Annotated in this window: 206 protein-coding genes, 2 tRNA genes, 2 pseudogenes and 1 riboswitch (2 of these 211 only partly in view); of the genes and pseudogenes, 101 read left to right on the top strand and 109 right to left on the bottom strand. The window is 67.0% G+C overall.

The features are described 5' to 3' along the window. The 5 genes from MEU52_RS14050 to MEU52_RS14030 form a co-directional block, all read right to left on the bottom strand. A protein-coding gene (locus MEU52_RS14050; protein ID WP_238123079.1) for an AAA family ATPase crosses the window boundary here: on the bottom strand, positions 1–20 show its start. Its footprint begins 1,036 nt before the window's first position; 20 of the gene's 1,056 nt are visible here — the first part of the coding sequence; it begins with the start codon at positions 18–20; its stop codon lies beyond the left edge, outside the window. 174 nt (positions 21–194) lie between these two features. After that, positions 195–521, bottom strand: a complete 327-nt coding sequence (locus MEU52_RS14045) for a methanol dehydrogenase [cytochrome c] subunit (RefSeq protein ID WP_238123078.1) — start codon at positions 519–521, stop codon at positions 195–197. After that, positions 518–1,147: a cytochrome c(L), periplasmic gene (gene moxG / locus MEU52_RS14040; protein WP_238123077.1), complete on the bottom strand. Its 630-nt coding sequence runs from the start codon at positions 1,145–1,147 to the stop codon at positions 518–520. Before moxG ends, MEU52_RS14045 begins: the two co-directional genes overlap by 4 nt. 31 nt (positions 1,148–1,178) lie before the next feature. Next, entirely contained in the window at positions 1,179–2,105 is a 927-nt protein-coding gene (gene moxJ / locus MEU52_RS14035) for a methanol oxidation system protein MoxJ (protein ID WP_238123076.1), read from the bottom strand. A gap of 257 nt (positions 2,106–2,362) precedes the next feature. Continuing rightward, positions 2,363–4,249, bottom strand: coding sequence for a methanol/ethanol family PQQ-dependent dehydrogenase (locus tag MEU52_RS14030; protein WP_238123075.1), 1,887 nt, complete (start codon positions 4,247–4,249; stop codon positions 2,363–2,365). 636 nt (positions 4,250–4,885) lie between these two features. Between MEU52_RS14030 and MEU52_RS14025 the strand changes: the two genes are divergently transcribed. The 12 genes from MEU52_RS14025 (at position 4,886) to MEU52_RS13970 (ending at position 22,972) form a co-directional block, all read left to right on the top strand. Further along, a complete protein-coding gene (locus MEU52_RS14025) occupies positions 4,886–6,298 on the top strand; it encodes an ATP-binding protein (protein WP_238123074.1) in 1,413 nt (470 codons plus the stop codon). 45 nt (positions 6,299–6,343) lie between these two features. Further along, positions 6,344–6,988 (top strand): response regulator, encoded by a 645-nt coding sequence (locus MEU52_RS14020; protein WP_238123073.1) that lies wholly within the window; start codon positions 6,344–6,346, stop codon positions 6,986–6,988. Positions 6,989–7,188: 200 nt separating this feature from the next. Beyond that, positions 7,189–11,259 (top strand): bifunctional nitrate reductase/sulfite reductase flavoprotein subunit alpha, encoded by a 4,071-nt coding sequence (locus MEU52_RS14015; protein WP_238123072.1) that lies wholly within the window; start codon positions 7,189–7,191, stop codon positions 11,257–11,259. 60 nt (positions 11,260–11,319) lie between these two features. After that, positions 11,320–11,910, top strand: coding sequence for an ANTAR domain-containing response regulator (locus MEU52_RS14010; protein ID WP_238123071.1), 591 nt, complete (start codon positions 11,320–11,322; stop codon positions 11,908–11,910). A gap of 2 nt (positions 11,911–11,912) precedes the next feature. Beyond that, positions 11,913–13,154 (top strand): CmpA/NrtA family ABC transporter substrate-binding protein, encoded by a 1,242-nt coding sequence (locus tag MEU52_RS14005; protein ID WP_238123070.1) that lies wholly within the window; start codon positions 11,913–11,915, stop codon positions 13,152–13,154. A 266-nt stretch (positions 13,155–13,420) separates the two neighbouring features. Beyond that, on the top strand, positions 13,421–14,824 hold the full coding sequence (locus MEU52_RS14000) for a CmpA/NrtA family ABC transporter substrate-binding protein (RefSeq protein WP_238123069.1): 1,404 nt from the start codon (positions 13,421–13,423) through the stop codon (positions 14,822–14,824). Positions 14,825–14,873: 49 nt separating this feature from the next. Beyond that, a complete protein-coding gene (locus MEU52_RS13995; RefSeq protein WP_238123068.1) occupies positions 14,874–15,956 on the top strand; it encodes an ABC transporter permease in 1,083 nt (360 codons plus the stop codon). 8 nt (positions 15,957–15,964) lie between these two features. Further along, complete coding sequence (locus MEU52_RS13990; protein WP_238123067.1) at positions 15,965–17,728, top strand: ABC transporter ATP-binding protein; 1,764 nt, start codon at positions 15,965–15,967, stop codon at positions 17,726–17,728. Positions 17,729–17,743: 15 nt separating this feature from the next. Beyond that, a complete protein-coding gene (gene nirB / locus MEU52_RS13985) occupies positions 17,744–20,185 on the top strand; it encodes a nitrite reductase large subunit NirB (protein ID WP_238123066.1) in 2,442 nt (813 codons plus the stop codon). A gap of 48 nt (positions 20,186–20,233) precedes the next feature. Further along, positions 20,234–20,569 (top strand): nitrite reductase small subunit NirD, encoded by a 336-nt coding sequence (gene nirD / locus MEU52_RS13980; protein WP_443267102.1) that lies wholly within the window; start codon positions 20,234–20,236, stop codon positions 20,567–20,569. Between the two features lie 9 nt (positions 20,570–20,578). Beyond that, complete coding sequence (gene cysG, locus MEU52_RS13975) at positions 20,579–22,018, top strand: siroheme synthase CysG (protein ID WP_238123064.1); 1,440 nt, start codon at positions 20,579–20,581, stop codon at positions 22,016–22,018. 99 nt (positions 22,019–22,117) lie between these two features. Then, positions 22,118–22,972 carry an NADPH-dependent oxidoreductase gene (locus tag MEU52_RS13970; protein ID WP_238123063.1) on the top strand — a complete coding sequence of 285 codons (855 nt, stop codon included), beginning with the start codon at positions 22,118–22,120 and terminating at the stop codon, positions 22,970–22,972. Positions 22,973–22,987: 15 nt separating this feature from the next. On the opposite strand, the gene MEU52_RS13965 is transcribed toward MEU52_RS13970, so the two are convergent. From MEU52_RS13965 to MEU52_RS13915, 11 genes are all read right to left on the bottom strand, one after another. Continuing rightward, positions 22,988–24,016, bottom strand: a complete 1,029-nt coding sequence (locus MEU52_RS13965; RefSeq protein WP_238123062.1) for an aminotransferase class III-fold pyridoxal phosphate-dependent enzyme — start codon at positions 24,014–24,016, stop codon at positions 22,988–22,990. 228 nt (positions 24,017–24,244) lie between these two features. Then, a complete protein-coding gene (locus tag MEU52_RS13960; RefSeq protein ID WP_238123061.1) occupies positions 24,245–25,327 on the bottom strand; it encodes a CobW family GTP-binding protein in 1,083 nt (360 codons plus the stop codon). Between the two features lie 103 nt (positions 25,328–25,430). Next, positions 25,431–26,414, bottom strand: a complete 984-nt coding sequence (locus tag MEU52_RS13955; protein WP_238123060.1) for a metal ABC transporter substrate-binding protein — start codon at positions 26,412–26,414, stop codon at positions 25,431–25,433. Between the two features lie 12 nt (positions 26,415–26,426). Beyond that, entirely contained in the window at positions 26,427–27,299 is an 873-nt protein-coding gene (locus MEU52_RS13950) for a metal ABC transporter permease (RefSeq protein ID WP_238123059.1), read from the bottom strand. Between the two features lie 106 nt (positions 27,300–27,405). Next, positions 27,406–28,146 carry a zinc ABC transporter ATP-binding protein AztA gene (aztA, locus tag MEU52_RS13945; protein WP_238123058.1) on the bottom strand — a complete coding sequence of 247 codons (741 nt, stop codon included), beginning with the start codon at positions 28,144–28,146 and terminating at the stop codon, positions 27,406–27,408. 5 nt (positions 28,147–28,151) lie between these two features. Beyond that, entirely contained in the window at positions 28,152–28,436 is a 285-nt protein-coding gene (locus tag MEU52_RS13940; protein WP_238123057.1) for a hypothetical protein, read from the bottom strand. Positions 28,437–28,602: 166 nt separating this feature from the next. Further along, a complete protein-coding gene (purU, locus tag MEU52_RS13935) occupies positions 28,603–29,472 on the bottom strand; it encodes a formyltetrahydrofolate deformylase (RefSeq protein ID WP_238123056.1) in 870 nt (289 codons plus the stop codon). Between the two features lie 112 nt (positions 29,473–29,584). Further along, complete coding sequence (locus MEU52_RS13930) at positions 29,585–30,193, bottom strand: sarcosine oxidase subunit gamma (protein ID WP_238123055.1); 609 nt, start codon at positions 30,191–30,193, stop codon at positions 29,585–29,587. Then, the gene (locus tag MEU52_RS13925; RefSeq protein ID WP_238123054.1) at positions 30,186–33,146 is read right to left on the bottom strand and encodes a sarcosine oxidase subunit alpha family protein; all 2,961 of its coding nucleotides are present in this window, start codon (positions 33,144–33,146) and stop codon (positions 30,186–30,188) included. The genes MEU52_RS13930 and MEU52_RS13925 overlap by 8 nt, the downstream gene beginning before the upstream one ends. After that, positions 33,143–33,415, bottom strand: a complete 273-nt coding sequence (locus MEU52_RS13920; RefSeq protein ID WP_238123053.1) for a sarcosine oxidase subunit delta — start codon at positions 33,413–33,415, stop codon at positions 33,143–33,145. Before MEU52_RS13920 ends, MEU52_RS13925 begins: the two co-directional genes overlap by 4 nt. Positions 33,416–33,418: 3 nt before the next feature. Further along, the gene (locus MEU52_RS13915; RefSeq protein WP_238123052.1) at positions 33,419–34,675 is read right to left on the bottom strand and encodes a sarcosine oxidase subunit beta family protein; all 1,257 of its coding nucleotides are present in this window, start codon (positions 34,673–34,675) and stop codon (positions 33,419–33,421) included. Between the two features lie 133 nt (positions 34,676–34,808). Between MEU52_RS13915 and MEU52_RS13910 the strand changes: the two genes are divergently transcribed. Continuing rightward, entirely contained in the window at positions 34,809–35,795 is a 987-nt protein-coding gene (locus tag MEU52_RS13910) for a LysR family transcriptional regulator (RefSeq protein ID WP_238123051.1), read from the top strand. Positions 35,796–35,886: 91 nt separating this feature from the next. Here MEU52_RS13910 and MEU52_RS13905 read toward each other — a convergent pair whose 3' ends face one another. From MEU52_RS13905 to MEU52_RS13875, 7 genes are all read right to left on the bottom strand, one after another. Further along, on the bottom strand, positions 35,887–36,087 hold the full coding sequence (locus tag MEU52_RS13905) for a hypothetical protein (RefSeq protein WP_238123050.1): 201 nt from the start codon (positions 36,085–36,087) through the stop codon (positions 35,887–35,889). Between the two features lie 84 nt (positions 36,088–36,171). Then, positions 36,172–37,581 carry an ammonium transporter gene (locus tag MEU52_RS13900; protein ID WP_238123049.1) on the bottom strand — a complete coding sequence of 470 codons (1,410 nt, stop codon included), beginning with the start codon at positions 37,579–37,581 and terminating at the stop codon, positions 36,172–36,174. Between the two features lie 560 nt (positions 37,582–38,141). Continuing rightward, positions 38,142–39,503 carry a type III glutamate--ammonia ligase gene (glnT, locus tag MEU52_RS13895; RefSeq protein WP_238123048.1) on the bottom strand — a complete coding sequence of 454 codons (1,362 nt, stop codon included), beginning with the start codon at positions 39,501–39,503 and terminating at the stop codon, positions 38,142–38,144. A 198-nt stretch (positions 39,504–39,701) separates the two neighbouring features. Further along, positions 39,702–41,039: an FMN-binding glutamate synthase family protein gene (locus MEU52_RS13890; RefSeq protein ID WP_238123047.1), complete on the bottom strand. Its 1,338-nt coding sequence runs from the start codon at positions 41,037–41,039 to the stop codon at positions 39,702–39,704. A gap of 10 nt (positions 41,040–41,049) precedes the next feature. Beyond that, the gene (locus MEU52_RS13885; protein WP_273546356.1) at positions 41,050–41,760 is read right to left on the bottom strand and encodes a protein glxC; all 711 of its coding nucleotides are present in this window, start codon (positions 41,758–41,760) and stop codon (positions 41,050–41,052) included. Between the two features lie 26 nt (positions 41,761–41,786). Beyond that, a complete protein-coding gene (locus tag MEU52_RS13880) occupies positions 41,787–42,686 on the bottom strand; it encodes a class II glutamine amidotransferase (RefSeq protein WP_238123045.1) in 900 nt (299 codons plus the stop codon). A 127-nt stretch (positions 42,687–42,813) separates the two neighbouring features. Next, the gene (locus MEU52_RS13875) at positions 42,814–43,494 is read right to left on the bottom strand and encodes a helix-turn-helix domain-containing protein (protein WP_238123044.1); all 681 of its coding nucleotides are present in this window, start codon (positions 43,492–43,494) and stop codon (positions 42,814–42,816) included. A 226-nt stretch (positions 43,495–43,720) separates the two neighbouring features. Between MEU52_RS13875 and MEU52_RS13870 the strand changes: the two genes are divergently transcribed. Continuing rightward, positions 43,721–43,796: transfer RNA gene (locus MEU52_RS13870), tRNA-Phe, on the top strand. Between the two features lie 1,025 nt (positions 43,797–44,821). On the opposite strand, the gene MEU52_RS13865 is transcribed toward MEU52_RS13870, so the two are convergent. From MEU52_RS13865 to MEU52_RS13835, 7 genes are all read right to left on the bottom strand, one after another. Next, complete coding sequence (locus MEU52_RS13865) at positions 44,822–46,321, bottom strand: tripartite tricarboxylate transporter permease (protein WP_238123043.1); 1,500 nt, start codon at positions 46,319–46,321, stop codon at positions 44,822–44,824. Next, complete coding sequence (locus MEU52_RS13860; protein WP_238123148.1) at positions 46,321–46,743, bottom strand: tripartite tricarboxylate transporter TctB family protein; 423 nt, start codon at positions 46,741–46,743, stop codon at positions 46,321–46,323. Before MEU52_RS13860 ends, MEU52_RS13865 begins: the two co-directional genes overlap by 1 nt. Positions 46,744–46,836: 93 nt before the next feature. Next, positions 46,837–47,703: a fumarylacetoacetate hydrolase family protein gene (locus MEU52_RS13855; RefSeq protein ID WP_238123042.1), complete on the bottom strand. Its 867-nt coding sequence runs from the start codon at positions 47,701–47,703 to the stop codon at positions 46,837–46,839. A 257-nt stretch (positions 47,704–47,960) separates the two neighbouring features. After that, positions 47,961–48,833: a GntR family transcriptional regulator gene (locus MEU52_RS13850; protein ID WP_238123041.1), complete on the bottom strand. Its 873-nt coding sequence runs from the start codon at positions 48,831–48,833 to the stop codon at positions 47,961–47,963. A 188-nt stretch (positions 48,834–49,021) separates the two neighbouring features. Continuing rightward, complete coding sequence (locus MEU52_RS13845) at positions 49,022–49,993, bottom strand: Bug family tripartite tricarboxylate transporter substrate binding protein (RefSeq protein WP_238123040.1); 972 nt, start codon at positions 49,991–49,993, stop codon at positions 49,022–49,024. A gap of 47 nt (positions 49,994–50,040) precedes the next feature. Next, positions 50,041–50,820 (bottom strand): SDR family oxidoreductase, encoded by a 780-nt coding sequence (locus tag MEU52_RS13840; RefSeq protein WP_238123039.1) that lies wholly within the window; start codon positions 50,818–50,820, stop codon positions 50,041–50,043. A gap of 147 nt (positions 50,821–50,967) precedes the next feature. Continuing rightward, positions 50,968–51,843 carry a polysaccharide deacetylase family protein gene (locus MEU52_RS13835; protein ID WP_238123038.1) on the bottom strand — a complete coding sequence of 292 codons (876 nt, stop codon included), beginning with the start codon at positions 51,841–51,843 and terminating at the stop codon, positions 50,968–50,970. 660 nt (positions 51,844–52,503) lie between these two features. Between MEU52_RS13835 and MEU52_RS13830 the strand changes: the two genes are divergently transcribed. After that, positions 52,504–53,883, top strand: a complete 1,380-nt coding sequence (locus MEU52_RS13830) for a tyrosine-type recombinase/integrase (RefSeq protein WP_238123036.1) — start codon at positions 52,504–52,506, stop codon at positions 53,881–53,883. 208 nt (positions 53,884–54,091) lie between these two features. On the opposite strand, the gene MEU52_RS13825 is transcribed toward MEU52_RS13830, so the two are convergent. Genes MEU52_RS13825 through MEU52_RS13815 form a run of 3 tightly spaced genes read right to left on the bottom strand, consistent with a single transcriptional unit; the run spans position 54,092 to position 59,081 of the window. Then, complete coding sequence (locus MEU52_RS13825; protein ID WP_183856791.1) at positions 54,092–57,268, bottom strand: efflux RND transporter permease subunit; 3,177 nt, start codon at positions 57,266–57,268, stop codon at positions 54,092–54,094. Further along, the gene (locus MEU52_RS13820; RefSeq protein WP_183856789.1) at positions 57,265–58,677 is read right to left on the bottom strand and encodes an efflux RND transporter periplasmic adaptor subunit; all 1,413 of its coding nucleotides are present in this window, start codon (positions 58,675–58,677) and stop codon (positions 57,265–57,267) included. The genes MEU52_RS13825 and MEU52_RS13820 overlap by 4 nt, the downstream gene beginning before the upstream one ends. Beyond that, positions 58,674–59,081 (bottom strand): FixH family protein, encoded by a 408-nt coding sequence (locus tag MEU52_RS13815; RefSeq protein ID WP_183856989.1) that lies wholly within the window; start codon positions 59,079–59,081, stop codon positions 58,674–58,676. The genes MEU52_RS13820 and MEU52_RS13815 overlap by 4 nt, the downstream gene beginning before the upstream one ends. 180 nt (positions 59,082–59,261) lie before the next feature. Between MEU52_RS13815 and MEU52_RS13810 the strand changes: the two genes are divergently transcribed. Next, a complete protein-coding gene (locus MEU52_RS13810; RefSeq protein WP_183856787.1) occupies positions 59,262–59,585 on the top strand; it encodes a hypothetical protein in 324 nt (107 codons plus the stop codon). A 313-nt stretch (positions 59,586–59,898) separates the two neighbouring features. Here the strand turns inward: MEU52_RS13810 and MEU52_RS13805 are convergent, their stop codons facing one another. The 5 genes and pseudogenes from MEU52_RS13805 to MEU52_RS13785 form a co-directional block, all read right to left on the bottom strand. After that, entirely contained in the window at positions 59,899–60,966 is a 1,068-nt protein-coding gene (locus tag MEU52_RS13805) for a helix-turn-helix domain-containing protein (RefSeq protein WP_183856785.1), read from the bottom strand. 3 nt (positions 60,967–60,969) lie between these two features. Beyond that, positions 60,970–61,611 carry a hypothetical protein gene (locus tag MEU52_RS13800; RefSeq protein ID WP_183856777.1) on the bottom strand — a complete coding sequence of 214 codons (642 nt, stop codon included), beginning with the start codon at positions 61,609–61,611 and terminating at the stop codon, positions 60,970–60,972. 332 nt (positions 61,612–61,943) lie between these two features. After that, positions 61,944–63,440: a multicopper oxidase family protein gene (locus tag MEU52_RS13795; RefSeq protein ID WP_183856775.1), complete on the bottom strand. Its 1,497-nt coding sequence runs from the start codon at positions 63,438–63,440 to the stop codon at positions 61,944–61,946. A 101-nt stretch (positions 63,441–63,541) separates the two neighbouring features. Next, positions 63,542–63,922, bottom strand: a complete 381-nt coding sequence (locus MEU52_RS13790) for a hypothetical protein (RefSeq protein WP_183856765.1) — start codon at positions 63,920–63,922, stop codon at positions 63,542–63,544. 151 nt (positions 63,923–64,073) lie between these two features. After that, positions 64,074–64,465 (bottom strand): annotated as a pseudogene (locus MEU52_RS13785) (efflux RND transporter permease subunit); the annotation flags it as partial. Between the two features lie 963 nt (positions 64,466–65,428). On the opposite strand from MEU52_RS13785, the gene MEU52_RS13780 reads away from it, so the two are divergent. The 12 genes from MEU52_RS13780 (at position 65,429) to ppk2 (ending at position 76,942) form a co-directional block, all read left to right on the top strand. Further along, a complete protein-coding gene (locus tag MEU52_RS13780; protein ID WP_183856763.1) occupies positions 65,429–65,647 on the top strand; it encodes a hypothetical protein in 219 nt (72 codons plus the stop codon). Further along, positions 65,647–67,107: a TolC family protein gene (locus MEU52_RS13775; protein WP_183856988.1), complete on the top strand. Its 1,461-nt coding sequence runs from the start codon at positions 65,647–65,649 to the stop codon at positions 67,105–67,107. The genes MEU52_RS13780 and MEU52_RS13775 overlap by 1 nt, the downstream gene beginning before the upstream one ends. A 19-nt stretch (positions 67,108–67,126) precedes the next feature. Next, the gene (locus MEU52_RS13770) at positions 67,127–68,524 is read left to right on the top strand and encodes a multicopper oxidase family protein (protein WP_183856760.1); all 1,398 of its coding nucleotides are present in this window, start codon (positions 67,127–67,129) and stop codon (positions 68,522–68,524) included. Continuing rightward, positions 68,511–69,008, top strand: coding sequence for a cupredoxin domain-containing protein (locus MEU52_RS13765; RefSeq protein WP_210308508.1), 498 nt, complete (start codon positions 68,511–68,513; stop codon positions 69,006–69,008). The genes MEU52_RS13770 and MEU52_RS13765 overlap by 14 nt, the downstream gene beginning before the upstream one ends. 25 nt (positions 69,009–69,033) lie before the next feature. After that, entirely contained in the window at positions 69,034–69,318 is a 285-nt protein-coding gene (locus MEU52_RS13760; RefSeq protein ID WP_183856758.1) for a copper-binding protein, read from the top strand. A gap of 56 nt (positions 69,319–69,374) precedes the next feature. Beyond that, entirely contained in the window at positions 69,375–69,848 is a 474-nt protein-coding gene (locus MEU52_RS13755) for a DUF411 domain-containing protein (RefSeq protein WP_183856756.1), read from the top strand. Between the two features lie 118 nt (positions 69,849–69,966). After that, positions 69,967–70,074: a hypothetical protein gene (locus MEU52_RS13750; protein WP_210308519.1), complete on the top strand. Its 108-nt coding sequence runs from the start codon at positions 69,967–69,969 to the stop codon at positions 70,072–70,074. A gap of 343 nt (positions 70,075–70,417) precedes the next feature. After that, positions 70,418–72,520, top strand: coding sequence for a heavy metal translocating P-type ATPase (locus tag MEU52_RS13745; protein ID WP_238123034.1), 2,103 nt, complete (start codon positions 70,418–70,420; stop codon positions 72,518–72,520). A 278-nt stretch (positions 72,521–72,798) separates the two neighbouring features. Further along, a complete protein-coding gene (locus tag MEU52_RS13740) occupies positions 72,799–74,067 on the top strand; it encodes an MgtC/SapB family protein (RefSeq protein ID WP_183856754.1) in 1,269 nt (422 codons plus the stop codon). Positions 74,068–74,673: 606 nt separating this feature from the next. Further along, the gene (locus MEU52_RS13735; RefSeq protein ID WP_183856752.1) at positions 74,674–74,835 is read left to right on the top strand and encodes a hypothetical protein; all 162 of its coding nucleotides are present in this window, start codon (positions 74,674–74,676) and stop codon (positions 74,833–74,835) included. A gap of 35 nt (positions 74,836–74,870) precedes the next feature. Further along, positions 74,871–76,094, top strand: coding sequence for an MFS transporter (locus MEU52_RS13730; RefSeq protein WP_183856750.1), 1,224 nt, complete (start codon positions 74,871–74,873; stop codon positions 76,092–76,094). A gap of 77 nt (positions 76,095–76,171) precedes the next feature. Next, entirely contained in the window at positions 76,172–76,942 is a 771-nt protein-coding gene (gene ppk2, locus MEU52_RS13725; protein WP_183856748.1) for a polyphosphate kinase 2, read from the top strand. Positions 76,943–77,027: 85 nt separating this feature from the next. Here the strand turns inward: ppk2 and MEU52_RS13720 are convergent. After that, positions 77,028–78,127, bottom strand: a pseudogene (locus tag MEU52_RS13720) (zinc-binding dehydrogenase). Between the two features lie 271 nt (positions 78,128–78,398). Between MEU52_RS13720 and MEU52_RS13715 the strand changes: the two are divergent. From MEU52_RS13715 to istB, 8 genes are all read left to right on the top strand, one after another. After that, a complete protein-coding gene (locus MEU52_RS13715) occupies positions 78,399–79,676 on the top strand; it encodes an SAM-dependent methyltransferase (protein WP_183856746.1) in 1,278 nt (425 codons plus the stop codon). Between the two features lie 494 nt (positions 79,677–80,170). Then, positions 80,171–80,851 carry an RNA polymerase sigma factor gene (locus MEU52_RS13710; RefSeq protein WP_183856743.1) on the top strand — a complete coding sequence of 227 codons (681 nt, stop codon included), beginning with the start codon at positions 80,171–80,173 and terminating at the stop codon, positions 80,849–80,851. Positions 80,852–80,866: 15 nt separating this feature from the next. Further along, the gene (locus tag MEU52_RS22010; RefSeq protein WP_183856741.1) at positions 80,867–81,175 is read left to right on the top strand and encodes an SDR family oxidoreductase; all 309 of its coding nucleotides are present in this window, start codon (positions 80,867–80,869) and stop codon (positions 81,173–81,175) included. Next, positions 81,106–82,293: a thiolase family protein gene (locus MEU52_RS13705; protein WP_183856739.1), complete on the top strand. Its 1,188-nt coding sequence runs from the start codon at positions 81,106–81,108 to the stop codon at positions 82,291–82,293. Before MEU52_RS22010 ends, MEU52_RS13705 begins: the two co-directional genes overlap by 70 nt. A gap of 84 nt (positions 82,294–82,377) precedes the next feature. Then, positions 82,378–82,815 (top strand): hypothetical protein, encoded by a 438-nt coding sequence (locus tag MEU52_RS13700; RefSeq protein ID WP_183856737.1) that lies wholly within the window; start codon positions 82,378–82,380, stop codon positions 82,813–82,815. Positions 82,816–82,930: 115 nt separating this feature from the next. Then, entirely contained in the window at positions 82,931–84,763 is a 1,833-nt protein-coding gene (locus MEU52_RS13695; protein WP_394117595.1) for a DUF3141 domain-containing protein, read from the top strand. A 198-nt stretch (positions 84,764–84,961) separates the two neighbouring features. Then, positions 84,962–86,461, top strand: a complete 1,500-nt coding sequence (gene istA, locus MEU52_RS13690) for an IS21 family transposase (RefSeq protein WP_238123030.1) — start codon at positions 84,962–84,964, stop codon at positions 86,459–86,461. Further along, positions 86,461–87,189: an IS21-like element helper ATPase IstB gene (gene istB / locus MEU52_RS13685; RefSeq protein WP_238123146.1), complete on the top strand. Its 729-nt coding sequence runs from the start codon at positions 86,461–86,463 to the stop codon at positions 87,187–87,189. Before istA ends, istB begins: the two co-directional genes overlap by 1 nt. Before the next feature lie 392 nt (positions 87,190–87,581). Here istB and MEU52_RS13680 read toward each other — a convergent pair whose 3' ends face one another. Next, positions 87,582–87,773: a helix-turn-helix domain-containing protein gene (locus tag MEU52_RS13680; protein WP_337927146.1), complete on the bottom strand. Its 192-nt coding sequence runs from the start codon at positions 87,771–87,773 to the stop codon at positions 87,582–87,584. A gap of 170 nt (positions 87,774–87,943) precedes the next feature. On the opposite strand from MEU52_RS13680, the gene MEU52_RS13675 reads away from it, so the two are divergent. Further along, positions 87,944–88,381, top strand: a complete 438-nt coding sequence (locus MEU52_RS13675; RefSeq protein WP_183856679.1) for a hypothetical protein — start codon at positions 87,944–87,946, stop codon at positions 88,379–88,381. A gap of 192 nt (positions 88,382–88,573) precedes the next feature. Here the strand turns inward: MEU52_RS13675 and MEU52_RS13670 are convergent, their stop codons facing one another. The 6 genes from MEU52_RS13670 to MEU52_RS13645 form a co-directional block, all read right to left on the bottom strand. Further along, positions 88,574–90,754: a ParB/RepB/Spo0J family partition protein gene (locus tag MEU52_RS13670; protein ID WP_183856677.1), complete on the bottom strand. Its 2,181-nt coding sequence runs from the start codon at positions 90,752–90,754 to the stop codon at positions 88,574–88,576. Between the two features lie 404 nt (positions 90,755–91,158). After that, positions 91,159–93,081 (bottom strand): UvrD-helicase domain-containing protein, encoded by a 1,923-nt coding sequence (locus MEU52_RS13665; protein WP_210308504.1) that lies wholly within the window; start codon positions 93,079–93,081, stop codon positions 91,159–91,161. Next, positions 93,081–95,006: an ATP-dependent nuclease gene (locus MEU52_RS13660; protein ID WP_183856673.1), complete on the bottom strand. Its 1,926-nt coding sequence runs from the start codon at positions 95,004–95,006 to the stop codon at positions 93,081–93,083. Before MEU52_RS13660 ends, MEU52_RS13665 begins: the two co-directional genes overlap by 1 nt. A 100-nt stretch (positions 95,007–95,106) precedes the next feature. After that, entirely contained in the window at positions 95,107–96,213 is a 1,107-nt protein-coding gene (locus MEU52_RS13655; RefSeq protein WP_183856671.1) for a hypothetical protein, read from the bottom strand. Between the two features lie 5 nt (positions 96,214–96,218). Next, entirely contained in the window at positions 96,219–96,923 is a 705-nt protein-coding gene (locus MEU52_RS13650; RefSeq protein WP_238123029.1) for a hypothetical protein, read from the bottom strand. A gap of 372 nt (positions 96,924–97,295) precedes the next feature. Further along, positions 97,296–97,370, bottom strand: a tRNA-Gly gene (locus tag MEU52_RS13645). Positions 97,371–97,721: 351 nt separating this feature from the next. On the opposite strand from MEU52_RS13645, the gene ettA reads away from it, so the two are divergent. Next, on the top strand, positions 97,722–99,377 hold the full coding sequence (ettA, locus tag MEU52_RS13640) for an energy-dependent translational throttle protein EttA (RefSeq protein ID WP_238122826.1): 1,656 nt from the start codon (positions 97,722–97,724) through the stop codon (positions 99,375–99,377). A gap of 91 nt (positions 99,378–99,468) precedes the next feature. Here the strand turns inward: ettA and MEU52_RS13635 are convergent, their stop codons facing one another. Continuing rightward, a complete protein-coding gene (locus MEU52_RS13635; RefSeq protein WP_238122825.1) occupies positions 99,469–100,401 on the bottom strand; it encodes a homoserine O-succinyltransferase in 933 nt (310 codons plus the stop codon). A 38-nt stretch (positions 100,402–100,439) separates the two neighbouring features. Beyond that, a riboswitch (SAM-I-IV-variant riboswitch) is annotated at positions 100,440–100,556 on the bottom strand. A gap of 168 nt (positions 100,557–100,724) precedes the next feature. Here MEU52_RS13635 and tam point away from each other — a divergent pair. Next, the gene (gene tam, locus MEU52_RS13630; RefSeq protein WP_238122824.1) at positions 100,725–101,501 is read left to right on the top strand and encodes a trans-aconitate 2-methyltransferase; all 777 of its coding nucleotides are present in this window, start codon (positions 100,725–100,727) and stop codon (positions 101,499–101,501) included. A gap of 60 nt (positions 101,502–101,561) precedes the next feature. Here tam and MEU52_RS13625 read toward each other — a convergent pair whose 3' ends face one another. The 5 genes from MEU52_RS13625 to MEU52_RS13605 all read right to left on the bottom strand — a co-directional run bounded on the left by MEU52_RS13625 (position 101,562) and on the right by MEU52_RS13605 (position 105,833). Then, positions 101,562–102,344, bottom strand: a complete 783-nt coding sequence (locus MEU52_RS13625) for a MetQ/NlpA family ABC transporter substrate-binding protein (RefSeq protein ID WP_238122823.1) — start codon at positions 102,342–102,344, stop codon at positions 101,562–101,564. A gap of 70 nt (positions 102,345–102,414) precedes the next feature. After that, complete coding sequence (locus MEU52_RS13620; RefSeq protein ID WP_238122822.1) at positions 102,415–103,101, bottom strand: methionine ABC transporter permease; 687 nt, start codon at positions 103,099–103,101, stop codon at positions 102,415–102,417. Next, a complete protein-coding gene (locus MEU52_RS13615) occupies positions 103,094–104,182 on the bottom strand; it encodes a methionine ABC transporter ATP-binding protein (RefSeq protein ID WP_238122821.1) in 1,089 nt (362 codons plus the stop codon). Before MEU52_RS13615 ends, MEU52_RS13620 begins: the two co-directional genes overlap by 8 nt. A gap of 344 nt (positions 104,183–104,526) precedes the next feature. Further along, a complete protein-coding gene (gene dmeF, locus MEU52_RS13610) occupies positions 104,527–105,498 on the bottom strand; it encodes a CDF family Co(II)/Ni(II) efflux transporter DmeF (RefSeq protein ID WP_238122820.1) in 972 nt (323 codons plus the stop codon). A gap of 53 nt (positions 105,499–105,551) precedes the next feature. Beyond that, complete coding sequence (locus MEU52_RS13605; protein ID WP_238122819.1) at positions 105,552–105,833, bottom strand: metal/formaldehyde-sensitive transcriptional repressor; 282 nt, start codon at positions 105,831–105,833, stop codon at positions 105,552–105,554. A 251-nt stretch (positions 105,834–106,084) separates the two neighbouring features. On the opposite strand from MEU52_RS13605, the gene aliB reads away from it, so the two are divergent. The 3 genes from aliB to badI all read left to right on the top strand — a co-directional run bounded on the left by aliB (position 106,085) and on the right by badI (position 109,812). Beyond that, on the top strand, positions 106,085–107,260 hold the full coding sequence (gene aliB / locus MEU52_RS13600) for a cyclohexanecarboxyl-CoA dehydrogenase (RefSeq protein ID WP_238122818.1): 1,176 nt from the start codon (positions 106,085–106,087) through the stop codon (positions 107,258–107,260). Between the two features lie 69 nt (positions 107,261–107,329). Further along, a complete protein-coding gene (locus MEU52_RS13595) occupies positions 107,330–108,964 on the top strand; it encodes a cyclohexanecarboxylate-CoA ligase (protein WP_238122817.1) in 1,635 nt (544 codons plus the stop codon). A gap of 50 nt (positions 108,965–109,014) precedes the next feature. Further along, complete coding sequence (badI, locus tag MEU52_RS13590) at positions 109,015–109,812, top strand: 2-ketocyclohexanecarboxyl-CoA hydrolase (protein WP_238122816.1); 798 nt, start codon at positions 109,015–109,017, stop codon at positions 109,810–109,812. A gap of 58 nt (positions 109,813–109,870) precedes the next feature. On the opposite strand, the gene MEU52_RS13585 is transcribed toward badI, so the two are convergent. Continuing rightward, entirely contained in the window at positions 109,871–110,374 is a 504-nt protein-coding gene (locus MEU52_RS13585; RefSeq protein ID WP_238122815.1) for a MarR family winged helix-turn-helix transcriptional regulator, read from the bottom strand. 155 nt (positions 110,375–110,529) lie between these two features. Here MEU52_RS13585 and MEU52_RS13580 point away from each other — a divergent pair, with 155 nt between their 5' ends. Then, positions 110,530–111,297 (top strand): glucose 1-dehydrogenase, encoded by a 768-nt coding sequence (locus MEU52_RS13580; protein ID WP_238122814.1) that lies wholly within the window; start codon positions 110,530–110,532, stop codon positions 111,295–111,297. Between the two features lie 66 nt (positions 111,298–111,363). On the opposite strand, the gene MEU52_RS13575 is transcribed toward MEU52_RS13580, so the two are convergent. After that, positions 111,364–111,606 (bottom strand): hypothetical protein, encoded by a 243-nt coding sequence (locus MEU52_RS13575; protein WP_238122813.1) that lies wholly within the window; start codon positions 111,604–111,606, stop codon positions 111,364–111,366. 236 nt (positions 111,607–111,842) lie between these two features. Between MEU52_RS13575 and MEU52_RS13570 the strand changes: the two genes are divergently transcribed. The 5 genes from MEU52_RS13570 (at position 111,843) to MEU52_RS22005 (ending at position 117,818) form a co-directional block, all read left to right on the top strand. Further along, complete coding sequence (locus MEU52_RS13570; protein WP_238122812.1) at positions 111,843–112,379, top strand: MarR family winged helix-turn-helix transcriptional regulator; 537 nt, start codon at positions 111,843–111,845, stop codon at positions 112,377–112,379. Next, positions 112,372–113,526, top strand: coding sequence for an HlyD family secretion protein (locus MEU52_RS13565; RefSeq protein ID WP_238125017.1), 1,155 nt, complete (start codon positions 112,372–112,374; stop codon positions 113,524–113,526). Before MEU52_RS13570 ends, MEU52_RS13565 begins: the two co-directional genes overlap by 8 nt. 221 nt (positions 113,527–113,747) lie before the next feature. Continuing rightward, complete coding sequence (locus MEU52_RS13560; RefSeq protein ID WP_238122852.1) at positions 113,748–115,250, top strand: DHA2 family efflux MFS transporter permease subunit; 1,503 nt, start codon at positions 113,748–113,750, stop codon at positions 115,248–115,250. Positions 115,251–115,382: 132 nt separating this feature from the next. Further along, positions 115,383–116,090, top strand: coding sequence for an SIMPL domain-containing protein (locus tag MEU52_RS13555; RefSeq protein ID WP_238122810.1), 708 nt, complete (start codon positions 115,383–115,385; stop codon positions 116,088–116,090). A 114-nt stretch (positions 116,091–116,204) separates the two neighbouring features. Next, positions 116,205–117,818 carry an NUDIX hydrolase gene (locus tag MEU52_RS22005; protein WP_443266996.1) on the top strand — a complete coding sequence of 538 codons (1,614 nt, stop codon included), beginning with the start codon at positions 116,205–116,207 and terminating at the stop codon, positions 117,816–117,818. Between the two features lie 36 nt (positions 117,819–117,854). Here the strand turns inward: MEU52_RS22005 and MEU52_RS13545 are convergent, their stop codons facing one another. Continuing rightward, positions 117,855–118,652: a DUF2189 domain-containing protein gene (locus tag MEU52_RS13545; protein WP_238122809.1), complete on the bottom strand. Its 798-nt coding sequence runs from the start codon at positions 118,650–118,652 to the stop codon at positions 117,855–117,857. Between the two features lie 186 nt (positions 118,653–118,838). Between MEU52_RS13545 and MEU52_RS13540 the strand changes: the two genes are divergently transcribed. Further along, positions 118,839–119,567 carry a FecR family protein gene (locus MEU52_RS13540; protein WP_238122808.1) on the top strand — a complete coding sequence of 243 codons (729 nt, stop codon included), beginning with the start codon at positions 118,839–118,841 and terminating at the stop codon, positions 119,565–119,567. Between the two features lie 6 nt (positions 119,568–119,573). Here the strand turns inward: MEU52_RS13540 and glsA are convergent, their stop codons facing one another. From glsA to MEU52_RS13515, 5 genes are all read right to left on the bottom strand, one after another. Further along, positions 119,574–121,406, bottom strand: coding sequence for a glutaminase A (gene glsA, locus MEU52_RS13535; RefSeq protein ID WP_238122807.1), 1,833 nt, complete (start codon positions 121,404–121,406; stop codon positions 119,574–119,576). A gap of 122 nt (positions 121,407–121,528) precedes the next feature. Beyond that, entirely contained in the window at positions 121,529–123,754 is a 2,226-nt protein-coding gene (locus MEU52_RS13530) for a TonB-dependent receptor (RefSeq protein WP_238122806.1), read from the bottom strand. Positions 123,755–123,907: 153 nt separating this feature from the next. Further along, positions 123,908–124,285: a DUF2946 family protein gene (locus MEU52_RS13525; protein WP_238122805.1), complete on the bottom strand. Its 378-nt coding sequence runs from the start codon at positions 124,283–124,285 to the stop codon at positions 123,908–123,910. An 84-nt stretch (positions 124,286–124,369) separates the two neighbouring features. Then, entirely contained in the window at positions 124,370–125,695 is a 1,326-nt protein-coding gene (locus tag MEU52_RS13520) for an ATP-binding protein (protein WP_238122804.1), read from the bottom strand. Then, positions 125,692–126,354 carry a response regulator gene (locus MEU52_RS13515; protein WP_238122803.1) on the bottom strand — a complete coding sequence of 221 codons (663 nt, stop codon included), beginning with the start codon at positions 126,352–126,354 and terminating at the stop codon, positions 125,692–125,694. The genes MEU52_RS13520 and MEU52_RS13515 overlap by 4 nt, the downstream gene beginning before the upstream one ends. 210 nt (positions 126,355–126,564) lie before the next feature. On the opposite strand from MEU52_RS13515, the gene dsbD reads away from it, so the two are divergent. Genes dsbD through MEU52_RS13495 form a run of 4 tightly spaced genes read left to right on the top strand, consistent with a single transcriptional unit; the run spans position 126,565 to position 131,321 of the window. Then, positions 126,565–128,328 carry a protein-disulfide reductase DsbD gene (gene dsbD / locus MEU52_RS13510; RefSeq protein ID WP_238122802.1) on the top strand — a complete coding sequence of 588 codons (1,764 nt, stop codon included), beginning with the start codon at positions 126,565–126,567 and terminating at the stop codon, positions 128,326–128,328. 24 nt (positions 128,329–128,352) lie between these two features. Next, positions 128,353–128,997: a DsbA family protein gene (locus MEU52_RS13505; RefSeq protein ID WP_238122801.1), complete on the top strand. Its 645-nt coding sequence runs from the start codon at positions 128,353–128,355 to the stop codon at positions 128,995–128,997. A 6-nt stretch (positions 128,998–129,003) separates the two neighbouring features. Continuing rightward, complete coding sequence (locus MEU52_RS13500) at positions 129,004–129,711, top strand: L,D-transpeptidase (protein ID WP_337927144.1); 708 nt, start codon at positions 129,004–129,006, stop codon at positions 129,709–129,711. Between the two features lie 56 nt (positions 129,712–129,767). Next, positions 129,768–131,321: a class I adenylate-forming enzyme family protein gene (locus MEU52_RS13495; RefSeq protein WP_238122800.1), complete on the top strand. Its 1,554-nt coding sequence runs from the start codon at positions 129,768–129,770 to the stop codon at positions 131,319–131,321. A gap of 6 nt (positions 131,322–131,327) precedes the next feature. Here the strand turns inward: MEU52_RS13495 and MEU52_RS13490 are convergent, their stop codons facing one another. The 8 genes from MEU52_RS13490 to MEU52_RS13455 form a co-directional block, all read right to left on the bottom strand. After that, positions 131,328–132,152, bottom strand: coding sequence for a triphosphoribosyl-dephospho-CoA synthase (locus MEU52_RS13490; protein ID WP_238122799.1), 825 nt, complete (start codon positions 132,150–132,152; stop codon positions 131,328–131,330). A 34-nt stretch (positions 132,153–132,186) separates the two neighbouring features. Beyond that, a complete protein-coding gene (locus MEU52_RS13485; protein WP_238122798.1) occupies positions 132,187–133,323 on the bottom strand; it encodes an ATP-grasp domain-containing protein in 1,137 nt (378 codons plus the stop codon). A 232-nt stretch (positions 133,324–133,555) separates the two neighbouring features. Beyond that, the gene (locus MEU52_RS13480) at positions 133,556–134,563 is read right to left on the bottom strand and encodes a beta-ribofuranosylaminobenzene 5'-phosphate synthase family protein (protein ID WP_238122797.1); all 1,008 of its coding nucleotides are present in this window, start codon (positions 134,561–134,563) and stop codon (positions 133,556–133,558) included. A 1-nt stretch (position 134,564) separates the two neighbouring features. After that, entirely contained in the window at positions 134,565–134,999 is a 435-nt protein-coding gene (locus MEU52_RS13475) for an HIT family protein (protein WP_238122796.1), read from the bottom strand. Positions 135,000–135,130: 131 nt separating this feature from the next. Beyond that, positions 135,131–135,949, bottom strand: coding sequence for a phosphate ABC transporter ATP-binding protein PstB (gene pstB / locus MEU52_RS13470; RefSeq protein ID WP_443266984.1), 819 nt, complete (start codon positions 135,947–135,949; stop codon positions 135,131–135,133). Between the two features lie 134 nt (positions 135,950–136,083). Then, a complete protein-coding gene (locus MEU52_RS13465; RefSeq protein WP_238122795.1) occupies positions 136,084–136,908 on the bottom strand; it encodes a transglutaminase-like domain-containing protein in 825 nt (274 codons plus the stop codon). A gap of 48 nt (positions 136,909–136,956) precedes the next feature. Then, the gene (locus MEU52_RS13460) at positions 136,957–137,907 is read right to left on the bottom strand and encodes an alpha-E domain-containing protein (RefSeq protein ID WP_238122794.1); all 951 of its coding nucleotides are present in this window, start codon (positions 137,905–137,907) and stop codon (positions 136,957–136,959) included. Positions 137,908–138,039: 132 nt separating this feature from the next. Next, positions 138,040–139,455: a circularly permuted type 2 ATP-grasp protein gene (locus tag MEU52_RS13455; protein ID WP_238122793.1), complete on the bottom strand. Its 1,416-nt coding sequence runs from the start codon at positions 139,453–139,455 to the stop codon at positions 138,040–138,042. Positions 139,456–139,624: 169 nt separating this feature from the next. On the opposite strand from MEU52_RS13455, the gene MEU52_RS13450 reads away from it, so the two are divergent. Continuing rightward, complete coding sequence (locus tag MEU52_RS13450) at positions 139,625–140,377, top strand: competence/damage-inducible protein A (RefSeq protein WP_238122792.1); 753 nt, start codon at positions 139,625–139,627, stop codon at positions 140,375–140,377. Positions 140,378–140,510: 133 nt separating this feature from the next. Next, positions 140,511–140,942, top strand: a complete 432-nt coding sequence (locus MEU52_RS13445; protein WP_238122791.1) for a c-type cytochrome — start codon at positions 140,511–140,513, stop codon at positions 140,940–140,942. Positions 140,943–141,017: 75 nt separating this feature from the next. Here the strand turns inward: MEU52_RS13445 and MEU52_RS13440 are convergent, their stop codons facing one another. Beyond that, entirely contained in the window at positions 141,018–141,656 is a 639-nt protein-coding gene (locus tag MEU52_RS13440) for a cytochrome b/b6 domain-containing protein (protein WP_238122790.1), read from the bottom strand. Positions 141,657–141,972: 316 nt separating this feature from the next. Between MEU52_RS13440 and MEU52_RS13435 the strand changes: the two genes are divergently transcribed. The 3 genes from MEU52_RS13435 to MEU52_RS13425 all read left to right on the top strand — a co-directional run bounded on the left by MEU52_RS13435 (position 141,973) and on the right by MEU52_RS13425 (position 143,686). Further along, on the top strand, positions 141,973–142,344 hold the full coding sequence (locus tag MEU52_RS13435) for a hypothetical protein (RefSeq protein ID WP_238122789.1): 372 nt from the start codon (positions 141,973–141,975) through the stop codon (positions 142,342–142,344). A 162-nt stretch (positions 142,345–142,506) separates the two neighbouring features. Then, on the top strand, positions 142,507–142,686 hold the full coding sequence (locus MEU52_RS13430) for a hypothetical protein (RefSeq protein ID WP_238122788.1): 180 nt from the start codon (positions 142,507–142,509) through the stop codon (positions 142,684–142,686). Positions 142,687–142,861: 175 nt separating this feature from the next. Continuing rightward, the gene (locus MEU52_RS13425) at positions 142,862–143,686 is read left to right on the top strand and encodes a group III truncated hemoglobin (RefSeq protein WP_238122787.1); all 825 of its coding nucleotides are present in this window, start codon (positions 142,862–142,864) and stop codon (positions 143,684–143,686) included. A gap of 74 nt (positions 143,687–143,760) precedes the next feature. On the opposite strand, the gene MEU52_RS13420 is transcribed toward MEU52_RS13425, so the two are convergent. From MEU52_RS13420 to MEU52_RS13395, 6 genes are all read right to left on the bottom strand, one after another. Next, positions 143,761–144,519: a tetratricopeptide repeat protein gene (locus MEU52_RS13420; RefSeq protein WP_238122849.1), complete on the bottom strand. Its 759-nt coding sequence runs from the start codon at positions 144,517–144,519 to the stop codon at positions 143,761–143,763. Between the two features lie 543 nt (positions 144,520–145,062). Further along, on the bottom strand, positions 145,063–146,649 hold the full coding sequence (locus tag MEU52_RS13415; protein WP_238122786.1) for a bifunctional aminoglycoside phosphotransferase/ATP-binding protein: 1,587 nt from the start codon (positions 146,647–146,649) through the stop codon (positions 145,063–145,065). A 70-nt stretch (positions 146,650–146,719) separates the two neighbouring features. Continuing rightward, positions 146,720–147,241: a hypothetical protein gene (locus MEU52_RS13410; protein ID WP_238122785.1), complete on the bottom strand. Its 522-nt coding sequence runs from the start codon at positions 147,239–147,241 to the stop codon at positions 146,720–146,722. A 7-nt stretch (positions 147,242–147,248) separates the two neighbouring features. Next, complete coding sequence (locus MEU52_RS13405; protein WP_238122784.1) at positions 147,249–147,914, bottom strand: hypothetical protein; 666 nt, start codon at positions 147,912–147,914, stop codon at positions 147,249–147,251. Between the two features lie 154 nt (positions 147,915–148,068). Next, positions 148,069–149,196, bottom strand: coding sequence for an NAD(P)-dependent alcohol dehydrogenase (locus MEU52_RS13400; protein WP_238122783.1), 1,128 nt, complete (start codon positions 149,194–149,196; stop codon positions 148,069–148,071). Between the two features lie 87 nt (positions 149,197–149,283). Beyond that, entirely contained in the window at positions 149,284–150,378 is a 1,095-nt protein-coding gene (locus MEU52_RS13395) for a lysine-2,3-aminomutase-like protein (protein ID WP_238122782.1), read from the bottom strand. A 165-nt stretch (positions 150,379–150,543) separates the two neighbouring features. Here MEU52_RS13395 and MEU52_RS13390 point away from each other — a divergent pair, with 165 nt between their 5' ends. The 3 genes from MEU52_RS13390 to MEU52_RS13380 all read left to right on the top strand — a co-directional run bounded on the left by MEU52_RS13390 (position 150,544) and on the right by MEU52_RS13380 (position 153,316). Further along, positions 150,544–150,867: an XdhC family protein gene (locus MEU52_RS13390; RefSeq protein ID WP_238122781.1), complete on the top strand. Its 324-nt coding sequence runs from the start codon at positions 150,544–150,546 to the stop codon at positions 150,865–150,867. A gap of 134 nt (positions 150,868–151,001) precedes the next feature. Then, complete coding sequence (locus tag MEU52_RS13385) at positions 151,002–151,709, top strand: XdhC family protein (protein ID WP_238122780.1); 708 nt, start codon at positions 151,002–151,004, stop codon at positions 151,707–151,709. Beyond that, positions 151,706–153,316, top strand: coding sequence for an NTP transferase domain-containing protein (locus MEU52_RS13380; RefSeq protein ID WP_238122779.1), 1,611 nt, complete (start codon positions 151,706–151,708; stop codon positions 153,314–153,316). The genes MEU52_RS13385 and MEU52_RS13380 overlap by 4 nt, the downstream gene beginning before the upstream one ends. A 15-nt stretch (positions 153,317–153,331) precedes the next feature. Here MEU52_RS13380 and MEU52_RS13375 read toward each other — a convergent pair whose 3' ends face one another. Beyond that, positions 153,332–153,787 carry a DUF488 domain-containing protein gene (locus tag MEU52_RS13375; protein ID WP_238122778.1) on the bottom strand — a complete coding sequence of 152 codons (456 nt, stop codon included), beginning with the start codon at positions 153,785–153,787 and terminating at the stop codon, positions 153,332–153,334. A 288-nt stretch (positions 153,788–154,075) separates the two neighbouring features. Here MEU52_RS13375 and MEU52_RS13370 point away from each other — a divergent pair, with 288 nt between their 5' ends. Both MEU52_RS13370 and MEU52_RS13365 read left to right on the top strand, forming a co-directional pair. Next, positions 154,076–155,212 (top strand): zinc-binding metallopeptidase family protein, encoded by a 1,137-nt coding sequence (locus MEU52_RS13370; RefSeq protein ID WP_238122777.1) that lies wholly within the window; start codon positions 154,076–154,078, stop codon positions 155,210–155,212. Between the two features lie 349 nt (positions 155,213–155,561). After that, entirely contained in the window at positions 155,562–157,001 is a 1,440-nt protein-coding gene (locus tag MEU52_RS13365) for an MDR family MFS transporter (RefSeq protein WP_238122776.1), read from the top strand. A gap of 51 nt (positions 157,002–157,052) precedes the next feature. Here MEU52_RS13365 and topA read toward each other — a convergent pair whose 3' ends face one another. Further along, a complete protein-coding gene (topA, locus tag MEU52_RS13360) occupies positions 157,053–159,794 on the bottom strand; it encodes a type I DNA topoisomerase (protein ID WP_238122775.1) in 2,742 nt (913 codons plus the stop codon). A gap of 468 nt (positions 159,795–160,262) precedes the next feature. Between topA and MEU52_RS13355 the strand changes: the two genes are divergently transcribed. Then, a complete protein-coding gene (locus tag MEU52_RS13355) occupies positions 160,263–160,487 on the top strand; it encodes a hypothetical protein (protein WP_238122774.1) in 225 nt (74 codons plus the stop codon). A gap of 6 nt (positions 160,488–160,493) precedes the next feature. Here MEU52_RS13355 and dprA read toward each other — a convergent pair whose 3' ends face one another. The 4 genes from dprA to MEU52_RS13335 all read right to left on the bottom strand — a co-directional run bounded on the left by dprA (position 160,494) and on the right by MEU52_RS13335 (position 164,648). Continuing rightward, entirely contained in the window at positions 160,494–161,630 is a 1,137-nt protein-coding gene (gene dprA / locus MEU52_RS13350; RefSeq protein ID WP_238122773.1) for a DNA-processing protein DprA, read from the bottom strand. Between the two features lie 10 nt (positions 161,631–161,640). After that, positions 161,641–162,249: a glycerol-3-phosphate 1-O-acyltransferase PlsY gene (plsY, locus tag MEU52_RS13345; protein WP_238122772.1), complete on the bottom strand. Its 609-nt coding sequence runs from the start codon at positions 162,247–162,249 to the stop codon at positions 161,641–161,643. Between the two features lie 130 nt (positions 162,250–162,379). Further along, positions 162,380–163,696: a dihydroorotase gene (locus MEU52_RS13340; protein WP_238122771.1), complete on the bottom strand. Its 1,317-nt coding sequence runs from the start codon at positions 163,694–163,696 to the stop codon at positions 162,380–162,382. Beyond that, on the bottom strand, positions 163,689–164,648 hold the full coding sequence (locus MEU52_RS13335) for an aspartate carbamoyltransferase catalytic subunit (protein ID WP_238122770.1): 960 nt from the start codon (positions 164,646–164,648) through the stop codon (positions 163,689–163,691). The genes MEU52_RS13340 and MEU52_RS13335 overlap by 8 nt, the downstream gene beginning before the upstream one ends. 248 nt (positions 164,649–164,896) lie before the next feature. Here MEU52_RS13335 and MEU52_RS13330 point away from each other — a divergent pair, with 248 nt between their 5' ends. Next, the gene (locus tag MEU52_RS13330) at positions 164,897–165,355 is read left to right on the top strand and encodes a hypothetical protein (RefSeq protein ID WP_238122769.1); all 459 of its coding nucleotides are present in this window, start codon (positions 164,897–164,899) and stop codon (positions 165,353–165,355) included. Between the two features lie 59 nt (positions 165,356–165,414). Here the strand turns inward: MEU52_RS13330 and MEU52_RS13325 are convergent, their stop codons facing one another. Further along, entirely contained in the window at positions 165,415–166,353 is a 939-nt protein-coding gene (locus tag MEU52_RS13325; RefSeq protein ID WP_238122768.1) for an AEC family transporter, read from the bottom strand. Positions 166,354–166,487: 134 nt separating this feature from the next. Beyond that, positions 166,488–167,015, bottom strand: a complete 528-nt coding sequence (ruvX, locus tag MEU52_RS13320) for a Holliday junction resolvase RuvX (protein ID WP_238122767.1) — start codon at positions 167,013–167,015, stop codon at positions 166,488–166,490. 219 nt (positions 167,016–167,234) lie between these two features. Here ruvX and MEU52_RS13315 point away from each other — a divergent pair, with 219 nt between their 5' ends. Then, positions 167,235–167,951: a metal-dependent hydrolase gene (locus tag MEU52_RS13315; RefSeq protein WP_238122766.1), complete on the top strand. Its 717-nt coding sequence runs from the start codon at positions 167,235–167,237 to the stop codon at positions 167,949–167,951. Between the two features lie 331 nt (positions 167,952–168,282). Next, positions 168,283–170,097: a DNA helicase RecQ gene (gene recQ, locus MEU52_RS13310; protein ID WP_238122765.1), complete on the top strand. Its 1,815-nt coding sequence runs from the start codon at positions 168,283–168,285 to the stop codon at positions 170,095–170,097. Here recQ and MEU52_RS13305 read toward each other — a convergent pair whose 3' ends face one another. Next, positions 170,098–170,463, bottom strand: coding sequence for a type II toxin-antitoxin system VapC family toxin (locus MEU52_RS13305; protein WP_238122764.1), 366 nt, complete (start codon positions 170,461–170,463; stop codon positions 170,098–170,100). Beyond that, positions 170,460–170,657, bottom strand: coding sequence for a type II toxin-antitoxin system VapB family antitoxin (locus MEU52_RS13300; protein WP_238122848.1), 198 nt, complete (start codon positions 170,655–170,657; stop codon positions 170,460–170,462). Before MEU52_RS13300 ends, MEU52_RS13305 begins: the two co-directional genes overlap by 4 nt. Positions 170,658–170,796: 139 nt before the next feature. Between MEU52_RS13300 and gatC the strand changes: the two genes are divergently transcribed. From gatC to MEU52_RS13280, 4 genes are all read left to right on the top strand, one after another. Beyond that, on the top strand, positions 170,797–171,084 hold the full coding sequence (gene gatC, locus MEU52_RS13295) for an Asp-tRNA(Asn)/Glu-tRNA(Gln) amidotransferase subunit GatC (RefSeq protein WP_238122763.1): 288 nt from the start codon (positions 170,797–170,799) through the stop codon (positions 171,082–171,084). Continuing rightward, positions 171,081–172,565: an Asp-tRNA(Asn)/Glu-tRNA(Gln) amidotransferase subunit GatA gene (gatA, locus tag MEU52_RS13290; protein WP_238122762.1), complete on the top strand. Its 1,485-nt coding sequence runs from the start codon at positions 171,081–171,083 to the stop codon at positions 172,563–172,565. The genes gatC and gatA overlap by 4 nt, the downstream gene beginning before the upstream one ends. Then, the gene (locus MEU52_RS13285) at positions 172,553–172,843 is read left to right on the top strand and encodes a chorismate mutase (RefSeq protein ID WP_238122761.1); all 291 of its coding nucleotides are present in this window, start codon (positions 172,553–172,555) and stop codon (positions 172,841–172,843) included. Before gatA ends, MEU52_RS13285 begins: the two co-directional genes overlap by 13 nt. Before the next feature lie 274 nt (positions 172,844–173,117). Continuing rightward, entirely contained in the window at positions 173,118–173,351 is a 234-nt protein-coding gene (locus MEU52_RS13280) for a hypothetical protein (RefSeq protein WP_238122760.1), read from the top strand. On the opposite strand, the gene pdxR is transcribed toward MEU52_RS13280, so the two are convergent. Next, a complete protein-coding gene (gene pdxR / locus MEU52_RS13275; RefSeq protein ID WP_238122759.1) occupies positions 173,348–174,799 on the bottom strand; it encodes a MocR-like pyridoxine biosynthesis transcription factor PdxR in 1,452 nt (483 codons plus the stop codon). The two genes, MEU52_RS13280 and pdxR, sit on opposite strands and share 4 nt — an antisense overlap. A 232-nt stretch (positions 174,800–175,031) precedes the next feature. On the opposite strand from pdxR, the gene MEU52_RS13270 reads away from it, so the two are divergent. The 7 genes from MEU52_RS13270 to MEU52_RS13240 all read left to right on the top strand — a co-directional run bounded on the left by MEU52_RS13270 (position 175,032) and on the right by MEU52_RS13240 (position 182,000). Next, positions 175,032–175,556 carry a CinA family protein gene (locus MEU52_RS13270; protein WP_238122758.1) on the top strand — a complete coding sequence of 175 codons (525 nt, stop codon included), beginning with the start codon at positions 175,032–175,034 and terminating at the stop codon, positions 175,554–175,556. Next, a complete protein-coding gene (locus MEU52_RS13265; protein ID WP_238122757.1) occupies positions 175,556–176,515 on the top strand; it encodes a CobW family GTP-binding protein in 960 nt (319 codons plus the stop codon). The genes MEU52_RS13270 and MEU52_RS13265 overlap by 1 nt, the downstream gene beginning before the upstream one ends. Before the next feature lie 160 nt (positions 176,516–176,675). After that, positions 176,676–177,410 (top strand): orotidine 5'-phosphate decarboxylase / HUMPS family protein, encoded by a 735-nt coding sequence (locus MEU52_RS13260; protein WP_238122756.1) that lies wholly within the window; start codon positions 176,676–176,678, stop codon positions 177,408–177,410. Positions 177,411–177,412: 2 nt separating this feature from the next. Then, on the top strand, positions 177,413–178,885 hold the full coding sequence (locus tag MEU52_RS13255) for an aldehyde dehydrogenase family protein (protein ID WP_238122755.1): 1,473 nt from the start codon (positions 177,413–177,415) through the stop codon (positions 178,883–178,885). A 124-nt stretch (positions 178,886–179,009) separates the two neighbouring features. Further along, a complete protein-coding gene (locus MEU52_RS13250) occupies positions 179,010–180,266 on the top strand; it encodes an amidohydrolase family protein (protein ID WP_238122754.1) in 1,257 nt (418 codons plus the stop codon). A 24-nt stretch (positions 180,267–180,290) separates the two neighbouring features. Next, entirely contained in the window at positions 180,291–181,181 is an 891-nt protein-coding gene (gene nadC, locus MEU52_RS13245) for a carboxylating nicotinate-nucleotide diphosphorylase (protein WP_238122753.1), read from the top strand. A 117-nt stretch (positions 181,182–181,298) separates the two neighbouring features. Continuing rightward, positions 181,299–182,000: a pyrimidine 5'-nucleotidase gene (locus tag MEU52_RS13240; RefSeq protein WP_238122752.1), complete on the top strand. Its 702-nt coding sequence runs from the start codon at positions 181,299–181,301 to the stop codon at positions 181,998–182,000. Positions 182,001–182,015: 15 nt separating this feature from the next. Here the strand turns inward: MEU52_RS13240 and MEU52_RS13235 are convergent, their stop codons facing one another. After that, positions 182,016–184,394: a DUF3141 domain-containing protein gene (locus MEU52_RS13235; RefSeq protein ID WP_238122751.1), complete on the bottom strand. Its 2,379-nt coding sequence runs from the start codon at positions 184,392–184,394 to the stop codon at positions 182,016–182,018. A 399-nt stretch (positions 184,395–184,793) separates the two neighbouring features. Between MEU52_RS13235 and MEU52_RS13230 the strand changes: the two genes are divergently transcribed. The 9 genes from MEU52_RS13230 (at position 184,794) to MEU52_RS13190 (ending at position 193,805) form a co-directional block, all read left to right on the top strand. Further along, entirely contained in the window at positions 184,794–185,555 is a 762-nt protein-coding gene (locus MEU52_RS13230; protein WP_238122750.1) for a GntR family transcriptional regulator, read from the top strand. Continuing rightward, positions 185,552–186,298: an ABC transporter ATP-binding protein gene (locus MEU52_RS13225; protein WP_238122749.1), complete on the top strand. Its 747-nt coding sequence runs from the start codon at positions 185,552–185,554 to the stop codon at positions 186,296–186,298. The genes MEU52_RS13230 and MEU52_RS13225 overlap by 4 nt, the downstream gene beginning before the upstream one ends. 32 nt (positions 186,299–186,330) lie before the next feature. Then, on the top strand, positions 186,331–187,122 hold the full coding sequence (locus MEU52_RS13220; protein ID WP_238122748.1) for an ABC transporter permease: 792 nt from the start codon (positions 186,331–186,333) through the stop codon (positions 187,120–187,122). A 51-nt stretch (positions 187,123–187,173) separates the two neighbouring features. Then, positions 187,174–188,151, top strand: coding sequence for an ABC transporter substrate-binding protein (locus MEU52_RS13215; protein WP_238122747.1), 978 nt, complete (start codon positions 187,174–187,176; stop codon positions 188,149–188,151). 102 nt (positions 188,152–188,253) lie between these two features. Beyond that, entirely contained in the window at positions 188,254–189,258 is a 1,005-nt protein-coding gene (locus tag MEU52_RS13210) for a zinc-binding dehydrogenase (protein ID WP_238122847.1), read from the top strand. A gap of 9 nt (positions 189,259–189,267) precedes the next feature. Further along, positions 189,268–189,687, top strand: a complete 420-nt coding sequence (locus MEU52_RS13205) for a PaaI family thioesterase (RefSeq protein ID WP_238122746.1) — start codon at positions 189,268–189,270, stop codon at positions 189,685–189,687. 12 nt (positions 189,688–189,699) lie between these two features. Next, positions 189,700–190,482: a VOC family protein gene (locus MEU52_RS13200; protein ID WP_238122745.1), complete on the top strand. Its 783-nt coding sequence runs from the start codon at positions 189,700–189,702 to the stop codon at positions 190,480–190,482. Next, positions 190,479–192,014: a class I adenylate-forming enzyme family protein gene (locus MEU52_RS13195; RefSeq protein WP_238122744.1), complete on the top strand. Its 1,536-nt coding sequence runs from the start codon at positions 190,479–190,481 to the stop codon at positions 192,012–192,014. The genes MEU52_RS13200 and MEU52_RS13195 overlap by 4 nt, the downstream gene beginning before the upstream one ends. Before the next feature lie 165 nt (positions 192,015–192,179). Further along, on the top strand, positions 192,180–193,805 hold the full coding sequence (locus MEU52_RS13190; RefSeq protein ID WP_238122743.1) for a gamma-glutamyltransferase family protein: 1,626 nt from the start codon (positions 192,180–192,182) through the stop codon (positions 193,803–193,805). A gap of 285 nt (positions 193,806–194,090) precedes the next feature. Here MEU52_RS13190 and MEU52_RS13185 read toward each other — a convergent pair whose 3' ends face one another. The 6 genes from MEU52_RS13185 to MEU52_RS13160 all read right to left on the bottom strand — a co-directional run bounded on the left by MEU52_RS13185 (position 194,091) and on the right by MEU52_RS13160 (position 201,826). Further along, the gene (locus tag MEU52_RS13185) at positions 194,091–195,644 is read right to left on the bottom strand and encodes a TerC family protein (RefSeq protein ID WP_238122742.1); all 1,554 of its coding nucleotides are present in this window, start codon (positions 195,642–195,644) and stop codon (positions 194,091–194,093) included. 400 nt (positions 195,645–196,044) lie between these two features. Continuing rightward, the gene (locus MEU52_RS13180) at positions 196,045–197,871 is read right to left on the bottom strand and encodes a hypothetical protein (protein ID WP_238122741.1); all 1,827 of its coding nucleotides are present in this window, start codon (positions 197,869–197,871) and stop codon (positions 196,045–196,047) included. A gap of 126 nt (positions 197,872–197,997) precedes the next feature. Beyond that, complete coding sequence (locus MEU52_RS13175) at positions 197,998–198,819, bottom strand: sugar phosphate isomerase/epimerase family protein (protein WP_238122740.1); 822 nt, start codon at positions 198,817–198,819, stop codon at positions 197,998–198,000. After that, a complete protein-coding gene (locus MEU52_RS13170; RefSeq protein WP_238122739.1) occupies positions 198,816–199,583 on the bottom strand; it encodes an NAD(P)-dependent oxidoreductase in 768 nt (255 codons plus the stop codon). The genes MEU52_RS13175 and MEU52_RS13170 overlap by 4 nt, the downstream gene beginning before the upstream one ends. Before the next feature lie 7 nt (positions 199,584–199,590). Continuing rightward, the gene (locus tag MEU52_RS13165) at positions 199,591–200,685 is read right to left on the bottom strand and encodes an FAD-dependent oxidoreductase (RefSeq protein WP_238122738.1); all 1,095 of its coding nucleotides are present in this window, start codon (positions 200,683–200,685) and stop codon (positions 199,591–199,593) included. A gap of 532 nt (positions 200,686–201,217) precedes the next feature. Continuing rightward, complete coding sequence (locus tag MEU52_RS13160) at positions 201,218–201,826, bottom strand: TetR/AcrR family transcriptional regulator (RefSeq protein WP_238122737.1); 609 nt, start codon at positions 201,824–201,826, stop codon at positions 201,218–201,220. A 97-nt stretch (positions 201,827–201,923) separates the two neighbouring features. Between MEU52_RS13160 and MEU52_RS13155 the strand changes: the two genes are divergently transcribed. Both MEU52_RS13155 and MEU52_RS13150 read left to right on the top strand, forming a co-directional pair. Further along, a complete protein-coding gene (locus MEU52_RS13155; protein WP_238122736.1) occupies positions 201,924–202,664 on the top strand; it encodes an SDR family oxidoreductase in 741 nt (246 codons plus the stop codon). Positions 202,665–202,752: 88 nt separating this feature from the next. Then, positions 202,753–203,064: a hypothetical protein gene (locus tag MEU52_RS13150; protein WP_238122735.1), complete on the top strand. Its 312-nt coding sequence runs from the start codon at positions 202,753–202,755 to the stop codon at positions 203,062–203,064. Positions 203,065–203,472: 408 nt separating this feature from the next. On the opposite strand, the gene MEU52_RS13145 is transcribed toward MEU52_RS13150, so the two are convergent. The 6 genes from MEU52_RS13145 to MEU52_RS13120 all read right to left on the bottom strand — a co-directional run bounded on the left by MEU52_RS13145 (position 203,473) and on the right by MEU52_RS13120 (position 209,184). Then, positions 203,473–203,826 carry a hypothetical protein gene (locus tag MEU52_RS13145; protein WP_238122734.1) on the bottom strand — a complete coding sequence of 118 codons (354 nt, stop codon included), beginning with the start codon at positions 203,824–203,826 and terminating at the stop codon, positions 203,473–203,475. Positions 203,827–204,430: 604 nt separating this feature from the next. Next, positions 204,431–205,990 (bottom strand): glutamine-hydrolyzing GMP synthase, encoded by a 1,560-nt coding sequence (gene guaA / locus MEU52_RS13140; RefSeq protein WP_238122733.1) that lies wholly within the window; start codon positions 205,988–205,990, stop codon positions 204,431–204,433. 99 nt (positions 205,991–206,089) lie between these two features. Then, entirely contained in the window at positions 206,090–206,731 is a 642-nt protein-coding gene (locus MEU52_RS13135; RefSeq protein WP_238122732.1) for a hypothetical protein, read from the bottom strand. Between the two features lie 74 nt (positions 206,732–206,805). Continuing rightward, positions 206,806–208,104, bottom strand: a complete 1,299-nt coding sequence (locus MEU52_RS13130; protein ID WP_238122731.1) for an RsmB/NOP family class I SAM-dependent RNA methyltransferase — start codon at positions 208,102–208,104, stop codon at positions 206,806–206,808. Continuing rightward, positions 208,101–208,766, bottom strand: coding sequence for a 5'-methylthioadenosine/S-adenosylhomocysteine nucleosidase (locus tag MEU52_RS13125; RefSeq protein ID WP_238122730.1), 666 nt, complete (start codon positions 208,764–208,766; stop codon positions 208,101–208,103). The genes MEU52_RS13130 and MEU52_RS13125 overlap by 4 nt, the downstream gene beginning before the upstream one ends. 67 nt (positions 208,767–208,833) lie before the next feature. Next, positions 208,834–209,184 (bottom strand): hypothetical protein, encoded by a 351-nt coding sequence (locus MEU52_RS13120; protein ID WP_238122729.1) that lies wholly within the window; start codon positions 209,182–209,184, stop codon positions 208,834–208,836. Positions 209,185–209,335: 151 nt separating this feature from the next. On the opposite strand from MEU52_RS13120, the gene MEU52_RS13115 reads away from it, so the two are divergent. Beyond that, complete coding sequence (locus MEU52_RS13115) at positions 209,336–209,866, top strand: gamma carbonic anhydrase family protein (RefSeq protein ID WP_238122728.1); 531 nt, start codon at positions 209,336–209,338, stop codon at positions 209,864–209,866. Between the two features lie 29 nt (positions 209,867–209,895). On the opposite strand, the gene MEU52_RS13110 is transcribed toward MEU52_RS13115, so the two are convergent. Continuing rightward, entirely contained in the window at positions 209,896–210,549 is a 654-nt protein-coding gene (locus MEU52_RS13110; RefSeq protein WP_238122727.1) for a transglutaminase-like cysteine peptidase, read from the bottom strand. Between the two features lie 241 nt (positions 210,550–210,790). On the opposite strand from MEU52_RS13110, the gene MEU52_RS13105 reads away from it, so the two are divergent. Both MEU52_RS13105 and MEU52_RS13100 read left to right on the top strand, forming a co-directional pair. Next, positions 210,791–211,483 (top strand): rhomboid family intramembrane serine protease, encoded by a 693-nt coding sequence (locus MEU52_RS13105; RefSeq protein ID WP_238122726.1) that lies wholly within the window; start codon positions 210,791–210,793, stop codon positions 211,481–211,483. A gap of 230 nt (positions 211,484–211,713) precedes the next feature. After that, positions 211,714–212,145, top strand: coding sequence for a CBS domain-containing protein (locus MEU52_RS13100; protein WP_238122725.1), 432 nt, complete (start codon positions 211,714–211,716; stop codon positions 212,143–212,145). Positions 212,146–212,235: 90 nt separating this feature from the next. Here MEU52_RS13100 and MEU52_RS13095 read toward each other — a convergent pair whose 3' ends face one another. Then, on the bottom strand, positions 212,236–212,871 hold the full coding sequence (locus tag MEU52_RS13095; protein WP_238122724.1) for a peroxiredoxin: 636 nt from the start codon (positions 212,869–212,871) through the stop codon (positions 212,236–212,238). A gap of 225 nt (positions 212,872–213,096) precedes the next feature. Between MEU52_RS13095 and MEU52_RS13090 the strand changes: the two genes are divergently transcribed. Next, on the top strand, positions 213,097–214,527 hold the full coding sequence (locus MEU52_RS13090) for a diguanylate cyclase (RefSeq protein WP_238122723.1): 1,431 nt from the start codon (positions 213,097–213,099) through the stop codon (positions 214,525–214,527). A 101-nt stretch (positions 214,528–214,628) separates the two neighbouring features. On the opposite strand, the gene MEU52_RS13085 is transcribed toward MEU52_RS13090, so the two are convergent. Beyond that, positions 214,629–216,302 carry a lysine--tRNA ligase gene (locus MEU52_RS13085; RefSeq protein WP_238122722.1) on the bottom strand — a complete coding sequence of 558 codons (1,674 nt, stop codon included), beginning with the start codon at positions 216,300–216,302 and terminating at the stop codon, positions 214,629–214,631. A 50-nt stretch (positions 216,303–216,352) separates the two neighbouring features. Then, positions 216,353–216,571 (bottom strand): hypothetical protein, encoded by a 219-nt coding sequence (locus tag MEU52_RS13080; protein WP_238122721.1) that lies wholly within the window; start codon positions 216,569–216,571, stop codon positions 216,353–216,355. 104 nt (positions 216,572–216,675) lie between these two features. On the opposite strand from MEU52_RS13080, the gene MEU52_RS13075 reads away from it, so the two are divergent. After that, complete coding sequence (locus MEU52_RS13075; RefSeq protein ID WP_238122720.1) at positions 216,676–217,275, top strand: TetR/AcrR family transcriptional regulator; 600 nt, start codon at positions 216,676–216,678, stop codon at positions 217,273–217,275. On the opposite strand, the gene MEU52_RS13070 is transcribed toward MEU52_RS13075, so the two are convergent. Continuing rightward, positions 217,269–218,177 carry a transporter substrate-binding domain-containing protein gene (locus MEU52_RS13070; protein ID WP_238122719.1) on the bottom strand — a complete coding sequence of 303 codons (909 nt, stop codon included), beginning with the start codon at positions 218,175–218,177 and terminating at the stop codon, positions 217,269–217,271. The two genes, MEU52_RS13075 and MEU52_RS13070, sit on opposite strands and share 7 nt — an antisense overlap. 106 nt (positions 218,178–218,283) lie before the next feature. On the opposite strand from MEU52_RS13070, the gene MEU52_RS13065 reads away from it, so the two are divergent. Continuing rightward, positions 218,284–220,311, top strand: a complete 2,028-nt coding sequence (locus MEU52_RS13065) for a glycosyltransferase (RefSeq protein WP_238122718.1) — start codon at positions 218,284–218,286, stop codon at positions 220,309–220,311. Here the strand turns inward: MEU52_RS13065 and MEU52_RS13060 are convergent. Together MEU52_RS13060 and MEU52_RS21835 are read right to left on the bottom strand one after the other, a co-directional pair. Further along, positions 220,256–220,852 (bottom strand): SCO family protein, encoded by a 597-nt coding sequence (locus tag MEU52_RS13060; protein ID WP_238122717.1) that lies wholly within the window; start codon positions 220,850–220,852, stop codon positions 220,256–220,258. The two genes, MEU52_RS13065 and MEU52_RS13060, sit on opposite strands and share 56 nt — an antisense overlap. 46 nt (positions 220,853–220,898) lie before the next feature. After that, positions 220,899–221,024 (bottom strand): hypothetical protein, encoded by a 126-nt coding sequence (locus MEU52_RS21835; protein WP_273546339.1) that lies wholly within the window; start codon positions 221,022–221,024, stop codon positions 220,899–220,901. Positions 221,025–221,488: 464 nt separating this feature from the next. Between MEU52_RS21835 and MEU52_RS13055 the strand changes: the two genes are divergently transcribed. Then, positions 221,489–221,776: a hypothetical protein gene (locus MEU52_RS13055; protein WP_238122716.1), complete on the top strand. Its 288-nt coding sequence runs from the start codon at positions 221,489–221,491 to the stop codon at positions 221,774–221,776. A gap of 14 nt (positions 221,777–221,790) precedes the next feature. Beyond that, on the top strand, positions 221,791–222,729 hold the full coding sequence (locus MEU52_RS13050; RefSeq protein ID WP_238122715.1) for an AEC family transporter: 939 nt from the start codon (positions 221,791–221,793) through the stop codon (positions 222,727–222,729). Positions 222,730–222,735: 6 nt separating this feature from the next. Here MEU52_RS13050 and gluQRS read toward each other — a convergent pair whose 3' ends face one another. Then, entirely contained in the window at positions 222,736–223,632 is an 897-nt protein-coding gene (gene gluQRS / locus MEU52_RS13045; protein WP_238122714.1) for a tRNA glutamyl-Q(34) synthetase GluQRS, read from the bottom strand. A 78-nt stretch (positions 223,633–223,710) separates the two neighbouring features. Between gluQRS and MEU52_RS13040 the strand changes: the two genes are divergently transcribed. From MEU52_RS13040 to MEU52_RS13030, 3 genes are all read left to right on the top strand, one after another. Continuing rightward, positions 223,711–224,367, top strand: a complete 657-nt coding sequence (locus MEU52_RS13040) for a DNA-3-methyladenine glycosylase family protein (RefSeq protein ID WP_238122713.1) — start codon at positions 223,711–223,713, stop codon at positions 224,365–224,367. A gap of 40 nt (positions 224,368–224,407) precedes the next feature. Further along, the gene (locus MEU52_RS13035) at positions 224,408–225,106 is read left to right on the top strand and encodes an alpha/beta hydrolase (protein ID WP_238122712.1); all 699 of its coding nucleotides are present in this window, start codon (positions 224,408–224,410) and stop codon (positions 225,104–225,106) included. A gap of 106 nt (positions 225,107–225,212) precedes the next feature. Next, entirely contained in the window at positions 225,213–225,770 is a 558-nt protein-coding gene (locus MEU52_RS13030) for an HNH endonuclease (protein WP_238122711.1), read from the top strand. Between the two features lie 20 nt (positions 225,771–225,790). On the opposite strand, the gene MEU52_RS13025 is transcribed toward MEU52_RS13030, so the two are convergent. Then, complete coding sequence (locus tag MEU52_RS13025; protein WP_238122710.1) at positions 225,791–226,423, bottom strand: disulfide bond formation protein B; 633 nt, start codon at positions 226,421–226,423, stop codon at positions 225,791–225,793. 228 nt (positions 226,424–226,651) lie between these two features. On the opposite strand from MEU52_RS13025, the gene irrA reads away from it, so the two are divergent. Next, entirely contained in the window at positions 226,652–227,122 is a 471-nt protein-coding gene (gene irrA / locus MEU52_RS13020; protein WP_273546327.1) for an iron response transcriptional regulator IrrA, read from the top strand. Between the two features lie 238 nt (positions 227,123–227,360). Here irrA and MEU52_RS13015 read toward each other — a convergent pair whose 3' ends face one another. Beyond that, positions 227,361–227,680: the 3' portion of a DUF2794 domain-containing protein gene (locus MEU52_RS13015; RefSeq protein WP_238122709.1), read on the bottom strand. 19 nt of this gene lie beyond the right edge of the window; the window shows 320 of its 339 coding nt (coding positions 20–339); its start codon lies off the right edge, out of view — the gene reads right to left on this strand; the stop codon is at positions 227,361–227,363.

The following is a 227,680-nucleotide window of genomic DNA, read 5'->3' as shown; positions in this document are numbered from 1 at the left end:
GCGTGCGAGAGCTCGGCCATGGTGTCCGTGTCCTCAGTGCAGCTGTCGGTGAAGAAAGGCGCAGCCAACCGGGTCCGGGGAGGTCGAACCCATGGCCCGGCGGGCCGCGCCAGTTGGCCCACCATCCATCGGAGGATTTGCCCGGCAGAACGGAGTAGTTCGTTGCCATGCTGGTGGGATCTCGAAAAGCTGTGTCAGTTGGCCGGGATCTTCTTCACGTCATAGACGAACTGCCCGGTCTTCTTGAAATGCTCGACCCGCTGCTGGTTGCGCGCTTCCATGGCGGTGATGGATTCCGACTGCTTGTTGAGCTCTTTCGGATTGTGCTTGGGGTCGTATTTGGAGCCGGCCACCTTGTCCGGATAGCCGGGCTTGGGCTCCCAGCAATTGCCGGGCGCGCGACAGTTGGTGCCGTCATAGGCAAGGGCGGCACCGCTGGTGGCCAGCGCCGCGCCGGCGATGAGCCCGGCGCAGGCGAGGGCGTGGACGAACGGGCGGCGGACGCGATCCTTCAAGGTCATTGCTTGCTTCCTCCCTTTTCCGAATTCAGGCTCGCCGCATTGTCGGCGGCCGTCTTGCACACCGGCGCCTCATCCAGGGGCGGGGTGGGGTCGTTGTGCTCGTCATAGGGCTTGAAGGCGGCCTTCTGGGCCGGGGTCAGCCAGCTGGCTTCCGCCGGATCGTCCTTGTAGAAGTGCCGCACCCAGGCCATCACCAGCAGCATGTCGTCCATGGTGAGGGCGCCATACATGGGGCCCATCTGGCCGTTGGCGCCACCGAAGATGGTCTCGAACAGACCCTGGTCGGTCATGTTCTTGGGATAGGTCCAATAGGCATCGTTCAGGCCGGGCCCGATCTTGCCTTCGCCATAGTGTCCATGGCAGCCGGAGCACATGGACAGGAACAGATCCTTGCCCTTGGGCAGGCAGGTGGCGTTTTCCAGATAGATGTTCTTGCCGGTGGCGAGGAACACCTTCACCGCTTCCGTGTCGCGGCCCTCTTCCGGCGCCTCGGAAAGGTCGAGGGGCTGGCCGGTGATGGTATGGGTGAGATTGAGCGTGGCCTGGGCGGTGAGCGCGCAGGCCAGCACGGCCACGAGCGCGATGAGCCCCCGCGTCGCGTGCTTGATCCAGCAAGAAGTCCACATGTGGCAATACCGTCGATGAGAGAAATGGGGCTCAGCTGTTGGGCTTGAGCAGGGGAATGCCTTCCTCGGTGAGGATCGCTTCGATCTCGGGGCGCGCCTTCACCAAGGCGGCATCCACCTCTCGCAGCAGGGCGGCGTCGTCCTTGCGCACCGCCACCGACTGGTCGTAGTGCAGCGGAATGGGGGTGCCGTCGAAGCGGGCGAGATCGGTGGTGGCGACGGTCATGCGCAGCGGCACGTCGGAGGCCTTCACATAGCGGGCCACTTCCGGGGCAAAGGCGAAGGCAACATCGGCCTCACCCTTCGCCACCTCGCTCACCATGCGCTCGGCCGGCACCTCCACATACTGGTTGCGGGGCGACTTGAAATTGACGAGGCCGTAGAGATAGGCGGCATTGTCCTCATACTTGCCGAGCCGCTTCAGCATGGTCTCGCCCGGCGAATAGAAGCGCACCACGAAGCGGCCGAGATCCTTGATCTGCGGATCCTGCCAGTCACCGGTGGTGATGTTGCGGTCGGCCTTGGTCACGAACACATAGCTGGTGCGGTAATAGGGCTTGGAGGTGAGCACCCGAGCATCACCGGTATCGACGCCGATCACCACGTCGCACAGCTTCTTGTCGAGGCCGTCGCGCACCTGATAGATGGCCGGCTTGCCCGACCAGACGAACACCGCCTCGCGGCCCATGGCGCGCGCCAGAACCTGGGCGATGCGGTTTTCGAAGCCCTTGCCCTCCTTCTGGGAGAAGGGCGCCTCCACCTCCGAGGCGCAGACCCGCAGCGTGCCCGGGGCGGCGGCCACGGCTGGAGCGTCCTTGGTGGGCGTGTCCTTGTTCTGCGCGGCCGCGCCATTCTGGGCGGGCGCGAACTGGGCGGCGAGGGCCCCGCTGGAAACAAGGGTGGCGCCGAACACGAAGGCTGCGAGCGTCGCGCCGGCGGAAGATGCGATACGGGGCATGGACGCCTCCTCGTGGGGTTCGGTGCGCGCCGGCGCCGGGCCCGGGATGGGGCCTGCCGGGTGCGGGCGCGTCATGACATGTCTGATGCCGGTTGGTTCCGGATGGCACGCTTTCAGGTGGCATGCTTTCAGGTGGCATGCTTTCAGGTGGCATGCTTTCAGGTCGCATGCTTTCAGGTGGTTCGCCGCCGTCGAGGGAAGACGGCGGCCAACCTCACGCCAGCGCCGGGGGCAAAGCCCCGGCGCGCGTTGGCGCATCAGCCGCCGGAGGCGTATTCGCCCACGTTCGGATCGTCATAGGGGCCCTTGCCGTCGAGCGAGAACACCATCACGCCGCCACCCATCTGGGTGTAGTGCTGGAGGTTCTTGAAGGCGCCCACCGAGCCGAGGCCGGCGGTCGGGTCGTTGAGGTCGAACACCAGGCCCACGCCCGGCCAGCCGCCCACGCCATAGTAGATGGCCACATACTGCACGCCATTGTGCGTATAGGTCATGGGATGGCCGATGACGCCGGAGGGCAGCTTGAACTTCCACAGCAGCTTGCCGGTGTCGCTGTCGCGCGCCTTGATGAAGCCATCGAGGGTGCCATAGAACATCACGCCACCGGCGGTGGCGAGCGTGCCACCCCACGCGGCGAAGCGCTCCATCACTTCCCACTTATACTTGTTGTTGATGGCGTCATACGCCTTCACCTGGCCGAGGCCGACATAGTTCTGCCGGTCACCCTTCGGGCCCGGATACATGTTCAGCGTCGCGCCGACGAAGAACTGGCCGGCCCGATAGGGCAGCATGAAGGGCTCCCAATCCATGCAGATATGGTTGATGCCCATGAAGAACGACTGCCGCTCGGGGTCGTAGCTGTCGTGGCCCTGGTTGTGATAGCCCATGGCGGAGGGACAGATGTCGCGCGCCATGTGGTCCATGCGGGTGGCGTATTCCGGATCGCGCTGGGGCAGGCCGGTCTTGATGTCCACCTGCTTCACCCAGTTCACCGTGTCGTCGATCTTGTCGGCCGAAACGAGGGTGCCGTCGGTGCGGTCCAGCGTGTAGACGATGCCGTTGCGGTCCGGATGGGTCAGCAGCTTGCGGACCTTGCCGGTCTTGTCCTTCTGCTCGGACAGCATCATCACGTTGACGCCGGCGTAATCCCATTCGTCATGGGGCGTCTTCTGGTAGCCGAACTTGGCCTCGCCGGTGTCGATGTCCCGGCCCCAGATGGTCATGGTCCACTTGTTGTCGCCGGGGCGCATGGTCTCGTTCCACGGCGCCGGATTGCCGGAGCCGTAATAGACCATGTTGGTGGACGGATCGAACGCGTACCAGCCCCAGTTGGTGCCGCCGCCGATCTTCCAGGCGTCGCCCTCCCAGGTCTGGGTGCCGAGGCCCTTCTGGCCATAGTGCGGGTTGGCCTTGTTGAAGTCGTCGGCGAGCATCACCTGCTCGTCAGGGCCGGTGGCATAGGCGCGCCATTTCTGGGCGCCGGTCTTCACGTCATAGGCGGTGACGTAGCCGCGCACGCCCAGTTCCGCGCCGGACGAGCCCACCAGCACCGTGTCCTTGATCACATAGGGCGCGATGGTGAGGGTGGAGCCCACCTTGATGTCGGAATTCTCGAGCTTCCAATATTCCTCGCCGGTGTCGGCCTTCAGTGCCACCACGTGCCCGTCGAGCAGGGTCTTGATGATGAGCGGGCCGGTGGTGCCGTCGCCGGGCCAATAGGCAAGGCCGCGGTTCACCACGTCGCAGCAGGCCACCGCGCGGGCGGTGGGGTTCTGCTTGGGCTTGTGCTGCCACAGGATGTGGCCGGGGTCGTCGAGGCCCAGGGCGAAGGTGGTGTTGGGGAAGGGGGCGTGCACATACATCACCCCGTCCACCACCAGTGGCGTGCCCTCATGGCCGCTCAGCACGCCGGTGGAGAACGACCACGCCGGACGCAGGTCCTTGACGTTCTCCTTGTTGATCTGCTTCTGCGGCGAATAGTTGTTGGCGTCGTAATTCTTGCCGGTCATCGGCCAGTTCTCGTCGCTCTTGGCGAGCTCGACGAGCTTGTCGTTGGCCGTGGCCGGACCGGAGAGAGCGGCGCCGCCCGTCGCAAGGGCGAGCGTGACGGCGAACAGGGATGCGGAAGACAACAATCTGTTCATGTGGCGTTTCCTCGGAGTTTCCTCAGCAGGCAGTGTTCTTCTTGGGCGACGTTCTTTTCGCCGCGCGGCCGGGGCCACAGGGGCCCCGGCGGACGGGTCCTGGTCGGGCGGTTCTTGGCCGGGCCGTCCGGTGTGCGCGTGGTCGTGAGACTTCGGCGCGCGGGGGCGGCTGGCCCGGCGGTGGGGACGTGGACACGCGATGGGACACGCAAAGGGGTGCTGGATGTTGCTCTGTGTCCGTCGCCCTCCGATTGCGACTTGAGCTTTTGTGTTCTTATGTTATTCTTATGGAAGATTTTTTCTATGACGCGAGTTGAAAGCCTTCTGATGCTCTTGTCTCGCGGTCTTTTGGCAATTTGAGGCGGGAACTTTTGGCAATCCGTTTCGGGAAAACGGGATAACCTTCGATAAAACAATCGCCTAAGCGGGCGGGGGCGGTTTTCGCCGGTGCCGGCGGCGGCGCAGGTGGCGCCCTCTGGTACTTCCTGCCGGCTCCCGTATAGTCATGATGTTTTACAGCACTGCGCCGCTCTAAGCGGAAAATCATAAGAGAAAACTGAGAATTATTGGGATGGGAGCCGTGGGTTTGGGCAGGATGTCGGGCGGTTCGGGCGCCGGGCCGCAGGGCAGGGCGCGATGAGCGCGGCGTCGGCACGGGGGCGTCGGGCGGTGTCGCTGCGCCAGCAGGTGCTCGGCACGGTGCTGGCCATCAATGCGGTGGCGGCGCTGGTGGCGGGCGCGGTGGTGGTGCTGAACGCCCGCGCCGCCGCGCGCAACGAGATGGGCGCCTCGGTTGAGATGGCGGAACTGATGGTGCGCGAGGCGGCGGAGCGCATCGCCGCCGAGGGGAGCGGCGACAGCCCCCTGCCGACTCACCTGCGCCATTTGCGCCATGTGCGGCTCACCGTCCGCGATGCCGCCGGCGTCCCCCTGTCCCTGGGGGATGCCCCCGCCGGCGCCCACCACGAGGCGGACGACGACGCGCGGGCCCCCGCCTGGTTCGCCCGCCTCGCAGACGTGCCGGCGCTGGTGCGCACCATCGACGTCACCCGCGCGGGCCGGCCGCTGTTTCAGGTGGAGGTGGCGGGGGTGCCCGACGACGAGATCGCCGAGGTGTGGGGCGACGTGACCGATTTCGCGATGGTGGCGGTGGCGGTCAACGGGGCGATTCTCCTGGCGCTGTTCCTGGCCCTGGGGCGGGTGCGGGCCGATCTCGGCCGGTTCCGCGTCACCCTCGATGCGCTGGAGCACCAGCGGGCGGTGGAGCCCCTGGCGCCGCCGCGCATCCGCGAGCTGGCGGAGCTGGCCCACGGCGTCAACGCTTTGGCGGCGGCGCTCTCCGCCGCCCGCGCCGAGAACGTGCGCCTCAATGCGCGGCTGGTGCGCCTGCAGGAGGATGAGCGCCGGCAGATCGCCGGCGAGCTGCATGACGAGCTGGGCCCGCTGATGTTCGGCCTCAAGGCCGGGGCCGAATCCATCGCCCGGCTCGCCGGGCAGATGACGCAGCCCGCGCCGCTGCCGGAGCCGCTGGCTGGCCGGCTGCGGGAGCGGGCCGAGGGGCTGGTGGCCATCGTCGCGCGCATGCAGGTCGCGAACCGGCGGCTATTGCGGCGCATCCGGCCCGCCGCCCTCGATCACGTGCCTTTGGCCGATGCCTTGGCGAGCCTGGTGCAGGATCTCAACCAGCATGACGCCGGCCGGGCCGTGGCCCTGGAGCTGGGCCGGCTGGCCGGCCATTACGGCCCGGCGCTGGACGCCACCCTCTATCGCTGCGTGCAGGAGGGGGTCACCAACGCTTTGCGCCATGGGGATGCCCACCGGGTGGAGGTGGCGCTGGCCGAGGGCGAGGGGCGGCTGCGCCTCGTCATCACCGACGATGGGCGCGGCCCGCCGGCGGTGGTGCGCGAGGGGCTGGGCCTTGCCGGCATGCGCGAGCGGGTGCGGGCGCTGGGCGGCACCTGCCGGCTGGAGCCCGGCGCCGCCGGCGGCGCCCGTCTCTGGCTGGACCTTCCCGTTCCGGCGGACGATCTCCGCGATGAGGCGAGCTGAACCATGACGGTGGAACCATGAAGGTGGAACCATGAAGGTGAAACCATGACTTGCGTGCTGGTCATCGACGATCATCCCATCGTGCTGCAGGGCTGCCGGCAGATCCTGGAGGATGCGGGGGTGTGCGAGCTGATGGCGGCGAGCACCGCCCTGTCCGGCTATCGCCTGTTCCGCCGCAGGCGGCCCGACGTGGCCATCGTCGATCTGGCGCTGGGAGGCAGCGGCCTTGCCGGCCTGTCCTTGGTGCGCCGCCTGCGGGCCCAGGCGGCGCGTATGCCGATCCTGGTATTTTCCATGCATGCCGATCCGGTCATCGCCAGCCGGGCGCTGGAGGCGGGGGCCACCGGCTACCTGTTGAAGGACACGTCCACCGCCGATCTCCTGGAAGCCTTCGACAAGGTGAAGCGCGGCCAGCCCTATATCAGTCCCGACCTGGCGCTGGAGGTGGCGCTGCTCTCCAGCCGCAGCCGGCCGGGCACCATGGGCGATCTCACCCCGCGCGAACTGCAGGCGCTCTCGCTGCTGGCGGAAGGCAAGGCCTATGGCCAGATCGCCGACGAATTGGGGGTGAGCTACAAGACGGTGGCCAACACCTGCTCGCAGCTGAAAACCAAGCTCGGCGCCGGCAACCTCGCCGAACTGATCCACCGCGCCATCCGCTACGTCTCCGGCTCGCCGGTGGGGCGGTGAGGGGCGCGCGCACGCCCCTTGCCTTCCGTCTCGGCTTGCGTTTTACTGCAGTGCATTCATCAGTTTCATAGCCGCGAGGCCCCATGGATGGGGCGTTGCGGCAGGGATGAGCCCTCGGGCCTGATCCCTCGTGGCAGAGCCGCCACCTGCGCTTCCCCTTGGGAGGCGTCGGTGGCGGCTTTTTTCGTTTTGGGGCGAACATGAGCGGCACGCACGCGGCCACAGGCAAGGTCAGGAGCGTCTGCCCCTATTGCGGGGTGGGCTGCGGCATCGTGCTCGATGTCCGCGACGGACAGGTGGTGAAGGTGGCGGGCGACAAGGCCCACCCGGTGAACGCTGGCCGCCTGTGCACCAAGGGCGCCACCTGCGCCGAGCCGCTGGCGCACGGCCGGCTCACCGGCGCCTTCGTGCGCGCCACCCGCAAGGAGGATCAGCTGCCGGTGCCGCTGGAGGCGGCGGTGGCGCAGACGGCGGAGCGGCTCAACGCCATCATCGCGGATCACGGGCCGGAGGCGGTGGCCTTCTACGTGTCCGGCCAGATGACGCTGGAGGCGCAATATCTCGCCAACAAGCTGGCCAAGGGCTTCATCCGCACGCCCTACATGGAATCCAACTCGCGCCTGTGCATGGCCAGCGCCGGCGCCGGCTACAAGCTGGCCTTCGGGGCCGATGCGCCGCCCGGCTCCTATGATGATTTCGACGCCGCCGACCTGTTCCTGGTGATCGGCGCCAACATGGCCGATTGCCACCCCATCCTGTTCCTGCGGCTGATGGATCGGGTGAAGGCGGGCGCCAAGCTCATCGTGGTGGATCCGCGCCGCACCGCCACCGCCGAAAAGGCGGATCTGTTCCTGCAGATCCGCCCCGGCAGCGACCTTGCCCTGCTCAACGGCCTGCTGCACCTGCTGCACCAGGACGGCGCCACCGATGCAGACTTCATCGCCCGCCACACCACCGGCTGGGAGAGCGTGGCCGAAGGGCTCGCCGACTATGCGCCCGAGGCGGTCGCGGCCTTGACCGGCCTCGCGGCAGCCGATCTGCGGCGAGCGGCCGACATGATCGCGGAGGCGGGGGAATGGACCAGCTGCTGGACCATGGGCCTCAACCAGAGCAGCCACGGCACCGCCAACACCACCGCGCTGTGCAACCTGCACCTCGCCACCGGCAAGATCTGCCGGCCCGGCTCCGGCCCCTTCTCCCTCACCGGCCAGCCCAATGCCATGGGCGGGCGAGAGATGGGCTATATGGGCCCGGGCCTGCCCGGCCAGCGCAGCCTCGCCTCTGCGGAAGACCGCGCCTTCACCGAACAGCGCTGGGGCCTGCCGGCGGGCACGCTGAAGGCCGAGGCGGCCTCCGGCACCCTGTCCATGTTCGAGGCCATGAGGGCCGGGCGCATCAAGGCCTGCTGGATCATCTGCACCAATCCGGTGGCCTCCGTCGCCAACCGGCAGATCGTCATTGATGCGCTCAAGGCGGCCGAACTGGTGATCGTGCAGGATGCCTTCCTCGACACCGAAACCACCGTTTATGCCGATGTGCTGCTGCCCGGCGCCCTGTGGGCGGAGGCGGACGGGGTGCTGATCAATTCCGAGCGCACCTTGACGCTGGCCGCCGGCGCCGTGCCGCCTCCGGGCGAGGCGCGGGCCGATTGGCGGCTGATCGCCGATGTGGCGACCGCCATGGGGTTCGGCGCCGCTTTCACTTACACCGATGCGGCGGCGGTGTTCGCGGAGATCTCCGGCTTTTCCAATCCGCAGACCGGCTATGACCTTTCCGGCGCCAGCCATGCGCGGCTCAAGGCGGGCCCGCTGCAATGGCCCATCGCCGCCGATGGCGCCGCCCGCAACCCCATTCGCTATCGCAATGACGGGCAGCACATGCCCCGGCGCGTGCAGCCGGATGGCACGGCGCCGGAGCTGGTGTTCGCGACTGCTGATGGCAAGGCGCGTTTCGTGCCCTCGCTCCATGTGGAGCCGGCCGAGGCGGCGGACGAGGCCTTCCCCATGGTGCTCAACACCGGGCGCCTTCAGCACCAGTGGCACACCCTGACCAAGACCGGAAAGGTGCCGACCCTGAACAAGCTGAACCCCGGCCCGTTCCTGGAAATTCACCCGCGCCGGGCGGCGGAGATGGGCATCGGTGCCGGGGACTTTGTGGAGGTGCGCTCCCGGCGGGGGCGGGCGGTGCTGCCGGCGGTGCTGAGCGAGCGGGTGCAGGAGAATGCCTGCTTCGCGCCCTTCCACTGGAACGACGTGTTCGGCGACGGCATCGCTATCAACCAGGTCACCAGCGATGCGGTGGATCCCGTGTCCCATCAGCCGGAGCTGAAGATTGCCGCCGTGGCGCTGAGCCGGGTCGAGGCGCCGAGGGAGAGGCACGCCATGGCGCAGTCATCGGGCCGCGTGCCGCAACTGGCCCCCGTTGGCGCATTGGTGCCGGCGCTCCCCGCCGCCGGGGCACTCGCCACCGTGGCGCAGCAACTCGGCCTGCCCACCCGCATCGAGGTGCAGCTGAAGGAAGAGGAAAAGCTCTATCTGCAGGGCTTTTTGAGCGGTCTCGGCGCGCAGCCGGTGGCCGGGGTGCCGGTGCTGCCGCCGCAGGCGCCGCTGGGGAAGGCCACCCGCCTTCTGGTGGATGGGCTGCTGGCGGGCCTGTTCTCCCGCTCGCCGCAGCCGGAAGCGGCACCTGAAGGGCCGGCGGTCACCGTGGCCTTCGCCTCCCAGACCGGGCGGGCGGAGGAGGCGGCCGGCGCCCTGGCCGAGGCCTTGCGCGGCGCGGGCCGCACGGTGCGGCTGACGGAACTGGACGGGCTCGACCCCACCACCTTGGGCGAAGGCCCAGCCCTGTTCGTCGCCTCCACCTTCGGCGATGGTGATCCGCCGGACAATGCGGGCGCCTTCTGGGCGCGACTTTGCGGTGAGGAGGCGCCGCGCCTGGAGGGCCTGCAATTCGGCGTTCTGGCCTTCGGCGACAGTACTTATGCCCAGTTCTGCGGCTTCGGCCGCAAGCTCGATGCGCGCCTCGCCGCGCTCGGAGCGACGCGGCTTTTGGAGCGGGCCGATTGCGAGCCCGATGGGGACGAGGCGGTCGCCGCCTGGCAGGGCCGGGCGCTCGCCGCCCTCACGGCGGGGCCGGCGCCGGTGTTGGCGGCTGAGCCGGCCAAAAGGCCGGGGACGGATCGCCGCCACCCGCTGCTGGCGCGCCGGGTGCGCAATGAGGTGCTGAACGGGCCGGGCAGCGGCAAGGAGGTGCGCCGCATCGGTCTTGCCATCGGCGATCTGCCCTATTGCGCCGGCGATGCCTTGGGGGTGATGCCCCGCAACGCGCCGGAACTGGTGGCGGAGGTGCTCGGCCTGCTCAGCCTCGACGGGGAGGCGGAAGCGCCGGGCGACTTCGGCGTGTCGCTGCGCGAGGCCCTCTCCAGCCACTATGAGATCGCCCGGCCGAACCCGGATGTTCTGCGCTGGTGGAGCATCGTTTCCGGTGACGAGACATTGGCCGGGTTGCTGGCCGGCCCGCGGCCGGAGCTGGAGCGCTGGCTGTGGGGCAAGCAACTGGCGGACCTGCTGGCGCGGGCGCCCCGAGCGGTGCCGGCGGCGGAGTTCGTGGCGCAGCTCAAGCGCCTGCAGCCGCGCCTTTATTCCATCGCCTCCAGCCCGCTGATGGTGCCCGGCGAGGTGGAGCTGACCATTTCCACCGTGCGCTACGGCGGCGCGGGGCGCCTGCGCGGCGGTGTCGCCTCCACCTTCCTGGCGGATCAGGCCGATGGCGACGTTCCGGTGTTCGTGCAGGCCTCGCCGCACTTCCGGGTGCCGGCGGATGCCGAGACGCCCATGATCATGATCGGCCCCGGCACCGGCATCGCGCCGTTCCGCGCCTTCCTGCAAGAGCGCGCGCTCACCGGCGCCAAGGGGCGCAACTGGCTGTTCTTCGGCGAGCAGCAGGCGGCCTGCGATTTCTACTATCGCGACGAGCTGGAGGTCTGGCGCGCGCAGGGCCATCTGACCCGGCTCGACACCGCCTTCTCCCGCGACCAGGCAGCCAAGGTCTATGTGCAGGACCGCATGCGCGAGGCCGGCGCCGCGCTGTGGGCGTGGCTGGAGGAGGGGGCCCATCTCTATGTCTGCGGCGACGCCGCTCGCATGGCCAAGGATGTGGATACCGCCCTCGGCGCGCTCATCGCCACCCATGGGGGGCTGAGCGCGGAAAAGGCGCGGGAAAAGGTGGCGGAGCTGGCGGCGCAGAGGCGTTATGTGCGCGATGTCTATTGAACCGGTGCGGCGAAGCGTGCTTCCTCCCCTTCCAATGATCGTTCTGGGTAACGTGGCGTGATGCGGGACGCGGACCTTTCCATTCTGGTCATCGACGAGGACGCCATCCGCGCGCAGATCATCGAGGAGGGCCTGCGCGCCGCCGGCCATACGCGGGTGACGGTGGTGCGCGAGATCCAGGGGGTGGCGCGCATCGTCGAGCGGGTCTCGCCGGACGTGATCGTCATCGATCTCGAAAACCCCAATCGCGACATGCTGGAGAGCATGTTCCTGCTGTCGCGCTCGGTGCAGCGGCCCATCGCCATGTTCGTGGACCGCTCCGACAAGGCAGCCATCGAGGCGGCCATTGAGGCCGGCGTTTCCGCTTATGTGGTGGACGGGCTGAAGCAGGAGCGGGTGAAGCCCATTCTCGACATGGCGGTGAGCCGCTTCAACGCTTATTCGCGCATGGCGCGGGAGCTGGAGGAGGCGCGCAGCGAGCTGGAAAACCGCAAGACGGTCGACCGCGCCAAGGCCATCCTCATGAAGTCGCGCGGGCTCTCGGAGGAGGCGGCCTACAAGCTCCTGCGCACCACCGCCATGAACCAGAACCGCAAGATTGCCGATATCGCCCAGAGCCTCGTCATGGCCGCTGGATTGCTGGAGGGCTAGCCGTGACCGAAGAGGCCGATATCCGCGTGGGCTTCGTGCCGCTGCTCGATGCCGCCGTCCTCATCAGTGCCGTGGCCAAGGGGTTCACGCTGGAAGAGGGGCTCCTGGTGCAGCTCAATCGCGAGCCGTCATGGGCCGGGGTGCGCGACCGGCTGGCGGTGGGGCAGCTCGATGCCGCCCATATGCTGGCGCCCATGCCCATTGCCGCCAACCTGGGCCTGTTTCCGCTCTCGCCCTCGCTCATCGCGCCGTTCGCCATGGGGCTCGGTGGCAATGCCGTCACCGTCTCCACCGCGCTGGCGCGGCAGCTGGAGGATCTCGGCGCCGAGGGCACGCTGGATGCCGGCATCGTCGGCAGCGCGCTGAAGAGCGCGGTGGCGCTGCGCCGGGGGCAGGGGCTGCCGCCGCTGCGCTTCGGCGTGGTCTATTCCTTCTCGGGCCACAATTTCGAGCTGCGCTTCTGGCTCGCCGCCTGCGGCATCGATCCTGATCGCGATGTGGAAATCGTGGTGCTGCCGCCGCCGCAGATGCCGGCGGCCCTGGCGGAAGGGCGCATCGACGGTTTCTGCGCGGGCGAGCCCTGGAACACCGCCGCCGTGCGGCTTGGGGCCGGGCAGATCGCCACCGTGAAGGCCAAGATCTGGCGCTCCAGCCCGGAGAAGGTGCTGGGGGTGGCGCGGCCCTGGGCCGAGGCGAACCCGGCCGCCCTCGACGCCTTCCTGCGGGCGCTCTACCGCGCCGCTCTGTGGTGCGCCGAGCCCGCCAACCATCAGGAACTGGCCCGCATCCTCGGCGCGCCGCGCTTCCTCGACCTTGATCCCAGCCTGCTGCTGCCCGGCCTCACCGGAGCCATGGAGGTGGCGCCGGGTCGGGTGATCGGGGTGGACGACTTCTTCCTCACCGCCGCCAAGGCCGCCACCTTCCCCTGGCAGAGCCACGCCTTGTGGTTCTACAGCCAGATGGTGCGCTGGGGCTTCTGCGCCCACGCGCCCCGCAATGCCCTGATCGCCCGCGATTCCTACCGGCCGGACCTCTACCGGCGGGCGCTGAAGGGCCTCGGCGCGCCGCTGCCGGGGGCGAACCTGAAAGTGGAGGGGGCGCTGCTGACCCCCACCGTGGTGGGCGCCGCCAACAAGAGCCTGGTTCTGGGCCCGGACGGCTTCTTCGACGGCCATATCTTCGATCCCGACCAGATCGACGCCTATATCCGCGCGCAGATGGATCTTCCTGTGATCAAGAGTTGAGATGGGCGTGTTCAAGTTTTGTGCAGATGCATCAAATAAACAGCAGATGGCGCATCGCAGCATAAAAGCACTTGCACGCTGAGGGCGGGCATGGTTTCGTAACTCATCCCAATATTCGGTGCCCAACGAAGGGCACCCTGGCAAAGCCGCCAAACCGCGCGCACCCCATTCGGGGCGTTTGCGCTGGTTTCGCGGCTTTTTGCGTTTTTCACCCCCGCCGAGGCGGGACGGACCCCACCGGGCATCGCCCAACCGAGATCGGCACCATGACCCAGGTTCTGTCGAAGCGCCTCTTCCTCCTGTCCTCGCTGGCCGCGCTGGCGAGCGCCGCGCTCCCGTTCGCTCTCAGCGCCCCGGTTCTCGCCGGGCCGCTGCCGGTGGAGAAGGACGAACTGAAGCTGGGCTTCATCAAGCTCACCGACATGGCGCCCCTCGCCATCGCCAAGGAGAAGGGCTTCTTCGAGGATGAAGGGCTCTATGTGACGCTGGAGCCGCAGGCCAATTGGAAGGTGCTGCTCGATCGCGTCATCACCGGTGAGCTCGATGGCGCCCATATGCTGGCGGGCCAGCCCATCGCCGCCACCATCGGCTTCGGCACCAAGGCGGACATCGTCACGCCCTTCTCCATGGATCTCAACGGCAATGCCATCACCGTCTCCAATGCGGTGTGGGAGATGATGAAGCCGAAGATTCCCATGGGCGCCGATGGCAAGCCGGTGCACCCCATCAAGGCCGATGCGCTGAAGCCGGTGGTGGAGAAGTTCAAGGCCGAGGGCAAGCCGTTCAACCTCGGCATGGTGTTCCCGGTTTCCACCCACAATTACGAGCTGCGCTACTGGCTGGCGGCGGGCGGCATCAACCCCGGCTATTACTCGCCCACCGATGTCTCCGGCCAGATCAAGGCCGATGCGCTGCTCTCGGTGACGCCGCCGCCGCAGATGCCGGCCACCATGGAGGCGGGCACCATCGTCGGCTATTGCGTCGGCGAGCCGTGGAACCAGGCGGCGGTGTTCAAGGGCATCGGCGTGCCGGTGGTGACCGATTACGAGATCTGGAAGAACAATCCTGAAAAAGTCTTCGGCCTCACCAAGGAATTCACCGAGAAATACCCCAACACCACCTTGGCGCTGACCAAGGCGCTGATCCGCGCCGCCATGTGGCTTGATGAGAACAACAACGCCAATCGCCCCGAGGCGGTGAAGATCCTGGCCAAATCGGAATATGTGGGCGCTGACGCCAAGGTCATCGCCAATTCCATGACGGGCACCTTCGAATACGAGAAGGGCGACAAGCGCGAGGTGCCGGACTTCAACGTCTTCTTCCGGCACAACGCCACCTTCCCCTATTACTCTGATGCCATCTGGTATCTCACCCAGATGCGCCGCTGGGGCCAGATCCCCGAGCAGAAGCCCGACGCCTGGTATGCGCAGACCGCGAAGTCCGTCTACAAGCCCGACCTCTATCTGAAGGCGGCGCAGGCGCTGGTGGACGAGGGCAAGGCCAAGGCGAGCGACTTCCCGTTCGGCTCCGACGGCTACAAGCCCGCCACCGCCGATTTCATCGATGGCGTCAGCTACGACGGCCGCACCCCCAACGCCTATATCGACTCCCTGCCCATCGGCCTCAAGGGCGGACAGAAGGTTCAGGGCAGCGAGATCACCGGCGGCTGAGCCCCGCTCCCGGCACCACGGCAGACATCAGCCAGACAGGATTCAAGCCATGTCCAACGTGTCCGACACCTTCGATGGCGCCGCCGCCAAGGCGGCGCGCCGGGAGAAGGTCTTCCAGGCCATCAACCGCGCCTCCGGCTGGCTCAATGTGCTGGGCCTCGGCTTCGTGGTGCCCCTCGCCAAGATCGCCGCCGGCGACAATGTGGGCGAGCAACTGGGCGAATTGAAGCGGGTGCTGCTGGTGCCGCTGGCCGGCATCCTGGTGTTCCTCGCCGCCTGGGCGTTCCTGGCGCCGAAGGTGCAGACCTCGCTCGGCGCCATTCCCGGCCCGCTGGAGGTGGTGCAGCAGGCCGGCGCCTTGTTCGCCGACCACGCCGCCGAGCGGCAGAAGGCGGCGGATTTCTATGCCCGCCAGGAGACCCGCAACCAGGCCCTCATCGCCGAGGGCCATGCGGACCGGGTGAAGGTGCGCGCCTATACCGGCAAGCCCACCTATGTGGACCAGATCTTCACCTCGCTGCTCACGGTGGGCCTGGGCTTTTTCATCGGCACGCTCATCGCCATTCCGGTGGGCATCGCCTCGGGCCTGTCGAAGACCTTCAACGGTGCCATCAATCCCTTGATCCAGATCTTCAAGCCGGTGTCGCCGCTGGCCTGGCTGCCCATCGTCACCATGGTGGTGTCGGCGGTCTATCTCGATCCGGCGGACTGGCTGCCCAAGTCCATGGTGATCTCGGCGGTGACGGTGACCCTGTGCTCGCTGTGGCCCACCATGATCAACACCGCGCTGGGCGTCGCTTCCATCGACAAGGATCTGGTGAATGTCGGCAAGGTGCTGCAGCTTTCCACCTTCACCACCATCCGCAAGCTGGTGCTGCCCTCCGCTTTGCCGCTGATCTTCACCGGGCTCCGGCTGTCGCTGGGCGTGGGCTGGATGGTGCTGATCGCCGCCGAGATGCTGGCGCAGAACCCGGGCCTTGGAAAGTTCGTGTGGGACGAGTTTCAGAACGGCTCCTCCACCTCCCTGGCGCGCATCATGGTGGCGGTGTTCACCATCGGCATCATCGGCTTCATCCTCGATCGGCTGATGTTCGCGCTCCAGTCCGCCTTCACCTTCTCCTCGAACCGCTGAGGGGCGCCATGAGCGAGAGCGTCACCATTCTGGAAGCGCGCGGGGTCGCGAAGGGGTTCGGCGTCGGGCCGGCCCGCAACCCGGTGCTGGCCGACATCAATCTCAAGGTGGAAGACGGCGAGTTCATCGCGGTGGTGGGCTTTTCCGGCTCCGGCAAGTCCACCCTCATCTCCCTGCTCTCGGGGCTCGCCCAGCCCGATTCCGGAACGGTGCTGTTCAAGGGCGCGCCGGTCACCGGCCCGGCCCCGGAGCGCGGCGTGGTGTTCCAGAATTACGCGCTGATGCCGTGGCTCTCGGTGGAGGCCAATGTGGCGCTGGCGGTGGAGGCGGTGCACAAGGCCCTGCCGAAGGCCGAGCGGCGCGACCTCGTCGCCACCTATATCGACATGGTGGGTCTCTCCCACGCCAAGGATCGCAAGCCGGCAGAGCTGTCCGGCGGCATGCGCCAAAGGGTGTCGGTGGCCCGGGCGCTGGCCATGCGGCCCGACGTGCTGCTGCTGGACGAGCCCCTCTCCGCCCTCGACGCTTTGACCCGCGCCAAGCTGCAGGACGAGTTCGCCACCATCTGCGAGCGGGAAAAGAAGACCATTGTCCTCATCACCAATGATGTGGACGAGGCCATTCTTCTGGCCGACCGCATCCTGCCCCTCACCCCGAGGCCGGAGGCGACGCTGGGCCGCTCCTTCGCCGTGAACCTGCCGCGCCCCCGCGAGCGGGCGGCGATGAATTCCGATCCGGACTTCATCCGCATTCGCGGCGAGGTCACCGAATATCTGCTCGATCTCGGCGCCAAGCGCGGGGTGGATGCCGCCAGCGCGATCGTGCTGCCCAATGTGGTGCCCATCACCCAGAAGCCGGCCAAGCTGCCCGCCGCCTATGAGAAGCGGGCCCAGTCGCCCATCGCCCGGCGCTATGTGGAGTTTTCCGACGTCCGCAAGGTCTATCCCACCCCCAAGGGACCGCTGACGGTGGTGGATGGCTTCGACCTGAAGATCAACAAGGGCGAGTTCATCTCCATCATCGGCCATTCGGGCTGCGGCAAGTCCACGGTGCTCTCCATGGCAGCGGGGCTGAACGCCATCTCCTCCGGCGGCATCATCCTCGATGGCCGCGAGGTCTCCGGCGCCGGGCCCGACCGGGCGGTGGTGTTCCAGGCGCCTTCACTGATGCCCTGGCTGACGGCCCGGGAGAACGTGGCGCTCGGCGTGGACAAGGTCTATCCGGATGCGTCCAGCGCCGAGCGGCGCGACATCGTCGAATATTATCTCCAGCGCGTCGGCCTGGGCGATGCCATGCACCGGCTCGCCGCCGATCTCTCCAATGGCATGAAGCAGCGGGTGGGCATCGCCCGCGCCTTCGCCCTCTCTCCCAAGCTGCTGCTGCTGGACGAGCCGTTCGGCATGCTCGACAGCCTCACCCGCTGGGAGCTGCAGGACGTGCTGATGGAGGTGTGGGCCCGCACCAAGGTCACCGCCATCTGCGTCACCCACGATGTGGACGAGGCCATTCTGCTGGCCGACCGGGTGGTGATGATGTCCAACGGGCCCAACGCCCGCATCGGCAACATCATGGAGGTGGATCTGCCGCGCCCGCGCACCCGCAAGGCGCTGCTCGCCCACCCGGATTACTACGCCTATCGCGAGGAGCTGCTCGACTTCCTCGAAGCCTATGAGGGCGGCGCCAATCCCGCCCCCGCGCAGCTCGAAGCCATCCAGAACAAGCGTGCCGCCCGCATGGCCCGCCAGCGCGACACCGTGCGCGCGGCGCAGTGATCCGGAGTGTGATCCATGACCCAGAAGCTCGTCATCATCGGCAATGGCATGGCCCCGGGGCGCATGCTGGAAGACTTGTTCGAGAAGGCCCCGGGCCTTTACGACATCACCATTTTCAACGCCGAGCCGCGCGTCAATTACGACCGCATCATGCTCTCGCCGGTGCTCTCCGGAGAGAAGGCCTACGAGGACATCATCATTCATGATGAGGCCTGGTACGCCTATCACGGCGTGACCCTGCACAAGGGCGCCAGGGTCGCCACCATCGACCGCGCCGCCCGCACGGTGACCGCCGAGAACGGCATCACCGCCAGCTACGACAAGCTGGTGATCGCCACCGGCTCCAGCCCCATCATCATTCCGGTGCCGGGCTCGGACCTGCCCGGCGTCGTCGCCTATCGCGATCTCGACGACGTGGCGCGGATGCTGGATGCGGCCAAGGGCGGCGGCCGCGCGGTGGTGATCGGCGGCGGCCTTCTGGGCCTGGAGGCGGCCTATGGGCTGAAGCGCCAGGGCATGGATGTCACCGTGCTGCACCTCATGCCCACCCTCATGGAGCGGCAGCTGGACCCGGCCGCCGCCTATCTCCTGGAAAAGGCGCTCGCCGCCCGCGACATCACCATTCTCACCAAGGCCGACACCCAGGCCATCGTCGGCGACGGCAAGGTGGAGGGCGTGGCGCTGAAGGATGGCCGGGTGCTGCCGGCGGATCTGGTGGTGATGGCGGTGGGCATCCGCCCGGCCGCCCAGCTCGCCAAGGCGGTGGGGCTCGAGGTCCATCGCGGCATCGTGGTGGATGACGGCATGCGCACGTCCGATCCCGCCATCTATGCCCTGGGCGAATGTGCCGAGCATCGCGGCCAGTGCTATGGCCTCGTCGCGCCGCTCTATGAAAGCGCCAAGGTGCTGGCCGACCGGCTCTCCGGCGGGCAGGGGGAATATCAGGGCTCGGTGACCGCCACCAAGCTTAAGGTCACCGGCGTCAACCTGTTCTCCGCCGGCGATTTCGCCGATGCGCCGGACCGCCAGGAGATCGTGCTGCGCGATGCCGCCGCCGGCGTCTACAAGCGCCTGGTGCTGAAGGACGACAGGATCGTCGGCGCCGTGCTCTATGGCGATGTGGCGGACGGCCCCTGGTATTTCGACATGCTGCGGCGGGGCGCCGACATCGGTGCGCTGCGCGAGACCCTCATCTATGGCCAGTCCTACCAGGGCGGGGGCACGCACGACCCGCGGGCGGCGGTGGCGGCGCTGGGGGATGATGCGGAGATCTGCGGCTGCAACGGCATTTCCAAGGGCAAGATCGTTGCCGCCATCACCGCGAAGGGCCTCACCACCCTGGCCGATGTGCGCGCCCACACCAAGGCGTCCGCCTCCTGCGGCTCCTGCACCGGCCTCGTCGAGCAGGTGATGGCGCTGACCCTGGGCGACGCTTACCAACCCAACGCGGTGGAGCCGGTGTGCGGCTGCACCGACCTCGGCCATGACGAGGTGCGCCGGCTGATCCGCGCCAAGGGGCTGAAGACCATTCCGGCAGTGATGCAGGAACTGGAGTGGAAGACCTCCTGCGGCTGTGCCAAGTGCCGCCCGGCGCTCAATTACTACCTCGTCTGCGACTATCCCGACGCCTATGCCGACGACTACCAGTCCCGTTTCATCAACGAGCGGGTGCACGCCAATATCCAGAAGGACGGCACCTATTCGGTGGTGCCGCGCATGTGGGGCGGGGTGACCTCCTCCACCGAGCTGCGCGCCATCGCCGACGTGGTGGACAAGTTCGCCATCCCCATGGTGAAGGTCACCGGCGGCCAGCGCATCGACCTCCTCGGCGTCCACAAGGAGGACCTGCCGGCGGTGTGGGCGGATCTCGGCCAGGCCGGCTTCGTCTCCGGCCAAGCCTATGCCAAGGGGCTGCGCACGGTGAAGACCTGCGTGGGGTCGCAATGGTGCCGCTTCGGCACCCAGGATTCCACCGGTCTCGGCATCCGCATCGAGAAATTCATGTGGGGCTCGTGGACCCCGGCCAAGGTGAAGCTCGCCGTCTCCGGCTGCCCGCGCAACTGCGCCGAGGCCACCTGCAAGGACATTGGCATCATCTGCGTGGACAGCGGCTATGAGATCCACTTCGCCGGCGCGGCGGGTCTCGACATCAAGGGCACCGAGATCCTCGGCACGGTGAAGACCGAGGACGAGGCACTGGAGCATGTGGTGGCCCTCGCCCAGATGTATCGCGAAGGGGCCCGCTATCTGGAGCGCATCTACAAATGGGCCAAGCGCATCGGCTATGACGCGGTGCGCGCCCAGATCATGGACGATGCCGACAGGCGCCGGGGCTATTTCGAGCGCTTCGTCTTCTCCCAGAAATTCGCCCAGGTGGACCCGTGGTCGGAGCGCGTCTCCGGTAAGGACAAGCACGAGTTCAAGCCCATGGCGATCATCGCCGAAGCTGCCGAGTGAGGAGCGCGCGCCATGCAGATCGTTGATCTTGAGCCCATCGCCGTCACCATCGATATTACCTGGACCCCCATCGGCCATCTGGACGACATCCCCCGCCGCGGCGCCCGCTGCGTGGAGACGCCCAAGGGCCGCGTTGCCGTGTTCCGCACCGCCGATGACGCGGTGTTCGCCCTGGAGGACCGCTGCCCCCACAAGGGCGGCCCCCTGGCCCAGGGCATCGTGCACGGCCATGCGGTGACGTGCCCGCTGCACAATTGGGTGATCTCCCTGGAGACCGGCGGCGCGCTGGGCGCCGACGAGGGGCAGGTGAAGACCCTGCTGGTGCGCAATGAGGGCGGGGCGCTGTTCCTCTCCCTCGACACCCTGACCGCCCGCGCGGAATAGGAGGGGGCCATGGCGCTCGCCGAGATCGATCCCCGAACCACGGGCGCCCGTGTCGCGCCGCTGGCGGTGTTGCCGGTGTTCCTGCCGCTGAAGGGCCGCACCGCGCTGGTGGCGGGCGGCTCCGATGCCGCCGCCTGGAAAGCCGAACTGCTCGCCGCCGCCGGCGCAAACGTGACGGTTTATGCCGAGGCGCCGGGTGAGGCCATGCTGGCCCTGGTGAGCGCCGGCCGCGTCGCTTATGCGGCGGAAGGCTGGCCCGCCGCGGATCTGGCCGGCCTTGCCGTGGCGGTGGCCGACCTCGATGGGGCGGAAGCCGAGGCGTTCGCGGCGGCGGTGCGGCGGGCCGGGGTGCCGGTGAATGTCATCGACCAGCCGGCGTTGTGCAGCTTCCAGTTCGGCGCCATCGTCAATCGCTCGCCGGTGGTGGTGGGCATCTCCACCGATGGTGCCGCCCCGGTGCTGGGGCAGGCGGTGCGCCGGCGCATCGAGACCCTGCTGCCGCGCCATCTCGCCGCCTGGGGCGCGCTGGCCGCCCGCATCCGCGGCGCGGTGGCGGCCCGCTGGCCGGCGGCCGCCGAGCGTCGCCGCTTCTGGTCCGACTTCGCCGAACGCGCCTTCACCGCCACCGATGCGCCGGCGGGCGAGGATCTGGCGCCCCTGGCGCCGTCGCCGCGCGCGGCGGTGGGGTCCGTGACCCTGGTGGGGGCGGGACCGGGGGATGCGGACTATCTCACCTTGAAGGGCATGCGCGCCCTGCAGGCGGCGGATGTGATCCTGTTCGACGATCTGGTGTCGCCGGAGGTGCTGGAGCTGGCCCGGCGCGAGGCCAAGCGCATGCTGGTGGGCAAGCGCGGCGGGCGCGAGAGCTGCCGGCAGGAGGAGATCAACGCGCTGATGCTGCGCTTTGCCCGCCAGGGCAAGAGGGTGGTGCGGCTGAAGGCGGGCGATCCTTCGGTGTTTGGCCGCTCGGGCGAGGAGATCGCGGCGCTGGAGGCGGCGGGTATCCGCGTCAGCGTGGTGCCGGGCATCACCGCCGCCAGCGCCTTGGCGGCGGGCCTCAACACCTCGCTCACCCATCGCGATGTGGCGCAATCGGTGCGCTTCGTCACCGGCCACTCGCGCAAGGGCACCCTGCCGGAAAACCTCGATTGGCGGGCGGTGGCCGATCCGACCACGACGACCATGTTCTACATGGGCGGGCGCACCGCCCCGGAGATCGCCGAGCGGCTGCTGGCGGAAGGCCTGGCGCCGACCACACCGGTGGTGATCGCCGCCAATGTCAGCCGGCGGAACGAGCGCCGCTGGAGCGGCCCGCTCTGCGCCCTCGCCGAGGGCATGGCGGGCATCGGCCACGATGATCCGGTGCTGATCGGCATCGGCAAGGTGTTCGCCGCCGCCCGCACCGCCGCCGACGTGCAGCCGGCGCCTTTGGCCGCCTGTGGGTCGTAACCTGCCCTAACGGCAGTGGCTGGGGTCGGGAAGGTCAGTCTTGCATCCTCAGGGGGAGGTGCCCAAATGCGGGGCCTGATCCCTCGCGAGGTTCGCCTGATGTCGTCGTTGCCCAACCCGAACGCCACGCCTGTCCCCGCCGATGTTGCCGCCGCTTTGCTCCAGGAGCGCTATGGTGACGAGGTGCCCGCCGCCGGGCTGGTGAATGCCGCCATCGCCCAGCTCCTCACCCACAAATCCATCCGCGCCTTCGCCGATCGGCCGGTGCCGGAGGGGCTGGTGGAGACCCTGGTGGCGGCCGCCCAGTCGGCGGCCTCCTCCTCCAACCTCCAGGTGTGGAGCGTGGTGGCGGTGGAGAAGCCGGAGACCAAGGCGCGCCTTGCCGCCATCGCCGGCGGCCAGAAGCATGTGGCCGAGGCGCCGCTGATGCTGGTGTGGCTGGCGGACCTGTCGCGCCTGCGGGCGCTGGGGCGTGCCGCCGGCGTGCCCACCGACGGGCTCGATTATTTCGAGACCTTCCTGGTGGGCGTCATCGACGCGGCGCTGGCGGCGCAGAACGCCCTGGCGGCGGCGGAATCCCTCGGCCTTGGCGGCGTCTATATCGGCGCGCTGCGCAACAAGCCGGAAGAGGTGGCCGAGCTCCTGGGCCTGCCGCCGGAGGCCATGGCGGTGTTCGGCATGTGCATCGGCTATCCCGATCCCGCCCGCCCGGCGGATGTGAAGCCGCGCCTGCCGCAGAGCGTGGTGCTCCACCGCGAGCGCTACGACCCGAGCCTGCCTGAAGCGCCGCTGGCCGCCTATGAGGAGGCCATGAAGGCGTTCCAGGCCAAGCAGAGCATGGGCGTGGTCGGCTGGCAGGGCACTGCTTTGCAGCGGGTGAAGGGCCCCGAATCCCTCAGCGGCCGCGATCGCATGATGGCGGCGGTGCGGGCCCTGGGCTTCGCGTTGCGCTGATTGGAGCGGGTGGCTTCAGGCCAACAGTCGGCCGAGGATCTCGGCCGCCGCCTCCAGCTCCGCCTCGGAGACATCCAGGGGCGGAAACAGGCCCAGCACCGGGCCGAGGGGGCGCAAGGCGAGCCCCTCGGCGGCGGCGCGCGTGGCCAGCTCCGCCGCGTCCCCGGCGCACACGAGGCCCTGCACCAGCCCCAGGCCGCAGGTGGCGGGGAACAGGTCGCGATGGCGCCAGGAGAGGGTCGCCAGCCGATCCTCCAGCGCCCAGCCCCGCGCCTGGATCTCGCCTTCGGCGCCCGGCGCCAGCAGCCGGTCGAGGGTGTCGGCCGCCTCTGCCACGGCCTCCGGCGCAATGGTGGGAGCCGGCGGCGCGCCGCGGGCGAATTTGGCGGTGGCGAGCACGGCGGCGAGGGGCGATGCGGCAAGGCCCCCGCTCACCAGCAGCACGTCGGGGGTCACGCCGGTCCATTCATGGGCCCACATCATGCCGGTCCGGCCGAGCCCGCTCTCGCTTTCATCGAACATCAGGGCGACGCCATAGTCGTCGCAGGCCTGCCGCAGCTCCGCCAGGAGGCTGCCGGGCAACACCTCCAGCGTGCCGTTGAGCCGCACCGGGTTGATGAGCACGGCGGCCGTCTTGGGCGTGAGCGCCGCCACCAGCGCGCCGGGCTCGTCGGTGCGCTGAATGTCGAGCCCCACCATGTCGTTAAGCCCTGGCGGCAGCGCCGCAGGGCCAGGGCCGGCGCAGAACACCAGCTCCGTGCGCTTCGGCCGGCCCGCCAGCCGATGGGCGTTGCGCACCATGTCGAGGGCGAAGCGGCCGGCGGCCGCCGCATCGGGCAGCAGCGCGCCGCGATCGGCGAAGGATGCGGTGGTCAGCCGCGCCAGAACGTCTGCGGCCGAGGCCGGCGCCGGATCCTCACCCTCGCCGGCGGCCGGCCGGGCAAAGCGCAGGCGGCCCGAGAAGTCGAGGCAGAGCGGCGCGGCGTCTTGCGGTTCAGCGGCTGGGGCCAGCGCGGCGCTGTCGGACGCGACGGTTTCGGACATGAGCGCGGCTCCCGGGCCGTGGCAGAGCGGTCACGAACCGGCAAGCAAGAGCGGTGCCTCGGCCTGCCGCCGACGCCTAACCCGCGGCAAGAACGGGCGAAGGGCTGTTTACGGGCATCCTGGGCTGCGGGCCGCCTGTCGGCAATGCGACCAGCTTGGTGCCGCTGCCAAAAGAAAGGCCGCGCGGAGCAGGGCTCGGCGCGGCCGGGTGGGGCGGAGGCGTGCCGGTCAGGCGACGCAGGAGAGGAAGCCGGCCTTCAGCGCCGGCTCATCCAGCTTGCGGCCGATGAAGACGATGCGGCTCACCCGCGCCTCGTCGGGCTTCCAGGGCCGCTGGTGGTCGCCGTCCAGGATCATGTGCACGCCCTGGAACACGAACCGGTCCGGGTCGTCCTTGAACGAGAGGATGCCCTTGGAGCGCAGGATGTTGGGGCCTTCGGTGGCCACCAGATTCTGCACCCAGGGGAAGAATTTTTCCGGGTCCAGCGGGGCCTCGGTGGAAAACGCCACCGACTGCATCTCGCTGTCATGCACCGCGTGCAGGCCGTGATGGTGGTCATGCTCATGATCATGCGCGTGATCATGGCCACAGCCGCAATCGGGCCCGTGCTCGTGATCATGCCCATGGTCGTGATGATGGTGGTCGTGCTCGTCCTCCTCCAGGAAGGCGGGCTCGATCTCCAGGATGCGGTCGAGATCGAACGCGCCCTGGTTCAGCACCTTGGCGATGTCGATCTCGGATTTCTGGGTGCGGTAGAGCTTGGCATAGGGGTTGATGCCGCGGATGCGGGCTTCCACCTCGCCGAGCTCGTCGGCGCTGACGAGATCGGTCTTGTTGAGCAGGATGACATCGGCGAAGGCCACCTGGTTCTTGGCCTCGGGGGCATCCTTCAGCCGGTCGGAGAGCCATTTGGCGTCGGCCACCGTCACCACCGCGTCGAGCTTGGTCTTGGCCTGCACTTCCTCGTCCACGAAGAAGGTCTGGGCCACGGGCGCGGGGTCGGCGAGGCCGGTGGTCTCGATGATGATGCCGTCGAAGGCGCCCTTGCGGCGCAGCAGGCCGTCGATGACGCGGATGAGGTCGCCGCGCACGGTGCAGCAGATGCACCCGTTGTTCATCTCGAACACTTCCTCGTCGGCGCCCACCACCAGGTCGTTGTCGATGCCGATTTCGCCGAACTCGTTGACGATCACAGCGAATTTCTTGCCGTGGGGCTGCGACAGGATGCGGTTGAGCAAGGTGGTCTTGCCGGCGCCGAGATAGCCGGTGAGCACGGTGACGGGGATTTTCTGGGACTGCGCTTCAGCCATGGGTCACACCTGAATGAGCGGAACGCCCGGGCCGGGTGGCCGGGCGTCCCCGAGGGGTGCGCGGAGCGGGCTCCGCGAGGAATTCCGTTGTCCCGTGCCGTCCTCAGCTGCCCAGGGCCGAGTTGAGGGCGCGCACGTTCGACTGCATCATGAGGATGTAGGTGGTCGCGGGGCCTTTGTCATCGGACAGGGCATCGGAATAAAGCTCGCCGCCGATACGAGCCCGGCTTTCCTTGGCGATCTGCTCCATCAGCCGCGGGTCGGAGATGTTCTCCAGGAACACCGCCGGGATCTTCTCCGCCTTGATCTGGCGGATGATGCGGGCCACGTCCTTGGCCGAGGCCTCGCTTTCGGTGGAGACGCCTTCCGGCGCCACCAGCTTCACCCCATAGGCCTCGCCGAAATAGCCGAAGGCGTCGTGGGAGGTGATGATGCGGCGCTGCTTGGCGGGAATGGCCGCCATGGCGCTCTTCACCTCCTGCTCCAGGGCATTGAGCTTGGCGATATAGGCCGCCGCATTGGCGGTGTAGGCGTCCTTGCCGGCCGGGTCGGCGGCGATCAGGCCGTCGCGGATGTTGGCCACATAGACCTTGGCATTGGCGATGGACTGCCAGGCGTGGGGATCGGTGGCGCCGTGATGGTGGCCGTGGGCCTCACCCTTGTGGTCATCATGGTCCTTATGGTCATCATGGCCCGCGTGCGCGTCCTCGTCTTCCTGAGGCTCGGCGGCGGTGCGCGTGCGCGGGGTGATGCCCTTGGTGGCCACCACCACCTCGGCCTTGGTGCCGGAGGCCTTCACCAGCCGATCCATCCAGCCCTCGAAGCCGAGGCCGTTCACCACCACCACCTTGGCATCGGCCAGGGCTTTGGCATCGGCCGGGGTGGGCTGGTAGACGTGGCTGTCCCCATTGGGGCCGACGATGGTGGTGAGCGCGATGCGGTCGCCGCCCACATTCTGCACGAAATCACCGAGGATGGAGAAGGAGGCCACCACCGGCAGCTTGGCTTCGCTCTGGGCCAAAGCGGGCAGCGGGCCGGCGAGGGTTGCCGCCAGTCCGGCGGCGAGCACGAGGCGTCGGGAAAGCATCAAGGCGTCCTTTCAGGCTTCGAGATGGCGGCCGGGCGCAAGGCGCGAGAGCACCCCGCCCGCCGGGCCGAAGATGACGGCAAAGCCGTAGGCGATGCCCGCCACCAGGATGATGGAGGGGCCGGATGGCGTGCCGAGGTGGTAGGAGACCAGCAGACCCACCACGCCGCTGAGGAAGGCGACCAGGGTGGACAGGCCCACCAGCGCGCTGAGATCGCGCACGAAGAAGCGGCTGGTGGCGGCGGGCAGCATCATCAGCCCCACTGCCAGAAGGGTGCCCAGGGCATGGAAGCCACCCACCAGGTTCAGCACCACCAGCGCCAGGAAGGCGATGTGGCTGATGCCGCCGGACCGGCTGACCGAGGCGAGGAAGGTGGGGTCCACGCAATCCATCACCAGGGGCCGCCAGATCACCGCCAGGGTGATGAGGGTGACGGTGGTGATGCCGGAGATGAGCAGCAGGGTGGGATCATCGATGCCCAGCACGGTGCCGAACAGCACGTGCAGCAGGTCCACATTGGAGCCGCGCAGGGAGACGATGAGCACGCCCAGCGCCAGAGAGATCAGATAGAAAGCGGCCAGCGAGGCGTCTTCCTTCAGCTCGGTGGCGCGGGCCACCACGCCGGCCCCCACCGCCACCAGCAGCCCCGCCGCCAGCCCGCCGATGCTCATGGCATAGAGGTTGAGGCCGGCCAGCAGGAAGCCGATGGCGGCGCCGGGCAGGATGGCGTGGGCCATGGCGTCGCCGGTGAGCGACATGCGGCGCAGCATGAGGAAGGTGCCGAGCGGCCCGGCGCCCAGCGCCAGGGCGAACACGCCCACCACCGCGCGGCGCATGAACTCGAACTCGGTGAATGGCGCGACGATCAGCTCGTAAGGGCTCATGCCGCACCTCGGGGCTGGAACAGGGGGAACATCACAGGCAGCATCCTTCGGCCGGCGCGCGCGGCGCCGGGATCAAGCGACAATCGGGATCAGGTGCGGGGAGCGCCTAGGCGGCGGCCTCGCAGGAGGGGGCGTCCTCGCGCCAGGCTTCGCCCATGCGCCGCGCCTCCAGGAGCCGCTCCGGCGCCAGGGCGTCGCAGGTGGGGCCCCAGGCGATGGCGCGCCGGGCAAGCAGAAGGGTTTGCGGAAAGGCCTCCCGCACCATGTCGAAATCGTGCAGCACCGCCAGCACCGTGCGTTCCTCCCCATGCCAGCGGCGCACCAGATCGAGCAGATCGGCGGTGGTGGCGGCATCGAGGGCGGTGAAGGGCTCGTCGAGCAGGATCAGTCGGGCATCCTGCAGCAGCAGGCGTGCGAACAGGGTGCGCTGCATCTGGCCGCCGGAGAGGGTGCCGATGGGCCGGTCCTCGAACCCCTGCAGGCCGACGGTGGCGATCGCTTCCTCGATGCGGTCGCGATCGCGCCGGCCGATGCCGCCGAACAGGCCCGCCTTGCGCCACAGGCCCATGGCCACGAGGTCGAACACGTGGATGGGGAAGGAGCGGTCGAGCTCGGCGCCCTGGGGCAGATAGGCGATGTCCCGCGGGGCGATGCCGTTGAGGTCGATGCTGCCGCCCAGCGGCCGCAGCGCGCCGCAGATGCCCTTCAGCAGGGTCGACTTGCCGGCGCCATTGGGACCGCACACGGCGAGCAGGGCGCCGGTCTCCACCTCTCCCGAGAGATGGTGGATGGCCGGATGTCGCTCATAGCCGAGGGTGAGATTGCGGAAGGAGATTTGCGCGCTCATGCCCTTCACTCCGTCACCAGCATCACGGCCACCCAGAGGGGCAGCAGCAGCAGCGCGGCCACCGCGAGCCGCGCCGCCAGCGACAGGCGCAGCATGGAGGGACCCACCTGCGCCGCGTGCGCGGCGTGCCCGTGCAGCTGCGGGCGGTGGTGGCCTGCCGCGCCACGGGCATGCCCGGACGTCGGGCCGTGCTCCGCCACGTCATCATGGCCATGCGCACCCGTCGCGCCCGGCCGCGCCTCGGCTGTGGGCGGCGTGGCCACCAGGGGGGAGAACGTCTCGACAGACATGGGCACCTCGATCTGACGAGAGTGATATAGTGTATCAGAAGCGCTGTCCAGCCTCTTCTGGTGCCCTAAAGTCAACGGGGCCAGCGCTTTGCGGCGCCGGCCCCGGGGTGGTGACTGGAGTGTGTGCGGCGCCGATGGCTCTCCGCTCAGGCCGGGGCCGAAGCCCTCAGTCGCGGAACACCACGGTGCGGCTGCCGTTCAGCAGCACCCGGTCCTGCACGTGCCAGGCGAGGGCGCGGGCCAGCACCCGGCGTTCGATGTCGCGGCCCTTGCGCACCATGTCTTCCGCCGAATCCTGGTGGGAGATGCGCTCCACGTCCTGCTCGATGATCGGCCCTTCATCGAGGTCCGAGGTCACGTAATGGGCGGTGGCGCCCATCAGCTTCACGCCGCGCGCATGGGCCTGGTGGTAGGGCTTGGCGCCCTTGAAGCCGGGCAGGAAGGAGTGGTGGATGTTGATGCACTTGCCCGAGAGCTTCGCCGAAAGGCCATCTGACAGCACCTGCATGTAGCGGGCGAGCACCGCCAGTTCTGAGCGGCTCTGCTGGAAAATCTCCCAGATCTGCGTTTCCTGCTCCAGCTTGGTGGCCTTGGTCACCGGCAAATGGTGGAACGGCACGCCGTCGAAATCGAGATGGGCATAGGTCTCGCGCGGATGGTTGGAGATGATGCCGGTGATCTCCATGGGGATCTCGCCGATGCGCCAGCGATAGAGCAGGTCCGCGAGGCAGTGGTCGAACTTGGAGACCAGCAGCAGCACCCGGCGCTTCTCGGCCTTGGAGCGCAGGGTCCAGTTCAGCCCGAAGCCCTCGGCCACGGCGCCGAAGGCGGTGCGGATCTCGCTGGCGCTGGCCTCGCCCGCCACCACGTTGAACACCACGCGCATGAAGAAGCGGCCGCTCTCCTGATCGTCGAACTGCTGCGCCTCCAGGATGTTGCAGCCCTTCTCATAGAGGAAGGTGGAGACGCCGGCGACGATGCCGGGCCGGTTGGGGCAGGAGAGGGTGAGAATGAGATGCTCGGTGGGGTCAGCCATGACGAACCTTGTGCGAGGGAAGGCGCATCGGCCGCGCCGCAGGGCGGGTCACGGTGAGGCGCGATGGAACGGATGGGGTGGAAACGGGGCCGGTGCGCGCGCCGCGCCGCGGTCAACCTCGGCCGGTGCCGGACAGGGCGAAGCCGAAGGGGGCCGCCCCCGGCGTCAGCCAGCGCAGCAGCGCCGGTGCGAATGAGCGGGCGACGGCGAGGCGATAGGTGGGCGCGCCCTCGCACGCCCACAGGGTGACGCCCACATGGGCCACTACGGTGGTGGCGACATCCCCCGGCGCGAAGGCGCGCGGATCGAGATCCAGCGCCACGCCCTTGGCCAGGGCGTCCCGTACCGCCGGGCCGGTCAGCTCGAACACCAGATTGGCATCGCTCTGGTCGGTCAGGGCCACGTCGTCACCGGCCAGCGCCCGCAGCTGGGCCAGCAGAGCGGGGCCGGTGGTGTTCTCGGCGAACACCAGCCAGCGGCCGGGGCCGGTGCCCAGCACCGTCAGCCCCTCATGAAACAGCACCTTGGGCCCATCCACCAGCGGCAGGCCGGCGGCGGTGAGGCGGGCGATCAGGGCGCCCGTGCCCCCCTTGCGGGCGGCGAGGGTGGCGGCGGCGAGGCCCTCGAGGGCGCGGGCGCGCACCCCTTCCGTGCCCGCCGGGCCATAATGGCCCTCGGGCGGCAGGCGGGTCACGGGCACCTGTGCGAGAAGGTCAGACACGCTGCTTCTCCCCTTCTGGATCGACGAATGCGGGAGAGCACACCTCGACGAGGATGTCACCGCCCCGCACCGGGTCAAAGGCGCGCACCTGCTCGCCGATGCGCGCGGCGCCCCGCTTCAGGAAGCCGAGGCCGATGGAATGGCCCAGGGTCGGCGAATAGGCGACGGACGTCATATAGCCCTCGTCATGTGCGGTGGTGGCCTCGGCCCCCGGCGGCAGCAGGTGGGCGCCGGCCTTGAGCCGCGCGCTGCGGTCCACCGGCTTGAAGCCCACGAACATGGGCCGGTCGGGATCGAGGAAGGCGGGCCGCTGCGACAGCACGCGGCCGATATAGTCCTTCTTGGTGGAGGCCATGCGCCCGAGGCCGAGATCGCGGGCGGAGGTCTGCCCGTTGAGCTCGCTGCCGGAGACGTGCCCCTTCTCGATGCGCAGCACGCCCAGCGCCTCGGTGCCATAGGGGGTGATGCCGAATGGCGCGCCCGCCGCCATCAGCGCCTCCATCAGCGCCGCGCCATGGCGGGCGGGAACGGCGATCTCGTACCCCAGTTCGCCGGAGAAGGAGAGGCGGAAGACGCGCGCCTCCACCCCGCCCATCACCGTGGTTTGAAGCACGCCCATGAACGGCAGGGCGGCGTTGGAGACATCGGCGCCGTCCACCACCTGGGCCAGCACGGCGCGGGAGCGGGGGCCCGACACGGCGATCTGCGCCCATTGCTCGGAGACGGAGGCGATCTGCACGTCGAGATCCGGCCACAGCACCTGCAGGCAGAACTCCAGGTGCTGGAACATCTTGCCGGCATTGGCGGTGGTCGTGGTCATCACATAATGCTGTTCGCCGAGGCGGGCGGTGGTGCCGTCATCCATGACGAGCCCGTCCTCGCGCAGCATCACCCCATAGCGTGCCTTGCCCACCGCCAGGGTGGAGAACATGTTGATGTAGACCCGGTCGAGGAAGATGCCCACATCCGGCCCCTGCAGGTCGATCTTGCCGAAGGTCGACACGTCGATGACGCCGCAGGCGGAACGGGTGGCGTTGACCTCGCGGTTGACGCTCTCCAGCCAGTCTTTTTCCCCGGGCTTGGGGAAATAGGCGGCGCGCAGCCAGAAGCCGGTTTCCACGAACACCGCTCCCTGCCGCTGCGCCCAGTCATGGGTCGGCGTCGGTCGGGTCGGCCGGAAATCCTTGTCGCGGTGGTGACCGGCGAGCACGCCCAGCGCCACCGGCGTATAGGGCGGCCGGAACAAAGTGGTGCCGGTGGCGGCGATGCCCTGGCCGGTCAATTCGGCCATCAGCGCCAGCCCGGCCATGTTGGAGGTCTTGCCCTGGTCGGTGGCCATGCCCAAAGTGGTGTAGCGCTTCAACAGCTCCACCGCCCGGAACCCTTCCTTGTGGGCAATGCCCACATCCTTGGCGCTGACGTCGTTCTGCAGGTCCACGAAGGCGAGGTCGCCCTTTGCCTTGACCTGCCAGAAGGGCTGGATGCCGGTGGCGGTCTCCTCCGCCTGCGGCGCCGGCAGGGTCGGCGCCGTAAAGCCCGCATCGGCAGCGGCGCGCACGCCCTCTGCCGTGCCATAAGCGAGGCAATCGGCCAAAGAGAACTGGCCGGCCACCGCGCCGGCCACCGCCAGGCCCGGCGGCAGGGTGGCGGGCACGAAGGCGGCCAGATCCTCCCGATACACCGGCTTGCCGCCCAGATGGCAGGTGAGGTTGAGGTTCGGCGTGGCGCCGCCGGAAATGCCGAGCGCTTCCACCGCCAGGGTCTCGGTACCCGCCGGGCTGCGCACGGTGAGGCCGGTGAGCAGCTTGCCGCTGGTGGCGATGACCTCGCCGCTGGTGATGACGCGCACCCCCAAGGCCTTGGCCTTGGCCGCCAGCGGCGCCGGCAGGGCCGGTCGCACGTCGATGAGGGCTTCGAGCTTCACGCCGGCGCCGGCAGTGGCGAGGGCGGCGGCGACGCCGGCATCATTGTTGGTGAAGACGGCGGCGGTGGCGCCGGCGCCCACCCCATAGCGGCAGGCATAGGTGGCGAGCGCCTGGGCGGTCATCACCCCGGGGCGATCATTGCCGGGGAAGACGATGGGCCGGTCGAACGCCCCGGCGGCCAGCACCGCCCGCTTGGCGATGATGCGCCACAGCCGCTGGCGCGGCTGGAACGGGGCCGGCACGGCGAGATGGTCGCTCACCCGCTCCACGGCGGCATATTCGCCGCCGTCATAGACCCCGAACACGGTGGTGCGGGGCATGATGCGCACATGGGCGAGGCTCGCCAGCTCGGCCTCGGCGCGGGAAACGAAATCCCGGGCCGGAGCGCCGTCGATGGCCGCCTGCTCGGTGAGGAGGCGGCCGCCGAGGCGGAAATCCTCCTCCGCCAGGATCACCCGGGCGCCGGCCCGGCCCGCCGCCAGCGCCGCGGCAAGGCCCGCGGGACCGGAGCCGATGACCAGCACGTCGCAGAAGGCGAAGGCCTTCTCATAGGTGTCGGGATCGGGCAGGGCGGCGGCGGCGCCGAGACCGGCGGCGCGGCGGATGGCCGGCTCGTAGAGCTTCTCCCAGAACGCGGCCGGCCACATGAAGGTCTTGTAGTAGAAGCCGGCGCCAAGAAAGGGCGAGAGGTAGCGGTTGACGCTCAACAGGTCGTGGTCGAGGGAGGGCCAGCGGTTCTGGCTCTGCGCCTCCAGCCCCTCGAACAGCTCGATGGTGGTGGCCCGGGTGTTGGGCTCCCGGCGGGCGCCGGCGCGCAGTTCCACCAGCGCATTGGGCTCTTCCGAGCCGGCGGTGAAGACGCCGCGCGGGCGGTGATATTTGAACGAGCGCCCCATGAGCCGCACGCCATTGGCGAGCAGGGCCGAGGCCAGGGTGTCGCCGGGATGGCCGGTGTAGCTCTTGCCGTCGAAGCGGAACGACAGGGTGCGGGCGCGGTTGATAAGACCGCCATGGGCGAGCCGGGTCATGCCGTCACCTCGCTGGCGCGGGCGAGGCTCGCCCCGAGAATCTCATGGGTGCGGGTGTTGCGGGTCACCACCAGCCACTGCCGGCAGCCGTTGGCGTGGTACCAGTATTCCCGGTGCTCGCCGTCGGGATTGTCGCGCAGATAGGCGTAGGTGAAGAAGGCGTCTTCGGCATCCGGCGCGGCGGGGTCGGGCCGGCTGACGGTGGCATCGCCCAGATAGGCGAATTCGTGGGCGTCACGGGCGCCGCAATAGGGGCAGGGAATGCGCATGGCTCAGTGCAGGTTCGGCTGCGCGCCGACCCCCTTCTCATCAATGACATGGCCGGAACGGAAACGGTCGAGGCGGAACGCCGCATTGAGGGCGTGGGCGCTGTCCTGGGCGATGGTGTGGGCGAAGCACCAGCCCGAGGCCGGCGTCGCCTTGAAGCCCCCATAGTTCCAGGCGGCGTTGAGATAGAGGCCGGGCAGCGGGCCCACATCGATGATGGGCGAGCCATCCATGGACATGTCCACGAGCCCGCCCCACGCGCGCAGCAGGCGCAGGCGGCCGATCATGGGCATCAGCGCCATGCCGCCTTCCAGCACGTCTTCCACCACCGGCATGTTGCCGCGCTGGGCATAGGAATTGTAACCATCGATATCGCCGCCGAAGACGAGGCCGCCCTTGTCCGACTGGCTGACGTAGAAATGCCCCATGCCGAAGGTGATGACCCCGGGAATGAGCGGCTTCAGCCCCTCTGAGACGAATGCCTGCAGGGCATGGCTCTCGATAGGCAGCCTGAGGCCCAGGGAGCGGGTGACGCGGGAGGAGGAGCCGGCCACCGCCAGCCCCACCTTGCCGGCGCGGATGACGCCGCGGGTGGTCTCCACCCCCACCACCGCATCGCCCTGGCGCAGGAAGCCGGTGACCTCGCAGTTCTGGATGATGTCCACCCCCAACCGGTCGGCGCCGCGGGCATAGCCCCACACCACCGCATCGTGGCGGGCGGTGCCGGCGCGCTTCTGCATCAGCCCGCCCTTGATGGGAAAGCGGGCGTTGTCGAAATTGAGGAACGGGCAGAGTTGGCGTACCTGCGGCGCATCCAGCAGCTCGGCATCGGCGCCGGCCAGCCGCATGGCGTTGCCGCGCCGGGCATAGGCATCACGCTGGGCGTCCGAATGGATCAGGTTGATGATGCCGCGCTGGGACACCATGGCATTGTAGTTCAGGTCCTGTTCCAGGCCCTCCCACAGCTTCATGGACCATTCATAGAAAGGTTCGTTGCCCGGCAGCAGGTAATTGGAGCGGATGATGGTGGTGTTGCGCCCGGAATTGCCGGAGCCGATATGCCCCTTTTCCAGCACCGCCACATTGTGGATGCCGTGCTCCTTGGCGAGATAATACGCGGTGGCGAGGCCATGGCCGCCACCGCCGACGATGATCACGTCATAGGCGGGCTTGGGCGCCGCATCGCGCCAGGCGGGCGTCCAGCCGGACTGGCCGTTCAGCGCGTTGGTGATGAGGGAGAGAAACGAATAGCGCGCGGACATGAATGCGAACCTTCGCGGGACATGGCTGCCTCGGCCAGGGCGGCCGGACGGGCCGGAGCACCCGTTCGTGAATTGTATAGCTCGTCAGAAATGAAGGGATCATATAAAAGATACTTATAGTAGGGAGGGGCCGATGGCGACGCGCGAAGCGCTGCCGTTCGATCTGCGGGCGCTGGAGATTTTCCTGGCGGTTTGCGAGCAGGGGGCCATGGCCGGGGCGGCCCGGCGCCTGGGGCTGACGCAGCCGGCGGTGTCGCAGGCGGTGGCTGATCTGGAGGGGCGCACCGGCGTCGCGCTGTTTGATCGCTCGGTGCGGCCGCTGGGCCTCACCGCGGCGGGGGGCGTGCTGCGGCAGAAGGCCAGCGCGTTGCTTTCCGAGGCGCGCCAGATCGCCCCGGCGCTGCGCGAGACCGAGCATGGCCGCTTCCCGCTGCTGCGGGCGGGGCTGGTGGATTCCCTCTCGCGGGCGCTGGCGGCGCCGTTGGGCGGCCATCTGGTGGCACTGGCGGAAGAAGTCTCGGTGCTTTCCGGCCTCACCGCCGCCCATGTGAGCGCGCTGGTGTCACGGCAGATGGATCTGCTGGTGGGGCTCGACGCCATGGAGGATGTGGAAGGGCTGGTGCGCTTTCCGCTGATCAGCGAGCCCTACATCCTGCTGCTGCCTGTGGGCGTGCCGGTGCCGGCGCGGCCGGAGGATCTGCGGCGGCTGGCGGCGGAACTGCCTTTGGTGCGCTTTTCCGCCCGCTCAAAAACCGGCATCGAGGTGGACCGGCATCTGCGCCGCCTGAAGCTGGAACTGCCGCGCCGCCTGGAGTTCGATACGCCCCACGGGGTGACGGCCACGGTGGCGGCCGGGGAGGGCTTCGCGGTGACGACCCCCCTGTGCGTGTTCGAGGCGGGGGTGGAGATGGGCGCGCTCACCTGCGGGGCACTGCCGGGGCCCGCCTTCGGCCGCAGCCTCACCCTCATCGCCCGGCGGGCGGAGCTGGGCCGCCTGCCGCGGGAGGTGGCCGCTTTCTGCCGCGCCCGGCTGGAGCATCACGTGTGCGCGGTGCTGCATGCCGCCATGCCCTGGCTCGGCACGGCGCTGCGGGTGGAGGGCGACGAGAGCGCCGCGTGACGGGCGCAATGCGAAAACGGGGCCCGCCTGCCGGCGCGCCCCGTCACGACATGGTGCACTGTCACGACATGGTGCACTTCGCGCGCGCGGCTCACTCAGCCGGGGTCGCCACCGCCTCGGCGCTGTGGTCGAGCATCACTTCATGGGACGCCTTGTCCATGGAGATCTGCTTGGCGATGAAGGCGACGAAGAACACCAGCCCGATCACCGCGAACAGCGGCTCGAAACCGGCGAAGGGGTAGAGCTCCGCCATGTTGGGGAGCTGGGTGAGCGACGTGATACCGGTGTGCATGGACACGCTCCTCTGCGGGAAAGAGGGCCCGCGGGGCCCGATGATGGGTGAAGGGGCCGGCGCCGCGCGGGCGCCGGCAGGGGCTCACAGCTTGGCTTCCTTGCGCTGGATGCTCTCGAACGCCTGTTCCATGCCCGAGTGGTGCGGGTAGGTGGCGGGCACGTGCTTGCCGTCGAGGCCGAGCACCTCCACCGCCGCCGGCACCCGCAGCATGCCGAACAGCGCCAGCAGCTTGGAGATGACGTAGCCGGGGATGAAGCCGAAGCCGATGGCGAACACCAGCGAGCCGATGATGTTGCCCATGGGGGTGATCACCGGCAGGCCCTCGGCATTGACGCCGAACCAGCCCACGCCCTCGCCGAGGGCGATGGCCGCGCCGGAGGAGGGCAGCACCGCGGGATACCCCCACAGGGCGAAGCCGGCGATGATGCCACCGAACAGGCCACAATAGCCGTGCACGGCCACCGCGCCCACCGCATCGTCGATCTTGAACCGGCGCTCCACCCAATAGTGCAGCTTGTAGGCCATGATGGTGCCGGCCACCGCGATCACCAGGGCGATGATGGGGTGGTACAGATCGTTGCCGGCGCTGGCCGAGATGAGGCCGGTGAGGCCGCCCGAATAGGTCCAGTAGGCATTGCCGTTGGAGATCATGTAGGCCGCCACCATGCCGCCGAACAGGGCGAGCATGAAGTTCATGGTGACACCCGACAGGGTGATCGGAACGCCATAGATGTTGGTGGCGGTGAAGTAGGGCGCGGCCTCGGTACCGACATTGACGATCGGGATGTGGCAGGCGGCGTAGAAGCCCCAGAAGCCCACATAGATCATGAACAGGCCGATGGTGACGAGCCAGGGATTGTGCGCCGGGATCTCACGCGGAGTGCCATCGGCCGCGAACTTGCCGATGCGCGGGCCCACGTTCATCAGCACGCCCAGGGTGGCAAAGCCCGCCACCGAATGCAGGATGGCCGAGCAATACTGGTCGTGGAAGCCCAGATACTGTGCCATCCAGCCGTTGCCGGCCCAGGCCCAGGCCGCCGGGATGACCCAGGCGATGGCGCCCACATAGATGGCGATGAGGAAGAAGCCCGAGGTCTTGGTCCGCTCGATGAGTGCGCCGGAGACGATGGAGGCGGCGGTCATGCCGAACAGGGCGAAGGCGGCCCAGAACACGCCGGAGATGCGATCCGACAGGTTGGGGGCGATCTTTGTGGACCACGGCTCGAAACCGGTGGTGAAGCTGAGTGAGGTGGCCGAAACCGGCCAGCCCTGGAAGGCGATGTAAAGCCACATGCCGAACAGGAAGAAGGCGAGACCCACCAGCGGAATCGCCATGGTGTTCTTAAGCAGGGTGTGCTGCACGTTCTTCACCCGTGCGGCCCCCACCTCGTACATGCAAAACCCTACATGGATGAAGAACATCAGGACGACCGTCAGGAAGTAATAGAATTCCGTGAAGATGGTCGTCAGGGCGGCCAATTGCTCAGTCATGCTGGTCCCCGAACGCAGTTGTCGGATCGCCATGACGCCGATTGAAAGCGCTCCCCCGGAGCCCCCTTCCGCTGTGTCATGGACTTTTACTCTGGAGCAACAATTATGCCACAGAGTCATAAATCGACGGCCGCCGGGGCCGGGCGCGGGCCGGGATTGCCGGCTGCTGCTGCGACTGCGAAATAAATCATTTGTTTTCAATGGCAAAAGAACCAAGACGCCAAGCATGGGTGCGCGCGGAGAGGCTGATGTTGCGGTCTTGCGCCCTGGAGACATGCTCTGGAGCCACTCCAAAGCAGCTTTCGCCGGCGGGATGTGGGCTTGATCTGCATCAAGAACAGGCGAATAGGGGGTGAGATCCCCATTCCAGAGGTATGATTTGCGCCGATCTGCCTAAGCCTGCGCCAAAACCAATCTTCCTCGGAGTAAACCGACGGCAGCGGCCCCTCATGCTCCCTCCGGCACCGTGGCCGGAGCAAAGAAAAAGGGGGCTGGCACATGGCCAAGCCCCCTGGAGATCGCCTAGAGACGGCGGAAGAACAATCTATGCGCGTATCCGCTCAAATGTCGAGAGTGCGGTCCTTCTCCCATTGGGTAAGATGGCGGGAGAAATCGTTCCACTCATGGGTCTTCAGCTTGAGATAGGCGGAGATGAACTGCGGGCCGAGGCGCTCGCCCAGGACCTTGGATTTCTCCAGCGCCCGCAGGGCATCGAGCAGGTTCAGGGGCAGCTTCTTGGCGCCCTTCACCTTATGGCCGTCGGTATACATGTTGATGTCGAGGCGCTTGCCCGGATCGCGCTCGTTGATGATGCCGTCGAGCCCGGCCGCCAGCATGCCCGCCTGCATCAGATAGGGGTTGGCCGCCCCGTCGGCGAGGCGGAATTCCAGCCGCCCGGCATCGGGAATGCGGATCATGTGGGTGCGGTTGTTGCCGGTGTAGGTCACCGTATTGGGGGCCCAGGTGGCCCCCGACAGGGTGCGCGGGGCGTTGATGCGCTTGTAGGAATTCACCGTGGGATTGGTGATGGCGCACAGCGCGTCGGCATTGTGGATGAGGCCGCCGATGAACTGGTAGGCGAGCTTCGACATGCCCAGCTCGCCCTTGGCATCGGCAAAGGCGTTCTTGCCCTTGTTCCACAGCGACACGTGCGCATGGCAGCCCGAGCCGGTGAGGTCGATGAACGGCTTGGGCATGAAGGTGGCGCGCAGGCCGTGCTTCTCGGCAATGGACTTCACCATGTATTTGAAGAACACATGGCGGTCGGCGGTGAGCAGGGCGTGGTCGTAGTTCCAGTTCATCTCGAACTGGCCGTTGGCGTCCTCGTGGTCGTTCTGATAGGCGCCCCAGCCGAGCTTCAGCATACAATCGCAGATTTCCTTGATCACGTCATAGCGGCGCATCAAGGCAGACTGGTCATAGCAGGGCTTATGGGCGGTATCGGCGGCGTCGGAGATGGTGGTGCCATCGGGGGAGATGAGGAAATACTCGCATTCCACGCCGGTCTTCATGGCGTAGCCGAGGTCGGCGGCGTCGGCGAGCTGCTTCTTCAGCAGGGTGCGCGGCGCCTGCGCCACCTCCTGGCCCCCCATCACGAGGTCGGAGGCGAGCCAGCCGATTTCCTCTTTCCACGGCAGCTGGATCAGGCTCGCCGGATCGGGCACCGCGAACAGGTCGGGGTCGGCGGGCGACATGTCGAGCCAGGTGGCGAAACCGGCGAAGCCGGCGCCATTGCGCTGCATCTCGGCGATGGCGGCGGCCGGCACCAGCTTCGCCCGCAGGCCGCCGAACAGATCCACATAGGAGATCAGGAAGTATTTGATGCCGCGATCCTTGGCGGCCCGGGTGAGATCGGCGGCCGCTTCAACGGCAACCGAGCTGTGGCCTTCCGCCTCGCGGGCGATGTCGGCGATGCGTCTCATGTTCAGTCCTCGGAAGGTCGTCGTATTCACGAACGTGTTGTTCAGAAGGCTTCTTGAAGAAGGGCCCGGCGGTGGCCGCGGGGCAGAGGGTCTTGCGCCCTGTTGTCTTCGGCGGCGGCGCCAGTGGCGCGGCGCCGCGGCTCCCGGTGGAGAGCCAAACGACGCGCCCCGGACACGAGGGCCCGGGGCGAGAGGCGATCAGTAGCCGCCGTTGCGGCCGGGGATCCAGCTGGTGCCGGCCAGCGGAACACCCGCCATGGCCGCCGCCTCCACCGTGAGGGCGACGAGGTCCTCCGGCTCCAGATTGTGCACGTGGCTCTTGCCGCAGGCGCGGGCGATGGTCTGCGCCTCCAGGGTGAGCACCGAGAGATAATTGGCGAGCCGCCGGCCGGCCTTCACCGGATCGAGCCGGGCGGCAAGATCGGGATCCTGGGTGGTGATGCCGGCGGGATCCTTGCCCTCGTGCCAGTCGTCATAGGCGCCGGCGGTGGTGCCGAGGGCCTCGTATTCGGCTTCATAATGGGGGTCGTTGTCGCCCAGCGCCACCAGGGCGGCGGTGCCGATGGAGACCGCATCGGCGCCCAGCGCCAGGGCTTTGGCCACATCGGCGCCGGTGCGGATGCCGCCGGAAACGATGAGCTGCACCTTGCGATGCATGCCCAAATCCTGCAGCGCCTGCACCGCCGGGCGGATGGCGGCGAGGATCGGAATGCCCACGTGCTCGATGAACACATCCTGGGTGGCGGCGGTGCCGCCCTGCATGCCGTCCAGCACCACCACGTCGGCACCCGACTTCACCGCCAGCGCGGTGTCGTAATAGGGGCGGGAGGCGCCGACCTTCACATAGATGGGCTTTTCCCAATCGGTGATCTCGCGCAGCTCCTCGATCTTGATCTCAAGATCGTCGGGGCCGGTCCAGTCGGGATGGCGGCAGGCCGAGCGCTGGTCGATGCCCTTGGGCAGGGTGCGCATGGCGGCGACGCGATCGGAGATCTTCTGGCCCAGCAGCATGCCGCCGCCGCCGGGCTTGGCGCCCTGGCCGATCACCACCTCGATGGCGTCCGCCTTGCGCAGATCCACCGGGTTCATGCCATAGCGCGAGGGCAGATACTGATAGACCAGGATCTCCGACTGTCCGCGCTCCTCCGGCGTCATGCCGCCGTCACCGGTGGTGGTGGAGGTGCCGACGATGGAGGCGCCGCGCCCCAGCGCTTCCTTGGCCTGGGCGGAGAGCGCCCCGAAGCTCATGCCGGCGATGGTGACCGGGATCTTGAGGTGAATGGGCTTCTTGGCGAAGCGGGTGCCGAGCACCACCTCGGTGCCGCACTTCTCCCGGTAGCCTTCCAGCGGATAGCGCGACATGGAGGCGCCGAGGAACAGGAGATCGTCGAAATGGGGCACCTTGCGCTTGGTGCCGCCGCCGCGGATGTCATAGATGCCGGTGGCGGCCGCCCGCCGGATCTCCGACAGGGTGTGCGGATCGAAGGTGGCGGAAAAGCGGGGCAGGGTGCGTGGCGTGGTGTTGTGGGCGGTCATCGTGGCACCCTCAGTACGCATCAGCGTTGTCGACGTGGAAATTGTAGAGCTTGCGGGCGGAGCCGTAGCGCTTGAACTCGGAGAGATCGACGCTGCCGGGGGCAATGCCGGCCGCCTCCAGCTTGGCGGCGATGAGCGCCTTGTGCTCGTCCCGCAGTTCCTTCTCGATGCAGTCGGCACCCAGCGATTTCACGCCGCCGCGCACGAACAGCTTGGCCTCATAGAGGCTGTCGCCGAGCGCCTCGCCGGCCTCGCCGAACACGATGAGCGCGCCGGATTGGCCCATGAAGGCGCTCATGTGGCCCACCGAGCCCTTCACCACGATATCCACCCCCTTCATGGAGATGCCGCAGCGGGCGGAGGCGTTGCCGTCGATCACCAGCAGGCCGCCATGGGCGGTGGCGCCGGCGGACTGGCTGGCATCGCCGCACACATGGACGAAGCCGCTCATCATGTTCTCGGCGACGCCCTGGCCGGCATTGCCGCGGATGATCACCGAGGCGGCCTGGTTCATGCCGGCGCAGTAATAGCCCACGTTGCCCTCGATCTCGATGCTGATCGGCGCATCGACACCGGCGGCGATGGCATGCCGCCCTTCCGGGTTCAGCACCCGCCACAGGCGGGCATTGCTGCCGTCGGAGGCCTGATGCAGGGCCGCATTCAGCTCCCGCACCGAAGACGTGGCGAGATCGAAGGTGACCTCGGGGGCGATGGCGTTCAAGGCGGTGGCGTTCAAGGCTGCGGGGCTCACTGGGCGCGCTCCCAGAAATAGACGGTGGCGGGTTCGGGCTCGAACACCCGGGCGGTCTCGATGCCGGGCAGGTCCACGAGGGCGCGGTATTCGGAGCCGAACGCCACATAGCGATCGGTCTCGGCCATCACCGCCGGCTTGCAGGCGACCGGGTCGCGCAGCACGCCGAAGCCGTTCTCGGTGCCCACCACGAAGGTGTAGAAGCCATCGAGATCCTTCAGACCGGCTTCCAGCGCCTCGCCCAGGCTCGCGCCCTGCTTGAGCCGCCAGGTGAGATAGCCGGCCGCCACCTCGCTGTCGTTCTCGGTCTCGAAGCTAATGCCCTCGCGGGTCAGCGCGCGGCGCAAAGCGTTGTGGTTGGAGAGCGAGCCGTTGTGCACCAGGCACTGGTCGGCGCCGGTGGAGAAGGGATGGGCGCCGGCGGTGGTCACCGCGCTCTCGGTGGCCATGCGGGTGTGGCCGATGCCGTGGGTGCCGGACATCCTGGCGAGGCCGAAGGTGTCCGCCACCGTGGCCGGCAGGCCCACCTCCTTGAAGATTTCCATGCGCGCGCCGGTGCCCACCACGGTCACTTCCGGATGCTGGGCGGCGAGGAAGGCGCGCACTGCGGCCTCGCGCGCCGCCGGCACCTCGACAATGGCGTGGGTGGCGCGCTGGGTGAGCGCCGGCATGCCATCGGCGGGGATCGACAGGCCGGCGGCCAGGGCATTGAAATCATAGCCCTTGGCGGCGCGCAGTGAGAGCTTCACCTTGTCCTGCGCGCCGCTGCCGTAGACGGCGAACCCGGCGCTGTCCGGCCCGCGACCGGTCATCACGCAGAGCATGGACGCGAGCATGGTTCCGAGCTCTCCCTCGAGAGCGGGATCCTTCAAGAATATACCGACGATGCCGCACATGGCGCTGTCACTGGCTCCATTCCCGGGCCGCCGATGCGGCCTTGAGCTCAGTGGTACGCCGGATGCGCCATGGCGTCAATGTCGACGAATAAAAGTTTCCTAAAAAGAAAATACGGCGACCACAGGCTCAGTGGCGGTCGCGGCCATAGACGATGATGGACAGGTAGCTCATGGGGGTGACGATGAGGTCCTCGGGGCCGTGGGAGGCGCCGGAATCGAACATCAGCGCATCGCCGGGGCGCAGGTGATAGGTGCGGTCGGCGTGGCGGTAGAGCACCTCGCCTGAGAGCATGTAGATGAACTCCACCCCGGCGTGGCGAAAGCCGGTGTAGGGCGCGGCTTCCTCCGACAGGCTAATGAGATAGGGCTCGACCACGATGTCGCCGCCCAGGCCATGGCCGAGTAGCTGATACTGATGGCCCACCTTGGTGCCGCGTCGCTCGATGACCACCCCTTGATTCGCGCGCACGAACGAGCAGTCGCGCCGTTCCTCGAAGGCCGAGAACAGCGTGGTGATGGGCACGTTCAGCGCCTTGGAGATGGCCTGCAGGGTGGCGAGGGAGGGGGAAATCTGCCCGTTTTCGATCTTCGAGAGCATGCCGACGGAGATGCCGGCCGCCCCCGCGAGGTCGGAAACGGTGAGGTCCAGCTCACGGCGGATCGCCCGCACCTGGACCCCGAGCGCCTGTTCCAGGGTGGCGGCGGCAGCGGCGGGAGCGCCCGAACCGGTGGTGTAATCCGCGCTTTCGGCTGCGTCTTGGCCCCCACGGGGCTTGCGTTCCACCACGTCTGTCCCTTTCACGCTCATCTCGGCCGCATCTTCATGCGGCGGACACCTTGCCAGTTTCCGCAGAAGAAAACACCTCGAATCCCCGCCTTTCGCGCCCGGCTGGCCGCCGCCGCGCTGGCATGCGGCGAAGCTTGTCCACAGGCGCAGCGCCCATGAGCCCGTCACGGCGCCCATGGCACTGGACAGGGCCGCGAGGGGCCAGTATAGACACCCACCTCGCACCGGCGCTGCGGCGCCTCGCGAAGCCCAGGTAGCTCAGTTGGTAGAGCATGCGACTGAAAATCGCAGTGTCGGTGGTTCGATTCCGCCCCTGGGCACCATTTTCTCATTAAAACTCAATGATTTGAGAGCATCCCTGCGCCTTGTGGTGCAGGCGTTCGTCTGTGCAGGGCTTCGTCTGTGCTGGGCGCACCCTGGGGTGGCCGAGCGGTCGCGCTCGGCATCCACGGAGGTGCGGCCTGCGCCGCTCGGCCAGTGCCGCCGGAAAGCGTCGCGGCACGAAGGCCTGGCTGTGTCCGGTTGCGGCATCTCGAAAGAGCATCGTGGGAACGGAGCGCCGTGATCGATACGGACGATGGTGGCATGCCCCGGGCGAGCGGCCAGTGCGCGTCCGGTCCTCTGTTGCGCGACGATGGGGCGGAGGCACCTCGACGGGTTTCGCGCCGGTGTCGCTTGCAAAAGCTCCGTGAGGCCGGCGTTGGGCGTTTCGGTGCCGGAAGAATCGATCCCGATGTCGCGCCGAACGCGCGTGACGTGGGCGCGTGACGTGGGCCCACTGCTTCGCCGATGATTCCGGAGGTCATCAGCGTCCGGCTCGGACGTGTGACCGATACGGCACGATCCGTTATGCCAGCGGGCCGGAACGCCATGCAGATGATGTCGCTCACCACGTGGCGATCATCGCCCCGAGGCTCGCCGTGGGACAACGGAAGGAACGGCGCTGCGAACCGTCCGCTTCGCCTACGCGTCGCCAAGGCTCATGAGCCTGTGCGTGTCCTGGCCCTCCACCGGGAACCGGCCGTTGAACGTCTCGATGAAGCCGTTGTCCGTCAGCTTGGCGTTCTCATCCTTGAGCTGACGCCGCCGGCATCTTTGCGGGCAGCGGCCCCGGGTATTTCCTGTGTCAGTTGCAGAGGGGCGCGTCCAAAATCTCCGCCTTCGGGCTCCCCTCTGCCACCGGTGTTTCGTCTTCCGCCTGCTTCAACACAAACGCGAGCTGTGCCTCCGTGGGCTTCGACCTGGTCAGGGAATTCTCCGCGTCCATGAGCCGGGATCGTCGGCGGAGAATTCCAGCTCACAGCGGCCTCAACGGAGGCCACAGTGGTGATCTGCAGACGCGCACCATTCAGCCGAGGCGCCGTCGCAGGTGCAGCCAGATGCCGTAGGCCAGGATGCAGCCGGTGATCACGAAGATCCCGAGGCTGATGGGCCGGTCCACGAAGGTCATGAAGTCACCCTGGGAAATGGCCATGGCGCGGCGGAAATGCTGCTCCATCAGCGGGCCCAGCACGAAGCCCAGCAGCAGGGAGGCGGCCGGCAGGCGCGCCCAGCGCATCAGGAAGCCCATGGCGCCGAAGAAGATCACCACCCACACGCCGAACGTGGTGTTCGACACACCAAAGATGCCGACGCAGATGAACGCCAGGATCGCCGGATAGAGCAGGTGATACGGCAGCGTGAGCAGGCGCACCCAGATGCCGATCAGCGGCACGTTGAGCACCAGCAGCAGCACGTTGCCGATCCAGAAGCTCATCACCAGGCCCCAGAACACGTCTGGGTGGCTGGTCATCATCTCCGGGCCGGGGGTGATGCCCTGGATCATCAGCGCTCCGATCATCAGTGCCATGGTGGCGCTGCCGGGAATGCCGAGGGTCATGGTAGGAATGAATGCGGTCTGGTCCGCGGCATTGTTGGCCGCTTCCGGAGAAACGATGCCTTCAATGGCTCCGTGGCCGAACCGGGAGGGGTCCTTCGCCACGCGTTTTTCCACCGCGTAAGAAAGGAAGGAGGCGATGGTGGGGCCGGTTCCCGGCAGCGTGCCGAAGAAGGCGCCGATGCCGGTGCCGCGCAGGGTGGGCGCGATGGAGCGGCGGATGTCGTCCCGCGTCGGCATCATGGAGCGCAGGGTCACTTTTTCGCGCAGGGCTTCGAGCGGGGGCAGCCGCACGCTGGAGATAACCTCCGCTACGCCGAACAGGCCCATGGCGACGGGAATGAGCCCGATGCCCTCATCCAGTTCGAGCATGCCGAACGTGAAGCGCTCGGAGCCTGTATAGATGTCCATGCCCACGGTGCCGAAGATGATGCCGGCCAAGGTCATGGCGAGGCTCTTCAGCACCGAGCCTTCGGAGATGGAGGAGGCCGCCACCAGCCCTAGCACCATGAGGGCGAAATACTCCGCCGAGCCGAACTTCATCGCATAGGCGACGATGACCGGCGAGAACAGCATCATCAGTACGATGCCGATGCTGCCGCCGACGAAGGACGCGGCAGCGGTGAGGAACAGGGCGACGCCTGCCCGGCCCTGCCGCGCCAGCGGATAGCCGTCGAGCGAGGTCACCGCCGAGGAGGCCGAGCCCGGCACGTTGATCAGGATGGCCGCCGTCGAGCTGCCGTAGGCGGTGCCGTACCAGATGCCCGCCAGCATGATGAGCGCCGAGGTGGGATCCAGGTAGAAGGTGATGGGAAAGAGCATGGACATGGCGGCCAGCGGGCCGATGCCCGGCAGGACCCCGATAAAGGTGCCGAGAAACACACCGACAAAGCAGTACCAAAGATTGGCCGGAGATAGCGCCGTCTCGAGGCCGATGCCGATGTTGGCGAAGAGGCTGGGCAGATTTTCCATCACACGGGCCACGTGAACAGGGGCATGGGAATGCCGAGCCCCAGGCTCAGCAGGATCGCGAGCCCGGTCAGGCACGCGGCGAGGATCAGCGTTGAGCGCACCCGGGAGCGTTCGCTGGCCAGCGTGGCGATCACCGTCATGCCGACCATGGCGGCCACCAGCCCCACCCAGTCGAGCAGCAGCGCGAAGGCCGCGATCGCGGCGAGGATGATGGCGGCGGTGCGCACATCGAGGGACGGCAGGGGCGCTCGGGTCAACAGCCCGCGGACGGTAATCACCACCCCAAATGCAGCCAGCAGCCCGCCGGCCCCGGCCGGGAACATGCCCGGCCCCATCTGCCGCGTGGTGCCGATTTCGAGCGTGGAGGTGGCGTGGAAGAATACGAACAGGCCGAAGGCGGCGAGCACGCCTCCCGTCAGCACGTCTTTCAAGTCGCAGCGTGTCATGGCGGCCTTCGCTCCCTGTCTCCGGCATCCGTGATTGGTCGTCTTCGCGCGTGCGGTGTTCGTCCCGCTTCAGGCGGCGCGGGTGGCTTCGTCGGCGATGGGGTTCGAGAGGGTGCCGATGCCGGTCACCTCCACCTCAACGCGATCGCCTGCCTGCATCCACAGCGGCGGCTGGCGGAACGCGCCGACCCCGTCAGGCGTGCCGGAAACGATCACATCGCCCGGCTCCAGAGGGGTGAAGGTGGAGATGTAGCTGATGAGCGTCGGCAGATCGAAGATGAGCTGGGCGAGGCTGGCCTGCTGCACCACCTGGCCGTTGAGGCGCGTGGTAAGGGTCAGCGCGCGATAATCAGGCACGGTGTCAGCCAGAACGATCCAGGGCCCGAAGGCACCGGAGGCGCGGAAGTTCTTGCCGGGCAGAAACTGGGTGGTATGGCGCTGGAAATCGCGGATACTGCCGTCATTGTAGCAGCTGTAACCGAGCACATGGTCCATGGCCTGTGCCGCAGGCACACGCCATCCGGCCTTGCCGATCACCACTGCCAGCTCGCCCTCGAAATCGAACATCTGCGACACGGCGGGGCGGATCATCGGCGCGCCATGGCCGACATGACTGTCCGGCCAGCGGGAGAACAGGGTCGGATAGTCCACCGGCGCCCGGCCGGTCTCGGTCATGTGCCCTTGATAATTGAGCCCGACACAGATGATCTTGTTGGGGTGTGCCAGAGGTGGCAGGAACTCGACCGCGTCCACCGCCACGTCCGGAACGCTCCCGGCGAGCGCCTCGACGGCAGGGCGCACGTTGCCGCCCGTCCGCGCCACCAGCGCATCGAGGGAAGGGCAGGCATCAAGCCGGGCCTTGAGATCGATGATGCCATCGGTGGTGACGAGGCCGAAGGAGGCGGAACCGTTGTGAATGTAGCTTAGAAGGCGCATGGGGGCTTTCCTTGGTGCGCCGCCCCCAATACTGCCGCGAGGCACAATAGGCCTTTGCGGAATCTCAGGCTGGGGTGGGGCGGGCGCGGTTTCCTTCGCATGCTTGCCGGAACCGGAGGCGCGCCGAAATCATCGGCTGCCCCGTTCGGTTCGTGATCCGACGCTGCATGTCATTCTTCATTCGGACCAAACCACGCACCCCATGAGTCCGCAACTAAAAAATCGATCAAATTTCAAAATGTGCAAAAAAATCTATTTTATTGAGCGGATGCCCCGACGCCACGGGCCTTGCGTCCGCGCCGTTTTGCCTCCGGTTCTGCGCTCTCCCCCAGACGCTCCAGGCTGGCGAGCACCAGAGTTACGGTGTTGTCGAAGTGCGTGTTGAGCAGGCGCACCGCGAGGTCGCCATCGCGGCTCACCGCGGCTTCCATGATCTGGCGATGCTCATCCAGCCGCTTGGTTGGCTCACTCTTCATCCGCGCCACCGCGCGGTAGCGCTCCGATGCCGTGAACAGGGTCCGGCAGAAGCTCTTGAGCCATTCCGAGCGGCAGGCGTCGATGAGGCTGGTGTGAAAGGCCAGGTGCGCGGTGTTCCAGTCCGCATTGCGGCCGCTGCCGTCATCGCTTTCGCCGTCGAGGAAGCGGGGGGTCTTGGCGAGGCGGTGGAATGCGAGCAGCACCCCTTCCTCCCACGCCGCATCCCCATGGATAATGGATTCACGCACACCGATCTCGTTGAGCCATTTCTTGGTGCGCACCAGCTCGATCAGTTCCTGCACGGAGAAGCTCGCCACCGTGAAGCCGCGCTGGGCGGTCTGCACGACAAGCCCTTCGCTTGCCAGCCGCGAGAGCGCCTCGCGCATGGGGCTGAGGCCCACCTCGTAGCGCTCGCACAATTCGCGAATGCGCAGCTTCGCGTTGGGCTGCAGCGTGACGTTGAGAATATCTTCGCGCAACCGCGAATAGGCGGAGAGCGCCAGAGTGGTCTTCCCGGAGCCGGTGGTGGCGCCGCCGCCTTTTTCCACGCGCGGGGCAGGCGCGCTCGGCGCGGCTGGTATGTCAGCGCGGCTCGTCTGCCGCCGGCCTGAAGGGGCGGTCGTGCTGGCGACCTTGGTCTTGGTGCTCTTCATGAATGCGATGCGCTCTGAAGGCCACTGATGCAGCGGCCGGAATGAAACCCGGGTTAGCGTGTCACTTTGCGCTTCCCAAAGGCGGGCTGCAATCGGACCCGCGCCTTTGCGATGACGGAGGGCCGGGCACGTCGTCGCGCACCCGGCCCATCTTTCCTCTATGCTGCTTTTTTCTGGCTTTACCGCGCCTATTTCTTCGCCTTCTCCGCGTTGCTCTTGGCGATCACGTCCTCCCACTTGACTGTTTCGGCCACGAGGAAGGTGCGGAACTCGTCCGGGGTCGTGCCGTGGGCTTCCGAGCCGAGGGCACTCAGGTGGGCCACCGCGTCCGGTGTTTGCAGCGCGGCCTGGATCTTTGTGCTGAGGATGTTGATGATCTCACTGGGCGTGCCCTTCGGCGCGAACACGCCATTGAAGGTGACGCCCTGGATGCTGGCGAACCCGGCCTCGGCCATGGTGGGCACGTCGGGGAAGAGCGGGGAGCGCTTGTCTCCCACCACCGCCAGCGCACGCAGGCGGCCGCCCTCGATGTGCTGCTTGGCATCCACCATCTGCTGGAAGCCGGCATCGATCTGGCCGGCCACCAGATCGGCCACCGCGGGCGCGTTGCCGTTGTAGTAGACCTCGGTCCACTTGCTGTCAGTGCTCTGGCGCAGCAGCAGGCCGAGGAAGTGGTTGATGCTCACGAGGCTGCTGATGCCGACGCGAATGTCCCCGGGATGCGCCTTGGCGTAGTCGATGAACGCCTTGACTGTCTTGGCCGGGAAGTCGGCGCGCACCAGCATCAGGTTGGTGGCCTGCGCCAGCATGGAGACAGGCTCAAGGTCCTTTTCCCATTTGTAGGGTGGCTTGGCGCTGGTCATGGGGCCGAACATGATGGGCCCGTTGGAGCCCACGAGCAGCGTGTATCCATCTGGCTTGGAGCGGGCCACGTAGGCCCCCGCGATCATGCCGCCGCCGCCGGGCCTGTTCTCCACCACCACTGGCTGGCCGAGGGTGTCGCCGAGGGCCTTCTGCAGAATGCGGGTGCTGACGTCCACATTGCCGCCGGCGGCATAGGGCACCACCAGGGTGATGGGGCGGCTGGGGAAATCCTCGGCCATCGCGGTCGAGGCGAACAGGCCGGCGGCGAGCGCCATGGCCGTTGAAAAAATACGCATGTCTTCCTCCCTTTCTTTTTTGTTGGGGGCCGGGCTGGTCGCAGCTCTCAGAACAGGCCCGGATAGGACCCGCCATCGAGCTGGAGGCTCTGCCCGGAGATGAAGCCGGCCTGCACGCTGCACAGGAAGGCGCAGGTGTCACCGAACTCCTCGGGGCGGCCGAAGCGGCGGGCGGCGATGGTGTCGGTGATCTTCTTGCGCGCCGCCTCGTAGTCGATGCCGTCCTCGGCCATGATTTTCTTGGCCATGAAGACCTGTCGGCCGGTATCGAAGCGTTCCGGCAGCATATTGTTGATGGTCACGTTGTCCGCTGCGCAGTCGACGGATAGCGCCTTGCACAGGGCCGTGAGGGCGGTGCGCGAGGCGGTGGACAGCCCCATGCGCAGCCGCGGTGACTTCACCATGGCAGAGGTGATGTTGACGATACGCCCGAACCGGCGGGCCCGCATGCCCGGCAACACACCCTTGATCATGAATGTGGCCGCCAGCATGTTGGCATTAATGGCGGCCAGGAAGTCGGCCTCTTCCCAGTCCATGAACTTGCCGGGCGGGGGGCCGTCATTGTTGTTCACCAGGATGTCCGCATCCGGGCAGGCGGCCAGGAGCTTGGCGCGTCCCTCCGCCGTGTTGATGTCGGCCTGCACGATTTGAACCATGCGGCCCGAGGCCGCGAGGATGTCCGCCTGCGCCTCGTCCAGGCTCTCCCGCGTGCGGCCGTTGATGGTGACCGCGCAGCCCGCCTGGGCCAGCGCGGTGGCGCAAGCTTTTCCCAGGCCCCGCGAGGAGGCGCAAACGATGGCCTTGCGCCCCGAAATTCCAAGATCCATGCCCTGCCTTCCCATTGATGCGAATGCACGCGACCCCTCGCCCGGCCCGCGTGAGCGGGCGGCGGGTGGATCTGCACGCGGGAGACGCCGGTGGCGCTCCCGATCCGGAAGAGGTGCCCGGCGCACCGTGCGCCGGGCACGCCGTTCTCATGCGTAGCTGTCGAGGATGTGCTTCACCGCCGCGGAGCGGGTGCCGACCCAGATGTCGTTGGCCTCCGTCGCGATCTTCAGCATCTTCACGTAGATCGACATGCCGAGCGGCCGCCCGAAGACGTGCGAATGGATGGTGGGGTCGAGCCGCACCGCCCCGGTCTCGTATTCGCGCACGTAGTCCAGCCAATCGGTGAACATGTCCAGCATGCCGCGCGGCGGGTTGCCGTGCTTCATGTAGAAGGGCAGGTCGTTGCATTCCATGTTGCTGGCGAACGCGACGATGGTGCCGGCCTCAAACTTCACGAGATAGGGCAGGTCCTCGTTCAGCGTATCACCGTGCCAGAGCAGTCCCTCTTCCGCGAGCAGGCGGCCAGTGTTGGGGCTCGGCGTGCCGCGTGGGCTGATCCAGCCGGTGGGCTTATGCCCGGTGACCTGCGCAATGACGTCGACGCTGCGCCGAATGTTGGCCCGCTCCTCCTCTTCGGAGAGGTAGATGGGAATGATGTCCATGGCGTAGGAGTGGGCGACGATGTCGTGTCCCGCCTCGGCGATGCGGCGAACGATCTCCGGGTGGCGCTCGGCCATCACCCCGTTGACCATCATGGTCGCTTTCACGTTGAAGCGCTCCAGGATGTCGAGGGCCCGGAAGATCCCGCGGCGCGGGCCATATTCGGCAAAGCCGAGGGCATTGAGATCGGGAAAGCCGGGCTTCAGCGGGTTGCCCATCGGGCCAATACCCGGCCAGTGCCCGTCGGACCAGCCCTCGAAGGCGCAGCGGAAGATGACGGCGATCCTCTTCCCGCCCGGCCAGCGGAAGCTGTCGGGCAGCACGACCTCCTCACCGCCCGTGTGAACACTGACATATGCCATGGCGCCTCGCTGTCCTGAGCTTGAATTTCTTATTTGGGCCGCCGGCTTCCTCGGGGAGAGGATCGCCGACGCGCGAATCCAACCACGCTCGCTCCCGTGCGTCAATAATAATCGATTTTTTGAAAAATAAGATGAAAAAATCGACCGATGTCAGTCGGCCCGCGTGTGCGCCCGGCTCGGGCGCGGAGCGGGGGCCAAGGATGGATGCTTTTATGTGTCGGCATGGCGCAGCATCCGCAGCGACGGCGGCAGCTCAACGAGCGATTTGGCGTGCGGCGGTTGGGGGGATTGCAATCCGCCAAGCAGCCTCGTCACCCTGGCCGAACTCTCGTTGACCGTGGTGAGTGAAACCTGCCGTTCCTCTGGACTGCGACAGGGCAGTCCTTGGAGCGCGTCCCGCCTGCTGACCGGAGCAACCAAGCCACGGCTGGTCAGCACGAAACGCCCCGGAAGGCGCCTGCTATTGATCTGATTTTTTGAGAGAAACTGGAGCGGGCGAAGGGATTCGAACCCTCGACCCCAACCTTGGCAAAATTGGGGACAGGGTTTTCTGGGGTTTTCCTCAGTTGGACTGACTTGTAAAAGTCAATATTATTCAGTGAGTTATTGATACTCGCCTTTCTGACATGGTATGAGATTTTCCGTCAAGGTGGTCACCAGGTGGTCACCAATTTCGATGGTGTCGGCCGATCGAAAGGCACGGAAATGACGAAGGAAAATGCCGTAAGGCTTACAAAAAAGGTAGTCGATGGCATCGTCTCGAACGATGAGCGTCGTTTCGTTTGGGATAGTGAGCTATCCGGGTTTGGTGTCCGAGCAGACCCCAGCGGATCAAAGACGTTCATCATCAGATACCGCGCCAATGGCGGCGGGCGGAACGCTCCCAAGCGGTTTCAGACGGTCGGCCGCTATGGAAATTTGACCGTCGACGAGGCACGCAAGAAGGCGAAGATTCTGCTCGGCGCAGCCGCGAAAGGTGAGGATCCTGCCGGCGAGCTTCAGACAAAGCGTCGCGAAATGCTGATGGCCGAGCTGGTCGACCTTTATGACGAAGAAGGCTGCTTCGTTCAGCGCGGCATTCGGCAGGGCGAGCCCATGAAGCCCCGCACCAAGGCTTACACGATCGCGCGTCTACGACACCATGTTGTGCCGCTGCTCGGACGAAAGCGTGTGTCGGAGGTTGGCGCGGGCGAGATCGAACGCTTCGTGCGGGATGTGACCAACGGCAAGACCGCCAAGGATGAGAAAATCGGGTTCCGCAAACGCATCATCGTTCGCGGCGGCGAGGGAGCCGCACGGAAGGTCGTAAAGGATCTCTCCGCCGTTTTTAGCTTTGCTGTGCGGCGCAAGATCGTGTCTTCCAATCCTTGCGACATCGCTGCTGTGAAAAAAACCGACAACAGGCGCGATAGGTATTTGACGCTCGAGGAGATCGGCCGTCTCGGCAGGGCATTCGACGCGCTGGAACAGGAGGGCGTCAACGCCAAAGCATTGAACATTGCACGCCTGTGGGCATTGACCGGCTGTCGTCGCGACGAGATTGCCGCGCTGCGATGGAATGAGGTGAGTTTCGAGCACGGCCTTCTCGTTTTGGACGACAGCAAGACTGGAAAGTCCATTCGGCCGCTTGGCGCGGCTGCAATCGTGCTGCTGCGTGGCATGACAAGGAAGCCGGGTTCCGACTTCGTATTCCCGGCGGAACGGGGAGATGGCCATTTTCAGGGAACAAAGGGCGTTTGGACTAAGGTTGTCGCGAAAGCGGAACTACCTGGCGTTACCCCCCATACGCTGAGGCATACGATGGGGTCCACCGCCGTCTCCTATGGCGAGGGTTTGCCCCTGACAGGAGCCATCCTTGGCCATGCTAATGCACGCTCGACGGCTATCTACGCGCATGTGCAACATGATCCTTCGCGTCGTGCGGCTACTCGGATTTCGGGAAAGATTGCTGAGGCACTGGCGGGAAAGAACGAGACACCGGCTCAGAGCGGGCAATCGGGTGCATATGAACACCAGACCATAGAAAGTGAAGTTGCCTAGCCTGGTTGTCATGGCGCTTCTCCTTTCGCTGGCTGTTTCCTCGCGTCCAGCTTCCGATCGAAGCTGCGCATGACGCTCCTCACCGAAAGAAGACGTATTTCGTGAGGGCAGCGATCACCAGCACCAAGACGAGGATGCCGATCAGGCCGGCAAGGCCCATGCCCCATCCCATGGATCCCATCATGTCGTGCATCATTGGAACCTCCTCTCATTTGGCGGCAGCCTTGAGGCCGGCTGGCCCCTGTTCGATTGCCCTCTCGTCGGCGGTGACGGTCCGCGGCAACCGCCAGCCTTTGATCAGTCCATAGACAGCGGGGATCACGACCAGCGTCAGCACCGTCGACGACACCATGCCGCCTATCATCGGCACCGCAATGCGTTGCATCACTTCCGAGCCCGTGCCGGTGCTCCACAGGATCGGGACGAGCCCGGCCGTAATGGCGATGACCGTCATCATCTTCGGCCGGACGCGCTCTACAGCTCCGAGCATGATCGCCTGGTAGAGGTCGGTCCGGGTGAAAGGCCGCCCTTCCGCCACCCGCTCGGCCTTCAGCTCCGCCATCGCCTGTTCGAGATAGATCAGCATGATGACGCCGGTCTCGGCGGCGACGCCGGCAAGCGCGATGAAGCCGACCGCCACGGCAACAGACATGTTGAAGCCGAGCCACCACATCAGCCAGATGCCGCCGACCAGCGCGAAGGGCAGCGATAGCATGACGATGAGCGTTTCCGTCAGGGCCCGGAAGTTGAGGTAAAGCAGCAGGAAAATGACCAGCAGCGTCACCGGCACGACGATCTTCAGCCGCGCTTCGGCGCGCTGCAGATATTCGAACTGGCCGCTCCACGAGACGTAGGTTCCGGGCGGCAGCTTGACCTCGTTCGCCACCGCCGCTTGAGCCTCCGCGACATAGCCGCCAAGGTCGCGGCCGGCGATATCGACGAAGACATAGACCGCGAGCTGGCCGTTCTCGGTGCGGATCGAGGTCGCGCCGCGCGTCAGCTCGACCTTGGCGACTTCGCCGAGCGGCACCGTGCCGCCGCCCGGCAGCGGCACCTGCACGTCGCGGGCGATCGATTGCGGATCGCTCCGGAAGTCGCGCGGATAGCGGATGGTCACGCCATAGCGCTCGCGCCCCTCCACCGTGGTCGTCACCGTCTCGGCCCCGAGCGCGGTCGCGATCACGCTCTGGACGTCGCCGACGGCCAGGCCGTAGCGGCCGAGCGTTTCCCGGTCCGGCACGATGTCGAGATAGTAGCCGCCGATCACCCGCTCGGCATAGGCGCTGGACGTGCCCCGCACGGACCGCAGCACCCGCTCGATCTCGCGGGCACTCTGTTCCATCTGGCTGAGATCGGTGCCGAACACCTTGACGCCGACCGGCGTACGAATGCCGGTGGCAAGCATGTCGATGCGAGCGCGGATCGGCATCGTCCAGGCATTGGAGACACCTGGGAACTGCAACGCCTGGTCCATCTCGGCCTTCAGGCTGTCGATGGTGACGCCGGGCCGCCATTCGCTCTTCGGCTTCAGATTGATGATGGTCTCGAACATCTCGGTCGGGGCCGGATCGGTCGCGGTCAATGCTCGCCCCGCTTTGCCATAGACCGAGGCCACCTCCGGGAAGCTCTTGATGATCCGGTCCTGCACCTGCAGTAGCTCGGCGGCCTTGGTGATGGAGATACCCGGCAAGGTGGTCGGCATATACATCAACGTGCCTTCGTCGAGATTCGGCATGAACTCCGAACCGAGCTGGCGCGCCGGCCAGAGCGTCACCCCGAGCACGATGAGGGCGATGAGGATGGTGAGCGTCTTCGCCTTGAGCACGCCGCTTATGACCGGCCGGTAGACCCAGATCAGGAAGCGGTTGATCGGGTTCCTGTGCTCCGGGATGATCCGGCCGCGCACGAAGACGACCATCAAAGCCGGCACCAGCGTCACCGACAGAAGGGCCGAGGCTGCCATGGCGAAGGTCTTGGTGAAGGCGAGCGGGCCGAACATCCGGCCTTCCTGCGATTCCAGCGTGAAGATCGGCAGGAAGGAGACGGTGATGACGAGCAGGCTGAAGAACAGCGCCGGACCGACCTGGCTCGCCGCCTCGATCAGGATCTCGACCCGCGGCTTGTCCGGTGACGCGCGCTCCAGATGCTTGTGGGCGTTCTCGATCATCACGATGGCGGCGTCGATCATGGCGCCCACCGCGATGGCGATGCCGCCCAGGCTCATGATGTTGGAGCCGAGCCCGATCGCCTTCATCGCCGCGAACGCCATCAATATGCCGACCGGCAGCATCAGGATCGCGACCAACGCGCTGCGCAGATGCAGCAGGAACACCACGCAGACCAGCGCGACGATGATGCTCTCCTCGATCAGCGTCCCCTTCAGCGTCTCGATCGCCCGGTCGATCAATCCGGAGCGATCATAGACCGGGACGATCTCGGCGCCTTTCGGCAGGCTGGAGGCGATCTCGGCGAGCCGTGCCTTGACGTTCTCGATCACCGTCAACGCATTGGCGCCGAAGCGCTGCAGCACGATGCCGCTGGCGACTTCGCCCTCGCCATTGAGCTCGGTGATGCCGCGCCGCTCGTCCGGTCCGATCTCGACGCGGGCGACATCCTTCACCCGCAGCGACACGCCGCGGTCGGTCTTCAGCACCACGTTCTCGATATCGGCGACGCTGCGGAGATAGCCCCTGCCGCGCACCATGAACTCGAACTCGGAGAGCTCGACGGTGCGCCCGCCGACATCGGTGTTGCTCGCCTTTACGGCGTCGCGCACCTTGTCGAGCGGGATGCCCAGCGCCCGCAGCCGGTTCGGATCGACCACGATCGAATATTGCTTCACGAAGCCGCCGACGCTGGCGACCTCGGCAACGCCCTCCGCCTTGGAGGCGCCGAAGCGGATCACCCAATCCTGCAGCGAGCGCAGCTCGGCAAGCGTCATCTCCTTGGCGACGACGGCGTATTGGTAGATCCAGCCGACACCGGTCGCATCCGGCCCGAGGGTCGGGGTGACGCCCGCCGGCAGGCGCTGCGCGGCGGCGTTGAGATATTCCAGCACGCGGCTCCGTGCCCAATAAGGATCGGTGCCATCCTCGAAGATCACATAGACGAAGGAGACGCCGAAGAAGGAGAAGCCGCGCACCACCTTCGATTTCGGCACTGTCAGCATGGACGTGGTGAGCGGATAGGTGACCTGGTCCTCGACCACCTGCGGGGCCTGGCCGGGATAGTCGGTGTAGACGATCACCTGCACGTCGGAGAGGTCGGGGATGGCGTCGAGCGGCAGCGTCTTCAGTGCATAAAGCCCGGCAGCGACGGCGAAGGCCGTACCGACAAAAACCAGCACGAGGTTGCGGGCGGACCAGCCGATGAGGCGGGCGATCATGGCTGTGCCTTCGCAGGTGTCAGGCCGCGCAGCGCCGCCTTCAGATTACTCTCGGCGTCGATCAGGAAATTAGCCGCGACCACGACTCGGTCGCCCTCGGCGAGGCCGTCGCGGATCTCGGTGAAGCCTTCGCCGCGCAAGCCGATCTTCACCGCGCGCGGCTCGAACCGGCCTTCGCCGCGGTCGAGGATCACCACTTGCCTTGTGCCGGTGTCGATGACGGCGTCGTCCGGCACGGCGACGACTGGAGCGGCAGCGCCGGTGCCGATCTCTACCTCGGCGTACATGTTGGGCAGCAGCGCGCCGTCGGGATTGGCGATCTCGATCCGCACTTTTGTGGCCCGCGTGGCTTCGCCGACCTGCGGGTAGATCAGCGACACGCGGCCACTGAGGCTGCGTCCCGGTAGGCTCCGCACCCCTATCGTGACCGGCGCGCCAAGCCGAACGGCCCCAAGATCGAACTCCGGCACATCCGCCAGCACCCAAATGGTCGAGATGTCGGCAAGGCGGAACAGCACATCGCCCGGCGCCGCTTTCATACCGTCGACGACATTGCGTTCGAGCACGATGCCATCGCTCGGCGCCCGCCAGATCATCGACAGCGGCACCTTGCGGGTGCGCTCAATGTCGGCGATCGCCTCGGGCGGGAGGCCGAGATTCTCCAGGCGTTGGCGGGCGCCTCCGAGAGCGCTATCGCGGCCGCCGCTATTGAGATCGGTGAGGAGTTGGGCGCCGGCGGTGGCGATATCCGGCGCATAGATCCGGAGCAGCATCTGGCCCTTCGTCACCCGGTCGCCCGTGGTGACGTCCGCCACCTCGTTGATGAAAGCGTCGCTCCGCGTTGCAACCACGGAGACGCGCCGCTCGTCGAGCTGGACCATTCCCGGCACCCGCACCAGCCTGCCGACGACACGCCGCCCGACCAGCTCCGAACGCACGCCCGTCCGCTGCAGCTTGCCGAGCGAGACCTTCACGACCGTACCGTCGTCGTCCTCGCCCTCGTGGACGGGGATGTAGTCCATCCCCATCGAGTCCTTCTTCGGCACCGGCGAGGTATCCGGCAGACCCATTGGATTGCGGTAGTAGAGGACGCGCCGCGGGCTCGCCACCTCGGCCATCACTGGCGGCTTGTCCTCGAAGCTCACGTCCTCGCCGGCGCGAACGGCGCGGAATGCCCGGCCGTCCTCGGTCTGGCGCGGGGTCGCCGAATAGGCGGGCTTGCCGTCGGGATCCTGATAATAGATCACGGTTCCCGTGCCGGTCGGTTCGGCCACCGCCGGAATGCCTGCGGCATCGAACAACTCGCGAAGGCCGGGCGCGGGTAGACCCCGAACGCCGGCCCAATAGCCTCCGACCCCCGCCGCCGATATGGCGGCGAGGGCGAGGCCCGTAAGGGCGATCCGTTTCATGGCGTGGCCTTGAGGACCAGCTTGTTCTCGATCGTGCCGGTCTCACCCTGGATCTTGGCGCCGAGCGAAAGGCGCCAGCCGCCAGCCATCATCAGATTGGCCTTGAAGCGATAGACACCCGGCTCGGTCGACGGGAGAGCCTCGATCGGCGCTACCATCGTCTCCATGCCGTCAGGCGCCATGTCGATTCGGGTCGCGAAGATCACCGCGTCGGGAACCGCCTTGCCGGATCGTTTGTCGACGAGCCGGACAGCGACGATGGCGCCGTTGCCCTGCTTGATGTCCGTCTGAACGAGCCGGAACTCGTAGTCCGTGATGTCGGCACGCGCCGTCGAGAGGGCCGCCACGGAAAGCGCGGCCGCGAGCGCCGCCACAGCGGCGCGCTTCATAGAAGAAGTTGTCATGGTCTGAAAATCCCAGATTGATCGGAGCACCGTGCGCATGGCCCGGCGTTGCGCGGCCTACGGCCACGCGCTCTCGGCCGCCCGAGTCTCGCTGGGGCGGCACGAACCGGCGCGCAAACGCCGGCGATGTTCTAGGTTCGCGGAGGTCGAGCCGGAGGCTCTATCGAGAGTGCATCGCCCATGGCGTCACTGCCGGGGCGGATGGCATCGCCCTCGGCCCGCAGAACGAAAGCCAGGCTTGAGAGCATCGGCCCGACCGAGAAGCACTTGGCCATGCACAATGCCATCAATGGGCAGGTCTTCTGGCAGTCCGGAACGGCCGGCTTGTCTGGGCAGCATGGCATGTCGTCCGGCATCGCGGACATGGACATATCGGAGGCCGCCGCCATCGCGGGGCCGCTCACCGGCGCGGTGAACGGTCCGGCAATGAGCCCCACGATCGCAAGGATCGGGAGCAACCTGCGTAGCCAAGGGGCGACCTTCATGCAGCGCAACATGTCATAGGCGACGCATTTTGGGAACGCGAGCAGCGGTACGGAGTTGTCACAGGTTCGTGGCAGATGGACGTCACTGCCATTCTCAGGATGAGGACGTGCATCGCGAACGCACGCGGCCGGCGAAGAAAAGGCATCGGAACCGCCGTCGCCGGATCACATGTCGGGGATGGTCACACGGAGCGAAGCAGGATCCCCACCAGCGGTAGCCGCAAGCGCAAAGAGACCATGCCATACGAAGAGAGCTGGGAGCGTGGCCGCTCGACGGAATCCGCAACAGGTTCTTCGGCGAAGCGCCGCAACGGCGAAGCTACCGGGCTCAATCACGGAACTAGCCGGAGAGACGAACCACCGACGGATGGCGGATTCACATCGCCGGTAAGCCCAAACAGTAGATTGTCGAGTTCTGCCTCAGGGATATCCAAGCGGGCCGCAACGTGCCGGCGCGTCACGCCTTCCCGCCAAAGTTCGGTAAGGACACGCTGCCATATTGCAGATCGCTCCGGTGGAAGGCCGTCAGGCTCGTTGACGCCGAACCGCTTGTTTATCTGGATGCAGAATGTCCGGTAGTTCCAATCGGAGATCCGGCCGATCCGGTGGAGGCGATGCGCAAGCGCAGCGACGGATACGCCCCACCGCCTCTTTGCGAGCACCAATTGATCGAGGCTTCGGACGAATGGGATCGTCGCCACGACGTCGTCGTGAGGCATCAGGAACGACGATGCAAACGCATGTGCCTCGAGTTCGGCAGCGCGCCCTTGATTGGGACCACCATGCTTGTGCAAGACAAGGTGCGCCAGCTCATGAGCAGCGTCGAACCGACTGCGCTCCGTGGTCTTGAAGGTGTTGAGGAAGACATACGGCTCGCCATCGTGCCAACAGGAAAAGGCATCCACATTCTTCGTGTTCTCGGCCAGCGAGAAGACGCGGACGCCCTTCGTCTCAAGCAGCTTGATCATATGCGAGATCGGCCGTTCGCCGATCGCCCAATGCTGGCGCAGCGCACGTGCGGCTCCAGCGGGATCGCGTTCATGGCTGAGGTCGAGCAGGTCTGGCTGCGGCAGAACGAACCGTTCCCGCACCCAGGCTGACATCTCGAAGGCCAGTGAGCCAGCCGCGAGCGCCGCATCGCGCTCTCGCGCCGACATCGCCGTGAGGCTCCGGAAGCTGGCGGCATCAGCGCTGATCGGTGCCGCGTCGTCCCGGAAGAAGAACTCCCGCGGGAATCCCAGCGCGCGCACCAAGCCGTCGACCGTGTCTTCATCCGGAACCTGCTGCCCGTTGACGACACGCGACAGGGTGACCGGCGATATGCCGGCTTGCTCGGCGAGGGCCTTGGCGGTCAACCGCTGCCGCTTCCGCGCGAGCTCCATTCTGCCAATGTTGAACATGGCCTAGCGACGCAGAACAGCAGGCTCGAACTCGATGCCATCCGGACGATCGCTATCAAGGATGGCATCCGCCGGCCATTCACCACCACCGAGGATGAAGATGCGCTCGATAAAGCCCTCGAAATTGCCGCCGGAAATACCTGAAGGCAGCGACAGCTCGGCGCGGACATCATCACCTTGAACCGACACGCAGAAGAACCATACGCCGGTCCGGAGTTCCGCCAGCCCCTGATCCCGCACCGCTGACATCTCTTCCTCGGGGAACAGCCCGGCCTGTCCCACCGCAATGATACGGTCGGCGCCGGAGCCTTTCCCGGAAACCGCTTGCGGCTTGTGCAACTTGTCGGCGGCAAGGTCGACACTTTGATAGACCACCTTGAGGGGGCTATCCGGATGCTTGACGGATTCGACGTTGTTCTCGCGATAATTGACCCAGCCGATTGCCCGGAAAAGTTGCCGCACATATCGGGTGCCGTAGATGTAGGCGAGCAGCCCCTCCGCAGAAGCGGGATCATCGGCGATCGCGTCGGCACGCGCAGCGACCACGCCGCGCACGACCTCAAGCAGCGCCTGGCGCGTGACACCGAACTCGGCGAGGCGAGCATCGACTTCAGGATGATCGGCAAGCACACGAACCGCAGCCATCGAATCACTCCCACGATAATTTTCATCGCCTCATTTGTGGAGGAAAAAATTATCGCGCGCAACTGTCTTAGTTGGGTGGTTGGACCCGGGGGATGGCCGAAAGAGGGAGGCCGTCGAGAATATCATAATACCAGGCAGTCCTGGCTACAGCCGACGCCGATGCACGCGTTGAGCTGGTCGTTCACGAAAGATAGCGGCTTCAGGTACCGGCCCTCGCTGCACCACCTCCCGATGGGGGTGCAGCGGAGCGCGTTCGATCGCGGAGATCATCCCCGCGAAGGAGAGGGCGGCTAATGATCGTGATGATCGCGCCGGTGAACGGCTTCCCGGTTTCAGCCGACGCCCTCATAAGCGACGAACGTCATCATGCCGGTCGCCATGTGGTACAGGTGGTGGCAGTGGAGTGGCCAGCGTCCGGGATTGTCCGCGTCGAAGGCAACGGTCACGCGAGCCATCGGCGGGAGGAGAATAGTGTCGCGCAGCGCACCGCCGAGCGTCTTGCCGTTAACGCCGACCACCTGGAATGCGTGGCCGTGCAGATGCATCGGGTGAGCCATCATCGACATGTTCGTCAATGCGAGCTCAACGCGCTCTCCCCGCTTGATCCGTAGCGCGTCGCCTCCTCCGATACCCCAGCTATAGTCCGCCATATTGCCGGTGAGGGTGAGCGCGAAGCGGCGGTCGGCGGGACGCTGCGCGAGCGGTTCTATGGCGCGCAGCCTCTGCTCGAGGCCGAGCCCGAGCACGGGTCCCTTGGCCTCTCCGAGCTCCGGAATCTTGCCGACGACCGCGCCGGCGGATGCCAGGATGATTCCCGCTCGTTCGGCGCCACCCTCCCGAAGGGCGAGGATCGGATGCGACCCGCCCGCCTTCGGCAGCGCCAACCGGATATCCAAGCGCTGGCCCATGGAAATCGGGAAGGACCGGCCGGCGACCGGCTGAACGGCTTGGCCGTCGACCGCGATGAGTTCACCATCCAGACTTCCGGTATTGATGGTGAAGGCGGTCGCCGTCGCGCCATTTATGATCCGCAGGCGCACCCGGCCGCCCTTGTCGACGGCGACGACCTCGGGGTCGTCCAGCGTGCGGTCATTGGCGAGGTAGGCATCATAGTCGATATCGTTGAGGTCCATCGCCATGCCCGGCATGCTTTGCATCTGGCCCATCGCGCCGGAGGCCATCATGCCCGCCATTCCCTTCATCGCGTCGCTTTGGCCCATCGCGCCGTGATCCATCGGCATGGCGCCGGCGGAGCTTGCCTTGAGCTTGGCGAGCAGCTCCTCCGCGGGCGTGAACGAGAAATCATGCAGCAGGATCACCACCTCCTGCTCGTCCCGCTGCCGGTCGGCGGCGGTCCGCACGATCAGCGGCGCCGCCAGCAGATTCTGCTCCTGCAGCGTATGAGCGTGCATCCAGTGGGTGCCTCCGGTGCCGACCGGGAAGGTGTAGCGGCGCGTTTCGGAGGGTCCCAGAAGCGCAGCGGGATTGTCCGGCACGCCGTCCATCGTCCAGGGCGGTGTCAGGCCATGCCAATGGATCAGGGTCGGCTCACCAATCCGGTTGGAGAGCGCGACGTCGAAGCTGCTCCCGGCATCCAGCGCCAGGCCCAATGTGCCGTCGGTCTGGGCAAGCCCGAACACGCGCGCTGCCTTGCCATTGACCTCGATGGTCCGACTGACCACGCCGAGCGGGCGCGGTATGGCGTTTGACGCGGGCGGAGTGGCGTCGGGTGCCGTCTGCGCCCAGGCGTTGATTGGATGAAAGGCAGCTGAGGTGCCGAATACGGCCGCTCCGGCCATCATCCGGTTGAGAAAATGACGACGATTCATGGTGTGGGTCCTTGTTCCCTTGCCGGTAGCAGGCCGGCTGACTGATCATGCGAATGCGCATTGAGCGACCTGATGCCCACGGAGCATCAGGTCAGGTCCGATCAGGCACGGGTTCGGGGAGGACCGAGGGTGGGTGGAAACGCCACGCCGGTGACGATCTCGTCACGCTGTGCGTAACGCGCAGTGAGCACGATGCGCTGCGGGACAGTCGCATCTGGCGCGGCAAGGGCCACAACACAGGATGCGCATACGCTGCTGCAACAGAGCGCATGGTCGACGGCGTGAAAATGACCTTGGAGACCATCGCCGCTGATGACGGCCCGAAGCTGCCCGCTTTCCACGACGGTTGTTTGCTCGTGGCGAACAAGGTCATGACACGGCATGGCCTGTGCGCTGGCGACAGGGGCAACGAGCAGCGCGATCGCGACCAGAAAGGCCAGCAACGCTCTCATCCATCCGATCGTCTGCAACCCGACGCTCATGCCTGACCCCTGCCTCCTCAAGAAGGCACCCTCCGCACAATTCCACCTTGATCCACATCAATGGCCTCTGTGAGGTGTTCTCGCGTCACGAGAACGTGTCCCTTCGCGAGGCCTTTGGGCTGGGGCCGCCGATTCTGTCCCGGCGCATGTCTCATTCGGCCGCGAGTTGGCCGGCAACAGACTCCGACCTCACCGCCGCAGCGTTCGACGCCAGCCCCCATCCCTTGACTAGGCCGTAGATCGCCGGAATGACGATCAGCGTCAGCAGGGTCGAGAAACCATGCCGCGGATCATCGGCACGGCGATCCGCTGCATGATCTCGGAGCCGGCTCCTGTGCTCCACAGGATCGGGATCAGGCCCGCCATGATGGCAACCACGGTCATCATCTTGGGCCGCACGCGCTCGACGGCGCCCTCCATGATGGCGTGATGGAGGTCGGCGCGCGTCAGGCTCCGGCCTGTTGCCGTGATCTTCGTGCCAACTTCGTTCCAAACGCGGTCGAGGTAGATCAGCATGACCCCGCTGGTTTCCGCCGTCATACCCCCGTTGTTATGTCGCTACCGGCAGGTGCGGCGACGGGGCGGCGATCGCCAGGATTGAGAGCAGTCGAAAAAGCCAAGACTGGATCGTCATATCCTAAATCTCACAATATCTTGATCGGTGGAAGAGCATCGCGTTCACGTTCTTGGCAGAGTCGGCAGCAATGACGGCCGTCGTCACGTCAAAGTCACGTGGAAAGTTGTTTCTTCATCCTGAGCCGTCTAACACGTCGTATTCACGGGCTGACGTTCCACAGCGGAAGCCTTGCGGGGAAAATTGGTGCGACTGCCGAACACCAGCCTCGGGGTTTTTTCATATGAGGCCAAATTGGTCCTTGCCATTTCGCGGCGTCACCCGTAGTTTGCAATGCGATATGATGCCTTCGCTTCGCTCATTCGTGATTCTTCTGACCGTGCTCGCCTTTTCGGTGGCAAGCACGGGTTGGGGCATTGCGAGCGGCTTGATGGCGTCGAGCGGTGGGAAAGGGCACCACGCGCCGATCGAAGCCAGCCATTCTAGCGGATCGCATGAGCACGGCGACAGCGACTTGGCCCAGAATTCCGCTTGTCTGGAAGCGGACGGCCCAGCCTGCGCTGCTAAGCATCAACACAGCGACACATCGAGTTCCTGCTGCGCTATGGCCTGCCACACTGCAATTCCGGCTAGCGCATGCGCCATGGTCGTTATCGCCTTCGAGCGGACCATCGATCATCCGTCGCTTGAGGCGGGTGTAAAGGGATCGTCCGCGACGCGCCTTGAACGCCCGCCGAGATCCGCCGACGTCTGATCGTCGGCCGACTCCCTTCACGACCTCTGATCGCTGACGGACAAGATCCGTCTCCGTTTCTGTCTTCGGGTTTCTGCCGACGGCTTTTGCTGCTGCGTCTCCGCAGCCGCTGAAGATCGCTGTTCGATGCCGCGCGGCCATGCCGCTCGGGCCGACTGGGCCGATTCCGAGGATCTCCATGAAACCTGTCTTCCTGACGGCCTTCGCCGTCGTCCTGTCCGCATGTTCCGGACCACCTTTGATTGAGGTGGGTCCCAGCCCGTCCGACGCGAGTTCGAGCGTGAAGCCATTGCGCTACGCGCCCGTCACCGCGGGAACGGTCGACTACCGTCCGGTCGATCCGAAACCCTGGATTGAACGCAATGAGCGCGTCGCTCCCAAGACGGGGGGCGAATGATGGTGCTCACAATCGACAGCCAGGCGAAGCCTCTTCCTGCACCGCCTTGGAGGCGGCTCGTCGCGATCGGCGCCGTCGCCGCGACGCTGGGTGGCTGCGTAACATTCACGCCGGATGGTGGCATGAGCCCGGTGTCGGCGGAGGTCTCGGCCGCGATCGGCAAGGACACCGTGAAGATCGCATCATCGGCCGAGGCGTCAGCGGTCCAAAGCCGCGTCAATGCGCTCTTGACCAAACCCCTGACCGCGGACGGCGCCGTTCAGCTCGCGCTCATCAACAACCGGGGTCTTCAGGCCGAGTACAATGCGCTCGGCATTTCCGAGGCCGCCTTCGTCGAGGCCAGCCTGCCGCCCAATCCGGTCATCGGGGTCGAGCGACTCTCCACCGGCGGCTCGCTGGATATCGAACGTCGCGTGATCGCCAATATCCTGGCGCTCCTGACACTTCCGGCCCGCAGCGATATCGCCAGGACGCAGTTCGAAGCCGCTCGACAGAAGGCGATCGAGGCAACCTTCCGCACCGCCGCGGAGACACGCCGTGCCTACTACCGCGCCGTGGCTTCGCGGCAGACGGCGTCGTTCCTCGAACAGGCGCGGGTCTCGGCCGACGCAGCCGCCGACCTCACGCGCAAGCTCGGAGAGACCGGCGCCGCGAAGAAACTCGACCAGGCCCGAGCAAGTGCCTTCTACGCCGAGGTGTCCAACGAGCTTGCCCAGGCTCGATTGAGGGTCGGCACGGATCGCGAGGCGCTGACCCGCATGCTCGGCCTGTGGGGGCCCGACGTCGACTACAGATTGCCGGGGCAACTCCCGGGCATGCCCCGCATCCAGACGGCACAACAGGTCGAAGTCGATGCCATTCGAAAGCGGGTCGATCTCATCGCGGCACGCCTCGAGCTCGACGCCATGGCCAAGACCCTTGGGCTGACCGAGGCGACGCGGTTCATCTCCATGCTCGATGGTGGCTGGCGCGGCAACTACGAGCGATCAACCGTGGACGGCGTGCGGGAGAGCTCGTCCCCGCGCGGCTTCGAACTTGAAATCCAGATCCCGATCTTCGACGGCGGCGAAGTCAATGTGCGCCGATCGCAGGAGACTTACATGCAGGCGGTCAACCGCCTGATGGAGAAAGCAGTGAACGTGCGCTCGGAAGCGCGCGCGGCCTATCTCACCTATCGCGGCAGCTACGACATTGCCCGCCAGTATCAGAACAGCATTCTGCCGCTGCGCCGGACGATCAACGAGCAGGCCCTGCTCGAATACAACGGCATGCTGATCGACGTCTTCGAGCTTCTGACGACGGCGCGGGAAAGCATCGCCACCAACGTCGCGGCAATCGCCGCCAAGCGCGACTTCTTCATCGCCACCGTGGACTTCGAGACCGCGATCATCGGCGGAGGCAGCTCAGCCGGTTCGGCCGAGGGCTCCGTCGTAACCGCGGCCGCCGAAGGCGGGAACTGACCGGAAAAGGGAGACCATCATGACGATCTCACGTCGAAATTTCCTCGGCGCCTCCGGTGGCATGGCGCTGATCAGCGCAAGCGCGGTCTCAGGCCGCGCCCAGGCGGCTGCGATCCCCGAAGCCGCAACCATGAAGGAATCGGTCATGCAGCCACCGCTCGTTCCGACGAGCGGGCCGGACTATCAGCCCGTCGTCACGCTCAACGGCTGGACCCTGCCGTGGCGCATGAACGGCGACTGGAAGGAATTCCATCTCGTCGCCGAGCCGGTGGTGCGCGAGTTCTCGCCCGGCATGGTCGGCCACCTGTGGGGCTATAACGGCCAGTCGCCAGGACCGACCATCGAGGCGGTCGAGGGCGACAAGGTCCGCATCTTCGTCACCAACAAGCTGCCGGAGCACACCACCATCCATTGGCACGGGCAGTTGCTGCCCTGCGGCATGGACGGGGTCGGCGGGCTGACCCAACCGCACATCAGGCCAGGCAAGACCTTCGTCTACGAATTCCAGCTCCAGAAGAGCGGCACGTTCATGTACCACCCCCATGCCGACGAGATGGTCCAGATGGCCATGGGCATGATGGGCTTCTTTGTGGTGCATCCGAAGGACCCCGCCTTCCGGCGCGTCGACCGCGACTTCGTGTTCCTGATGGCGGCCTACGACATCGATCCCGGCACCTATGTGCCGAAGGTCGCCGAGATGACCGACTTCAACATGTGGACCTGGAACAGCCGGGTTTTCCCCGGCATCGACCACATCGTCGCCGGCAAAGGTGAGAAAGTCCGCATCCGGTTCGGTAATCTCACCATGACGAACCACCCCATCCACATGCACGGCTACGACTTCAAGGTGTCGTGCACGGACGGCGGCTGGGTGCCGGAGGCGGCGGCCTGGCCGGAGGTCACCATCGATTGCGCCGTCGGACAGATGCGCGCTTTCGATTTCGTCGCCGACAAGCCCGGCGATTGGGCGATCCACTGCCACAAGTCGCACCACACCATGAACGCCATGGGTCACGACGTGCGCAACTTCATCGGCGTCGACAAGAAGGAGTTTGCCAAGAAGGTCCGCAAGCTGGTGCCGGACTACATGCCGATGGGCACCGCCGGCATGGCCGACATGGGCGAGATGGAAATGCCGCTGCCCGACAACACCCTGCCGATGATGACGGGCTTCGCCCAGTTCGGGGCGGTCGAGATGGGCGGCATGTTCTCGGTCGTCAAGGTGCGCGAGGGGCTCGCATCCGGCGACTACAAGGATCCGGGCTGGTTCAAGCACCCGGAAGGGACGGTCGCCTTCGAGTGGAAGGGCGAACCGAAAAAAGCCGAACGCAAGCCTCCCGCCGCGTTCGACAAGACGAAAACTGCCGAGTTCACCGTCGTGAAACCCGGCAAAAAATCCCCCCATGGCAATCATTGAGAAGGATTTCTACGTGCAACCACGATTCCTGATCGCCGCGCTTGCGGCCCTTACTCTGTCGACCGCAGCGCTGGCCGACGCTGGTCATTCCCACGGGGATGACCGGGCCTATGGCGAACCCGGAGATCCCAAGAAACCAGCACGCACCATCCAAATCACCATGCGCGAAGCGGACGGGAAGATGGTGTTCATCCCGAACAAGATCGACATCCGCAAGGGCGAGCAGGTCAAGTTCGCCATCCGCAACAATGGTGAGCTCGATCACGAGATCGTCGTCGGCACGCTCGACGAAAACCTCAAGCACATGGCCGAGATGATGAAGAACCCGGACATGGAGCATGACGATCCCAACGCCAAGCGCCTGGCCCCGAAGAAGACCGGCGACATCGTCTGGAAATTCACCAAGGCCGGGGAGTTCGACTTCTCCTGCCTCATCCCCGGTCATCGGGAAGCCGGGATGTCCGGCACCATCATCGTCAAGTAGTTGCACCGAACAAAGGAGCATAGACATGCGCAAACTGATGATAGCAGCAGCGATCTCCGCGTTCTCGACCGTCGCCTTGGCGCAAACCGCGCCGGTCGACGGGCAGATCACCAAGATCGACCAGGCCCAAGGCAAGGTCACGCTCAAGCATGGGCCGATCAAGAACCTCGACATGGACGGCATGACGATGGTGTTCGCCGTCGCCGACCCGGCCATGCTGAAAGCGGTCAAGGTGGGCGACAAGGTGAAGTTCGAGGCCGATCGGGTGAGCGGCCGACTGACGGTCACCAAGATCGACAAGTCGAAGTAACATCTCGTTGTCTCGGGGAGCGCCGCAGCGCTCCCCGTCCGCCGGAGGATTGCCCGATGAACATGGACCGCAGACGCATGCTCCTGCTCGCGGGCGCGACACTGTTCGCGCCGGCGGCTGCCAGGGCCGCTGGCCAACCTCTGGTCACGGTCTACAAGGACCCGTCCTGCAGCTGCTGCAGCGCTTGGGCCGACCACATCGCGAAGGCCGGCTTTCCCACGAAGATCGTCGAGGAGCCGAGGATCAACGCGATCAAAGTTCGCTTTGGGATTCCGTCGGCGCTCTGGTCCTGCCACACGGCCGAGGTCGAGAACTTCCTTCTCGAGGGCCACGTTCCGGCCGCGGCTTTGGCCCGGCTCTTGGCTGCCCGGCCGTCCGTGCGCGGAGTTGCTGTTGCCGGCATGCCGGTGGGATCACCCGGCATGGACGTCGCCGGAATGGAACCCGAGACCTACGACGTGATGGCTTTTGGTTCCGAACCGCCGAGCGTGTTCATGCGCTTCCGCGGCGCCAGCCCGATTCCAAGTTGAGCGCACAGCCATGGACGAACGATCGGAGAGCATTCGGAAGGCGCTGCCGATTAGTGGCATTGTCGCGATGTATGTGGACAGCACGGCCTTCGCCCCAATCCATTGAGTTCTCACATGGCTGCTGCTCGCCGTCACGGTCGTTCATGTGAGCGCTGCCCTCTGGCATCATTTCGTCCAGCGCGACGAGGTTCTTCGTCGAATGGTCGTCGGCATGAAAAGAACGTGACCAGACGAATTTGCCTAGCGCACGCATGGAAGCGTGGGGCGAACTCTCTGTCCGAGAGCCGGCTTGTCTTCCCGAAATCGCTGGCCGCACGAGCTTTCACGATTCGGCCCGGCAAGCCGTGCCTGCTCGGCCGTTGGTGCACGACGCCAAATTGAGCTTCATCCATGACCTCTTGGCCCATCGGCGAACTTAACCTCGATCAAAGACATGCCTTGAGCAACCGGCGACCAAACAGGCGCGGCATGAAAGTGCGCCCACGTTGGGGGTGCGCAGGCCGAACTTCATCGATTCCGTAAGCACCACAATCTCCCGAAGGCCGCAACAAACAGCAGGATTGCGTAGAATGACCTCCGACCGGCCACATGCCCACGATCACAACGGTCATGCCGATCATGCTGGCAGCCTGCGGCAGGATGATCGTCACACCGATCCCACGATCGTGGCGGCAGCCGGTTCCAGTCATTCCGAGCATGCCGGGCATGATCATGGCGCGATGGTCGCCGACTTTCGGCGCCGTTTCTGGGTCACGCTCGTTCTCACGCCTCCGGTCTTGCTTCTGTCGCCGATGATCCAGCATTGGTTTGGCATCGCCGAGAAAATGGCATTTCCGGGCGACAGCATCGTCCTATTCGCGCTCTCGACCATCGCCTACGTCTATGGCGGGTGGCCATTCCTCACCGGTTTCACGTCCGAGCTGCGCAAGGGGCAGCCCGGGATGATGACCCTGATCGCCCTGGCGATCTCGGCGGCCTACTTCTTCTCGGCCGCCACCACTTTCGGCTTTCCGGGAGAGCCGTTCTATTGGGAACTCGTGACCTTGGTCGCGATCATGCTTCTCGGCCACTGGGTCGAGATGCGCTCCGTGATGGGTGCCTCGCGGGCGCTCGAGGAACTGGTCCGGCTGCTGCCCGATAGCGCTACGAAGATCGGCGCCGACGGCTCGATGCAAGAGGTTCCCATCTTCGCATTGCAGCCGGGGGATCGGGTTCTCGTACGCCCGGGCGCCAAGGTGCCCGTGGACGGGAAGATCATTGAGGGGTCATCCGGCTTCAACGAGGCGATGTTGACCGGCGAATCCCGCCCGGTTTCCAAGACGGTCGGCGCCACCGCCATTGGCGGCGCGATCAACGGCGCCAATGCCGTGACCATCGAGGTGACCGCTACGGGCGACGCTACCTATCTCGCCCAAGTCATCGATCTCGTGAAGAAGGCGCAGGCGACGCGCTCCAGAACGCAGGACATCGCCAACCGCGCCGCCTCATGGCTCACCTATATCGCTCTCGCCGTCGGCTTCGGCACGCTCTTCGTCTGGTGGCTGGTTCTCGGAGAGTCGCTCGAGTTCGCGCTTGAGCGCATGGTGACGGTTATGGTGGTCGCGTGCCCACATGCGCTCGGGCTTGCCGTTCCGCTCGTCGTCGCCGTCAGCACCTCGCTCAGCGCTGGGAACGGACTTCTGATCCGTGACCGCGCGGCCTTCGAACGCGCGCGCAATCTGAACGCTGTGGTCTTCGACAAGACCGGCACGTTGACGGAAGGCCGGTTTGGCGTCAGCGACATCGTGCTGCTCGCCGGCGGTGACGAGAACGAGGAACTCGCCCTCGCCGCAGCGGCCGAGAGCCAGTCCGAGCATCCGATCGCCCACGGCATCGTAGCCGAGGCGAGAGTTCGCAACTTGACCATCCCGAAGGCCAGCGAGGTCAGCAACATCACCGGCGAGGGCATCGTCGCAAAGGTCGATGGCGCCGACATCCGTATCGTGAGCCCCGGCCATCTCGCAAGGCAGGGCAAGGCGATCGGCCGCGATCGGCTCGACCAACTGGAAGCTCAGGGCAAGACGGTGGTCATCCTCGTCCGCGATGGCGAGCCGCGCGCCCTGTTCGCGCTGGCCGACATCGTCCGGCCGGAATCGAAGGCGGCCATCGCCGAACTGAAGTCGCTCGGCATCGACTCCGTGATGCTCACCGGCGACGCCACGGGGGTCGCGCAAGCGGTGTCGGAGGAACTTGGCATAGCCGAGTATTTCGCCGAGGTGCTGCCGAATCAGAAATCCGAGAAGATCGTGGAGTTGCAGGCGCGCGGACTGCAGGTTGCCATGGTTGGCGACGGCGTGAATGACGCGCCAGCGCTGGTTGTGGCCGATCTCGGGATCGCCATTGGCGCCGGCACCGACGTCGCGGTGGAATCCGCCGATGTCGTCTTGGTCAGGAGCGACCCGCGCGATGTAGCCGCGATCCTCGGCCTGTCACGCGCTACCTATCGCAAGATGGTGCAGAACCTGATCTGGGCGACCGGCTACAATGCAATCGCCATCCCGATGGCGGCTGGCATCACCTTCGGAACGGGCTTCCTGATGACCCCGGCCGTCGCCGCTGTCTTCATGTCCGCCAGCACCGTTATCGTCGCCATCAACGCGCAGTTCCTGCGTTTCTACAGGCGGCACAAATGAGGATGCGGCGCGGGATGTTTCGCTCGCTGCGGCGTGTATCTCCAAGGTTCCTATCGCCTCTACGCAGTCATTGGCACCGCCGCGACCAAGCTGAAATTCAGCTTTGCTACGCTCCCTAGCGTGTTGAACGCAATGTGCAGGGCCACGGATTCTCACGTGGATCGCGGCAGCGCTTTGGCATTCATTCCATCGGTGCGACAAGCTACTGCTCCGGATGAACGGGCAGAAATCCTGATCAGCTATGCAGATCGGGTGACTTATCCATCATGGACCAAGCCATGGACGTCTTGATCTTGCAACTCGGCCTGTCGCTTGCCATCGGCTTGCTCGTCGGCCTGGAGCGTGGATGGCGTGAGCGCGACACACCGGAGGGCGGGCGCGCGGCGGGCATCCGGACATACGGCATTTCCGGACTGCTCGGCGGCGCGACGGCAGCTCTCGGCGTCCGCCTCGACGCCCCCTCCATCCTGATCGCCGGCTTCCTCGCCTTCACCGCGGTCTTCGCCTGGTACAAGGCGCGCGAATCCCTCCACGACGAGGATTACAGCGTGACCGGCACCATCGCCGCGCTGGGTGTGTTCGCCCTGGGTGCGCTTGCCGTCGTCGGGGATCAACGCGCCGCCGCCGCCGGCGGGGCCGCGCTCGCCGCCGTTCTCGCCAGTCGCGAGCTTCTGCACGGGCTTCTCAGGCGAATTTCCTGGATCGAGCTTCGTTCGGCTCTGGTGCTCGCGGTGATGACGGCGATCATCCTGCCGCTGCTGCCCGATCGAGCGGTCGATCCCTGGGGCGGCTTCAATCCCCGGCAGGTATGGTTCTTCACCGTGCTGACGGCGGCGATCTCCTTCCTCGGCTACATCGCGGTGCGGGTTCTCGGCACCACCCGGGGTGTTCTGGTCAGCGGTCTTGCCGGGGCCGTCATCTCGTCCACCGCGGTAACCCTGTCGCTGGCGCGGACCGCCAGGACGGGAGGGGATCCCTGGCCGTTGGCGGGTGCCGCGATCCTTGCGGCGGGCGTATCCGCGATCCGGGTTACCGCAATCGTCGCCATCATCGCGCCGGCGGTGCTGGGCGTCGCGGGTCTGGCCATCCTGGCCGCATTCGCCGGCTTTGCGGCCTGCGGCAGTCTCATCCTGCTGTCGCGCCACACCGTCTCGGGTGAAGATGCGCAATCGCCGCGCAACCCCTTCGAGGTGGGGCCGCTGATCCTGTTCGCGGTGCTCTTCGCAGTCGTCTCCACCGTGAGCGCCGCCCTTTCGGTCGGAAGCAGCGGCGGGATGGTGGCGACCTCTGCCATCTCGGGACTATTCGACGTCGACATCGCGGTGCTCAGCGCGCTGCGGTTGCTCGGGCAGTCGGCAACCGTTGAGGCGGTCGGACATGCCGTCCTTCTGGCGCTCGCCACGAATGCCATTGGCCGCCTGTCCATCGCTGCCGCCGCGGGACCGGTTCGTTTCTGGCTCCCGCTGGCGGGCGCCACGGTGGCGGCAATAGCGCTCGGCTATGCCGCCTTTGCGACGCTGCCGCATTTTGAGTGGCCGGTTCCGTGAGCCCAGGTCGAGTCTTGATCCGAGCGACATAGCCCGGCGCCAGAGGGTTTCCCTGTTCCAACCGCCGCGTATCGCAGCGATGCAAGTCGAAATGCGGCCAAGTGAGACAACCGGAATGTTGAGTCCAAGGGGGAGCATCTAGTACGACAACAATGGGCGCCCCAATGACGACGGACCTTAATCGAGGTTAAAGATGCCTGCCCGGACCAGCGCCTACTCTGGAAAATGACGAAATGGGAGGGCATGGGCGGCATAGGGTGAAAGCGCCCGCAAAGCCGCCCTCGATCGTCATGCCCCGAAAGCTGGAGCCATCGGAATGAGCAACACCTCCGTCCACCACACCAAGGCGACCCCTGAGCCTTCGGTTTCGAATGCGTCGTCCTGCTGTGGCGGGGACCATACCGGCACGGAAGCCTCGGAGAAGGCGAATGCCCCTGGCTCCCGCGGGAATCACGGAAGCGCGGCGGCGCCCGACACCGCCGTGCCTGCCAGCGATCAGGACCAACCGGTCTCCAGTGCTGGTCATCACCCGAAGAAATCCGGTTGCTGTGGTGGTGGCTGACGCCGCGATCCGGGCCCAGGTAGACGGTGCCGCGTGAGCGCCCGATGCTGCTCAATCCGGAAATCGCCGCTCTCGCTATCTCCAGCCGTTCGGTACTGGTGGCGATCAACGTCCTGATGCTCAACCGCCCGTGGCGGGCCGGCATTACGCGCGGCAGCAGAATCCAAAGCGGACCAACGGAAGCCGCGGCCGAGGCGGCGACGTGATTGGGGCAACCGCCTTCCAGCCACTGCGATGGTGGATGGCATTGTCATTGCTGCTCGCAATGTTCACGATTTCCGTGGGCTATGGGTTCCTTCTGCCGATACTTCCGCTTGCGATCGAACGGCTCGCAGGAACGACGGATCCCATTGTTGTGTCGCGGCACACCGGCATGTTGACTGGCACCTACACCCTCGCGCTGTTTCTGTTCGCACCTCTATGGGGCCGCCTTGCGGATCGGCATGGCCGCCGCCCCGTGCTGCTCGCGGGACTGGTTGGATTCTCCTTGACCCTGGCACTGTTTGCGGTTGCCGATGGCCTCCCGCTGCTCTATCTCGGCCGCTTCCTGAATGGGCTGTTCGCCGCTTCCATTGTGCCGGCGGCCTATGCTCTTGTCGGCGACTATGCTCGGTCCAGGGAATGGCGCGCGCGCCGCTTTGCTCTGCTCAACATTGCCGGCGCCATCGGCTTTCTGGTCGGACCGATGCTGGGAAGCTTCACCGTAGTTGTTACCGCTGCCCTCGTTCCAGGCTCGGGCGAGGTTGCGGCCTCTCGTTCGCCCTACTTTGCCATATCGGGCTTTTCGCTCGTTGTGGCGCTGGCAATATGGATCTTCGTGCCCGGCTCTGTTCAGCGCAGCCCTGGCGAGGGGGGGACTGCAAGCGGGCCTGAGGCCGGTGCTGCGTTGCCACGCTTGCTTATTATCTCATTCGCAACCGCCGCGGCTCTGGGAGCCTTCGAAGTCAGCCTGGCGCTTCGCGGAACGCAAATTCTCAACATGAGCACTTACCAGATCGGGCTCATGTTCAGCGTGTGCAGCCTCGTCATGTTGGTCGCCCAAACGGTAGTCTTCTCGCCGCTCGTGAAGCCAGAGGTCACACGCTGGTTTCTCACGCCCGCCCTCGCTGTCTTGGCGGTGAGCGTCGCGGCCGTGCCATTCGCGGAAGCGACCATGTCCACCGCCGTCGTCGTGGCGGCGATCGCGGCCAGCGCGGGTATCCTTTCCCCCATCGCGACCTATTGGATTTCGCTCAATGCCGATGAGCGGCAAGGGATCGAGTTGGGCAGACAGACCGCGGCAGCAAGTCTGGGCCAGGCTAGCGGATCGGCCGCCGGAGGTCTGTTGTTCGGCCTCGCCTTCTTGCCGAACGCACCCTTCATGCTCGCGGCCGTCGTCGTCGTGGGAGGTCTCGTCGCAAGCATCGGCATTTCGAGGCTTCTGGTACATGGCCGCTGCCGCGGGCTGCTCGAAACGACGCCATGATCGAATTCGCTCGCTAAGTCTGGATCGCCTCAGCGAGGAACCAGCATCAAAAGCGCGCATACCAGCAGGAGTTCCAAATGGGCGAAAAACAGAAGCGTGCGGCGGCCAAGGAGGCACTTCATGACCTTCAAGTAGACTTGGCGCGTCTCCAGAAGTACCTCATCAGTTCTGACAAAAAGGTGCTTGTGATCTTCGAGGGGCGCGACACTTCCGGCAAGGATGGAACAATCAAGCGAATCATCGAGCATCTCAGCCCACGGGAGACCCGCGTGGTCGCCCTGGGTAAACCATCCGATCGCGATCAGAAGTCGTGGTATTTTCAGCGGTGGGTGCCGCACCTACCGGCAGGCGGGGAAATCGTGTTGTTCAACCGCAGTTGGTACAATCGCGCCGGTGTCGAGCGGGTGATGGGATTCTGCACCAACGAGGAATATGACGAGTTCCTCATGACGGCTCCGTTGTTCGAGCAATTGCTCGCTCACTGTGGTGTCACCATCCTCAAATACTATCTGGATATTTCACGAACCGAACAGAAGCGCCGGCTGAAGGATCGCCGCGACGATCCGCTCAAGCAATGGAAGCTCAGCCCCATCGACGATGCGGCGGCGAAGCACTGGAACGATTACAGTGCTGCGCGGAACGAGATGTTGGCGCGCACGCACACGCCATTTGCGCCGTGGACGGTTGTGCGTGCTGATGACAAGCCGAACGCGCGGCTCAATGTCATCCGAGATCTCCTGACCCGCTTTGACTTCGAGGGCAAAGACCGAGCTCGCGACCTTCCCGATCCCAACATCGTATTCCTGTACGACAAAGCGGCGATCACAAATGGCTTGGTCGCGGAGTAGCTGCTGTGTCGCGCCGCCTCATAGAGAAATGTAGCAAAACGCGTGGACGGGTTCGACGTACTAGCCGCAAGCTGCCCTGCAGGGACTAGGGCGTAATGGCAATCTTCAACACCCTGTCACGCTGATTGGAGAAAAGCTCATGGGCACTCTCGATGTCGTTGAGCTTGTAGCGGTGAGTGACGAGCGGCGTCAGATCGATCCTGCCGGAAGCGATCACGTCCATGAGCCGCCGCATCCGCTCCCTGCCGCCCGGACACAGCGCCGTGACGATCTTGTGGTCCCCCAGCCCTGCGGCGAACGCCGCGAGCGGAATCCGAAGATTGGTCGAGTAGACGCCGAGGCTCGACAGCGTGCCGCCCGGCCGAAGCACGCCCAACGCAGCCTCGAAGGTTGTATGCGTCCCCAGCGCTTCGATCGCGACGTCGACCCCGCGGCCATCCGTGATCCTCATGATCTCCTCGACGGGGTCGGCATTCTTGAAATCGACGACGAAGTCCGCGCCGAGCATGTGCGACACGGCCATTCGTTCGGCGATTGCATCGACGGCGATGATAATCGTGGCGCCTCTCAATTTGGCGCCGGCGGTGGTACAAAGCCCGATCGGCCCTTGAGCGAAAACCACGACGCTATCGCCGATGCGGATGTCTCCATTCTCTGCACCGACGAAGCCTGCCGACATGATGTCCGGCACATCAGCACCTGTTCGTCGGTCAAACCGTCCGGTACGGGACTCAAATTGACCATGGCGTCGGGGACGCACACGAACTCGGCCTGACAGCCATCGATCGTATTGCCGAATTTCCAGCCGCCCGCCGGTTTCCAGCCGTGCCTGGTGCCCGCGCCGTCCTGCGAGTGATAGCCGCAAAGACATGCATTGCTGTGACCGCTTAGTGTGATCGCGCCGGCGATGACACGCTGGCCCTCGTGAAAGCCGGAAACGGCAGAACCGAGCTTCTCGATCACTCCGACCGGCTCGTGACCAATGGTCAGGCCTTTTTCCATCGGATACTCGCCCCTGAAAATATGCACGTCAGTTCCACAGATCGTCGTGGCCGCAATCCTGATGAGCGCGTCGAGCGGACCAATCTCTGGAATCGCCTTTTCATCAAGGACAATGCGACCAGGCTCGACAAAACGGCTGCTCTCATCAATGCCATTGAAGATCTCCTTGGGTCGATCGTGCATTCACGGGGCACCCGAGCCGTCGTCGCGGCCGCTCTCATCGGCGATCGATTGAAGCCATCATCGAATACCGATGTTTAACTCCAATCAAAGAACGCGCCCGCCCTGCAGGGTTGATTGGCAGCCAACCGTCGTCAGCGTGGGTCCGAGAATGAGCATCCCATCCGATCCTTCGTCTGCTTCCGCCGTTTCTGAGAGGCACCAATCGATTGATATCGAAGTGAGCCGATCAAGCCCAATTCGGTCGCTCAAAAACGTGAGCACGAATGCGACAATGCTCCTGTTGCGGAAGATGCTCGGGCAGATCATCCACGACGGTAGATTGACTGTGATCGCTCCGAACGGAGGCATCCATCACATCGGCAATGGCACACCGTCGATTACGATTCGTATTGTGGATCCAGCTGTGATTCCGCGCCTGCTCCTCAATCCAGATCTTGCCCTCGGCGAGGCCTACATGGATGGCGCGCTATTGGTGGATGACGGGGATATTTACGGTTTTCTGGATATCTGCTTTTCAAACATCGGCTCGAGTTCTGGCCAAGGGGTAAGGCGCGCGCGTGCATCCCTGAGTCGCCTCGTCCGACGCTTTGTTCAGCACAATCCCATCCCAGTCGCACGTGCGAACGTCGCGCACCACTACGACCTCTCGGACACACTCTATGAGCAATTTCTAGACGCAGACCGTCAGTATTCCTGTGCGTACTACAATTCTAGCGACGACACCCTTGAGCGCGCGCAAGAACAAAAGAAGCGGCACCTGGCGGCTAAGTTGCTACTGAGCTCAGGACAGCGGATTCTCGACATCGGATCGGGGTGGGGTGGGCTCAGCCTTTATCTTGCCCAGATCGCCGCTGTTGACGTGACAGGCCTGACACTTTCGACCGAGCAACACGCATACTCCGAACGCCGCGCTGCCGAGACCGGCTTGGGGGACCGGGTGAGATTCCTACTGAAAGACTATCGCCAAGAAGAAGGCCGGTACGACCGCATCGTCTCGGTCGGCATGTTCGAGCATGTCGGGGTGGGACATTACCGCGAATACTTCAAGAAGGTCAGGAGCCTCCTGACGAACGACGGGGTCGCAATGATCCATACGATTGGGCGCGCCGATGGTCCGGGCGCGGCCAACGCCTGGATCAACAAGTACATCTTTCCGGGTGGGTACGTCCCGGCGCTGTCAGAGATTCTGCCCGCCATCGAGCAGGCGGGGCTGTACGTCACCGACATCGAGATACTGCGGCTGCACTATGCAGAAACGCTGAAGGCGTGGCGGCAACGCTTCATCGCAAACCGTGGGCGCGTCGCGGAAATCTATGACCAGCGGTTCTGTCTCATGTGGGAATTCTACCTGGCCAGTTGCGAAGCAGCCTTTCGTCACGGTGGCCTGATCAATTTCCAGATTCAGGTGAGTAAGCGTGTCAATGCCGCGCCGTTGACCCGCGATTACATCCAGAACTGGGAGCGATTACACAAGATTGATGCGGCGGATGTCGATGTGCCCGCTCACTCTGTTTCCCATCCAGCGAAAAGCGGAGGCTTTGCACAGTGACCCAACGATATGGAATTCCCCGCGGGTGGCGGGCTGCCCGCTATGCATGGAATTCTCCGTGTGGCCTTGCGGATGACCGCGGATCAATTCCGACAGCAGGATTCCCATATAGATCTGGACATCGCTGACGACCCTGCTGTCGCCGCTAGGGGCCGCTGCCGTGGTGTGGGCCAATCCAGAAAGCAGAAGCAAGCTCAGCGCCACTCCGACACTCCTTGCTCGCATGGTCGTAAGCCCTCCCACCTCTGGCCAAAGCTCTACGGCGGCGTGCGAAGCACCGGCGGGGGGCGCTCCGTTCCGAACCCGCCGCGATAGCAGCCCGCCGCAGCCAGAAAGGCAGATATCCAAGAGGAATTCATAACGAGGGTTGGCAGAGGAAAGCTTGATCTGCGTTAAAGAACGTGGGTGGGTGCGGTCGTAACGTCAAATTCTGTCTGGTTCTGATAGGGACAGTTTAAGAATACGTCTCAACCATTGAAAGATTTGGCTGGACGATGACCAATAGGCATGAAGAGGATGTCCGGCATTCGGAAGGTGATGCGGAAGGACAGGAAGCCGCGAAGCCGGCGGACGCGGCTGTACGACGAGCGCTTGTCGAGGCACGCGAAGAATTTCTGGTCTTTCTGCATCATCGGGTAGGCAGCCGGGACGAGGCCGAAGAGTTGTTGCAGCAGTTCTCGCTTCGGGCGCTCGAGCGCGCCTGGCAGTTGCGGGACGTCCGCACGGTTCGCGGTTGGCTCGGGCGCATTCTGGCGACCACCCTCGTCGATCACCAGCGACGCGCCATCAGACGCCGTCGCCAGGAGGTCGACATGGACCAGTCGGATGTGGAGAGCCTGCCGATCGAGCCGGATCGAGAAACCGACGAGGCCGTCTGTAACTGCCTGCATAAGCTGCTACCGACGCTCAAGCCCGAATATGCCGACGTCGTCTGGCGCTCTGACATTCTTGGCGAGCCGCGTGATCGGATCGCCGCCAGCCTCGGCACCACGCTCAACAACATCGCGGTCAGGCTCCACAGGGGGCGCCAGGCGCTCCGCAAGAGGCTCGAGGAAATGTGCCTGACCTGTCCGGTCCACGGCTTTCTCGATTGCCGGTGCGATGAGGCCGAGCGCATTCGCCAACGAGCTCGCGGTCTCGCCGACGAAACCAAGTCGCCGCCCCAGGACGGATGAATGCAATGAACACAGATGAATGTTGTCGCGCCCGGCTACATCGCAACGGACACGCTTGATGCCATGTCTGAAGATACTCTTGCAAAAATCGAGGGGCAAATCCCTGTCGGGTGGCTGGGCAATGCCGACGAGGTCGCACGCATCGTCCGGTTCTTGGTGAGCGGGGAGGCAACGTTCGTCACGGGCTCGAAGGTCACCGCCAATGGCGGCCTGTTCATGGCATGGCGCCCCCCGGAAATAGAAAGGACATCCACATGGCACAGTCGAACGTCGTGCTCTGCGCCCCGGTGCGGACAGCCATCGGCACGTATGGCGGAACGCTGAAGGACATAGCGGCACCCGATCTCGGGGCGGTGGTGATCAGGGAAATATTGTCGCGCGCGAAGATCGCAGACGGCGCGATCGGCACCGTGGTGATGGGGCAGGTCGTCCAGGCCGGCGCCAAGATGAACCCAGCGCGGCAGGCGGCGATCACGGCCGGCATTCCGGTCGGCGTTCCAGCGATGACCATAAACCGGGTATGTGGCTCGGGTGCACAAGCGATCGCGACCGCCGCGCAGGAGATCATGCTCGGCCTCGCCGAGAGCGCCATCGCCGGCGGCATGGAGAACATGGACCAATCGCCCTACCTGATGTCTGGCGGACGGTGGGGCTACCGCATGGGCGATGCCCAAATCTACGACAGCATGCTGCGCGACGGCCTCAACGACGCCTTCTCCGATCACCACTCGGGCTTGGTGACCGAGGACCTCGTCAGCAAGTTTCAGGTGACGCGCGAGGCGCAGGACCGCTGGGCGGAGCGGACGCAGCAGCGCTTTGGCGCGGCGCAGGCGGCCGGCATGTTCAATGCCGAGATCGCGCCGATCGAAATCCCCGGTCGCAAGGGGCCGACGATCTTCGACAAGGATGAGCACAACCGCCCGGACGCAACGCTGGAGTCGCTGGCCAAGCTGAAGCCGGCTTTCCGCAAGGATGGAACCATTACCGCCGGCAATGCACCGGGCCTCAACAGCGGCGCCGCGGGCATGATCGTTGCGGATGCCCGCTGGGCCGAGAAGCATGGCCTGACGCCGATGGCCCGTCTTGTGGCCTTCGGGGTCGGCGCGGTCGAACCCGGCCTGTTCGGTCTCGGGCCTGTTCCCGCGGTGCGGCAGGCCTTGGATCGCGCTGGTTGGACGCTCGGCGACGTCGAGCGCGTGGAGATCAACGAGGCCTTCGCGGCGATCGTCTTGGCGCTCATCGGGGAACTCGGGCTCCCCGAGGACATCGTCAATGTCGAGGGCGGCGCCATCGCACATGGCCATCCGATCGGTGCGACAGGAGCCGTGCTGACGACCCGCCTCCTTCACGCGATGCACCGAGACGGTATCCGGCGCGGATTGGTGACGCTGTGCATCGGCGGCGGTCAGGGGGTCGCGTTGGCGCTTGAGGCTCTCCACTGACCGCGAGAGCGAAAAAAGCGACCCGTGACAATAAACCGAACGTCGAATTCCTGAAGCCGCAACCAAATAATGAAGGAGAGAACAATGGCTACGAAGAGTGAAGCGCCCGTTGGTTTCGATCGCGTGAACGCTGTATTCACATGGTGGGGACTGTCGGGCGTCGACAATACCGGCAAGCTCGACGGCCAGTTCAAACGGTTCCAGGCATTCACGACCGATCTGCAGAAGGCCTATGGCGAGACATACAGCGCTCAGATGAGCACTCTCCTCGGCGCCAACGAGCGTATCGGACGCTCGCTTCTGGAATTCGTCCAGTGCCGGCGACCGCAGGACGTGGTCGCCGCAGAATCGGGCGTCATGGCGGCCATCCTGGAAGAGACGTCGCTGCAGACGAAGACCTGGCTCGAGCTCTCGCAGAAGGTCCAGCAATACTGCGCGAACATGGCACGGGAGACCGCAGGTGAGATTCGTCAGCAAGCAACTGAAACCCCTGACGCCAGAAGCAGCGTCAAGGCATCTTAGCCGCACGCTGGGTTGAAGAGCGTTCGGCGGGGTCTTGTCGAGACCTTGGTATATGGCTGACACAGCATCCTGACTTCTGGCCGCTGTTCAACGTCCTCGCCCTAAAGATCGGATGATGGAGATGGTGATGCCCGAAGCAAGATCGGATTCCGCGCTGATTGACCAGCCGAAGGCGTCGCCGGGTCGGCAATTGGCTGTTCGGCGGGATATCGCAGCGGCCGCCGCGCTGAAGAGCCCGGAACCGGCCGTCGCGGCGAATCCAGCCGGACCGCCGATCAACATCGATGATCCGTTCGCCTATCAGCGGGATTTCTTCGAACGGTCGATTCTGTTCTGGGATACGCTGCGCCAGCGCGCCAACAACATGATCGCGCATGAGCGGGCCGGCAAGCCGCCGCTTCTCGACTTCGATTATGAGACGCTGGTCGATGCCCGCCGCTTCGAGCGACCCGTCAACTACGCCCTCCTGCGGATTACCCGGATCGGCGACGATTGCATTGAGGATTGTGTCGATCCGGCGAAGCCGCCCGTCGTTGTCCTCGACCCTCGAGCCGGCCATGGGCCCGGCATCGGCGGCTTCAAGCGCGACTCCGAGGTTGGGATCGCCATGCACGAGGGCTATCCGGTCTATTTCGTTTCCTTCTTTCCTGAACCCTGCGCGGGCCAAACCCTAGCCGATGTGCTGCACACGCTCCGGCGCTTCGTCGAGGACGTGGTCAAACGCCACCCCGGCAAGCCTCCGGTGCTCTATGGCAACTGTCAGGCCGGCTGGGCGATCACCTTGCTCTCGGCGGATTGCGAAGGCTTGGTCGGCCCGGCCGTGCTCAACGGCTCTCCGCTCTCCTATTGGGCGGGAGAATCAGGCGTCAATCCGATGCGGATCGCCGGCGGGCTGCTTGGCGGCGTCTGGGCTACCCATCTTCTCGCCGATCTCAACGACGGCCGCCTGGACGGTGCGTGGCTCGCCTTCAATTTCGAGAATCTTCAGCCCGAAGCCGTCTGGGAAAAATACGCCAACCTGTTCACGCATGTCGACACGGAACGGGAGCGCTTCCTGGAGTTCGAGCGGTGGTGGAATGGCTTCTATTTGCTCAGCCGGGAAGAGATCGTCGCCATCGTCGAGAACCTCTTCATCGGCAATCGCCTCGAGGAGGGAAAGATGCGGATCTGCGAAGGGTGCGTCGCCGACCTTCGGCGCATTCGCAATCCGCTGGTGATCTTCGCCTCCTATGGCGACAACATCACCCCGCCGCACCAGGCGCTCGGTTGGATCCCGGTGGTGTACAAAGATACCGACGATCTCAAGGCCGCTGGTCAGCGCATCATCTACCTGACGAACCCCCATGCCGGCCATCTCGGCATTTTCGTGTCAGCCAAGGTGGCGAGGTTCGAACATCGCGCAATCCTCGAAAGCCTCGGCGAGATCGAGACCCTCGCTCCCGGTCTCTACGAGATGAAGATCGACAATCCGACCGGCGATCCGGACTGCCGCAAGCCGGAATACTCGGTCCGGTTCGACGAGCGGGCCGTCGAGGATCTGCGGTTCGAGACGCCCCGGGCAGCATTCGAGCAGGTTCGCCATCGCTCAGAGGTGAACGAGCAGTTCTACAAGACCATGGTCAGCCCATTCGTGCGTATGGCCTCCAATCCCTGGACCGCGGCAACGCTCGAATGGCTCCATCCCATGCGCACGAGCCGCTACCTGATGTCGGAATCCTTCAGCCCATGGATGCATGGCGTCGCTGCACTCGCGCGCCTGATCGAGAAACGCCGGCAGCCACTGCCGGAGGACGATGGCAATCTGCGTCGTGAGCGGGAGGCGATTGACCGTGTCTCCGAGGCTATCGAAAACGGCCGCAAGCAGCGCGACACGGCGGAGGAGCGGGTCTTCCAGGCGCTTTACGATCTTCCCGCCTCAGCACGGCCAGCAACGCCACCGGCGGTATAGGCTCGACACCATCGTCGTTCGCCATGGCAAGTTGGTACGATTGAGCTTTCGGCGGAAGGAGTTGGTGTCCGGCTCCGAAAGGGTCATTTTTGTGTTTCGGCATGGAAGATTGACCCCGTTGTGAGGGGGATCGGCGTGTAATTTTGACCCCCCTCTCAGCTCATTGTCCGTCGTTTTGTTGCGACGGGCGGGCTGGGGATGAAGGGCGTGGATACGATTGCGCGGATCCGGCGCGAGCATTTCGTGCGCGGCAAGTCCATCAAGGAGATCGTGCGGGAGCTGCACGTCTCACGGAACACGGTGCGCAAGGTGCTGCGGACCGGAGCGACGGCCTTCAGCTACGAGCGGGAGGTGCAGCCGCTGCCGCGGATCGGGCCCTGGCGGGAAGCCCTGGATGGGCTGCTCGCCGGCAACGAAGGGAAGCCGGCGCGGGAGCGGCTGACGCTGATCCGCATCTTCGAGGAGCTGCGCAACCAGGGGTATGAGGGCAGCTACGATGCGCTACGCCGCTATGCCAAGGGCTGGCGGCGGGCGCAGGCGACGATGACGGCTGCGGCCTACGTGCCCCTGAGCTTCGCGCCCGGCGAGGCCTACCAGTTCGACTGGAGCCACGAGATCGTCCTGATCAACGGCACCACGGTGTCGGTGCGCGTCGCCCATGTGCGGCTGTGCCATTCGCGGATGCTGTTCGTGCGGGCCTATCCGCGCGAGACGCAGGAGATGGTATTCGACGCCCACGATCGGGCCTTCGCCTTCTTCAAGGGCTGTTGCACCCGCGGCATCTACGACAACATGAAGACCGCGGTCGATGCGATCTTCGTGGGCAAGGAGCGGGCCTATAATCGCCGCTTCCTCCAGATGTGCAGCCACTTTCTCGTCGATCCCGTGGCCTGCACGCCGGCCTCAGGCTGGGAGAAGGGGCAGGTGGAGAACCAGGTCGGCCTGGTGCGGGAGCGCTTCTTCACCCCCCGGCTTCGGGTGAAGAGCTATGACGAGCTGAACGCCTGGCTGCTGGACCAGTGCATCGCCTACGCCAAGGGGCACCCGCATCCCGAGCGGCGGGAGGAGACCATCTGGCAGACCTTCGAAGCGGAGCGTCCAGCCCTGGTGCCTTATGCCGGCCGGTTCGACGGCTTCCATTCCGTGCCCGCCTCCGTGTCCAAGACCTGTCTGGTCCGCTTCGATAACAACCGGTATTCAGTCTCCGCCAGCGCCGTGGGACGCCCGGTCGAGGTCCGGGCCTATGCGGAGCGGATCGAGCTGCGCCAGGATGGGCGGCAGGTCGGGTCCCACCCGCGCTGCTTCGGCCGGGACCAGACCATCTTCGACCCCTGGCACTATGTGCCGGTGCTGGCGCGCAAGCCCGGCGCCCTCAGGAACGGGGCTCCGTTCAAGGACTGGGTTCTGCCCACCAGCCTCGATCGCGTCCGGCGCAAGCTCACCGGTGCCACCGATGGGGACCGGCAGATGGTGGACATCCTCACCAGCGTGCTGAGCGACGGTTTGCCCGCGGTCGATGCGGCCTGCGCCGAAGCTCTCGGCCAGGGCGTCCACTCAGCCGACGTGATCCTCAACATTCTCGCCCGACGCCGTGAGCCTGCAGCCCCCATCACCATCATCACGCCCGATGCCTTGCGCCTACGCCATGCCCCGAGCGCCGACTGCTCACGATACGACCTGCTGAGGAGATCCCCATGATGGAGCGTTCCCAGATCCTCGAGGCCATGGGCGAGCTCAAGCTCTATGGCATGAAGGCCGCCTACGACGAGATCATCGCCACCGCCGTCAAACGCCAGCATGAGCCGCAGCGCATCGTCGGCGACCTTTTGTCGGCGGAGATATCCGAGAAGCAGGCCCGCTCCATCAAGTACCAGATCACCATCGCCAAGCTGCCCCTCGCCAAGGACATCGACGACTTCGTGTTCGACGACACCCCCATCAACGAGACCCTGGTGCGCGACCTTGCCGGCGGCAACTTCCTCGCCCACCAGCGCAACGTCGTGCTAATCGGCGGGACCGGAACCGGCAAGACCCACCTGGCCATCGCCATCGCGCGTGCCGCCATCCGAGGCGGCGCAAGGGGGCGTTTCTTCAACGTGGTCGACCTCGTCAACAAGCTGGAGGCAGAGGCTCGATCCGGCCGCCAGGGCCGCATGGCCGACTATCTCTCCCGCAAGGACTTCATCGTCCTCGACGAGCTCGGCTACCTGCCCTTCGCCCAGTCCGGCGGCCAGCTCCTGTTCCACCTCGTCAGCCGGCTCTACGAACAGACCTCGGTCATCGTCACCACCAACCTTGCCTTCGGCGAGTGGCCGAGCGTCTTCAACGACCCCAAGATGACCACGGCGCTCCTCGATCGCCTCACCCACCACTGCGACATCGTCGAGACCGGAAACGAGAGCTGGCGCTTCAAGAACCGCGCCTGACCTCCGCCACCATTGACCCCACTGCCGCTGCGCCAAATCAACGCTCCGCGGCAGTGGGGTCAATGCCCCAGACAGGGGTCAACATTCGGCGCCGATAGGGGGTCAGGTTTCCACGCCGATTGACATGGTTATGCCCGCAATAGCCAGTTCAACCAAGCGAAGGTTCGGGCCAGGTGCCTCTCTTCATTGACTGATTTGAACAAGGCGGTCGTGCCTTGATGTCCGAGGTCCGATTATAGAAGGGATTGTTACCGGAGGCGAAAACCCGGAAGGGGCTTCGGGAGCCACCGCAGGAGGCGTAGAGCCCGACCCGAAGGGCGATGCCTAGCATCTCAAAAATATAGGGGGTGAGAATTTGTCAGCGTTGGGATAATTGCACTGATGTTCGATCATCACGTCTTTCGCTTCGCTTTACGCTTCGTCGCAATTGCAGATACCTCGCGGATGACGTCATGGGGATCGAAGCCGATCGTTTCGGCCAACTCAAGGAACTCGACGACATCGATGCGACGGCCGCCGGATTCGATGGCGGCAACGACGGACTGGTATCGGCCGAGCGCTTCGGCCAGATCGGACTGGCTCATGCCGGCCTCCCGGCGCTTGTCGACGATGAGCTGAACCAGACGCATATGCCTTGGCGAGCGAAGCGTTTTTTGCATATGCCCTGCCGGTCATTGACGAAACCGGCAGATCAATTAAACCGAAATACAGATAACCAGAAAATCTGGTTAGCCTTGGCACGACGGATTCCGGCATGGATTCTCGATTGTTGGCGGACCGACATCCAGCGCTAGGTCAGCTTTATCGCGTCTGGCTTGCGCGCGGTGAAGGCGCAGCCATGCCGCTGGCTGGAAATATCACCGAGCGTCTGGCCGATCTGGATGATGTGATCGTCGTGATCCGGCGCCCGTCCGAATCGGATGAGCCGCTGAGGATCGAGCGCAGCGGCAAGGATGTCGACCGGCTCTATGGAGTTGCTTTGGCCGGCGAGCCGGTCGGCCGGCTCACGCCGTCGAGCGCGGATGCGGACAATGAGGCGGCCATCGTTCTCGCATCCGGGCGCACGCTGATGATGGAAGACCAGGCGCAGCTTCCGGGTGGGTCTGCCCGCATCGTCCGGCTCTATTTGCCGTTTGCCGACGAGGCCGGCGCTGTGGCGGGCGTTGTGGTCGGCATCGTCAAGGCCGCCTGAAATCCGCAAAAGCGGATTTCAGGAAACGGAGCGATCATCATTGCGATCGCTGCTCGATATAGCTTCTCATGGTTATGGTTCCTGCTCTCGCGCAGTCGAGGTCTCCGGCCGCGCCGTACCGGCGCGGCCGGAAAATTCTCGATGCTGTCGAGAGACTGGCCGGAACCGCCGAAGCGGCTCCGGCCGTTGGGCTCACTCGGCGGCGTGGTTGAAGGCTGCGCCGTCCTCGACCGTGCCGGTATCGTCGCGACTGGCTGCGGTCGGCGCATTTAGGACCGCGCCGGCTTCAGCCTCCGGGGCATCCAGCCATGCGGGCCGTTCGGTGCGCAGGAGTGCGGGGAGCCATCCGGTGGCGGCGACAAGCTGCTCGGCGGCTTCCGCCATGGGCTGCTTTTTCATGCCGGCGATCCGGTCGGCGGCCTCATCGCTGACGGCTTCCCGCACGGCGGCGGCGATGTGTGCCTTAGTCACTCGACTGAGGTAGGTCCGTGCCGTGGGCGTCCAGTGCGCCGTCATGTCGAGGGCAAGCGCGGTCGCTAGCCGATCCGCTGTCTCATGGACGCGGGGCTTGCGGTCCCAGGGCAGCCTCACCGCATTGACGGTGAGTGAAGCGCAATGGGCAAACAGCGCCAGCACGCTCGCCTGATCCAGCGCGGCGATGAAGCCCCACAGGTCAGCCACATCGCACGGCATATCCGCTGCCCATCCGGCATGACGATCCGCTAGTGCCTTCGCCGGCGCCGTGTCCTCGATGCCGTCCGCGTGCCCGGTGAGGGTGCTGCTCGTCGGCCGGATTTCGAGGCACGTCGCTTCCGCGCCGCGATAGAAGGTCTGCGCGGCGAGGGCATGGGTGACGACGACCAGCGCCATGTCCGGCTGCTCACCAAGGGCGAGGCGCAGGCCGAGCGTGCGGTGAGCGGTGAGGTCCCGCACGAGAAGGTCAGAGAGCGGCTTGCCCGCATCCTCGGTATCCTCGTCCTCGGCGTCGAGCGCGGAAACGGGGTTTCCATCCTTGTCATCCGTGCCGTCCTCGATGATCTCGCCATCCTCGGTGACGCGCATGTTCTCTGCGGTTTCTTCCGGCTCGGGCTTCTCGTCCCCGGCCCGGATGAAGCCGCGCTCGATGCGGGCAGTGCCGTCATGCGACAGCACGACCAACACGCCTCCGCGCGCGACGTCGTCCGGGTCATAGATGTGCCGGAGCGCGTCTATGCGCTCCATGTCCGCTTCAAGCACCCCGAACCGCTCGTCCGCCTCCGGGGGAAGCTCCTCTGCGCCGTCCCATTCCTCCGACAGCCGGTTGTATTCCTCCTGCGCGGCGGCATAGGCGGCGGCATCTTCCTCGGAAAGCTCCACCGGCTGCGGATAGGCGCGGCGCTGGCCGTGGGCATGGGGATAGTCGATGTGGACCGAGACCCACTTCCAGCCTTCCGCCTGAACCTCGGCGCCGATCCGCTCCAGCTTCCCGGTGACGAGCCGGTCCAGCAGCGCGGCATCCTCGTAGAAGCCGCCGCGATCCTCGGTGAATAGGTCGCGCAGGATGGTGCCGCCCGCCTCGGTGTATTCCTCCGGGCCGACGAAGATCGCCCGGCGATCCGTTGCCGGAATGTGTGCCTTGGTGAGGTCGCGGCGGATGATCCACGGCTCGCGGTTGTAGGAGAGGTTCGCAAAAACCTGCTCCTGCCGCCCGTGATCCTCGGTGAGGGCGAAGGCCATCAACTGGTCGAGGTTCAAGCCGCCGTCGCGGTACACCTGCAACAGCTTGGGGCTGACAGCGCCGAGCCGCAGGCGCTGGCGCACCACATGCGCCGTCACGCCGAAGCGGGCGGCGATCTCCTCCGCTCCCCACCCGCGATTTTCCGCAAGCTCGCGGAACGCCTCGAACTGGTCGGCCGGATGCATCGCCTCGCGGGTGACGTTCTCGTCAAGGCTGATCTCGTGCGGGTCATTCGCCGTGTCGATGACGCAGCGCACCGGCTCGGTCTTCCTGATCTCCTTGCGCTTCACGCGGAGAAGCTGGGCAAGCCTGCGGCCTTCGCCCACCGTCACGAAATAGCTGTCGGTGGGCTCTCCCGCTGCATCAAGCTCGGGCTCCACCACAAGGTTTTGCAGCATACCCTTGACGGCGATGCTGGCGGCCAGCGCCTCGATGGTCGCTTCGCTGTGCGGGGTCTTGCGGGCATTGCGCGGCGACTTCTTCAACTTGTTGAGCGGAATGAAATCCGCCGCGCCGCTCGCGGCCTCCGCCTCCGGTGCGGGCAGCGCGCCGACGATTTCTTTCGCCGTTTCCCCAATGCTACGGACTTCCGCATCCGCAACCTGATCCGCCATCGTCTCGGTGACGGCCCGTGCCTTCTTCGATGTTCTGGCCATTGTTCCGATCCTTTCTCCGTAAATGCCGAAGGCATGTCCTCCGACATGCCTTCCGGGGGCGCGTGAGCGCGCGGCAGAGAGGGGGGCGGCTGCCGGCGAGCAGGGCTGGGCTGCGCCGCGAGCGGGGTGGATCGGAACGGTTGGGACAATGGTAGCCATGCGCCGCCTTGCGAGCGCGCGGCCCCGCCCTCGCGCAGGCGGCGGTCGCGGGGGAGAGAGGGCTAAGACCATCTCTCCCCTTTCGGGATCGGCAAGGCTTCAGCCGCAGCCGATCAGGACAAAGCGAGCGCAGCTCGCGGTATGGTCTTGGGACGGTGCAGGCGGTGAGGAGCTCAGCCGTTCTCCGTCGGATCGACGCCTACGACCGGCTCTGATCGTTGCTGAGCGAATTTAAACCGATGATGTCAGCCAGCCCGGAGCGTATGAACTCGCCAGCCGTTACCTTCGAGCGCCGCGATCTCATTGGCCTCTAGGTGGTCGAGAGGCATCGCAAGACAGAGCAGTTGGGAAGGCCTAGTCATCCCCACGAAAACGAGGGTCAGTTGCCTGGCGACAGTCTGTCTCTCGCGCCGCCGTGCATCGCCCGTGCCTGTGAGCGGGCCGATGGCTTCCTTCAAATCGAACATCCTTCGGCTCGGCGTCGATAGAACGAGCGTAGCGCTGTGCGTCTCGCCCTTCACACCGTGAATAGTCGAAAGGGCTATCTCAACTGAGCGATCGTCACTGACGTGGCGCACGATGTTCTGCCGTGAGCGGCCGACGACCGCGGCGGCAGCGCCGTCGGGCACCCAAGCGAGGAAGTCGGCGAACGCTTGAGGAGGCGGGGCAAGCATCAAGAGCCTGAGCGCGTTTTCAATCTCCTGGGCGGTCTGCGGCCAAGCGTCTGCATCGCCCGAATCCACGCTGAAACACAGGCGGTGAGCCACCAAGCGTAATGCCAATCCGGCAGCCGGATCGGCGGCGTCAAGCGCGGCCAAAAGGCCCCGCTTCGTCAGTCTTGGTGTCCCGTGGGCAATGTTGCCGCGATGAGCGAGTGCCAACAGGCCGTCCCAGATCGCATCGGCCGCCGGCGCACAATCACAGGCCTCGGTGAGCAACATCTGCGCGCGGCGCGCATAGTCCGCGAGGTTCGAGAAGCTGGCCTGCGAGCCGGCGTGCCCGGCGGCGAAGGGCGGCCAGTAGTCGCCAAGGTGGCGCGGCATGTTCTGGCCCGCCCCAGTCTTGCGACCGGCAACAGCCTTGGCGACAAAGCCTCGGGGAAACCCATCGGGGTATTCTTCGAACAGAAGGTCGCCAAATGCAGGGAGGACCTGGCCGATCGCGCCCTGCTCGAAGGCGAAGATGGTGTGACGCTTCTCGGGCTCGCGGACGGTTCCCTGGATTTCCTGTGGTGCGCGCACGGTGATGGTCGAAGCCGCTCGTGCAATGTGCGTCCCAAAGCGCCGGCTCTGCACCAAGTCGATATAGCCCGCTCGAGGGAACCCAGTGACGGCATCGGCATCGACAACATCGTGGAAGATGGCTTGGTTCTGGTCACCGAAGCGCTGGACGACCGTCTCATCTCCAAAGATCGATGTGACAAATGCATGCTGCAGGGTATCCGTGTCCTGCATCTCGTCGATGAAGACACAGGGGAACCGATTTCGCACGACGTCGATCAGTCCGGGCACATCGCGGATGGCCCGGCTGGCATAGGCGAACATATCTTGGAACCGGAAATATCCATCGTCGGCCATAGCGGACTTGAGCGCCCGGAACGCCCGCCCGGTCGGCGTGCCGGCCTGCGGAAGAGTGGCCTCACAGCCGACAGTCAGGTCAGGTCCTTCGAAACGGAGGGTCGTCAGCAGTGTGTCGGCTGTGGCCGGATGGTTCTGGAGGTAATTGTTGATGTGCCAAGCCTTCGGCCGAGCCCGGATCGCTGCTGCGAAGTGCCCGTCGTCGATAAAGCGGGGCTCACGACCGGAACCGCGTAGAAAAGGGAGGGCAAGGTACTGATGCGCGAACGCTTGGAATGTGCCGATGAAATGAGGGTGACCTAGCAGACGACGACCATGGGCGTCCTTGGCGAGCCGGGCTTCGACTTCCTGCCGCGCGACGTTGGTGTGAGATAGAACACACACACCTTGTGACCGCGAGGTCCACTTTCGCGCGAGGATCGCGAGCTTGGCCACGAGCAAGGTCGTCTTGCCGCTACCTGGAGCCGCCTGGATGTCCACGCTATCCTCGTGGCACAGGGCTCTGAGTTGGGCGTCGGACCCAAAATCGCAACCGAGAAGGCTTTCGACCTCAGCCACGTCGCTGCGCTCGATGGGAAACGGTAAGGGCATCAGATGACGTCCTCAATCCGCTCGATGGGCTCGGTGACGTACTCTATCGCCTCCACCAAGTATCTCGGCAGCCTCCGTGCTAGATTCTCCGGCTCCCAATCCTGCTTGGGAATCTCGGCGGCCAAGTAGTGTGCCGCCTCAACTTTCGACGCCCGTTTATCAAAGAGCGACCGATAGATGCGCGCGGCGATCTCGTCACTGGCTAGCTCCTGCGCCTGCCAGCCCGCAAACTCCGCATCCGCCGTCTGAATCTGGTGGGCGATTTCCTGATCAGTCAGGACATCGTTCTTGTCCTTGGCCCGCCTCGCCATGCGGATCGCACGGTGACTGAGCTGGCCAAGTCCGGCCGCCGCAATGTCATGCTCCAGTGTCCAGCGCGGCGACACAAACGTCCGCACGGAACCGCCGTCACGCGCCTTAAGGCCAGCGACCGCGGCTTCCAGTTCCTCCACAGTGAAATCGTTCTCGAACTTTCTTCGGGCGGCCTCCCCCGGCCCTGGGGGGGCGGGAGGCGGCACATAAGCCGCGCTAGCCGCAGTCGGGAAATCCCGGTCGGTCAAGCAGGCGACCCGGATCGGGGAGGTCGTTCCGTCGGTGCGCTGGAAGATGCGCGCGTACCGGAAAAGCCCTCGATGTCCGACGTTGACGATCGATACGCCGTACTTTGCGAGCGGCCGCCCCAAACCTTCGGCGAGCGCCGGAAGCAGGATGTTCTCAGCATCACCTTCGACGATGATGACAGACCTGGCGAAGAACAGGTTGGCCTTGGTGACGTCGAGAAAACGTCGCAGGAACGCATAGTCTGCCTTCTCAAGCGCCGTGCTTTTGTGGTCGAGGGGGAAGGCCTTGTGATCGGCGAGCAAAGTGATCGCCTCAATATCGGCCTTGGCCGCCAGGGCAGGGCTGTGGGTTGTCGCAATGACCTGAACCCGACCGGGGCCGGGCTTGGACCGCAGCTCCAGCAGCTCCATCAACCGCAACTGCATTTGTGGGTGGAGATGAGCCTCCGGCTCTTCGATCAAGAGCAGAGGCATGCCCTCGGCGGCTCCAAGCAATAGGAGCTCCGTCGCCATGAACAACACGTTGTTCAGGCCCAAGCCCCGCCGCGTCGGCAATTGCACCCCGGCCCTCGATCCCAACGCGAGCTCGAGCTTTTCGAGAACCTGTTGCAGATCCGTACGCCTCGCGACGGAAATGGCCGCCGCCAAGGGGTCCGCAGCCAGGGAGAGGCTAGCGAGGAACTCGCGATTGATCGTGTCGCGGACACTGGTGACGACCGGGTTAGCCTGAATCAACGCCTCGGCCTGAGCCATGATACCGACGAGCGTCGCTGGCGGGGGCCCCCCGTCTTGGTAGTCGCTGACGTGCTGGCCCGCGAACTCGGGATGTGACGCCAGGATTTGAGAAAGGCGTGATCCTCGGCCTGCCGTGAGCTCTGCCTCTGCGTCTCGTAGTGGCCGAAGATATGTCGTACGTAGAAACTCGCGTATGGTGCCTTCGATCGGCGGACCAGAGCCCAGGGCGCCGGCGCGGAAGCTGACGGCGATTCTCCCCTTCGCGGCCGTTCCGCCGTCTAACCTGCTCGCGGTCAGGGAGACCGACAGGTGCGGCGTCTCGCCGGGGCTGGTGGTCAGGTACTCAAGGAACGTTGCCTGCTCGGGCGTCGTCAGGCCACGTAGGATCGCCGAGATTGAGAGAGTTTCGGCGCGCTCGGCGCCCGACACGTGGAAGTCGTCGACCGTCAAACGATGGTAGTCCTGGCTCGTGGTCCAAAGTAGATGACGCAGGGCGTCCACGACCGTTGTTTTGCCGGCGTCATTCTCGCCAACCAGCAGATTGAAGCCGGGCGAGAAGACAAACTCGACCGCGTGCTCGTTTTCCCCGAACTGCCGGAAATTCTCGATCTTGAGGCTGGCCACGTACATCTGGCTGGCGACTCCTGAAACGGCCAATAGCTCAGCTTTAGCGTGTGTCGTGCGGGCACGCCATTGATGCGGTCACGCCCTGCCTGGGGTCGCGTGTTGACTACCCGCGCGCCGCGTTGATTTTGGCGATGGCGCCGGCCAACTCCGCCTCAAAGTCGTAAGCACGCTCCGACGGTGGCGCTAGGCCAGCGATAAAACGGGCCACCTCAAGAGCGGCGAAGTCGTGGAAGGGATTGAGCCCGATGACGTTGCCCAAGGTCAGGTCATCTGGCGTCGCCGCGGCAATGATCTTGGCGAAGCGGCCGAGCGCCGCGTTTTCGTCCCAGTGGGAAACAAAGAGCAGCGTCGCGGTAAAGGCCAATAGAGCCTCCGGCGTATCGCCGTAGATGCTTCCAAGTGACCGTCGCCTGGTCAGCGACAGGTTTCCATAGGCCGCCATAAGCCCGGCCAGCCTGGCGGTCATCTCGTACCTCGACCGCAGGGGCTCCATGGCGATAAGCCGCTGCCCTTGATTGGCCATCAGAATGCGTTTCGTCCGATCGCGCACCGCCGCGTCGAAACCGATGCGAGGGATCCGCTTTACGAAGTCACGGTAGTAAAAGGCGAGGTCGCGAAGCGCCGCCCGACGCGTGTCGAAGCCCGGGAAGATGAGATGGAAGGGCTGGAACTCCAGGGCTTCGTATATCTGCAGTCGGTTGATGGACCACAGCCAGTCGGCCACGGCCGGGGTACCCTTGACCTCGAATGCGTCAGCGTCGCGCTGGGCTAGAAACCACGACCGCATCTCGAAAATCGCCGGCTTGCTCAGCTCACCGATTGCAATGGCCTTGCAGACCAACTCCCGGATAACCTTGGTGTCCTTGTCGTTCGCGGAGAACTGAACGTCGACGCCTCTCTGAACACCGGGCACGTCATCCATTGCGAAGAAATCACAGCCCAGCTTGTGGGCCGTGTGGCCCGAGGCGTCGATAAACCGGAAGTGCGCCTGTCGCGTGTTACGCCCAGTACCGTTTGCATCGGACCGGACCAAGCTCGCCCCGCCGCATCGACACGACGGGCACAGCAAGTCGCTACGCATCCAGTCTCGCTCGGCTTGGCTCAGGCCGTAGTCTACCTGCTCCAAGGATGCGGTGACGCCCCGGCGCTTCAGCAATTGCTTGAAGTCCAGCTCCTGGGCAAAATGCTGCGAATAGGCTGTGTGCGACACTGGTCTTAGCCGCCGTGCGTGGCGCAGTACCCGCCACGATCCTTCGCGGCTTTCCACGGTCCGATCGCCATCTGGCCGCTGAGGCCTTTGACCCCCGCCTTGCAAGGCGCGCCCTTCATGGTCACGCCGCTGCAGCGAACAAAGCCCTCCGTTGAAAGCCACTCGACGAACTCTTCCCGCGTCAAGCCGACCCGAGCGGCCATCGCGCCGGTCGCGTCTTCCAAATAGGTTCGCGCCTGGTCTGGTTGCAGATCCACCCTCAGCCTGCCCCAACCGAGGCCTCGGTCGACCCAGTACGGTTCGCCATGGGCGATGTGCGAGCTGATCACATCGCGCTCCAGTTGGTCCGGAGCCGGCCATTCTGACATCGGCTCCGGTATATGCATGCCAGCGTCGGACCCGTGGCCTTTGGGCTGGTATGATTTCCGGCCTGCGCGAACCAGGAACCTCGACTGCGCCTTCTTGCCCAGAAGACCCGTCGCAGCCTCCGCCAGAGCAAGACTAAGGCCGTGGCCGAACTCGCGATACGCAAAGATCGCTGCCTGCCAGCGCTGATCCTCATCCTCGATCTCAATGAGCGCCAGAGCCGCCTGCCGCCGCTGATCCTGTGCAAGTTCAAGTGCGCGCTGTGCGTTTTCAAGAGCTGTGTTGGCGTTCACGAGACGCTGTAAGGCAGGGTGCATGGCTGGAACCGAATCTCTGGTGAGCATCCAGAATAATCCAATCCGGCGCCGAGACGGCGCTCGAATCAGGAAATATGACACCCACCTCGAACGCGTAGCGTCCCGCGCCGAGCTCGATCGATCTAGGCTGCTGCATTGGATCTCAGCGCAGGCGGCGCTCTCTTCCGCACGAGCGATGGAAGGCGGGCAAGGTCCGAAAGGCTCGTTCGCCGTGCTGGACGTAATTCAACTGCGTACGGTGGCGAGCCGCCTCGTTCGAGAGAAGGCATGCGGTTTTCCACAAGGGGAGAGATGGCGGACGCTCTCGGCATCGGTGGTCACCAAGTGGTCACCATACCGAAAACGGCAAAACCGCCTCTCGGCGGTGTCGCTATAAGTTATTGATTATTTTGAGAATATTGGAGCGGGCGATGGGATTCGAACCCACGACCCCAACCTTGGCAAGGTTGTGCTCTACCCCTGAGCTACACCCGCATCCAATGCACAGCGTCGTGGTTCGTCGCCGGCGGTGCGTTCATATGGCAGGTGCGCACGCTGAATGCAAGAGTGTTGGCCGGCAAACCGCTCATGGCTGTGGATGGGCGGCGGTGGAGGTAAGGTAAGTATTTGAAATATAGTAAAATAGATCGCTCGCCGAGCTCCGGTCCGGCCGTGTGGGCCGGCGGGTGGCGGTGGGAGGGCGCGACCGTGGCATCGGCGACGCGCTCAGGTCGTGTCGCGGTCCCGCGAACCGCCGCGCGCCGCTTGCCGGGCCGCTTGCCGCGCCGGTGGCGCACCGCTAGAACGGCGGCAACTTCCGCGAACACCGTATGGAGCCGGCGCCTTATGGCCTCCTATCAATATGCCTATCACATGCACGGTCTCACCAAGACCTATCCGGGCGGCAAGAAGGTCCTGGATAATGTGCACCTCTCCTTCTACCCCGATGCCAAGATCGGCGTGCTCGGCGTCAACGGCGCCGGTAAGTCGACGCTGCTGCGCATCATGGCCGGCATCGATACCGACTATTCCGGCGAGGCCAAGCCCGCCGAGGGCGTGCGCGTGGGCTATCTGCCCCAGGAGCCGCAGCTCGATCCGACCAAGACCGTGCGCGAGAACGTGATGGACGGCGTGGCCAAACAGAAGGCCATTCTCGACCGCTACAACGAGCTCGCCATGAATTATTCGGACGAGACCGCCGATGAGATGACCCAGCTGCAGGACGAGATCGAGGCCCAGGGCCTGTGGGATCTCGAGTCCAAGGTGGAGCAGGCCATGACCGCGCTCGGCTGCCCGCCGGACGACTGGGAGGTGACCAAGCTCTCGGGCGGCGAGCGGCGCCGCATCGCCCTGTGCCGCCTGCTGCTGGAGCAGCCCGAGGTGCTGCTGCTCGACGAGCCCACCAACCATCTGGACGCCGAGACGGTGAACTGGCTGGAAGGGCATCTGCGCACCTACCCCGGCGCCATCCTCATCGTCACCCACGATCGCTACTTCCTCGATAATGTGACGGGCTGGATCCTGGAGCTCGATCGCGGCCGGGGCATTCCCTACGAGGGCAATTATTCCTCCTGGCTCGGTCAGAAGCAGAAGCGCCTGCAGCAGGAGGGCCGCGAGGACGAGGCCCGCCAGCGGGCCCTCGCCCGCGAGCAGGAATGGATCGGCGCCTCGCCCAAGGCGCGCCAGGCCAAGAACAAGGCGCGTATCCAGCGCTATGAGGAGCTGGTGGAGAAGGCCTCCGCGCGGCAGCCGTCGGCGACCCAGATCGTCATTCCGGTGGCCGAGCGGCTCGGCCAGAACGTCATCGCCTTCGATCATCTCAACAAGGCGTTCGGCGACAAGCTGCTGATCGACGATCTGTCGTTCAAGCTGCCGCCCGGCGGCATCGTCGGCGTCATCGGGCCCAACGGCGCGGGCAAGACCACCTTGTTCCGCATGATCACCGGACAGGAGAAGCCGGACGGCGGCTCCATCGAGATCGGTGAATCGGTGAAGCTCGGCTATGTGGACCAGAGCCGCGATGCCCTCGACGACAAGAAGACCGTCTGGGAGGAGATTTCCGACGGCAACGAGGTGATCTACGTCGGCAAGAAGGAGATCCCCTCACGCGCCTATTGCGCGGCCTTCAACTTCAAGGGCGGCGACCAGCAGAAGAAGGTGGGCATGCTCTCCGGCGGCGAGCGCAACCGGGTGCATCTGGCCAAGGTGCTGCAGCGGGGCGGCAACGTGCTGCTGCTCGACGAGCCCACCAACGACCTCGACATGGACACCCTGCGGGCCCTGGAAGAGGCGCTGGAAGATTATGCCGGCTGCGCCGTGATCATCTCCCATGATCGCTTCTTCCTGGACCGCATCGCCACCCACATGCTGGCCTTCGAGGGCGACAGCCACGTGGAATGGTTCGAGGGCAACTTCGCCGATTACGAGGAAGACAAGAAGCGCCGCCTCGGCCTCGACAGCACGATCCCCAAGCGGATCCAGTACAAGAAGTTCTCGCGATAGACGGAGCAGAGAGGGGCGAAAGCCCCTCTTTTCTTTTGTACAGCGCGTGTGCACCCGCGTGCCGTTCTTCCGCCGGGCCTGTGTTATGTCCTCAGGCTGCGGCCGTCTCCTTGCCGATCCGTTCCAGATCGAACGGCGTCGTCTGGTACATCTCGTTGATCCAGTTGGCGAACAAGAGGTGGGCGTGGCCGCGCCAGCGGTTTTCCGGCGGGGTCGCCGGGTCGTTGCCGGGGAAATAATAAGCGGGCAGGGGCGTCTGCGGGGCCTTGGCGGCATCGCGGGCGTATTCGTCGGCCAGGGTGCGGGTGTCGTATTCCAGGTGGTTGAACATGTGCAAGGCCCGATGGCGCGGATCATCGAGCAGGCACAGGCCCACCTCCGGGCTTTCCGCCAGCACGGTCAGGTCGCTATGGGCCGGAATGTCCGCCGTGCGGGCCTCCGCCCAGCGGGAGACCGGCACCCGGAAGGTGTCGGGAAAGCCGCGCAGGAAGGGGGAGGTGGGCGCCAGCACCCGGTGACGATAGAGGCCGAACGCCTTCTGCGCCAGGGCGTGCTTGGGCATGGCGTGGAAATAAGAAACCGCCGCCAGCGCTGCCCAGCACAGGTTCAAGGTGCGGTGCACATGGGTCTGGGTCCAGTCGAACACCCGGCTCAGCTCATCCCAATAGGTCACCTCGGCAAACGGCAGGTGCTCCACCGGCGCGCCGGTGATGACGAGGCCGTCGAACCGCTGCGCGCGCACCTCCTCCCACGGCCGGTAGAAGGCAGCCATGTGGTCTTCGGAGGTGTTGCGGGAGACGTGATCGGTGATGCGCACCAGGGTCAGCTCCACCTGCAGGGGCGTGGCGCCCAGAAGCCGGGCGATCTGCACCTCGGTGGCGATCTTGTTGGGCATCAGGTTGAGCAGGCCGATGCGCAGGGGGCGGATGTCCTGGCGGACGGCGTCGCCTTCGCCCATCACCATCACGCCTTCCGCTTCCAGCGTGGTGCGGGCGGGCAGGCGATCGGGGATCTTGATGGGCATGGCGTCGGTCCTCATGGATCGGGACTGACGCTTGGTGGCTGGGTCCGCTTGGTTGCCGGCTCGGCCACATCCTCCGCCGGAAGCTCCGAGGGAGTACCACCTTGCCCGGATCGGCAGGTTGGCGTTGGGCGTCGCCCCAACTCTTGATGTCGAAAGCGTCTCTACCTCCGACCGCGGCGATTGGCAATGGCACCACCGGGATGACACGCCGCGCGCCGGCGAACCCGAGCCTGCACGCCGAACCTGGAGCGGAGCTTGCGCGCCCCCCCATCCCCTTGGGTTACGGCTGGTATATGCTGGCGTGGCTACCGCAGGAGACACCCATGGCCGATTGGAATGCCCGCCAGTATCTGAAGTTCGAGGACCAGCGCACCCGTCCGGCCCGCGATCTCCTGGCCCAGGTGCCGCTGGCGGACGCCGCTTTCGTGGTGGATCTCGGCTGCGGTCCCGGCAATTCCACCGAGCTTCTGGCGGAGCGCTTCCCCAAGGCCGAGCTTCTCGGGCTCGATACCTCCCCCGCCATGCTGGTGGCAGCCCGCAAGCGGCTGCCCAAGGCGCAGTTTGAGCCCGCCGATGCCTCCACCTTCACGCTGGAGCGGCCGGCGGACCTCATCTTCGCCAATGCCGTGCTGCAATGGGTGCCGGACCACGAGACCGTGCTGCCGCGCCTGCTTTCCCTTTTGGCTCCCGGCGGGGTGCTGGCGGTGCAGATGCCGGATAATCTGGAAGAGCCCTCCCACGCGGCCATGCGCGAAACCGCCATGAGCGGCCCCTGGGCGGAGAAGCTGGTGCCGGCGCTGAGCGCCCGCGCCGTTCTGCCGACGCCCCGCGCCTATTATGACCTGCTGCTTCAGGGCGCCGGCCGCATCGACATCTGGCACACCATCTACAACCACCCGCTGGAGAATGCGGCGGCCATCGTCGAATGGGTGAAGGCGACCGGCCTGCGCCCCTTCATCGACCCGCTGGAGGCCGACGAGCGGGCGGCGTTTCTGGAGGCCTATCAGGCCCGCCTCGAAGAACCGTATCCGCCGCAGCAGGATGGCAAGGTGCTGCTGGCCTTCCCGCGGCTGTTCCTGGTCGCCCAGCGCCCGGGCTGAACGAAAAGGGCGCGGCGCCGTGCGGCGGCCGCGCCCTCACTCTCATCGCAAAACGCGGGCTCACCAGGCGGGCAGCACCGAGCCCTTGAAGGTCTCCTCGATAAAGGCCTTCACCTCGGGAGAATTGTAGCTCTCCACCAGGGTCTTCACCCAGGGCTTGTCCTTGTCCTCGGTGCGCACCACGATGATGTTCACATAGGGGCCCTTGGGATCTTCCCGCAGAATGGGGTCCTTCACCGGGTCGAGGCCCGCTTCCTTGGCATAATTGGTGTTGATGCCGGCGGCATCCACATCCGGCAGGGAGCGCGGCAGCTGGGCGGCATCGATCTCCACGAATTTGAACTTCTTCGGATTGTCGATGACATCCACCACCGAGGCCTTCACACCCACATTGGGGGTGAGCTTGATGAGCCCCTTGTCGGCCAGCAGCAGCAGCACCCGGCCGCCATTGGTAGGATCGTTGGGAATGGCGATGGTGGCGCCGGCCGGCAATTCCTCGATGCTTTTGTACTTCTTGGAATAGACGCCGATGGGGAAGTTCACGGTATAGGCGACAGGGGTCAGCTTATAGCCACGATCAGCCACCTGGTTGTCGAGATAGGGCTTGTGCTGGAAGGAGTTGGCCTGGATCTCCCCGGCCGCGAGGGCGGCGTTGGGCACCACATAGTCGGAGAATTCGACGATGGAGATGTCGAGCCCCTTCTTGGCGGCTTCCTTCTTCACCGCCTCCAGGATCTGGGCGTGGGGGCCGGGGGTGACGGCCACCTTGATGGTTTCGGCGCGGGCGGCGCCGGTGGCGGCAAGGCCCAGCGCGGCGGCGAGGGCGAGGGTGGCGAACTTCATGGATCGGTCTCCAATCAGATGAAAGAGGGGCCGGGCAGGGGTGCCGCCCCGGCAGGGAAGGGAGGGGGCCTCAGCCCCGGTGGCGCTTGTCCAGGCGGCGGGCGATGCCATCGCCCAGGCTCTGCACCCCCTGCACCAGCAGGATGAGCACGATGACCACCGCCGCCATCACGTCCGGCATGAAGCGCTGGTAGCCGAAGCGGATGCCGAGATCACCGAGGCCGCCGCCGCCCACAGCGCCCACCATGGCCGAGTAACCGAGCAGCGACACCACGGCGAGGGTGAGGGCCAAGGTGATGGAGGGCATAGCCTCCGGCAGCAGCACCTTGCGGACGATCTGCAGCGGGCTCGCCCCCATGGCGCGGGCGGCCTCCACCAGCCCCTGGTCCACCTCGCGGATGGACCCCTCGATGAGGCGGGCGATGAACGGCGCCGCCGCCACCGTCAGCGGCACGATGGCCGCATTGGTGCCGATGGAAGTGCCGGCGATGAGCCGGGTGAAGGGAATGATGGCCACCACCAGGATGATGAACGGGGTGGAGCGGGCGGCGTTCACCACCAGCCCCAGCACGCTGTTGAGCCAGGGGGCGGCGAACAGCTCGCCGGAGCGGCTGGTGGCCAGGAACACCCCCAGCGGCAGGCCGATGAGGGTGCCGATGAGGCCGGAGGCGGCGACCATGTAGAGGGTCTGCTTGGTGGCCTCGATGAGCAGGTCGACGATGGCGGGCGGCAGCAGGCTGAAGGAGAGATCAAACATAGCCGAGCACCTCGGAAGAGAGGTTCAGGCGCGCCACGGCGCTGGTGACGGCGGAAAGGGTGGCGGCATCGCCCGGCACCGACACGACAATGACGCCGAACGGTGCGCCGGCGATCTCGTCCACCTGCGCCTGGATGATGTTGATGTCCACGGAGAGCAGCCGGGACACCCGCGAGAGCACGGGATCGGTGGCGTGGTCGCCGGTGAAGACGATGCGGACGACGGCTTCGCTGCCCGGCTCCGGCTCGCTCTTCAGCCGGTCGGCCACATAGGGTGGCAGGCTGGCGCTGGTGAGGTCGGCGAGGAAGGTGCGGGTGGTCGAATGCCGGGGGTGGGCGAACACCTCATAGGTGGTGCCGCGCTCGACGATGCGTCCGCCGTCAATCACCGCCACCTGGTCGGCCACGTTCTTGATCACCGCCATCTCGTGGGTGATGAGAAGCACGGTGAGCTTCAGCTCGGCATTCACCTTGCGCAGCAGGGCGAGGATCTGCTGGGTGGTCTCCGGGTCGAGGGCGGAGGTGGCCTCGTCGGAGAGCAGCACCCGGGGGCGGGTGGCGAGGGCGCGGGCGATGCCCACCCGCTGCTTCTGCCCACCGGATAGCTCGGCCGGGTAGCGATCCCGCTTATCGGCAAGGCCCACCAGATCGAGAAGCGGTTCCACCCGCGCCTTGATCTCCCGCGCCGGCACCCCGGCAATCTCCAGTGGCAGCGCCACATTGTCATAGGCCGTGCGGCGGGCCAGCAAATTGAAGTGCTGGAAGATCATGCCGATGGAGCGGCGCGCCCCGCGCAGGGCTTTTTCGTCGAGGGCGGTGATGTCGACCCCATCCACCACCACCCGGCCCGAGGTGGGCTTCTCCAGCCCGTTGACGAGGCGGATCAAGGTGGATTTGCCCGCGCCCGAGCGGCCGATGACGCCGAGAATGGCGCCTTCCGGCACGGCCAGGGAAATATCGGAAAGGGCGGTAACGGGGGTCGCGCCACGGCGGGCGCCATAAGTCTTCTCGACCTTGTCGAACAGGATGACCGGCGCGGCGGATGCGGCATCCGGCGCGGCGGGCGATAAAGGGGTGTTCACGGAAGACTCCGGGTCGGGGCCCGCGGCGCGTTCGTCAGAGCGAATGGGGAAAGGGGAAGGTCTCGTCATGGACGTCGCGCTCGGCCGCAAGGGGCAAGGGAATAGGCTGCCGGAGCGCAATTGAGCCAAAGCGAGAGCTTGGCTGTGCGCCGGGCAGGCGTTTCACTGAAACGAGCGACACATCGACATGGTGGGCCCCAGGGTTCTGGCGCGGGACGCGGGCTGAGTTGCCGGCACTATCGTTCTTTTTATCGAACGCGTCAAGCCGAATGCTGACAAAATAGGTCGGCTTTCCGCGCGGGGGAATGCCCCGGCGGTCGCCGTCCACTGTCCTGCGTGGCGGATCAGGCCGGCCGGGCCTCGATGGTGAGGTGCATCACCTCGTCCACCGGCGCCAGCCGCTGGCGGATGGTTGGGGCATCTGCGCCGGCGACGCTGATGATGGCGGCGCGGGCCTGCGGCCCCACCCGCCACACGTGGAGATCGAGCAGGGTGGCGTCGCCCGGCCCCTCGACGGCGGCGCGGATCTCCTGCGCCACGTGGTCGTCGGTGCTGTCCAGCAGCACGGCGGCGGTGTCGCGCATCAGCGTCCAGGACCAGCGGCCGATGACCACGCCGCCGACGATGCCCATCAGGGGATCACACCACACCCAGCCCAGATAGCGCCCGGCCACCAAGGCGATGATGGCGAGGACCGAGGTCAGGGCATCGGCCAGCACATGGAAATAGGCCGAGCGCAGATTGTTGTCCTCATCATGGGCGGCATCGTGTTCGTGATGGTGCGCCGTGTGGTGCCCTTCGTGATGGTGGTCATGGTGATGATGGGCGTGGTGATGGTGGCCATGGTGCCCGCCGGAGAGGAGCAGGGCGCTGACGAGGTTCACGCCAAGGCCGATGACGGCGACGATGATGGCATCGCCGAACGCCACATCCACCGGTGCCAGCAGGCGGCCGACGGATTCCACCGCGATGCCGACCGCCACCAGCCCCAGCACCAGAGCGGAAGCGAAGCCGGCGAGATCACCGATTTTGCCGGTGCCGAACGAGAAGCGCGGATCCTCCGCATGGCGCCGGGCATAGACATAAGCGAGGGCGGCGACGCCCAGCGCGCCGGCATGGGTGGCCATGTGGAAGCCGTCGGCCAGCAGCGCCATGGAGCCGGTGAGCACGCCGGCGATGATCTCGCCCACCATCATCACCGCGGTGAGCGCCACCACCCACACGGTGCGCCGCGTGTTCTCCGCATGGTTCGCACCGAGAAAAACGTGGCTGTGAGCCGAGGCCGCGGCGGGCGCCGGGGACGGAGACTGTGACATGATCTGTTGTCCTCCTGAACTCCGCCGGCTGGGTGTGCCCCGGCTTGGGCTCCTCACTTGGCGTAGCGCCGCATCACCGCCGCCAGCTCGTCCGCGCCCTGGGCCCGCTCGGTGTCGGAAAGGCCGGGGCGGGCCACGTGCTCGCGCAGGTGAGCCTCGAAAATCTCGTCCATGAGGCCGTTCACCGCGCCGCGCACCCCGGCCACCTGGTGCAGCACATCGGCGCATTCGGCGCCCGATGAGAGCGCCCGCGCGATGGCCTCCATCTGCCCGGAGATCCGCTTCACGCGCATCAGCAGGGCGGCATTGTCCTTGGGGTCGCGGGTATGTGCCATGGGATAGGGGGGTATCCTATTTCCACGACCGGAGCAAGCGCCGCCGGCTGCGGTGTCGGTGCACGCTTGGGTCCGCCGCAGCCTTTGTCGCGCGGTATTTTGGTGTGGCCTCCAGTGCATTTATATAGCAATGTATTGACATTTATGGGCGCTGGCGATAGCGTCCAATTTATAGCAATAGATTGCTATAAATTGGCGTGACGCGGGGGTGTCTCCGGTGGCGCGCCGCAGGTGGAGGAGGCAGGGAGGTCATGGCGTTTCAGGCAATGCCGCAGGCGGAAGGGTGGGGGCTTTCGGCCGATCAGGTCGGCTTTCGCGACACCACCCGGCGGTTCGCCGCCGAGGTGCTCGCGCCAGGCTACCGGGCCCGGGAGAAGGCCGGTGAAGTGCCGCTGGAGCTGCGCCGGCAGATGGGGGCGCTGGGCCTGATCGGGGTGGAGTTCCCCGCCGAATTCGGCGGCCTCGGCGCCGATCACGTCACCGCCGGCGTGGTGCTGGAAGCCATCGCCGAGGGGGATTTCAACGTCGGCTATATCCAGCTCCTGTCCTCGCTCTGCGGCGCCATCGTCGCCCGCCACGCGGCGCCGGAGATCGCCGCCGAAGTGCTGCCACAGGTGGTGGCCGGCGAGGCGCTGATCGCCCTGGCGCTCACCGAGCCGCAAGGTGGGTCCGACGCTGCCGCTCTGGCGCTCAAGGCGACCCGCGATGACGACGCCTACGTGCTGGATGGCGAGAAGACCTCCATTTCCATGGCGGACCAGGCGCAGTGGGCGGTGGTGTTCGCCCGCACCGGAACGCCGGCGGAGCGGGCCCATGGGGTCTCGGCCTTCCTGGTGAACATGGGCGCGCCCGGCATCAGTCGCACCCGGTTCAACGATCTGGGCGAACAGGCCATCGGCCGCGGCTCCATCTTCTTCGACCGCGTGCGGGTGCCGGCCAGCCATCGCCTGGGAGCGGAAGGCTCGGGCTTCGTGCAGGTGATGCAGGGCTTTGATTTCTCGCGCGCCCTCATTGGCCTGCAGTGCCTTGCGGTGGCGCGGGTCTCGTTGGCTGAGACCTGGGCCTATGTGAAGGAGCGCAAGACCTTCGGCAGGCCGCTGGCGGACAACCAGGGCGTCACCTTTCCGCTGGCCGAGGCGGAGACCATGGTCGAGGCGGCGCGGGGCCTGTGCTACCGCACGCTGGCCGCCAAGGATGCCGGCGTGCCCCACACCAAGGAGGCCGCCATGTGCAAATGGTGGGCCCCCAAGCTCGCCTTCGAGGTGGTGCAGACCTGCCTGCTGCTGCACGGCCACGCTGGCTATTCCACCGAGCTGCCGTTCGAGCAGCGCCTGCGCGACGTGCTGGGCCTGCAGATCGGCGATGGCACCGCGCAGATCATGAAGATGATCATCGCCCGCGAGGCCCTGAAGGCGGTCGCGGCCTGAGCGGAAGACGGCACCAAGCCGCACCGGAGGAAACCACCCCATGCTGAACAGCTCGAAGAGGGCGACCCCATGAGTTTCGATCTGCTGCCGGCGACCCGCCGAGCCGCCATGACCGTGGCAGGCTGGTGGCGGGACGAGACCCTGCTCGACCATTTCCGCCGCCATCGTGCCGCCACCCCCGACAAGCTGGCGCTGGTGGCCACCCGCACCGAGGCCGGCGGCAGCACGCGCCTCACTTATGCGGAGCTCGATGCGCTGTCCGATCGGCTGGCGGTGGGCCTCATGCGCCACGGGGTGGGGGAGGGCGACGTGGTGTCGTTCCAGCTGCCCAACTGGTGGCAGTTCACCGCGCTCCACCTCGCCTGCCTGAAGCTCGGCGCCATCTCCAACCCGCTGATGGTGATCTTCCGCGAGCGGGAGCTCAGCTTCATGCTGGGGCTCGCCGAGACCAAGGTGTTCGTGGTGCCGGCGAAGTTCCGCAATGTGGACCACGCGGCGCTGGCGGCGGCGGTGCGGCCCAGCCTGCCACGACTCGCCCATGTGGCGGTGGTGGATGGCGCCGGGGCCGAGGCCTTCGATGCCCTGCTGGTGGCGGACATCACCCCGGCCGAACGGGTCGCGCTGGCGGCGAACCGGCTCGTGCCCGATGCGGTCATCGAGCTGCTCTACACTTCCGGCACCACCGGCGAGCCCAAGGGGGTCACCCACACCTCCAATACCATGCTCTCCAATCTCGTGCCGTTCGCCGAGCGGCTGCACCTGGGCGCCGCCGACGTGGTGCACATGCCCTCGCCCATGGCCCACCAATTGGGCTTCATGTATGGCCTGGTGCTGCCGCTGATGCTGGGCGCGACGGCGGTGCTGCAGGATATTTTCGTCGCCGAGACCATGGCCCGGCAGATCACCGGCGAGGGCGCCACCTTCACCATGGGGGCGACGCCGTTCCTGAATGATCTGGCCGATTATTGCCTCGCCACCGGCACCCGCACGCCCTCCCTCAAGGTGTTCGTCTCGGCCGGCGCGCCGATCCCGCGGCCGCTGGTCGCCAAGGCGCGCGAAGCCCTCGGCGCCGCCATCATCTCGGCTTGGGGCATGTCGGAGAATGGCGCGGTCACCACCGCCCGCATCGAGGATCCCGAGGAGAAGGTGACGGGAACCGATGGCTGCCCTCTGCCCGGCATGGACGTGCGGGTGGTGGACCTGTCGGGGCAGCCGGTGCCCGCCGGCGAAGAGGGCATGCTGCAGGTGCGCGGCTGCTCCAATTTTATTGGCTATCTGAAGCGCCCGGGCCTTGCCCAGGTGGATCGGGACGGCTGGTTCGACACCGGCGACATCGCCCGCATGGATGCCGATGGCTACATCCGCATCGCCGGCCGCTCCAAGGACATCATCATTCGCGGCGGCGAGAATATCCCGGTGGTGGAGGTGGAGAACCTCCTGTTCAAGCATCCGGCGGTCTCGGCGGTGGCCATCGTCGGCTATCCCGATGCGCGGCTGGGGGAACGGGCCTGCGCCTTCGTGATCCCGCGGGCGGGGCAGAACCTCAGCTTCGAGGAGATGGTGGACTATCTGAAGGCGCAGAAGATGGCCATGCAATATATCCCCGAGCGGCTGGAGGTGGTGGATGTTCTGCCTCAGACGCCATCGGGAAAAATCCAGAAATTCCGGCTGCGCGAGATGGCACGAAACGCCATGTCGGCGTGAAGCCGAAAAACGCAGAGTCAAAGCGATCCATGATTTATGGGAGAGACGTCGTGAGCTACGAGGATATTCTGTACGAGGTGCGCCCGGAAGGCGTCGCCCGCATCACCATCAACCGCCCGGACAAGTACAATGCCTTTCGCGGCCAGACCGTGGAAGAGCTCATCCACGCCTTCCAGACCGCCGGCTGGGATCGGTCCATCAGCGTGATCGTCCTCACCGGCGCCGGGGACAAGGCCTTCTGCACCGGGGGCGACCAGAGCGCCCATGATGGCCAGTATGACGGGCGCGGCACCATCGGCCTGCCCATCGACGAACTGCAGAGCCTGATCCGCGATGTGCCCAAGCCCGTCATCGCCCGGGTGAACGGCTTCGCCATCGGCGGCGGCAATGTGCTCGCCACCATCTGCGATCTCACCATCGCGTCCGAAAAGGCCCAGCTGGGGCAGGTGGGGCCGAAGGTGGGTTCGGTGGATCCGGGCTTCGGCACCGCTTATCTCGCCCGCGTGGTGGGAGAGAAAAAGGCGCGGGAGATCTGGTATCTGAACAAGCGCTACACCGCCCAGGAGGCCCTCGCCATGGGGCTGGTCAACGCGGTGGTGCCCCATGAGGAACTTGATGCGGAGGTGGACCGCTGGTGCGCCGAACTGCTGGAGCGCAGCCCCACCGCCATCGCCCTCGCCAAGCGCTCGTTCAATGCGGATACGGAGAGCATCCGCGGCATCTCCTCCCTGGGGATGGCGGCGCTCAGCCTCTATTACGACACCGATGAATCCAAGGAAGGCGGCGTTGCCTTCCGCGAGAAGCGCAAGCCCGATTTCCGCCGTCACGTGGTGAAGCCGAAAGGCTGATCCGGCGGCCCCGGCCAGCCGGGCGGCACACGAGAGTGCTGCCCGGCCCCTTCAAGTCTCACACCGCGTTGAGGCCGCCTTTCAGGCGATCGAGCAGATGAACCAGCTGCACCTGCTCGTTCTCGGTCAGCGGCGCCAGGGCCCGGCCATAGAAGGTCTCGATGGGACCGCGCATGGCCAGCCAGGCATCGTTGCCATCGTCGGTCAGGCGGATCAGGCGGCTGCGGCCGTCCTCCGGATCCTTGATGCGCTCGACCCAGGAGCGCGCCTCCAGGCGATCCAGCACTGCGGTGAGGTTCTGCCGGCTGAGCAGCAGGAACTCGATGAGCTCCTTCACGCTCATGCCCTTGATGCGGACGAGGGGGCGGGCCAGCGCGCCCAGCACCGCCCACTGCTGGGTGGTCGCCCCGAAATCACCCATGTACCGGGTGCCGTTCTTATGCAGCAGGTTGGAGCACTGATAGAGCCGGAAGAAGAGCCGGTTGGCCACCTCGAACCGCTCGGCCTCGTAGGACTGCTGGTGGTGCGGAATCTCGCCGGGCGGAATGGCGGGCGGGGACATGGTGTTCAGGGCTCCTGGATGAATGGTGCAGTCATGCTGTCTAATTATATCAATATATTGATATAATCAAGGGTGCCGCTCCAGGGGGCACCGCCGGGTCCCGCCGTCCGCTGCGTCTGCCGTCCCAGTAACATTCAAGACATGTGAGGATCGACGTGAACGACTTTACCGACAAGACCATCGTCATCACCGGCGGGGGCGGCGGCATCGGCGGCGCCACCGCGCGTCGCTTCGCGGCCCAGGGCGGGCGCGTCGCGGTGTGCGATCGCGACCCGGAGGCCGCCGCCCGCGTGGCGCAGGAGATCACCGCGGCCGGTGGCATTGCGCGTGTCTATGGGTGCGACATCACCGACCGCGCCAGCGTCCAGCGGGCCATGGCCGCCGTCGAAACGGACCTCGGTCCCATCGCGGTGCTCGTCAATAACGCCGGCTGGGATGTATTCAAGCCCTTCCTGCAGACCTCCCTCGAAGATTGGCAGCGGCTGATCGCCATCAACCTGGTGGGGGCGCTTCACATGCACCATGTGGTGTTGCCGCTGATGGTGGCCCGCAAGGCCGGCCGCGTGGTGAACATCGCGTCGGATGCGGCGCGCGTCGGCTCCAGCGGCGAGGCGGTCTATGCCGCCTGCAAGGCCGGCCTGGTGGCGCTCTCCAAGACCCTGGCCCGCGAGCACGCCCGTGATGGCATCACCTTCAACGTGGTGTGCCCGGGGCCGACGCAGACCGCTTTGTTCGAGGACTATAAGAAGGGCGCAGGCAATGCAGACAAGCTGGCGGAGGCGTTCCGCCGCTCCATCCCGCTCGGCCGCATCGGTGAGCCCGAGGATCTGCCGGGCGCGATCACCTTCTTCGCCTCGGATGCGGCCGGCTATATCACCGGCCAGGTGCTGTCGGTGTCCGGCGGACTGAGCATGGTGGGATGAGCAATAGCGCGCGCCGCCCCGCGCGGCGCGCGTCTGGAACACGCATCTGGAATCCCGCGCCGGGTCTCAGCACCCGGCGTCGTCGGCTCCACCGCGTGACGGCGGCAGCCAGGGCGCCGGCGCGCCACCGGGCGGCATGTCGAGCAGGGGATCGGGCGCGGGCGCGTGATAGGACACGCGCAGGCCATGCTCTGGAATGTCGCGGATGACCCAGATGCCCCCATCGGCATGCTGGATGCGCAGGGTATCTTGCGTTTCGGTGGCCACCTGGCCCCATTCCAGGTCGAGGGCGAGGCCTCGCCAGATCATCCGAAATCCCGACACGTGCCACGCTCCCTTTGCGCCGGCTCCCCACGGGCGCAGTCAAGCACCATCACCGGCGGGGCGAAACCCCGGAACACTGCGGACGGGAGACACCGCGGCGCCCGGCGGGCTCACGCACTTGTAACTGATCGGCTCACTTATGGTATTGCGCATAATGATAACGCACGTTATCAAAGCGCCACGACAGCGGAGCCGCAAGGCCCGCGCAAAGAGTTGCCAGCATGAGCAGGCCGGAACCCGCCGCATCCCAATCCCCGACATCGGACCCCGCCGAGGCGCCGCACAGCGACATCCTCACCCTGGTCCACGAAGTGGCGCACCTGATGCGGGTGCGCTTCGATCAATATGCGCGTCAGCACGACATGACGCGGGCTCAGTGGGTCATCCTGATCCGCCTGCAGCGGTCTCCGGGACTGACCCAGAAGGAGCTCGCGGTTCTGCTGGAAGTGGAACCCATGACCGTGGCGCGCCTGGTGGACCGTCTGGAGGCCAGTGGCCACGTGCAGCGCCGCCCCGACCCCGATGACCGGCGGGTGTGGCGGCTGCACCTGACGGACGCCGCCCTGCCGCTGCTCGACGAGATCGACGCGGCGCGGCGGGAGATGTGGGGCGTGCTGGTGGGCGATCGGGTGGCGCCGGAGGCGTTGGCACAGGTGGAAGATACCCTGCGGTTGATGAAGGCCAATCTGTGCAGCGAGGCTCGCACCTGTGTGGCGAAGGCCGCCGCGGAAACCCAGAAAGACCCTTCCGATGCTTGACCGTGCGAAAGCCGAACCGGGCGCGGCCCCTTCCGCGCCCATGGATGACACGAACGTGGTTCATGCGGCGGTGGCCGATGCCCCGCAGCTGCCATCGCCCCGGCGGCGTAGCCTGCGGGTGCCGCTGATGGCCGGCGGCGTTCTCGTGGTGGTGCTGGGCGCTGGCGTCGCCTGGTTCACCGGCGGCCGCTACGTCTCTACGGATGACGCTTACGTGCGGGCCGCCAAGCTCATGGTCTCCACCGACGTTTCCGGTCTCGTGACTGAGGTGGACGTGCACGAGGGGCAGGCGGTGACAAAGGGCGAGGTGCTGTTCCGCGTCGATCCGCGGGCGTTCCAGATTGCCCTCGACAATGCCAAGGCCAACCTGGAAGAGATCGCCCTCGGCATCCGCGCCATGAAGGCGGACTACCAGCGGATGCTGAGCGACATCGCCGCCCAGGAGAATATCGTCGCCAATGACCAGGCGACGTTCGACCGTTATGACGTGCTGGTGAAGGCCAACACGGCCATCTCCAAGGCCACCTTCGATCAGGGGCGCTTCGCCCTGGCCGCCGACGAGCGCAAGCTCGATGGCCTGCGCCATCAGGCCGAGGTGCAGCTCGCCAAGCTCGGCGGCAATGCCGAGGTGGTGGTGGAGCAGCATCCGCAATATCTGCAGGCCAAGGCTGTGGTGGACGAGGCGCAGCGCCAGCTGGACCACACCACCGTGCGCGCGCCCTTCTCCGGCATCGCCACCGCGGTGGATACGCTGCAGCCCGGTCTCTATCTGGTGGCCCAGACCGCCGCCCTCACCAACCAGGGCGCCGTGGGGCTCGTCTCCACCGATGACGTGTGGATCGACGCCAACATCAAGGAAACGGACCTCACCCATGTGAAGGCCGGTGATCCGGTGAACGTGACGGTGGACGCCTATCCCGGCGCGGTGTGGCACGGAGTGGTGGACAGCATTTCGCCCGCCTCCGGCTCGGAATTCTCCATTCTCCCGGCCCAGAACGCCTCGGGAAACTGGGTCAAGGTGGTGCAGCGGATTCCCGTGCGCATCAAGGTCGAGCGCAAGCCCGGTGACCCGCGCCTGCGCGCCGGCATGAGCGTTGTGGTCGACATCGATACGGGCCACGCCCGCAAGCTCGCCGAGCTGTTCTGACGTCCCCTCCATTCCGGCCCCGCGCGGGCGGGAATGGACCCTGCCAGGTGGGCGCGGGCGCCCCGACCTCCAAGTCCGCGCCCACCTGCTTTTTCTCGGGTTTCCACACGGCTGAATCGGACGCCGTGCGCCTTGCTAAGGCTTGAGCCATGTCACAACCGCACATCGGTGCGCTTTCCGGCTCCGCACCGGCCAGCGAGAGCAACCTCACCTTGAACCGGATGCTGGTGACGGTGTGCGCCATGCTGGCGACGCTGATGCAGGCGCTCGATTCCACCATCGCCAACGTGGCGCTGCCCTATATGCAGGGCTCGCTGTCCGCCACGTCGGACCAGATCACCTGGGTGCTTACCTCCTATATCGTCGCGGCCGCCATCATGACGGCGCCAGTGGGCTGGCTGACCGCCCGGTTCGGCCGCAAGTCGGTGTTCGTGGTGAGCCTGGTGGGCTTCACCGTGGCGTCCATGCTGTGCGGCGTTGCGCAATCCCTGACGCAGATGGTCGCGTTCCGGCTGCTGCAGGGGGTGTTCGGGGCCGCCCTGGTGCCGCTGTCGCAAGCCACCATGCTGGATCTCTATCCCGCCGAGCAGCGCGGCCAGGCCATGGCGGTGTGGGGCATGGGCGTGATGCTGGGGCCCATCCTCGGCCCCACCCTCGGCGGTTGGCTGACGGATGCCTATGACTGGCGCTGGGTGTTCTTCGTGAACCTGCCGTTCGGTGTGGTCGCCACTTTGGGTCTCCTGTTCCTGCTGTCCGACAGCAAGAAGGACTCCACCCTGAAGTTCGACTGGATCGGCTTTGCCGCGCTCAGTCTCGGCATCGGCGCGCTGCAGATGATGCTGGATCGCGGCGAGCAGAAGGATTGGTTTTCCTCCACCGAGATCCTGACCGAGACGGTGCTGGCGGGGCTCGGTTTCTACCTGTTCGTGGTGCACATGCTCACGGCGCGCAAGCCGTTCATCACGCCGGCCATCTTCCGCGATCGCAATCTGGTGTCGGGCCTCGTGGTGATGTTCGCGGTGGGCTCGGTGCTGCTGGCCACCTCGGCGCTGCTGGCACCCTATCTGCAGCGGCTTGGCGGCTATCCGGTGGCGACCGCGGGCCTGCTGATGGCGCCGCGCGGGTTCGGCACCATGCTGGCCATGCTGGTGGCGGGCCGTCTCATCTCCCGGATGGATCCACGCATCATCATGTTCGTGGGGCTGATGGCCATCGCCTGGTCGCTCAATGCCATGACCGGCTGGACCCCGGCGGTGACGCGGTTCGAGCTCATCACCAACAGCCTGGTGCAGGGGGCGGGGCTCGGCCTGGTGTTCACGCCGCTGTCGGTGCTCACCTTCGCCACCCTGGCGCCGGAGATGCGGGCGGAGGGCACGGCCCTGTTCAGCCTGTCGCGCAACATCGGCTCGGCCATCGGCATTTCCGTGACCTCGTTCCTGCTATCGCAGAACACCCAGATCATGCATGCGGAACTGGCGAGCTTCATCACGCCGTTCAACCACATGATCCAGTCGGGCGGCGCCTACCAATATTGGAACACGGTGACGCCTTCGACCCTTGCGGTGCTGAACGGAGAGATCACCCGGCAGGCCTCGGTCATCGCCTATGTGGACGATTTCAAGTTCATGATGCTGGTGACCCTGCCCACCGCATTCCTGCTGCTGCTCATGCGCCGGCCCAAGGCGGCGGGTGCCGCGCAGGAGGAGGCTGCGGTCATCGACTGACGTGTCGCCGCCCACGAAACCGCGGCGAGGCGCGCTTCGCATTCATTGTCCGCGCCGCCCTAATGGCGCCGCGTTCGCCGGCTGGTGTCGGGGCGCCTGCCGCTGCGGCGGGTGCAGTTGATCGAGAGGCTCATGATGCCATTTCCCGTCCGCGCCGCTCTGGCGTTCGCCGTGCTCAGCCTGTCCGCGCCGGCGGCAGTCGCCGCCACCATCACGGTGGTGGGGGAAGCCAGGGTGGCGGCGGAACCCGATTCCGCCCTCGTCAGTTCCGGCGTGGTCACCCAGGGCAAGACCGCGGCGGATGCGCTGGCGGCCAATTCCAAGGCGGTGTCAGCGCTGATCGAGGCGCTCAAGGGGGCGGGCGTTGCCCCGCGCGACCTCGCCACCTCCAATTTCTCGCTGCAGCCGCAATACGCCATGCCGCAGCCCAATTCCCGCGAGGCGCCCCGGCTGGTGGGCTTCGAGGTCACCAACAGCGTGCGGGTGAAGGTGGCGCAGCTGGACCAGCTGGGCAAGCTCCTCGACCAGATGGTGCAGGCGGGTGCCAACCAGACTTCCGGCCTGGTCTTCACCTTGTCCGATCGGGCGCAGCTGGAACAGCAGGCGCGCACCGCCGCTGTCAAGGACGCCATGGCCCAGGCGGAGGCGGTCGCCGCCGCGGCGGGGCTCAAGCTGGTGCGAATCGTCTCGGTGACGCCGGAAAGCAACAGCTCCGTGCCCATGCTGCGCGCGCCCATGATGATGAAGGCCGAGGCCGCACGGATGGCGGTGCCGGTGGAAGCCGGCGAGGTGGAAGTGCAGGCCCGCGCCACGCTGGTCTATGACGCGGAACCGCGGTGAGCGCCGCATCGGGCTTTTCTAAAGGGACGGCTGTGTTATTGCAGCAGTATTGAAGGTCTCCTCCGGCGTCCGCGTCCGCGCACGCCGGAGGAGGGATCTGAGGCCGGTGGTTTTATGGCTGTTGCAGGCAACGGGCACCCGGGGCGGCGGGTGCAATATGCGGCGTTGCCCTATCGCGTGCGGCGCGACGGGGAGGTGCAGCTGCGCCTCATCACCTCGCGGGAGACCCGGCGTTGGGTCATTCCCAAGGGCTGGCCCATGAAGGGTCTGTCCCCCTCGAAGGCGGCCGCCCGCGAGGCCTATGAGGAAGCCGGCCTGGTGGGCATCGTCGGGCGCGAAGCACTCGGCATGTATACCTATGAGAAGAACCTCGGCCTGCGCTCGGTGCTGTGCGATGTGATGGTGTTTCCGCTCAAGGTGAAGCGCCATCTTCACAAGTGGCCGGAGCGCTCGCAGCGGGTGGGCTTCTGGTTCTCCATCGACAGTGCGGCCGCCGCGGTCCAGGAGGAGGAGTTGAAGCTGCTCATCCTGGCATTTGGCGCGCACATGGCCGCGCGGTGGGCCGCCAAGCACGCCAGCAAGCCGGAAGCTCTGGGCGAGCCGGACAAGACGTCGCGGGTGGCCCAGGTGAGCGCGGTTCCCGCCGCCGACGTGCTGAAGGGGCCGGCGGTGGCGCCGGCCAAGGACAAGGCGAAGAAATCCGCCAAGAAGAAGCTGGCCAAGGACAAGGGACCGCTTGCGCCGGTGTCCGAGGCGGCACCCGCGCAGGAGGCGCCCAAGGAGGCGCCCAAGGCGGCGAAGAAGGCCGCCAAGAAGGCCGCCGCGCCCGCGCAAGACGAGGGTGCGCCGCCGCCGGGCGAGAAGGCGAAAGGTGCGGCGAAGGGCAAGGCCCGTGTGAAGGCCAAAGCCGCCGCCGTGGCAGAGCTGTCCCCCGGTGCCGCGAACGCTCAGGCCGCGGCCAACGTGCCTGGCGCAAAGGTGGGAACGGCCCGGAGCGCGGCCAGTGGTGCCGAGCCGGGGGCAGGGCGCAAGCTCTCGTCCATTCCGGTGCGTGCGCCTGCCAAGGCGAAACCCCGCGCCGGTGCCAAGGTCAAGGTGACAGGCAAGGGGTCTGGCAAGGGGCCTGGCAAGGGAACCAGCAAGGCAACAGGCAGCGGCGTGGGCGGAAAGACGCCGGGCGCCAAGGTGGCGCGAAACAAGGTGGCCGCAAACAAGGTGACTGGTTCCAAGCCTGCAAGGGGCGTGGCTGCAGGGGGCGCGGCTGCAGCGGGCACGGCTATAGGGGGCAGGGGGGCGCTCGCATCCGCCAGCGGGATCAAGACGAGCACGGTCAAGCCGGGGGTCACCAAGTCTGCCGTCAAGGTCGTGGCCAAGGTCGCGTCGAAGGCCTCGGCCAAGTCGGGTGCCAAAGCCGGGGTGAAACTTGCCCCGCCGGCGACGCCCGCAGTGACGGTGAAGGCCGGGGGCACGAAGGCCGCCCCGGCCCGTGGCGACGTTTCTGCCGCCCGCGCCGAGACCGGCGCTGCGACGGACAAGAAGGCCGCAAAGGCCAAGGTGTGTGTCAAGGCGGGCATGACGGCTGCCAGCGTGCCGGCGCCACCTGCGGTCGGCGACGAGCCGGCACGGGCATCCACCGGCGCCAAGTCGAAGACGCCGGTGAAGCGGGGGGGCAAGCGCGGGCGAAAGGCCCCGCACGCTCCGGCCACCACGCCGAAGCGCGGGGCGTGATCAGGGCCCCGCGTGCGGGGCCCATGTGCGCGGCTCTCAGTCGGCCGGCAGCACGGCGCGGCGGTAGAGATGCCATGTGGCATGGCCCAGCACCGGCAGGGCCACCACCAGCCCCAGGAAGGCGGGCAATGCGGCGATCACCAGGGTCACCACCACGATCAGCCCCCAGGCGATCATCGGTCCCGGGCTGGCGAGGACGCTCTGGACGCTGGTGATGATGGCCGTCACCACATCCACATCCCGATCCATCAGCAGGGGGAAGGAGATCACCGAGATCGAGAACACCGCCAGGGCCAGCGCGGCCCCCACCACATGGCCCACCATGAGGAAGGTGAGGCCATCGGTGGTGGTGAACAGCACCCGGATGAAGTCACCAAGGGTGGCGAACGAGGCGAAGCCCAGAAACAGCGCCAGCAGCAGCCGCACCTGGTACATCCAGATGATGAAGGCGAAGATGGAGACGAAGGCCATGGAGCCCAGCTGCCGCTTGCGCTGCTCGAACACGGTGCCGAGCACGCGGGACCAGGTGGGGGTCTCGCCGGCTTCCAGCTCGCGGCTCACCTCATAGACGCCCGCCGCGACGAACGGGCCGATGAGGATCGACCCGGCGAACAACGGATAGGCGAGATAGCTCAGGTCCAGGGCGAAAACGATGGCCAGCAGCACAAGGCCGCCGAGGGCATAGATGCCGCCGAAGAACAGACCGAAGACCGGGGCCCGGTTGAAATCGGTCAGGCCGTCCTCCAGGGCCGCCTTCACGTCGGCGAAGGAGATGGCACGTATACGTGGTGCGGCCGGTGTTGAGGTCGCGGTCTTGTCGACGACGTCCGTCATGTTTGCCTCCCGTTGGACTTTCCTTATTTTCTTCTGAGTTTGAGAGGGGGCGGGCACCTTGTAAAGAGGTGCAGCATGTGTGCGCTGCAACGAAAGGTGGCGGGTTACTACGGAGGCTTGCGGGGGGATGTCTTGCGTGGCGCGCGCGCGCCGAGTTGAGTGAGGGTCTTGTCTTGCCGAGGGGTCATGTCGGACACACAGCGACAGGGTGAGCGCGCGAGCGCACCGCATCGGCTCGACTCGGATCAGCTCGGATCGGATCGGCTGAACGCGCATCCGCTGATCGCGCGCCGGTGGCTTCTGCTGGCGGGCATCACTGCGGCCGGTCTCGCGGCGGGCCCGGCACGGGCGGCCACCGATCTCATCGCCACCCTGGTGGCCACCGGGCAGGCCGGTGTTGGCACGCTGGAGGCCGCAACCGGCGAGGTGCTGCTGGAGAGGGCGGCGGCCGGCGCACCGGCGGCGGCCGGTACGGCACTTCTTCCCGGCGACAGCATTCGCACGGGAAAGGGCGCGCGGGCGGTGCTGCTGCTGGGCGCGGCCACCCGCCTGCGCCTGGGCGCGGATGCGCGGCTGCGGATCGACCGGTTTGAAGCCGGCGAGGGCGGTGCGTTCACCCTTGTGGAGGGCGCGTTGCTCTACGAGCGGATTGTCCGCGGCGCACAGCCGGAGGTGACGGTGACCGCGCCTTTTGGCAGCGTCATTGTGCGCGGCACCCGGTTCTTCATCGGGCGTATCGATGGCGCTTATGGGGTTCTGGTGCTGCGGGGCTCGGCCCGCGTGAGCGCAGGGGGCGGCACGGTGACCCTCGAACCGGGCGAGGGGACAGAGGTGTTTCCCGCCGAGATCGGCCCGGAGCCGCCGCGGCCGTGGAGCGAGGCGCGCATGCGCCACGCTCTGGCTCTGGTGGAATAGAGGCCCTTAGCCGGACAGCATCTCGATGCGGGCCGTGGCCATGCGGATGCGCCCGGCGAGCAGCCCGGCCAGGTTGCGGATGATGCGTTCGGAGGCGCGCGGGTGCGCCTCCTGGAACAGCCGGAACTGATCCATGCTCAGCTCCATGCAGCTGGCTGCCGTATCGCTCCAGATGTTGACCGCCCGCGACTGGTCGATGAGCGCCAGCTCGCCGAAGGCCATGCCGGGAATGAGGGTATCGATGCGCATGTTCGAGGCGCTGCGCGCGCTGACGATGCCGCGCAGCAGGAAGAAGATCTTCGAGGGCGGATCACCAAGATCCATGATCTGGACGTCGGCTTCATAGGTAGCGCGGGTGCCGAGGCGCGACAGCTCGGCGATGTCCTCCGCCGTGAGCCCGGCTAGCAGCGCCTGCTTGCCGAGGTCGGCATCCACCGACAGGGGCGCAAAGCCGCCGTTGCGGTAGATGATCTGGTCCTCGGCCCATTCCACGGCGCCTTCATAGGTGGGGAAGATGCGCACGTGCGCGCCCTCCTCCTTCAGCGCCCACACCCTCGGCGCCACCGGCGCGCCATTGGCCACTCCCGCCAGAACCGTCGTGGTGGTGGGTGGCAGCTGGTGCTTCAGCATGCCCAGCAGCAGGTCCATGCCGGCATCGGTGATGGTGGTGACGCGGTGGAGGTTGAGGATGAGGAATTCGGGGATGCTGCGCGGCTCGGACAGGCAGCGGGTCACGTAATCCATGGTGGCGAAGGAAAGCTTGCCAGCCAGCTCCAGCACCCGGATCGCTCCCGATCGGTCCGACAGCAGGCGCTGCTCGTCCGGCTGCCGGCCGGGCTTGGGCGGCACCATGCGAAAATCGTAATCGGCCAGCACCGCCGCGCGCACGTTGCCGCGGCGGGAGAGCATGTGCAGGTCGAAGGTCTCGGCCAGATGCTCGCAGGTGCGGATGCCGCGCACGCTGTTGCCGTGGGCATCGAGGCGGGGCGAGAAGGTGCCGAGGCCGAGCTGGGAGGGCAGGGCGGCGAGGATGCCGCCGCCCACCCCGCTCTTGGCCGGCACGCCGACCCGATAGATCCATTCCCCGGCGAAGTCGTACATGCCGGACGAGATCATCACCGCCAGGGTGCGCGCCACCGCATAGGGGGAAGCGACCGTCTCTCCCGTGACCGGGTTCACCCCGTGGTTGGCGAAAGTGGCGCCCATGATGGCGAGATCGCGGGCGGTGACCAGAAGCGAGCATTGCCGGAAATAGACGTCCAGCACCTCATCGACGCTGCGTTTCAGGCCGCCGTAATTGTGCAGCAGGTAGGCGATGGCGCGGTTGCGGTCGCCGGTGGCGCGCTCCGACTGGAAAACGGCCTCGTCCACGCTGAGAGTGCGACCGGCGAAGCGGCCCAGGGTGGCGGCGATGAGATCGAAGGCCTCCGCCCCGCGCGCATCGGCCAGCAGGCCGGAACAGGCGATGGCGCCCGCATTCACCATGGCATTGAAGGGGCGGTTGTCCGGCCGCAGACGAATGGAATTGAAGGCGTCGCCGCTCGGCTCGACGCCGATGGCGGCCTCCACCGCCTCGGCCCCCAGGGTGTCGAGGGCGAGGGCGAAGACGATGGCCTTGGAGATGGATTGGATGGTGAACGGCACCCCGGTGTCGCCGGCCTCATAGACATGGCCGTCGGTGGTGGCGAGGGCGATGCCGAACTGGTCCGGATCCGCCTTGCCGAGCTCGGGGATATAGCTCGGCACTTCGCCGTCCTGCAGCGGCGCCAGCGCGGCATGGGTCTCGCGCAGGAAATGGAGAAGCGGCGTGGCGAGGGGGGAAGTTGCTGCAGTCGGCACCGATGATCCGCTTCCGGCAAGATGGCGAAGCTTCAGACTAAACCGGAGCGGGCGGCGGCGATAGCGCAAGGGACCGGGCACGACGACGGCGCGCCCCGGCGGAACCGGGGCGCGTTGGGGGCTCAGAACTTCACGCTCACCCGGGTGTTGATGGAGCGGCCGGGGCCGGCCACCGCATAGCCCCAGATGGGCGAGGTGCCCATCATGGTGGTCTGGCGGTAATTCACCAGGTTGGCGCCGCCCAGCGGCAGGTCGTACTGCGTGTCGAGAATGTTCTCGATGCCGAATTCCACCTTCACCATCTCCCACTGGTAAGCCGTGCGGAAGTTGAGGAGGGCATAGGCGTCTGTTTCCAGCTCGTTGTGCACCTGGCTCACCAGCGTCTTGGAGCTCACCATCTGCAGTTCCAGGCTGGAGCTCCAGCCGCCGAGGGTGTGGTCGAGGGCGATGGTGCCGTTGAGCGGCATCATGTGGTAGAGATTGATGCCGTCGGTGCGTTGGCCCTGAACAAAGTTCAGGCTGCCGCGGAAGCTGCCTTGCCCATAGGTGTCGTTGTCCCAGATGGCCAGCCGGCCGTCGATATTGACGCCATAGAGCCACGCATCGTGGTTGGCGAACTGTAGATAGACGAAGGTGTTCTGCGCGGTGGCGTTGTTCGACAGGTTCGCAAGACAGCCGGCCAGCGTGCAGCGGTCCACGTCGATATAGTCCACCACATAGCTGTAATAGGGTGAAACCTTCAGCTGCCAAACCTTGTTGGCCGGGTCATTCCACGTTGCGGTGAAGCTCACCGTGTGGGCGGCCTCGGGGTCGAGGTCGAGATTGCCCACATAGCCGTTGCCGTCGCCGAACCAGCCGATCATCTTCATGGCCATGGCGCTGGTGGACCAGCTGTAGCGCTCATAAAGATTTGGCGATCGCGTCTTGCGGGCGAGGCCCAGCTCATAGAGGCTGGTGGTGTCGGGCTGGTAGCGCAGCAGCGCCGTGGCATCGATGTTGAAGTCGGTGCGGGCGTGGTCCTGGGCGTTGAAGGCGGCGGCGTCCGCCCCATACATCATGGAATTGTAGCCCTGCACGTCGCCCGTGTTCATCCACACGATGTCGTTGCGCACGCCGAACACAGCGGTCCATTTGTCGTCGATGTGGCGCTCCCACTCGGCGAAGGTGCCCACCCGCAGGCGCTGGCCGTTGTTGATGTTCCAGAAGGTGTCGGGGCCCATCATCATGGAGCCGTCCACCGGCGGCCACCAGTCATCCAGCATGTTGTAATAGGTCTCGTTGCCGACCCGGATGATGTCGTGCGCCGAGACGCCGAACGTCCCCTTCACCGTATAGCCGAGGTCGGTGGAGCGGGTGTCCATGGGCATGTCGGAGCTCTTGTCCGGCTCGATGAAGCCCATGGTGTGGCGAATACGGTTCGCGAACACGCTGGCTTCCAGCTTGCCCCAGTCGAACAGGCCCTCGTAACGGCCGTTGGCATAGAGGCTCTTGTTCTCCACCAGGTCCATATACTGGTTCACGAAGCCTTCGGACGGGATGAACTGCCCACCGATCTCCGACGTGAAGATCTGGTCCTGAACCTTCTTCGAGATGCTCAAAGCGTGGTTCTGGGTCTCGTACATGGTGGATTTGATGGTGGTGCCGTTGCCGGATGTGTAATCGCCGGAGCGGGCCCAGCCGCCGGTATAGGTGATGCTGGTATCTGCATTGGAGACGGTGGCGCGGGCATCGGTGCCCACCGCATTGCCGTTGCTGCGATAGAAGCCCGAGACCTCCACCGATGTGGTCAGCCCTTCGCCCTGCGTGAAGCGGGGCGGGGCCACCGTGATGTCTGCCTTGGCCCCCGTGAAGTCACCGCCGACGCTCACCGGCGCGGTGCCCTGATAGACCCGCATGCTGGAGATCATGGTGGGGTTCAGGAACGACATGGGCGGGTTCATCTCGTTCGGGCAGGCGGGGCTGAAGATCATGCCGTTGATGGCCACCTGCACCCGGTCCGCCCCCATGCCGTTCACCGCCGGCAGGCTGGAGACGCCACCGGCGCCCCAGGCGGCACCGCCGGGAATGCGGGTGATGAGGCTGGCCGAGTCGCTGCTGAACAAGGTGGCCGCGGCCGCTTCTCCGGTGGTGATCGTCGCCGTGTCAGCGGGGGTGAAAGTGGTGGCGGGTCCGCTGTCGGTGTCGGCGGGCCGGGACACCACGACGGTGGGCAGCGGCTGGGCGTCTTGGGCTTCCTGGGCGCGGGCGGGCACGGCCGGGGCGAGCGCCAGCAGGGAGAGGCCGAGGGCGGGCAGGGAGGCGCCGGCGCGCAGCCGCGCCCGGATGCGGGTTTCAGGGTGAGGGGACATGAGTGAGGGATCCGGAGGACAGCCGGGCATGCCGCTGCGGCGCCGCGCCCGGCATTCAAGCCGTGATGCAGCTGCGCGCGAGCGGTCGGTGGACCGGCGCAGGGTTCAGATGATCAGGATGAAACAAGTCCGGCGCGAAGGCGCGGGCGCAGATCAGGCGCGGATTGGCGGCGCGCGGGGCTGCTGGGGCCGGTAGGGCTGCCCCTGGTCCACCAGATCGCGCACGATGACGCGATAGCGCAGCTCCACCGCATAGCGGGTGGGCACTGGGCTCTGCGGTGGGGTGGGCAGCAGGGCGAGATCCACCCGCGCGAGGCACAGCGGGCAGTGGATGGTGGCCTTCTGCGGCGCGCTGCCGTCCTGATCCACCGACTGGGCGGCGGTGCACAGGGGAACGCCCTGGGCGATGGCCTCACCGGCGAGGCTGGCGATGATGACGCTGGAGAGCAGCAGCTGGAGCACGAGCAGATAGGCCGTCGCCCATGCGGCAACGCCCGCCTTCCGCCGAATTCGCCCCAACATCCCCGTCATTTTCGCTCCCTGGTAGGAGTCGTTAACACACGGGTGACGAAGAGGGAACCAGCGCGCGATGCCGCCGCGGCGCGGCGCCGGATGTCAGCTCCACACCAGCGCGGCGCGCAGGCCGGGCCGGTCGGCGCGATTGGCGAAGGTGAGGCGAGCGCCGAGCCGGCCCGCCGCCATCTCGGCGATGGTGAGGCCGAGACCGGTCCCCGACGCGCTCTTGTGCCGGCCGCGATAGAAGCGGCGTGTGATGAGCGGCAGCTCAGCCTCGGCGACGCCGGGGCCTTCGTCCTCCACCATGAGCCCGGTGGCCATGCCCTGTGCGTTGGTGACCGGCGCCCAGGTGATGCGGCCCCCAGCGGCCATGTGCTCCACCGCGTTCTCATGGAGATTGCGCAGCACCAGATGCAGCGTCTCCTGGTCCCCCTTCAGCTTGAGGCCGTCGGGCAGCAGGTGCAGGTCCACATTCACCTGCGGCGGCCTGTGGCTGCTCTCGATCACCTCCCGCAGCACCCGCCCCGCATCCACTTCGCTGTCGAGCCTCGGCGCGGGGCTCGCTTCCAGCCGGGAGAGGGCGAGCAGCTGGCGCACCAGCCGGGTGGCCCGGTCCACCGAAACCAGGATCTGCCGCAGCGCGCCCTCGCGGGTGGGGGCATCGTCGGCGGCCAGCGCCACCTGCGCCTGCGTCTTCAGGCCGGCGAGGGGCGTGCGCAGCTCGTGGGCGGCAAAGGCGGTCACTTCCCGCTCGCGGGTGCGGGCCGCCTCCACCTTCGAGAACAGGCCGTTGAGGGCGGTGAGCAGCGGGCGCACCTCCGCCGGCGCGCCATCGGTGGGCACCGGCCGCATGTCCTCGGCATCGCGCCCGGCGATGTCGCCGGCCACGGCCGCCAGCGGCCGCAGGCCGCGGCCGACACCCACCCAGATCAGCAGGCCCAGCAGCGGCAGGATGAGCACCGCCGGTGCCAAGAGCCCCGCCACCAGATCGCGCACCAGGCGATCGCGCAGGCCGATGCGATCGCCCACCGTGACGCGCACCCCCTTGGTGGCATCGACGATGGTGTAGACGCGCCAGGTCTCGCCATTCACCGTGCGATCGGCGAAGCCTTCGGTATCGGCGGCAAGGTCGCTCGATGGCGCGCCGGAGGAGCGCCCCACCAGGCGCCCGTCCATGGACCAGATCTGGCAGGAGAGCTGGCGGGCATAGCCGCCGCTGGCCTCCAGATTGAGGCTCGGCGCATCGGCGAGATTGCCGTTGGAGACCAGGGAATGGACCATGGTGGCCGCCTCGCGCAGGCGGTTGTCCAGTACGTGCTCCAGCTCGGCGCGGCTGCCGAGGCTGATCCAGGCGACCGCGCACAGCCACAGCGCCCCGGTGGCGCCGAGCAGGAGCAGGAAGAGGCGGCGGCGCAGGGAGGTCATTCCGCCACCCGCATGCGATAGCCGAGGCCGCGCACGGTCTCGATGGCTTCGCGGCCCACCTTGTTGCGCAGATTGTGGATGTGCACTTCCACCGCGTTGCTCTCCACTTCTTCCTGCCAGCCGTAGAGCCGTTCCTCGATCTCGGCCTTGGAGCGGATCACGCCCGGCCGCTCCATCAGCGCCGCCAGCACCGCGAATTCGCGGCGCGAGAGCGGCACGGGGGCGTCGCCCACGGTGGCGGTGAAGCTGGCGGGATCCAGGGTGAGGGCGCCGGCCTTTAGCACCGCCTCGGCCCGCCCGGCGCCGCGGCGGGTGATGGCGCGCAGCCGCGCGGCGAGTTCGTCCAGATCGAACGGCTTGCCGAGATAATCGTCGGCGCCGGAATCGAGGCCGCGCACCCGGTCGGTGGTATCGTCGAGGGCGGTCAGCAGCAGCACCGGCGTCGCATCGCCCTGGCTGCGCAGATGGGCGAGCACGTCGAGGCCGGAGCCGTCGGGCAGCATGAGGTCGAGCACCACCGCGTCGAAGCGCCCGGCCTTGAGGGCGGTGCGCGCGTCGGTGCAGCAGTCCACACAGTCCACCGTCGCCCCGGAGAGCCGGAGACCGGATTTCAGGCCATCGGCGAGGACCGGATCGTCCTCCACAACAAGGATGCGCATGCCTCTCCTTATCCCGCGCGACGGCGGCTGCCGATCACGAACGCGCTAGGCGGCCATCCTCCACCCGCAACTTAAGGCTGGCTTAAGGTGGGGCCCCCACTGCGACTTCCGCAAGGAGGTGCCGGCAATATGCGCAGACTCATCCCTTCAGCTCAGGTTCTTGCGTGGCTTGTCGCACTGGTCGCGGGCAGCGCGTGGGCCAGTCTCGCGATGGCGCAGACGCGCGCCGAGCCGCCTGCCGCCGGGTCGGTCTTCTCCGTGGCCGCGACCCGCGGCGCCGGCGGCGACCTGACGGTGATCTGGACCGCCGCGCCCGGCACCTATCTCTATCGCGACAGCCTCGGCGCGCGCGTCGATGGCCATGTGGCGCCGCTAACCCTGCCGCCCGGCACCGAGAAGGACGATCCCAATTTCGGCCGCGTGGACGTCTACCACGGCTATGTGGATGGCACCGTCAGGGATGCGCCCGCCAAGGGCCGGCTGGTGGTGACGTTCCAGGGCTGCGCGGACGAGGGCATCTGCTATCCCCCGCTCGCCCGCGCTATCGATCTGGAAACCCTGGCGGTGAGCGATGTGCCGGCGGATCCGCTGAGCACCCGGGCTGCCGCGCCGGGGGTGGGGGGCGCGGCCAGCTCCGCCGCATCCGCCGCCGGGCCGGCCGTTGCGCCGGTGGCCGCGCCGGCTTCCGAGGGCTCCACCTGGAGCGATCCGGCGGCACTGTTGCGCGGCGGGCTGGGGCCCATGCTGCTCGCCTTCCTCGGCTTTGGCGTGCTCCTGTCGCTGACGCCCTGCGTGTTTCCCATGATTCCCATCCTCTCGGGCCTGCTCGCCCGCTCCGGTGAAGGGCTGTCGGCACGCCGGGGCGTCGCGCTCTCCGCCTCCTACGTGATCGCCATGGCGCTGGCCTATGGCCTGCTGGGGCTGGTGGCGGGCTGGTCGGGCGCGAACCTCCAGGCCGCCCTGCAGACGCCATGGGCCCTTGGCCTTGCTGCCGCGGTGTTCGTGGCGCTGGCCCTCTCCATGTTTGGCCTGTTCGAGCTGCAGGTGCCGCCGGCGCTGGCGGCGCGCCTTGCCGGCGGCCATGCCGGCCCGGGTGGCTCGCTGGCGGGCGCGGCGGTGCTCGGCTTCGGCTCCGCTCTGGTGGTGGGGCCGTGCGTGACCCCGCCGCTGGCGGCGGCGCTGCTCTATGCGGCTGGCAGCGGCGCGGCTCTCACCGGGGCGGCGGCCCTGTTCATGCTGGGCCTCGGCATGGGCCTGCCGCTGATCGCGGTGGGTCTGTTCGGCGCGCGGGTGCTGCCGAAGTCGGGGCCGTGGCTGGCGCGGGTCAAGCAGGTGTTCGGCGTGGTGTTCCTGGTGGTGGCCGCCTCGCTGGTGACGCGCCTGTTGCCGGGGCCGCAGGCGTTGGCGCTGTGGGGCGCCCTGGCGTTGGGCCTCGCGGTTTTCCTCGGCGGCTTCGATCACCTGACGGCGGCCAGCGGCTGGTGGCCGCGCCTGGGCAAGGCGGCGGGGTTGGTGAGTGCGGTCTATGGCGTTGCTTTGGTTCTGGGCGCCAGCGGCGGCGCGCAGGACCCGCTGCGGCCACTGGCCTTCCTGTCGAGCGGCGCCGCTCCCGAAGCCCCCACGACCGAGCTGCGGGTGACCAGCCTCGAGGGGCTGAAAGAGGCGCTCAAGGCCAATGCCGGCGATCGCCCGGCCCTGGTCACCTTCACCGCCGCCTGGTGCACGGTGTGCAAGTCCAATGAGGCGGTGATGGCCGAGCCGGCGGTGCGCCAACAGCTGGCCGGGGTGCCGATCATCGCCGCCGACATCACCACCTATGACGCCGCCGCCAAGGCCTTGATGGAGCGCTATGCCGTTGTGGGCCCGCCCACCGTGGTGCTGCTCGACGCGGCGGGACGGGAAGTCCCCGGCTCGCGCATCACCGGTCCGCTGACGGCGGAGGACCTCACCCGCCGGCTCGGCGCCGGCGCCTGATCCCCATTTCCATCGGAGACGACGATGAAACGCAGAGACTTGCTCGCCTTTGGCCTCGCCGCTCTGGCCATGGGCGCCGCACCGTGGCCAGCCCTGGCCCAGTCCCAGCCCGAGCCGCAATCCCAGCCCATCGATGTGGAGGGCATCCTCAACGATCCGCGGGTGCCCACCGGGGGTAACCCCAAGGGCGATGTCACCATCGTCGCCTTCCTCGACTACAACTGCCCCTACTGCAAGAAATCGGCGCCCGATCTGGCGCGCATCGTCAAGGAGGATGGCAAGATCCGGGTCGTCTACAAGGATTGGCCGATCTTGACCGAGGCGTCCGTCTATGGCGCCCAGATGGCCCTCGCCGCCAAGTATCAGGGCAAGTATGACGCGGTGCATCACGCGCTGATGGCCATTCCCGGGCGCCGCATCCCGCAAGAGCAGATGCTGGAGGCGATCAAGGGGGCGGGGGTCGACATGGCGCGGCTCGATGCCGATCTGCAGGCCCATGGCCCTGAGATTGTCGCAGTGCTGAAGGCTAATCTCGCCCAGGCGGACTCGCTCGGCTTGAGGGGCACGCCGACCTATCTGGTGGGGCCGCTGAAGGCCTCCACCCTCGACTATGCGAGCTTCAAGCGCATCGTCGCGGAAGCCCGCCGTCGCCAGGCCGAGGAGCAGTGAGACCGCATGCGGGTATCTTCGATCATGTCGGCCGAACCCCTGGCCCTGTCTCGTCGCCTGTTCCTGGTGAGCCTGCCCCTGGGCCTTGCCGCCTGCACCACCACGGGCACACCGCAGCCGGATACCCGGGCCGGGCTGCCGCCGGGTGTCTCCCCCTCCGATGTGGCCCGTTACGGCGCCGTCGGCGGCGAGCCCTTCACCGTGCCGGCGGTGGATATGGACGAACTGAAGCCGGCCTATATGCGCCGGCTGGTGAAGGACCCCACCGGCGAACAGCCGGGCACGCTGGTGGTGGACCCGCACAGCCGCTACCTCTATCTCGTGCAGGAAGGCGGCATGGCCCTGCGCTATGGGGTCGGTGTCGGTCGCGAGGGGCTGGAATTCAGCGGTCGGGCCAATGTGGCCTACAAGAAGGAATGGCCGCGCTGGACGCCCACCTCCGACATGATCGCCCGTGAGCCGCAGAAATACGCCAAGTGGTCGGGCGGCATGGCCGGCGGCGCCGAAAATCCACTCGGTGCCCGGGCGCTCTACCTGTTCAAGAACGGCAAAGACACACTCTACCGAATCCATGGCACCAACGAGCCCTGGTCCATCGGCGAGGCGGTCTCATCCGGCTGCATCCGCATGATGAATCAGGATGTGATCGACCTCTATCGTCGCGTGCCCAACGGCGCCAAGGTGGTGGTGCTGCCGGTGGCGGCCACATCCTGAGCGCGCGGACATGAAAGGGGTGGCGGCGCAGTGGTCCGGCGGGCCATGATCGCCCCATGAGCCAGCCATCCCTCTCGCCCACCACCCCGCGTCTTTCCGCCGATGCGCCGTTCAACCTCGCGCGCTACTGCCTCGACAGTGGCGCCGACGCGGGCAAGCCCGCCCTCCTGGTGGCGGAAGGCCCCACGGGGCGGATCATCGAGAGCTGGAGCTATGGCGAGCTGCGCCGGGCGGTGGCGCAGGTGGCCGGAGGCTTCGCGAGCCTGGGGCTCGGCAAGGGGGAGCGCGTGCTGCTGCGGGTCGGCAACACCTCCACCTTCCCGCTGCTGTTCTTCGGCGCCATCGCCGCCGGTCTGGCGCCGATTCCCACCTCCACCATGCTCACCAGCCATGAGGTGGACCTCATCCTGGCCGATTCCGGGGCGCTCCTGGTGATCGGCGACGGATCCTGCTCCATGCCGACGGCGCTGCCCGGCGGCGCGGTGCGGGTGCTCCGGGCGGCCGACATCGCCCGGCTATGTGCCGGGCCGGCGGTGGACTTCGCCGATACCGCGGCGGATGACCTGGCCTTTCTCGTCTACACCTCCGGCACCAGCGGCCGGCCCAAGGGCGTGGCCCATGCCCAGCGGGTGGTGCTGGGGCGCATCCCCATGCGCGAAGGCTGGTATGGCATGACAGCCAGTGACCGGCTGTTTCACGCCGGCGCCTTCAACTGGACCTATACGCTGGGAGTGGGCCTCATGGACCCGTGGGCCCTGGGGGCCACCAGCATCGTCCATCTGGGCGAGCGCCCGCCAGAGGCTTGGCCCGACCTTCTGGAGGCCACCGGCGCGACCCTCATGGCGGCGGTGCCCGGCCTTTATCGGCGGATCCTGAAATATGCCGACGTGACGCCCCATCGCTTTCCCACCCTGCGCCACGGGCTGACCGCCGGCGAGGCGCTCAAGCCCACCCTCCACCAGGAGTGGCTGCGCGCCAGCGGGCGACCGCTTTATGAGGCGCTGGGCATGAGCGAGATTTCCACTTACGTCTCGTCGAGCCCCACCGTGCCCACCAAGCCCGGCAGCCCGGGCAAGCCCCAGGCGGGCCGGCGCATCGCCATCCTGCCCCTCGATGCCGATGGCGCCGATGCCGAGCAGCCGCTGCTGTTCGACGCCACCGGCGTGATCGCCGTGCATCGCTCCGACCCGGGGCTGATGCTGGGCTATTGGGGCCTGCCGCAGGAGACGGCGGCGGCCATGCGGGGCGATTGGTTCGTCACCGGCGACGTGGGGCATTTCGATGCCGGCGGCTATCTCTGGTACGACGGGCGGGCCGATGATCAGATGAACGCCTTCGGCTACCGTGTGGCGCCGGAGGAGGTGGAGCGGGCCATCGTCGAGCATCCGGCCGTGTCCGAGGCCGCGGTTCGCGAGACGCGGGCAGGGGAGGTCTCGGTCATCACCGCCTTCCTCGTGCTGCAGGAGGGGGCGGAGGTCAGCGAGGCGGAGCTGGACGCCCACGTGGCGAGCCGGCTCGCCGACTACAAGCGGCCCCGGGCCTGGGTGTTCCTCAAGGAACTGCCCCATACGGGTTCGGGCAAGGTGATGCGTCGCGCCCTCCTGCGCTGAGACCCCTCAGGCCGGCGCGCTTAGCGCCGCCGCCAGAATGGCCGCCACGGTCAGGTCGGCGGTGGTGCCCGGGTTGAGGCCACGCGCCTTCAGGCTGGCGTCACCGGCGGCCAGCGCCGCGCGACGCTCAGTGGTCGTCGCGCCGGCCAGCTGGCACCGAAGCGCCTGCGCCTCCTGGCATACCTGCTCGGCGGTTGCGGCGCCGAACTTGCGGGCGATATGGCTGTCGGGCCATCGGGCGAGCAGCGCCAGATAGGCATCCTCGATGGCCGCCGGCGCGAACGGCGTGGCCAGGAGGTGCGGCATCGCCAGCTCGAAAACGTCGGCATAGTCGTTGGTGTATTGCGCGGCGATGCGATCGCGGTGGGCGGCAATGGCCATGGCCGCGCGCAGATCGAGCCGCGCGGGGGCGTGCACATCGGCTTCCGGTGCCGCGCCCAGCCCGCCGGGATTGGCGGAGGCGATGGCGTGGAAGGCCTCCTGCGCATCGGCCTGCGTGAGGTGAGAGAGGACCGCGCGCAGACGGTCGCGCAACGGTGTGGCGCCGGCCTCCAGCGCTGCGGCGACGAGGGGCGCGGTCAACAGGATGATGCCGAGGTTGGTGTTGCAGCCGGCCACCGCCAGGGAGGCATCCACCGCCCGCCGGATCCGTTCGCCCACCGCCAGCCCGGGACGGGCGATGACCGCGGCGGCGGCCTCCGCCGCCCGCTCGAAATGGGACACGTCCATGCCGTGTCCGGCGGCGAACACATGCACGTTGCCGGGCTTCAGGGCCGAAAGCTCGGCCCGGCAGGCGGCCGCGAACAGGCGGGCGACGGCATCCGGCGACACGGACGGGTTTCCTTGATGGCGCGGTGAAAGGGGATCAGGCGGCCGGTTCGGCCACCGGCTGCAGGCCGAGCTGCTCGCGCACGTCGGCCATGGCCTCCTCCAAGCGCGCACGGGCGATTTCCGGCGTTGGCCCGGTGGTGCGCACCGTGCACACCGGCGCGCCGCAGGGGATGGCGGCGCCGGCCGGCGGACGATCGGAGACGGTCTCGGGCAGGGCGCAGGCCGGCACCAGCAGGTCGCGCTCCGCATAGAGCACGCAGGCCGCATGTGCTTCGGCCGGGGCCGGCACGGACTCCGGCAGCCGCCCGCCGCACGCGGCGAGGTGCAGGCCCAGCAGTGGCGGCAGCGGATCCACGTCGAAAATGTCCAGGGTGGCACCGAGCCGGGGATTGACCTCCACCAGGTGCCAGCTGTCCTCGGCCACCACGAAATCCATGGAAATGAGGCCCACCAGGCCGCAGGCGAGGGCGATTTTCTCGGCGCCGGCGCACATGGCCTCGGCAAAGCGCTCCGGAAGCGCCACCGGGCCCACCGCGCCGCCGTAGCGGAACGGGTGCGCGGGATGGTTGTCGCGCCACTGCCGCGAGGCGCCGATGACCCGGGTCTCCCGTCCGTTGGCCAGCATCAGCAGGGAATAGGGTTCGCCGCGCACTTCGCGTTGCAGGTAATAGCCAGCCTCCGGCGGGCTGAGATCCCCCGGGGACCGCCGGCGGATGTGGGCGCCCCCGGCCCCGCCCACCTTCTTTTCTAGAATGGTGACGCCGGCGAACTGGCCGGGCTGCGGCGCCGTGGTGCTGATCTCCGGGAACGGCACACCCAGGTGGCCGCAGAGCGCCGACAGCGCCTCCGGATCCTTCAGCACCCGCACCGTTTCCGGCGAATTGCCGAGCAGCGGATTGCGGGCGGCGATGCGCGTCATCAGGTCGATGTCGTCTTCAAGGCCGCCGCCGAGCACCACCGGCAGGCCCTGCGGGGCCAGGTGCTTGAGCGCCTGGATGAGATCGTCGCCGTCAAACACATAGCCATTGCGCTTGTGGACCCGGACACAGCGCGCCGCATGAGCGCAGGTATCCAGATCGGCGAACAAGTCGAGAGCGAGGGCGGCGAACCCGGCCCGTGCGGCGCTGGCGGCCAGCGGCCGCGCGGAGAGGGCGATGAGTGCGAGATCCATGCTGATCGGCCTGCCTTGTTCCCTGGACCCACCCGCCTGACCCGGCGCAGACGCTCACCGATCGGGCGGCCCAAACTGGTTCATTACATTCATGGGCGTCGGCGGGGGCAACGACGACGCAGTGGACTGAAGACCCCCCGCGGGCCATGGCCCAGGGGTTTCACATGTCCGCATCCGCCCTGACGGTGCGGCGATGGGGCGGATGAATGACGCCCCAGGCCTGCCGTGCGGCCTACACGCCGCCCCTGGAGGCCTCCGCGTCCATGACACGGATTTCGGCACCGTGATTATTTCCCGGCACGCAATCGAATGTCAGGTTTGTGAACGATGCAAAGCGATGGCGCAAGACCTCAACGAGTTGCTGCGCCTGCGATGGATCGCCCACCAGCGCGAAACCCGTTGGCCCCCAAGAGCTTTGCCCCACACCCGCAAAGCCTTGGCCTTCCATGAAGGCGACCGCGTCCGCGACCATCGGGCTGGAGAATCGCCCACCCCCCTGGGCCGCCGCATAATGATCGCCAAGGGCGCGCTGCCACTCGCCGATGGCCGCGCCGAAGGTGGCGATGTCTCCCTCCGCCAGGGCCGGCAGGGCGCGCAGCAGCATCAGGTGAGAGAGATGCGCCGCCAGCGCCTCGGGAAAGGGCGGCAGCTCCGCCATGGCGCGGGTCTCGGCATCGCCGGAGAGGCCTTCGCGGCTGGTGTCGAACACCAGCACCACCCGCCAGTTGGCGGGAATGGGCAAACGGGAGAGCAACGGCGGCGGCAGGGCCGCGGCCGGGGACGCGGCATCGGTCGGCTTGCCACCGTCGAGAATGATACCGCCCTGGGTGAAGGCCTCGACGCCGATGGCCGAGCGCAGGCCGCGGCCGATGACGGTGGCCACGGCGCGCGCATCGAGGGACTGTCCGCACAGGCGGGTCAGGGCCACGCCCACCGCCAACGCGAGCTGCGTGCCGGAGCCCAGCCCGCCGTGCGCCAGCAGCGCCGACTCGACCCGTACGGCGAACGCCCCCTCCAGGCCGAGCGCGGTGCGCATGCGATCGCGCACCCGTGCGGCGCGGGCGGCGTCCGGCCCCTCTGCGCTGTCGACGGGAGCGCGGGCGACGGTGACATCCGTCAGCGGCCGCTCCAGGGTCAGGCCGAGGCTTCCGAACCGCCGCCCCAGGGCGCCGCCGAGGTCGAGGAAGCCGAGATGAAGGCGGGCCGGGGCCCGCACACGCACCGCTGCCGGCAGCGCCATGCTATTGCCCGAGCGCGGCGCGCAGCCGGGCCGCGTGCTCGGCCAGAACGTCCGGCTTCTCCATCTCGCTGGCCGGCGGCTTCATGGGCACGCCGAGGTGCCGGGGGATCACGTGCACATGCAGATGGAACACCACCTGGCCACCGGCTTCCTCGTTGAACTGCTGCACGGTGACGCCATCGGCAGCGAACGCGGCCTTGCCGGCGATGGCGATGGTCTTCGCCACCTTGGCCACATGGGCGAGGTCATCGGGGGCGATATCGAGGATATTGCGGGCCGGCGCCTTGGGGATCACCAGCGTGTGGCCGGGACAGCGCGGCATGATGTCCAGGAACGCGAACGCCTTGTCGTCCTCATAGACCTTGTGCGCCGGCAGCTCGCCGCGAAGGATCTTGGCGAAGATGTTGTTGGGATCGTAAGCCGGCGTATCGCTCATTCTGGCGTCCTCCTGATTGCGGAAAGGACATCGCAGGGGCGGGCGGAGGGGTCAAGGCCCCGCGGGCGCGGTGCGCCCTCCCGCTGCCGCGCCGCCACGTCGCAGGCGCGGCGTCCGGTGGGGACGGGGCGTCAGCCGAAGCGGCCGGTGATGTAATTCTGCGTCTGCTTCTGCCGGGGGCGGGTGAAGATGCGGTCGGTGGCATCGAACTCCACCATCTCGCCCAGATACATGAAGCCGGTGAAATCGGAGACCCGAGCCGCCTGCTGCAGGTTGTGGGTGACGATGGCCACCGTATAGCGCGCCTTGAGCTCCAGCATGGTCTCCTCGATCTTGGCGGTGCTGATGGGGTCGAGGGCCGAGCACGGCTCGTCGAGCAGGATCACCTCCGGCCGCACGGCGATGGTGCGGGCGATGCAGAGCCGTTGCTGCTGGCCGCCGGAGAGGCTAAGGCCGCTCTCCTTGAGGTGGTCCCTTACCTCGTCCCAGAGCGCCGCCTGACGCAGGGCGTGCTCCACCTCCACCGCCACCTCGGCTTCCGGTGGCGCGCGATTGAGGCGGATGCCCAGGGCCACATTGTCATAGATCGACATGGGAAACGGCGTCGGCTTCTGGAACACCATGCCGATGCGCGCCCTGAGGGCGGCCGGGTCGAGGGCGGGAGACAGGATATTCTGCCCGTCCATCAGGACCTCGCCTTCCACCCTTTGGTCGGCATAGAGCTCATACATGCGGTTGAAGACGCGCAGCAGGGTGGACTTGCCGCAGCCGGAAGGCCCGATCAGTGCGGTGATCTGATTGGCAAAGAGCGGCATGGAGACATCGCGCAGGGCGAGCTGACTGCCATAATAGAAATTCACATGCCGGGCCTCGAGCTTCACCGGACGCGCGCCGAAGGGGGCGTGGCTCGAGGTTCCGACCTGGGGTAAAGGCGGCGTGTGCATGGACATCACGGCGCTCCTCCGCGTGGTCGTCATCGACCATATCATGGAGGTTGTCCCGGATGTCCTTATGACACTTTTTCGGCGATCGACATTTTCCGGCGCGTCATCCCCGTGCTTTGCGGCGCGGGGACGCGCGGGGGTCAGTTCTGGCTCTGGCTCTGCGCCTGGGCGAGCCGCGGCGGCGCGCGCCCGTCGCAGGCCGTCACCTTTTCCAGGCAATCGGCGCCGGTGCTGCGCAGCGGTGCGACGGCCAGGGCATCGAGACCCACCGCCAGGCGCACGTAATTCTCGGTGGCGCACAGATTGCGCCCGCAATCGAAGGCGACCCAGCCGATCTTTGGCACATGCAGTTCCGCCCAGTGGCGCGCCGCGCCCACGTCGTCGACGGCCAGATAGCCGGAGATGTGGCGGGCGGGGAAGCCGAGATGGCGGGCCGCGGAGGTGAAGACGTGGGCGATGCCGCCGGAACACGCCTTCTTTGCCGCTAGGGCATCTGCGGCGGCGAGCGGGCCGCCCAGGGCCGAGCCCTCCCCCTCGCTGACCGCTTCATGCAGCGCCACCATCAGGGTGTGGGCCTGAATGAGCGGATCCTTCGAGCGGGCAATCGCGTCGGCGAAGGCGATGATGTCGTCGGTGGGATGGGTGAGATCGGTTTGCCGCAGGTAGAGGGCGGCCGGAAAGGGCTCCACCGTGCCGCGCACGATGCCGGTGGTGTCGGTGGTCTCCACCTCGCCCTCGGCCATCACCGCCACCTTCTCGGCGGGGCCTTCCACGGTGAAGGCATGGCAGAGGTTTCCGAAAGCGTCCTCCTGCGGATACAGGCGGCAATCGGAATCGAGGTCGAGGGTCCAGCGCTGGACGAACTGGCCCTCGTGGGAGCGCGGCGTGAGGCGCACCGTGACCGAAAGGTTGCGGCTGCCGGGCTCGAAATGCTGCGTGATCTCGTGACGAATGCGAACGCGCATGAGGAAACCTCAAGAAGGCGTGGGGGCGTGGCGGACAGAAGCGCCCTCTCAGGTGAGATATTGCTCCGTGATCGCCGCGCCCAGCTTGTTGTTGTCCGAGATGAACTCCGAGATGAACTCGTGCAGCCCCGCCTGGAAGATGTCCTCGATGGAGCGGTTGCTGAGCCGCGCCAGCATGGATCGGGCGAGCCTTTGCGAGGGACCCTGGCGGCCATAGGCCGAGGCGATGTCGTCGAGATTGCGCGCCAGGCTGTCGTAGCAGGCGGCCAGGGAGCGCGGCATCTGCCGGTTCAGGATCAGCAGATCCGCCACCAGCCACGGCTTCACGCTGTCGCGATAGACCCAGTGGAAGGCGGTGAGGGCAGAGACGGAACGCAGAATGGACGCCCACTGGAAATAGTCGAGGGGGCCGCCCACGTGCTCCTTCTCCGGCAGCAGCACGTGATACTTCACGTCCAGGATACGGGCGGTGTTGTCCGAGCGCTCCAGCTGCGCGCCGGAGCGGGCGAACCAATAGCCGTCGTTGCGCAGCATGGTGCGGAAGGTGGCGCCATCGAAGCGCAGCGACGTTTCCTTCACGAACGCCAGGAAGCGCGAGAGCTCGTCGCGGGTCAGCGACCGGTTGGGGAAATTGCGCAGCTCGATCCAGGCCGAGTTGATCACGTCCCACATTTCGGAGGTCAGCGCGGTGCGCACCGAACGGGCATTGGTGCGGGCTACCTCGAAGCAGTTGCGGATGGAGGCGGGGTTCTCCGGCGCGAACGCCAGGAACGACACCACGTCCTCCTCCTTGGCGTCGTCGAGGGGTCCGTAGCGCTCGGTGAACATGTCCGCGCAGCCGGCGGTCAGGACGGCCGAGCCCCATTCATTGGTCGAGCCGCCGTAGGTGACCGGAGTGTAGGCAAGGCGCTGGGACACATCGAGAATGCGCGCGAGACAATCGGCGCGTTCCACATAGCGGCTGAGCCAGTAGAGATTGTCGGCGGTACGGGAAAGCATGGGGAACCCATCCGGAAGGAGAAGTGGCGAGGCCCTTCAAAGAAGTCTCGATGGCGGAGCGGCGCGAGACCGCTTCCCGGCGCAGGTCCGCGGACGGCGAGCGCGTCCGGGGGGCCCGCGCCATGGGGAAGCTCAGGCGTCGAGAACCCAGGTGTCCTTGGTGCCGCCTCCCTGGCTGGAATTGACGACGAGCGAGCCCTCCTTCATGGCCACGCGGGTCAGCCCGCCGGGCACGATCCGCACCTTGTCGGACCCGGAGAGGATGAAGGGGCGCAGATCCACGTGGCGCGGCGCGATGCCCTTTTCCACCAGGGTGGGGCAGGTGGAGAGGGCCAGGGTGGGCTGGGCGATGAAGTTGTCGGGATCGGCGATCAGCTTCTCGCGGAACTTCTCGATCTGCATCTTGTCGGCCGCGGGGCCCACCAGCATGCCGTAGCCGCCGGAGCCGTGGACTTCCTTCACCACCAGATCGGGCAGGTGTTCCAGCACATATTTCAGGTGGTCGGCCTCGCGGCAGCGCCAGGTGGGCACGTTGGGCAGCAGAGGCTCTTCGCCGAGATAGAAGCGGATGATCTCGGGCATGTAGGAATAAACGGCCTTGTCGTCCGCCACCCCGGTGCCCACCGCATTGGTGAGGGTCACGTTGCCGGCGCGGTAGGCGCTCATGAGGCCGGGCACGCCGAGCACGCTGTCGGGGCGGAAGGCCAGAGGATCGAGGAAGTCGTCGTCGAGGCGGCGATAGATCACGTCCACCCGCTTCGGCCCCTCGGTGGTGCGCATGTAGACGGTGCAATCCTTCACGAACAGGTCGCGCCCCTCAACCAGGTCCACGCCCAGCTTGTCGGCCAGGAACGAGTGCTCGTAATAGGCCGAGTTGTAGATGCCGGGGGTGAGGATGGCCACGTTGGGCTCATGCCCGCCATTGGGCGAGAGCGAGCGCAGGGTGGCGAGCAGGTCGTCGGCATAGTTCTCCACCGGCGCCACCTTGTGCATGGAGAACAATTCGGGGAACAGCCGCAGCATGATCTCCCGGTTCTCCAGCATGTAGGAGACCCCGGAGGGGGTGCGAGCGTTGTCTTCCAGAACGTAGAAGGTGTCCGGATCGGTGCGGACGATGTCGATGCCGGCGATGTGCACATAAAGATCGTGCGGCACCCGCTGGCCGTTCATCTCCGGCCGGAAAGCGGGGTTCTTGTAGACGAGATCCTCGGGCACCACGCCGGCGCGCAGCACCTCGCGCTTGGTGTACACGTCCCGGATGTAGTGGTTGAGCGCCTTGACCCGCTGCTCAAGCCCCTTCGAGAGCCGGCTCCACTCGTCCTTGGTGATGATGCGGGGCACGATATCGAACGGAATGAGCCGTTCCTGGGCGTTTTGCTCGCCATAGACGGCAAAGGTGATGCCGATCCGACGAAAGATGTATTCCGCCTCCTGGCGGCGGTGGGCCAGCACGTCTTGTGGGACGGAGCTGAGCCAATGCTGCAGAGTCTCGTAGGCCGGCCGCACTTGCCCATCAATGCTGGACATTTCGTCGAAGGCTTGCCGCATTGGAACTGTCACTCCACGTCCGCAGGTGTGTTTTCAGAACGCTACAAACATCGTGCCAAAGAAGTGATAAAGGGGGAAGGCTTCCTGACTGCGGCGCTCGCGTTTTGCTTGTGGGCGGGAAGTGGGCAGATCGGGGTCAATTGCTGCATAAAGCGGCACGAGGTGCGTTATGGGTGAGGCAGACGGCGCGCATTTGGTCACCGCTGCACTGGTCGTCATTGGCGACGAGGTGCTGTCGGGCCGGACCAAGGATAAGAACATCGGCCATATCGCCGAGCGGCTGACCGAAGTCGGCATCGATCTGCGTGAGGTGCGCATCGTTCCGGATGTGGAGGCGGACATTGTGGCGGCGGTGAACGCGCTGCGTCATCGCTTCACCTATGTCTTCACCACTGGCGGCATCGGCCCCACCCACGACGATATTACCGCTGACGCCATCGCCAAGGCCTTCGGCGTCTCCATCGACGTGGACCCCCGCGCCCGCGCCATGCTGTTGGAATATATCGCGGAGAAGGATCTCAACGAGGCCCGCCTGCGGATGGCCCGCATTCCCGATGGGGCCTCGCTGGTGGTGAATGCGGTGTCCAAGGCGCCCGGCTTTCGCATGGGCAATGTGATCGTCATGGCCGGGGTGCCGCGCATCATGCAATCCATGCTCGAGGCGGTGCTGCCGGAGTTGGAAAAGGGCCGCCCCATGTTGTCGGACACGGTGCTGGCCAACACCGGCGAAGGCGACATCGCCGCGCCTCTGGCGGCCATTGCGGCGGATTATCCGGAGGCCACCATCGGCTCCTATCCGTTTCGGGACGAGGACGGGCGTTTCAACACCCATCTGGTGGTGCGGGCGCGCGATCCCGGACTGCTGGCGGAAGTTGGTGCAGCCGTGCGCAAAATGGTGGCATCTTACGCAAGGTTCGCCTGAGGCCGGCTCCGCCGAAAGTCTTGGGCGGCAAATGGCCGCTCAGGCGCTCGCGGAACCGTGACCGCACTGCAATATGGTCAGGCTGGAATATCTGTAAGGTGGCACCGCTTCCGAATCCTCACTGGAGCTGAAGATGCGTGTCCCCTTGATTGCCGCTGCGCTGGTCGGTGTCCTCGCCGCCACCGCCGCTACCGCTCAGACCAATGTGATCCAGCAGCGCCGCGCGGCGATGAAGGCCATTGGCGAGCAGACTGATATCGGTGCGTCCATGCTGAAGGGGCAGGTGCCCTTCGATGCCGCGAAGGCCGAGCTCATCTTCGCTACCTACAAGGACAAGATGGTCGGCTTCGACAAGCTGTTCCCGCCCGGCTCCGACAAGGGGGAAACCAAGGCCACCGCCGCCGTGTGGAGCGATCGGGCCGGTTTCGACGCGGCCATCGCCAAGTTCGAGAAGGCCGTGGCCGACAACGCCGGCAAGGCGACCACCGCCGATGGCTTCAAGGCCGCCTTCACCGCCGTGGCGGAGAATTGCCGGGCGTGCCACCAGAGCTTCAAGTCCCGCTGATGCGCAAAGGGCGGAGCCATCCGGCTCCGCCCTTTTTCGTTGCGCTGTGGGAGGGCGTTTCGACGTCCGGCAGCCTCACAGCCACACGAGCGCGCCGACCACACCGCCGGCGATGACCAACATGCCCAGCGCCAGCCAGGCCGGAGCCATGTGGGGCGCGGCGATGCCCGCGGGCAACCGCTTCCAGCCCGTCACCATGGGGCGGACCAGGTCGTGTCGCAGCAGCAGGCCATAGGCCAGCACGGCGACCACATGCAGCGCCACCGCAATGGCGATGAGATCGAACGAGAGACCGTGCCAGCCGGTGATGCGGTCGCTCCAGTCGGCGCCGACCAGATGGGCCAGGGGCCTCTCGGTGAACAGGCCATCGGACGCGAACAAGCCGGACCCCGCCTGAAACAGCAGCAGCGCCAGCAGGGCCACCACCATGGCCGCGCCGGCAGCATTGTGGCCCACCTCATCGTCAGGGGCGCGCCGCATCAGGTGCCGTAGATGCTCCAGCGCCGCCTTGGGGCCGCGCACGAAGCGCGCGAAACGGGCGGTATCGCTGCCCACCAGGCCCCACAGAATGCGGAACAGAACAAGCGTCAGGATCGCGTAGCCCGCATAGAAATGCCAGTCGATCCAGCCATTGCGGGCGGTGACATAGGAGGTGGCCACCAGGGCCACGAGGCTCCAATGGAAGGCCCGGGTGGGCAGATCCCAAACCCTCACCCACCGCCTGGCGCCGGCCTCGGAAAGGGCATCTGGGTCCACGTGCTTTGTCATGGTGTGGCCTTTGGCTCTGCGCGACGCGCTCTATTGCAGTGCGGTAGCTCTATAAGACATCCCCGTGCGGAAGAAGATGCGCTGGCGCAAACGTGATCGGGGCGCCAACTCTTGCTGCGCGGGCCACGTGAACGCGCTAAGCTCGATTTGTATTTGCGCGTGAAGGGCCGATGCCTCGGCCCGCGCGCCCCATGGGTCGCCGAAGGGGGCATGTGTCGCCGTCGGCGGGCAGTGTTTCATTATTGAATTGCGTGAGATGGCCATGACTGACGAGACCGAGGGCGCCGCCGCCGCGGAGCCGACATTTGTGCAGATTCAGATTTCTCCCGAGGCGCTGGAACGCTGGAAGGATCTGGCGGGCGACGTTCCGCTGAAGGTGGCCCTGGCCAAATCCGAGTTCGATCATCTGCTGCTGGGGCTGCGCAGCCTCGTCATCGGCCAGAACCAGCTGGTGGCGGCGCTGACCGCGCATATCAATCAGGACACCAAGACCGCCGCGGAATCCCTGGTGGCCGCCGACCAATTGTGCGTGGGGGCCTTCAACCGCATCAATGCGTTCATCTCGGCCGTCATGGAGACCGCATCGCCGGATCCCGACGCCTTGCCGCCGTCGGGGGCCTCCCCCGCCGCGTGACCCGCCACGGTTGCCGTGATGAAATTTTGCGCTTGAGCATAATTTGTGCGGCGGGAGCCCCGCGGGCGGCTTGCCGCGCGCCCCCGGCTCTCCTAGCTTTCGTCATATAGTTTCTTTGCCGAACGCTTGCGGCCCTTGCGGGCGCGGCCGGGAAGGATGGTCGTGGCCCGTGACACTGGCGATACGCCGATCATGCCCCGTTTCGTGCCCGGCACGGCGGTGCGCATCCAGGCGCCCTGGCTGAAGACGGGCCGCGCCGTGGAGCGCTCCCGCCGTGGCCTGCGGCTGGTGGCGCAGAACCCGGGGCCCGGCAAGGACGAGACGGGGCCGGACAAGGCCTAGCCTCCGGGCGCGGCGGCGGCCTACCCACGGTTTGGAGCCGTGGCCAATGGTGGAGGCGAAAGGCATGAGGCGATCCAGCGAAGGCTCAGGGGTGCGCCGCGGCGCGTCGGCGCAAGGTGAGGCCGCGGGGCGGAATGCGCACGGCCGGGGCGCGCTGCCTTCCGCGGACGGAGCGGTGGCGGTGTTCGCCGGCGTGCAGTTCATCGCGCCCCATAAGGCGCTCGACGAAGCGCCGGACGTGCCCGGCCTCTTCATCCTCGCCAAGGACATCGGCGGTCGTGCCTTTCCGCTCTACGTGGGGGAGGGTGAGAGCGTGGCGGTGGCGGCCGAGGCGGTGCGTGAGATCCTGCCTGCAGAGACCGCGGTGGCCGATCGCTTCTTTTTTATGGAGCGCCCGAATGGGCGCCTGCGCACTTCGGCGCTGAAGGAACTGGTGGGAGAGCTGAACCCGCCGCTCAACACGGTGGACCGCACAGGCCCGGCCGCCACGGCGCTGGCCGGCCTCGTCACCGATCGCGCCGGCCCCTGGCCGGATCGCGCCTCGACGGCCGATGAGATGCAGGTCAGCGAGGCGGACCTGGAGCGGCTGGTGAAGGAGTTTTATGGTGCCGCCGGCGCCGATCCGGTGCTCGGGCCGGTCTTCGCTGCCGCCATTCCCGATTGGGATGAGCATTATCGCGTGGTGCAGAATTTCTGGTCGCGCACGCTGCTGGGCACGCAGCGCTATTCCGGCATGCCGTTCGCTGCCCATGTGAGCCTGAATCTGAAGCCGGAGCACTTCACCCGTTGGGTGGCGTTGTTCAGCGCCACCGCGCACCGGGTGCTGCCGGCCGTGGCCGCTGCCCGCGCCATCGCCAAGGTGGAGCACATGAGCACCTGCTTCCAGGCCGGGCTTTTTCCGCCCGGCGGCATGGATGTGGGGCATCCGCACGCCCACTCGCACGCGCCGGGGCATCCTCACAGGCCTCATCCGGTGCCGGTACCCCGTCAGGACGTGTGAGCGGCCGATCGCGGCGCCGTCGTGGGGGTGGCCACCACCGGTCGCGACGCCGCGTGTGCTGTCGTCGCCGCGGATCAGGCGGGCTGGGCTTCGCCGGTGGCCGCCTCGTTGCTGCTGGTGGCGCGGCGCTCGGCGGCCGCTTCCTCTTCGGGACTCAGGGTGGCGTGCACCGCATCGAAGAAGCGGTCGGCGAGGGGGCTGCCACCGGTCCGCGCCCGCAGCAGCCACGCCATGGCGGCCACCCGATCCCGTGGCACCCCGACGCCCAGGTGGTGAGCGGCGCCCAGCAGCGCCTGCCCATCGGCGTCACCGGCCTCGGCGGCGCGGCGCCACCACTGGGCGGCGACACTCTCGTCGTGCTCGGTTTCCTGGCCGTCGACAATGGCCAGATGAATCATCAGGCCCAGCCGGGTCATGGCGCTTGCCACGCCCTGGTCGGCAGCCGCCTGGGCCCACCGCCGGGCTTCCTGCGGATCGGCCGGCGGCACCTCGCCTTCAAACAGCAGGCGGCTCAGCCGATCCTGGGCCGGGGCATCGCCATCGGTGGCGGCAAGGCGATAGAGCTCCAGCGCGCGCTCCAGGTCACGTGGACCGCCCTCACCCTTGAGGCACAGGGTGGCAAGGTTGCGCCGGCCAACCGGATCACCGGCCTCGGCGGCCAGCTCCAGCCACTCGCGGGCGAGCTCCAGATTGGGGTCGACCCCCAGACCATCGATGAAGCAGGCGCCGATATTGTTCTGGGCGCGGCCGTTGCCTTCGCGGGCGAGTGGTTCCCAGATGGCCAGGGCCGCTTCGTAATCGCCACGCTGAGCCGCTTCGAGCGCCGTCTGCATCTGCGCCTCCGGGCTCTCCGGGGCCGAGGTCTCGGCCTCCGGCGCGGGGCTCGCGGGGGCGGCCTGTTCCGGCGTGGGCACGGTGTCGTCGTGGGTCAGGGTTTCGGCTGCGGCAGTCGACATAGAACGGTCCTCGGCGATCTCGGCATCCTCGGTGGCTTTGCCCGTCAGGCGATCGAGCCAGGTCATTGGATGTCTCCTGGGGCGGCCGGGGGAGCGAGCGAACCGCATCCGGTTCCGCGCAGGCCCGCCTGCGCCCGGCTGGGCGCGTTGCGGACGGGAACGGGCCGAGGTCCGTGAGGACGGTGTGATGCGCGCGTCATGGCTCCCTTGCGGCTTCTCCCGCGAATGGAATGGTCTGCGGCTCCGGTGGTTCCCCGCTTTTGGGTCGATTTGGTGGCAAACTCGGCAATCTGCGTAGAAACCGGTAGCGGCGGCGCTCCCCGCGACTCGCGCGCGAAGCGACGTGAACCGCATTGTCCGTGGGGGATGTGAACTAATCGTTCCCCTGAGGCGCAAAAATCACGTTTCCGGCCCGCTGAATCAGGCGTTCTGCCAATGCAGCCAGTCCACGGACCCCAGATCATAGGCCTGCTGGCGGCGGGCCACGTCGGCATCCGCATCGGAGGCGTCGCCCTGGCGTTGCGTCACCCGCTCCACCCGCACCGCCAGCGGTGCCTCCAGCCAGATGCCCACGAACGGCAGGTGGAGCGCCTGCGCCACCGCGGCGATGGCGCCCCGTTCCTGGGCATGAGCATGGACGGCGTCGACGATGACGCTCTGCCCGGTCGCCAGGATGCGGCGCGCCTGTTCGCACAGCTCCGCGTAAACCTGCGTGGTGACGGCCGCCGCATAGGCCTCAGCGGGCAGGGGGGCGGTCAGCGGCCCGCCAAACATCCGCTTGCGCTCCACATCGCTGCGGATCACCACCGCCCCGGGCGCGCGACCGGTGTAGGGGGCCCACTCTAGTGCCCGCGTGGTCTTGCCGCTGCCCGAGAGCCCGCCGATGGCGATGAGTCGCGGCCCCGCACCCGTCAAGCCGGGCGGAAGCGCCCGCGGGGGAAGCGTGTCCGCCCCCTCACCGGCGATCAGGGCACGCGCAACGGTAAACAGATGGGTGATCCGGCGCCGCGCGGCCTCCTGGCCGGCACCGGAGAGGTGGGCGAGCCCCGCCGCCTCCACTTTGGCCCGGATGCACGCCCGCAGCGCCATGAAGAAGGGCAGGGCGGCGAGGCCGTCGAGCTGGAGATCGTCCCGGCGCGCCCACAGATAATGGTTCAGCACCCCATTCGCGGCGCTGACGAGGCCGCGCTGCCACAGGTCCATCAGCAGAAAGGCGAGGTCGTACAGCACGTCGCAGGTGGCGATGTCGGTGCTGAACTCGATGGCATCGAACAGGACCGGCCGGTCCTCCAGCAGGACGATATTGGCGAGATGCAGATCGCCATGGCAGCGCCGGATGAGGCCCGCGGCGCCGCGGGCCTGCAGAAGGGGCGCGAGGCGCGCCAGCTCGGCTTCCATGGCCTCCGCGAGCGACGCCGCATCGGCCGGCGCGAACAGCTCCGGGTGATGGGTGAACTCGGCCCGGTTGTCGGCCAGATAGCCCGCGAGCGGGGACACCGCATCGCGGGTTCGATCCTCGGCGGCGCCGGCATGGGCACGGGCGACAGCCGCCGCCAGATCCGTCACGAGCTGGGGCGAGAGTTCGCCTTCGCTGGCCACTCGATCGAGGGTTTGGCGCGTGTCGAACCTGCGCATATGGACCGCGTACTCCACCACCTCGCCGCTGCCGTCCAGGCGCAGCGCGGGGCCGGCCCGGGTAATGGCCGTGACACCGAGATAAAGGCCGGGCGCATTGGCGCCGCTGATGGCCACCTCCGCCAGGCAGGCCGCCTGGCGCTTGGCGAGGGTTGAGAAGTCCATGAACGGAAAGAAGACCGCCCGCTTCACCTTGTAGGCATGGTCGCCGGCGAGGAACACCACCGCCCCGTGGGTGTCGATGCGGGTGACGGGCGTGCCCGGCGGCAGATGGTGGGTGGCGGGATCGGCCAAAAGCGCGAACACCGCGCTTTGGTCCGCCACCACATGGTCGCCGCCCAAAGCGGCGGGGCGGGACGGATTGGGTTCCATGGCGCTCTCCCGCGCGATCAGGCGACATTCAGCGTGGCGCGGCCTCTATTCGGCGTGGCGCGGCCTTTCTTTAGCGTGGCGCGGCCTTGCCGTGCAGCACCGCCAAGGTCAACGCCTGGCTGAACAGCGAGAGGGCCGGGCCGGCGATCTGCCCCCGCATCAGCTGCACCATGCCGCTGGCGACGAGCAGCAGAAAGGCGGCATTGGTGATATCCAGCCGTCCGCCACTGGCCTCGGCCACCGCCGCATTGCTGCGAGCGAAAGCGTCATAGGCGGCGCCGATGGGGTGCCCGGCCGGGCGGCGGGGGGTGCGGGCGGGGGGGGCTGCCCCCACCGGCGCAGGCGCCAATTCGGCGCCAGCCGGCAGCCGCAAGCCGGCGGCATGCAGGCTGTCGGCCACCGCCTGCCAGGGGCCGGCGTGGGTGAGGATGAGCCCGTTGCTGCGCGGGCGCGCCTCGGCGCGGGCGAGGCCTGAGGCATTCACGCGGGTGGCACAGGCCGCCAGCGTGCTGCCATCGAGGGGCGAGAGTGCCACCAGCCGCGTGCGGCCCACCGTCTGGTGGGCGACACGCACCAAGATGAACTCGGACATCGGCGGTTCAGGCCTTCTCGTCCGGTGTCACCGCCGCGCTGGGTGCTTCGGTCACCGCCGGCGTGGCGGGCTTGGCCGCGCGCTTGCGGGGGGCCGCCTTGCGCGGCGCGGCCTTGCTGGCAGAGGCGGCGGTCGGCTTGGCAGCGCTCACGTCGGTGGCGACTTCCGTGGTGGCCTTCGCCGATGCGGTCTTGGCGGCGCTGCGCCGGCGCGGGGTGGCCACCGGGCGGGCGACGACGGCCTCCGCCTCGCCGGCCGGCACCGGCACCGCCGGCAGATCGACCTTGCGGGCGCTGGAGCGGGAACGGCTGGGGCGCGCAGTGCGGGCGCGGCGGGGCGCGGCGGGCGCCACATCCACCACCTCGGTCACCACGTCATGCGCCGCCTCCGCGGCTTGACCCGGCGCCCGGCGGGTGGCGGCGGCGACGGCGGTCGCCATCTTGCCGGCGGCAGCCTTGATCTCGCCAGCGGTCTCGCTCACCAGCTCCTTGACTTCGGTGCCAGTCTTCGCAGCGGCATCGCGGGCCGCCTCATAGCCGGCCTTGCCGGCATCGGCGGCATCCTTGGCGAGAGGGCGCGCGACGCGCAGCACCCGGGGGCCGAAGGCGATGGCCCCGGCGCCGACCGCCAAGCCGAGAAGAAAGCCGCTGCGGCCAAGGAAAAATGGGTGCATTCCGCGTCATCCTCTTCACTCCGGCAGGCTGCCGGCGGGCCTGACGATCCTAGGCGGACCATCTCCCTGGGGAAAGATACCTCCGTGACCATCCGGAGGCATCGCGTTGATGAGGGGCGCGGCTCCGGCTCGGGTGGCCGGCGCCGCCTGCCACCTAAGGAGTGATGGCCACCTTGAGCACGCCATCGCGCTGATGGCCAAACAGGTCATAGGCCGCTTCGATGTCGTCCAGCTTGAAGCGGTGCGTCACCAGGGCGCGGGCGTCCACCCGCCCCGATGCCACCACGTCCATGAGGCGGCGCATCCGCTCCTTGCCGCCGGGGCACAGGGAATTGACGATGGTCGTGTCGCCCAGGCCCGCATGATAGGCGTCCAGAGGGATCCGCAGATCCGAGGAATAGACGCCGAGCGACGACAGGGTGCCGCCGGGCCGCAGGATGCGCAGCGCCGCTTCAAACGTTTCCTGGCGACCGAGCGCCTCGATGGCCACGTCGACGCCGCGCCCGTCGGTGAGGCGCAGGATCTCCTCCACCGGGTCCACCTGGGAGAAGTCCACCACCTCGTCGGCGCCCATGGCGCGGGCCACCTCCAGGCGCGCCGGCACGCGGTCGACGGCGATGATGCGGCTCGCCCCCATGAGGCGCGCGCCAGCGGTGGCGCACAGGCCGATGGGGCCCTGGGCGAACACCGCCACGGTGTCGCCGATCTGGATCTTGCCGTGCTCGGCGCCGGAAAAGCCGGTGCTCATAATGTCCGGGCACATGAGCACCTGCTCGTCGGAGAGCAGCTCGGGCACCGGCGCGAGGTTGGTCATGGCATCGGGCACCAGCAGATATTCTGCCTGAGCGCCGTCGATGGTGTTGCCGAAGCGCCAGCCGCCCATGGGCTTGAAGCCGTGCTTCATGCGCGGACCATCCTGGGAGCCGCAGCCACACAGGCAGGCGTTGGAATAGCCCGAGGGGGTGATGGCGCCGGCAATCACCCGCTGGCCTTCCGTGAAGCCTTCCACCGCCGAGCCCAGCTTCTCGATGATGCCCACCGGCTCATGACCGATGGTGAGGCCCTTGGCCACCGGATACTCACCCTTGAGGATGTGGATGTCGGTGCCGCAGATGGTGGTGGTGGTGATGCGGATCAGCGCATCCAGCGGCCCCACATCGGGAATTGGCTTTTCGTCGAGGACGATGCGGTTGTTCTCGACGAAAATGGCCGCCTTCATCTTGGGGACTTGTGGCGACGGCCGCTTGGGTGTGGCGGTGGTCTGCTCGAGGATCTCGGACATGGCCTTGACGCTCCCTTATGGTCTTATGAGCCGCTTCTAGCCGCTAGCGTGGCCCGAGGCATTGACCGCCGTCAACGCAGCGCCGGCTCACGCCTCGGGTGGATAGAGGTGGACGCCGCCGCAATTGTCGGTGACTCGCAGCCGCTCGCCCTCCGGCTCCAGATGGTTCGGCAGCAGCGGCACCTTGCCGGCGCCACCGGGGATGTCGAGCACATAGGTGGGCAGGGCGAGGCCGGAGAGGCGCCCGCGCAACGCTCGCATCAGCGCCTGCCCCTCGGCGATCGGCAGCCGGAAATGACGGGTGCCGGGGGCAAGATCGGGATGATGCAGGTAATAGGGCTTCACCCGGCATTCCACCAAGGCGCGGAACAGCGCCGCCAGGGTGGCCACGTCGTCGTTCACGCCGCGCAGCAGCACTGTCTGCGACACCAGCGGAATGCCCGCATCGGCCATGCGGGCGATGGCGTCCCGCGCGGCCGGGGTCAGCTCGCGCGCATGGTTGGCGTGGATCGCCACATAAGGCGTGAGGCCCGGCGCGCGCAGGGCCGCCACCAGCTCCGCGGTGACGCGCTCCGGTGCCGCGATGGGAACCCGGGTATGGAAGCGCGCGACCTTCACGTGGGGAATGGCGGCCAGCCGCTCCACCACGTCCGCCATGCGGCGCGGCGCCAGCATGAAGGGGTCGCCGCCGGTCAGGATCACCTCCCAGATCTCCGGATGCGCCGCCAGATAGGCGAACGCCCCTTCGAGCGCCGCCGGGGAGAGCAGGTTCTGCGCGCCCGGGCCCACCATCTCCCGGCGAAAGCAGAAGCGGCAGTAGACGGCGCACACGCCGATCACCTTCAGCAGGGCGCGATCGGGGTAGCGGTGGACGATGCCGGGAACCGGGGAATGGGCGTCATCGCCGATGGGGTCGGCGCGTTCCTCGGGCTGGATCTCCAGTTCGCGGATGTCGGGCACGAACTGACGGGCGATGGGGTCGGCTGGATCGCTCCGGTCGATGGTGTCCGCCAGGGTCGCGGTGAGCGCCAGCGCATAGCGCGCGCCGACCGCATCCAGTTCCGTGCGCGCCGCCGTGGGGGCAAGGCCCGCCTGCACCAGCTCGTCGGCGCTGCGCAGGGTCGGGGCCGCGAGCGCGGGAAGGGCGTGGACGTTAGGCGGGGGCAAAGCGGTGCGGGACATGACGGGCTCTCGGCGGCCGCGCGGCGGTGCGCGACACCGCCGGCGCCACGCATAGGGGCTGGCGCCAGCAGGATGATCGGCGCATCTATAGAGGGATAGGGTGATTTGCACCAGATTGAGGCCGGCGGCGTCCGGAATGACGCCACCGGTGGCGAGGAGAAGCGCATGTTCGCGCGGGAAGACGATGTGCTGGCCGCAGCCGAGCGCTGGCGGCGGGACGGGCGCGGGGTGGCACTGGCCACCGTGCTCGAAACCTGGGGTTCGGCGCCGCGGCCGGTGGGCAGCCATCTGGTGATCGACGAGACGGGGAATTTTCTCGGCTCGGTGTCCGGTGGGTGCGTGGAAGGCGCAGTGGTGAATGAGGCTATCGACGTCATCGCGTCCGGCCAGCCCCGCACGCTGGAGTTCGGCGTGGCGGACGAGGCGGCCTGGACGGTGGGCCTGTCCTGCGGCGGGCGGATCTGCGTGTATGTCGAGCCGGTGATGTGAACGGCCCGCCCTTCCGGTTGCCGCGTGTCTGTCGTTATGTTCGTTCGGGAAGAAGAATGTTGCTGGTGGAGCATCCCCGTGCGATCCCGCTTCCTTCAGAGCTGGTCGCCTGAGCGACCGCAAAGGGCCATGTGATGCGTCTCGATCTGCTTGCTTCCTTCAATGCCGAGCGTGCCGTGCGTCGCGCCTGTGTCGTGGTGACCGCCCTCGGCAGTGGCGATCAGCGGCTGGTGCGGGCGGCAGAGGTGGCGGACGATCCGCTGGCACCGGCCCTGCGCGCGGCGCTGGCGAGCGGGCGCAGCGGCGTGGTGGGGGAGGGGGCGGAGCGCGCCTTCCTCACGGTGGAGATTCCCGCCCCGCGGCTCCTGGTGATCGGCGCCGTGCATATTTCGCAGGCGCTGGCGCCGATGGCCGCCATCGCCGGCTTCGACACCACCATTCTCGATCCGCGCACCGCCTTCGCCACCGCCGAGCGGTTTCCCGAGGTGCCGGTGATCGCCGAGTGGCCGGATGTGGCGCTGCCGGCTTATGGGCTTGATCCCTTCACCGCCATGGTGGCCCTGACCCATGATCCCAAGATCGACGATCCGGCCCTGGTGGAGGCGCTGAAGGCCGGCTGCTTCTATATCGGCGCGCTGGGCTCGCGGCGGACCCACGCCAAGCGGCTGGACCGCCTGGCCGCGCATGGGTTCGATGCGCAGACGCTGGCGCGGCTGCATGCGCCGATCGGCCTCGATATCGGCGCGGCGAGCCCGCCCGAGATTGCCGTGGCGGTGCTGGCGGAGGTCATCCAGGCCCTGCGCAAGCCGCGTCCGTCGCAGGCGGCGGAGGCGGCGGCGTGAAATTCGGACCGCTTCCGCTCGCCGAGGCCGAAGGGGCCATCGCCGCGCATTCGGTGCGGCTCGACGGGCTGCTGATCAAAAAAGGCAGCCGTCTCAGCGCCCGCGAGCTTGTGGAGCTGGAGCGGGCGGGGTTTCGCACGGTGGTGGCGGCCCGCCTGGAGGCGGACGACCTGCCGGAGGATACGGCGGCGCGCATCCTGGCTGACGCCGTTGTGGGCGACCAGGTGCGGGTGGACGCGCCCTTCACCGGCCGCGCCAATCTCTACGCCACCTGCGCCGGGGTGCTGCGGGCCGACCGCGTGGCGGTGGATGCCTTCAACAGCGTGGATGAAGCCATCACCCTGGCGACGTTGCCGGATCTGCGGGCGGTGGCGGCAGGCGAGCTGGTGGGCACGGTAAAGGTCATTCCCTATGCGGTGGCCCGGCCTTTGGTGAACGCGGCGGCGCAGGTGGCGCCGGGACTGATGTCCGTCGCGCCGTTTCAGCTCCGCCGGGTGGCGCTCATTTCCACCGTGCTGCCCGGCTTTGCGGAAAAGGTGATGGCGAAGACCGTGGCGGTGACGCGGGCGCGGCTGGCGCGGGCCGGGGCGGACGTCTGCACCACCCGACACTGCGCCCACGCGCCGGAGCCGCTGCGCGACGCCCTGCGCGACGTGGTGGCGGAGGGGGCGGAACTGGTCATTGTGTTCGGCGCCTCGGCCATTGCAGATCGACGCGATGTGGTGCCGGCGGCGCTGGAGGCGGCCGGCGGGCAGGTGATCCGCCTGGGCATGCCGGTGGATCCGGGCAATCTGCTGCTGCTGGGGCAGATGGGGGAGGTGCCGGTTCTGGGCGCGCCCGGCTGCGCGCGCAGCCCCAAGGAGAATGGTTTCGACTGGATCCTGATGCGGCTGCTGGCTGGCATTGCTGTGAGCGCCGCCGACATCGGCCGCTTGGGCTGCGGCGGCCTTCTGAGCGAGATCGCCAGCCGGCCCGCGCCCCGCCTGGAGCCGGAGGACGAGAGCATGGGCTTTGCGGCGGTGATCCTGGCGGCGGGCCGCAGCTCGCGCATGGGCGGCGATACCAACAAGCTTTTGGCGGAGGTGGCCGGCGAACCGGTCATCCGGCGCGTGGCCAAGGCGGCGCTGGTGTCGCGGGCGCGGCCGGTCATCGTCGTCACCGGCCATCAGGGGGCGGACGTGGCGGCGGCGCTCAAGGGCCTGCCGGTGCAGCTGGTGCACAATGCGGCCTTCACCAGCGGCATGGCTTCCTCGCTGCGGGCCGGGGTGGCCGCGGTGCCCGAGGAGGCGGCCGGTGCGCTGGTGGTTCTGGGCGACATGCCCCTGATGGAGCCGCAGTTGCTGGACCGGCTGATGGCCGCCCATGCCCCCGCCGCCGGGCGGCTGATCGTGGTGCCGGTTGCCGCGGGCGTGCGGGGCCATCCGGTGCTGTGGTCGCGACGCTATTTCCCAGCGCTCATGGCCTTGGAAGGCGATGTGGGGGCGCGCCATCTGCTGGCGGAAAACCAGGAGGCGGTGGCGGAGGTGGAGGCCACCGGCGCCGGAGCCTTTCTCGATGTGGATACCCCACGCCTGCTGGCGGAGGCCCGGGCCGCCCTCGCCGAATGAGGGGCCGGGCCCCGGCTAGAATGGCGCCGCCACCAGATGGGTGGCGGCTGCATCGAAGCGCGTGCAGAGCCATTGCGCGAGACGCAGCCGGTGGCAGCCCTCCACATGGCGCTCATAGCACATGAGGCACACGCGCCGGCCCTGGGCGAGGCTGGCCAGCTCCGCCAATGCGGCTTGCGCCGGCGCGGTCGCCAGGTGCGCGTCATAGATGCGCATCAGGGTGGCGTGATCGCCCGTGCGGGCGGCCAGGCGGCCCTCCTTCGGCGTGCCGAGGGCGCGCAGATGCACATAGCCGATGCCTTGCGCGCTGACTGTCGTGGCGAGGGCGGTCTTGGAGAAGCCGGGCCGCCGCGAGGCCGCCACCGCCCGCACATCCACCAGCAGGTCGACCTGCGCCTCGGCCAACGCGCTTTGGAAAGCGCCGGGTGTGGTCTGCTCGTAACCGATGGTGAAGAGAGACGTTGCGGTCATGGGCATAGGTCGCTGGGCGTGGGGCGTGGGTCGCTGGGCATGGGTCGCAGGGTGTGGAGCGGGAGGCCTGGGTCGCCAGGCACGAGCCTGAGAGGGTGGGCGCCGCAGGATGACAGACGGGCACTCTGCTGGCGCGTGAGCGCCAAGACAAGGGCGCAGGGCACTGCCGCAATGCACTCGTGGTGCATGTTGCGTTGCGAATATTTCCCGGGAAGCAGGAACCGGTGCTCCCTCACCGGCGATATATGCTAGGGCTCTAGCCTGAAATACTGCGAGTGAGGGAGCATCATGCGCCTGTTCCGCTGCGATGTCTGTGGCCAGTTGCTCTATTTTGAGAATCGGCGGTGCGAGAAGTGTGGCCATGGCCTGGGCTTCGTTCCGGACCTCAACACTCTCGTTGAGCTGGAAGCCGATGGCGACGTGTGGCGTGCGGTGGGGGTGGATCAGCGGCGCTTCCGCTTCTGCGCCAATACCGCCTATGATGCTTGCAACTGGCTGGTGCCGGCCGAGCAGGAAGGTGCCTATTGCCAGGCCTGTCGCCACAATCGCACGGTGCCGGACCTGGGCGATCCGCAGCAGCTGCGGCGCTGGCAGAAGATCGAGGTGGCCAAGCACCGGCTCATCTATTCCCTGCTGCGCCTGGGGCTGCCGCTGCAGAGCAATGAGGATCGCGAGGGTGGCCTCTGCTTCGATTTCCTGGCCGACGCGCCCGATCCGCAGGCGCCACGGGTGATGACGGGGCATGATGAAGGCCTTGTCACCATCGCCCTGGCGGAGGCCGATGACGCGGAGCGCGAACAGCGCCGCAACGACCTGGGCGAACTTTATCGCACCCTGCTCGGCCACTTCCGTCACGAAGTGGGCCATTATTATTGGAACGTCCTGGTTCGCGATGGCGGACGGATCCCCGCCTTCCGCGAGATGTTCGGCGATGAGAGCCGGGATTATGGTGCGGCGCTCGAGGCCTATTATCAGGCGGGGCCGCCGGCGGACTGGCGGGCCAACCATGTTTCCGCCTACGCCACCGCCCATCCGTGGGAGGATTTCGCGGAGACCTTCAAGCACTATGTGCACATCGTCGATACGCTGGAGATGGCTGGCGCCTTCGGCATGAGCGTGCAGCCGCGGCTGGATCGCAAGGGCGATCTGAGCGCGCAGGTGAACTTCAATCCCTATCGTGCCTATGAGATCTCGCAGCTGGTGGATGCGTGGCTGCCCATTGCCTTCGCGCTCAACAGCCTGAACCGCTGCCTGGGCATGGCCGATGCCTATCCGTTCGTGCTTGGACCCGGGGTGGTCGCCAAGCTGGGCTTCATTCACGATCTCGTGCATCGCGCCACGCCGGCGGATCCGGTGCGGGCGGCGGTGGCGGAGGTGCCCGTTGCCGCGACGCCCGTGGACGGTGCGCCTTCGCCGGTGGGCTGACCCCGGCACCCGGGCCCAGTCATGCGCCTTGCGCACGCGCCCGCGCGAGGGTCTGCGCACCGGGCGGTGCTGCACACTTGTATACACGTCTCGCGCGAGGCATGGTCCGCACCTGCACCACGTGAACCGAATGGATCCGGCTGCGCTCTCACGCCGTCCGGCTCTTCCCCTCCCAGTTTCCAGTGTGGCCAGGCCCGTCTCCGCCCGTTGCGGAGGCGTGACGCTACCGCCACCGCTCCTCGCGCCCCCCGCCGCCATGACCTGCCATCGCCCCTCCGTGTCTTCGCCAGTCCCCTGCGAACCCGTCCCGAGCCCTGGTGCGGGGGAGGCGGGGCTCGGGCATCTGGCGGTGCGCCGCATCATCTTCGGCGTCATGCTGGCGATGCTGCTCGGCGCCCTCGACCAGACCATTGTCGCCACCGCCTTGCCGAGCATCGGCGCCGCCTTCGGGGATTTTGCCAACCTGCCGTGGGTGGCCACCGCCTATCTGCTGACCGGCACTGTCGCGACGCCACTCTATGGCAAGCTGAGCGATATCTATGGCCGGCGGGTGATGCTGTTGGTGTCCGTGGCGGTGTTCACCGTCGCCTCGGTGGCCTGCGCGCTGGCGCCGAATTTGCTGGTTCTGGTGCTGGCGCGGGGCCTGCAGGGGTTGGGCGGCGGGGGCCTCATCTCCCTCTCGCAGACCATCATCGCGGATGTGGTGTCGCCCCGGGAGCGGGGACGCTACCAGGGCCAGATCGCCACCGTCTTCGCGGCCTCCAGCGTGGCGGGTCCGGTGCTGGGGGGCTTCTTCGCCGAGCATCTGCACTGGTCGCTGATCTTCTGGATCAACGTGCCGCTCGGCATCGCCGCCCTCGTCTCCACCGATCGCATCCTGCGCCAGCTGCCCCGCCACGAGCGTCGGCATCGCATGGATTACACTGGCGCGGGATTGATGATGCTCGGCAGCCTCTGCCTGCTCCTGGTCCTGTCGTGGGGCGGGGTCGTCTATCCATGGGCGTCGACGCCGATCCTGCTGCTGGGCGGCGCCGCCGCTGTGCTCGCGGTGCTGTTCGTCTGGCATGTGCGGCGCACGCCGGAGCCGTTTCTGCCCCTCGACCTTCTCACCAATCCGGTGATGAGCCGGGCGATCCCCGCCGCGACCGCGGCGGTGGGCACCATGGTGGGCCTGTCCATCTTCCTGCCGCTCTATTTCGAGCTGGGACGCGGCCTCTCCGCCAGCCAGTCCGGCCTGGGGCTCATTCCGCTGGTGGCGGGGGTGGTGTGCGGCGCGAACCTGGTGGGCCGGGTGATGCGGCACCTGGAGCATTACAAGACACCGGCGCTGATGGGCGCGCTGCTGGCGACTCTCGCCCTCGCTGCCCTGGCCTGGCTCCATACCGGCCTTCGGCTCGACGTGGTGATGGCGCTGCTGGCGGTGGTGGGCATCGGCATCGGCATGGTGTTGCCAGTGTGCACGGTTTCGATCCAGAACGCCGTCGAGCCGCATCGCATGGGCACCGCCACCGGGGCCATGACCTTCTTCCGTCAGCTGGGCGGCGCGGCCGCGGTGGCGGTGCTGGGCGCGCTGCTGCTCGCGGTGGCGAGCGTGCAGGGCGGGGGCAGTGTGGAAATGCTGGGCGGGCGCCTGCCCGCGGCGGCCATGGAAGCCGGCTTTCACCTGCTGTTCGCCACCCTCGCGGTGCTGATGCTGGTGAGCCTGGGCTTCTTTTGGGCCATGGCCGAACGCCCCTTGCGCACCTCGGTGCGCGTGGCCGCCGAGGAGGGCGGCATCGGGCCGGAGTGAGCCCCGGCCCGGCTGAGCCACGTCCGTCCCGCGGGGCGGGACGGGGTCCGCTCAGGCCTCGGGATCGACCGCGGCCTTTGCGGCGCCGGCCTTCTTCACGCTCGGCTTCCTGGCGGTAGCCTTGGTGGTAGCCTTCTTGGCCGCCGGCTTCTTGGTCGCCGTCGCACTGTCCTCCCCCGCCTTCGCGGAAGACTTGCCGGCCGTTTTGGAGGTCGACTTGCTGGCTGTCTTGGACGTCGTCTTGGCCGCGCTTTTGCGCGGGGCCTTGGCCGGGGCGCTGGCGGCCTTGGCGTCGATCAGCGCCACGGCGTCGGCCAGGGTGAGGCCTTCGGGATCGGTGGTCTTGGGCAGGGTGGCGTTGACCTTGCCGTGGTTCACATAAGGACCATAGCGCCCCGCGCGCACCGTTATCGCGCCGCCCAGGGTGGGGTGTTCCCCCAGCTCGCGACCCGCCGGGGCAGCGCCACGGCCACCGCGGCCCTTGCTCTGCTTCTCGGCAATCAGCGTTACGGCGCGGTTCAGGCCCACGTTCAGAACGTCGTCACCGCCTTCCAGATTGGCGTAGGTGCGGCCGTGCTGGACGTAGGGGCCGTAGCGGCCGATGCCGGCGAGGATCGGCTCGCCATCCTCCGGATGCTTGCCGATCTCGCGGGGCAAAGATAGTAATTTCAATGCGGTATCGAGATCCACGTCGGCGGCGGCAAGGCCCTTGGGGAGGGAGGAGCGCTTGGGCTTTTCCCCGTCCTTACCCTCGCCCAATTGCAGATAGGTGCCGAAGCGGCCGGTGCGCAGGCTCACTTCGTCGCCGCTTTCGGGGTCGATGCCGAGGATGCGCTTGCCGTCCCCCTCAGGGGCGCCGTCGCCGCTCAAAGGCTGGGTATGCCGGCATTCGGGATAGTTCGAGCAGCCGATGAAGGCGCCGAACTTGCCCATCTTCAGCGACAGCCGGCCGGCCCCGCAGGTGGGGCACAGGCGGGGGTCGGAACCGTCGGCCTTGGGGGGGAAGATGTGCGCGGTGAGCATCTCGTCCAGGGCGTCGAGTACCTGGGAGACGCGCAGGTCCTTGGTGGCTTCGATGGCGGCATAAAAATCCCGCCAGAAATCACGTAGCACCTGTTTCCAGTCGATCTCGGCGGCCGAGATCTCGTCAAGCTTCTCTTCCAGGCCGGCGGTGAAGTCATACTCCACATAACGCTTGAAGAAGCTCTCCAGAAAGGCGGTGACAAGGCGGCCCTTGTCTTCCGGGAAGAGCTTCTTCTTTTCAAGTTTGACGTATTCGCGGTCGCGCAGAACGGCGAGCACTGCCGCATAGGTGGAGGGTCGGCCGATGCCGAGCTCTTCCATCCGCTTCACCAGTGAGGCTTCCGAATAGCGCGGAGGAGGCTCGGTGAAGTGCTGCGAGGTGACGATCTCTCGCTTGTCGAGGCCTTCGTCGGCGCGCATGGCGGGCAGACGGCGTCCCTCCTCGTCGTCATCCTCGTCGTCCTTGCCCTCCCGATAAAGGGTGAGGAAGCCGTCGAACTTGACGACGGTGCCGGTCGCGGTGAGGTCGAGGATGCGCGAGGCGCCGGAGGAGGTCACCTTGGCCTCGATATCGGCGGTGGTGCGCTCCAGCTCCGCGGATTCCATCTGGCTCGCCACGGTGCGGGTCCAGATCAGCTCATAGAGCCGGGCCTGTTCCGGGTCGAGATGGCGGGCCACCTCCCGGGGGTGCCGGTGGGGATCGGTGGGGCGGATGGCCTCGTGGGCCTCCTGGGCGTTCTTGGCCTTCACCGTATATTTGCGGGGCACGCCCGGCAGGTAGCGGGGGCCGAACGTCTGGGAGATGGTGCCCCGGGTGGCGGCGATGGCCTCGGGGGCCATGTCGACGCCGTCGGTTCGCATATAGGTGATGAGACCCACCGTCTCGCCGCCCACGTCCACGCCTTCATAGAGGCGCTGGGCGATCTGCATGGTGCGGGCCGGGGCGAGGCCCAGCTTGCGGCTCGCTTCCTGCTGCAGGGTGGAGGTGGTGAAGGGCGGCTGGGGGTGCCGCTTGACCGGCTTGGCCTCCACCGAGCGCACGCGGAAGGCGGCATTCTCCAGGGCGGCGCGGAAGGCCTTGGCCTCCTCCCCATTGCCCACGGTGAGGCGGGTGATCTTCTTGCCGTCGGCGCCGGAGAGGCGGGCCTCGAATTCCTCGGCGCGGGGCGTGGCGAGGCGGGCGACGATGGACCAGTATTCGCGCGGAACGAAGGTCTCGATCTCCCGCTCGCGGTCGCAGACGAGGCGCAGCGCAACCGACTGCACGCGGCCGGCGGAACGGGCGCCGGGCAGCTTGCGCCACAGCACGGGGGAGAGGGTGAAGCCCACCAGATAGTCGAGGGCGCGGCGGGCGAGATAGGCGTCCACCAAAGCGACGTCGATTGCGCGGGGCGCCTTCATGGCGTCGAGCACCGCCTGCTTGGTGATGGCGTTGAAGACCACCCGCTCGACCTTCTGGCCCTTGAGCGCCTTCTTCTGCTTCAGCACCTCGAGCACGTGCCAGGAGATGGCCTCGCCTTCGCGATCCGGGTCGGTGGCGAGGATCAGGCCGTCGGCCCCCTTCACGGCGGTGGCGATCTCGTTCAGCCGCTTCTGCGCCTTGGGGTCCACCTCCCAGAGCATGCGGAAGTCGGCGTCGGGATCCACCGAGCCATCCTTGGAGGGCAGGTCGCGCACATGGCCGTAGGAGGCGATGACCTCGTAGCCCGGACCCAGATATTTGTTGATCGTCTTCGCTTTAGCCGGCGATTCGACGATGACGACCTGCATGACGATCCATGTCTCTCATTAGACCGCGGCCCCATTGCGCGGTCCTCACGGGAAGGGATGCGGCACCCATGACGCCATCGCGCGGGGCGGCCGGTGCCGTGGATCCGCGCACGATCTTGCCCTGTCGTGCCACAGGCCTCCCCCGAAGCCGGGCCTTGTGACGGGCTGCACCGGTTTCGCGGTCGAAACGGCGCTAGCGGGTCACAAGGGTCCCATAAGGCGGGCTGCAACATGGGGAGCGGAACGCCGCCTGTCAAATGCCAAGGCGCGGCCGACGGGCCGATGAATGCTGCGGCGCGGGCAGCGCCTGGGGCCAGCGACCCCGGGCGGTGCCCGCGCAGGCGGAGACTGGGGCGAGATGGTCGCACCGCCCCTTGCGGAATACAACCTAGAGTATGTTCAAATAACTGCATCAACCGCTATGACGGGTCTTCTGACCGAACGGATTGTCGCTGAAGGGGCGGGTCCATGGATGACACATCTGTTCCTCCGGTTACCGGAGATCCTTCCGCCGTCGCGGCCTACGTGGCCTCGCTGACCGGCGAGCTGTCGCGCCTGTCGCGGGCGAGCGGCCTTCTGACCCTGGCTTATCTCCTGGAGATCGCGCGGCTGGAGGCGCGGAGCCTTTCGTTGGAGGGGGGCAAGGCGGGCCAGGCGGCGTCGGCCTCCCGGCAAGGCACGCGCGAGCCCTGAGGCGCCTCACCGCAGGGCCACCAGGCCGGCGCCGGGGCGGTCCAGACGACCCGCCAGGTCGAGCTCCAGCAGCACCACCTGCACCTCCGCCACGCTGCAGGCGGCAAGGCGCACCAGGTCGTCGATGAGCACCGGCGTGGGCCCCAGCAGCTCGATGATGCGGGCCCGCACATCGTCCGCCGGGGCGGCCGGTTCGGCGGGCGGGCGCGGCGCCTCCACATCCTCTTGCGGCGGGCGGCCGGCAATGGGGCCGAGCACCTCGAGAATATCCTCGGTGGTGGTGACGAGGGTGGCGCCCTGCTTCAGGAGCCGGTTGGTGCCGCCGGCCCGCAGGTCCAGCGGCGAGCCGGGCACCGCGAACACCTCGCGGCCCTGCTCGGCGGCGAGCCGGGCGGTGATGAGCGAGCCGGAGCGTTCCGCCGCTTCCACCACCACCACCCCCAGGGCCATGCCGGATACCAGCCGGTTGCGGCGGGGAAAGTCGCGGGCGCGGGGCTCCCAGGTCAGCGGCATTTCCGAGGCCACCACGCCGGTTTCCGCCACCGCCTCGATCAGCTTGAGATTCTCCGGCGGATAGGGGCGGGCGAGGCCTCCGGCGAACACGCCCACGGTTCCGGTGGCCAGGCTCGCCTCATGGGCGGCGGTGTCGATGCCTCGCGCCAGGCCGGAGGCCACCACCCAGCCTGCCGCCCCCAGCTCCCGCGCCAGCTTCTGGGCGAAAGTGCGGCCGGCGGCGGAGGCATTGCGGGCGCCGACGATGGCCACCATGGGCCGCTGCAGCAGCGCCGTGACCCCGCGCACCGCCAGCAGCGGCGGGGCATCGTCGAGGTGCCGCAGGGCCAGCGGGTAGTCGGCTTCGCCGAGGGCGACGAGCCGCGCCTTGCCGCGGGCCAGCGCCGCCACCTCCGCTTCCGCCTCGGCGCGGGTCGGGGTTCTCGGTGGCATGAGCCGGCCACCGCGGCGGGCCAGCCCCGGCAGCGCCTCCAGGGCGGCGGCCGCACCGCCGAACTGGTTGATGAGGGCGCGGAAGGTGCGTGGCCCCACATTCTCGGTGCGGATCAGGCGCAGCCAGTCCAGCCGCTGCTCGGGGCTTAGCAGTTCGCCTTTGCCGGGGCCGGGAATGGAGCGCGCCTTGCCGGCCATGGCTGCCGCCTCAGCCCTTCGCGCCGATCTTGCCTTCCGTTCCCGCCAGCAGGCGGCGGATGTTGGCATGGTGCTTCGCCCACAGCAGCACGGTGAGCACGGCCAGCAGCAGCGCCGTGGGCGCGCCGGCGGTGAGCGCTGCGACGATCACGGTGACCACCGAGGCCACCAGAGCGGCCAGCGACGAGTAGCGGGTGAGGACGGCCACGGCGAGCCAGGCGAGGGCGAAGCCCAGCGCCGCCGGCCAGCTCAGGGCCAGGGTCACCCCCAGGAAGGTGGCGACCCCCTTGCCGCCCCGGAACTTCAGCCACACCGGAAAGATATGGCCGAGGAAGGCGCCGAGGCCGGCCGCCAGCGCACCGGCCGGGCCTGCCAGATGGGCGGCGATAAGCACTGCCAGGGTGCCCTTCAGCGCATCGCCCAAAAGGGTCAAGGCGGCGAGGTCCTTGCGCCCGGTGCGCAGCACGTTGGTGGCGCCGATGTTGCCGGAGCCGATGGAGCGGATGTCGGTGGTGCCGGCCGAGCGGGTGAGCAGCAGGCCGAATGGAATGGAGCCGAGCAGATAGCCGAACACCAGGGCCAGGGGATGCAGCAGCGACGGCGGAAGGGCAGCGAGCATGGCGGGCCTGGATCTGGCACCCGCTCGCCCACCACATCTGGCGGGCGCTCAGGCGGCGTCTTGAAGGTCCGCGGCGCTCCGGTCCGGGGAGCGCGGCGCCGCGGGGCAGAAGGTCAGGGATCGACCAGGGTCAAACGTATTCGTAGACCACGGCGCCGGCAACGATGGTGCGCAGCACCCGGCCGCTCAGCCGCGCTTCGTCGAACGGCGTGTTGCGGGAGCGGGACTTCAGCTGGCCCGGCTCCAGCACGAACGGCATGTCGGGATCGAACACCACCACATCGGCCGGGGCGCCCGGCTTCAGGGTTCCGGCGTTGAGGCCGAGAATTTCCGCCGGCCGGGTGGACAGGGCCGCCAGCAGGTTCACCAAGTCCACCGCATCGGAATGCACCAGCCGCAGGCTGGCGGGCAGCAGGGTTTCCAGGCCGATGGCGCCGGGCTCCGCCTCGGAGAAGGGCAGGCGCTTGCCTTCCACGTCCTGCGGCACATGATCCGACACCACCACATCCAGCAGACCGGAGGACAGAGCGGCGATCAGCGCCTGCCGGTCCTCCTCGGCCCGCAGCGGCGGCTGCAGGCGGAAATAGGTGCGGTAGCCGGACACATCCATCTCGTTGAACGACAGATGGTTCACCGAGACCGAGGCGGTCACCGGCAGGCCGGCTTCCTTGGCCCGCTGCAGCACCTCCAGCGATTCGGCGCAGGTGAGGGCGGCGGCGTGATAGGCGCCGCGCACCCCCGCCACCAGGCGCAGGTCACGCTCCAGGACAATGGTTTCGGCGGCCTTGGGAATGCCCGGCAGGCCGAGCCGGGAGGCGAATTCGCCCTCGTTCATGGCACCCTTGGAGAGGGTCGCATCCTCCGTGTGGTGGACGATGAGGGCGTCGAAATCGCGGGCGTAGGAGAGCGCCCGGCGCAGCACCAGGGCGCTCATGATGGACGTGTGGGCATCGGTGAAGGCGACCGCGCCGGCCGCCTTCAACAGGCCCATCTCGGTCATCTCCTCGCCACGCAGGCCCTTGGTGATGGCGGCCATGGGGTGCACCCGCACCACCGCCGTGTCGCGGGCGCGGCGCAGGATGAAGTCCACCAGGGCCGGGTCGTCCACCACCGGGTCGGTGTCGGGCTGGCACACCAGGGTGGTGACGCCGCCGGCGGCCGCCGCATGGCTGGCGGAGGCGAGGGTTTCCAGGTGCTCGAAGCCGGGCTCCCCGGCGAAGGCGCGCATGTCCACCAGTCCCGGCGCCACCACCGCGCCGGCGCAGTCCACCACCTCGGCACCGTCGGGAATGCCGGCGGCGCCGAGGCCGAAGGCGGTGTCCTTGATCACGCCATCGGCGAGGAACACGTCGCCGTGGAAATCGGCGCCGCGGGAGGGATCCACCACGCGGGCATTGGCGAGCAGGAGAGGCCGCGGCTCACGCGCGGAAAAGCGGGCATCACGCATTGGGCAGCTTCCGGGCCAGGGTATCGAGCACCGCCATGCGCACGGCGACGCCCATTTCCACCTGCTCGCGGATCAGCGAGCGCGGGCTGTCGGCCACGGCCGAGTCGATCTCCACGCCCCGGTTCATGGGGCCGGGATGCATCACCAGCACATCCTTGTCGGCGTAGCGCAGCTTGGCCTCGTCGAGGCCGAAATAGTGGAAGTATTCCCGCACTGAGGGCACGAAGGAGCCGCTCATGCGCTCGCGCTGGAGGCGCAGCATCATCACGATGTCGGCGCCCTCCAGCCCGGCTTCCATGGAGCGGTAGACCTCGACGCCGAACTGGTCGATGCCGGCGGGCAGCAAAGTGGACGGGGCGACGAGGCGCACCCGCGCGCCCAGCGCCGACAGCAGCAGGATGTTGGAGCGCGCCACCCGCGAATGGAGCACGTCGCCGCAGATGGCCACGGTCAGCCCCTCGATCCGGCCCTTGTTGCGGCGGATCGTGAGGGCATCGAGCAGGGCCTGGGTGGGGTGCTCATGGGCGCCGTCACCGGCGTTCACCACGCAGCAGTCCACCTTGCGGGCCAGCAGCGCGGCGGCGCCGGAGGCGTGGTGGCGCACCACCAGGATATCCGGGTGCATGGCGTTCAGCGTCATGGCCGTGTCCACCAGCGTTTCCCCCTTCTTCACCGAAGAGGAGCCGACGGACATGTTCATGACGTCCGCCCCGAGCCGCTTGCCGGCGATCTCGAAGGAGGACTGGGTGCGGGTGGAGGCCTCGAAGAACAGGTTGATCTGCGTGCGCCCACGCAAGGTGGTGCGCTTCTTCTCAATCTGCCGGTTGAGTTCAACGAACTCCTCCGCAAGGTCGAGCAGAGACGAGATCTCGCCGGCCGTGAGGCCTTCGATGCCGAGCAGGTCTCGGCCGGAGAGGGTGAAGGCGGGGGCGGGTGCAGATGCAGGGGACATGGCAGGCCGCAGGCATAGCCGCAGCGCAGGCCTGGGGCAAGCCGCATCGGCTTTGTTCTCCCCCGCGGGTCCGATTCAGGAGGCGTTCACGATGTCCAAGAAAGGAACGCGCAAACGCCGGGGCTGCGCCACACTTTGGCTGCGAGGCGCGCTGAGGCTGCGATCGTGCCTGGGATGGCGACGGGGCGACGGGCATCGCTCCGCCTCGGTCCGGTCCGGGCAGCGCGTGTGAATGGAGTATGTTCGCCATGACTTCACCGATTGAAGCGCGGGGACCGGCCGGCTCCGGCCTGAAGGGCAGGGCGCTGGCCCTGACGCTGGCCGCGGCCACCGTCTTCGGCACGGCCGCACCGGCCGCCGCCGCCATGGGCAGCGGCCGCGCCGCGCTGAGCGCCGCCCATGGCGCGCCGGTCACCGAGGTGGGCTATTGGTATCGCGGCCGCTGGTATGGCGGCTGCTGGGGCTGCGCGCCGCCGCCCTCCAACAATGGGGCCGCCGTGGGCGCCGGCATCGCTTTGGGCATCCTGGGCGCGGCCGCCATCGCCGGTGCCGCCTCGGCCCCGCCGCCGCCGGTCTATTATGCGCAGCCACCCCGCATCTATGTGGAGCCGGAGCCGGAAGTCTATCTGGAAGCCCCGCCGCCGCGTCCGCGCAGCTGCTGGGTGAACACCGGGCCCGGCGGCGCCGGCTACTGGTCGCCCTGCTGATCTCTCGCGCGAGACGAAGTGGGTGGCGCAACGCCGCCCCTTTCGCCGCTCGCCGGGCCTCAGGCCGCCAGATGGCTGGCGATGGCCACCACCACCGGCAGCGTCACCGCCGCGGCGATGATCTGCATGGTGAGGATTTCCGCCATCAACGGCGCGTCGCCCCCCATCTGCCGCGCCAGCACATAGCCGCCGGGGGCGGCGGGCACGGCGGCGGCCACCGCCACCACCACCAGCTCGGCCCCGGTGACGCCGAACAGCACCGCCAGCGCGATGGCGATGACCGGCTTCACCAGTAGCTTCAGCCCCAGGGTGGCCATGACGATGGGCTTCAGCCGCGTCATCTGCCGCAGCGCCAGCCCGCCGCCCACCACCAGCAGCCCCACCGCCAGTGAGGCGCGGCCGAGGATGTCGATGAACTCCAGCACCACCGCCGGCACCGGCACGTGGGCCACGTTCAGCACCGCGCCGATGACACAGGCGGCGATATAGGGATTGCGGATGATCTGCCCCGCCACATAGCGAAAGCCCGGAGCCCGCTGGCCCGAGTAGGTGGCGAGCACCAGTACGCAGATGATGTTGACGAGGGGGATCATCACCACCAGGGCCAAAGCGGCGATGGTGATGCCTTCGGCCCCGTAGAGCCCGCCGGCGACCGCCAGCACGATATAGGTGTTCCACCGCACGGCCCCCTGAAACAGGGAGGTGAAGGCGGGCCCCGAGGCTTCCAGCCGGCTGCGGATGCCGCCCTGGAACAGGATGATCAGCCCGGACAGGATCAGGATGGCGCCCACCAGCGCGCCGGCCACCGCCACAATGTTCACCCGCGCGAGGTCGGCCTTGACCGCCGACACCACCAAGAGAGCGGGGAACAGGATGAAATAGGTGAGCCGTTCCAGCGCCACCCAGTGCACCGGATCCGGCAGCAGGGTGCGCCGCAGCGCCACGCCGAGGGCGATGACCAGGAAGACCGGGACGAGGGCGGAGAAGATCAGAAGCATGAAACGGCGCAGCCTGGGGCGGGAAGACGTCCCTGCTTAAGGCCCTCGCGGGCGGCGCGAAACCGCCTTGTTGCTTGACAGCGTCCCAAAACGGGACGACTCGGCGAACGCGCCGCGAACAGGTGCGGACCGAATCACTCCGGGTCACGCATTCCGTTTTCGTTCGCCACCCGCGCCCGATGGTGCAGGAAATCCACCGCCCCCTGCAGGATGTAGGCGGCGGCATGCTGGTCCACCACCTGGGCGCGGCGGGCGCGGCTGACGTCGGCGGAGATCAGCACCCGTTCCACGGCGGCGGTGGAGAGCCGCTCGTCCCACAAGGCGATGGGCAGAGGCGTGAGCTTGGCGAGGTTGCGGGCGAAGGCGCGGCTCGCCTGGGCGCGCGGGCCCTCGGAGCCGTCCATGTTGAGCGGCAGCCCCAGCACGAAGGCGACCGCCTGCCGCTCGGCGGCAAGCGCCAGCAGGCGCTGGGCATCGGCGGTGAACTTGGTGCGCCACACGGTTTCCACCGTGGTGGCGAGCCGGCGCTGGGGATCGGAGGTGGCGACACCGATGGTCTTGGTGCCGAGATCGAGGCCGATGAGGCTGCCCCGTTCGGGCAACAGATCGGCGAGATCGGCCAGGGGCCCGATGGGTGCGGTGGGGGCGGGGGTATCGCTCATGCCCCTGGCTAGCACGCCGGCCCGATCGGGGCCATGGGGCGCGCAACGGGGGAGGCGCAACGGGGGCACATCGCAGGCACATCGCCGCCGCGCCCGCCCGTTGCGCACCGGCCGGGCTTCCCGGATACTCCGGCCGGACTTGTCGTCCGCCGGTCGCAGGCCGGTGCCTTATTTCAACGGAGCGCGCATGTCGCGGCGCTGCCAAAGGGCCTGAATTCCATGAAGATCACCTGGTTTGGCCACGCCGCCTTCCGGCTCGATTTCGCCGGCAAGGGCGTGCTCATCGACCCGTTCTACACCGGCAATCCGAGCTTCAACGCCGGGGTGGAGAACGCCACCCGCAGCGCCACCCACATCCTGCTCACCCATGGTCATTCGGACCATATCGGCGACACCGTCTCCATCGTCGAGGATGCGGCGGACGCCGGCACCGAGATCCCGGTGGTGACCAATCCGGAAGTGTGCGCCTATCTCGCCTCCAAGGGCTGCGGCGGCACCAATGTGATGATGAACACCGGCGGCACCGTGGATCTCGGCGGCTTCACCGTGACCATGGTGCGGGCCGATCATTCCTCGGGCGGGCCGGGTGCGCCGTCGGAATATCTGGGCAACCCCACCGGCCTCATCATCAAGGCGCCGGGCGAGCCCACGGTGTGGCACATGGGCGATACGGACATCTATTCCGACATGGCGCTGATGTGCGAGATCCACGCCCCGAAGGTGGTGATCCTGCCCATCGGCGACCGCTTCACCATGGGCCCCGAAGTGGCCGCTCTGGCGGTGAAGCGCTTCCTGCCGGGCGTCGAGGTGGTGGTGCCCTGCCATTACGGCACCTTCCCCCTCCTGGTCCCCGACGCCTCCGCCTTCGTGGCAGCCCTGGAGGGCTTCCCGGTGAAGGTGGTGGTGCCGGCCAGCGGCGGCTCGTTCGAGCTCTGAGGCTGGCCTGCACGCGGTGGTCCGTTTCCGGGACGCCTCGCTTCGGAGATCTTCCCCGAAATCGCCGGCTTCACTCCCTCTCCCGCTTGCGGGGGAGGGCTGGGGAGGGGCCAGGGCTCCGGTCTGGCGGGTCTCGGTGCGAGGTGACGTTCTGCGCCCCGCCTGCCCGGCGGTGACCGCGGGAGGCGTTGCGCCGTTCCCCCTCCCAACCCTCCCCCGCAGGCGGGAGAGGGCTTTGCTGCAGGATGGGGAGAGGCCGGGGCTCTGCCCGGCCGCGGGGCCGACGAAGGACGGGCGTTGCGCGACTCGCTCTCGCGCCTATAACTCGGCCATGCTCGCTTCCAGCTCCTCCGATCCGCTTCACGTGCTGCGCCAGGTCTTCGGCTACGAGGCCTTTCGCGGCAAGCAAAGGGAGATTGTGGAGCATGTGGTGGCCGGGGGCGATGCCCTGGTGCTGATGCCCACCGGCGGGGGCAAATCCCTGTGCTATCAGGTGCCGGCGCTGGTGCGGCCGGGCACCGGCATCGTCATCTCTCCGCTCATCGCGCTCATGCACGATCAGGTGCAGGCGCTGCGCCAGCTCGGCGTGCGGGCCGCGGCGCTCAACTCCTCTCTGCCGCCGGCGGAGGCGCGCCAGGTGGAGCGGGATCTCGCCAATGGCGATCTCGACCTGCTCTATGTGGCGCCGGAGCGACTGCTGACCGATTCGTTCCTTCACCTGCTGTCGGGTACCCATATTGCCTTGTTCGCTATCGACGAGGCCCATTGTGTGTCCCAGTGGGGGCACGACTTCCGCCCCGAATATCGCCAGCTCACGGTGCTGCACGAGCGCTTTCCCGGCGTGCCGCGGCTGGCGCTGACCGCCACCGCCGACGGGCCGACCCGGCGCGAGATCGTGGAGCGGCTGGCGCTGGACGAGGGGCAGGTGTTCCTCTCCTCCTTCGACCGGCCGAACATCCGCTACCGCATCACCCCGAAGAACAATCCGCGCGCCCAGATGCGCACCTTCCTCAAGGAGCATGAGGGCGAGGCGGGCATCGTCTATTGCATGAGCCGGGCGAAGGTGGAGGCCACCGCCGAGATGCTGGCCACTCAGGGCCTCACCGCGCTGCCCTATCATGCGGGCCTCGATGCCGACACCCGCGCGCGCCACCAGGACCGATTCCTCAAGGAGGAAGCGGTGATCATGGTCGCCACCGTTGCCTTCGGCATGGGTATCGACAAGCCGGACGTGCGGTTCGTGCTGCATCTCGATCTGCCCAAGAGCATCGAGGCCTATTACCAGGAGACCGGCCGCGCCGGCCGCGATGGACTGCCCTCGGAAACCCTGCTGCTCTACGGGGTGGAGGATGTGGCGAAGCTGATCCAGTTCGTCTCCTCCTCCGATGCGCCGGAGGCCCGCAAGTTCGTGGAGCGGCAGAAGCTGGATGCGCTGCTGGGCCTGTGCGAGACCGCCCGCTGCCGGCGCCAGGTGCTGCTTTCCTATTTCGACGAGGAACTGGCCGAGCCCTGCGGCAATTGCGACACCTGCCTCGATCCCCCGCAGACCTTCGATGGCACCGAGGCGGCGCAGAAGCTGTTGTCCTGCGTCTATCGCACCGGCGAGCGGTTCGGCGCCGGCCATGTCATCGATGTGCTGCTGGGGGAGGCCAACGAGAAGGTGGTGAAGTTCGGCCACGACAAGCTCACCACCTTCGGCATCGGCAAGGATTTCTCCCGCGACCAGTGGCGCGCCATCGTCCGCCAATTGGTGGCGCTGGGCCTGTTGCAGGTGGATGTGGAAGGCCACGGTGGCCTCAGCCTCACCGCCGAATGCCGGCCGGTGCTGCGCGGTGCCGAGCGGGTGGAATTGAAGGTGGAGGTGCGTGCCAAGGCCCAGCGCCCGGCCGCCGGGGCCCGCCCGGCGCGGGCCGCCCTCGCCGATCCGGACGACGAGGCCCTGTTCCAGAAGTTGAAGGGCCTGCGGCTGGAACTGGCCCGCGCCCAGGGCGTGCCGCCCTATGTGATCTTCCACGACACTACGCTGATGGAACTCGCCCGCAGCCGCCCCCAGAGCCTGCGGGCCCTGGGCGCTATTTCCGGCGTCGGCGAAGCCAAGCTCACCCGCTACGGCGCCCAGTTCCTGGAGGTGGTGCGGGAGGGCTGATCAGCCGACGGCGGCCACGCCGAGGCGGGTGCCGATGGCATTGAGTCTTCGGTCGCGGGTCCACAGCCGGCCTCCGGCGGTCAGGCGGGTCGCCGCCAGCAGGTGTGCGTCGACATAGCCAATTCCCTCACCAAACAGCTTTTCGGCCTCGATGAGAGCGAGGACTTCCCCGTCCTCCGCCTGAACCGCTTGTGGCAGGCTGGCTATCGCATTGAGGATCATATGCCGCTGCCGCAGGCTGCCGAGCGCCAGCTCGCCCAGTACGAAGGGGTGGCAGAGCACCTCAGCGGCTTCAAGTCGCTGGACCAGCAAGGCATCGCCCACCCGCAGATGATCGATCCAGATCGAGGTATCCACCAGGATCATGCGCCGCCCGCGCGCCGGCGGGAGACGGGACGAAGGTCCGGCTCCGAACCACCGAGTCGAGCCAGTCGCAGGGCGCTTTCACGCGCGATGAGCGCTTTCAGCGCCTCCCGTATCACAGCGGACTTCTCCTTCACCCCGGTCAAGGCCTGCGCCTTGGCGAGGAGGTCGTCATCAATCGACAGGGTGGTGCGCATGATCATCGGGCCTAAGGCATCTCTTGATGCATCGAATGATGTCATAAGTCGTGCATCCGCTGTACGATAAAATCGGACTGATCGTTGCGCCAGCGTCGGCCCCCTTGCTATAGCGGCCCTCAGCTTTTGGGAGCGCAATATGTCCGTCGATCAGGCGACCGTCCGCCGGGTGGCCCATCTCGCGCGCATCGCGGTGCGTGAGGAGGAGCTCGGCCACCTCCAGAATGAATTGAACGCCATCCTCGATTTCGTGGAGCAACTGGCCGATCTCGACGTCTCCGGCGTCGAGCCGCTGACCGGCGTGGTGCCCATGGAGCTGCCCATGCGCGAGGACGTGGTCAGCGATGGCCACTGCCCGGACAAGGTGCTCGCCAACGCCCCCGATGCCGAGGGCGGATTCTTCACCGTGCCGAAGGTGGTGGAATGACCAAGCTCACCCAGCTTACCCTCACCCAGGCGCGCGAAGGCCTCGCCCAGGGCGAATTCACCGCCGTGGAGCTCACCGAGGCCTATCTGAAGGCCATGGAGCAGGCGCGCGGCCTCAATGCCTATGTGCTGGAGACGCCCGAGCTCGCGCTGAAGATGGCGAAGGAGAGCGATGAACGCCTCGCCACCGGCGATACCGGGCCGCTGGAAGGCATTCCGGTGGGCGTGAAGGACATGTTCTGCACCCAGGGGGTGCGCACCACCGCCTGCTCCAAGATCCTCGACGATTTCGTGCCTCAGTACGAATCCACCGTCACCAGCCATCTGTGGCGCGATGGTGCGGTGATGCTGGGCAAGCTCAACAATGACGAGTTCGCCATGGGCTCCTCCAACGAGACCTCCGCCTTCGGGCCGGTGGTGTCGCCCTGGCGGCGCGATGGCGACGAGGCGCCGCTGGTGCCCGGCGGTTCCTCGGGCGGCTCGGCGGCGGCGGTGGCGGCGTTTTTGTGTGCCGGCGCCACCGGCACCGACACCGGCGGCTCCATCCGCCAGCCGGCGGCCTTCACCGGCACCGTGGGCATCAAGCCCACCTATGGCCGCTGCTCGCGCTGGGGCATCGTCGCCTTCGCCTCCTCGCTGGATCAGGCCGGCCCGTTCGCCCGCACGGTGAATGATGCGGCCCTGCTGCTGCGCTCCATGGCGGGCTATGACCCCAAGGATTCCACCTGCGTGGATCGGCCGGTGCCGGACTATCAGCAGGCGGTGGGCGCCTCCATCAAGGGCAAGAAGATCGGCATTCCGCGCGAATATCGCATGGACGGCATGTCCGACGAGATCGACGCTCTGTGGCAGGAAGGCGCCAAGTGGCTGGAGGACGCCGGCGCCGAGATCGTCGACATCTCTTTGCCGCACACCAAATACGCGCTGCCGGCCTATTACATCGTCGCTCCGGCGGAAGCCTCGTCCAACCTCGCCCGCTATGATGGTGTGCGCTACGGCATGCGCGTGCCGGGCAAGGACGTGGTGGAGATGTATGAGAACACCCGCGCCGCCGGCTTCGGCCCGGAAGTGCGCCGGCGCATCATGATCGGCACCTATGTGCTCTCCGCCGGCTATTACGACGCCTATTATCTGCGCGCGCAGAAGGTGCGTACCCTCATCAAGCGCGACTTCGACCTCGCGTTTGCCGCCGGCGTGGATGCGGTGCTGACCCCGGCGACGCCGTCGCCGGCCTTCGGCATCGGCGAGAAGCTGAAGGCCGATCCGGTGGAGATGTATCTCAACGACGTCTTCACCGTGACCGTGAACATGGCCGGCCTGCCGGGCATCTCGGTGCCGGCCGGCCTCTCCGCCGACGGGCTGCCGCTGGGCCTCCAGCTGATCGGCCGGCCGTTCGGGGAAGAGACCCTGTTCGCCCTCGGCGAGGTGATCGAGGAGGCGGCCGGCCGCTTCCCGGTGGAGGACCTGTGGTGGCGGGGCTGAACGACGTTCCCGACGCCCTGAAGGCGGCGCGCGATCGCATCGACGATATCGATTCCCGCCTCATCGCTCTCATCCAGGAGCGCTTCGGCGTCGCCGCCGGGGTGGTGGAGATCAAGCGCAAGGCGGGCCTGCCCGCCTTGCTGCAGGATCGGGTGGACGAGGTGCTCGACCATGTGGAAGCTCTCGGCCGCGCTCGAGGCCTGCCGGAAGGGGTCGCCCGTGATCTGTGGCGGGTGTTGATTTCCGCCACCATCGATTTCGAGAACAGCCGGCTCTGACGGGCCGGCGCGGTGGCAGGCCACCGCGGGCCGGTATCGGGTGCTGCTTCGTCTGCGCCCGATGCACAGGCGGCCCGCACATTGTGCGCTGCAACATTTCTGCGGTGCCGCCTATTCTTCTCGCGTGGGGATCTGCGCGAGGAGAGACGACCGATGCAGACGGTGGTGACCATCCTGCTGATCGGCGCCGTCATGATGATGGCGATCGCGGCCCTGGACCGGCCGCAGAGCTGAGGGCGAAAGCCCGGGCAAAGAGTGGGGAGAAGGACCGCGGATGCTGTGCCTGGAATGTAGCCGCTGCGGGCGCCGCTCCCTCGTGGACGAGCGCCTCACCGCCAAGATCGAGGAGGTGGCGAAGGACGCCCTCGCCTTGCCGGCGCCCGGCCGCATGCCGGCCCCGCCCGAAGCCGGGCTGCGTTGCGATCTGTGCGGCAGCCACCGGATCTACATCCACAATTTCGCCTCCCGCTACGAGGCCCTGCATTTCGCCGTCGGCAAAGGGAGCTAAAGGGCCTGACGCAGCCGGGCGATGCCGGCCTCGATCTGCTCCTCGGTGAGCGAGGCGTAGCCCATCAGCAGCCAGCCGTCGTCATAGGTAGAGCCGCCATATTCGTGGCCGCCGCCGGCCTGCACCGTGTAGAGCCCCACGTTGCGGGCGCGGGCGATGCCGGCCAATTGATGTGCTTTGGGCAGGCCGGGGGGGATCTGCCAGGCCACATGGGTGCCCCCCTCGGCGCCGCGCAGTTCCACCCGGCCGAAGGCCTGCCGGAGCGCGGACACCAGCGCGTCGCGGCGCTGCTGGTAGCGCAGCCGCACCCGCCGCAGATGGCGCACGAAACCGCCGGTGTGCAGGAATTCCGCCAGCGCCGCCTGCTCCAGCCACACCTGCCCGTTGTCCAACAGCGCCTTGGCGGCGGCGGCGGCGGGGGCGAGGTGATCGGGGAAGATGGCATAGCCGGTGCGCAGGCCCGCTCCTAGCGTCTTGGAGAAGGTGCCGAGATAGATCACGTTCTCCGGGCTCGAGGCCTTCAGGGCCGGCAGCAACATGCCGCCATAATGGAACTCGCAGTCGTAATCGTCTTCGATGATGTAGGCGCCGGTGCGCTCGGCCCAGCGCAGCAACTCCGTGCGCCGTTCCAGCGAGAGGGTGCCGCCCATGGGATATTGATGGGAGGGCATGACATAGGCGATCTGTGCGTCGATGCCGGCGAGTTCCGCGGTCTTCAGCCCGTGGCCGTCGCCGTCGATGGGATGGAGCCGCAGATTGAGGCTCTCGAACAGATAGGCGGCGCCCTGGCTGCACGGGTTCTCGATGACGATGCCGTCGCTCTCCCGCGCCAGCACCCGCATGGCGAGGTTGAGGGCCAGCTGGGCGCCGGCGACGACGATCACCTGCTCCGGCCGCACATGGATGTCGCGCATGGCGGAGACATGGTCGGCGATGGCGGCGCGCAGGCTCATGAGCCCGCAGGGGTCGCCATATTCGGTCAGGTTGTGGCCGGCGGTGGCCAGCGCATGCAGGATCAGCCGGCGCCAGGCCTTCAGGGGAAAGGCGCGGGGATCGGTGCGCTGGGGCCAGAAATCGATGGGGATGCGCCCGGTGTTCAAGATGGCATGCTGGCGGCCGGTGAAGGCGGCGGGGGCCAGCTTCTGCGGAGCGCGGGGGCGGGCCGGGCCGGCGGCGCCGGCATCGCCCGTGCTCATGGCCTGCTCGGGCAGCACGGCGGCCACATAGGTGCCCACCATGGGCCGGGTGATGAGATAGCCTTCGTTGATCAGCCGCTCATAGGCGAAGGTCACCGAATTGCGGGAGATCTTGAGCTGCTGGGCGAGATGGCGGGAGGAGGGCACTGCCGCATCGGGCTTCAGCCGGCCGTCGAGGATCTGCTGCCGAATCTGATGAAAGAGCTGCTCCTGCAGGCTCTGGGCGGAGGTGCGGTCGAGCGAGATCAGCACGTGGGTCCAGCTCCGGTTGGGGGCCGCCGCGCTGCGGCGCACCCTGTGGCGTGACTATGCGGTGTTGCGGCGCAAAGAGCCATGGTTGAAGAGGCCAGTTGCTGTTGGCCTCATGAGACCACCCCCGCGTTTCCTTGACTTGGGTCCAGCTGAACGGATGCTCGCGAGGGCCGGCAGCGGTTCCGTGCCCGGCCTTTCCATCCCCGATTTTCCGTCGAAGAGGGCGACCCCCATGCCGAAGACCGTGCTTCTCGAAACCGGCGCCACGCTGTTTCCTGCCCCCCTGTTGGAGGCATCGGCGCGGGTGCTGGCGGCGGCGAAGCAGAAGGGCATCCGGCTGGCAGCGGCGGAGACGGTGACCTCCGGCCTCGTCAGCGCCACGCTCACCTCGGTGTCCGGCGCCTCGGAAGTGTTCGAGCGCGGCTTCGTGCTCTATCACGCTTCCGCCAAGGCCACCGGCCTCGGCGTGCCGGAGGCGGTCTCGGCGGCCCATGGGGCGGTCAGCGCCGAGGTCACCCGGGGGCTGGTGCTCGGGGTGCTGGAGCATTCCCAGGCCGGTGCGGCGGTGGCCATCACCGGCTATGCCGGCCCCGGCGGGGGCAATGCGATCAATCCGGTGGGCACCATCTTCGTGGCGGCGGCCACCCGCGGCGGCGCGGTGCATGAGCAGCGCCACGTGTTTGCCGGCAATCGCGACCAGGTGCGCCTGGAGGCGGTGCGCGCGGCCCTGGCGGTGCTGGAGGCGGCGTTGGCCTGATGACCCCCATTCCCCTCGTTCTGCTCACCGGTTTCCTGGGCGCGGGCAAGACCACCGCGCTCAACGATCTGCTGCGCCGCGCGGAGTTCGCCGATACGGCGGTGATCATCAACGAGGCGGGCGATGTGGGCATCGACCACGCGCTGATCGAGACCGGGCGGGACGACGTGCTGCTGCTGGAAGGCGGCTGCATCTGCTGCCGCCTGCGCGGCAGCCTCAACGCCACCCTCAATGCCCTGGTGCGGCGCCGGGCCCTCGATGGGCTTCGGTTCCGCCGGGTGGTGGTGGAAACCTCGGGGCTGGCCGATCCCACGCCCATCCTTCACGCGCTCATCGCCGATCCGGTGTTCACGCGCCATTTCGTGCTCAATGGGGTGGCGGCGGTGGTGGATGCCACCACCTTCACCGCCACCTTGCCTCGGTTCGGCCAGGGCACCACCCAGGTGGCCCTCGCCGACCGGGTGCTGATCAGCAAGACGGATCTGGCCGCCGCGGCGGTGCTGGCGCAGGTGGAGGCGGAGGTGGCCGCCCTCAACCCCACCGCCGAGCGGGTGCATCTTTCGGCGGCGCGGCCGCGGGGCGATCAGATCTGGGTGGATCCGCTCGATGGGCCGCGCGGGCTGCGCACCCGGGCCTTCGTGGCGAGCGCCGCCGGCCATGAGGTGACCACCGCCGCTTTGGCCTTTCCCGGCCGCATGGCCCGCGAAGAGGTGGACCACTGGCTGGATCGGCTGGAGACCCTGTTCGGCCCGGCCCTGCTGCGCCTCAAGGGCATCTTGTGGCTGGAGGAGATGGAGCAGCCGGTGGCGCTCCATGGGGTGCAGGGGCTGGTCTATTCTCCCGGCCTGCTGCCCGCCACGGCGGAGCCGCCGGAAAACCGCATGGTGCTGATTGCCGACGGCATTGCACCGGCGGACCTGAACGACGCTTTGACCCTGCTGGCGGGCCAAGCCCGCTGAGGGCGCGACCCGTCATCTGGCCCTGGGGCCACTGCACGAAAATCCGCCATTTGTGTCCTTCCACGCATCTGGCTCCATATCCCGGACAGCGCCCGGCGCTACCGGCATGGGCAGCCCGCTCCTAGCTTCCCCTGGAACCGACCCCCTGAGCGAGGCAGCCATGGCCAAGACGTTTCAGGGCACGATGGGGATCGTGCCCGCCCTTGATATTGAATCTCCCGAGCGCTTCGATCTGGTGGTGAAGGCGACGTCCGGGGTGGAGGGCGTGGCCGGCTACAAGCTGGGGCTCACCAGCGTGCTGCGCTACGGCCTCAAGGAGTCCATGCGGCGGCTGCGCGACCTCACCGATCTGCCGGTGCTCTATGATCACCAGAAGGCCGGCCCCGACATGCCGGACATGGCCAAGAAGTTCACCGCTTTGTGCGCCGAGGCGGAGGTGGATGGCCTCATTCTGTTCCCGGTGGCCGGGCCCACGGCGGTGGATGGCTTCGTCATCGAGGCCTTGAACGCCGGCATCGCCCCGGTGGTGGGCGGCGAGATTCCGGTGGCCGATTATGGCGTGTCCGGCGGCGGCTATCTCATCGACGACGCCCTCGACCGCATTCTGGAGCGGGCGGTGGCCGACAAGGCCGACCACTTCGTGCTGCCCGCCCGCGATGTCGCCAAGGTGGCCCGCTGGTCCAACTGGATCGCCGCCCATGTGGAGGCGCCGGTGGTGTTCCTCACCGGCTTCGGGTCCCTCGGCGGCACCATGGAAGGGGCTTTCGCCGCCGCCAAGGCCTGCCCGCGCCGGTTCGCCATCGTCGGCCGGCTCATCACCGAGGCCGCCGATCCGGCTGCCGCCGCCGCCAAGCTCTATGGCGAGATGCAGGCCCTCGACGGAGCGGGAGCCTGACCATGGCGGAAGGGATGGAGCCGGGCCTGGCGCTGGCGGAGCTCAAGGGCAGCCCGTTCGTGGACGGGGCCTTCACCGAAGGCTCGGGCGCCCGCGACACCCTGCTCGATCCCTGGACCGGGCGGGCCCTCTGCGAGGTGGGCCTTGCCGGCGCCGCCGAGGTGGAAGCGGCGATCATCGCCGCCCGCCGCGCCTTCGATGCCTCCGACTGGTCCCACCGGCCGCCGGCGGAGCGGGGCGCGGTGCTCGCGGCCATCGCCGCGGGGCTGAAGGCGCGGGCGGAGACCTTCGCCACCATCGAGGCGCTCAATGCCGGCAAGCCCTTTGCCGGCGCGCTGAAGGAGGTGGAGGGCGCCATCCGCGTCTTCACCTATTACGCCGGCGCCATGGATAAGCTGTTCGGCGACACCATTCCGCTGGGCCGCGACCTGCTGGATTTCACGCTGCGCGAGCCGCTCGGGGTGGTGGCGCAGATCGTGCCCTGGAACTTCCCCCTGCTGGGCGCCTCCTGGAAGCTGGCGCCGGCCCTGGCGGCCGGCTGCACCGTGCTGCTGAAGCCGGCCCCGCTGACGCCTTTGACCGCGCTGTTGCTGGCGGAGGTGTGCGCCGCCGCCGGCGTGCCCCCGGGAGTGGTCAACATTCTGCCCGGTGGCGCCGAGGTGGGGCAGAAGCTGGCGGAAGATCCGCGCATCGACGGCATCTCCTTCACCGGTTCCACGCAGGTGGGCGGCGCGGTGATGCGGGCGGCCGCCGGCAGCATCAAGAAGGTGGCCCTGGAGCTGGGTGGCAAGAACGCCAATGTGGTGTTTGCCGATGCCGACCTGGAAAAGGCGGCGGCGAGCGCGGTGGCCTCCGGCTTCGGCAATGCCGGCCAGTCTTGCTCGGCCCGCTCCCGCCTGCTGGTGGAGCGCCGCGCGCTGCCAGCCTTTGAAGAGGCCTTCCGCGCCGCCGCCGCGCGCCTGCAATCCGGCTCCGCCTTTGCCGCCGACACCACCCTTGGTCCGCTGATTTCCGCCGCCCACCGGGAGGCGGTGGCGCACAAGGTGGAGACCGCGGTGGAAGCGGGCGCCGCCTTGCTGTGCGGCGGCGCGGTGCCGACGGGGGATGGTTTCTTCTATCCGGCCACCATCCTCTCCGGCGTGGGGGCGGACAATCCGGCCTTCCGCAACGAGATCTTCGGCCCGGTCTGCTCCATCACCCCCTTCGAGGGGGAAGCGGAGGCGCTCGCGCTGGCCAATGACAGCGACTATGGCCTGAACGGCTCGGTCTGGTCCCGCGACATCGGCCGGGCGCTGCGCACGGCGCGGGGCATGCGCACCGGCATGGTGGCGGTGAATGGCCTGCCCAGCGCCAGCCGCACCAGCGTGTTTGCCCCCTTCGGCGGCTACAAGCGCTCCGGCATCGGCCGCGAGCTGGGTCTCAACGGGCTCGATTTCTATTGTGAGATCAAGAACGTGGTGGTGGACCTCGGCTGAGCGTTCAGCCGGGCGGGGCGGGCTTGGAGCCAGTTTACTGGACCCATGCTCCGGGCGGGCGGTGGCACTCCATGCCTGCCGATTGACGTTGCTAGATTTTTGATCACGAAAGCGGGGAGCTTCCATGACCATCGCAATCACAGGCGGCACCATGATTGACGGCACCGGCGCCGATCCGGTGGCGCGGGCCGTCGTGGTCATCGAGAACGGCAGGATCACCGCCGCCGGCCCGGAAAGCCAGGTGCAGGTGCCGGCCGGGGCCGAGATTCTGGACGCCGCCGGCCGCACCGTGCTGCCGGGCTTCATCGATACCCATGTGCACGGCACCTATCGCGCCCGTGACATGCGCCAGCATCTGCTCAACACCCCCACCTACAATGTGCTGAAGTCCATCGAGGTGTTCCGCGAAACCATCGCCTGCGGCATCACCACCGCCCGCGACATGGGTGGCGCCGATGCCGGCTTCCGGGAGGCCATCGCCGAGGGCATCATCGACGGGCCGCGCCTGTTGATCTCGCTGGGCATGGTCTCGCAGACCGGCGGCCATGGGGATTATTGGGTGCCGGCGGGCCTGCGCATCCAGAAGCGCGCCTGGCTGCCCCACATGGTGGCGGACGGGGTGGACGAGATCCGCCGCCTGGTGCGCGAGCTGCTCATGCGCGGCGCCGATTTCATCAAGATCTGCGCCACCGGTGGGATCACCTCGGTGACCGACAGCTGGGATGAGCCCCAGTTCACCGTTGCCGAGCTGGAGACCGCCGTGTCCGAGGCGGCCGCCAAGGGCAAGCGGGTGGCGGTGCATGCCGAGGGCCTCGCCGGCATCCGCAACGCGGTGGCGGCGAACGTTCATTCCCTGGAACATGGCTGGTTCATGGACGAAGCCTGTGTGGATCGCATGGTGGCCCAGGGCACCTGGTGGGTGCCGACCCTGGCGCTGGTGCCGCTCTCGGTGGAGCACCGGCGCAAGAACAAGGCGTGGGCCGGCCAGCAGATGGGCCAGGAAGACGTCAAGGATGCGCAGATCTACGCCTTGATGCAGGATCAGATCCCGCTGTGGAAAGAGGCGGTGAAGCGCGGCGTGAAGGTGGCCATGGGCACCGACCAGTCGCACCGCCTGCTGGTGGGCGAGAACATGGTGGAACTGGGCTTCATGGTGGACTGGCTCGGCATGTCGCCCATGGAGGTCATCGTCGCCTCCACCACCAAGGCGGCGGAATGCATCGAGCGGCCGAACCTCGGCGCCCTGAAGCCCGGCTGCCTCGCCGACGTGCTGGTGGTGGACGGTGACCCCCTGGAGAACATCCGCATTCTGGAGGAGCGCGAGCGCCTCCATCTCATCATGAAGGACGGCAAGGCCTTCACCAACAAGCTGGCGGCGTGACGCGCTGATCCGAGGAGCCTCTCGATGAAGTTGAACCGCTTTATGATCCGCCCGCTGATCGAGATGGGCCTGCGCGAGGAGATCTCCTCCGGCGACACCACCGGCGGCTTCCTGGTGGGGGATGATCCGGTGCAGACCGCCAACATCTACGCCAAGGCCAAGGGCGTGGTGTGCGGCATGCTGTTCGCCGACGAGACCATCCGCCTGATCGAACCCGGCGCGGAAATCGAATATCTGGTGCAGGACGGCGACGAGGTCACCCCCGGCACGGTGCTGATGCGGGTGAAGGCGCGGGCCTCCACCTTCTTCATCATCGAGCGCTCGGCCCTCGACTGGCTGCAGCAGATGTCCGGCATCGCCACCAAGACCCGGCGCTACCGCGACCTCGTCAAGCACACCAACGTGCGCATCACCGATACCCGCAAGGGCTGGCCGGGCCTGCGCATGGTGCAGAAATATGCGGTGCGGGTGGGCGGCGCCCACAACCACATTTTCAACCTCGCCAATTGCGTGCTGGTGAAGGACAATCACATCAAGATCGCCGGCTCCATCACCGAGGCGGTGCGCCAACTGCGGGCGACCGCCCAGCACACCTTCAAGTTCGAGGTGGAATGCGAAAGCCTCGCCATGGTGGAAGAGGCGCTTGCCTGCGGGGTCGAGATCATCATGTTCGACAACATGGATCTCGATGAGATGCGCGAGGGCCTCAAGCTCACCGCCGGCCGGGCGATGACCGAGGCCTCCGGCGGCATCAATGAGCAGACCATCGTGCCCATCGCCGAGACCGGCGTGGATGTGATCTCCATCGGCGATCTCACCCACACGGTGAAGGCACTGGACATCAGCCTCGACGTGAAGGACATCAAGCCCAGCGCCCACCGCACCATCGGCCGCCTCAACGCCCTCGACGCCTGAGACCGTCGGCCCCCGCCGTCGACCGGCGCCAAACGGGTTCGCTCAGGCGCCGCGCGGGCTTGACCAAAGGTCGGGGCAGGGCGGCCGGAGCGAGGCCGACGGCCGGGAAGGAGCAGGATGCAGGACGCGGGTGAAGGAGGCGGGGCGCGGACCCCGCTGCGGCTGCGGGACGAGATCGACACCTGGGTGTTCGATCTCGACGACACGCTCTATCCGCGCACCGCAGGCCTCTATGAGCAGATGCACGGCCGCGTGGTGCTGTTCATCCAGGGCCTGGTGGGGTGCGATGCGGCCGAGGCGGCGGCGCTCCACGCCCAATATTACGAGCGCTACGGCACCTCGCTGATCGGCCTCAACAAGCACCATGGCGTGGCGCCGCAGGATTTCCTGGCCTTCGTCCACGACATCGACATCACCCCGGTGGGCAGCGGCGCGGCCCTGGCGGCGGCGCTGGCGCGGCTGCCGGGCCGGCGGCTGGTGTTCACCAACGGCTCGGTACGGCACGCGCGTCGCATCCTCACCCATCTCGGCGTCGCCGATCTGTTCGAGGCGGTGTGCGACATCGAGGCCTGCAACTATGTGGGCAAGCCCGCCCGCGCCGCCTACGAGACCCTGCTCGCCGACCATGGAGTGGACCCGGCCCGGGCCATCATGTTCGACGACCGGCCGGTCAATCTGCAGGTGCCCCATGCGCTGGGCATGCAGACGGTGCTGGTCACCGGCGGGCGGCAACTGCCTGGCGCCGATGGCGCCCATGTGCACGACATCGCCGAGGATGTGCCCAGCTTCCTCGATCGCGCTTTTCCTGCGCGCTCCTGACGGACCGGAGGTCGTTCAGGCCTGCGGTGATGGCGCCGGCGGCGGGGCCACCTGAAGGATGGCGGCGAGTTTCTCCACCCGTTCGCGCTCGGCGAGGGTGAGACGGCCATCGGCGGCGGCCGCAGCGGCCACCGTGTTCACCAGCTCCTGCCGCTGGGCCGGGTCCTGAACCAGGGTGGCGATGGCCTCCACCGCCTGCTCCCGTTCCAGCAGCAGGATGTAATACTGCTCCCGCACCAGCGCCTTGAAATCCGCGAGGGACAGCTGCAGCAGGTTCTGGCGCGCCTCGTTCAGGGAGCGCGCGGCGCTCTCGTCGAGGACGCGCGCGGCGGAGATGACGAACAGGGCCGCCCGGACCAAAGCGGCGTTGAACCCGCCGTCACACAGCCGGCCGCGCAGCTCCGCCATGCGGTGCTGCCGGAAGGCCTCCTTCTCCGGGCTGCAGGCGGGCAGCTCGCGCACCTTTTCATCGAGATTGAGCCCCACCAGGCCCTGCAGCAGGGGCGAGCCGTAAAGGGCGAAGAACAGCCGCTCCACCCCCTGGTCGCGCAGATCGCGGAAGCCGTCGAGGGCCGCGATGATCTGATCGGACACCAACTTCTGCGCGGTGAGGAAGGGATTGTCGGCCGGCACCGGGCGGCGCGCGGCGGCCACGGCGGCGGCGGTCCTGGCCACCGGCTTCATCAGCGGGTTGGTGTCGGCGAACCCGCTGTAGCTGAGGCGCAGGGGATTGGCCTTGAACAGCAGCTCCGCCAGCTGCGGCGTCGCCAGGGCGCGCACCGCCGGCTGGAAGAAGGTGCGATAGATGGAATGGTTGATCTCCGAGACGCGGCGCGCGGTGGCGAAGGCACGGTCGTCTTCGGTGCTGTTGCGACCATAGGCGCGGATGTCATCCAGCGAGCGCAGCTCGAAGCGGCTGTGCCAGGCCGGCCCCTCCGGCTTCGCCGCGTCGTCGCTCGTCGGCTCGATGATCAGTTCGTAGAGGCCGGGCGGCAGGCAGTCCATGAGGTCCATCAGCCGCACCATCTCTTCATCCTCCTTCGCCCCCACCTTGGCGGAGACAAAGATGGCGAGATGGCCCACCTTCTGGTTCATGCAATAGACGATGGTGCGCCCTTCCGCGCGGATGTCGTCCACATCGCGGTAAAGGTCGAGGATCCAGCCCAGCGTCTGCGGCGGCGGGGAAATGTTGTCGCCCTGGGAGGTGAACACGATGACCGGAGAAGCGACGTTTCGCACGTCGAAGACCTTGCCGGTCGTGGAGCGGATCTCGTTGCGGGTGAGCTTGTCGCCGATGAACATCTCGTCCACCAGAAACTGGATTTCCGCGCCATTGAGGGTGATGAAATCGCCCCACCATTTCTCGAAGCCGAGATAGCGCGGCCCTTCGGTGTCGATGGCGGAATACAGGTCGTACTGCTTGCCCCACAGCCAGTTGGCCGGGTTGAGATTGTCGAAGTTCAGGATCAGCCAGGTGCCGTCGAACTTGCCCCGGCCCAGGTCGCAGGTCAGCGCCGTCAGCCAGGATCCGCCCAGCAGGCCGCCGGCGTAGCGCATGGGGTTCTTGCCGTGCACCCCCTGCCAATAGGACATGGGCGAGCCGGCCACCATGCACGGGCCGAACAGGTCGGGGCGCAGCATGGCCACCATCAGGGTCTGATAGCCGGCCTGGCAATTGCCGATGGCGAAGGGGGGCGGCGCTTCCGGATGCAGGGCGCGCACCTGCTCGAAGAAGGAGACCTGGCCCTCCACCACGTCGAGGAAGGTCTGGCCCGGCTCGGGCTCGGCGGAAAAGCCGATGAAATAGACCGGATGGCCATTGGCCAGCGCCTCGCCGATCTCGCTGTGGGTCTTGAACCCGCCGATGCCCGGCCCCTGGCCGGCGCGCGGGTCCACCACCACCACCGGCCGCTTGCGCGGGTCCACCTCCAGGCCCGCGGGCGGCACGATGCGGGAGAGCGAATAATTGATGGGGCGGGGCAGGGCACGGCCGCTGGCAATTACATCGTGGTCGAAGGAGAGCACGGTGGCCATGGGCCGGGCCGCCATCTCCGCCTGCTCGTTGCCGCGCTGGCGCAGCAGATCGAGGAACAGCACCGCGCGCTGCCAGCTGTCCAACAGATAGTCCGCCAGGGGGCCGCCGCCATCGAGGCGGGCGGGCAAAGGGAGCGCAGGCACCGGGAGCGCAGGGAACGGTGTGACGGGCGCAGGCGCCGGCGATGGCGCGTGGGCTGGCGCGGCGCCGGCCGGACTGCCCCAGCCCGCGAAGGTCAATGGCGGAACACCGAGCGCGGGAAAATGCAGGCCGGCGGGCAAGGGCAGGCCCCAGGCCCGCGGATCGAACAGGCGGTGGAGCGGCATGGATGACGACGTGTCGTTGGCGTTCTGGGCCATGGAACCCTCCTTCTCGACACGGGCGCGGTGGGTGCCCCCGGCCGTCCCTTGCGGCCCGGGCTCCACTCGTGTGTCGACCGGCGACCAGGCGCCCGGCCGCTGCCGCGCCGGTGGCGCTGCTTTAGGCATAACGCACGCTTCGGCAGTGCGGCAAGGCTGCCACACGCCGGCGACAGTCGTGCGGGCGGTGGTGCTCTCTGTCAGATCTGAAGTGGTGCGATGAGATGTTAAGCGATTCTGGTGAGCAGCTCACTGGAGTTTGCCCAATGTCGCGCCAGTGTCCGAATAAATATAAGAAATAAAACGATTTTTTTGATATTGGAATTGCCGGTTCTTTGGCGTTGAGTGGCCTATTGCCCATCGGTAGGCTGCTCACAGTGGTCATGAGGAGTGATCAACGTGGCGGATGAACGGGAGCGTGGTCGGGCATTGGACCCGGCGGTTCTGGAGGTGCCCGGCACCACTTTGAGGGGCAACCAGGCCTATGATCTGCTGCGCCGCGAGATCGTCTCGTGCCGCATCCTGCCCGGAACCCGCCTCACCGAGGCGGAGCTCATGGACCGTTTCGAGCTGGGCAAGGCGAGCTGCCGCATTGCCCTGCAGCGCCTCATTCAGGAAGGTTTCGTCACCTCCATGCCGCGCCACGGCTACCGTGTGGCACCCATCACCGTGAAGGATGTGGAGGAGGTGTTCGCGCTGCGCCTGGTGCTGGAGCCGCTGGCGGCGCGCGGCGCGGCGGGGCGGGTGAACCGGGCCCATCTGCAGCGCCTGGAACAGGCCTGCCGCGTGAAGCTCACGGTGGAGATGGGCAACCAGATCGACTTCTTCCTGGAGGCCAACCGCTCCTTCCACATGGCCATCGCCGAGGCGAGCGGCAACCAGCGGCTCTGCCGCACCCTCTCGGGTCTGCTTGACGAGATGACCCGCCTGGTGGCGCTCGGCTTCGGCGTGCAGCGGGTACGGCCGAACATCGACAACGACCATGTGCAGCTCATCGAATTCCTCGCCGCGGGCGACGCCGAGGCGGCGGCGGAGGTGGCCCGTCGCCACGTGGAGACCTTCCGGCAGATGACCATGGACAAGGTGATTGCCTCCCTACGGGAGTCCGCGGCGGTGGTGCCGGTGGGGCCGTCCTCCAGCGTGGTGGGGGGCGAGCGGTGAGCGTCGTCAGGCTCGAAGGGGTCGGCAAAAGCTTCCTGCGCCGCGATGGCGAGCAGCTGGAGGTTCTGCGCAACATCAATCTGGAGGTGTCGGAGCGGTCCATCGTGGCGCTCGTCGGGGCCTCGGGTTGCGGCAAGAGCACCCTGCTCAACATCATCGCCGGTCTGGCGGAGCCCGATCAGGGCGCGGTCTATCTCAACGACATGCGCTCCAGCGCCTTCAAGGACTGGCGCTCCATGACCTACATGTTCCAGGAGGATCGCCTGTTCCCCTGGCGCACCACCGCGCAGAACGTGGCGTTCGGCCTGGAGGCGGCCGGTGTGGCGCGGGGCGAGCGGCGCGAGCGGGTCATGAAGGTGCTGGAGCTGGTGGGGCTCGACACGTTCGCCGACTCCTTCCCCCACGAATTGTCCGGCGGCATGCGCTCGCGCGCGGCGCTCGCCCGCAGCCTCGTCACCGAGCCCACCATCCTGCTGATGGATGAGCCGTTCTCCAAGCTCGATCCCTCGATCCGCGCCAGCATGCACGATGAGGTGCTGCGCATCGCCGCGCTCAAGCAGATGGCCGTGATCTTCGTCACCCACGATGTCGAGGAAGCGGTGGTGCTCGCCAACAAGATCGTGGTTCTGCATCCGCGCCCCGGCCGGGTGCGCGAGACGCGCGAGGTGGCCTTGCCCTATCCGCGCAATCCCCTGTCTCCCGAGGTCGCGGAAGAAGTGCGCCTGTTGCGCCTCAGCTTGTGACCGTCCCTCTCTTCGCACCCTCAGGCCGGACCATGAAGCGCTCACCTTTCCAGATGGCCCAGGACCGCCGATTGCGGCTGATCAGCCTGCGCCTGCTGCTGCTCGTGATTGTTCTCGTCATCTGGCAGATCGGCTCGCTCGGCGCGCCGCCGTTCATTCTGCCGAGCCCCGCCCGCACCGGCAGCGCCTGGGCGGATCTCGTGGTCACCTCCGGCTTCTGGGCCGATTTCGGCATCACCTTCTACCGCATCGTGGTCGGCTTCGCCCTGGCGGCGCTGGTGGGCGCGGCCATGGGGCTGGTGCTGGGCGCAAGCCGCACCCTGGGCGAGTTCTTCGAGCCGGTGCTGGTGGTGGTGAACACCGTGTCCTCCTCCATCTGGGCCATCTTCGCCCTGATCTGGTTCGGCCTGTCCAACTGGAGCACCATCTTCGTGGTGTTCATGACCGCCATGCCGCTGATCCTCACCAATGTGTGGCAGGGCACGCGCACGGTGAACCGGGAGTTCGTCGAGCTGGCGCAGACCTTCCGCATGTCGAAGCCGAAGGTGCTGTGGAAGATCTACCTGCCCACGATCCTGCCGCTGTTCTTCGCCGGCGCGCGCCTCGCGTTCGGGTTCGGCGCCCGGGTGAGCATCGTGGCGGAAACCCTGGGGGCCTCCAGCGGCATCGGCTACCGGCTCCGTCAGGCGGCAGACCTCGTCCAGACCGACCAGGTGTTCGCCTGGACCCTGACCCTCGTCGCTCTGATGATCGCTCTTGAAGCCATCGTTCTCAAGCCTCTTGAAAGGCATCTGTTCTCCTGGAGGGAGCGTCCGTCCGCTTAAAGCCAAGAAGAGTATGACGCGTATACAGCCTTTCTAGATAGGGGATAAGGTATGAAACGTCTTGCTATTCTCGCCGCGGCGTTCGCCGTTGGTCTGTCTGTTGCGCCGGCGCACGCCGAAAAAGTGAAGATCGGCTATTGGAGCTCGGGCGTCAGCCTCGGTTTCGGTGCGTTCCTTGAAACCGGAAAGTTCATGGAGAAGCAGGGGCTGGACGTGGAATACGTCAAGTTCCCCGATGTGAACGCCCCCACCAAGGCCATGGCCGCCGGTGCCATTGATTTCGCCATCGGCGCCAGCGCCGGCAGCGCCTTCTCGGTGACGGCGGACGGCCTGCCCATGAGCATCGTCCTCGCCACCCAGGTGGCCGAGCTCGACTTCGTGGTGCTGGAGGACTCGCCCATTAAGGCGATGGGCGACCTGAAGGGCAAGAAGATCGGCATGTCGCCGGCCGGCAGCGCCACCGCTGCCATCACCACCGCGATCCTGGTGAAGAATTACGGCATGTCGCCGAGCGATTTCACCGCGGTGCCGGGCAACGATTCCCGTCTCGCCCAGTTCCTGGTGCAGAAGGACATCGACGCCGCCGCCCTGCGCAGCGTGACCCTGGCGCTGCTGCCGGACCTGAAGGTCCGCAAGCTGGCCAGCTTCCGCAGCGAGTGGGCCAAGATCACCGGCAAGGACGCGCCGCCGGTGCTGGGCGTGGGCCTCATCCGCAACGCCTGGCTGAAGGACAACCCGGAAGCGGCCGCGAAGATCATCGCCGGCATGCGCAACGCCTATGAGGCCGGCAAGACCGACAAGGAGGCCGTCGCCAAGGCCCTGATGAGCGCCGGCAACATCCCCGAGACCGACGCCAAGGCCTACGCCGCGCTGTGGGACGGCATCTACACCGTCTCCATGGACCCCGCGACCATCGCCTCCCTGAAGGCGGAGTTCGAGGTGTTCAAGAGCGTCGGCGTGGTGAAGGGCAACCTGCCCGACGCGGCGCTCAACCCCGCGCCCTACGAGGCCTCCAAGGCCATCAAGTAAGACGCCGGGACCCGATCGCCCGGCGGGCTGAATTCACCAGACACCCACCTAACAGAGAGAAGTGGAATGCCCGAGACTCTGCCCAACACCCTGCCCAAGACCATGAAGGCGTTGCTGCTGCGGCAGCACGGTGACGTGAGCGGCCTGGAAGTGGTGAACGACTATCCGGTGCCGAGCCCGAAGCCGGGCGAGGTGGTGATCCGCGTCGGTGCGTCGTCCTTCAACTACCACGACGTGTTCACGGTGAAGGGCATGCCCGGCATCAAGGTGCCGCTACCGGTCATCATCGGCCTCGACATGGCTGGCGAGATCGTGGAGCTGGGCGAGGGCGTCACCGATTGGAAGGTGGGCGATCGGGTGCTGGTGAACCCCCTCAACCCCAAGGTGGGGCTGATGGGCGAGATGCTGGACGGCGGCATGGCGCAATATTGCGCCGTCACCGCCGCCCAGCTCATCAAGATGCCGCCGGACGTGAGCTTTGTGGATGCCGCTTCGCTGCCGGTGGCCTATGGCACCGCGCACCGTATGCTGGTGACCCACAATACGGTGAAGGCCGGCGACAAGGTGCTGATCCTCGGCGCCTCCGGCGGCGTCGGCACGGGCTGCGTGATGCTGGCCAAGCAGATGGGCTGCGAGGTGATCGCCTGCGCCGGCTCCGATGACAAGATGGCCCGCCTCAAGGAGCTGGGCGCCGACCACGTGGTGAACTATCGCACCACCGATTTCTCCAAGTGGGCCATCGGCCAGTATGGCAAGCCCCAGCGCCGCACCTATGAAGGTGGCGTCGACGTGGTGGTGAACTTCACCGGCGGCGACACCTGGTTGCCCTCGCTCAAGTGCGTGAAGCGCGGCGGCAAGATCCTCACCTGCGGCGCCACCGCCGGCCACGATCCCAAGGAAGACCTGCGCTACATCTGGAGCTTCGAGCTGCAGGTGATCGGCTCCAACTCCTTCTATCACGACAACCTCGCCGCCCTGATGGACATGATCCAGGAGGGGTCGCTGAAGCCGGTGGTGGACAAGGTGCTGCCGCTCGAGGAGGCCGCCGAGGGCCTGCGCATGATCCGTGACCGCGAGGTCATGGGCAAGATCGTCGTCACCCCCTGAGAGGCCGTCATGTCTGAAGCTCCTTTGACCAAGGAACAGGTCGAGGCCCTGCTGCTCAAGGGCCCGTTCCACCAGTGGCTCGGCCTCACCGTGGAAGAGGTGGGGGAGGGCACCATCCGCCTGCGCGCCAAGTGGCGGCCGGAATGGGTGGTGAATGCCGACAAGGGCTATGCCCACGGCGGCATCCTCGCCACCCTGGTGGATCTCACCGCCGATTGGGCGTTGGTGTCCAAGACCGGCCGCGGTGTTCCCACCGTCGACCTTCGGGTGGATTACCACCGCGCAGCCATGCAGCATGACCTCATCTGCGTGGGCAAGGTGGTGAAATTCGGCGGCCAGCTCTGCGTCTCCGAGGCGCAGATCCTGGACGAGGCCGGCAAGCTCCTGGCCAGCGGACGCGGGGTCTACATGATCCCGCCCAAGGGTTAAGGGAGACGCCCCGTGGCCGCGCTCGACCATGTGGTGATCAACACCCTCAAGTCCATGGACGCGGCCGCGGACCTGTTCGCGGCGCTGGGCTTCACGCTCACGCCGCGCGGGCACCACTCGCTGGGCTCCATCAATCATCTGATGATGACGCCGGGCGCCTACCTGGAGCTGGTGGGCGTGCCGGAGAGCGGCCTGCAGCGCCAGGAGGTGCTCGACAGCCCGTTCGGCCTCAACGGCCTGGTGTTCCGCACCCCCGATGCGGACGCCACCTTCGATGCCCTCACCGCCCGCGGGCTCACCGTGCTGCCACCGGTCGCTTTCTCGCGACCGGTGGAGATCGCCGGGCGGGCCGAGGAGGCGCGGTTCCGCACCGTGCGCTTCCCACCCGATGCCTTTCCCGGCGGGCGCGTCTATTTCTGCCAGCACCTCACGCCGGAACTGGTGTGGCGCGAGGAGTGGCTGAGCCATCCCAACGGCTTTATCGGCATCGACCGGTTCGTGGTGCAAAGCCCCGAGGCCGAGGCTCTCGCCATCCGTTTCGCGGCGGCGGTGGGCACCATCGCCCGCTCGGAACCTTGCGGTTGGCGGGTGCCGCTGGACGATGCGGAGATCCAGGTGGTGGCGGGGCCGGATGCCCGCTTCCTCACCACCCATCTGCGCTTTGCCGATCTCGACGAGCTGGAGGCCCGCGCCCACGGATCGCGCGACGCCATCTGGCAGCGGCACGGCACGCGCGCGGGCACGCTGCTGCTGCCCGGCCTCCAATTGACCCTGACCTGCAGGAGCAGCCGATGACCGAGCCCCTCAACCTGGGCGATTTCGTCTCCCGGACGCAGGAGGCCGACCGCCCGCTCTTCATCGGGCTCGATTTCGACGGCACCGCCCGCATCATGACCCGCGCCGCTTTCGATGAGATGGCCGATGCGGTGGCCCGGGGCCTCATCAAGGGCGGCATCGGCCGCGGCGATCGCATCGCCATCCTGGCCGCCAACCGTCCCGAATATGTGGCGGTGCTCATGGGGGCCATGCGGGCCGGCGTGGTTCCTGTGCCGGTGAACTTCAAGTTTCCCGCCGCCACCATCGCCCATGTGATCGCCGACAGCGGTGCCAAGCTGGTGATCTACGATGCCGAGCGCCGCGCCGCGCTCGACGGTGTCGCCTTGCCTGATGTCGCCTTGCCTGATGTCGCCTTGGCGGCGTTCGACGGCGAGGGGCCCGGCACCTTGGCGGCCTGGCTCGACGCCGGCCCCTTCACGCCGGTGACGCCGGCGGCCGACGAGCCGGCGCTGAGCCTCTACACCTCCGGCTCCACTGGCCGGCCCAAGGGCGTGCTGCTGTCCCACGCCTCCCATCTTTGGGTCGCCAGGACCCGCATGGGGGAGACCGACCTGAGCCGCGAGCGCATGCTGATCGCCGCGCCGCTCTATCATATGAACGCCTTGGCGCTGGCGGTGCTGGCCTGCGCCTCCGGCACCACCGCGGTGCTGCTGCCGCAGTTCCGCGCGGTGCCCTATATCGAGGCCATCAGCCGGCTGGGCTGCACCTTCCTCACCGCCGTGCCGCCCATGATCGCCATGATGCTGCGGGAGAAGGCGGCGCTGGCCGAGGCGGACCTCTCAGGCGTGCGCATGGTGCGCATGGGCTCGGCGCCGGTCACCGATGCCCTGGCGGAGCAGATCGGTAAGCTGCTGCCCAACGCGCGCATCATCAACGCCTATGGCACCACGGAGGGCGGGCCCATTGTGTTCGCCGGCCATCCCGATGGGGTGCCCACCCCCATGGGTTCGGTGGGCTATCCCCATCCGCAGGTTCAGGTGCGCCTGGTGGGGCCGGACGCGCCCCATGCGGGGGTGCTGGAGATGAAGAGCCCGGCGGTGATGCTCGGCTATCACAACCGGCCCGACGTGCGCTCCCCCATCACCGCCGATGGTTATTACAACACCGGTGATGTCTTCCGGCGCGATGCCGATGGCTTCTTCTATTTCATCGGCCGGGCCGACGACATGTTCGTCTGCGGCGGCGAGAACATCTTCCCCGGCGAGGTGGAAGCGGTGCTGGACAGCCACCCGGCGGTGATGCAGTCCTGCGTGGTGCCGGTGCCCGACGACATCAAGGGCGAAAAGCCGGTGGCGTTCGTGGTGCGCCGCGCCGGGGTGGAGGTGGACGAGGCGGCGCTCAAGCAGTTCGTTCTGGCGAACGCTCCGGCCTACCAGCATCCGCGTCGCGTGTGGTTCGTGGAGCAGATGCCGCTGGCCTCCACCAACAAGATCGACCGGGCCGGCCTGAAGGCGCGGGCGGTGGCGGAGCTGGCTGCGCTCGGCAGCTGAGCACGGCGCTCCCCGCCGTCCTGTCTTGACGATACACGGCTGCCTCACCGATGGATCGGCGGCGCCCATCGGCGGCGCCCATCGGCGGCGCCCCTTGGGGGGCGCGTTCGGTGCCCGGTTCAGCCGTCATCCGCGAGCCTTCCGGCTCGCTTGCGAGGATTTCTTATGGCCAATTCCTTCGACTGGACCGCCGGCTATCCCTCCCGCCGCCTGCCGGTATTCGGCAACAATGTGGTCTCCACCTCCCATCCGCGGGCGGCGCAGGCCGGCATGCAGATGCTGTGGAAGGGTGGCAATGCGGTGGATGCGGCCATTGCCGCGGCGGCGGTGATGACCCTGGTGGAGCCCTGCAGCAACGGCCTCGGCTCGGATGCCTTCTGCATCCTGTGGGATGGCCAGAAGCTGCACGGCCTCAATGCCTCGGGCTTCGCGCCGGCGGCCTGGACGCCGGACTATTTCCGCGCCAAGTACGGCGCCGACGCCAAGAACCCGCCCATGCGCGGCTGGGATGCGGTGACCGTGCCGGGAGCGGTGGCGAGCTGGGTGGCGCTGTCCGAGCGCTTCGGCAAGCTGCCGTTCGCCGATCTTCTGGCCCCCGCCATCGCCATCGCGGAAGCCGGCTTTCTGGTCTCCACCAATGTGCAGCACAAATGGGCGGCGGCCGCGACCCTGCCGCAGCTCGTCTCCCAGCCCGGCTTCGCCGAGGTGTTCCTGCCCAAGGGGCGCGCGCCGCTGGTGGGCGAGCATGTGCGCATGCCCGGTGCCGCGCGGGCGTTGCGGCGCATCGCCGAAACCCGGGGCGCGGCCCTCTATGGCGGCGAGATCGCCGAGGCGCTGGAGATGAACGCCCGCGCTCACGGCGGCGCACTGACCGCCGCCGACATGGCCGCTTTCAAGCCCGAATGGGTGGAGCCGGTGGCGCAGGCCTATCGCGGCTACAGCGTGCATGAGATCCCGCCCAACGGGCAGGGCATCACGGCGCTGGTGGCGCTGGGCATCCTCTCCCATTTCGATCTTTCGGGCCTGTCCGCCGACAGCGTCGCGGCCCAGCACCTGCAGATCGAGGCCATCAAGCTCGCCTTCGCCGATGTCTATCGGTACGTGGCCGACCCCCGCGCCATGGAGATCACGGCGGCGCAGATGCTGGATGCGGACTATCTGGCGGCGCGGGCGCGGCTCATCGACCCGCGCCGGGCCCAGCCCTTTGCCCCGGGCAATCCGGTGAAGGGCGGCACCATCTACCTCACCGCCGCTGATGCCTCGGGCATGATGGTGAGCTTCATCCAGAGCAATTACATGGGCTTCGGTTCCGGCGTGGCGCTGCCGGAATGGGGCGTCTCGCTGCAGAATCGGGGCTTCGGCTTCAGCCTCGATCCCGCGAAGCCCAACGTGGTGGCGCCGCACAAGCGGCCGTTCCACACCATCATTCCCGGCTTCCTGATGAAGGATGGCGCGCCGGTGATGAGCTTCGGCGTGATGGGCGGCAACATGCAGCCCCAGGGCCATGTGCAGACCTTGGTGCGCATGCTGGATTTCGCACAGAACCCGCAGGCCGCCTGCGATGCGCCGCGCTGGCGCTTCGACCAGGGCCTCACCATCAATCTGGAGCCCGGGAACAGTCCCGAACTGCTGGAAGGTCTTGCGGCGCTCGGCCACGAGGTGCAGGTGCTGCACGACACCTACCAGGACTTCGGCGCCGGCCAGTTCATCTGGCGCATGGGGGATCCGGCGGTGGAAGGCTACGCCGCCGCTTCCGATCCCCGCCGCGATGGCCAGGCGGTGGTGGGCTGAGGCCGCGCGGGCGCGACGATGGGATGAGACGCAGCACCGGCCCTTGCCGCCCCGGCCGAGCCGGTGCCGCGCCCAGCAGGCCCGAAGGCCTCGCTGTTCCGTGTGCATCATGACCACGCGCCCGGCCCGTGCCCGCTGACCACGGCCGCGTGGCGCTGCCCCGCGAGCTCAGGCGGCGCCCACAGGCTCGCGCGGACGCATCGCCGGCGATTGCTTTTTGAGGACAAGCCGCCGGCGCCTTCAGGCGGCGCGCAGGGATACCCCCCTCCAGCCGCGGGCGCCGTGTCAGCCGGCGCTCTCCACCTTGGAGATCCGCACCTTGCCGATGCTGCGCTTGTCCAGGGAGATGACCTCGAACCGCAGTCCGTCCTTCTCCACGCTGTCGCCCGCCCGCGGCAGATGCCCGATCTGGGTCAGGATATAGCCGGCGAGCGTCGAATAGCGGTTGGCGTCGTCGACGAGGTCATATCCGGTGGTGCCGCTGAACTGGCGGATGTCGATGAAGCCGTCGGCGATCCAGGCGCCATCGTCCTGCCGCTCCAGGGCTGCCGCCTCCTCGCCGAGATCGGGAAACTCGCCGGCAATGGCCTCCAGCACGTCGGTGGGGGTCGCGATGCCCTCCAGCGCCCCGTGTTCATCGACCACCATGGCCATCTGCACCGGTGAGCGGCGCAACTGCTCCATCACCTTCAGCACATCGGTGGATTCATGAACGATGGCCGGCTGCCGCGCCATGCGGGCCCAGTCGATCGGCTGGCCGTCGATGATCGCATTGAGCAATTCCTTGGTGATGGCGACGCCCACGAAATCGTCGACGCTGTCCCGAGCCAGGATGACCCGGCTGTGGGTGAGGTTGCGGATGGCGGCGCGCAGCTCCTCGGGGTTTTCGTCGAGGTCCAGCCATTCCAGCTCATTGCCCGGCGTCATGATCGAGCTCACGGAGCGCTCGCCGAGATCGAGCACGCCGCGGATCATCTCCTTTTCCTCGGGCTTGAAGAGATCGCCCTGGGAGGCCTGCTCGGCGATGACGTCCACCGTCTCGCCGAGGGGCTGGTCGCCGACACGGCCCCCCAGAAGGCGCAGCACCGCTTCCGACGTGCGCTCGCGCAGGTCGCCGGTGGTGATGCGCTTTTCGCGATTGTGGCGGCCGATCTGGTTCGCGGCCTCGATCAGCACCGAGAAGCCGATCGCCGCATAGAGGTAGCCCTTCGGGATGTGGAAGCCAAAGCCCTCGATCACCAGGCTGAAGCCAATCATCAGCAGGAAGCCGAGGCACAGGATGACCACCGTCGGGTGCTTGGAGACAAAGGCCATGAGCGGCTTGGAGGCGGCCATCATGACCGCCATGGCGATGCAGACCGCGGTGATCATGACCCAGAGGTTGTTCACCATGCCGACGGCGGTGATGACGCTGTCGAGCGAGAACACCGCATCGAGCACGACGATCTGCACGATCACTTGCCAGAAGACGGCGTGAACCACCTTGCCGTCCTTCGGCTTGTGCGCGCCTTCCAGCCGCTCGTGCAGCTCCATGGTGCCCTTGGCCAGCAGGAACACGCCGCCCAGGATGAGGATGACGTCGCGCCCGGAGAAATCGAACCCGGCCACGTCGAACAGGGGCTGGGTGAGCGTCACGATCCAGGAGATGGAGAACAGCAGGACCACGCGCATGGCGAGCGCGAGCGACAGGCCCATCAGCCGCGCCCTGTTGCGCTGATGCGGCGGCAGCTTGTCCGCCAGGATGGCGATGAAGACGAGGTTGTCGATGCCGAGGACGACTTCGAGAACCACCAGGGTGATGAGGCCGATCCAGATATTTGGATCTGCGAGGAACTCCATAGGGGGACCTTTTAGAGAGGGCGCAAACGCAAAAAGCCCCGGATGAAGCATCCGAGGCGGTCATTCGCCATATGAAAGAATCGGGAAGTATGAGGCCGGCCTCTACTTTCGGAGGTCAGCCTCGTTCGGTATCGACAATCGCCTGTACTATCGCCTTCATCCGGCATCGTCGCGCTTTATCACTTCATGTTGAATAAAACCTGCTATCATCTCCATAGCATGGCGACGCCGGATTTGAAAGATCCACCCCCGCGTGCCGAATGACCGCAGGTCAAGTGGCCCTTCCTGTCTCGTCCGACGCGGCCCGGCCGTCGTCGCAGACATCCTGCCGGCGACGGCGAGAGGACGGCGCTTGTGGAATACCCCCGCGGCGCTGAAGACCGCGCCCGGCTGGCGCCCTTCAGCGGGAGGGGAGCTTGGAGATGACAAACTCGGCGAACAGGCCCGGGTCGATATCGAAGTCGCCCCGCTCTTCGGCGGCGCTTCGGATGAGATTGTTCTCGTTGCCGAGCGCGTGCACCAGCTCAGCGGGAAAATAATCCAACGCCAGCGGGTGCTCGCGAAACCGCTCGATATCGTAGATTCGAAGGTCCGCTTTGGTGTTCAGGACCGAGGCGGAGGAAATGACGGCGCCCGGCGCGTTGGCGATCCATTTATATTTGGCGAGGCCAGCACCCCAATGCGTGACGAAATAATCGCAGAGCTTTGTTGCGACGATACTGGTGCCCATGGTGCACGGAACGAGATTGCGCACGGCCACGTTGGTCACCCCGTCGGCCTGCGCCTGCTGGATCACGGAATTCACCAGCTCGATCTCTTCCCGCACGATGGAGGGCAGGTGATCGCCTTGTATCAACCGTTCATTGAAGCTTCGCACGAAACCTTTGTTGGCCCCCGCCTGAAAATTGTGTCCATCGAACAGCACAAGGAAACGGCGATTGGGAATGGCCGACAGGCGTCGGATGAGTTCGGCATACCCCTCGCCCTGGCGCCGCCAACAGCGGTTTTCAAGCCGCAGGCCGATGAGCAGGACCGTGGCATCCGCCTTCTCCGCCTCAAGTTGCGCCGCGAACGCCCTTTCGTGATCGAACGCGAGCCGAAGAACCCGGTCGGCCAGGGACTGGGTGATCCGGTAGGCCTGGAACGGAAAGAAGGCCACGCCCTGGCAGGCCGCAGCGGCGACGTCGGCCAAGCCGCAGGCGCCCCGGTGCACATTCCCCCGTGCTTCCGGAAAGATGTCGTCTACAGGATAGATCGGTTCTTCGGAGCTGGGATAGGTGAAGATTGCGGGCGTTCGGCCGCTCCGCACGACGGTGTCGACGCAGGACAATTCATTCCAGATGTAATGGCCGATATGGTTCTCGCGGAACATCAGTCCAGCCAGCGGCGCTTCAGCACGGCGATTGCGCAGGGCCGGGTAAAGATACTGGCGGATCAGCCGGATGCAGGCAATGTCGCTGTCGGAGAGGCGCGTCGATCCGCTATTATTGCGAAAATCCTGCTTCGCATAGAGTTTATTCTCACGCGTGTCGAAAATACCCTCGGTGACTTTGGTGTGGAGGGTCACCAGCGTGCAATAGGAGACTGCAAGGTCGGCTGAAAAGCCAATATACCAGAAATTCGCATAGGGCAGGAAGTAATCAATTCGGAGCGTGCCGCCTGCCGGATGTTCGGCCTCGACAAAGCCACGCCGAAATGCCGCGTCGGAAACGATCTCGCCGCCCAGTTCCTCCGGCGTGTCCGGGTCCTGGCGGTTGAGCTGCAGCATGGCCGCGTGCGCGCGCGCCACCATCGGCGCATCTTTGGGGTTGACCGACACGCGGGCCGCAGCACCGGGAACCTGCATGACCGCGCCCGAGAATTCTCGCAGGAGGTCGACGACGTCGCTCATGGCGGCGTGGAGCGGTGCCTCGGTTTCGATATCGTCAAAGGTCGCCGCGAGCAGGGACGCTCGGGTTTCCGGGATGCGGAAGCGGGAGAGCAGGTCGTCGGTCTTGTTGAAGGTCAGCTTGAGGCGCTCATCGAGGTACCAATAGGCGGAGCGTGTACCCGCCGACAGGCGCACGCAATGGAGAACTCCGCCGAGGCAGACCGCCGACACCGCTTGCCAGCCGGGGCCCAGCGCAGGTAGTCCCGGGCCGACCTCGCGCTCCACCACGCGGTCCGGATACCGGATGCGCAGCACGGCGTCGTTGAAGCTGATGTCGCGGGTGTGGAAGATCTTCATGTGCTGATCCATTCGATGGAGACCGCCGCCGCGCGCGACAAGGAAGGCGCCCGACCCTTCATCGAAACCGGCAGCCACGTCGCACAAGTTCCCCTCAGCGGGAGGTAGGCGTGTCGACGCAGTGCGTCAAGCCGCCGTTTGGATGGGATATGTTGCCGCCGCGAACTCCACGGCCTGCTCGATGGCCGCCATCGGTTGCGACGGCGCTTCCAGCATCTCGATCGCCACCCAGCGGGAATAGCCGATATCCCGCAGCGCGTTGGCCGCCACGGCGTGATGGCCCACAGGCTGGACGAAGGTTGCCAGCTTGGGTTCGGCGATGTGAAAATGACACAGCCTGTCGGCGGTCGCTTTCACCGCCTCGCCGATGTCTCCACCGCCCAGCAGCACACAGCCCGTGTCGAGGTGCACGCGGAGCCCCGGGTGGTTGACGGCACGGACCATGCGGTCCACCTCCTGCCAAGTGCACAGGAAGTCGCCATTGTAGGCCGCCGGCACCGGCTCCAGCCCGATGGTGAGGCCCTGCGCGTCGGCGATCTCCGCGAGGTGTCGGAAGCGCGCTATGCCGAGATCGAACGCCGCCTCTTCGGCAAGGCCCGAACGGCTGCGCTGCTTGGGGGCGCCGAACACCAGGACCGACGCGCCAAGGGCTGCACCGGCCGCGGCCACCCTCCGCAAATGCGCCGCCATGCGCTCGAACGACTCGACGTCCTGAAGGAGCGCGATGCCTTCGGCGCCGAAAAAGATGGCCTGAAGCGACGAAACCGAGATCTCCGCCCCGGCGAGAGATCTGCGGTATTCAGTGAGCATCGTGTCGTTGAGTTCACCCCAGGGGGCGATGCGCGTGGGCGCGACTTCGACGCCACGCAGCCCCTTCTCGGCGAGCCGTGCGATCTTGTCGGCTCCCGTCTGCTGCGGCAGCGCGAGATTGGAGAGTGAGAGCCTCATGCCTTCGGTCCGTTCAGAAATGTCTGGAGGTCCGCAAAAACCTCGTCCTGCGCCACGTGGTAGGGGCCCGTGCTGCCGAGGACATCAGAATGTCGCGTCCGCATGTCGTAGCTGATCGGATCGGCGGAAGGAGTGCCGAGCACGGTTCCGGGGAAGAAACGGTCGACGATCGCCTGGGTGTGTACCGGCTCGACGGCGATGTTGAGCCGCTTGAGGCCGGACTCGAGGATCCGCGTCAGATCACCGGGGAAACGGGCGAGGTCGTACCACTGAAAAAACGTGTTTGGATTGATCTGACTGACAAGATTGTCGTTCATGAGATCAAAAATAACATTCTTTTTCAAACCCTTACCAAATAGGGCCGGGAGGCGGACCACGACGTGATCGGCAAATTTCTCCGCGATCCACGCCTCGAGTTCCGCGCGGTGCTTCCCGTAGGGTTGGGTGCTGTCTGCGGCATCGGCCTCGGTCACGCCCAGGGGCTGCGCATAGACATCCACAGTCGAGATCAGCACAAAGCGCCTAGCGGTAATGGTCTCGAGCTCGCGCATCAGGCCCTCGATCCCAGCGCGGTCCTTTTCGGGCTCCTTGTTCGCAAGCCACTTCACGGCGGAGACGCCAGCGCACACGACGGTATCAAACTGCCGACCGCGAATATCCCCGATGTTGCGCGAGTTGTAGTGCGCACCAAAGGGCAGGGCCTCGCGCAGGTGGCTCCCCACGAAGCCCGTATGGCCGATCAAAGCGTTGGTGGTCGAGATCATCATACCCTCACGAACGGATATCGTGCCTGAGCGAGTGGCTCACATCGATCGAATCGATCGAGTGCTCCGCTTCCAGGATTGAGAGGATCCGCTCGGTGGCAAAGAAGATTGTGTCGATCTTGCCTGACATGACGCTGAAAACGCGCCCGTCCTGAAACACGTAGCAACTGCGATCGTCGGAGCGTCCGCGCAGCTTTGTCTTGATCGCGAGTTGGATCCCCATGAACTCGAAGGCGTCGCGGAAGCCGGGCACGTTGGCCGATATCTGTTCTTCCATCAGCGCCCGCTTCTGCCCGACCAGGTCGGCCGACACCCCCTTGAGGCACTCCCGCGCGCCGTCGGAACTCGTGAAGATGCCGAGCGGCGTATGTGGAACGCTCGACAGGGTGTAGAGCCCCTCGGATTCCGTCGGATAGATTGAGGCAAGAGGACCGTCGACGAGGGTGATGGCGGGGAATTTCTCTTTCGTGTCATAGTAAAGAAGAATGGTCGGCTCATAAAACGTATCCATCGGAACCCGGGTCTTGTGCCCCCAGGTGCAGTCGATGACATAATCGAATTTTACACCGTCGATCTCGACGTCGTCATCGCCGTTCTGGATGGACTGTACTTCATGGTCGAGGACGAGCGCGGACCCCAGCCGCCGCGTAAAATACTCCCGAGCCGTATTGATCAGAAGCACACGCTCCGGCGTCTGCATCGCTCCGCCCACATTGTGCAGAAGCGGGTGGCCATTCGGCAGTTCCACGAAATCGATGCCCGACGACGTCATGATCAACTTGTATGTCATAAAGTCGATCAAGCTGTCGTTCTTTGGGACCGCATAAATATTTTCTGGAATGGGCCGCGAGAGCGTGGGGTAGCGCTCAATGAAGCGCAGGAAGCCGTCGCGAGACTGCTGCCGCGTTCCATGGTGGCGGGCATAGTGAAACCCCAGATGGAGGCGAAACTGATTGTTGCCGGAGGCCTCGTGGAGCGGCCGCTTGTTGCGCTCGAAGACGACGACCTCGACGCCGATGCTGGCGAGTGACGAAGCAATATGACAGCCATACCAACCCGCGCCGATCACTGCAATTTTGAAAGGCACAATAAGATCTCCCACACCGGCAATTCCACCCCTATCATGCGCATTGAGTGTGGGCAACAGACAAGCGGGACCGTCGGCGCCAGACTTCGAAGGGGGAGTGTATGCTGGAGATAAGTCGCCTCTGCATTTCGTTGGCATTGGATTGAGACACGGCTCGTCGGGTGCGGTATACGGTAAACTGGTAGCGTTCTATATGTATAAAATACTGTCAAACAGATCTGGCGGCACGTTCATATATTGGGCGCATCTATTTCGATATTGAAGGTGCTTTGGGGAAAGTGGCTGTCGCGGTCTGGAAAAGGTGCATCCAGCTGCGAGCGCGGCTTGAGCGGCCTGGCGTTTGGGGGAGCGCAGGGTTCAGCTGCAATGCCGTCGGCTAGCGGTGACGCGCTGAGGTCTTTCAGGTATCCCGATCCGGCCTATCGTGGCTGACGACCGGGACGGCAACGCGCCGCGGGTCCCCGTCTCTCCGCGGGCTGCCCCGGTTTGGACCGGCGCGGACATGGGCGCGCTTCAATGGATCTGTAAGGCGGTCGGGGGAGGGGGCTCAGGCCGTGTTGAGTTCGAGAAGCTTTCTGCAACTTTCCATCAGGCGGTCGCCATAGTCGGGGGTGAGGGGGCTGATCTTCAGCAGAAGATTGAAATAGAGGCTGCCGAAGATCGCGTCGACCACGAGCTCGGGATCGATATGCCGGGGCACGAGACCGAGGGCCTGTGCCTTCTGGATCTCTTCGACCGTTCCCGCCCGGCGCGGCTTGATGTAATATTCGTTGAGCTCGGTCAGCACGTCCGGATCGCTCTGGGCTTCGGCCACGAGCTCTGCGATCACCTTTCCGAAAAAACCGTTGAACGCCGCGATAAGCCTGTCGATCTTCTCGCGAATGGCGTCCTCAAGCGTGGTCGCCTGAGGGGCGTCGAGTTCGGGGACGATGCGCTCGTTGAACATGGCAACGACAAGGGCGGCTTTGGTTTTCCACCAGCGGTACAGGGTTGGCTTGCCCACGCCCGCGCGCTTGGCCACCTTCTCCATGGTCAGCTCGCGAACCGACATCTCCTGAAGGAGATCGTAGACGGCGCTCAAGATCGCATCGTGAGAATCCGCGCTCGACGAGCGTGGGCGGCCGAGGTGGGGGGAGAGGCGCTTCTGCGTGGTCATGAATTTATCGTTACGATGCGTTACGGAAAAAGGCAATTGACATTCCCGTTTCCGAAATTATTTTCCGTTACGTTTCGTTTTAAAAATGGTGGATGACATGGCACACGGGCAGAACAAAGTTGCGCTGGTCACCGGCGGCTCGCGAGGCATCGGCGCCGCCATTGCCAGGCGGCTGGCGGCGGACGGGTTCACCGTCGCGGTGAACTATGCGACCAACCCGGATGCCGCCCATGTGGTGGTGCAGGAGATCGAGGCGGCCGGGGGTCAGGCCTTCGCGGTGGCGGCGGATGTTGCTGACGCGGGCGGGGTGGCCGGCATGTTCGCCGATATCGCGGCGCGCGGCAGTGAAGTTGGCGTGCTGGTCAACAATGCCGGCGTCATGGAGCTGGCTCCCATCGCGAAGATGGACGCCGCAACCTTCGATCGCATGGTCGCGATCAATCTCAAGGGCACCTTCAATACCCTGCAGGAGGCAGCTCGGCGGATGGGTGAGGGCGGGCGGATCATCAACACGTCCACCAGCGTGACCCAGCTCAAGCTGCCGGCTTATGGCGCCTATGCCGCGACCAAGGCGGCCGTAGAGGTGCTGACCTCTATTCTTGCGCGCGAATTGCGGGGACGGAACATCACCGTCAATGCCGTGGCGCCCGGGCCCACCGCCACCGAGCTGTTCTTCAAGGGCAAGTCGGACGCGCTCATCGCCAACATCACGAAACTGGCGCCGCTGGAGCGGTTGGGCACGCCCGACGACATCGCCTCCGTCGTGTCCTTCCTGGCTGGCCCCGATGGGGCCTGGATCAATGGCCAGACGCTGTTCGCCAACGGCGGCGCGATCTGATTGGGGCCCCGGCCATGCGGCAGGACCGAAAGAGCGTGTGGGTCACCGGCGCATCGCCGGGCATGGGTGTCGCTGTCGCGTCTCGCCCATGACGGGCTTCGCGTGGCAGGTGGCTCCGGCTCCGGCACAGGGGCGTGGCGATGCCTTCGTCGTGCAGGGCGACCGCGCAAAGGTGGCAGAGACGGAGCGCCTGTCCGATGCGCTCGCCGCGCGTCTCGGATGGCGGGACGTGGTCGTCCACCACGCGGGCATCCCGCAGAATGGATCGCATGCGGAGTGGGAACGGCCGGCGGTCGCGCACCTCTCGGCGCTCAATCTGGCGGCAGCGCTCCCGGTGGTGCGCCGCGCCGCCAGGCCGGTCGTCGACGGGGCCTGGGCGCCCGCGTCCCTCGATGCGTGAATGGCCCGCGGTCAACCTCCCGGGCTCAGCCGGCTCATTGGCTTCCGCCTGGGTGATGCTGCCGGTAGAGTGCAACCACCGGCGATGATGGAGCCCGTCGAGCTGGGACCGCTGGGGCATTCGAGGGTCCCGAAGTGGCGCGTGGATCGAGCCGCGCTGGCACGGTTAGATTCACGAAAGCTGTCGCTGGTTTTGGGAGAGGCGCGGCAGGGGAGGGCAATCGGTTTTGTTCAGCGCGTTGATGGTTGATGTGGATGGCGTCTTGGTGTGCGGCCGTCCTTCAGATGGCAGGCCCTGGGCGTCCACCATCGAGGATGATCTGGGGTTGTCGGTCGTGGACCTGCAGCGAGAGTTATTCCTTCCGTATTGGAATGAAATCGTTGTGGGGCGATGTGGCCTGGCTGAGCACTAAAGCCCGCATTGGCAAAGATTGCCCTGCATCTGTCCTATGATGATTTCATTGCCTGCTGGTTTGAAAACGACGCGCGGCTGAACATTGAACTTCTCGAAGAACTCCGCCAGCAGCGTGATGCCGGAAAAAAGGTTTATCTCGCGACCAACCAAGAGCACCTCCGTGCGGCGTATCTGGTCGAGGTTCTGGGTTTGGCCCGCCATTGTGACGGCGTCTTCTATTCGGCTGCTTTGGGGTGTCGCAAGCCCGATAGAGCTTTCTTCGAACAGGTGGCGCCCGTTCAGGGTTCCCGGCCGAGCACTTGCTTTTGGTCGATGACATGCCGGCAAATATCCTTGCCGCGCGCGCATCAGGCTGGAACGCTCTCCTGTGGCTGGAACGAAGCTCGCTGTCCCCGACGCTAGCAAAGCTCGATTCGATGGGTTGTGTGGATCCAAAATCCTGAACCGGGTCGCCCCCCCTGCGGAGCAGAGATTTCGCGTCGCATGTGTTTGCCGCAAGTGGCGGAAAATACGCGACATGAGGTGCGATGAGCGTTGCGCCGGCATGGTGCCACAATCGGGGCCGGACGAACGGCGCCTTCCTTCCGCGATCCCTGGGCGTGTCCCAAGTGCCTCCCCGACCGAGCGAAAGCCCCCCTCGAGCCCATTTGCCGAGATTGATGGTCTCACGGCGCCCGTTCAGCCCGAACGAAATGGTGGCCGATACGAACCACACACATAAAGGCCTTCCCTCTCGGAATACGGAGCGGCCTCACCAAAAGTACCGTCATGAGCCTCATTCCTCATGACGGTACTTTGATATGTGGCGTTGATGAACATCTGCGCGTTTCGTCGGGCGGACCCGCACCGCCAATCCCAGCCTCTCTACCGATAGTTTTGAATGGAATTTTCTGTTTTCCGTTCGCTATAGCGTCCTGCCCCGCAAATTCGGCGACGTCCGGATAGGCAAAAATCACTCCCACTCGATTGTTCCCGGGGGCTTCGAGGTCACGTCGTAGACGACGCGGTTCACGCCGCGGACCTCGTTGATGATGCGGGTGGCGGTGCGGCCCAGGAAGGCCATGTCGAAGGGGTAGAAGTCGGCCGTCATGCCGTCCACCGAGGTCACCGCGCGCAGGGCCAGCACGTGGTCGTAGGTGCGGCCGTCGCCCATCACGCCAACGGTGCGCACCGGCAGGATCACCGCGAAGGCCTGCCAGATCACGTCATAGAGGCCGGCGAAACGGATTTCTTCCAGATAGATGGCGTCGGCCTGGCGCAGGATGTCGAGCTTCTCACGGGTGATGCCGCCCGGGCAGCGGATGGCAAGGCCGGGGCCGGGGAAGGGGTGGCGACCCACGAACGTCTCCGGCAGGCCGAGCTCGCGGCCCAGCAGGCGCACCTCATCCTTGAACAGCTCGCGCAGGGGCTCCACCAGCTTCATGTTCATGCGCGCCGGCAGGCCGCCCACATTGTGGTGGCTCTTGATGGTAACCGAGGGGCCACCGGTGAAGGACACGCTCTCGATCACGTCGGGATAAAGCGTGCCCTGGGCGAGGAAATCAGCGCCGCCCACCTTCTTGGCCTCGGCTTCGAATACGTCGATGAACAGCTTGCCGATGATCTTGCGCTTCTGTTCGGGATCTTCGACGCCATCGAGCTCCTTCAGGAACAGGTCGGATGCATCCACGTGCACGAGGGGAATGTTATAGTGGCCTCGGAACAGGGAGACCACTTCGTCGGCCTCGCCCTTGCGCATCAGGCCGTGGTCGACGAACACGCAGGTCAGCTGGTCGCCGATGGCCTCGTGAATGAGCACGGCAGCGACCGAGGAATCCACGCCGCCGGACAGACCGCAGATGACGCGGCCGGCGCCCACCTGCGCGCGGATCTGGGCGATGGCCCGCTCGCGGAACGCGCCCATGGTCCAGGTGCCTTCCAGCCCCGCCACCTTGCGCACGAAATTGGAGAGCAGGCGGGCGCCATCGGGAGTATGCACCACCTCGGGATGGAACTGCACGCCGTAATACTTGCGGGCCACGTCGGCGATGGCGGCGAAGGGGGCGTTCTCCGAGGTGGCGACCACCTCGAAGCCGGCTGGCAGGGCGGTCACGCGGTCGCCGTGGCTCATCCACACGGTGTGGCGCTCGCCCGGCTGCCAGACGCCGTCGAACAGGGGCACCTGCCTCTTCACGGTGAGTTCGGCGCGGCCGAATTCGCGATGGTGGCCGGCCTCCACGGTGCCGCCGAGCTGGGCCGCCATGCACTGTTCGCCATAGCAGATGCCGAGCACCGGCACGCCGGCCGTGAAGGCTTCCTGCGGCGCCTTGGGGCTTTCGCCCTCGATGACCGAGGCCGGGCCGCCGGAGAGGATGATGGCCTTGGGCCGCAGCCGGGCGATGGCCTCCGCGCCCTTCTGGAATGGAACCACCTCCGAATAGACGCCTTCCTCACGCACCCGGCGGGCGATGAGCTGCGTCACCTGGCTGCCGAAATCGATGATGAGGACGGTGTCTTGAGCGGGAACGGTCATGGGGCGGCGGCTTTCCGACTGCAGGGAGTTGGCGCCTCCTTTAGCCGGAAAGAGCGGTTTGCAAAAGCGAGGCGAAGGCGGGGCTGGGTTGTGCCGCCGCTATTTCTGCGCCGGGCAGGGCACCGGCACGCCGCGCGCCCAGGTCTGCTGGCGGCTGCCCGCCGCCAGTTCGCGGGTGGCCTGCACCTGGAAGCACTGGCCGAGCTCAAGCACGCGCAGCACCTGGCTCCAATCCGCCGGGCCGGGCCGCACATTGACCTGCCATTTCGTGCGCAGCACGGTGCCCGCCGGCGGCGGCGCGCTAAGGGCCGCCCCGCCCGCGCCCACGAAATTCACATCGACGTTCGTGGCATCAGGGCCGAGGAAGCCCAGCGCTACCCACATGGCGCTGTCGGCGGTTGACGGACGATCCGTGGGGGTGGCGGCGCTGGAGGTGTCGTTGGCCTGGACCACGGCCACGGCCCGGATCGCGTCGAGAATAGCCCGTCGCCGGCTTTGGCATTCCATCGGCAGCAGGTTTACCCGAACGTCAATGTCCTGGATCTGAACCGTTTGGCCCGTATAGCGCTCCACAAGGCGCTCGGTCATGGTGAGGCAGGAGGCCGCCAGATTGAACTGCTGCTGCGCCTCCTCGCGTTGCGCGGCCCAGAGGGCGACGAGGGCGCCCACAATTGCGCCGATCAGCACTTGAAGCACGGGAACGAAGCGAATCAGAAAGTCCATGAGCGCCACCGCCAGCATCACCCTCCGCCGGGAGGGTCCCTCTCGGACGGTGATGCTATGCGGGTGCCGATCAAATTTACAACTAAAACGTGCTACGTGCGCTTCAGCACGCTGACGAAGAAGCCGTCGGTGCCGGTTCGGCGCGGCGTCATCAGCAGGCCCTCGCGGCTGGTGAGCGCGGCGTCGCGCAGGGCAAGGCCCCGTTCGCCGAGGGCCAGCACGTTCTCGGTGGGCAGAATGACCGAGAAGTCTGGCCGCTTGGTGAGAAACGCGCGGATCTGGGCGCCGTTCTCCTCATCCAGAAGAGAGCAGGTGACATAAGCGAGCCGCCCGCCCGGCCGCACATATTGGGCGGCATCCTCCAGAATGCGGGCCTGGTCGGCGGTGCGCTGGGCCAGGGCGCCGGGGCGCACGCGCCACTTGGCATCGGGGTTGCGTCGCCAGGTGCCGGTGCCGGTGCAGGGGGCGTCCACCAGCACCAGATCCATGCGGGCCTCGAGATCAGCCAGGACCTTCTCCGCGCCGCGCGGCGCGCGGACCTGCACATTGCGCACGCCGGCGCGGGTCAGCCGCTCATGCATGGGCTTCAGCCGGCGAATATCGGCATCGTGGGCATAGAGCTGGCCGCTGTTGTCCATGAGCGCGGCGAACTCCAGCGTCTTGCCGCCAGCCCCCGCGCACAGATCGAGCACCTGGCTGCCGGGCAGGGGCTGAGCCAGGATGGCGGCGAGCTGCGAGCCTTCGTCCTGAACCTCCACCTCGCCCTTGAGGAAGGCGGGTTCCGCCGTCACCGGCGGTGCCTTGCCGTCGGCGCCGAGCGCGATGCGCAAGGCAAGGGGTGAAAAGCGCCCCGGCTGGGGGTTGAGGTGGGCCAGCGCCGCGGCGGCTGCCTCGGGCGTCGCCTTGAGGGTGTTGATGCGCAGGTCGAGGGGGGCGCGGGTGGCCAGGGCCTGGCCCTCGTCCACCACCTCGTCGCCGAACACGTGTCGCAGGGAGGCGTGGAGCCATTGAGGATAATCGCCGCGCACGAACGGCGGGGCGCCGGCCAGGCTGGGCTCGGTGAGCTGCTCGCGCTCCCGGTCGGTCAAGGCCGCCGGCGCATAGCGGGACCCGTCCGCCAGGGCGGCGATGGCCGTCACGTCGAGACCGCGCATCACGCTCAACATGCCCAGTACCAGGGCGCGGGGCGCCTCGGAGCCCATGACGGCGGCGGATGAGGCGCGCCGCCGCAGGGTGTCATAGACCAGTCCGGCAATGGCGGCGCGGTCACCCGAGCCGGCGAAGCGGTGCGAGAGGCCCCAGTCCTTGAGGGCATCGGGCGCGGGCCGTCGGCGCGCGGAGATGTCGGCCATGACCTCGATGGCGGCGGCGATGCGGGCGGCTGGGGTCACGGCTGGCGCTCCCCGGCCGCAACCAGGCCGCGGGCGGCGGTTTGCGCCATGAACAGGTCGAGGGCGTGGGCCAGCTTCTCGTCGATGATGTGCAAGTATTCGGTCCAGTCTTCATGGCGGGAGAGCGTGCTCTTCCCGTCGCTGATGCCTCGCAGGCCAATGATGGGCAAATGGAAGCGGCGCGCCGCGCGCAGCACGGCGAAGCTCTCCATGTCCACCATGTCCTCGGCGATCGCATCGTAAGCGGCGCCTGAGATGATGGCGCCGCCGGTGGAAAGGGAGGCGGCGGGAATGCCTTCGATATGGTGCTCAAGGGCGATCACCGCCGGCTCGTCGAGAAACGGGGTGCGCCCCTTCTCGACGCCGAGGGGCGAGGCATCCATGTCGCGATAGGCGAGGTGGGAGACCTGGTAGACCTCCGCATGGGCGAGCCGCCGCGATCCGGCCGAGCCCAGGGTGAACACCACATCCGGCAGCTGACCCGCGTGATCAAGGCGGGCCAGGGCGCGGGCGGTCTCCACCGCAGCCTCCACCGGCCCGACGCCGGTGATGAGCGGGGCGATGCGGGCCTGAAGATGTGGTCCATACTCCTGGCTCGTGGCCATCACGAACAGCACGCGATGGCCGCCAATGCTCAGGAGATGGCGGGTGGGGTCGTCCATCGGCTCACCTGAAGGGGCAAAGTGCGACTCCTCCGCCGCGCGGCGGCGTCTGTCAATCGGCACAGCTTCAGATGTTGAGGAGAATGGAAAGCGCGAACGCCGCCCAGGCGAGGGCGAGCACCACCAGCGCCACCAGCTCGGGGCCGCGGTGACCGCGCCCCGCCGGTGCCAGCCCGCGCACCGCATCGGCCAGCACGAACAGCCAGGCCAGGACCAGAAAGATGATGTCCGCCTTGTGGGTGACGAGGGTCAGCACCGTGAGGGTGGCGAACAGCAGAGACGACAGGGTGCGCCCCTGCGGATGCCCCGGCGGGTCCATGGCCGGCTGCTGGCGCTCGCCCACCAGGGCGGCCAAGAGCAGCCCCAGCAACAGGGCCACATGAACGAACAGCGGCAGCAGGATCATGGCGACGGACATGGACGCTCCCATGGGGTTGGCCTTGGAGATGCAACCCCGCACGGTGCCGCTTCGTTCCCTGCCCGGGCCGAGCGAAGGCCTAGCGGGGGCGCGCCAATGGCGGTAGGGGAGGCAAGTGCGCCCATCGCGCCACATTCGGAGGAACACGCCCATGCCGCTCTATGCCCTCGATGGTATCGCTCCCGAGCTTCCGGCTTCCGGCAATTTCTGGATCGCGCCGACGGCGGTGCTGATCGGCAAGGTGATCGTCAAGGAGGGCGCCAGCATCTGGTTCGGCTCCGTGCTGCGCGGCGACAATGAGCCGATCGTGGTGGGGGAGGGGAGCAACATTCAGGAAAACTCCGTGCTCCACACCGATATGGGGTGCCCGCTGACCATCGGCCGCAATGTGACCGTCGGGCACAATGTGATCCTGCATGGCTGCATCATCGGCGATAACAGCCTGATCGGCATGGGGGCCACCGTGCTCAACCGCGCCACCATTCCCGCCAACAGCCTGGTGGGCGCCGGCGCCCTGGTGACCGAGGGCAAGACCTTCCCCGAGCGCTCGCTGATCGTCGGCTCGCCGGCGAAGGCCGTGCGCAGCCTTGATGATGCCGCCGTGGCGGGGCTGGAGAAGAGCGCTCTCAGCTATCAGAACAACGGCCGGCGCTATACCGCCGGCCTCGTCCGCATCGATTGATGTCTGGCGACTGAGGGGAGGGCGCCGCCTCAGCGGCGGCTGCCCACCGCGATCGGCACCTGGGTTTCGCCGAGCGACACCCAACGGGTGGGATCGAACTGGGACTGCCGCTTCACATAGCGGTATCCCGTGTCCTTCCAGGAGAGAATGTCGTCCTCCTGGTTGTCGAGGATCAGGTCGCCGCGGTCGGTCACCACGGTGAGCACGGCGTGGCCGTTGCCCTCGCGGTCGCGCACCACGGTGATGAGCATGGCCGAGCTCGGCCAGCCGAGGTTGAGCAGCGTGCGGCGCTTCTCAAGAACATAGTCCTCGCAATCGCCTTTGCCGTCGTCCGGATAGTCCCAGCGCTCGGTCTCGCCGAAATGGTCGAGGTCGGTGACCGGCTCGATACGCGCGTTGACGCCGCGATTGACCCGATCGAGCTCGGCCGCGCGCTCGTCGTCGAGGCGGATGATGGAGGTCTGGCTGCCGCTGCTGCCGCAATCGCCGCGATGCTGCGCACAGAACCGCACATAGCCGCTCGGCGCGCTGGTCGCGCCGCGGTCGGCGAGGTGGCGGGGGGCGAACCCGGGCGCCAGGTTGGCGAACTGGATGTCCTGTGCCTGGGCCATGGCGATGCCCGCCGTCATCACGGCGACAGCCGGCAAAATCCGCAGGAAAAGGTCGAGCAGGCGCTGGGGCATCGCGGGCATCCGCAAGGGGTTAACAAAATCATAATGCCCCATGTCGGCCGCAATTGCGGCGTCAACCTTCTATTAACCTTAACCGGTCGGCGTTCGCGGGCCATAGCCGCGCCCGTCGGGCCTGGCAGTTTGCCGGGGCCGGCGAGCGGGGATTTCCCTTGCCGGCGGCCACGGGCCTGCCTATGTCGAAGGGGTGTCGCACCTGCCTCCCTTCCGGCCTCGCCCGCCCGCCCGACAGCCCATGTTCAACGTCCCCGGCAGCATTGCCGGCGTGGCGCTGGTGCTGGTGGCTATTCACGCCATCCGCACGCTGCTTCTGAGCGAGGCGGCGGACGTGGAGGTGCTGACCTATTTCGCCTTCATCCCCGCCCGCTACACCTTGCCGGATACCATGTTCTATCTGCCGGGGGGCTGGGGGCCGAAGGTATGGACCGTGGTCACCTACGCCATGCTGCATGCCAATTGGATGCATCTGGGCGTGAACCTCGTCTGGTTCTTCGCATTCGGCACGCCCGTGGCGCGGCGGTTCGGGGCGCTGCGTTTCATCGTGTTCTGCGCCGTCACCGCGGCGGCCGGCGCGGCGGCGCACTACCTGACCCATCCCGATGCGCTGGTGCCCCTGGTGGGGGCGTCCGCCACCGTTTCCGGCGTCATGGCCGCGGCCATCCGTTTCGCCTTCTCCCCCGGCGGGGTGCTCAGCGGTGGCGCCGGCGGCGATCACCACCCGGCGGATTCGCTGCTGAGCAGCTTCCGCAACGGCCAGATGCTCATCTTCATCGCCATCTGGTTCGGCCTGAACCTGTTGTTCGGGATCGGCGTTTCCATGCCCGGGAGTGATGGCGCGGAAGTGGCCTGGCAGGCGCACGTGGGCGGCTTCGCGGCAGGCCTGGTGCTGTTCGGCCTGTTCGACCCCATCCCGCGACGGCGGGCGTGACCGCGGGCCGCGCCCGCTGCCGGTGCCTCGGTATGGTGGAACCCGAGCTGCTTCTCATCGCTTGATGTTCGCGGGAGACCCGCCGCTCGGCCGCGCCATGCGGCAGCTGCGCAATGCACTTGCGTTGCGGCAGATTGCGATGGATCATTTTCCCCTTCGGAAGGCGACGGCCGAGAAAAAGAGCATGAAGCTCGTCCGGTTGGGCGCTGTGTTGATGGGAGCAGACGCCAATGACCGTGAACACGATCTTGAAGCAGAAGAGTGGGGACATCGTCACCATCGGGCCCCAGGCCACGCTGGGCGATGCGGTGGCCCGGCTGGCCCAGCACCACATCGGCGCGATCGTGGTGGTGGACGATCACATGGTGGTGGAAGGCATCATCTCGGAACGCGACGTGGTGCGCCTGATGGGCGAACGGGGCACACAGGCCCTCTCGGCGCCGCTGGAAAAGGTGATGACCCGCGCCGTGGTGACCTGCACCGCCGAGGAGACCATTCCGGTGATCATGGAGCGCATGACGCGCGGCCGTTTCCGCCACGTGCCGGTGGTGGATGGTGACCGGCTGGTGGGCATCATCTCCATCGGCGACGTGGTGAAGTTCCGCGTCCAGGAGATGGAGCGCGAGCATGCCGCGCTGCGCGATTACATCATGTCGGCCTGACATGGGCTCCGGTCGGCCTGGGGGCCGACCGGAGAAGGGACGCGGGGCATCGCCGGCGCTGCGTCAGCGCCGCGCTTTCGCCCCGACCGCTCACTGGCCCGGCTGCGGCACCACGCGCAGATAGGGCTTCACCGTCTTCCAGCCGTTCGGGAACCGTTCCTTCGCCGCCTCGTCGTTCAGCGAGGGAACGATGATCACGTCATCGCCGCTCTTCCAGTCCACCGGGGTGGCCACCGCGTGCTTGGCGGTGAGCTGGAGCGAATCCACCACCCGCAGGATCTCCTGGAAGTTGCGGCCGGTGGAGGCGGGATAGGTGATGGAGAGCTTGAGCTTCTTGTCGGGCCCAATGACGAACACAGAGCGGACCGTCGCCGTGTCGCTGACGTTCGGATGGATCAGATCATAGAGCGTCGACACCTTCTTGTTGGCATCGGCGATGAGCGGGAAATTCAGGGTCGAGCCGGTGGCATCCTTGATGTCCTGGACCCAGGCCGGGTGGTTCTCGATGGTGTCCACCGAAAGGCCGATGACCTTCACGCCGCGCTTGTCGAACTCGCTCTTGAGATGGGCCACCTGGCCCAGTTCGGTGGTGCAGACCGGGGTGAAATTCTTCGGGTGGGAAAACAGGATGCCCCAGCTGTCGCCCAACCAGTCATGGAAGCTGATCGGCCCTTGTGTGGTCTGGGCGGTGAAATCGGGAACAATATCGCCGAGATGCAAGCTCATGATGAAACTCCAACCGCTGACGGGTTCTGCGTCGATGGGTTCGTTATAACCATTAAATCGGTCGATTAAAAGAATTAAGTCGTTTCACCGCTCCTGTGCGCCCGTTCTGGCGCGAAGCCGGGCGCCCGTCCGCCTCTGTGTGGGCTCCGCACGGCGCGCGGTTTCGCATAGACTTCAGCGGGATTCGTGCCCGCTTTTGGGCAACGGGTTTCGGACACGGATGTCATGGCAGCCGCACCGCCTTCCTCTTACTCGCCTGGCGCCCACTGCGTGGATGTGGCCGATGGGGATGCCGTGCGACCCGCGGCAGCTGGGGCAGACGGGACCGCGCCCGGTGCCACAGCCGCGGAGCTGACGCGCGGCCTGGAGGCCTTGTGCCGCCTGGCGGCGCTGACCTTTAAGGTGACGCACGCGGTGGTGTGGCAGGCGGGCGCAGTGCTGGCGGGCGCGGTGTTGGCGGGGACCGCCCCGTCGGAGGATGCGCTGGCCCGCGCCGCAGACTGGGCGCTCGCCCACCGGGATACGGCCAGGGCGGGCGGCGGGGCCGAGGGATGCGTCGCGGCGCTGCCGCTGCCGGGCGACGGTCCGCAGCCGCGCCTGCTGATGCTGATGGACCCGGCGCCGCGCGTCCTCACGGCTGAGGAGTGCGCCCAGCTGGCGGATCTGGCAGCCGGCGCGGCCAGCCTGCTGGCCCTGGGCGCCGCCGCGCAGGAGGCCATGGCGCACATGGCCCTGTTCCGGCTGCTGGCGGAGAATTCCACCGACACCATCGTGCGCGGCGATCTCAACGGTGTGCGGCGCTACGTGTCGCCGGCCTGTCGGGAGCTGCTGGGCTATGAGCCCGAAGAGTTGGTGGGCCGGCGGGCGGTGGAAATCGTCCATCCGGACGATATGCCGGCGTTCGCCAGGATGATGAACGAATTGCGTGAGGGGCGGGTGAACGCGGCCCGCAGCGAGCAGCGCCAGCGTCACAAGGACGGGCACTGGGTGTGGATTGAGGCCTTCATCCGCCGCACACGGGATCCGCAGACCGGTTTGCCCGATGGTTATGTGGTGTCGGTCCGCAACATCTCACGGCGCAAGGCGGCGGAGCAGCGCCTGGCGCATCTGGCCGCCCATGATGCTCTCACGGGCCTTGCCAATCGCACCCTGCTGCAGGATCGCCTGGAGGCGGAGATGGCCCGGGCGCGGCGCACCGGCGCGGGACTGGCGGTGTTGTGCCTCGATCTCGACCGCTTCAAGCGGGTGAACGACAGCCTCGGCCACGAGGCCGGCGATGCCGTGCTGCGCACTGTCGCGGAACGCCTGAAGCAGGCGACCCGGGGGGAGGATCTGGTGGCCCGGGTGGGGGGCGACGAGTTTGTCGTCGTGCAGGCCGCGGAGGTCGATCCCCAGGCTGGTGCCGATGCCCTCGCGGCGCGGCTCATCAGCCTCGTCAGCACACCCATGGACTTTCGCGGCGAGACCGTTTCCGTGGGGCTCAGCGTCGGTGTGGCCGCCGCGAGCGCTGCGGAGGTGGCGCGGGGCCTCTCGCTCGGCGGGCTGTTGCGGGCAGGGGATCTCGCCCTTTATGCGGCCAAGGCTGCGGGCCGCGGCCGTGCCATGCTGGCGGACCTGTCACAGATTGAGGTCGACGCGGCGGCCGGCGGGCGGTGAGGATCCTATGGCGCCGCGCCGGCCGCACGAAAGGCGCAGATCCCGGGGCCACCTTCCCGCCCGGGGCGGTGGGTGATCCCGAGGTCGCAGGGCCGGTGCCTTCAGGCGGCTCCGGCCAGCTCGCCGGCGAGCGCCTTGGCGATCAGCGCGCGGGTTTCCGCGATGCCGTAGATCTCCACGAAAGAGCCGAAGCGCGGGCCGCGTTCCAGCCCCAGCAACACCTGATAGAGGGTGTTGAACCATTCGATGGAGACACCCGGCCGCTCCGGCGTGGCGCCCTTGGCTTTGAGGTCCTGATAGCGCGGAATAGGCCGCGCCACGTCGTAAAGCGCGGTCTGAATGTCCTCGCCACTGGCCTGCGCGGGCAGGGCGGCGAGCGCCGCATCCAACGTCTGCAGTGCCTCCCGCTCGACCGCGTCGGGCACGCGGAACACCTTGTTGGGCTTCACGAAATCGTGGAAGTACTTGACCGCGTATCCGACCAGCTCGGCGAGCTTGGGATGGGTGGCCGCTGACACGCCGGGCACGTGGCGGTTGAGAAAGCCCCACAGCACCCCTTCATCCTCGGTGTTGGAGGCGGAGGCGAGGTTGAGCAGCATGGTGAAGGAAACCGGCATGTCCACCACCGGGGGATGACCGGCATGGATGTGCCACACCGGATTGCCCAGGCGCTGCTTCCAGTCCTGATCCGGATACTTGGCAAGGAAATTGAAGTAGTCATCCACGTTGCGCGGGATGACGTCGAAGTACAGCCGCTTACCCGAGCGGGGCGACTGATACATGAACAGCGCCAGGCTTTCGGGAGAGGCATAGGTGAGCCACTCTTCGATAGACAGGCCGTTCCCCTTTGACTTGGAGATCTTCTGCCCCTTCTCGTCCAGGAACAGCTCGTAATTGAAGCCCTCCGGCGGATCACCGCCGAGCGCGGTGGCGATCTTGGCGGAGAGCTTGACAGAATCGATCAGGTCTTTGCCGGCCATCTCATAATCGACACCCATAGCGACCCAGCGCATCGCCCAATCGGGCTTCCACTGCAGCTTGCAATGGCCGCCGGTGACGGGAAGCGTCACGCGCTCAGCGGTTTCCGGGTCATCATAGGAGATTGTGCCGGCGGCGGCGTCGTGCGCCACGATCGGCACCTGCAGCACGCGGCCGGTGCGCGGGCATACGGGCAGGAACGGCGAATAGGAGGCCGCACGCTCTTCCCGCAGCGAGGGCAGCATGATTTCCATGATGCGCTCATAGTTCGCCAGCACCTTGAGCAGGGTCGCATCGAAGGCGCCAGACAGGTAGCACTGGGTCGCCGACATGAACTCATACTGGAAGCCGAAGGCGTCCAGGAAGGCGCGCAGGCGCGCATTGTTGTGCTCGCCGAAGCTCGGATAGGTCCCGAAGGGGTCCGGCACCTTGGTGAGCGGCAGGCCGAGGGCGGCCTGCAGCATCTCCTTGTTGGGCACGTTGTCCGGCACCTTGCGCAGGCCGTCCATGTCGTCGGAGAAGGCGACGAGGCGGGTGCGGATCTTGTCCTCGGTGAGGATGCGGAAGGCGTGGCGCACCATGGTGGTGCGCGCTACCTCGCCGAAGGTGCCGATGTGGGGCAGGCCGGAAGGGCCATAGCCGGTCTCGAACAGCACCTCGTCCTTGGGTTTGCGCTTCAGCCGCTCCACCAGCTTCCGCGCTTCTTCGAACGGCCAGGCATTGGCCGTCTCGGCGACGCGCTTCAGCTCGCCGGCGAGTTCGGCCGGAACGGCAAAGGCGGACGTGGCTTCAGTCATGATCGGCTCCAGGAAAGGAGCGCGATACTTAGGAAGGGGAAACCGTGGCGTCAACGCGCAGACGGCGTGCGCGGGCGACGGGCCAGCGGCAGCACCACATGCACCATGCCGATCACCATGGGCGGCACGGCGCACAGGGTGGTCGCCCAGAAGGGCCAGCCGGTGACCAGCGGCGAAAGCACCAGCAGAATGCCGTTGATGAGGATATAGGCCCCCACCATCATCACCCCGAGAAAGCGCAGGTGGGACCAGAAGGGAAAAGTGATCATGATCGATTTCCAGAAATGGAACGAAACGGCTCGTTCAATTTGTGGGCGTTGATATATACGATCCGTTTCGGTTATCAAGGGGCAGGATTGAGGAGGAGGTCGCTTTGAACGCCCGCACGCCGGAGGCCCACCGCCGTTCATCCATCGGCGCGCGCCGCAATCCCGAGGCGGAGGCGGCCATTCTGGCCGCGGCGCGGGCGCTGTTGGCGGAACGCGGTTACGCCGGATTCTCCATCGAGGAAGTGGCGCGCCGCGCGGGCGCGGGCAAACCGACCATCTACCGCTGGTGGCCCACGAAGACCGACCTGTTCATTGATGTCTACGGTGCGGAAAAGACCGCCGCCCTCAGCCCGCCGGACACGGGCAGCCTGCGGGGAGATCTTGTGACCTACACCCGGGGCCTGTGGTCGTTCTGGCGCGACACCCCCTCCGGCCGCACCTTCCGGGCTTTGATCGCCGACTCGCAGACCAGCGAGAGTGCCCAGCAGAGCCTGCGCGATAAGTTCCTGCCCCAACGGCTGCACGACGTGCGCGAACTGTTCGCGCGGGCGGCGGGCCGCGGCGAGGTCCGTGCGGAGGCGGTGGAGCCGCTGCTGTCCCTTTACATCGGCTTCAATTGGTACCGGCTGCTCACCGACCGCATCGCCGATGATCCCGAAGGCATTGATGCCATTGCCGCCATTCTGGCGGGGGCCGCTCAGTAGAAGCCGATGGGGAACCAGCGCAGGTAGAGGTCGGTATAAGTGCCCTTTTCCCAGATCCGCTGCAGCGCGTAGTCGATCGCTTCACGCAGTTTGTCGTTGCCGGCTTTGACCGCCACCGCAAAGCCATCGCCAAAAAAGCGGCTCTCGGTGAAGGGGCCGCCCACGAAGACGCAGCAGGCGGCGGAATCGGACCCGTTGAGCCAGAGCGACAGGCCGATGCCGTCGGCGAACAGCAGGTCCACGTCCCCCTTCCTGAGGGCCGCCTGCGCCGTCTTCAGGTCCGGATAGGGGCGAATGGCAGCCTCGTTGAAGAACGAGCGCAGATAGGCCTCGTGAGCGGTACGCGACACCACCGCGACCTTCTTCGCCGCCACCGTCTCCGGGGTCGTCGTCGCCAGGGACGCGCCCTTGCGGGCGACGAAGCGGGCAGGGGTGCCGAGATAGCGCTCCGAGAAATCCAGCACGGCGCGATTGGCCGGGGTTGCGGCGATGCCGGCGATGGCGGCGTCGGCGCGGCCTTGTTCAAGGGTCTCGAGAAGCCCGTCGAACGCCACCGCCTGAATGTGGCAGGTCACCGACAGCTCGGCGCAGATGGCGCGCGCCAGGTCGACATTGAAGCCATTCAGCGCCCCTTCCGCGCCGATGAAATTGAACGGGGGATAGTCGTCGGAGGTGACGATCCGCAGCTCTTTCGGCAATTCGGCGGCATCGGGGCGCTCCAGCCGCCGCTCGACATTCCAGAAGCTCGGCACCACCACGCCGCCCAGGTCCGCTGCCGCGGCGCCGGTGCCCTCTGGCGCCGCCAGGGCGGGCACCGGCGCGCCCGCCAGGATCGCGCCGGCCAGCAGCGCGCCGGCCAGCAGCGCGCCCAGCGCCAGGCCCGCGACGAAGCCCCGCTTCAAGAGGGGGCGCCGCCGGGCGGATGAAGCCTGCGGCTGTATGGACGCTGGTCGAGCAATCCTGCCCACGGTACCCTCTAGTTGTGTCGTGCGGGTTGGGGGGACCGGCATGGTGATGGAACGTGGCCTTGGGGGCAAGGGCGACGGGGCGGGGGCCGGGCATGCCGCTGTGCATGGGGTGCCCCCCGGCGCCGGGGCTTCCGTGGTGGCCGGTTTTCCGTCTGATCTTCCCCTCGATCTGCCGGCCGAGCTGGCGCCGTTTCGCGGTCATCTGGCCGAAGACATGCTGCACTGGGCCGAGTCTCGCGCCCGGCAAATCGGCATGGGGGGTGACGAGGTGCTGGTGGCGCAGGGCGCTGTCTCCCGTGCCGAAGTCGCCCGCTTCACCGCCGCCCATCTCGGGCTGCCGTTGAACGACCCGCTCGAACCTCTGCCGCGGTGGCCGGTGGACCCGAGCGCGCTGACACGGGCGGACCTGGCAAGCGCCGCGGCGCGCACCGCAACGGTGGTGGATCTGGGCGGCAGCGCGCCGGTGTTCATCGTGGCGCCGCAGGGGCGCCTCGTGCGGCGACTGGCACGGGCGCTGCGGCTGGCGCCGGAACTGCGCCACCGGCTGCGGCTGATGGCGCCCGATGCCCTGCGCCGTCAGATCGTCGCCCGCGATGGCGCCGCCCTGGCGACGGCGGCCGCGTTTCGCCTGCGGGATACGGAGCCCGCCCGTTCCGCCGGCACGCTCCATCCACTGTGGTCACTGACCCTCCTCGCCCTGCTGATGGGTGGCCTGCTGCTGGCCATCGCCGCGTTCGAGCCGGCACTGGCGGTGCTGGTGGTGCAGCTGCTGCTGTCCCTGGTCTTTCTGTCGTGGCTGGCGCTGCGCCTGGCCGGCTGCTGCTTCGATGCAACCGAGCATGAGCGCCCGCTCGATCTGCAGGATCGGGATTTGCCGATCTACTCCATCCTGGTGCCGCTCTATCACGAGGCCGCCAGCGTTCCCGGTCTGGTGGCGGCGCTGGCGCGGCTCAACTACCCGCCTGAGAAGCTGGACATCAAGCTGGTGGTGGAGGCGGACGATGTGCAGACCCGCGCGGTCATCGCCGCCCTGGGACTGCCGAGCCAGATGGAAGAAGTGGCTGTTCCGGACATCGGCCCGCGAACCAAGCCCAAAGCTCTCAACACCGCGCTGGCATTGGCCCGTGGCCGCTATGTGGCAATCTTCGATGCGGAGGACCTGCCGGAGCCCGACCAGTTGCGGCGCGCCCTCGCCGCCTTCCGCTCGGGCGGGCCGCAGGTGGCGTGCGTGCAGGCCCGCCTCACCATCGACAATGGCCCCGTCTCCTGGATCAGCGGGCATTTCGCTGCGGAATACGCGGCCCAGTTCGATGTGCTGCTGCCGGTGCTCAGCGCCCTCGAACTGCCCATCCTCCTGGGTGGCACGTCCAACCACTTCCGTCGCGATGTCCTGGAGCGGGTCGGCGCGTGGGATCCCTTCAATGTCACCGAGGATGCCGATCTCGGCATCCGTCTGGCGCGCGCGGGGTGGCGCACCCGGGTCATCGGCTCCAGCACGTTCGAGGAGGCGCCTGTCTCCCGCAAGGCGTGGCTGGGCCAGCGCGGGCGGTGGCTGAAGGGCTGGGCGCAGACCCTGCTGGTTCATGGTCGCCACCCGCTGGAGCTGATGCGGGATCTGGGCTGGCGCCAGACGCTGGCGGTGTTCGTGCTCACCGCCGGGCCCTATGCCTCGGCGCTGGTGCACCCGTTCTGCCTGGCGATCCTGTTCTGGTATCTGGCTCAGGGGCTGCTCGGCGAACCGTGCCGATCGGGCACCGAGGTGCTCGTGTGCGCGCTCACCTACACAACATTCGGGGTGGGCTACCTCGGCACGGCGCTGACCATGATCATCGGCGCAGCGCGGCGCCAGCAGAGCCTGCCACTGAAACTGCTGGCGACCATTCCCATCTATTGGCTGCTGCTGTCCTGGGCCGCGTGGCGGGCACTCTTGGAACTGGTCCAGCGGCCCCACCACTGGGAAAAGACGCAACACGCCGTCTCCGCCCGAGGTCTGCGGGCGGGAGGGGCCGCGCTCAAAAATACTTGCGAAGCTCGGCGGCGGCCGTGGCCGGCGGTTGCTTGGAGTTGAAGGGGGCCACGAAGGTGCCGGTCTTATCCATGAGATAGACCACGGCGGTGTGGTCCATGGTGTAGTCGTCCCCGGTCAGCGGCACCTTGCGGGAATAGACCCGATATTCCTTCTTGATGGTCTCGATGGCCTCCGGCGTTCCCGTGAGCGCCTTCAGCTGGGGTGCGAAGCTGCTGAGATAGGACTTCATCACCTCCGGCGTGTCGCGCTCGGGATCGACCGAGACGAAAATGGCCTGCGCCTTGTCCGCATCCGGCCCCAGGGCGCCAAAGATTTCGGACATCTCGAACAACGCGGTCGGGCACACGTCCGGGCAATGGGTGAAACCGAAGAAGATCAGCGTGGGCTTGCCCTTCAAGATGGCTTCGGTGGCGGGCTTGCCGTCCTGATCCACCAGCAAGAACGGCCCGCCCACCGCGGCGGTGCCGCTGGCCACCGGCTGGGCGGCTTTCGGCATCAGGGCCGTGACGCCGACCACCAGCACCAGGGCGCCCGCTGCGAACGCGCCGAACAGGGTCAGGATCTTGAGGCGAGGCGACATGATCGGGACAATCTCCATGGCGGGCAGGATAGTGGCCCGCTGTCGGCTACATGCAGGCGCCGATGCCGGCGCTCAGCGCATCGAAAAACACCGTCGCCCCATGGCGCCACCACAGCAGCAGCGCGCCACAGAACGCGGCACCGGCCACGGCGCTCGCGAGCCACAGGCTCACCCGGCCCAGCCGTTCCTCCGGTCCCGGCTCGGCGACCGACCCGGGCGACGGCGTGCGTGCGCCCGTCTGCGGGGCGCCTGCCGGCGGTGATGTGGGGCCTGGAGCGGCCATGACTGCGATCCCACAAGAAGTCTGAGGGAGGCCTAAGCTAGTGCGCCTGTGCCTCCGCGCCAAGGCGAGGGGACGCATCGCGCGCCGAGATGACGCAGCCGTGACGCCGTCGTCCCGCGGCGCATGGCGGCGGTTGACGCGGGCGCGACGCCCATCCTACAAGGAGGTATGTGGCACTGCGAACACATGGTGCGGGTTCTGTTCCCGGCAGCGCGGCGAATTCGTCGCCCGGTCGACGGTGTCGGCCGGGTAAACTGACGCGCCTGCCTTTTCTGCGGCTTGTCTCCACGCGCGATCTGCCTGCGCGAGCCGCATGCACCGACGCTTCGGCGTCCCTGTTCGGATCTTTCCAGATGCCCCACCCCCTGTGTGCCCCCGAGAGCCACGACGAATATCGCCTGGTCGTAACCGCCGATGCCGATGCCAACGTGCTGCTGCGCCTGCTGGAGCCCTTCGTGATTCATGATGTGCTGCCGCAGAGCCTCGGGGCCGAGCGGGTGGGCGGCGTGCTCGAACTGACCGTTCTGTTCTGCGCACCCGCCGATCTCGCCACGCGGCTGAAGATGCGGCTGGCGGTGATGCCCATGGTCCACGCGACCCGGCTCGACGCGATCGAGACTCCCACCCGCGCTGCGGCCTGAGGGCACCGGCGGTCATGCTCTCCACCTTCGCCGACATTGCCGTCATTGTCCTGCCGGTTTTCGGCATGGTGGCCATTGGTTACGGGGCCGCCAAGGTTGGGCTGGTGACGGACAAAGCCTCCGATGGCCTCGCGGAATATGTGTTCAGCCTGGCCCTGCCGGTGCTCATCTTCAAGACGCTGAGCGAGGCGAAGCTGCCGCACGCCCAGCCATGGGGCTACTGGATCTCCTATTTCGCCGGCGCCTTCCTGGTGTTTGCCCTCGCCATGCTGGCGGCGCGCAAGCTGTTTGGGCGGGGCCACCAGGAATCCGTCATCCACGGCTTCGCCGCCGGGCAGGCCAATACGGTGTTCGTGGGCGTGCCGCTGATCCTGCGCGCCTATGGAGAAGAGGGCGCGGTGCCCCTGTTCCTGCTGATCGCTATCCACCTGCCGGTGATGATGATCGCCGCCACCCTGCTGCTGGAAGGCAGCGCCGGCTTTTCCCGCGCCATGTTGCTGCGGCTGGTGAAGGCGCTGGCGCTGAACCCCATTCTCATCGGCATCTATGCCGGTGCGCTGGGGCGCGTGGTGGGCATCCAGGTGGGTGGAGTGCCCAAGCAGATCATGGATATGCTCAGCGCCTCGGCCACGCCCTGCGCCCTCATCGCCCTTGGGCTTTCGCTAAAGCACTACGGCATCCGCGGAGATGTGCGCCCGGCGGCGCTCATCAGCTTTCTTAAGCTCCTGGGCCATCCGTTCGCGGTGCTGCTGCTGACCCTGATTTTCCCCATGCCACCGGTCTGGGCGGGGGTGGCGGTGCTGTTCGCGGCCATGCCCTCGGGCATCAATGGCTACCTGCTGGCCCAGCGCTATGGCGTGGCGGTGGGCACGGCCACCAGCGCCGTTTCTCTTTCCACCGGCCTGGCGGTGATCACCATCGCCTTCTGGCTTTACGTGCTCGGCGTCGGCTAGCCGCACTCAGGCGGCAAGGCCCACCCGGCGCCGGACATCTTCTGCGCTGACACCTGCGGCGCGAAGGCTGGCGATGCTGGTGGCCGCGTGGCTTTTCGACAGCTTGCGCCCCCGCGCATCGCGGATCAGCGGATGGTGGTGGTAAAGCGGCACGGGAAGCCGCAGCAGGTGCTGCAGCAGCCGATGGATGGCGGTGGCCTGGAACAGGTCCTGGCCGCGGATGACGTGGGTAATGCCCTGCAGGGCGTCGTCGACCACCACCGAAAGGTGGTAGGAGGTGGGCGCGTCGCGGCGGGCGAGGATCACGTCGCCCCAGGCCTCCGGATGGGCGGGGATGGCGCGCGGCGGGCCCTCGGGGGTGCCCTGCGCCTCGTGCCAGACCAGGGGTGTCTCCACCAGCGCGCAGGCACGGGCCATGTCCAGCCGCAGCACGAACGGCTCGCCCGCCTGCCGACGCGCCGCCCGCTCGGCGTCGCTGAGGTCGGCGCGGGCGAAAGGGAAGAGCGGGGCGCCATCCGGGTCGCGCGGGTGCGGTGCACCGGTCTGTGCCTCACGGCCCTGCACGGCGCGGGCGATGTCGCCACGGCTCTCGAAGGCGGGATAAACGAGCCCCATGGCCTCCAGCCGGCCTAGGGCGGCGGCATAGTCGGCGAAATGCTCGGACTGCCGTCGCGGGGCTACGGCCGGCGGGATGGACAGCCACGCCAGATCTTCCAGAATGGCGCTCTCGAATTCGGGTCGACAACGGGTGGTGTCGATGTCCTCGATGCGCAGCAGGAAGGTGCCGCGGGCGCGGCGGGCCGCTTCGGCGTTCACGAGGGCGGAATAGGCGTGGCCGAGGTGGAGCAGCCCGTTCGGGCTGGGCGCGAAGCGGCAGACCATGGGGCCGAGGAGCAGACTCATGATGCGTTGGCTTACCACGTCGCGCCGGGCCTGTGGGCGCGACAGCCGCAAGGGTGGGGCGCGGTGAGCGCGCCGGCGATGCCCGCCCCTCCGCTCCTGTTGCAGGACCAGGCCGGTTTCGAGGCCGCCTTTGCCGCGCTCCTGCGGCTTGATCCGCGACTGGTGCCCCTCGCCGCCCGCACGGGTTGCCCGGCCCTGCGGCGCCGGCCACCGGGGTTCGAGGGGTTGGTGGCAATCGTGGTGGCGCAGCAGCTTTCGGTGGCGGCCGCCCGGGCCATCGCCGCGCGGCTGGAGCAGGCGCTGGGCGGGCCGGCCAGCCGCGACCGTCTGCGCGCGGCGGCGCCGGAGCAGTTGCGCGCAGCCGGCCTGTCGACCCCGAAAATCCGGACCCTGAAGGGCATTGTCCAGATGCTGGATGCCGGTGCGGTGGACCTCTGCGGGCTCCATGCACTGCCCATGGAGGCCGCGACCCATCAGCTGATGCGGTTGCCGGGCATCGGCCGTTGGTCCGCCGATCTCTATCTTTTGTTCTGCCTTGGCCGCGCCGATGCCTTTCCCGCCGGCGATCTGGCGCTGCAGGTGGCCTTGGGGGACGGCTTCGCTCTGGGTGGGCGTTGCACGCAGGAGGGGCTCCTGGCGATCGCCGAGGATTGGCGTCCGCTGCGCGGCGTGGCGGCGCATCTGCTGTGGGCCTATTATGCCGTGCGGCGTTCACGCCTTGGGGCGCCGGCCTGAGTTCTTTGATTCAATTGCAAGCGTGATGGAGCGCGAGATCATGTCGTTTCCTCTCGATGGCGTCTCCCTCGACGCGCCCATTCTCGACGGGCCCCGGCTGCGGCCGCAGGCAGGGGGCGCGCCCGACAGCCTGGTGGTGCTGCTGCACGGTTACGGTGCCGATGGGCGAGATCTCATCGATCTCGGCAATGCCTGGGCACCACTGTTGCCTCATGCCGCCTTCATCTCCCCGCATGCGCCGGAGCCCTGTGGCCAGGCACCGGTGGGACGCCAGTGGTTCCCGTTGACCTTTCAGGATCCTCACGAGCTGACCCGTGGCGCTGCCGCGGCGGCGCCGACGCTGGCGGCATTTCTGGAGGCTGAACTGGCGAAGCACGATCTGCCGCCGGAACGCCTGGTGCTCTTCGGCTTCAGCCAGGGGGCGATGATGGCGCTCAAGGTGGGGCTGGAGATGACCCCGCACCCCGCCGCCATTGTCAGTTGTTCCGGCATGTGGGTGGGGGCCGCGACGCCGCGGAGCGAGCCCTTTGCCGCGCCCCCACCGGTGCTGCTGATGCACGGGGAGGATGACGAATTGATCCCCGCCCAGGCCCTGTTCGGCTCGGCCCAGGCATTGGCCGCCGCGGGGGTTCCGGTGCAATGGCATCTCAGCCCGGGCCTCGGCCATGGAATCGACGCTGGCGAGGTGGCGGCAGCCGGGGCGTTCATTGCCCAGAGCCTCGCCGCCCGCACCCCGTGAGCCGTGGGGTTCGGCTTCACAAGACTGACACCGAGCATATAGAGTATCGCCGCGCATCGAGATCCAACGGGTTCGATTCGATGCTGAGGGACGAGGAGGTCGGTCGTTGACCACAGCTTTGTCACCAGGGGCCTGGCCAGCACTCGTACTCAACGCGGACTATCGCCCGTTGAGCTACTATCCTCTTTCTGTCTGGTCCTGGCAGGACGCCATCAAGGCGGTGTTTCTCGACCGCGTGAATATCGTTGAATACTATGACAAGGCGGTCCGAAGTCCCGGGTTCGAACTGAGACTTCCCAGTGTGGTGTCGCTGAGAACCTTCGTCAAACCCACGCGGCAGCCGGCCTTCACCCGCTTCAACGTCTTCCTCCGCGATCGCTTCTCCTGCCAATACTGTGGCACGCGCGAGGACCTCACCTTCGATCACCTCATCCCACGCTCCCGGGGCGGGCAGACCACCTGGGAAAACGTGGTCACCGCCTGCTCCCCCTGCAATCTGCGCAAGGGCGGCCATATGCCGGCGGATCTCGACATGTGGCCGGCGCAAATGCCCTTTCAGCCCTCGGTGCAGGACCTGCACCAGAACGGCCGCCACTTCCCACCCAACTATCTGCATGAAAGCTGGGTGGATTATCTTTACTGGGATACCGAACTCGATCCCTGATCGGTGGCGCCGAGCCGCCTTCAGCCCGCCTTGGGGGTGCGACCTGTCGCCGCCGCCACCAGGGCGACGAGCCCCAGCGCCGCCGCAATCAGCGCATTCCAGCCGGCCATGGAGAGGCCGAACAGCCGCCATGCGGCTTCATCGCAGCGCGGCACATGCGCATCTTTCAACGCCGACAGAATGTCGCCCTGCGTCATCACCGGCGCCCCTGTGCATGATGTCGGGCCGGGCCAGAACTGCCATTCCACGCCCGCATGGAAGATGGCCAGCGCCATGTTGCCGAACATCAGCACCGCCAGCAGCGCCAGGAACACCCGCGCGGTGCGGGGGTAGCCGGCCAGCGCCACCAGGGTGGTCATGAGCGCGAAGGGCAGGCCCACATAATAGGGAATGCGCTGCTCCAGGCAGAGCGGGCAGGGCGCAAGACCCATGAACAACTCGAAAAACCACGCCGCCGCCAGGGCGCCGGCGCAACCGACCGTGATGATCAACGCGGCGCGCGAAGGCGTGCGCACGATCGACAAGAGAGAAGCTGCCACCTGCGCCTCGTCCGCTGCGAATGCGGCCAGCAGGGCCGCGTGCCGTGCGGGATAGACCGGCGCCGGGCGACTGTCCACGCCCGAGAGGAGCGGTGTCGCGCTCGTGAACGGCACACTGCTACCTTAGAGTTATTCCTACTCACGCCGCTCCTATGGCTCCGCAACGCAACATGCGGTATAAGTTGCTAGTCGTCTTCGGAGGCATTCGCATTGCGTTTCCCCTCCGCTGGCATATTTTGGTGTTAGCTACAAAGATTGCAGACCGAAATGAACGAGATGCCCCGATCCCGATCCGCCTTCGGTGCTTCCATTGCCCAGAGCACCGAGCTGAACGACGAGCCCATGCTTCCGGTTGCGCAGTTGCGTGACATTACGGTGGCACGGCGCACCGGCTGTCCCTTCCACGATGTGCGCGAGATGCTGCGTGAAGTTGGCCTGCGCCCGACCCGCCAGCGGCTGGCGCTCGGCTGGCTGCTGTTCGCCAAGGGCGATCGCCATGTCACCGCGGAAATCCTCCATGAGGAGGCCATCAAGGCGCGGTTCCCGGTCTCTCTGGCCACGGTCTATAATACCCTGCACCAGTTCACCGAAGTGCACCTCCTGCGCGAGGTCGCGGTGGACGGGTCCAAGACCTATTTCGACACCAACTCCTCGGACCACCACCATTTCTACCTTGAGGGGCAGAACGACTTGGTGGACATTCCCGCCAGCGATGTGGCTGTGAATCTGCTGCCCGAGCCCCCGGAAGGCTATGAGGTAGAACGGGTTGATGTGGTGGTGCGCCTGCGGCGCAAGAGCAGCCGCGCGGCCTGAGACGCGCATCCGGCCCTCGCCATCCCAGCGTCCCCTCCGGCGTGGGGCATGAGGTGCTTCGGTTGCTCGACCGGCTGTCTGGCTGGCCTGTCAGGCCAGCGGGCGTTCAAACGCTCTGTCCATCTAGCTGCTTGAGTGACGTTCTGTTTGCTGCTTTCAGGCGGCGGAGCCTTGCGCCGCCTCGGCGCTGCGCCTCCTGCGGGGAAATGGGAGCGCGGCCGCGGTCAGGCGATGCGCATCAGACCGTGCGCAGCGGCGTTTCCAGCACCGCCAGCACCCGCGGCAGCTCATGGCCGCGCTTCAGGATCAGTCCGGTCTGTGAGACCACCGCGTAGGCACCTTGCCGGCGCGCAAGACGCGGATCCTTTTCGATTCGATAAAGCGGCACATCCATGCTACGGCGGAAGATGGAGAACACGGCCTTGTCGCGGGTGAAATCGATGGCGTAGTCGCGCCATTCGCCAAGGGCCACCATGCGTCCATAGAGATCAAGGATCCGGTCCAGCTCCCGCCGGTCGAAGGTCACCCGGGCAGCGGGGGCCGGCTGAGGCTGGCGTA

Source organism: Xanthobacter sp. NM-25 (genome assembly GCF_022138605.1).
GTDB lineage: Bacteria > Pseudomonadota > Alphaproteobacteria > Rhizobiales > Xanthobacteraceae > Xanthobacter.
Note: the sequence above shows the minus strand (reverse complement) of the source record. Positions and strands in the feature narration are given on the sequence as shown.

Excerpts from the sequence above, each read along its gene's own strand:
- MEU52_RS13405 (WP_238122784.1), bottom strand. The coding sequence starts at position 147,914 with ATGCACCCATTTTTCCTTGGCCGCAGCGGCTTTCTTCTCGGCTTGGCG.
- MEU52_RS13810 (WP_183856787.1), top strand. The coding sequence starts at position 59,262 with ATGGCGTCACTGCCGGGGCGGATGGCATCGCCCTCGGCCCGCAGAACG.
- MEU52_RS13575 (WP_238122813.1), bottom strand. The coding sequence starts at position 111,606 with ATGATCTGGCGAGGCCTCGCCCTCGACCTGGAATGGGGCCAGGTGGCC.
- MEU52_RS13475 (WP_238122796.1), bottom strand. The coding sequence starts at position 134,999 with ATGAGCGATACGCCGGCTTACGATCCCAACAACATCTTCGCCAAGATC.
- MEU52_RS13340 (WP_238122771.1), bottom strand. The coding sequence starts at position 163,696 with ATGCGTGATGCCCGCTTTTCCGCGCGTGAGCCGCGGCCTCTCCTGCTC.
- MEU52_RS13060 (WP_238122717.1), bottom strand. The coding sequence starts at position 220,852 with ATGTCGCCTCGCCTCAAGATCCTGACCCTGTTCGGCGCGTTCGCAGCG.
- topA (WP_238122775.1), bottom strand. The coding sequence starts at position 159,794 with ATGCAGGTCGTCATCGTCGAATCGCCGGCTAAAGCGAAGACGATCAAC.
- dmeF (WP_238122820.1), bottom strand. The coding sequence starts at position 105,498 with ATGTCACAGTCTCCGTCCCCGGCGCCCGCCGCGGCCTCGGCTCACAGC.
- MEU52_RS13915 (WP_238123052.1), bottom strand. The coding sequence starts at position 34,675 with ATGTCCGCGCGCTATTCGTTTCTCTCCCTCATCACCAACGCGCTGAAC.
- MEU52_RS13095 (WP_238122724.1), bottom strand. The coding sequence starts at position 212,871 with ATGAGCTTGCATCTCGGCGATATTGTTCCCGATTTCACCGCCCAGACC.
- MEU52_RS13110 (WP_238122727.1), bottom strand. The coding sequence starts at position 210,549 with ATGCCCCAGCGCCTGCTCGACCTTTTCCTGCGGATTTTGCCGGCTGTC.
- MEU52_RS13330 (WP_238122769.1), top strand. The coding sequence starts at position 164,897 with ATGACTTCACCGATTGAAGCGCGGGGACCGGCCGGCTCCGGCCTGAAG.
- MEU52_RS13910 (WP_238123051.1), top strand. The coding sequence starts at position 34,809 with ATGGCGACGCGCGAAGCGCTGCCGTTCGATCTGCGGGCGCTGGAGATT.
- MEU52_RS13825 (WP_183856791.1), bottom strand. The coding sequence starts at position 57,268 with ATGATCGCCCGCCTCATCGGCTGGTCCGCCCGCAACCTCGTGCTGGTT.
- MEU52_RS13905 (WP_238123050.1), bottom strand. The coding sequence starts at position 36,087 with ATGCACACCGGTATCACGTCGCTCACCCAGCTCCCCAACATGGCGGAG.
- MEU52_RS13105 (WP_238122726.1), top strand. The coding sequence starts at position 210,791 with ATGTTCAACGTCCCCGGCAGCATTGCCGGCGTGGCGCTGGTGCTGGTG.
- MEU52_RS13205 (WP_238122746.1), top strand. The coding sequence starts at position 189,268 with ATGTCTGAAGCTCCTTTGACCAAGGAACAGGTCGAGGCCCTGCTGCTC.
- MEU52_RS13805 (WP_183856785.1), bottom strand. The coding sequence starts at position 60,966 with ATGTTCAACATTGGCAGAATGGAGCTCGCGCGGAAGCGGCAGCGGTTG.
- MEU52_RS13555 (WP_238122810.1), top strand. The coding sequence starts at position 115,383 with ATGATGCCATTTCCCGTCCGCGCCGCTCTGGCGTTCGCCGTGCTCAGC.
- purU (WP_238123056.1), bottom strand. The coding sequence starts at position 29,472 with ATGGCTGACCCCACCGAGCATCTCATTCTCACCCTCTCCTGCCCCAAC.
- MEU52_RS13800 (WP_183856777.1), bottom strand. The coding sequence starts at position 61,611 with ATGGCTGCGGTTCGTGTGCTTGCCGATCATCCTGAAGTCGATGCTCGC.
- MEU52_RS13390 (WP_238122781.1), top strand. The coding sequence starts at position 150,544 with ATGTTCGCGCGGGAAGACGATGTGCTGGCCGCAGCCGAGCGCTGGCGG.
- MEU52_RS13950 (WP_238123059.1), bottom strand. The coding sequence starts at position 27,299 with ATGAGCCCTTACGAGCTGATCGTCGCGCCATTCACCGAGTTCGAGTTC.
- MEU52_RS13815 (WP_183856989.1), bottom strand. The coding sequence starts at position 59,081 with ATGACAACTTCTTCTATGAAGCGCGCCGCTGTGGCGGCGCTCGCGGCC.
- MEU52_RS13730 (WP_183856750.1), top strand. The coding sequence starts at position 74,871 with ATGGCATTGTCATTGCTGCTCGCAATGTTCACGATTTCCGTGGGCTAT.
- MEU52_RS13595 (WP_238122817.1), top strand. The coding sequence starts at position 107,330 with ATGAGTTTCGATCTGCTGCCGGCGACCCGCCGAGCCGCCATGACCGTG.
- MEU52_RS13155 (WP_238122736.1), top strand. The coding sequence starts at position 201,924 with ATGGCACACGGGCAGAACAAAGTTGCGCTGGTCACCGGCGGCTCGCGA.
- MEU52_RS13875 (WP_238123044.1), bottom strand. The coding sequence starts at position 43,494 with ATGAGCGTGAAAGGGACAGACGTGGTGGAACGCAAGCCCCGTGGGGGC.
- MEU52_RS13465 (WP_238122795.1), bottom strand. The coding sequence starts at position 136,908 with ATGCGCGTTCGCATTCGTCACGAGATCACGCAGCATTTCGAGCCCGGC.
- MEU52_RS13135 (WP_238122732.1), bottom strand. The coding sequence starts at position 206,731 with ATGCTGGCGGTGGCGCTCATGGACTTTCTGATTCGCTTCGTTCCCGTG.
- pstB (WP_443266984.1), bottom strand. The coding sequence starts at position 135,949 with ATGTCCATGCACACGCCGCCTTTACCCCAGGTCGGAACCTCGAGCCAC.
- MEU52_RS13715 (WP_183856746.1), top strand. The coding sequence starts at position 78,399 with ATGCTCCTGTTGCGGAAGATGCTCGGGCAGATCATCCACGACGGTAGA.
- MEU52_RS13755 (WP_183856756.1), top strand. The coding sequence starts at position 69,375 with ATGAACATGGACCGCAGACGCATGCTCCTGCTCGCGGGCGCGACACTG.
- gluQRS (WP_238122714.1), bottom strand. The coding sequence starts at position 223,632 with ATGAGTCTGCTCCTCGGCCCCATGGTCTGCCGCTTCGCGCCCAGCCCG.
- MEU52_RS13735 (WP_183856752.1), top strand. The coding sequence starts at position 74,674 with ATGCTGCTCAATCCGGAAATCGCCGCTCTCGCTATCTCCAGCCGTTCG.
- MEU52_RS13780 (WP_183856763.1), top strand. The coding sequence starts at position 65,429 with ATGAAACCTGTCTTCCTGACGGCCTTCGCCGTCGTCCTGTCCGCATGT.
- MEU52_RS13395 (WP_238122782.1), bottom strand. The coding sequence starts at position 150,378 with ATGTCCCGCACCGCTTTGCCCCCGCCTAACGTCCACGCCCTTCCCGCG.
- MEU52_RS13965 (WP_238123062.1), bottom strand. The coding sequence starts at position 24,016 with ATGTCCGAAACCGTCGCGTCCGACAGCGCCGCGCTGGCCCCAGCCGCT.
- MEU52_RS13450 (WP_238122792.1), top strand. The coding sequence starts at position 139,625 with ATGGGTGAGGCAGACGGCGCGCATTTGGTCACCGCTGCACTGGTCGTC.
- MEU52_RS13180 (WP_238122741.1), bottom strand. The coding sequence starts at position 197,871 with ATGAAGATCTTCCACACCCGCGACATCAGCTTCAACGACGCCGTGCTG.
- MEU52_RS13760 (WP_183856758.1), top strand. The coding sequence starts at position 69,034 with ATGCGCAAACTGATGATAGCAGCAGCGATCTCCGCGTTCTCGACCGTC.
- istA (WP_238123030.1), top strand. The coding sequence starts at position 84,962 with ATGAAGGGCGTGGATACGATTGCGCGGATCCGGCGCGAGCATTTCGTG.
- MEU52_RS13255 (WP_238122755.1), top strand. The coding sequence starts at position 177,413 with ATGGCGGAAGGGATGGAGCCGGGCCTGGCGCTGGCGGAGCTCAAGGGC.
- MEU52_RS13170 (WP_238122739.1), bottom strand. The coding sequence starts at position 199,583 with ATGATCTCGACCACCAACGCTTTGATCGGCCATACGGGCTTCGTGGGG.
- MEU52_RS13505 (WP_238122801.1), top strand. The coding sequence starts at position 128,353 with ATGAAACGCAGAGACTTGCTCGCCTTTGGCCTCGCCGCTCTGGCCATG.
- MEU52_RS13920 (WP_238123053.1), bottom strand. The coding sequence starts at position 33,415 with ATGCGCATTCCCTGCCCCTATTGCGGCGCCCGTGACGCCCACGAATTC.
- MEU52_RS13845 (WP_238123040.1), bottom strand. The coding sequence starts at position 49,993 with ATGCGTATTTTTTCAACGGCCATGGCGCTCGCCGCCGGCCTGTTCGCC.
- MEU52_RS13260 (WP_238122756.1), top strand. The coding sequence starts at position 176,676 with ATGGCCAAGACGTTTCAGGGCACGATGGGGATCGTGCCCGCCCTTGAT.
- MEU52_RS13455 (WP_238122793.1), bottom strand. The coding sequence starts at position 139,455 with ATGCGGCAAGCCTTCGACGAAATGTCCAGCATTGATGGGCAAGTGCGG.
- MEU52_RS13775 (WP_183856988.1), top strand. The coding sequence starts at position 65,647 with ATGGTGCTCACAATCGACAGCCAGGCGAAGCCTCTTCCTGCACCGCCT.
- MEU52_RS13940 (WP_238123057.1), bottom strand. The coding sequence starts at position 28,436 with ATGTCTGTCGAGACGTTCTCCCCCCTGGTGGCCACGCCGCCCACAGCC.
- MEU52_RS13480 (WP_238122797.1), bottom strand. The coding sequence starts at position 134,563 with ATGGCGCTGCCGGCAGCGGTGCGTGTGCGGGCCCCGGCCCGCCTTCAT.
- guaA (WP_238122733.1), bottom strand. The coding sequence starts at position 205,990 with ATGACCGTTCCCGCTCAAGACACCGTCCTCATCATCGATTTCGGCAGC.
- MEU52_RS13865 (WP_238123043.1), bottom strand. The coding sequence starts at position 46,321 with ATGGAAAATCTGCCCAGCCTCTTCGCCAACATCGGCATCGGCCTCGAG.
- MEU52_RS13355 (WP_238122774.1), top strand. The coding sequence starts at position 160,263 with ATGGATGACACATCTGTTCCTCCGGTTACCGGAGATCCTTCCGCCGTC.
- MEU52_RS13880 (WP_238123045.1), bottom strand. The coding sequence starts at position 42,686 with ATGTGCGGCATCGTCGGTATATTCTTGAAGGATCCCGCTCTCGAGGGA.
- MEU52_RS13620 (WP_238122822.1), bottom strand. The coding sequence starts at position 103,101 with ATGTTTGATCTCTCCTTCAGCCTGCTGCCGCCCGCCATCGTCGACCTG.
- MEU52_RS13400 (WP_238122783.1), bottom strand. The coding sequence starts at position 149,196 with ATGTCCGAGATCCTCGAGCAGACCACCGCCACACCCAAGCGGCCGTCG.
- nadC (WP_238122753.1), top strand. The coding sequence starts at position 180,291 with ATGAAGTTGAACCGCTTTATGATCCGCCCGCTGATCGAGATGGGCCTG.
- MEU52_RS13745 (WP_238123034.1), top strand. The coding sequence starts at position 70,418 with ATGACCTCCGACCGGCCACATGCCCACGATCACAACGGTCATGCCGAT.
- MEU52_RS13665 (WP_210308504.1), bottom strand. The coding sequence starts at position 93,081 with ATGCCCTTACCGTTTCCCATCGAGCGCAGCGACGTGGCTGAGGTCGAA.
- MEU52_RS13605 (WP_238122819.1), bottom strand. The coding sequence starts at position 105,833 with ATGGCACATACCCGCGACCCCAAGGACAATGCCGCCCTGCTGATGCGC.
- MEU52_RS13705 (WP_183856739.1), top strand. The coding sequence starts at position 81,106 with ATGGCACAGTCGAACGTCGTGCTCTGCGCCCCGGTGCGGACAGCCATC.
- MEU52_RS13790 (WP_183856765.1), bottom strand. The coding sequence starts at position 63,922 with ATGAGCGTCGGGTTGCAGACGATCGGATGGATGAGAGCGTTGCTGGCC.
- ettA (WP_238122826.1), top strand. The coding sequence starts at position 97,722 with ATGGCCTCCTATCAATATGCCTATCACATGCACGGTCTCACCAAGACC.
- MEU52_RS22005 (WP_443266996.1), top strand. The coding sequence starts at position 116,205 with ATGGCTGTTGCAGGCAACGGGCACCCGGGGCGGCGGGTGCAATATGCG.
- MEU52_RS14015 (WP_238123072.1), top strand. The coding sequence starts at position 7,189 with ATGAGCGGCACGCACGCGGCCACAGGCAAGGTCAGGAGCGTCTGCCCC.
- MEU52_RS13670 (WP_183856677.1), bottom strand. The coding sequence starts at position 90,754 with ATGGCCAGAACATCGAAGAAGGCACGGGCCGTCACCGAGACGATGGCG.
- MEU52_RS13085 (WP_238122722.1), bottom strand. The coding sequence starts at position 216,302 with ATGACTGAAGCCACGTCCGCCTTTGCCGTTCCGGCCGAACTCGCCGGC.
- moxJ (WP_238123076.1), bottom strand. The coding sequence starts at position 2,105 with ATGCCCCGTATCGCATCTTCCGCCGGCGCGACGCTCGCAGCCTTCGTG.
- MEU52_RS13925 (WP_238123054.1), bottom strand. The coding sequence starts at position 33,146 with ATGACCCGGCTCGCCCATGGCGGTCTTATCAACCGCGCCCGCACCCTG.
- MEU52_RS13175 (WP_238122740.1), bottom strand. The coding sequence starts at position 198,819 with ATGAGGCTCTCACTCTCCAATCTCGCGCTGCCGCAGCAGACGGGAGCC.
- MEU52_RS14000 (WP_238123069.1), top strand. The coding sequence starts at position 13,421 with ATGACCCAGGTTCTGTCGAAGCGCCTCTTCCTCCTGTCCTCGCTGGCC.
- moxG (WP_238123077.1), bottom strand. The coding sequence starts at position 1,147 with ATGTGGACTTCTTGCTGGATCAAGCACGCGACGCGGGGGCTCATCGCG.
- MEU52_RS13520 (WP_238122804.1), bottom strand. The coding sequence starts at position 125,695 with ATGACCTCCCTGCGCCGCCGCCTCTTCCTGCTCCTGCTCGGCGCCACC.
- MEU52_RS13530 (WP_238122806.1), bottom strand. The coding sequence starts at position 123,754 with ATGTCCCCTCACCCTGAAACCCGCATCCGGGCGCGGCTGCGCGCCGGC.
- nirB (WP_238123066.1), top strand. The coding sequence starts at position 17,744 with ATGACCCAGAAGCTCGTCATCATCGGCAATGGCATGGCCCCGGGGCGC.
- MEU52_RS13145 (WP_238122734.1), bottom strand. The coding sequence starts at position 203,826 with ATGCGCGCGCGGCAAGGATATTTGCCGGCATGTCATCGACCAAAAGCA.
- MEU52_RS13435 (WP_238122789.1), top strand. The coding sequence starts at position 141,973 with ATGACTGACGAGACCGAGGGCGCCGCCGCCGCGGAGCCGACATTTGTG.
- MEU52_RS13900 (WP_238123049.1), bottom strand. The coding sequence starts at position 37,581 with ATGACTGAGCAATTGGCCGCCCTGACGACCATCTTCACGGAATTCTAT.
- MEU52_RS13035 (WP_238122712.1), top strand. The coding sequence starts at position 224,408 with ATGTCGTTTCCTCTCGATGGCGTCTCCCTCGACGCGCCCATTCTCGAC.
- MEU52_RS13890 (WP_238123047.1), bottom strand. The coding sequence starts at position 41,039 with ATGACCGCCCACAACACCACGCCACGCACCCTGCCCCGCTTTTCCGCC.
- glnT (WP_238123048.1), bottom strand. The coding sequence starts at position 39,503 with ATGAGACGCATCGCCGACATCGCCCGCGAGGCGGAAGGCCACAGCTCG.
- MEU52_RS13540 (WP_238122808.1), top strand. The coding sequence starts at position 118,839 with ATGTCGGACACACAGCGACAGGGTGAGCGCGCGAGCGCACCGCATCGG.
- MEU52_RS13515 (WP_238122803.1), bottom strand. The coding sequence starts at position 126,354 with ATGCGCATCCTTGTTGTGGAGGACGATCCGGTCCTCGCCGATGGCCTG.
- ppk2 (WP_183856748.1), top strand. The coding sequence starts at position 76,172 with ATGGGCGAAAAACAGAAGCGTGCGGCGGCCAAGGAGGCACTTCATGAC.
- MEU52_RS13660 (WP_183856673.1), bottom strand. The coding sequence starts at position 95,006 with ATGTACGTGGCCAGCCTCAAGATCGAGAATTTCCGGCAGTTCGGGGAA.
- MEU52_RS13080 (WP_238122721.1), bottom strand. The coding sequence starts at position 216,571 with ATGATCACTTTTCCCTTCTGGTCCCACCTGCGCTTTCTCGGGGTGATG.
- MEU52_RS13210 (WP_238122847.1), top strand. The coding sequence starts at position 188,254 with ATGAAGGCGTTGCTGCTGCGGCAGCACGGTGACGTGAGCGGCCTGGAA.
- MEU52_RS13650 (WP_238123029.1), bottom strand. The coding sequence starts at position 96,923 with ATGCTCACCAGAGATTCGGTTCCAGCCATGCACCCTGCCTTACAGCGT.
- aztA (WP_238123058.1), bottom strand. The coding sequence starts at position 28,146 with ATGAGCGCGCAAATCTCCTTCCGCAATCTCACCCTCGGCTATGAGCGA.
- MEU52_RS13375 (WP_238122778.1), bottom strand. The coding sequence starts at position 153,787 with ATGACCGCAACGTCTCTCTTCACCATCGGTTACGAGCAGACCACACCC.
- MEU52_RS13460 (WP_238122794.1), bottom strand. The coding sequence starts at position 137,907 with ATGCTTTCCCGTACCGCCGACAATCTCTACTGGCTCAGCCGCTATGTG.
- MEU52_RS13235 (WP_238122751.1), bottom strand. The coding sequence starts at position 184,394 with ATGGCCCAGAACGCCAACGACACGTCGTCATCCATGCCGCTCCACCGC.
- MEU52_RS13420 (WP_238122849.1), bottom strand. The coding sequence starts at position 144,519 with ATGCAGACGGCGCTCGAAGCGGCTCAGCGTGGCGATTACGAAGCGGCC.
- plsY (WP_238122772.1), bottom strand. The coding sequence starts at position 162,249 with ATGCTCGCTGCCCTTCCGCCGTCGCTGCTGCATCCCCTGGCCCTGGTG.
- dprA (WP_238122773.1), bottom strand. The coding sequence starts at position 161,630 with ATGGCCGGCAAGGCGCGCTCCATTCCCGGCCCCGGCAAAGGCGAACTG.
- gatC (WP_238122763.1), top strand. The coding sequence starts at position 170,797 with ATGTCCGTCGATCAGGCGACCGTCCGCCGGGTGGCCCATCTCGCGCGC.
- aliB (WP_238122818.1), top strand. The coding sequence starts at position 106,085 with ATGGCGTTTCAGGCAATGCCGCAGGCGGAAGGGTGGGGGCTTTCGGCC.
- MEU52_RS13565 (WP_238125017.1), top strand. The coding sequence starts at position 112,372 with ATGCTTGACCGTGCGAAAGCCGAACCGGGCGCGGCCCCTTCCGCGCCC.
- MEU52_RS13160 (WP_238122737.1), bottom strand. The coding sequence starts at position 201,826 with ATGACCACGCAGAAGCGCCTCTCCCCCCACCTCGGCCGCCCACGCTCG.
- MEU52_RS13695 (WP_394117595.1), top strand. The coding sequence starts at position 82,931 with ATGGAGATGGTGATGCCCGAAGCAAGATCGGATTCCGCGCTGATTGAC.
- MEU52_RS13305 (WP_238122764.1), bottom strand. The coding sequence starts at position 170,463 with ATGATCCTGGTGGATACCTCGATCTGGATCGATCATCTGCGGGTGGGC.
- MEU52_RS13770 (WP_183856760.1), top strand. The coding sequence starts at position 67,127 with ATGACGATCTCACGTCGAAATTTCCTCGGCGCCTCCGGTGGCATGGCG.
- MEU52_RS13385 (WP_238122780.1), top strand. The coding sequence starts at position 151,002 with ATGCGTCTCGATCTGCTTGCTTCCTTCAATGCCGAGCGTGCCGTGCGT.
- MEU52_RS13495 (WP_238122800.1), top strand. The coding sequence starts at position 129,768 with ATGAGCCAGCCATCCCTCTCGCCCACCACCCCGCGTCTTTCCGCCGAT.
- MEU52_RS13625 (WP_238122823.1), bottom strand. The coding sequence starts at position 102,344 with ATGAAGTTCGCCACCCTCGCCCTCGCCGCCGCGCTGGGCCTTGCCGCC.
- MEU52_RS22010 (WP_183856741.1), top strand. The coding sequence starts at position 80,867 with ATGAATGTTGTCGCGCCCGGCTACATCGCAACGGACACGCTTGATGCC.
- MEU52_RS13415 (WP_238122786.1), bottom strand. The coding sequence starts at position 146,649 with ATGGAACCCAATCCGTCCCGCCCCGCCGCTTTGGGCGGCGACCATGTG.
- MEU52_RS13990 (WP_238123067.1), top strand. The coding sequence starts at position 15,965 with ATGAGCGAGAGCGTCACCATTCTGGAAGCGCGCGGGGTCGCGAAGGGG.
- MEU52_RS13100 (WP_238122725.1), top strand. The coding sequence starts at position 211,714 with ATGACCGTGAACACGATCTTGAAGCAGAAGAGTGGGGACATCGTCACC.
- tam (WP_238122824.1), top strand. The coding sequence starts at position 100,725 with ATGGCCGATTGGAATGCCCGCCAGTATCTGAAGTTCGAGGACCAGCGC.
- MEU52_RS13410 (WP_238122785.1), bottom strand. The coding sequence starts at position 147,241 with ATGTCCGAGTTCATCTTGGTGCGTGTCGCCCACCAGACGGTGGGCCGC.
- MEU52_RS13855 (WP_238123042.1), bottom strand. The coding sequence starts at position 47,703 with ATGCGCCTTCTAAGCTACATTCACAACGGTTCCGCCTCCTTCGGCCTC.
- MEU52_RS13065 (WP_238122718.1), top strand. The coding sequence starts at position 218,284 with ATGGTGATGGAACGTGGCCTTGGGGGCAAGGGCGACGGGGCGGGGGCC.
- MEU52_RS14020 (WP_238123073.1), top strand. The coding sequence starts at position 6,344 with ATGACTTGCGTGCTGGTCATCGACGATCATCCCATCGTGCTGCAGGGC.
- MEU52_RS14045 (WP_238123078.1), bottom strand. The coding sequence starts at position 521 with ATGACCTTGAAGGATCGCGTCCGCCGCCCGTTCGTCCACGCCCTCGCC.
- MEU52_RS13485 (WP_238122798.1), bottom strand. The coding sequence starts at position 133,323 with ATGGATCTCGCACTCATCGCCCTCTCCGCGCGGCCGCTGGCCGCCAGC.
- MEU52_RS13835 (WP_238123038.1), bottom strand. The coding sequence starts at position 51,843 with ATGGCATATGTCAGTGTTCACACGGGCGGTGAGGAGGTCGTGCTGCCC.
- MEU52_RS14010 (WP_238123071.1), top strand. The coding sequence starts at position 11,320 with ATGCGGGACGCGGACCTTTCCATTCTGGTCATCGACGAGGACGCCATC.
- MEU52_RS13970 (WP_238123063.1), top strand. The coding sequence starts at position 22,118 with ATGTCGTCGTTGCCCAACCCGAACGCCACGCCTGTCCCCGCCGATGTT.
- MEU52_RS13560 (WP_238122852.1), top strand. The coding sequence starts at position 113,748 with ATGCTGGTGACGGTGTGCGCCATGCTGGCGACGCTGATGCAGGCGCTC.
- MEU52_RS13265 (WP_238122757.1), top strand. The coding sequence starts at position 175,556 with ATGACCCCCATTCCCCTCGTTCTGCTCACCGGTTTCCTGGGCGCGGGC.
- MEU52_RS13840 (WP_238123039.1), bottom strand. The coding sequence starts at position 50,820 with ATGGATCTTGGAATTTCGGGGCGCAAGGCCATCGTTTGCGCCTCCTCG.
- dsbD (WP_238122802.1), top strand. The coding sequence starts at position 126,565 with ATGGCGCAGACGCGCGCCGAGCCGCCTGCCGCCGGGTCGGTCTTCTCC.
- cysG (WP_238123064.1), top strand. The coding sequence starts at position 20,579 with ATGGCGCTCGCCGAGATCGATCCCCGAACCACGGGCGCCCGTGTCGCG.
- MEU52_RS13150 (WP_238122735.1), top strand. The coding sequence starts at position 202,753 with ATGACGGGCTTCGCGTGGCAGGTGGCTCCGGCTCCGGCACAGGGGCGT.
- MEU52_RS13585 (WP_238122815.1), bottom strand. The coding sequence starts at position 110,374 with ATGTCCCCGCCCGCCATTCCGCCCGGCGAGATTCCGCACCACCAGCAG.
- MEU52_RS13220 (WP_238122748.1), top strand. The coding sequence starts at position 186,331 with ATGAAGCGCTCACCTTTCCAGATGGCCCAGGACCGCCGATTGCGGCTG.
- MEU52_RS13500 (WP_337927144.1), top strand. The coding sequence starts at position 129,004 with ATGCGGGTATCTTCGATCATGTCGGCCGAACCCCTGGCCCTGTCTCGT.
- MEU52_RS14025 (WP_238123074.1), top strand. The coding sequence starts at position 4,886 with ATGAGCGCGGCGTCGGCACGGGGGCGTCGGGCGGTGTCGCTGCGCCAG.
- MEU52_RS13215 (WP_238122747.1), top strand. The coding sequence starts at position 187,174 with ATGAAACGTCTTGCTATTCTCGCCGCGGCGTTCGCCGTTGGTCTGTCT.
- MEU52_RS13635 (WP_238122825.1), bottom strand. The coding sequence starts at position 100,401 with ATGCCCATCAAGATCCCCGATCGCCTGCCCGCCCGCACCACGCTGGAA.
- recQ (WP_238122765.1), top strand. The coding sequence starts at position 168,283 with ATGCTCGCTTCCAGCTCCTCCGATCCGCTTCACGTGCTGCGCCAGGTC.
- MEU52_RS13675 (WP_183856679.1), top strand. The coding sequence starts at position 87,944 with ATGGATTCTCGATTGTTGGCGGACCGACATCCAGCGCTAGGTCAGCTT.
- MEU52_RS13270 (WP_238122758.1), top strand. The coding sequence starts at position 175,032 with ATGCCGAAGACCGTGCTTCTCGAAACCGGCGCCACGCTGTTTCCTGCC.
- MEU52_RS13545 (WP_238122809.1), bottom strand. The coding sequence starts at position 118,652 with ATGACGGACGTCGTCGACAAGACCGCGACCTCAACACCGGCCGCACCA.
- MEU52_RS13765 (WP_210308508.1), top strand. The coding sequence starts at position 68,511 with ATGGCAATCATTGAGAAGGATTTCTACGTGCAACCACGATTCCTGATC.
- MEU52_RS13335 (WP_238122770.1), bottom strand. The coding sequence starts at position 164,648 with ATGTCCCCTGCATCTGCACCCGCCCCCGCCTTCACCCTCTCCGGCCGA.
- MEU52_RS13570 (WP_238122812.1), top strand. The coding sequence starts at position 111,843 with ATGAGCAGGCCGGAACCCGCCGCATCCCAATCCCCGACATCGGACCCC.
- MEU52_RS13195 (WP_238122744.1), top strand. The coding sequence starts at position 190,479 with ATGACCGAGCCCCTCAACCTGGGCGATTTCGTCTCCCGGACGCAGGAG.
- MEU52_RS13050 (WP_238122715.1), top strand. The coding sequence starts at position 221,791 with ATGCTCTCCACCTTCGCCGACATTGCCGTCATTGTCCTGCCGGTTTTC.
- MEU52_RS13850 (WP_238123041.1), bottom strand. The coding sequence starts at position 48,833 with ATGAAGAGCACCAAGACCAAGGTCGCCAGCACGACCGCCCCTTCAGGC.
- ruvX (WP_238122767.1), bottom strand. The coding sequence starts at position 167,015 with ATGAGCGATACCCCCGCCCCCACCGCACCCATCGGGCCCCTGGCCGAT.
- MEU52_RS13300 (WP_238122848.1), bottom strand. The coding sequence starts at position 170,657 with ATGCGCACCACCCTGTCGATTGATGACGACCTCCTCGCCAAGGCGCAG.
- gatA (WP_238122762.1), top strand. The coding sequence starts at position 171,081 with ATGACCAAGCTCACCCAGCTTACCCTCACCCAGGCGCGCGAAGGCCTC.
- MEU52_RS13525 (WP_238122805.1), bottom strand. The coding sequence starts at position 124,285 with ATGACGGGGATGTTGGGGCGAATTCGGCGGAAGGCGGGCGTTGCCGCA.
- MEU52_RS14030 (WP_238123075.1), bottom strand. The coding sequence starts at position 4,249 with ATGAACAGATTGTTGTCTTCCGCATCCCTGTTCGCCGTCACGCTCGCC.
- MEU52_RS13680 (WP_337927146.1), bottom strand. The coding sequence starts at position 87,773 with ATGAGCCAGTCCGATCTGGCCGAAGCGCTCGGCCGATACCAGTCCGTC.
- MEU52_RS13700 (WP_183856737.1), top strand. The coding sequence starts at position 82,378 with ATGGCTACGAAGAGTGAAGCGCCCGTTGGTTTCGATCGCGTGAACGCT.
- MEU52_RS13740 (WP_183856754.1), top strand. The coding sequence starts at position 72,799 with ATGGACGTCTTGATCTTGCAACTCGGCCTGTCGCTTGCCATCGGCTTG.
- MEU52_RS13250 (WP_238122754.1), top strand. The coding sequence starts at position 179,010 with ATGACCATCGCAATCACAGGCGGCACCATGATTGACGGCACCGGCGCC.
- MEU52_RS13955 (WP_238123060.1), bottom strand. The coding sequence starts at position 26,414 with ATGCTTTCCCGACGCCTCGTGCTCGCCGCCGGACTGGCGGCAACCCTC.
- MEU52_RS13115 (WP_238122728.1), top strand. The coding sequence starts at position 209,336 with ATGCCGCTCTATGCCCTCGATGGTATCGCTCCCGAGCTTCCGGCTTCC.
- MEU52_RS13795 (WP_183856775.1), bottom strand. The coding sequence starts at position 63,440 with ATGAATCGTCGTCATTTTCTCAACCGGATGATGGCCGGAGCGGCCGTA.
- MEU52_RS13120 (WP_238122729.1), bottom strand. The coding sequence starts at position 209,184 with ATGTCCGTCGCCATGATCCTGCTGCCGCTGTTCGTTCATGTGGCCCTG.
- istB (WP_238123146.1), top strand. The coding sequence starts at position 86,461 with ATGGAGCGTTCCCAGATCCTCGAGGCCATGGGCGAGCTCAAGCTCTAT.
- MEU52_RS13995 (WP_238123068.1), top strand. The coding sequence starts at position 14,874 with ATGTCCAACGTGTCCGACACCTTCGATGGCGCCGCCGCCAAGGCGGCG.
- MEU52_RS13315 (WP_238122766.1), top strand. The coding sequence starts at position 167,235 with ATGAAGATCACCTGGTTTGGCCACGCCGCCTTCCGGCTCGATTTCGCC.
- MEU52_RS13040 (WP_238122713.1), top strand. The coding sequence starts at position 223,711 with ATGCCCGCCCCTCCGCTCCTGTTGCAGGACCAGGCCGGTTTCGAGGCC.
- MEU52_RS13055 (WP_238122716.1), top strand. The coding sequence starts at position 221,489 with ATGCCCCACCCCCTGTGTGCCCCCGAGAGCCACGACGAATATCGCCTG.
- MEU52_RS13820 (WP_183856789.1), bottom strand. The coding sequence starts at position 58,677 with ATGAAACGGATCGCCCTTACGGGCCTCGCCCTCGCCGCCATATCGGCG.
- MEU52_RS13370 (WP_238122777.1), top strand. The coding sequence starts at position 154,076 with ATGCGCCTGTTCCGCTGCGATGTCTGTGGCCAGTTGCTCTATTTTGAG.
- MEU52_RS13445 (WP_238122791.1), top strand. The coding sequence starts at position 140,511 with ATGCGTGTCCCCTTGATTGCCGCTGCGCTGGTCGGTGTCCTCGCCGCC.
- MEU52_RS13090 (WP_238122723.1), top strand. The coding sequence starts at position 213,097 with ATGGCAGCCGCACCGCCTTCCTCTTACTCGCCTGGCGCCCACTGCGTG.
- MEU52_RS13710 (WP_183856743.1), top strand. The coding sequence starts at position 80,171 with ATGACCAATAGGCATGAAGAGGATGTCCGGCATTCGGAAGGTGATGCG.
- MEU52_RS13125 (WP_238122730.1), bottom strand. The coding sequence starts at position 208,766 with ATGGACGACCCCACCCGCCATCTCCTGAGCATTGGCGGCCATCGCGTG.
- MEU52_RS13960 (WP_238123061.1), bottom strand. The coding sequence starts at position 25,327 with ATGGCTGAAGCGCAGTCCCAGAAAATCCCCGTCACCGTGCTCACCGGC.
- MEU52_RS13325 (WP_238122768.1), bottom strand. The coding sequence starts at position 166,353 with ATGCTTCTGATCTTCTCCGCCCTCGTCCCGGTCTTCCTGGTCATCGCC.
- MEU52_RS13190 (WP_238122743.1), top strand. The coding sequence starts at position 192,180 with ATGGCCAATTCCTTCGACTGGACCGCCGGCTATCCCTCCCGCCGCCTG.
- MEU52_RS13185 (WP_238122742.1), bottom strand. The coding sequence starts at position 195,644 with ATGGAGTTCCTCGCAGATCCAAATATCTGGATCGGCCTCATCACCCTG.
- irrA (WP_273546327.1), top strand. The coding sequence starts at position 226,652 with ATGCTTCCGGTTGCGCAGTTGCGTGACATTACGGTGGCACGGCGCACC.
- MEU52_RS13240 (WP_238122752.1), top strand. The coding sequence starts at position 181,299 with ATGCAGGACGCGGGTGAAGGAGGCGGGGCGCGGACCCCGCTGCGGCTG.
- MEU52_RS13280 (WP_238122760.1), top strand. The coding sequence starts at position 173,118 with ATGCTGTGCCTGGAATGTAGCCGCTGCGGGCGCCGCTCCCTCGTGGAC.